This window comes from Azotobacter tropicalis (assembly GCF_059739045.1).
Window position 1 is genome coordinate 3,407,441 of the sequence record NZ_AP046059.1, and the last position, 225,020, is coordinate 3,632,460.

General features: G+C 67.7%; 185 protein-coding genes and 24 pseudogenes (1 of these 209 cut by a window edge). 101 read left to right on the forward strand and 108 right to left on the reverse strand.

Going from position 1 to position 225,020, the window contains the following annotated elements; genetic code table 11:
- From Atro_RS16170 to Atro_RS16215, 10 genes are all read right to left on the reverse strand, one after another.
- A protein-coding gene (locus Atro_RS16170; RefSeq protein ID WP_497923866.1) for a SpoVR family protein crosses the window boundary here: on the reverse strand, window positions 1-1,533 show its 5' portion. Its footprint begins 30 nt before the window's first position; 1,533 of the gene's 1,563 nt are visible here — the first part of the coding sequence; it begins with the start codon at window positions 1,531-1,533; its stop codon lies beyond the left edge, outside the window.
- Window positions 1,530-2,804, reverse strand: a complete 1,275-nt coding sequence (locus Atro_RS16175; RefSeq protein ID WP_497923868.1) for a YeaH/YhbH family protein — start codon at window positions 2,802-2,804, stop codon at window positions 1,530-1,532. The genes Atro_RS16170 and Atro_RS16175 overlap by 4 nt, the downstream gene beginning before the upstream one ends.
- Window positions 2,805-2,909: 105 nt before the next feature.
- The gene (locus Atro_RS16180) at window positions 2,910-4,832 is read right to left on the reverse strand and encodes a PrkA family serine protein kinase (protein WP_497923870.1); all 1,923 of its coding nucleotides are present in this window, start codon (window positions 4,830-4,832) and stop codon (window positions 2,910-2,912) included.
- 359 nt (window positions 4,833-5,191) lie between these two features.
- On the reverse strand, window positions 5,192-5,530 hold the full coding sequence (gene glpE, locus Atro_RS16185) for a thiosulfate sulfurtransferase GlpE (RefSeq protein WP_497923872.1): 339 nt from the start codon (window positions 5,528-5,530) through the stop codon (window positions 5,192-5,194).
- A 70-nt stretch (window positions 5,531-5,600) separates the two neighbouring features.
- Window positions 5,601-6,437, reverse strand: a complete 837-nt coding sequence (locus Atro_RS16190) for a symmetrical bis(5'-nucleosyl)-tetraphosphatase (RefSeq protein ID WP_497923874.1) — start codon at window positions 6,435-6,437, stop codon at window positions 5,601-5,603.
- On the reverse strand, window positions 6,437-6,817 hold the full coding sequence (gene apaG, locus Atro_RS16195) for a Co2+/Mg2+ efflux facilitator ApaG/CorD (protein WP_497923875.1): 381 nt from the start codon (window positions 6,815-6,817) through the stop codon (window positions 6,437-6,439). Before apaG ends, Atro_RS16190 begins: the two co-directional genes overlap by 1 nt.
- A gap of 40 nt (window positions 6,818-6,857) precedes the next feature.
- Complete coding sequence (gene rsmA / locus Atro_RS16200; protein WP_497923877.1) at window positions 6,858-7,676, reverse strand: 16S rRNA (adenine(1518)-N(6)/adenine(1519)-N(6))-dimethyltransferase RsmA; 819 nt, start codon at window positions 7,674-7,676, stop codon at window positions 6,858-6,860.
- A gap of 129 nt (window positions 7,677-7,805) precedes the next feature.
- Window positions 7,806-8,804, reverse strand: coding sequence for a 4-hydroxythreonine-4-phosphate dehydrogenase PdxA (pdxA, locus tag Atro_RS16205; protein ID WP_497923879.1), 999 nt, complete (start codon window positions 8,802-8,804; stop codon window positions 7,806-7,808).
- Window positions 8,801-10,105 carry a peptidylprolyl isomerase gene (locus Atro_RS16210; protein ID WP_497923881.1) on the reverse strand — a complete coding sequence of 435 codons (1,305 nt, stop codon included), beginning with the start codon at window positions 10,103-10,105 and terminating at the stop codon, window positions 8,801-8,803. Before Atro_RS16210 ends, pdxA begins: the two co-directional genes overlap by 4 nt.
- Window positions 10,074-12,857, reverse strand: coding sequence for an LPS-assembly protein LptD (locus Atro_RS16215; protein WP_497923883.1), 2,784 nt, complete (start codon window positions 12,855-12,857; stop codon window positions 10,074-10,076). The genes Atro_RS16210 and Atro_RS16215 overlap by 32 nt, the downstream gene beginning before the upstream one ends.
- A 132-nt stretch (window positions 12,858-12,989) precedes the next feature.
- Between Atro_RS16215 and Atro_RS16220 the strand changes: the two genes are divergently transcribed.
- From Atro_RS16220 to Atro_RS16230, 3 genes are read left to right on the forward strand one after another with little or no spacing between them, the layout of a single operon-like run.
- On the forward strand, window positions 12,990-14,012 hold the full coding sequence (locus Atro_RS16220) for an aminoglycoside phosphotransferase family protein (RefSeq protein WP_497923885.1): 1,023 nt from the start codon (window positions 12,990-12,992) through the stop codon (window positions 14,010-14,012).
- Complete coding sequence (gene murU, locus Atro_RS16225; RefSeq protein ID WP_497923887.1) at window positions 14,009-14,677, forward strand: N-acetylmuramate alpha-1-phosphate uridylyltransferase MurU; 669 nt, start codon at window positions 14,009-14,011, stop codon at window positions 14,675-14,677. The genes Atro_RS16220 and murU overlap by 4 nt, the downstream gene beginning before the upstream one ends.
- Window position 14,678: 1 nt before the next feature.
- Window positions 14,679-15,440: a DnaJ domain-containing protein gene (locus Atro_RS16230; protein WP_497923889.1), complete on the forward strand. Its 762-nt coding sequence runs from the start codon at window positions 14,679-14,681 to the stop codon at window positions 15,438-15,440.
- 14 nt (window positions 15,441-15,454) lie between these two features.
- On the opposite strand, the gene Atro_RS16235 is transcribed toward Atro_RS16230, so the two are convergent.
- The 4 genes and pseudogenes from Atro_RS16235 to Atro_RS16250 all read right to left on the reverse strand — a co-directional run bounded on the left by Atro_RS16235 (window position 15,455) and on the right by Atro_RS16250 (window position 19,165).
- A complete protein-coding gene (locus Atro_RS16235; RefSeq protein WP_497923891.1) occupies window positions 15,455-15,922 on the reverse strand; it encodes a GlcG/HbpS family heme-binding protein in 468 nt (155 codons plus the stop codon).
- A 58-nt stretch (window positions 15,923-15,980) separates the two neighbouring features.
- Window positions 15,981-17,365 (reverse strand): annotated as a pseudogene (locus tag Atro_RS16240) (MFS transporter).
- Window positions 17,366-17,439: 74 nt separating this feature from the next.
- Window positions 17,440-18,254: pseudogene (gene aroE, locus Atro_RS16245) on the reverse strand (shikimate dehydrogenase).
- Window positions 18,255-18,392: 138 nt separating this feature from the next.
- Window positions 18,393-19,165: pseudogene (locus Atro_RS16250) on the reverse strand (SDR family NAD(P)-dependent oxidoreductase).
- 145 nt (window positions 19,166-19,310) lie between these two features.
- On the opposite strand from Atro_RS16250, the gene Atro_RS16255 reads away from it, so the two are divergent.
- The 5 genes and pseudogenes from Atro_RS16255 to trpE all read left to right on the forward strand — a co-directional run bounded on the left by Atro_RS16255 (window position 19,311) and on the right by trpE (window position 24,779).
- The gene (locus tag Atro_RS16255; protein ID WP_497923893.1) at window positions 19,311-20,201 is read left to right on the forward strand and encodes a LysR family transcriptional regulator; all 891 of its coding nucleotides are present in this window, start codon (window positions 19,311-19,313) and stop codon (window positions 20,199-20,201) included.
- A gap of 158 nt (window positions 20,202-20,359) precedes the next feature.
- A complete protein-coding gene (gabT, locus tag Atro_RS16260) occupies window positions 20,360-21,640 on the forward strand; it encodes a 4-aminobutyrate--2-oxoglutarate transaminase (RefSeq protein WP_497923894.1) in 1,281 nt (426 codons plus the stop codon).
- A 98-nt stretch (window positions 21,641-21,738) separates the two neighbouring features.
- A pseudogene (gene rpe, locus Atro_RS16265) lies at window positions 21,739-22,412 on the forward strand (ribulose-phosphate 3-epimerase).
- Window positions 22,409-23,119: a phosphoglycolate phosphatase gene (locus Atro_RS16270; RefSeq protein ID WP_497923896.1), complete on the forward strand. Its 711-nt coding sequence runs from the start codon at window positions 22,409-22,411 to the stop codon at window positions 23,117-23,119. The pseudogene rpe and the gene Atro_RS16270 overlap by 4 nt, the downstream one beginning before the upstream one ends.
- A gap of 181 nt (window positions 23,120-23,300) precedes the next feature.
- Window positions 23,301-24,779, forward strand: a complete 1,479-nt coding sequence (gene trpE / locus Atro_RS16275; protein WP_497923898.1) for an anthranilate synthase component I — start codon at window positions 23,301-23,303, stop codon at window positions 24,777-24,779.
- Between the two features lie 143 nt (window positions 24,780-24,922).
- Here trpE and Atro_RS16280 read toward each other — a convergent pair.
- Window positions 24,923-25,297 (reverse strand): annotated as a pseudogene (locus Atro_RS16280) (GNAT family N-acetyltransferase); the annotation flags it as partial.
- A gap of 143 nt (window positions 25,298-25,440) precedes the next feature.
- Here Atro_RS16280 and hpaI point away from each other — a divergent pair.
- Entirely contained in the window at window positions 25,441-26,241 is an 801-nt protein-coding gene (hpaI, locus tag Atro_RS16285; RefSeq protein WP_497923899.1) for a 4-hydroxy-2-oxoheptanedioate aldolase, read from the forward strand.
- A gap of 14 nt (window positions 26,242-26,255) precedes the next feature.
- Here the strand turns inward: hpaI and Atro_RS16290 are convergent, their stop codons facing one another.
- The 3 genes from Atro_RS16290 to ompR all read right to left on the reverse strand — a co-directional run bounded on the left by Atro_RS16290 (window position 26,256) and on the right by ompR (window position 29,448).
- A complete protein-coding gene (locus Atro_RS16290) occupies window positions 26,256-27,014 on the reverse strand; it encodes a TorF family putative porin (protein WP_497923901.1) in 759 nt (252 codons plus the stop codon).
- A gap of 395 nt (window positions 27,015-27,409) precedes the next feature.
- Window positions 27,410-28,717, reverse strand: a complete 1,308-nt coding sequence (locus tag Atro_RS16295; RefSeq protein ID WP_497923903.1) for an ATP-binding protein — start codon at window positions 28,715-28,717, stop codon at window positions 27,410-27,412.
- Window positions 28,714-29,448 carry an osmolarity response regulator transcription factor OmpR gene (gene ompR, locus Atro_RS16300; RefSeq protein WP_131338971.1) on the reverse strand — a complete coding sequence of 245 codons (735 nt, stop codon included), beginning with the start codon at window positions 29,446-29,448 and terminating at the stop codon, window positions 28,714-28,716. Before ompR ends, Atro_RS16295 begins: the two co-directional genes overlap by 4 nt.
- Before the next feature lie 204 nt (window positions 29,449-29,652).
- Here ompR and Atro_RS16305 point away from each other — a divergent pair, with 204 nt between their 5' ends.
- From Atro_RS16305 to Atro_RS16320, 4 genes are all read left to right on the forward strand, one after another.
- Window positions 29,653-30,183 (forward strand): hypothetical protein, encoded by a 531-nt coding sequence (locus tag Atro_RS16305; RefSeq protein ID WP_497923905.1) that lies wholly within the window; start codon window positions 29,653-29,655, stop codon window positions 30,181-30,183.
- Window positions 30,184-30,207: 24 nt separating this feature from the next.
- Window positions 30,208-30,501: an EF-hand domain-containing protein gene (locus Atro_RS16310; protein ID WP_497923907.1), complete on the forward strand. Its 294-nt coding sequence runs from the start codon at window positions 30,208-30,210 to the stop codon at window positions 30,499-30,501.
- Between the two features lie 13 nt (window positions 30,502-30,514).
- Window positions 30,515-31,363 (forward strand): sterol desaturase family protein, encoded by an 849-nt coding sequence (locus Atro_RS16315; RefSeq protein ID WP_497923909.1) that lies wholly within the window; start codon window positions 30,515-30,517, stop codon window positions 31,361-31,363.
- A 109-nt stretch (window positions 31,364-31,472) separates the two neighbouring features.
- Complete coding sequence (locus tag Atro_RS16320; protein WP_131338980.1) at window positions 31,473-31,778, forward strand: tetratricopeptide repeat protein; 306 nt, start codon at window positions 31,473-31,475, stop codon at window positions 31,776-31,778.
- Window positions 31,779-31,815: 37 nt separating this feature from the next.
- On the opposite strand, the gene Atro_RS16325 is transcribed toward Atro_RS16320, so the two are convergent.
- Window positions 31,816-32,526, reverse strand: a complete 711-nt coding sequence (locus Atro_RS16325) for a hypothetical protein (RefSeq protein WP_497923911.1) — start codon at window positions 32,524-32,526, stop codon at window positions 31,816-31,818.
- A complete protein-coding gene (locus tag Atro_RS16330; RefSeq protein ID WP_497923913.1) occupies window positions 32,481-34,049 on the reverse strand; it encodes a heparinase II/III domain-containing protein in 1,569 nt (522 codons plus the stop codon). The genes Atro_RS16325 and Atro_RS16330 overlap by 46 nt, the downstream gene beginning before the upstream one ends.
- A 408-nt stretch (window positions 34,050-34,457) precedes the next feature.
- Here Atro_RS16330 and Atro_RS16335 point away from each other — a divergent pair, with 408 nt between their 5' ends.
- From Atro_RS16335 to Atro_RS16350, 4 genes are all read left to right on the forward strand, one after another.
- On the forward strand, window positions 34,458-35,366 hold the full coding sequence (locus Atro_RS16335; protein ID WP_497923915.1) for a LysR family transcriptional regulator: 909 nt from the start codon (window positions 34,458-34,460) through the stop codon (window positions 35,364-35,366).
- A 615-nt stretch (window positions 35,367-35,981) separates the two neighbouring features.
- Window positions 35,982-37,643, forward strand: coding sequence for an ATP-dependent nuclease (locus tag Atro_RS16340; protein WP_497923917.1), 1,662 nt, complete (start codon window positions 35,982-35,984; stop codon window positions 37,641-37,643).
- Window positions 37,636-38,793 carry a UvrD-helicase domain-containing protein gene (locus tag Atro_RS16345; RefSeq protein WP_497923918.1) on the forward strand — a complete coding sequence of 386 codons (1,158 nt, stop codon included), beginning with the start codon at window positions 37,636-37,638 and terminating at the stop codon, window positions 38,791-38,793. Before Atro_RS16340 ends, Atro_RS16345 begins: the two co-directional genes overlap by 8 nt.
- A gap of 311 nt (window positions 38,794-39,104) precedes the next feature.
- Window positions 39,105-39,485 (forward strand): VOC family protein, encoded by a 381-nt coding sequence (locus tag Atro_RS16350; RefSeq protein ID WP_497923920.1) that lies wholly within the window; start codon window positions 39,105-39,107, stop codon window positions 39,483-39,485.
- Between the two features lie 105 nt (window positions 39,486-39,590).
- On the opposite strand, the gene Atro_RS16355 is transcribed toward Atro_RS16350, so the two are convergent.
- Both Atro_RS16355 and Atro_RS16360 read right to left on the reverse strand, forming a co-directional pair.
- Entirely contained in the window at window positions 39,591-40,709 is a 1,119-nt protein-coding gene (locus Atro_RS16355) for an extracellular catalytic domain type 1 short-chain-length polyhydroxyalkanoate depolymerase (RefSeq protein ID WP_497923922.1), read from the reverse strand.
- A 188-nt stretch (window positions 40,710-40,897) separates the two neighbouring features.
- Complete coding sequence (locus Atro_RS16360) at window positions 40,898-41,314, reverse strand: CopG family transcriptional regulator (protein WP_497923923.1); 417 nt, start codon at window positions 41,312-41,314, stop codon at window positions 40,898-40,900.
- Between the two features lie 221 nt (window positions 41,315-41,535).
- Here Atro_RS16360 and Atro_RS16365 point away from each other — a divergent pair, with 221 nt between their 5' ends.
- Window positions 41,536-42,657, forward strand: a complete 1,122-nt coding sequence (locus Atro_RS16365; RefSeq protein ID WP_497923925.1) for a S1C family serine protease — start codon at window positions 41,536-41,538, stop codon at window positions 42,655-42,657.
- 92 nt (window positions 42,658-42,749) lie between these two features.
- On the opposite strand, the gene Atro_RS16370 is transcribed toward Atro_RS16365, so the two are convergent.
- Together Atro_RS16370 and Atro_RS16375 are read right to left on the reverse strand one after the other, a co-directional pair.
- Complete coding sequence (locus tag Atro_RS16370; RefSeq protein ID WP_497923927.1) at window positions 42,750-43,781, reverse strand: alpha/beta fold hydrolase; 1,032 nt, start codon at window positions 43,779-43,781, stop codon at window positions 42,750-42,752.
- A 207-nt stretch (window positions 43,782-43,988) separates the two neighbouring features.
- On the reverse strand, window positions 43,989-44,810 hold the full coding sequence (locus Atro_RS16375; protein WP_497923929.1) for a bestrophin-like domain: 822 nt from the start codon (window positions 44,808-44,810) through the stop codon (window positions 43,989-43,991).
- Window positions 44,811-45,067: 257 nt separating this feature from the next.
- Here Atro_RS16375 and Atro_RS16380 point away from each other — a divergent pair.
- From Atro_RS16380 to Atro_RS16390, 3 genes and pseudogenes are all read left to right on the forward strand, one after another.
- Window positions 45,068-46,236 (forward strand): annotated as a pseudogene (locus tag Atro_RS16380) (zinc-dependent alcohol dehydrogenase).
- Between the two features lie 10 nt (window positions 46,237-46,246).
- Complete coding sequence (locus tag Atro_RS16385) at window positions 46,247-46,621, forward strand: hypothetical protein (RefSeq protein WP_497923931.1); 375 nt, start codon at window positions 46,247-46,249, stop codon at window positions 46,619-46,621.
- The gene (locus Atro_RS16390) at window positions 46,573-46,812 is read left to right on the forward strand and encodes a hypothetical protein (protein WP_497923933.1); all 240 of its coding nucleotides are present in this window, start codon (window positions 46,573-46,575) and stop codon (window positions 46,810-46,812) included. The genes Atro_RS16385 and Atro_RS16390 overlap by 49 nt, the downstream gene beginning before the upstream one ends.
- Window positions 46,813-46,825: 13 nt before the next feature.
- Here the strand turns inward: Atro_RS16390 and Atro_RS16395 are convergent, their stop codons facing one another.
- Complete coding sequence (locus Atro_RS16395) at window positions 46,826-47,878, reverse strand: alpha/beta fold hydrolase (protein WP_497923934.1); 1,053 nt, start codon at window positions 47,876-47,878, stop codon at window positions 46,826-46,828.
- 182 nt (window positions 47,879-48,060) lie between these two features.
- On the opposite strand from Atro_RS16395, the pseudogene Atro_RS16400 reads away from it, so the two are divergent.
- Together Atro_RS16400 and Atro_RS16405 are read left to right on the forward strand one after the other, a co-directional pair.
- Window positions 48,061-48,567: pseudogene (locus Atro_RS16400) on the forward strand (methylated-DNA--[protein]-cysteine S-methyltransferase); the annotation flags it as partial.
- 96 nt (window positions 48,568-48,663) lie between these two features.
- On the forward strand, window positions 48,664-49,077 hold the full coding sequence (locus Atro_RS16405; protein ID WP_497923936.1) for an archease: 414 nt from the start codon (window positions 48,664-48,666) through the stop codon (window positions 49,075-49,077).
- 20 nt (window positions 49,078-49,097) lie between these two features.
- On the opposite strand, the gene Atro_RS16410 is transcribed toward Atro_RS16405, so the two are convergent.
- The 3 genes from Atro_RS16410 to Atro_RS16420 all read right to left on the reverse strand — a co-directional run bounded on the left by Atro_RS16410 (window position 49,098) and on the right by Atro_RS16420 (window position 51,357).
- On the reverse strand, window positions 49,098-49,343 hold the full coding sequence (locus Atro_RS16410; protein WP_497923938.1) for a hypothetical protein: 246 nt from the start codon (window positions 49,341-49,343) through the stop codon (window positions 49,098-49,100).
- Window positions 49,344-49,509: 166 nt separating this feature from the next.
- Complete coding sequence (gene mdaB, locus Atro_RS16415; RefSeq protein ID WP_497923940.1) at window positions 49,510-50,100, reverse strand: NADPH:quinone oxidoreductase MdaB; 591 nt, start codon at window positions 50,098-50,100, stop codon at window positions 49,510-49,512.
- Between the two features lie 144 nt (window positions 50,101-50,244).
- Window positions 50,245-51,357 (reverse strand): CapA family protein, encoded by a 1,113-nt coding sequence (locus Atro_RS16420; protein ID WP_497923942.1) that lies wholly within the window; start codon window positions 51,355-51,357, stop codon window positions 50,245-50,247.
- 105 nt (window positions 51,358-51,462) lie between these two features.
- Between Atro_RS16420 and Atro_RS16425 the strand changes: the two genes are divergently transcribed.
- Window positions 51,463-52,824 (forward strand): nicotinate phosphoribosyltransferase, encoded by a 1,362-nt coding sequence (locus tag Atro_RS16425; RefSeq protein WP_497923944.1) that lies wholly within the window; start codon window positions 51,463-51,465, stop codon window positions 52,822-52,824.
- A gap of 77 nt (window positions 52,825-52,901) precedes the next feature.
- Here Atro_RS16425 and pncA read toward each other — a convergent pair whose 3' ends face one another.
- The 4 genes from pncA to Atro_RS16445 form a co-directional block, all read right to left on the reverse strand.
- Window positions 52,902-53,525: a bifunctional nicotinamidase/pyrazinamidase gene (gene pncA / locus Atro_RS16430; protein WP_497923946.1), complete on the reverse strand. Its 624-nt coding sequence runs from the start codon at window positions 53,523-53,525 to the stop codon at window positions 52,902-52,904.
- The gene (locus tag Atro_RS16435) at window positions 53,522-54,502 is read right to left on the reverse strand and encodes a ribose-phosphate diphosphokinase (protein ID WP_497923948.1); all 981 of its coding nucleotides are present in this window, start codon (window positions 54,500-54,502) and stop codon (window positions 53,522-53,524) included. The genes pncA and Atro_RS16435 overlap by 4 nt, the downstream gene beginning before the upstream one ends.
- A 61-nt stretch (window positions 54,503-54,563) precedes the next feature.
- Window positions 54,564-55,574: a phosphotransferase gene (locus tag Atro_RS16440; RefSeq protein WP_497923950.1), complete on the reverse strand. Its 1,011-nt coding sequence runs from the start codon at window positions 55,572-55,574 to the stop codon at window positions 54,564-54,566.
- A 119-nt stretch (window positions 55,575-55,693) separates the two neighbouring features.
- Window positions 55,694-56,023, reverse strand: a complete 330-nt coding sequence (locus tag Atro_RS16445) for a diacylglycerol kinase (RefSeq protein WP_497923952.1) — start codon at window positions 56,021-56,023, stop codon at window positions 55,694-55,696.
- 135 nt (window positions 56,024-56,158) lie between these two features.
- On the opposite strand from Atro_RS16445, the gene acsA reads away from it, so the two are divergent.
- The 6 genes from acsA (at window position 56,159) to Atro_RS16475 (ending at window position 62,937) form a co-directional block, all read left to right on the forward strand.
- Complete coding sequence (acsA, locus tag Atro_RS16450) at window positions 56,159-57,940, forward strand: acetate--CoA ligase (RefSeq protein ID WP_497923954.1); 1,782 nt, start codon at window positions 56,159-56,161, stop codon at window positions 57,938-57,940.
- Entirely contained in the window at window positions 57,940-58,923 is a 984-nt protein-coding gene (gene pdhA, locus Atro_RS16455) for a pyruvate dehydrogenase (acetyl-transferring) E1 component subunit alpha (protein WP_497923956.1), read from the forward strand. The genes acsA and pdhA overlap by 1 nt, the downstream gene beginning before the upstream one ends.
- Window positions 58,920-59,897, forward strand: coding sequence for an alpha-ketoacid dehydrogenase subunit beta (locus Atro_RS16460; RefSeq protein WP_497923958.1), 978 nt, complete (start codon window positions 58,920-58,922; stop codon window positions 59,895-59,897). The genes pdhA and Atro_RS16460 overlap by 4 nt, the downstream gene beginning before the upstream one ends.
- A gap of 124 nt (window positions 59,898-60,021) precedes the next feature.
- Window positions 60,022-61,173, forward strand: a complete 1,152-nt coding sequence (locus tag Atro_RS16465) for a dihydrolipoamide acetyltransferase family protein (RefSeq protein WP_497923960.1) — start codon at window positions 60,022-60,024, stop codon at window positions 61,171-61,173.
- A gap of 10 nt (window positions 61,174-61,183) precedes the next feature.
- The gene (locus Atro_RS16470; RefSeq protein ID WP_497923962.1) at window positions 61,184-61,432 is read left to right on the forward strand and encodes an acyl carrier protein; all 249 of its coding nucleotides are present in this window, start codon (window positions 61,184-61,186) and stop codon (window positions 61,430-61,432) included.
- A gap of 74 nt (window positions 61,433-61,506) precedes the next feature.
- A complete protein-coding gene (locus Atro_RS16475; protein ID WP_497923963.1) occupies window positions 61,507-62,937 on the forward strand; it encodes an RtcB family protein in 1,431 nt (476 codons plus the stop codon).
- 33 nt (window positions 62,938-62,970) lie between these two features.
- On the opposite strand, the gene Atro_RS16480 is transcribed toward Atro_RS16475, so the two are convergent.
- The gene (locus tag Atro_RS16480; RefSeq protein ID WP_497923964.1) at window positions 62,971-63,579 is read right to left on the reverse strand and encodes a DedA family protein; all 609 of its coding nucleotides are present in this window, start codon (window positions 63,577-63,579) and stop codon (window positions 62,971-62,973) included.
- A gap of 191 nt (window positions 63,580-63,770) precedes the next feature.
- Window positions 63,771-64,496: a tetratricopeptide repeat protein gene (locus Atro_RS16485; protein ID WP_497923966.1), complete on the reverse strand. Its 726-nt coding sequence runs from the start codon at window positions 64,494-64,496 to the stop codon at window positions 63,771-63,773.
- Between the two features lie 469 nt (window positions 64,497-64,965).
- Between Atro_RS16485 and Atro_RS16490 the strand changes: the two are divergent.
- The 4 pseudogenes from Atro_RS16490 to trpC all read left to right on the forward strand — a co-directional run bounded on the left by Atro_RS16490 (window position 64,966) and on the right by trpC (window position 68,204).
- Window positions 64,966-65,354 (forward strand): annotated as a pseudogene (locus Atro_RS16490) (hypothetical protein).
- 417 nt (window positions 65,355-65,771) lie between these two features.
- Window positions 65,772-66,363 (forward strand): annotated as a pseudogene (locus Atro_RS16495) (aminodeoxychorismate/anthranilate synthase component II).
- Window positions 66,363-67,408: pseudogene (gene trpD / locus Atro_RS16500) on the forward strand (anthranilate phosphoribosyltransferase). The pseudogenes Atro_RS16495 and trpD overlap by 1 nt, the downstream one beginning before the upstream one ends.
- Window positions 67,405-68,204: pseudogene (gene trpC / locus Atro_RS16505) on the forward strand (indole-3-glycerol phosphate synthase TrpC). Before trpD ends, trpC begins: the two co-directional pseudogenes overlap by 4 nt.
- 45 nt (window positions 68,205-68,249) lie before the next feature.
- Here trpC and crp read toward each other — a convergent pair.
- Window positions 68,250-68,896, reverse strand: a pseudogene (crp, locus tag Atro_RS16510) (cAMP-activated global transcriptional regulator CRP).
- Window positions 68,897-69,127: 231 nt separating this feature from the next.
- On the opposite strand from crp, the gene Atro_RS16515 reads away from it, so the two are divergent.
- Window positions 69,128-69,550, forward strand: a complete 423-nt coding sequence (locus Atro_RS16515) for an OsmC family protein (RefSeq protein WP_497923968.1) — start codon at window positions 69,128-69,130, stop codon at window positions 69,548-69,550.
- A gap of 217 nt (window positions 69,551-69,767) precedes the next feature.
- A complete protein-coding gene (speD, locus tag Atro_RS16520; protein WP_497923970.1) occupies window positions 69,768-70,562 on the forward strand; it encodes an adenosylmethionine decarboxylase in 795 nt (264 codons plus the stop codon).
- Window positions 70,563-70,643: 81 nt separating this feature from the next.
- On the opposite strand, the gene coq7 is transcribed toward speD, so the two are convergent.
- The 3 genes from coq7 to hemJ form a co-directional block, all read right to left on the reverse strand.
- Window positions 70,644-71,291 (reverse strand): 2-polyprenyl-3-methyl-6-methoxy-1,4-benzoquinone monooxygenase, encoded by a 648-nt coding sequence (coq7, locus tag Atro_RS16525; protein WP_497923972.1) that lies wholly within the window; start codon window positions 71,289-71,291, stop codon window positions 70,644-70,646.
- An 85-nt stretch (window positions 71,292-71,376) separates the two neighbouring features.
- Entirely contained in the window at window positions 71,377-71,715 is a 339-nt protein-coding gene (locus Atro_RS16530) for a histidine triad nucleotide-binding protein (protein WP_497923974.1), read from the reverse strand.
- A gap of 117 nt (window positions 71,716-71,832) precedes the next feature.
- Window positions 71,833-72,261 carry a protoporphyrinogen oxidase HemJ gene (hemJ, locus tag Atro_RS16535; protein WP_497923977.1) on the reverse strand — a complete coding sequence of 143 codons (429 nt, stop codon included), beginning with the start codon at window positions 72,259-72,261 and terminating at the stop codon, window positions 71,833-71,835.
- A 133-nt stretch (window positions 72,262-72,394) separates the two neighbouring features.
- On the opposite strand from hemJ, the gene argC reads away from it, so the two are divergent.
- Window positions 72,395-73,429 (forward strand): N-acetyl-gamma-glutamyl-phosphate reductase, encoded by a 1,035-nt coding sequence (gene argC / locus Atro_RS16540; protein WP_497923979.1) that lies wholly within the window; start codon window positions 72,395-72,397, stop codon window positions 73,427-73,429.
- 156 nt (window positions 73,430-73,585) lie between these two features.
- Window positions 73,586-73,936: an iron-sulfur cluster insertion protein ErpA gene (erpA, locus tag Atro_RS16545; protein ID WP_497923981.1), complete on the forward strand. Its 351-nt coding sequence runs from the start codon at window positions 73,586-73,588 to the stop codon at window positions 73,934-73,936.
- A 63-nt stretch (window positions 73,937-73,999) separates the two neighbouring features.
- On the opposite strand, the gene Atro_RS16550 is transcribed toward erpA, so the two are convergent.
- Both Atro_RS16550 and Atro_RS16555 read right to left on the reverse strand, forming a co-directional pair.
- A complete protein-coding gene (locus tag Atro_RS16550) occupies window positions 74,000-75,094 on the reverse strand; it encodes an anhydro-N-acetylmuramic acid kinase (RefSeq protein ID WP_497923983.1) in 1,095 nt (364 codons plus the stop codon).
- 1 nt (window position 75,095) lies between these two features.
- Window positions 75,096-76,544: a peptidoglycan DD-metalloendopeptidase family protein gene (locus Atro_RS16555; protein ID WP_497923985.1), complete on the reverse strand. Its 1,449-nt coding sequence runs from the start codon at window positions 76,542-76,544 to the stop codon at window positions 75,096-75,098.
- 321 nt (window positions 76,545-76,865) lie between these two features.
- Here Atro_RS16555 and Atro_RS16560 point away from each other — a divergent pair, with 321 nt between their 5' ends.
- The 3 genes from Atro_RS16560 (at window position 76,866) to Atro_RS16570 (ending at window position 78,967) form a co-directional block, all read left to right on the forward strand.
- Entirely contained in the window at window positions 76,866-77,381 is a 516-nt protein-coding gene (locus Atro_RS16560; protein WP_497923987.1) for a YgjP-like metallopeptidase domain-containing protein, read from the forward strand.
- A 173-nt stretch (window positions 77,382-77,554) separates the two neighbouring features.
- Entirely contained in the window at window positions 77,555-77,833 is a 279-nt protein-coding gene (locus Atro_RS16565; RefSeq protein WP_497923988.1) for a DUF3509 domain-containing protein, read from the forward strand.
- 198 nt (window positions 77,834-78,031) lie between these two features.
- Window positions 78,032-78,967: a DUF808 domain-containing protein gene (locus Atro_RS16570; protein ID WP_497923989.1), complete on the forward strand. Its 936-nt coding sequence runs from the start codon at window positions 78,032-78,034 to the stop codon at window positions 78,965-78,967.
- Between the two features lie 27 nt (window positions 78,968-78,994).
- Here the strand turns inward: Atro_RS16570 and Atro_RS16575 are convergent, their stop codons facing one another.
- The 3 genes and pseudogenes from Atro_RS16575 to yccS form a co-directional block, all read right to left on the reverse strand.
- A complete protein-coding gene (locus Atro_RS16575; protein WP_497923991.1) occupies window positions 78,995-79,477 on the reverse strand; it encodes a GreA/GreB family elongation factor in 483 nt (160 codons plus the stop codon).
- A gap of 145 nt (window positions 79,478-79,622) precedes the next feature.
- On the reverse strand, window positions 79,623-81,020 hold the full coding sequence (locus Atro_RS16580; RefSeq protein ID WP_497923993.1) for a cytochrome B6: 1,398 nt from the start codon (window positions 81,018-81,020) through the stop codon (window positions 79,623-79,625).
- Between the two features lie 120 nt (window positions 81,021-81,140).
- Window positions 81,141-83,313: pseudogene (yccS, locus tag Atro_RS16585) on the reverse strand (YccS family putative transporter).
- Window positions 83,314-83,531: 218 nt separating this feature from the next.
- On the opposite strand from yccS, the gene Atro_RS16590 reads away from it, so the two are divergent.
- From Atro_RS16590 to Atro_RS16615, 6 genes and pseudogenes are all read left to right on the forward strand, one after another.
- On the forward strand, window positions 83,532-84,944 hold the full coding sequence (locus Atro_RS16590) for an NfeD family protein (RefSeq protein ID WP_497923994.1): 1,413 nt from the start codon (window positions 83,532-83,534) through the stop codon (window positions 84,942-84,944).
- 1 nt (window position 84,945) lies between these two features.
- Window positions 84,946-85,704, forward strand: coding sequence for a slipin family protein (locus Atro_RS16595; protein WP_497923996.1), 759 nt, complete (start codon window positions 84,946-84,948; stop codon window positions 85,702-85,704).
- A 136-nt stretch (window positions 85,705-85,840) separates the two neighbouring features.
- A pseudogene (gene ald, locus Atro_RS16600) lies at window positions 85,841-86,961 on the forward strand (alanine dehydrogenase).
- A 127-nt stretch (window positions 86,962-87,088) separates the two neighbouring features.
- The gene (locus tag Atro_RS16605; protein WP_497923998.1) at window positions 87,089-87,676 is read left to right on the forward strand and encodes a TetR/AcrR family transcriptional regulator; all 588 of its coding nucleotides are present in this window, start codon (window positions 87,089-87,091) and stop codon (window positions 87,674-87,676) included.
- A 48-nt stretch (window positions 87,677-87,724) separates the two neighbouring features.
- Window positions 87,725-88,411 carry a glutathione S-transferase N-terminal domain-containing protein gene (locus tag Atro_RS16610; protein ID WP_497924000.1) on the forward strand — a complete coding sequence of 229 codons (687 nt, stop codon included), beginning with the start codon at window positions 87,725-87,727 and terminating at the stop codon, window positions 88,409-88,411.
- A gap of 11 nt (window positions 88,412-88,422) precedes the next feature.
- The gene (locus tag Atro_RS16615; RefSeq protein WP_497924003.1) at window positions 88,423-89,112 is read left to right on the forward strand and encodes a glutathione S-transferase N-terminal domain-containing protein; all 690 of its coding nucleotides are present in this window, start codon (window positions 88,423-88,425) and stop codon (window positions 89,110-89,112) included.
- Window positions 89,113-89,122: 10 nt separating this feature from the next.
- Here the strand turns inward: Atro_RS16615 and Atro_RS16620 are convergent, their stop codons facing one another.
- Complete coding sequence (locus Atro_RS16620; protein WP_497924004.1) at window positions 89,123-90,949, reverse strand: diguanylate cyclase domain-containing protein; 1,827 nt, start codon at window positions 90,947-90,949, stop codon at window positions 89,123-89,125.
- Window positions 90,950-91,182: 233 nt separating this feature from the next.
- A complete protein-coding gene (gene mdtD, locus Atro_RS16625) occupies window positions 91,183-92,604 on the reverse strand; it encodes a multidrug transporter subunit MdtD (RefSeq protein ID WP_497924005.1) in 1,422 nt (473 codons plus the stop codon).
- A 168-nt stretch (window positions 92,605-92,772) separates the two neighbouring features.
- Here mdtD and Atro_RS16630 point away from each other — a divergent pair, with 168 nt between their 5' ends.
- Both Atro_RS16630 and Atro_RS16635 read left to right on the forward strand, forming a co-directional pair.
- Window positions 92,773-93,084: a hypothetical protein gene (locus tag Atro_RS16630; RefSeq protein WP_497924006.1), complete on the forward strand. Its 312-nt coding sequence runs from the start codon at window positions 92,773-92,775 to the stop codon at window positions 93,082-93,084.
- A 22-nt stretch (window positions 93,085-93,106) separates the two neighbouring features.
- Complete coding sequence (locus Atro_RS16635; RefSeq protein WP_497924008.1) at window positions 93,107-93,880, forward strand: TraX family protein; 774 nt, start codon at window positions 93,107-93,109, stop codon at window positions 93,878-93,880.
- Window positions 93,881-93,884: 4 nt separating this feature from the next.
- Here the strand turns inward: Atro_RS16635 and yihG are convergent.
- Window positions 93,885-94,774, reverse strand: a pseudogene (gene yihG, locus Atro_RS16640) (1-acylglycerol-3-phosphate O-acyltransferase, YihG family).
- 67 nt (window positions 94,775-94,841) lie between these two features.
- Complete coding sequence (locus tag Atro_RS16645) at window positions 94,842-95,564, reverse strand: 3'-5' exonuclease (protein WP_497924010.1); 723 nt, start codon at window positions 95,562-95,564, stop codon at window positions 94,842-94,844.
- 132 nt (window positions 95,565-95,696) lie between these two features.
- Here Atro_RS16645 and Atro_RS16650 point away from each other — a divergent pair, with 132 nt between their 5' ends.
- Window positions 95,697-96,842, forward strand: coding sequence for an RNA-guided endonuclease InsQ/TnpB family protein (locus tag Atro_RS16650; RefSeq protein ID WP_497924012.1), 1,146 nt, complete (start codon window positions 95,697-95,699; stop codon window positions 96,840-96,842).
- A gap of 34 nt (window positions 96,843-96,876) precedes the next feature.
- On the opposite strand, the gene Atro_RS16655 is transcribed toward Atro_RS16650, so the two are convergent.
- Window positions 96,877-98,814, reverse strand: a complete 1,938-nt coding sequence (locus tag Atro_RS16655) for a DUF294 nucleotidyltransferase-like domain-containing protein (protein WP_497924014.1) — start codon at window positions 98,812-98,814, stop codon at window positions 96,877-96,879.
- Window positions 98,815-99,062: 248 nt separating this feature from the next.
- Window positions 99,063-101,237, reverse strand: a complete 2,175-nt coding sequence (locus tag Atro_RS16660; RefSeq protein ID WP_497924016.1) for a malate synthase G — start codon at window positions 101,235-101,237, stop codon at window positions 99,063-99,065.
- A 302-nt stretch (window positions 101,238-101,539) separates the two neighbouring features.
- Between Atro_RS16660 and Atro_RS16665 the strand changes: the two genes are divergently transcribed.
- Window positions 101,540-102,061 (forward strand): glycine cleavage system transcriptional repressor, encoded by a 522-nt coding sequence (locus Atro_RS16665; RefSeq protein WP_497924018.1) that lies wholly within the window; start codon window positions 101,540-101,542, stop codon window positions 102,059-102,061.
- A 6-nt stretch (window positions 102,062-102,067) separates the two neighbouring features.
- On the opposite strand, the gene dsbG is transcribed toward Atro_RS16665, so the two are convergent.
- From dsbG to Atro_RS16685, 4 genes are all read right to left on the reverse strand, one after another.
- Window positions 102,068-102,841, reverse strand: a complete 774-nt coding sequence (dsbG, locus tag Atro_RS16670; protein ID WP_497924020.1) for a thiol:disulfide interchange protein DsbG — start codon at window positions 102,839-102,841, stop codon at window positions 102,068-102,070.
- A gap of 263 nt (window positions 102,842-103,104) precedes the next feature.
- A complete protein-coding gene (rarD, locus tag Atro_RS16675) occupies window positions 103,105-104,001 on the reverse strand; it encodes an EamA family transporter RarD (protein WP_497924022.1) in 897 nt (298 codons plus the stop codon).
- Window positions 104,002-104,379: 378 nt separating this feature from the next.
- On the reverse strand, window positions 104,380-105,354 hold the full coding sequence (locus tag Atro_RS16680) for a serine/threonine protein kinase (RefSeq protein WP_497924024.1): 975 nt from the start codon (window positions 105,352-105,354) through the stop codon (window positions 104,380-104,382).
- 92 nt (window positions 105,355-105,446) lie between these two features.
- On the reverse strand, window positions 105,447-106,184 hold the full coding sequence (locus Atro_RS16685) for a ComFC family protein (RefSeq protein WP_497924026.1): 738 nt from the start codon (window positions 106,182-106,184) through the stop codon (window positions 105,447-105,449).
- A gap of 114 nt (window positions 106,185-106,298) precedes the next feature.
- On the opposite strand from Atro_RS16685, the gene bioB reads away from it, so the two are divergent.
- The 8 genes from bioB (at window position 106,299) to Atro_RS16725 (ending at window position 113,459) form a co-directional block, all read left to right on the forward strand.
- A complete protein-coding gene (gene bioB, locus Atro_RS16690) occupies window positions 106,299-107,354 on the forward strand; it encodes a biotin synthase BioB (RefSeq protein WP_497924028.1) in 1,056 nt (351 codons plus the stop codon).
- 116 nt (window positions 107,355-107,470) lie between these two features.
- Window positions 107,471-108,643, forward strand: a complete 1,173-nt coding sequence (gene bioF, locus Atro_RS16695) for an 8-amino-7-oxononanoate synthase (RefSeq protein WP_497924030.1) — start codon at window positions 107,471-107,473, stop codon at window positions 108,641-108,643.
- Window positions 108,640-109,362, forward strand: coding sequence for an alpha/beta fold hydrolase (locus Atro_RS16700; RefSeq protein WP_497924032.1), 723 nt, complete (start codon window positions 108,640-108,642; stop codon window positions 109,360-109,362). The genes bioF and Atro_RS16700 overlap by 4 nt, the downstream gene beginning before the upstream one ends.
- Entirely contained in the window at window positions 109,355-110,158 is an 804-nt protein-coding gene (gene bioC, locus Atro_RS16705; protein ID WP_497924034.1) for a malonyl-ACP O-methyltransferase BioC, read from the forward strand. The genes Atro_RS16700 and bioC overlap by 8 nt, the downstream gene beginning before the upstream one ends.
- A gap of 84 nt (window positions 110,159-110,242) precedes the next feature.
- Window positions 110,243-110,866 carry a CDP-alcohol phosphatidyltransferase family protein gene (locus Atro_RS16710; protein ID WP_497924036.1) on the forward strand — a complete coding sequence of 208 codons (624 nt, stop codon included), beginning with the start codon at window positions 110,243-110,245 and terminating at the stop codon, window positions 110,864-110,866.
- Between the two features lie 31 nt (window positions 110,867-110,897).
- The gene (locus Atro_RS16715; RefSeq protein WP_497924038.1) at window positions 110,898-111,593 is read left to right on the forward strand and encodes a lysophospholipid acyltransferase family protein; all 696 of its coding nucleotides are present in this window, start codon (window positions 110,898-110,900) and stop codon (window positions 111,591-111,593) included.
- A complete protein-coding gene (locus tag Atro_RS16720) occupies window positions 111,593-112,525 on the forward strand; it encodes a phosphatidate cytidylyltransferase (protein WP_497924040.1) in 933 nt (310 codons plus the stop codon). The genes Atro_RS16715 and Atro_RS16720 overlap by 1 nt, the downstream gene beginning before the upstream one ends.
- Window positions 112,526-112,625: 100 nt before the next feature.
- Window positions 112,626-113,459: an arylamine N-acetyltransferase family protein gene (locus Atro_RS16725; RefSeq protein WP_497924042.1), complete on the forward strand. Its 834-nt coding sequence runs from the start codon at window positions 112,626-112,628 to the stop codon at window positions 113,457-113,459.
- Between the two features lie 38 nt (window positions 113,460-113,497).
- Here Atro_RS16725 and Atro_RS16730 read toward each other — a convergent pair whose 3' ends face one another.
- Together Atro_RS16730 and Atro_RS16735 are read right to left on the reverse strand one after the other, a co-directional pair.
- Window positions 113,498-114,061 carry a lipocalin family protein gene (locus tag Atro_RS16730; protein WP_497924044.1) on the reverse strand — a complete coding sequence of 188 codons (564 nt, stop codon included), beginning with the start codon at window positions 114,059-114,061 and terminating at the stop codon, window positions 113,498-113,500.
- A 122-nt stretch (window positions 114,062-114,183) separates the two neighbouring features.
- Window positions 114,184-115,077: a PA4780 family RIO1-like protein kinase gene (locus tag Atro_RS16735; RefSeq protein ID WP_497924046.1), complete on the reverse strand. Its 894-nt coding sequence runs from the start codon at window positions 115,075-115,077 to the stop codon at window positions 114,184-114,186.
- Window positions 115,078-115,396: 319 nt separating this feature from the next.
- Here Atro_RS16735 and Atro_RS16740 point away from each other — a divergent pair, with 319 nt between their 5' ends.
- The 4 genes from Atro_RS16740 to Atro_RS16755 all read left to right on the forward strand — a co-directional run bounded on the left by Atro_RS16740 (window position 115,397) and on the right by Atro_RS16755 (window position 119,232).
- Window positions 115,397-115,921, forward strand: a complete 525-nt coding sequence (locus Atro_RS16740) for a flavodoxin (protein ID WP_497924048.1) — start codon at window positions 115,397-115,399, stop codon at window positions 115,919-115,921.
- A gap of 181 nt (window positions 115,922-116,102) precedes the next feature.
- A complete protein-coding gene (locus Atro_RS16745) occupies window positions 116,103-116,603 on the forward strand; it encodes a transcriptional regulator (RefSeq protein WP_497924049.1) in 501 nt (166 codons plus the stop codon).
- Between the two features lie 52 nt (window positions 116,604-116,655).
- Window positions 116,656-117,345, forward strand: coding sequence for a dethiobiotin synthase (bioD, locus tag Atro_RS16750; protein WP_497924051.1), 690 nt, complete (start codon window positions 116,656-116,658; stop codon window positions 117,343-117,345).
- An 81-nt stretch (window positions 117,346-117,426) separates the two neighbouring features.
- Window positions 117,427-119,232: an acyl-CoA dehydrogenase C-terminal domain-containing protein gene (locus Atro_RS16755; RefSeq protein WP_497924053.1), complete on the forward strand. Its 1,806-nt coding sequence runs from the start codon at window positions 117,427-117,429 to the stop codon at window positions 119,230-119,232.
- A gap of 159 nt (window positions 119,233-119,391) precedes the next feature.
- Here the strand turns inward: Atro_RS16755 and ahpC are convergent, their stop codons facing one another.
- The 6 genes from ahpC to glnA form a co-directional block, all read right to left on the reverse strand.
- On the reverse strand, window positions 119,392-119,955 hold the full coding sequence (ahpC, locus tag Atro_RS16760) for an alkyl hydroperoxide reductase subunit C (RefSeq protein ID WP_497924055.1): 564 nt from the start codon (window positions 119,953-119,955) through the stop codon (window positions 119,392-119,394).
- A gap of 279 nt (window positions 119,956-120,234) precedes the next feature.
- Window positions 120,235-121,671, reverse strand: coding sequence for a nitrogen regulation protein NR(I) (gene ntrC / locus Atro_RS16765; protein WP_497924057.1), 1,437 nt, complete (start codon window positions 121,669-121,671; stop codon window positions 120,235-120,237).
- Window positions 121,668-122,753: a nitrogen regulation protein NR(II) gene (gene glnL / locus Atro_RS16770; RefSeq protein ID WP_497924059.1), complete on the reverse strand. Its 1,086-nt coding sequence runs from the start codon at window positions 122,751-122,753 to the stop codon at window positions 121,668-121,670. Before glnL ends, ntrC begins: the two co-directional genes overlap by 4 nt.
- A gap of 181 nt (window positions 122,754-122,934) precedes the next feature.
- A complete protein-coding gene (locus Atro_RS16775; protein ID WP_497924061.1) occupies window positions 122,935-123,543 on the reverse strand; it encodes a DUF4124 domain-containing protein in 609 nt (202 codons plus the stop codon).
- Between the two features lie 8 nt (window positions 123,544-123,551).
- Entirely contained in the window at window positions 123,552-124,061 is a 510-nt protein-coding gene (locus Atro_RS16780; RefSeq protein ID WP_497924063.1) for a DUF4124 domain-containing protein, read from the reverse strand.
- A 147-nt stretch (window positions 124,062-124,208) separates the two neighbouring features.
- On the reverse strand, window positions 124,209-125,612 hold the full coding sequence (gene glnA, locus Atro_RS16785) for a glutamate--ammonia ligase (RefSeq protein ID WP_131344914.1): 1,404 nt from the start codon (window positions 125,610-125,612) through the stop codon (window positions 124,209-124,211).
- Between the two features lie 322 nt (window positions 125,613-125,934).
- Here glnA and thiI point away from each other — a divergent pair.
- Both thiI and typA read left to right on the forward strand, forming a co-directional pair.
- Window positions 125,935-127,391, forward strand: a pseudogene (gene thiI / locus Atro_RS16790) (tRNA uracil 4-sulfurtransferase ThiI).
- A gap of 142 nt (window positions 127,392-127,533) precedes the next feature.
- Entirely contained in the window at window positions 127,534-129,354 is a 1,821-nt protein-coding gene (typA, locus tag Atro_RS16795) for a translational GTPase TypA (protein WP_497924065.1), read from the forward strand.
- A gap of 284 nt (window positions 129,355-129,638) precedes the next feature.
- On the opposite strand, the gene Atro_RS16800 is transcribed toward typA, so the two are convergent.
- The 13 genes and pseudogenes from Atro_RS16800 to Atro_RS16860 form a co-directional block, all read right to left on the reverse strand.
- Window positions 129,639-130,076, reverse strand: coding sequence for a cache domain-containing protein (locus Atro_RS16800; RefSeq protein ID WP_497924067.1), 438 nt, complete (start codon window positions 130,074-130,076; stop codon window positions 129,639-129,641).
- Window positions 130,077-130,266: 190 nt separating this feature from the next.
- On the reverse strand, window positions 130,267-131,799 hold the full coding sequence (gene glpD / locus Atro_RS16805) for a glycerol-3-phosphate dehydrogenase (protein ID WP_497924069.1): 1,533 nt from the start codon (window positions 131,797-131,799) through the stop codon (window positions 130,267-130,269).
- 13 nt (window positions 131,800-131,812) lie between these two features.
- On the reverse strand, window positions 131,813-133,327 hold the full coding sequence (glpK, locus tag Atro_RS16810) for a glycerol kinase GlpK (protein ID WP_497924071.1): 1,515 nt from the start codon (window positions 133,325-133,327) through the stop codon (window positions 131,813-131,815).
- Window positions 133,328-133,556: 229 nt separating this feature from the next.
- Window positions 133,557-134,111, reverse strand: a pseudogene (locus tag Atro_RS16815) (ATP-binding protein).
- Window positions 134,108-134,739 (reverse strand): annotated as a pseudogene (istA, locus tag Atro_RS16820) (IS21 family transposase); the annotation flags it as partial. The pseudogenes Atro_RS16815 and istA, both read right to left, overlap by 4 nt.
- A gap of 16 nt (window positions 134,740-134,755) precedes the next feature.
- Window positions 134,756-135,025, reverse strand: coding sequence for a YkgJ family cysteine cluster protein (locus Atro_RS16825; protein WP_090732145.1), 270 nt, complete (start codon window positions 135,023-135,025; stop codon window positions 134,756-134,758).
- On the reverse strand, window positions 135,018-136,523 hold the full coding sequence (locus Atro_RS16830; protein WP_497924074.1) for a GTPase: 1,506 nt from the start codon (window positions 136,521-136,523) through the stop codon (window positions 135,018-135,020). The genes Atro_RS16825 and Atro_RS16830 overlap by 8 nt, the downstream gene beginning before the upstream one ends.
- 140 nt (window positions 136,524-136,663) lie before the next feature.
- Complete coding sequence (locus Atro_RS16835) at window positions 136,664-138,430, reverse strand: dynamin family protein (protein WP_497924076.1); 1,767 nt, start codon at window positions 138,428-138,430, stop codon at window positions 136,664-136,666.
- A gap of 7 nt (window positions 138,431-138,437) precedes the next feature.
- Entirely contained in the window at window positions 138,438-138,989 is a 552-nt protein-coding gene (locus tag Atro_RS16840; RefSeq protein ID WP_497924078.1) for a hypothetical protein, read from the reverse strand.
- 15 nt (window positions 138,990-139,004) lie between these two features.
- The gene (locus Atro_RS16845) at window positions 139,005-139,868 is read right to left on the reverse strand and encodes a GTPase (RefSeq protein ID WP_497924079.1); all 864 of its coding nucleotides are present in this window, start codon (window positions 139,866-139,868) and stop codon (window positions 139,005-139,007) included.
- A gap of 9 nt (window positions 139,869-139,877) precedes the next feature.
- A complete protein-coding gene (locus Atro_RS16850; RefSeq protein ID WP_497924081.1) occupies window positions 139,878-140,009 on the reverse strand; it encodes a hypothetical protein in 132 nt (43 codons plus the stop codon).
- An 8-nt stretch (window positions 140,010-140,017) separates the two neighbouring features.
- Window positions 140,018-140,629, reverse strand: a complete 612-nt coding sequence (locus Atro_RS16855) for a helix-turn-helix transcriptional regulator (RefSeq protein WP_497927698.1) — start codon at window positions 140,627-140,629, stop codon at window positions 140,018-140,020.
- On the reverse strand, window positions 140,515-141,114 hold the full coding sequence (locus Atro_RS16860) for a hypothetical protein (protein ID WP_497924085.1): 600 nt from the start codon (window positions 141,112-141,114) through the stop codon (window positions 140,515-140,517). Before Atro_RS16860 ends, Atro_RS16855 begins: the two co-directional genes overlap by 115 nt.
- A gap of 397 nt (window positions 141,115-141,511) precedes the next feature.
- Here Atro_RS16860 and Atro_RS16865 point away from each other — a divergent pair, with 397 nt between their 5' ends.
- Entirely contained in the window at window positions 141,512-141,823 is a 312-nt protein-coding gene (locus Atro_RS16865) for a hypothetical protein (protein WP_497924089.1), read from the forward strand.
- Between the two features lie 2 nt (window positions 141,824-141,825).
- Here the strand turns inward: Atro_RS16865 and Atro_RS16870 are convergent, their stop codons facing one another.
- Window positions 141,826-142,236 (reverse strand): YkgJ family cysteine cluster protein, encoded by a 411-nt coding sequence (locus Atro_RS16870; RefSeq protein WP_497924090.1) that lies wholly within the window; start codon window positions 142,234-142,236, stop codon window positions 141,826-141,828.
- Window positions 142,237-142,408: 172 nt separating this feature from the next.
- On the opposite strand from Atro_RS16870, the gene Atro_RS16875 reads away from it, so the two are divergent.
- From Atro_RS16875 to Atro_RS16895, 5 genes are all read left to right on the forward strand, one after another.
- On the forward strand, window positions 142,409-144,856 hold the full coding sequence (locus Atro_RS16875; protein WP_497924092.1) for a glycogen/starch/alpha-glucan phosphorylase: 2,448 nt from the start codon (window positions 142,409-142,411) through the stop codon (window positions 144,854-144,856).
- 126 nt (window positions 144,857-144,982) lie between these two features.
- On the forward strand, window positions 144,983-145,993 hold the full coding sequence (locus Atro_RS16880) for a class 1 fructose-bisphosphatase (protein WP_497924094.1): 1,011 nt from the start codon (window positions 144,983-144,985) through the stop codon (window positions 145,991-145,993).
- Between the two features lie 159 nt (window positions 145,994-146,152).
- Window positions 146,153-146,407, forward strand: coding sequence for an outer membrane protein assembly factor BamE domain-containing protein (gene bamE, locus Atro_RS16885; protein WP_497924096.1), 255 nt, complete (start codon window positions 146,153-146,155; stop codon window positions 146,405-146,407).
- On the forward strand, window positions 146,404-146,982 hold the full coding sequence (locus Atro_RS16890) for a lipocalin family protein (RefSeq protein WP_497924098.1): 579 nt from the start codon (window positions 146,404-146,406) through the stop codon (window positions 146,980-146,982). The genes bamE and Atro_RS16890 overlap by 4 nt, the downstream gene beginning before the upstream one ends.
- Window positions 146,983-146,999: 17 nt before the next feature.
- Window positions 147,000-147,338 carry a cupin domain-containing protein gene (locus Atro_RS16895; RefSeq protein WP_497924100.1) on the forward strand — a complete coding sequence of 113 codons (339 nt, stop codon included), beginning with the start codon at window positions 147,000-147,002 and terminating at the stop codon, window positions 147,336-147,338.
- On the opposite strand, the gene Atro_RS16900 is transcribed toward Atro_RS16895, so the two are convergent.
- Entirely contained in the window at window positions 147,322-148,794 is a 1,473-nt protein-coding gene (locus Atro_RS16900; protein WP_497924102.1) for a 2-dehydropantoate 2-reductase, read from the reverse strand. The genes Atro_RS16895 and Atro_RS16900 overlap by 17 nt on opposite strands.
- A 98-nt stretch (window positions 148,795-148,892) precedes the next feature.
- Window positions 148,893-149,510 carry a DUF2238 domain-containing protein gene (locus tag Atro_RS16905; RefSeq protein ID WP_497924103.1) on the reverse strand — a complete coding sequence of 206 codons (618 nt, stop codon included), beginning with the start codon at window positions 149,508-149,510 and terminating at the stop codon, window positions 148,893-148,895.
- Between the two features lie 293 nt (window positions 149,511-149,803).
- Between Atro_RS16905 and pip the strand changes: the two genes are divergently transcribed.
- Both pip and dtd read left to right on the forward strand, forming a co-directional pair.
- A complete protein-coding gene (gene pip / locus Atro_RS16910) occupies window positions 149,804-150,769 on the forward strand; it encodes a prolyl aminopeptidase (RefSeq protein ID WP_497924105.1) in 966 nt (321 codons plus the stop codon).
- Window positions 150,769-151,206, forward strand: coding sequence for a D-aminoacyl-tRNA deacylase (dtd, locus tag Atro_RS16915; RefSeq protein WP_497924107.1), 438 nt, complete (start codon window positions 150,769-150,771; stop codon window positions 151,204-151,206). The genes pip and dtd overlap by 1 nt, the downstream gene beginning before the upstream one ends.
- On the opposite strand, the gene Atro_RS16920 is transcribed toward dtd, so the two are convergent.
- The gene (locus Atro_RS16920) at window positions 151,169-151,624 is read right to left on the reverse strand and encodes a UPF0158 family protein (RefSeq protein ID WP_497924109.1); all 456 of its coding nucleotides are present in this window, start codon (window positions 151,622-151,624) and stop codon (window positions 151,169-151,171) included. The two genes, dtd and Atro_RS16920, sit on opposite strands and share 38 nt — an antisense overlap.
- Window positions 151,625-151,812: 188 nt before the next feature.
- Between Atro_RS16920 and Atro_RS16925 the strand changes: the two genes are divergently transcribed.
- The 5 genes and pseudogenes from Atro_RS16925 (at window position 151,813) to mdoH (Atro_RS16945) (ending at window position 161,480) form a co-directional block, all read left to right on the forward strand.
- Complete coding sequence (locus tag Atro_RS16925) at window positions 151,813-152,781, forward strand: TerC family protein (protein WP_497924110.1); 969 nt, start codon at window positions 151,813-151,815, stop codon at window positions 152,779-152,781.
- 165 nt (window positions 152,782-152,946) lie between these two features.
- Window positions 152,947-154,521, forward strand: a complete 1,575-nt coding sequence (locus tag Atro_RS16930; RefSeq protein WP_497924112.1) for a glucan biosynthesis protein G — start codon at window positions 152,947-152,949, stop codon at window positions 154,519-154,521.
- Window positions 154,514-157,072, forward strand: coding sequence for a glucans biosynthesis glucosyltransferase MdoH (gene mdoH, locus Atro_RS16935; RefSeq protein ID WP_497924114.1), 2,559 nt, complete (start codon window positions 154,514-154,516; stop codon window positions 157,070-157,072). Before Atro_RS16930 ends, mdoH (Atro_RS16935) begins: the two co-directional genes overlap by 8 nt.
- A 266-nt stretch (window positions 157,073-157,338) precedes the next feature.
- Window positions 157,339-158,890, forward strand: a pseudogene (locus tag Atro_RS16940) (glucan biosynthesis protein G).
- Window positions 158,877-161,480 (forward strand): glucans biosynthesis glucosyltransferase MdoH, encoded by a 2,604-nt coding sequence (gene mdoH / locus Atro_RS16945; RefSeq protein ID WP_497924116.1) that lies wholly within the window; start codon window positions 158,877-158,879, stop codon window positions 161,478-161,480. Before Atro_RS16940 ends, mdoH (Atro_RS16945) begins: the two are co-directional and overlap by 14 nt.
- A 36-nt stretch (window positions 161,481-161,516) precedes the next feature.
- Here the strand turns inward: mdoH (Atro_RS16945) and Atro_RS16950 are convergent, their stop codons facing one another.
- From Atro_RS16950 to Atro_RS17020, 15 genes are all read right to left on the reverse strand, one after another.
- Window positions 161,517-162,224 (reverse strand): 16S rRNA (uracil(1498)-N(3))-methyltransferase, encoded by a 708-nt coding sequence (locus tag Atro_RS16950; RefSeq protein ID WP_497924118.1) that lies wholly within the window; start codon window positions 162,222-162,224, stop codon window positions 161,517-161,519.
- Complete coding sequence (gene tatC / locus Atro_RS16955) at window positions 162,221-163,024, reverse strand: twin-arginine translocase subunit TatC (protein WP_497924120.1); 804 nt, start codon at window positions 163,022-163,024, stop codon at window positions 162,221-162,223. Before tatC ends, Atro_RS16950 begins: the two co-directional genes overlap by 4 nt.
- Entirely contained in the window at window positions 163,021-163,377 is a 357-nt protein-coding gene (gene tatB, locus Atro_RS16960) for a Sec-independent protein translocase protein TatB (RefSeq protein WP_497924122.1), read from the reverse strand. Before tatB ends, tatC begins: the two co-directional genes overlap by 4 nt.
- Before the next feature lie 9 nt (window positions 163,378-163,386).
- Window positions 163,387-163,638 carry a twin-arginine translocase TatA/TatE family subunit gene (locus Atro_RS16965; RefSeq protein ID WP_497924124.1) on the reverse strand — a complete coding sequence of 84 codons (252 nt, stop codon included), beginning with the start codon at window positions 163,636-163,638 and terminating at the stop codon, window positions 163,387-163,389.
- Window positions 163,639-163,662: 24 nt separating this feature from the next.
- Window positions 163,663-163,998, reverse strand: coding sequence for a phosphoribosyl-ATP diphosphatase (locus Atro_RS16970; protein WP_497924126.1), 336 nt, complete (start codon window positions 163,996-163,998; stop codon window positions 163,663-163,665).
- Window positions 163,991-164,392: a phosphoribosyl-AMP cyclohydrolase gene (hisI, locus tag Atro_RS16975; RefSeq protein WP_497924128.1), complete on the reverse strand. Its 402-nt coding sequence runs from the start codon at window positions 164,390-164,392 to the stop codon at window positions 163,991-163,993. Before hisI ends, Atro_RS16970 begins: the two co-directional genes overlap by 8 nt.
- A gap of 38 nt (window positions 164,393-164,430) precedes the next feature.
- Window positions 164,431-166,050, reverse strand: a complete 1,620-nt coding sequence (gene ubiB / locus Atro_RS16980) for a ubiquinone biosynthesis regulatory protein kinase UbiB (RefSeq protein ID WP_497924130.1) — start codon at window positions 166,048-166,050, stop codon at window positions 164,431-164,433.
- The gene (locus tag Atro_RS16985) at window positions 166,047-166,673 is read right to left on the reverse strand and encodes a ubiquinone biosynthesis accessory factor UbiJ (protein ID WP_497924132.1); all 627 of its coding nucleotides are present in this window, start codon (window positions 166,671-166,673) and stop codon (window positions 166,047-166,049) included. The genes ubiB and Atro_RS16985 overlap by 4 nt, the downstream gene beginning before the upstream one ends.
- Window positions 166,673-167,443, reverse strand: a complete 771-nt coding sequence (gene ubiE / locus Atro_RS16990) for a bifunctional demethylmenaquinone methyltransferase/2-methoxy-6-polyprenyl-1,4-benzoquinol methylase UbiE (RefSeq protein WP_497924134.1) — start codon at window positions 167,441-167,443, stop codon at window positions 166,673-166,675. The genes Atro_RS16985 and ubiE overlap by 1 nt, the downstream gene beginning before the upstream one ends.
- An 82-nt stretch (window positions 167,444-167,525) precedes the next feature.
- On the reverse strand, window positions 167,526-167,900 hold the full coding sequence (locus Atro_RS16995) for a gamma-butyrobetaine hydroxylase family protein (RefSeq protein ID WP_497924135.1): 375 nt from the start codon (window positions 167,898-167,900) through the stop codon (window positions 167,526-167,528).
- 139 nt (window positions 167,901-168,039) lie between these two features.
- Window positions 168,040-169,380 carry an ATP-dependent protease ATPase subunit HslU gene (gene hslU, locus Atro_RS17000; protein WP_497924137.1) on the reverse strand — a complete coding sequence of 447 codons (1,341 nt, stop codon included), beginning with the start codon at window positions 169,378-169,380 and terminating at the stop codon, window positions 168,040-168,042.
- A 101-nt stretch (window positions 169,381-169,481) separates the two neighbouring features.
- Window positions 169,482-170,009, reverse strand: coding sequence for an ATP-dependent protease subunit HslV (gene hslV / locus Atro_RS17005; protein ID WP_497924139.1), 528 nt, complete (start codon window positions 170,007-170,009; stop codon window positions 169,482-169,484).
- A 119-nt stretch (window positions 170,010-170,128) separates the two neighbouring features.
- A complete protein-coding gene (locus Atro_RS17010; protein WP_497924140.1) occupies window positions 170,129-170,971 on the reverse strand; it encodes an SPOR domain-containing protein in 843 nt (280 codons plus the stop codon).
- A gap of 22 nt (window positions 170,972-170,993) precedes the next feature.
- On the reverse strand, window positions 170,994-172,733 hold the full coding sequence (argS, locus tag Atro_RS17015; protein ID WP_497924142.1) for an arginine--tRNA ligase: 1,740 nt from the start codon (window positions 172,731-172,733) through the stop codon (window positions 170,994-170,996).
- Between the two features lie 139 nt (window positions 172,734-172,872).
- Window positions 172,873-175,092, reverse strand: coding sequence for a primosomal protein N' (locus Atro_RS17020; protein ID WP_497924144.1), 2,220 nt, complete (start codon window positions 175,090-175,092; stop codon window positions 172,873-172,875).
- Window positions 175,093-175,266: 174 nt separating this feature from the next.
- On the opposite strand from Atro_RS17020, the gene rpmE reads away from it, so the two are divergent.
- Window positions 175,267-175,479 carry a 50S ribosomal protein L31 gene (rpmE, locus tag Atro_RS17025; protein WP_039801850.1) on the forward strand — a complete coding sequence of 71 codons (213 nt, stop codon included), beginning with the start codon at window positions 175,267-175,269 and terminating at the stop codon, window positions 175,477-175,479.
- Between the two features lie 678 nt (window positions 175,480-176,157).
- Entirely contained in the window at window positions 176,158-177,426 is a 1,269-nt protein-coding gene (locus Atro_RS17030) for a malic enzyme-like NAD(P)-binding protein (protein ID WP_497924146.1), read from the forward strand.
- Between the two features lie 54 nt (window positions 177,427-177,480).
- Here the strand turns inward: Atro_RS17030 and Atro_RS17035 are convergent, their stop codons facing one another.
- Entirely contained in the window at window positions 177,481-179,937 is a 2,457-nt protein-coding gene (locus Atro_RS17035) for a penicillin-binding protein 1A (RefSeq protein WP_497924148.1), read from the reverse strand.
- Between the two features lie 180 nt (window positions 179,938-180,117).
- Between Atro_RS17035 and Atro_RS17040 the strand changes: the two genes are divergently transcribed.
- The 11 genes and pseudogenes from Atro_RS17040 to hemE all read left to right on the forward strand — a co-directional run bounded on the left by Atro_RS17040 (window position 180,118) and on the right by hemE (window position 195,824).
- On the forward strand, window positions 180,118-181,182 hold the full coding sequence (locus Atro_RS17040) for a pilus assembly protein PilM (RefSeq protein WP_497924150.1): 1,065 nt from the start codon (window positions 180,118-180,120) through the stop codon (window positions 181,180-181,182).
- Window positions 181,183-181,842, forward strand: a complete 660-nt coding sequence (gene pilN / locus Atro_RS17045) for a type 4a pilus biogenesis protein PilN (protein WP_497924152.1) — start codon at window positions 181,183-181,185, stop codon at window positions 181,840-181,842.
- Window positions 181,839-182,462 (forward strand): type 4a pilus biogenesis protein PilO, encoded by a 624-nt coding sequence (pilO, locus tag Atro_RS17050; RefSeq protein WP_497924154.1) that lies wholly within the window; start codon window positions 181,839-181,841, stop codon window positions 182,460-182,462. The genes pilN and pilO overlap by 4 nt, the downstream gene beginning before the upstream one ends.
- On the forward strand, window positions 182,459-182,983 hold the full coding sequence (gene pilP, locus Atro_RS17055) for a type 4a pilus biogenesis lipoprotein PilP (protein WP_497924156.1): 525 nt from the start codon (window positions 182,459-182,461) through the stop codon (window positions 182,981-182,983). Before pilO ends, pilP begins: the two co-directional genes overlap by 4 nt.
- Window positions 182,984-183,036: 53 nt before the next feature.
- Window positions 183,037-185,114: pseudogene (locus Atro_RS17060) on the forward strand (type IV pilus secretin PilQ).
- A gap of 4 nt (window positions 185,115-185,118) precedes the next feature.
- Window positions 185,119-185,637 carry a shikimate kinase AroK gene (gene aroK, locus Atro_RS17065; RefSeq protein WP_497924158.1) on the forward strand — a complete coding sequence of 173 codons (519 nt, stop codon included), beginning with the start codon at window positions 185,119-185,121 and terminating at the stop codon, window positions 185,635-185,637.
- Window positions 185,638-185,688: 51 nt separating this feature from the next.
- The gene (gene aroB, locus Atro_RS17070) at window positions 185,689-186,792 is read left to right on the forward strand and encodes a 3-dehydroquinate synthase (protein WP_497924160.1); all 1,104 of its coding nucleotides are present in this window, start codon (window positions 185,689-185,691) and stop codon (window positions 186,790-186,792) included.
- A gap of 7 nt (window positions 186,793-186,799) precedes the next feature.
- Complete coding sequence (locus Atro_RS17075) at window positions 186,800-188,473, forward strand: AAA family ATPase (RefSeq protein ID WP_497924162.1); 1,674 nt, start codon at window positions 186,800-186,802, stop codon at window positions 188,471-188,473.
- Window positions 188,474-188,671: 198 nt separating this feature from the next.
- Window positions 188,672-193,116 (forward strand): annotated as a pseudogene (gene gltB, locus Atro_RS17080) (glutamate synthase large subunit).
- 108 nt (window positions 193,117-193,224) lie between these two features.
- The gene (locus Atro_RS17085) at window positions 193,225-194,646 is read left to right on the forward strand and encodes a glutamate synthase subunit beta (protein ID WP_497924164.1); all 1,422 of its coding nucleotides are present in this window, start codon (window positions 193,225-193,227) and stop codon (window positions 194,644-194,646) included.
- 110 nt (window positions 194,647-194,756) lie between these two features.
- Window positions 194,757-195,824 carry a uroporphyrinogen decarboxylase gene (gene hemE, locus Atro_RS17090; RefSeq protein ID WP_497924166.1) on the forward strand — a complete coding sequence of 356 codons (1,068 nt, stop codon included), beginning with the start codon at window positions 194,757-194,759 and terminating at the stop codon, window positions 195,822-195,824.
- A 58-nt stretch (window positions 195,825-195,882) separates the two neighbouring features.
- Here the strand turns inward: hemE and Atro_RS17095 are convergent, their stop codons facing one another.
- On the reverse strand, window positions 195,883-197,211 hold the full coding sequence (locus tag Atro_RS17095) for an MFS transporter (protein WP_497927699.1): 1,329 nt from the start codon (window positions 197,209-197,211) through the stop codon (window positions 195,883-195,885).
- A 43-nt stretch (window positions 197,212-197,254) separates the two neighbouring features.
- Here Atro_RS17095 and Atro_RS17100 point away from each other — a divergent pair, with 43 nt between their 5' ends.
- Together Atro_RS17100 and Atro_RS17105 are read left to right on the forward strand one after the other, a co-directional pair.
- Window positions 197,255-198,181, forward strand: coding sequence for a LysR family transcriptional regulator (locus Atro_RS17100; RefSeq protein WP_497924168.1), 927 nt, complete (start codon window positions 197,255-197,257; stop codon window positions 198,179-198,181).
- A 68-nt stretch (window positions 198,182-198,249) separates the two neighbouring features.
- Complete coding sequence (locus Atro_RS17105) at window positions 198,250-199,020, forward strand: ParA family protein (RefSeq protein WP_497924170.1); 771 nt, start codon at window positions 198,250-198,252, stop codon at window positions 199,018-199,020.
- On the opposite strand, the gene Atro_RS17110 is transcribed toward Atro_RS17105, so the two are convergent.
- The 4 genes and pseudogenes from Atro_RS17110 to Atro_RS17125 all read right to left on the reverse strand — a co-directional run bounded on the left by Atro_RS17110 (window position 199,021) and on the right by Atro_RS17125 (window position 201,436).
- Entirely contained in the window at window positions 199,021-199,323 is a 303-nt protein-coding gene (locus Atro_RS17110; protein WP_497924172.1) for a hypothetical protein, read from the reverse strand.
- Window positions 199,324-199,511: 188 nt separating this feature from the next.
- Window positions 199,512-199,835: pseudogene (locus tag Atro_RS17115) on the reverse strand (universal stress protein); the annotation flags it as partial.
- Window positions 199,836-199,926: 91 nt separating this feature from the next.
- Window positions 199,927-200,361 carry a thioredoxin TrxC gene (gene trxC / locus Atro_RS17120; protein ID WP_497924173.1) on the reverse strand — a complete coding sequence of 145 codons (435 nt, stop codon included), beginning with the start codon at window positions 200,359-200,361 and terminating at the stop codon, window positions 199,927-199,929.
- 97 nt (window positions 200,362-200,458) lie between these two features.
- Window positions 200,459-201,436, reverse strand: a complete 978-nt coding sequence (locus Atro_RS17125) for a sulfite exporter TauE/SafE family protein (RefSeq protein ID WP_497924175.1) — start codon at window positions 201,434-201,436, stop codon at window positions 200,459-200,461.
- Between the two features lie 191 nt (window positions 201,437-201,627).
- Between Atro_RS17125 and Atro_RS17130 the strand changes: the two genes are divergently transcribed.
- Together Atro_RS17130 and Atro_RS17135 are read left to right on the forward strand one after the other, a co-directional pair.
- Window positions 201,628-201,774, forward strand: coding sequence for a hypothetical protein (locus Atro_RS17130; protein ID WP_497924177.1), 147 nt, complete (start codon window positions 201,628-201,630; stop codon window positions 201,772-201,774).
- Entirely contained in the window at window positions 201,756-201,953 is a 198-nt protein-coding gene (locus Atro_RS17135; protein WP_497924179.1) for a hypothetical protein, read from the forward strand. Before Atro_RS17130 ends, Atro_RS17135 begins: the two co-directional genes overlap by 19 nt.
- A gap of 28 nt (window positions 201,954-201,981) precedes the next feature.
- Here Atro_RS17135 and selO read toward each other — a convergent pair whose 3' ends face one another.
- From selO to Atro_RS17160, 5 genes and pseudogenes are all read right to left on the reverse strand, one after another.
- Window positions 201,982-203,445 (reverse strand): protein adenylyltransferase SelO, encoded by a 1,464-nt coding sequence (gene selO / locus Atro_RS17140; protein ID WP_497924181.1) that lies wholly within the window; start codon window positions 203,443-203,445, stop codon window positions 201,982-201,984.
- Between the two features lie 57 nt (window positions 203,446-203,502).
- Entirely contained in the window at window positions 203,503-206,859 is a 3,357-nt protein-coding gene (gene mscK / locus Atro_RS17145; RefSeq protein ID WP_497924183.1) for a mechanosensitive channel MscK, read from the reverse strand.
- An 80-nt stretch (window positions 206,860-206,939) separates the two neighbouring features.
- Window positions 206,940-208,688, reverse strand: coding sequence for a potassium/proton antiporter (locus Atro_RS17150; protein WP_497924185.1), 1,749 nt, complete (start codon window positions 208,686-208,688; stop codon window positions 206,940-206,942).
- A 225-nt stretch (window positions 208,689-208,913) separates the two neighbouring features.
- Complete coding sequence (locus Atro_RS17155) at window positions 208,914-209,129, reverse strand: 2-hydroxymuconate tautomerase family protein (protein WP_497924187.1); 216 nt, start codon at window positions 209,127-209,129, stop codon at window positions 208,914-208,916.
- Window positions 209,117-210,321 (reverse strand): annotated as a pseudogene (locus Atro_RS17160) (YbfB/YjiJ family MFS transporter). The gene Atro_RS17155 and the pseudogene Atro_RS17160 overlap by 13 nt, the downstream one beginning before the upstream one ends.
- Window positions 210,322-210,429: 108 nt before the next feature.
- Here Atro_RS17160 and Atro_RS17165 point away from each other — a divergent pair.
- Entirely contained in the window at window positions 210,430-211,320 is an 891-nt protein-coding gene (locus tag Atro_RS17165) for a LysR family transcriptional regulator (protein ID WP_497924188.1), read from the forward strand.
- Window positions 211,321-211,368: 48 nt separating this feature from the next.
- Window positions 211,369-212,274 (forward strand): 23S rRNA (adenine(2030)-N(6))-methyltransferase RlmJ, encoded by a 906-nt coding sequence (locus tag Atro_RS17170; RefSeq protein ID WP_497924190.1) that lies wholly within the window; start codon window positions 211,369-211,371, stop codon window positions 212,272-212,274.
- Between the two features lie 20 nt (window positions 212,275-212,294).
- Here Atro_RS17170 and msrA read toward each other — a convergent pair whose 3' ends face one another.
- The 4 genes and pseudogenes from msrA to aceE form a co-directional block, all read right to left on the reverse strand.
- Window positions 212,295-212,945 carry a peptide-methionine (S)-S-oxide reductase MsrA gene (gene msrA, locus Atro_RS17175; RefSeq protein ID WP_497924192.1) on the reverse strand — a complete coding sequence of 217 codons (651 nt, stop codon included), beginning with the start codon at window positions 212,943-212,945 and terminating at the stop codon, window positions 212,295-212,297.
- Between the two features lie 54 nt (window positions 212,946-212,999).
- A complete protein-coding gene (locus Atro_RS17180; RefSeq protein WP_497922317.1) occupies window positions 213,000-214,100 on the reverse strand; it encodes an IS630 family transposase in 1,101 nt (366 codons plus the stop codon).
- 156 nt (window positions 214,101-214,256) lie between these two features.
- A complete protein-coding gene (gene aceF / locus Atro_RS17185; RefSeq protein ID WP_497924194.1) occupies window positions 214,257-215,903 on the reverse strand; it encodes a dihydrolipoyllysine-residue acetyltransferase in 1,647 nt (548 codons plus the stop codon).
- Window positions 215,904-215,914: 11 nt separating this feature from the next.
- Window positions 215,915-218,562: pseudogene (gene aceE, locus Atro_RS17190) on the reverse strand (pyruvate dehydrogenase (acetyl-transferring), homodimeric type).
- A 240-nt stretch (window positions 218,563-218,802) separates the two neighbouring features.
- On the opposite strand from aceE, the gene glnE reads away from it, so the two are divergent.
- The 4 genes from glnE to waaC all read left to right on the forward strand — a co-directional run bounded on the left by glnE (window position 218,803) and on the right by waaC (window position 225,007).
- On the forward strand, window positions 218,803-221,745 hold the full coding sequence (gene glnE, locus Atro_RS17195) for a bifunctional [glutamate--ammonia ligase]-adenylyl-L-tyrosine phosphorylase/[glutamate--ammonia-ligase] adenylyltransferase (protein WP_497924195.1): 2,943 nt from the start codon (window positions 218,803-218,805) through the stop codon (window positions 221,743-221,745).
- A 108-nt stretch (window positions 221,746-221,853) separates the two neighbouring features.
- Window positions 221,854-222,777: a branched-chain amino acid transaminase gene (locus Atro_RS17200; RefSeq protein ID WP_497924197.1), complete on the forward strand. Its 924-nt coding sequence runs from the start codon at window positions 221,854-221,856 to the stop codon at window positions 222,775-222,777.
- 118 nt (window positions 222,778-222,895) lie between these two features.
- The gene (waaF, locus tag Atro_RS17205) at window positions 222,896-223,945 is read left to right on the forward strand and encodes a lipopolysaccharide heptosyltransferase II (RefSeq protein ID WP_497924199.1); all 1,050 of its coding nucleotides are present in this window, start codon (window positions 222,896-222,898) and stop codon (window positions 223,943-223,945) included.
- Complete coding sequence (gene waaC, locus Atro_RS17210; protein WP_497924201.1) at window positions 223,946-225,007, forward strand: lipopolysaccharide heptosyltransferase I; 1,062 nt, start codon at window positions 223,946-223,948, stop codon at window positions 225,005-225,007. It begins immediately after the preceding gene.
- Window positions 225,008-225,020: the final 13 nt, after the last annotated feature.

Below are 225,020 nucleotides of genomic sequence, written 5' to 3' on the forward strand. Positions count from 1 at the left end.
CGGGTAGTTTTCCTCGTCACCATCACCCCGGGGCGGCATGTGATAGCTGTTGACGATCCGCTCGCCCTGCATCGACTCGAGGTGGATGTCGAAGCCCCACAGCCGGTGCAGGTGCTTGAGCACGTCCTCGGTGGACTCGCTGAGCGGTTTGCGGTCGTGCTGCTGGTGGCGCAGGGTCAGCGAGCGGTCGCCGCGCCGGTCGACGCTCCAGATCTGCACGTTCGGTTCGCGGTTGCCCAGGTTGTACTGGGAGGCGAGCAATTCGCGCACGGTGCGGTAGCCGGCATCGTCGTGGATGGCGGACACCAGCAGCTCGTCCTTCTGGTCGTCGTCGACGATGCTGAACAGCTTGAGATCGCGGATCACCTTGGGCGAGAGGAACTGCAGGATGAAGCTTTCATCCTTGAAGCTCTGCATAGCGAACTTCAGGGTGCTCAGCCAGTCGCTGCCGGCGATGTCGGGGAACCAGCGCTTGTCCTCCTCGGTCGGGTTCTCGCAGATCCGCCGGATGTCGCGGTACATGGAGAAGCCCAGCGCATAGGGGTTGATGCCGCTGTAGTAGGGGCTGTCGAACGGCGGCTGGTAGACCACGCTGGTATGCGACTGGAGGAACTCCATCATGAAGCCGTCGGTGACCAGCCCCTCGTCGTAGAGGTCGTTGAGGAGGGTGTAGTGCCAGAAGGTCGCCCAGCCCTCGTTCATCACCTGGGTCTGGCGCTGCGGGTAGAAGTACTGGGCGATCTTGCGCACGATGCGCACGACCTCGCGCTGCCAGGGCTCGAGCAGCGGTGCATGCTTCTCAATGAAATAGAGGATGTTCTCCTGGGGTTCGGCGGGCCAGCGCGTGCGATCCCTGTCGCCGCCTTTCTCGGCTGCCCGGGGAATGGTCCGCCAAAGATCGTTGATTTGCCGTTGCAGGTGCTCCTCGCGATCCTTCTGCCGGCGTCGCTCTTCCTCGGCGGAGATCGGATAGGGGCGCTTGTAGCGGTCGACGCCGTAGTTCATCAGGGCGTGGCAGGAGTCCAGCAACTCCTCCACCGCGTCGATGCCGTGGCGCTCCTCGCACTGCATGATGTACTGCTTGGCGAACACCAAGTAGTCGACGATCGAGCTGGCATCCGTCCAGGTGCGGAACAGGTAGTTGCCCTTGAAGAAGCTGTTGTGCCCGTAGCAGGCGTGGGCGATCACCAGTGCCTGCATGCACATGGTGTTCTCTTCCATCAGGTAGGCGATGCACGGATCGGAGTTGATCACGATCTCGTAGGCCAGGCCCATTTGCCCGCGCTTGTAGCCCTTCTCGGTGGCGAGGAAATGCTTGCCGTACGACCAATGGTGGTAGCCGATCGGCATGCCCACCGAGGCGTAGGCATCCATCATCTGCTCGGCGGTGATCACCTCGATCTGGTTGGGATAGGTGTCCAGCGCATAGCGCTCGGCGATACGGCCGATTTCCTTGTCGTAGGCCTGGATCAGCTCGAAGCTCCACTCCGAGCCGGTGGAAATCGGCTGGCCCTTTCTCTCTCTGGGGGTCATGTCGCAAGCCTCCGCTGGAAGAGTTCACGGAATACCGGATAGATGTCGGCAGCCGACACTATCTGCTGTTGGGCGAAAGAGTCGGAGAACGCCTCGCGGACGCTCTCGTATTCGTACCACAGGGCCTGGTGTTCCCGCGGGGTGATCTCGACGTAGCTGTAATACTGCACGAACGGCATGATCTGCTTGATCAGGATATCCCGGCAGATCGGTGAGTCGTCGTTCCAGTTGTCGCCGTCCGAGGCCTGGGCGGCGTAGATGTTCCATTCGTTCACCGGATAGCGTTCGGCCATGACCTCCTGCATCAGCTTGAGGGCGCTGGAGACGATGGTGCCGCCGGTTTCCCGCGAATAGAAGAACTCCTCCTCGTCCACCTCCTTGGCGCTGGTGTGGTGGCGGATGAACACCACATCGATCTTGTCGTAGCTGCGCTTGAGGAACAGGTAGAGCAGGATGAAGAAGCGCTTGGCGATGTCCTTGGTCGCCTGGGTCATGGAGCCGGAGACATCCATCAGGCAGAACATCACCGCCTTGGAGCTGGGATTGGGCTGCTTGACCAGCAGGTTGTACTTGAGGTCGAAGGTGTCGAGGTAGGGCACCCGCTCGATGCGCATGCGTAGGCGGGCGATTTCCGCCTCCAGCTTCTGGATGTCGCCGAAGTTGTCCGGCTCCTCGATCTTCAGGCGCTCCAGCTCGGCCTTGGCCTCGCGCAGCTTGGCGCGGCTGCTGCCGGACAGGGCGATGCGCCGGGCATGGGCCGAGCGCAGGGTACGGACGATGTTGATCCGGGACGGGTTGCCCTCGCTGCTGATGCCGGCGCGGACCGTCTTGAAGGTGTCGGCGCCGGTGATATGGCGCTTGACCAGGTTGGGCAGCTCGAGGTCCTCGAACATGAAGTCGAGGAACTCCTCCTGGGTGATCTGAAAGACGAAGTCGTCCATGCCCTCGCCGCTGTTGCTGGCCTTGCCGGAGCCGCTGCCGCCGCCCCCGCCACCGGACGGGCGCGGGATGCGTTCGCCGGCGGTGAATTCCTTGTTGCCCGGGTGGACGATGGTCTGTTTGCCGCCACGGCCATGATGCAGCACGGGCTCGTCGATATCGCGGCCGGGAATGCTGATCTGCTCGCCGTGCTCCATATCGGTGATGGAGCGGCGGCTGACCGCCTCTTCCACCGCCTTCTTGATGTGATCACGGTAACGTCGCAGGAAACGCTGGCGGTTCACCGTGCTCTTGTTCTTGCCGTTCAGGCGTCGGTCGATCACATAACTCATAGGCCCCTCCGGGGAGCTGCCAACCTCAGGCCGCAAGCTGCAAGCGGAGCCGAGCTCGGAGGCTTGCTTCCGCCTGCAGCTTGAAGCATGTGGTTTGCGGCTGGATTACTGCGACTTCCGAACCCGCAGGTACCACTCGGAGAGCAGCCTGACCTGCTTCTCGGTGTAGCCGCGTTCGACCATGCGCTTGACGAAGTCGTTGTGCTTCTGCTGGTCCTCCTTGCTCGCCTTGGCATTGAAGCTGATGACCGGCAGCAGATCCTCGGTGTTGGAGAACATCTTCTTCTCGATCACCACGCGCAGCTTCTCGTAGCTCAGCCAACTGGGGTTCTTGCCGTTGTTGTTGGCCCGGGCGCGCAGCACGAAGTTGACGATCTCGTTGCGGAAGTCCTTCGGGTTGCTGATGCCGGCCGGCTTCTCGATCTTCTCCAGTTCCTCGTTGAGGGCCACGCGGTTGAGGATCTCGCCGGTCTCCGGATCGCGGTATTCCTGATCCTGGATCCAGAAGTCGGCGTAGAGCACGTAGCGGTCGAAGATGTTCTGCCCGTACTCGCTGTAGGACTCGAGGTAGGCGGTCTGGATCTCCTTGCCGATGAAGTCGATGTAGCGCGGCGCCAGGTATTCCTTGAGGTAGCGCAGGTAGCGCTCGCGCACCTCCGGCGGGAACTGTTCCTGCTCGATCTGCTGCTCCAGCACATAAAGCAGATGCACCGGGTTGGCGGCGACCTCGTGCGGGTCGAAGTTGAACACCTTGGAGAGGATCTTGAAGGCAAAGCGGGTCGACAGGCCGTTCATGCCCTCGTCCACCCCGGCGTTGTCGCGATACTCCTGGATCGACTTGGCCTTGGGATCGGTGTCCTTCAGGTTCTCGCCGTCATAGACGCGCATCTTCGAGTAGATGTTGGAGTTTTCCGGTTCCTTCAACCGCGAAAGCACGGAGAACTGAGCCAGCATCTTCAGCGTGTCCGGTGCGCAGTGGGCCTTGGCCAGCGAGCTGTGGGTCAGCAGCTTGTCGTAGATCCTGATCTCATCGGAGACGCGCAGGCAGTAGGGCACCTTGACGATGTAGATACGGTCGATGAAGGCCTCGTTGTTCTTGTTGTTGCGGAAGCTGTGCCACTCGGACTCGTTGGAGTGGGCGAGGATGATGCCGGTGTAGGGAATCGCGCCGAGGCCTTCGGTGCTGTTGTAGTTGCCTTCCTGGGTGGCGGTCAGCAGCGGATGGAGCACCTTGATCGGTGCCTTGAACATCTCGACGAACTCCATCAGGCCCTGGTTGGCGCGGCACAGGGCGCCGGAGTAGCTGTAAGCATCGGCGTCGTTCTGCGGGAATTCTTCCAGTTTGCGGATATCGACCTTGCCGACCAGCGCGGAGATGTCCTGGTTGTTCTCGTCGCCCGGCTCGGTCTTGGCCACCCCGATCAGGTTGAGGATCGAGGGATACAGCTTGACCACGCGGAACTGGCTGATATCGCCGCCGAACTCGTTGAGCCGCTTGGTCGCCCAAGGCGACATGATAGTGGAGAGGTAGCGGCGCGGAATGCCGAAGTCCTCTTCGAGGATCTGGCCGTCCTCGGCGGCGTTGAACAGCCCCAGCGGGGACTCGAACACCGGCGAGCCCTTGATCGCGTAGAAGGGCACCTTCTCCATCAGCTGCTTGAGCTTCTCGGCCAGCGAGGACTTGCCGCCGCCCACCGGGCCCAGGAGATAGAGGATCTGCTTCTTCTCTTCCAGGCCCTGGGCCGCATGGCGGAAGTAGGAAACGATCTGCTCGATGCAGTCTTCCATGCCATGGAAGTCGGCGAAGGCGGGGTAGCGGCGGATGACCTTGTTGGAGAAGATCCGCGACAACCGCGGGTCGACGGAGGTATCCAGCAGCTCCGGCTCGCCAATCGCCATCAGCATCCGTTCGGCTGCCGAGGCATAGGCGCTGCGGTCCTGCTTGCACAATTCGAGGTACTCCTGGAGGGAGTACTCTTCCTGGCGCGTCGTTTCATAGCGTTGTTGAAAGTGGCTGAAGATACTCATGTCGTCACCTCGTTCGATGCCCAGAGCCGGCTTTGGTTTGAAGCGTTTGGGTGTTGGCGGTTCGCTGGCGCAGGCCAGCCGATGAAATCCCCCATGCCCGAAGGTCATTGCCTAGAAGTGTAGTAGCAAGCCGTGTGCCGGCTTTGCCCGGATGTGGATGGCGTAGGAACAAGAATAGTTCGGTATCGACAGTAGCACGGTTGCGCGGGGAAAAGACAAGGGGGCGCGCGATTGTCCCAAGGCGCCGAACGGCGGCGGGCGGGGAGGAGAAAAAGGCGGATTTTAGGCGCGCAAGACGGCGTCCGACCCGCCTGGCGAGCCGGGAAAACAAAGGGCGGACCTGGTTCGGGCGGGAGGGCTCAGGCGGGCTGATCCGCCGCCCCTTGCGCGACCTCGCCGGGGAAGGTGGCGCACCACAGCTCGAAGCCGCCATCCAGGCTGTAGACCTCGGCGAAGCCCTGCTGGGCCAGGTAGGCCGCCGCCCCCTGGCTGGAGTTGCCGTGGTAACAGGCGACGATCAAAGGCCGCTCGAAGTCTGCCTGAGCCATGAAGTCGGCGAGGGACTGGTTATCCAGGTGCCGTGCACCGGCAATATGGCCTTGGGCGTAGCTCTGCGGGTCGCGGATATCCACCACCACGGCGCCCTGGGTACGCAGGGCCTGGGCCTGCTGGGGCGGGATACGACGGAATTCGCTCATGGATGCACCTCGATGGCTGGAGCTGATCGCTCGTCACGGAAAAGAAACTAACCGATCCGGAGTCGCACCACTAGCGGGCATCGATCTTCCTGGCAGCGTTGCAGGCACAGCGGTGAGACTCGCCGGTATCCACGTTGAGCAGCGTGAGGGTGCCGCCCCAGACGCAACCGGTGTCCAAGGCGATCACTCCGGGCTCGTCGCAGCGGCCTTCCAGCGCGGCCCAATGGCCGAAGAGAATCTTCTGCCCGCGGGTCTTGCGCTCGGGATGGCTGAACCAGGGGGCGAAGCCGTTCGGCGCGCTTTCCAGGCCTTCCTTGCTCTTCAGGTCGAGCGTGCCATCGGCGGTGCAGAAACGCATCCGCGTGAAGTAGTTGGTGATTACCCGCAGACGCGCCATGCCGCGCAGGCGGCCGTTCCAGCGCAGCGGCTCGTTGCCGTACATGCCGTCGAGATATTGTGGCAACCGGGCGTCGTCGCGGAGGACTTCCTCGACTTCTGCGGCCAGGCGCAGTGCCTTCTTCAGCGACCATTGCGGCGGAATGCCGGCATGCACCAGGACGATGCCCCGTTCGCCATCGTGGTGCAGCAGCTTCTGCCAGCGCAGCCAGTCGAGTAGCAGGTCGCGGTCGGGGGCCTCGAGAATTTCCCGCAGCGTGTCGCTCTTCTTCAGGCGCTCGACATTGTGCGCCGCGGCCAGCAGATGCAGGTCGTGGTTGCCCAGCACGGTGATCACCGCATCGCGCATGGCATAGAGAAAGCGCAGGGTTTCCAGCGACTGCGGGCCACGGTTGACCAGGTCGCCGGTCAGCCACAGGCGGTCCCGGGCCGGATCGAAGGCGACCCTGTCGAGCAGACACTTGAGGGGTTCCAGACAGCCCTGCAGGTCGCCGATCGCATACACCGCCATCAGTGCAGGGCTCCTGGTACGGCCAGGCGAAACGGACGGATCGGCGCGTCGAAAGCGTGCCCGTCCTCGGCGACCATCTGGTAGCTGCCCTGCATGATGCCGACCTGGGTGGCAAGCAGGGTGCTGCTGTCGTAATTGTGACTCTGCCCCGGGCCGAGCAGCGGCTGCATGCCGACCACGCCGGGACCGCGGACTTCCTGGACATGCCCGTCGCCATCGGTGATCAGCCAGTGGCGCGAGAGCAGTTGGGCGGGCAGCAGGCCGTTGTTGCGGATGGTCACGCTGTAGGCGAAGGCGTAGCGCTTCTGCTCCGGCTGCGACTGCTCCGGCAGGTAGCGGGTTTCGACGCTGACGTCGATCTGATAGCGAGGATCTGACATGCGTTGGCTCTGTTGGCGGATGGCTGAATGAGATTTGAGCTCACGGGAGCGGGCTATGTTCCTTGGTCCGTGCATGCAGACGATCGGCCAGGCGGACGAAGGCGGCCAGGTCCAGCTGCTCGGGGCGCAGGCTGCCGTCGACGCCGGCGGCCTCGATGTCCGCAGCATCGAGTAGGCCCTTGAGGGTGTTGCGCAGGGTCTTGCGGCGCTGGTTGAAGGCCTCGCGGACGATGCGCTCGAGCAGGGCAGGGTTCTGAGCCGGGTGCGGCAGGGTTTCGTGGGGGACCAGGCGGACGATCGCCGAGTCGACCTTCGGCGGCGGATTGAAGGCCCCCGGACCGACGTTGAACAGGTGCTCCACCCGGCAGTGGTACTGGACCATGATCGACAGCCGTCCCCAGTCGCCGCCTCCCGGCTCGGCGGCCAGGCGCTCGACCACCTCCTTCTGGAGCATGAAGTGCATGTCGCGGATCTGCCCGGCGTGCTCCAGCAGATGGAAGATCAGCGGGGTGGAAATGTTGTAGGGCAGGTTGCCGACGATGCGCAGGCTGTGCGGCGTGTCGCACAACTGGGCGAAGTCGAATTTCATCGCATCGCCCTGGTGCAGGCGAAAGTGCGGATTGAGGCCGAATTTCAGGTTGAGCAGGGGGATCAGGTCGAGGTCCAGTTCGATGACATCGAGTCGTGCACCGCTGCCGAGCAGCCCCTCGGTCAGTGCGCCCTGGCCCGGTCCGATTTCGACCAGATGCTCGCCGGTACGGGGGTAGATGGCGCGCAGGATGCGGTGGATCACCCCGGCATCGTGCAGGAAGTTCTGGCCGAAGCGCTTGCGCGCGCGGTGCTGGTACAGCTCGGACATGGGGCGGCTCCAAGCTTCAAGCCACAAGCTCAAAGCGAATGCAAAAAGACGCAGTTTAGCAGTGCGGTGACGGCAAGCCTAAGCCCGTAGGCGGCAGGAAAGGCCGGAAAGCGCGGCAGGCTTGCCGCGTCAGTCGGCCTGCTGCCGGGCGGCGGTCATCTGGTAGGCGGTTTCCAGTGCCACCTGCAGGCTGCCGGTATCGACCCGGCCGCTGCCGGCCAGATCCAGCGCGGTGCCGTGATCGACCGAGGTGCGCACGATCGGCAAGCCGAGGGTGACGTTGACGGCGGCGCCGAAGCCCTTGTACTTGAGCACCGGCAGGCCCTGGTCGTGGTACATCGCCAGCACCGCGTCGCAGTGCTCGAGGTGTTTGGGGGTGAACAGGGTGTCGGCCGGCAGCGGGCCGACCAGATCCAGGCCCTCGCCGCGCAGGCGCTCGAGGGTGGGCTCGATCACCTCGATTTCCTCGCGGCCCAGATGGCCCCCCTCGCCGGCGTGCGGGTTCAGGCCGCAGACCAGAATGCGCGGGCGGGCGATGCCGAACTTGCCGACCAGATCGGCGTGCAGGATGCGCGTCACCCGCTCCAGACGCTCGGCGGTGATGGCGTCGGCCACCGCGCGCAGCGGCAGGTGGGTGGTGACCAGGGCCACGCGCAGGCCGGCGGTGGCGAGCATCATCACCACCTGTGCGGTGCCGGTCAGCTCGGCGAGGAACTCGGTGTGCCCCGAGAAGGGGATGCCGGCCTCGTTGATCACCCCCTTGTGCACCGGCGCGGTGATCATGCCGGCGAAATCGCCAGCCAGGCAGCCTTGTCCGGCGCGCTCGAGGGTGTCCAGGACATAGGCGGCGTTCGCCGGGTCGAGCCGGCCGGCGTGTGCCGCGGCGCGCAGCGGGGTATCCCAGATATACAGGCTACCGGCCGCGGCGGGAGCGCTCGGCCAGGCCGCCGGCGCGACGGGAATGAGGTCGATGTCGAGGCCGAGCAGGGCGGCGCGCTCGGCGAGCAGCGTGCGGCTGGCGATGGCGATCAGCACCTGGGGTTGGGCTTGGCGAGCCAGCAACAGGCACAGATCGGGACCTATGCCGGCCGGCTCGCCGGGCGTGAGGGCGAAGCGCCGTGGGCTCACAGCTTGGTTTCCACATAGGCCTCGTCGCGGATCTGGCGCAACCAGGACTGCAGTTCCTCGTCGTACTTGCGGTTGCGCAAGACATTCATTGCCTGCTGCTCGCGGACCTGTTCGCTGCTGTCGGTGGCGCGACGGCCGAGCACTTCCAGGATGTGCCAGCCGAACGGGGTCTTGAACGGTTGCGACAGCTGTCCGGCAGGCGTGTTGGCCATCACCTCGCGGAATTCCGGCACCAGAATGTTCGGGTCGATCCAGTTGAGGTCGCCGCCATTGAGCGCCGAGCCGGGATCTTCCGAGAAGCTCTTCGCCAGTTCGGCGAAGTCCTCGCCGTTGCGGATGCGTTCGTAGAGGCGCTCGGCCAGGACCCGGGCCTCGGCTTCGCCGCGAATCTCGCTGGGTTTGATCAGGATGTGGCGAACATGGACCTCGTCGCGGACCTGGGCGCTGCCGCCGCGCTTTTCCAGCAGCTTGAGGATGATGTAACCGCCCGGAGTGCGCACCGGCTCGGTGACGCCGCCGACCGGCAGCTGGCCGACCAGGCTGTCGAACGGCGGTGGCAGCTGGGCCGCCTTGCGCCAGCCGATCTCGCCGCCTTCCAGGGCGGTTTCGCCGGCCGAGCGGGCGATCGCCAGCTGGGCGAAGTCGGTGCCGGCGCGCAGTTGCCGGTAGATGTCCAGCACCTGCTGTTCGGCGGCTTGGATCTTCTCCGGAGAGGCGCCGTCGGGCAGCGGAATGGTGATGTTGGCCAGGCGGAACTCTTCCGACAGCTGCAGCTTGCCGAGGTCCGAGGCGAGGAAGTTCTGCACCTCGTGGTCGCTGATCTGGATGCGGTCGGCCACCACGCGCTGGCGGACGCGGCTGATGATCATCTCGCGGCGCACCTGCTCGCGGGCGTCGTCGAAGGACAGGCCGTCGCGGGCCAGGGCGGCTCGGAACTGCTCGAGGGTCAGTCCGTTGCGCTGGGCGATGGTGGCCATCGCCTGGCCCAGCTCCTCGTCACCGATGCGGATGCCGGCGCGCTCGCCCATCTGCAGCTGGATGTTTTCCAGGATCAGGCGCTCCAGCACCTGCGCGCTGAGCTGGTCCCGCGGTGGCAACTGGGCGCCGCGCTTGGCGATGGTCTGCTCGACTTCGCGCAGGCGCTGATCGAGCTGGCTCTGCATGACCACATCGTTGTCGACGATGGCGACGACACGGTCCAGTGGCCGGACTTCGGCGTGCGCCAAGGTGCCGAGCAGCAGGGTGGCCAGCAGCAGCGGGCGCAGGCGCTTAGTTAGCTTTCTGTTGCTCTTCACGTTCACGGTACCCTTCGATGCCTTGGTCGAGGAAGGAGTCCACCTTGGTGCCCACCACGCCGCCGAGCCCCTTGAACACCACCTGCAGGAAAATGCCTTGGTCGGCCTGGTCGTTCTGGTTCGGGTTGAGGTCGTCCTCGTCGTAGCCGATCCAGTAGCGGTTGATCATCCGCAGTTTCCAGCAGCAGCTGTCGTACTCGAAGCCGCCGAAGGCCTCCAGGGTGCGGTTGCGGCTGTAGTCGTACTGCCAGCGGGCGATGGCGCTCCAGTGCGGGACGAGCGGCCAGATGGTCGAGAAGTCGTGCTGCTCGATCTTGTAGTAGTCCTTGATGTAGTTGGGGTCGCCCGGCTGACCGAAGTCTGTGCCGTAGTCCCAGGTGCCGCTGGACTGGTTGTAGCGCATCACGTCCTTGCGATAGCGATAGCCCAGGTTGACGATCTTGTTCAGGTTGTCGGCCGGCTGATAGTGGAACAGGACGTTGCCGGAGCGGGTCTCGTGGGCGTCTGGGTCCCAGTTGAACTCGGAGGTCAGGCGCCAGTCGTGGTTGAAGCGGTACATGTATTCCAGCGCGTACGGCGACACCTTGGACTCGGAGTCGTCGCGCTTCTCGTAGTTCATGCGCGGCATCTGCACGCGGCGATCCTGGAAGTAGAAGGTTTGGCCGAAGCTGATGCGCTGGCGCTCGAAACCGTTTGCCTCGAGCCAGCGGCTGGTCACGCCGAGCGACAGCTGGTTGGCGTCGCCGATGCGGTCCTTGCCGGTGAAGCGGTTGTCGCGCCACAGCGAGGCGTAGCTGAAGACGTGTTCGCCGGTGTCGAACACCGGGATGTCCTCCTGGTCGCGGTACGGCACGTAGAGGTAGTACATGCGCGGCTCCAGGGTCTGGCGGAAGCCCTTGCCGAACCAGTTGACGTTGCGGTCGAAGTAGAGGCCGCCGTCCAGGCTGTAGAGCGGCACGGTGCGGTCCGGGGTGTCGTCGAACTTGTCGGTGGCGACGAGATTGCCATTCTTGTCCAGTTCCACGAGGCTGTTTTTGCCTGTTCCGTCCAGGCTCAGGTCGTAGCGGGTGTGGGCGATCTTGACCGAGGGCTTGAGGTAGCCCCAGGTCCATTCCAGCGGCAGGCTGACGCCCGGCTCCAGATGGATGCGGTCGCCCTCGGCGCGGTCCAGTCCGGTGATGTTTTCGTCGTACCAGCGTTGCGGCTGGTCGTTCTCGTTGATGAAGTTGCCGCTGCGCAGGTCGCGCTCGAACTTGACGTACTCGGTGCCGTAGGTGAAGTTCAGGCCGTACGGCTCGTAGGGCAGGAAGCCGTCGATGCTGATCTGCGGCAGGCGGTCGTAGGGCGTGCTGTCGCTGACCGTGGTGCGCTCGAAGGCATGGACGTTGAGGCGCGCGGTATAGGTGTCGCCGCGCCAAGTCAGGCTGCCGCGCTGATTGAGGAAGTCCGGCTGGCGGATGCCCAGGCTCGTCTGCAGGTCCTGGAAATAGTAGGGGTCGCTGATGTCGGTGAAGTCGACCTCGGCCATCAGGCGCGAATTCAGCCCGCCGGTATGCTGCCAGCTGTACATCCAGCGCTGGTCCTCGTACTCCGACTGCTGCTCGCGCTCGTCTTCCTGGTCGTCCAGGTAGGCCGCGCCGACTTGGCCCTCGCTGGTCTTGGTCAGGTAGCGGAATTCGCCTTCCAGCAGCAGGCCGCGGTCGGCCATGTAGGTCGGATAGAGGGTCGCGTCGTAGTTCGGCGCCAGGTTGAAATAGTAGGGCGTCTGCAGCGCGAGACCGCTGCCGGCGCTGCCGAAGCTCGGCGTCAGGAAGCCGGACTGGCGACGATCGTCGATCGGGAACTGGATGTACGGGGTGTAGAACACCGGCAGGTCGTGTACCCGCAGCGTCACGTTGGTGGCGGTGCCCTTGCCGCTGACCGGGTCCAGCTTGACGTTCTTGCCCTTCAGGGTCCAGGTGTTGCTGCCCGGTTCGCAGGTGGTGTAGGTGCCGTCCTTGAGGCGGATGATCGAGGTTTCCTCGCGCTTGGCGCTGAGCGCGCTGCCGCGGATGTGGCCGCGGTGCATGACGTACTCGGCGTTGTCCACCCGCGCCTCGCCGTTGTCCAGCAGGATCTCGGCACGGTCGCCGACGACCAGGACGCCGTTGTCGCGCAGCTTGACGTTGCCGATCACCTCGCCCCGGTTCTCCAGCTGGTGCAGGCGCGCTTCGTCGGCCTCCACCTGCATGCTGCCCTGGCGCAGGACCACGTCGCCGGCGATCGAGGCGATCTGCTTGTCCTGGTCGTAGCGCGAGGCCTGGGCGGAGACGTAGGTCGGCGCATCGCGCATCGGCGTCTTGTCGTCCATGCCCACCCGCGGCGGCTCGACGTAGGCGCCGGCGCAGTAAGGGCCGGTTTCCGCCAGTTGCGCCGGCGTGAGCTTCTCCCGCGGCACCCAATCCAGATGGCTGTAGTCGCTGCTGCGCGAGGCCAGGGCGTAGCCCTCGCTCTCGGTGACCAAGGTCGCCGAGGAGCCCTCCTGGCCGGGAGCAGCCTGCCCGCCGGGGAGCGCTCCGGCTGCGGCGGCCTCGTGCGGGCGCGGCGGCAGCGGTTTGGCGCTGCTCTTCGGCGCGCAGTCCCAGCCGCCCGTGGCGGAAGCCTGGCAATCGAACTGCTCGGCGGCGAGCAGGCGGGCCGAACCCAGAACCAACAGGCTACCGGTGACCAGAAGAGGAAACTTTCTGCGGAACAACGAGCGGGGAGGAGTGAGGGCCATCTGAGTTTGTGTCCGGGCTTCCTGTGCGCCAACAGCCGGTGCGGCACAGCCTGCGATAGGCTGGAGTAAGATCGGCCATAATAAATCAATGCGTCTGGCAACGGCTAGGTCCGTGGGAGTAGGGGGTAGTAGATGTCTGTGGATGGTCGATTGGAAAACCTCGAACGCTGGCTGGAGCGCTGTCTGCCGGCGTTGTTCGCCGAGTACGGCTGGGGGGCGCCGGGGCCGGCGAGCCTGACCCCGGCGAGTAGCGATGCCAGCTTTCGCCGCTATTTCCGCTGGCAGGACGGCGAGCGCAGCCTGATCGTGATGGATGCGCCGCCGCCCCAGGAGGATTGCCGGCCGTTCGTCAAGGTCGCCGGGCTGCTCGCCGCGGCCGGCGTGCACGTGCCGGAGGTGCTCGCCGCCGATCTCGAGCAGGGCTTCCTGCTGCTGACCGACCTCGGCCGGCAGACCTACCTGGAGGTCATCGACGAGCACAACGCCGATGCCCTCTTCGAGGATGCCCTGCAGGCCCTGCTGGCCTTCCAGGGCCTGCCGCTGGACGCCGGCCTGCCGAGCTACGACGACGCCCTGCTGCGCCGCGAGCTGCAGCTGTTCCCCGACTGGTACCTGCAGCGCCATCTCGGCCTCACGCTGGAAGGCGAGCAGCTGGCCGCCTGGCAACGCGTCTGCGACCTGCTGGTGGACAGTGCCCTGGCGCAGCCCAAGGTGCTGGTGCACCGCGACTACATGCCGCGCAACCTGATGCAGAGCGAGCCCAATCCCGGCGTGCTGGATTTCCAGGACGCGGTCTACGGCCCGGTCACCTACGACGTCACCTGTCTGTTCAAGGACGCCTTCCTCAGCTGGCCCGAAGCACGCGTGCGCACCTGGCTGGAGCGCTACTGGAACCTGGCCCGCGCAGCCGGCATCCCGGTCCAGGCACAGCTTGAGGACTTCCTGCGCGCCAGCGACCTGATGGGCGTGCAGCGTCACCTCAAGGTGATCGGCATCTTCGCGCGGATCTGCCACCGCGACGGCAAGCCCAAGTACCTCACCGACGTGCCGCGTTTCTTCCGCTACATCGAGGCGGTGCTGGCGCGGCGGCCGGAGCTGGCCGAGCTCGGCGCCTTGCTCGCCGGCCTGCCGCAGCCTGCGGAGCCATCGGCATGAAGGCGATGATCCTGGCCGCCGGCAAGGGCGAGCGGCTGCGTCCCCTGACCCTGCACACCCCCAAGCCGCTGGTGCGTGCCGGCGGCGTGCCGCTGATCGAGTACCACGTGCGCGCCCTGGCCGCCGCGGGCTTTCGCGAGCTGGTGATCAACCACGCCTGGCTCGGCGCGCAGATCGAGGCCTACCTGGGCGACGGCGCGCGCTTCGGCGTGCGCATCGCCTACTCGGCCGAGGGCGAGCCGCTGGAGACCGGCGGCGGCATCCACCGCGCCCTGCCGCTGCTCGGCGACGCGCCCTTCCTGCTGGTCAACGGCGACATCTGGACCGATTACGCCTTCGCCGGCCTGCGTCGTGCCCCGGACGGCCTGGCCCACCTGGTACTGGTGGACAACCCGGCGCACCACCCGGAGGGCGATTTCCGTCTCGAGGCGGGGCGTATCAGTGCCCGCGGCGAGCGGCCCGGCCTGACCTACAGCGGCATCGCCGTGCTCGACCCGGCGCTGTTCGCCGGCTGCCGGCCGGGGGCCTTCAAGCTGGCGCCGCTGCTGCTCGCTGCGATGGCCGAGGGCCGGGTCGGCGGCGAGCACTTCCGCGGGCGCTGGGTGGACGTCGGCACCCACGAGCGCCTCGCCGAGGTCGAGCGGCTGCTGGCGGAGTCCTGCTGAGATGGTCTGGCCGTTCGCCCTGCTGGGCGCGCTGGCCGGATTGCTGCTGGGCGGGCTGCCCGGGGCATCGGCCGGCGCGCTGCTCGGCCTGCTGCTCGACCGTCGCCTGAGGCTGCGCTCCTGGCGGCAGCTGGCCGAGCGCCTGGGCTTCTGCCGGGCGGAGGACGACCACGAGCTGCTGTTCCACCTGCTCGGTCGCCTGGCGCGGCGCGAGGGGCCGGTGCAGGAGGCCCATCTGCGCCAGGCCTGTCGCGAGATGGGCGAGCTCGGCCTGGACGCCCGGGCCCGGCAGGCCGCCAGCCGGATCTTCGCCCACGGCATGCTCGGGGTCGGCGGACTGCGCCGCTCGCTGCGCCGCCTGAGCGGCCAAGCCGAGCGCGTCGAGCAACTGCTGCGCGCCTGCTGGCGGATGGCCTGGGCCGACGGCCGGGTGTCGCCTGCCGAGCGCGAACTGATGCTGCTCTGGGGCCGCTGGCTGGGGCGCAGCGGCGCCCAGGTCGAGGCGCTCGGTCGCGACTGCGCGCCGCTGCCGGCGCCGCCCGAGGTCGATGGCTACGCGCAGGCTCTGCGCCTGCTCGGCATTCATGCCGGCAGCGACCCGGCGGCCATCAAGCGCGCCTATCGCCGGCTGCTCAGCCGCCACCATCCGGACAAGCTGGCCGGCGCCGGGGCCAGCCCGGCGCGGCTGCACAGCGCCACGGCACGGACCCGCGAACTGCACGAGGCCTACCGGCTGGTCCGCGACCGCCACGGATTCCGCTAGCGCCCGCCAGCCGCTCACTGCGGAGACTGGCCCAGCAGGCTTTCCACGGCCTGCACCGCGGCCAGGGCGCAGAGCACGTCCTCCTGCTCGGAAGCCCCCGACACGCCGATGGCGCCCAGGGCCGCGCCTTGCTGCAAAAAGGGCTCCCCGCCGCCGAACAGGGCCATCCGCGGCTGCAGCGGCAGGCCCTGGCGGACCGCCGCCGAGCGGCTTTCCAGGCGCGCTTCCCAGGCGCTGGTGGAAAAGCCGAAGCCGACCGCCGTCAGCGCCTTGTTCAGCGCGATGTCGCGGCTCTGCAGCGTCGCGCCGTCCATGTGCGCCAGGTGGATCGGGTGTCCTGCCGCGTCGACCACGGCGATGCTGATCCGCACCGACAGTTCGGCCGCCTTGTCCAGCGCCGCCTGCAGGGCGTGCATGGCCAGCGGCAGGGTGATGCTGCCGACCTGGCGCAGGTAGGGTGTGTGCGTCGTCTTGCTGTTCACGAGGAAACCTCCAGGTAATGAAAGGAGCGGTGACGGGGGCCGTGGCCCCCGTGCCGGTTCAGCGCATGGTCGGCGAGGCGTGCGCCGCGTCCCGCGGATCGTCCAGGTCCCGGTTGAGCGTCTCCGGGGTTTTGAAGGTCGTGTAGAGGGTCGTCAGGGTCAGCAGCGCCAGGTAACAGGCGATGGGGAACCAGGCGCCGGCTGCCGCCTGCGGATCGCCGGGGTTCAAGGCGACGACTGCGGCGATGATCGCCGCGCCGACCATGGGCGCGATGCCGCCGGCGACGGCCGCGGAGGCTTCCCGGGCGACGGATACGCCCATGTAGCGATGGCCGGCGCCGAACAGTTCCGGCATCAGCGCGGCCTGGGTGCCGAACATGCCCCAGGTGCCGATCCCGAGCGCGATGGAAATGGCGATCACGCTGGCGACGACCTCGCCCTGGCTCAGCACCCACCAGACCGGGAAGGCCAGCGCCAGCTGCAGGAGCGCGAAGCCGCGGTAGACGACGACGCGTCCGAACGCGTCGCTCAGTCGGCCGGCGATCGGCACGGTGCAGGCACCGACGGTGGCCGCGCAGATCAGGGTGATCACCCGACCGGGCCGTCGAGGCCGATGACGCCGACCATGAAGCTCACCGCCAGCGCCTGGTAGATGGACGAGCCGCCGTTTTCCGCCAGGCGCAGGCCGACGCCGATGAGCAGGGTGAGCCGGGAGGCGGTGAGCACGCTTTTCAGCGGATTGTCGAGGGTGCGCTTGTGCGCCTGCATCCTGACGAAGGTCGGCGACTCTTTCAGGCGCAGGCGCATGTAGAGGCCGACGCCGATGATGATGACGCTGAGCAGGAACGGAATCCGCCACAGCCAGCTTTCCGTGATGCGCTCGGGGTCGCTGACCATCAGCAGGTACACCGCGGCGGCGAGCAGCGTGCCCATCTGGATGCCGAGGAAGGGCAGTGCCGCGTAGAAGCCGCGCCGGCCCGGTGGCGCGTATTCGGTCATCATGACGGCGGCGCCGGCCTGTTCCGCCCCCGCGCCGAGTCCCTGCAGCAGGCGCAGGACGACGAGCAGTACCGGGGCCGCGTAGCCCGCCGTCTGGAAGGTCGGCAGGGCCCCGATCAGCGCGCTCGACACACCCATCAGCAGGACGGTGGCGGACAGCACGAACTTGCGCCCGAGCCGGTCGCCGAGCAGGCCGAACAGGATGCCGCCGACCGGCCGCACGGCGAAGCCCAGGAAGTAGGTTCCGAAACTGGCGATCAGGCGCATCTCCGGCGTCTGCTCGGGAAAGAACAGCGGGCCGAAGATCAGCGCCGAGGCCAGGGTGTACAGGGCGAAGTCGTAGTATTCGAGGGCGCTGCCCAGGGAGCAGGCCCAGGCGGCGCGGTGCAGGTCCTTCGCCTGGATGCCGTCGTCGCGCTGCGCCGTCGGTTCGGCGGCGTGCATCGGGTCGACTATTGTTGGATTTGTCGTCGTCATGGGGTTTCCTCACGGTGCCTTGGCGGGGGTTCTTGTAGCGGTCACAGGCGCAGGCGCTCGATCTCCTGCAGCATCGCGCGCTCCATCACCGCAATGGGCGCGTCCTGGCCGGTGTACAGCTCGATCTGCCGGCAGGCCTGGTGCACGAGCATGCGGGTGCCGGCGACGGTCGTGCAGCCGAGCTGCCGGGCCTGGCGCAGCAGCGCCGTCTCGACCGGCATGAAGGCGACGTCCATCACCACCAGGTGGGGGCCAGCCGACCGTCCAGGGGATTGGCCTCGGGCTGGCGGAAGCCGGCCGAGGTCGCGTTGATGACCACATCGAAGTCCGCGGCCGCGAAATCGTCGATGCTGCCGCCGAAGCCGACGTCCAGCGCCGTGGCGAGCGCCCGGCCGCGTTCCGCGCTGCGATTGAAGACCGTCACCCGGGCGCCGGCCTGCCGGCAGCCGTAGACGACCGCCTTCGCCGCGCCGCCGGCGCCGATCACCGCGATGCGCTTGCCGGCCGGCCGGGTCGCTTCCTGCAAGGCGCGCACCGCGCCCAGGAAGTCCGTGTTGTAGCCGGTCAGCGCGCCGTCCCGGTTGTCGATGGTGTTGACTGCGCCGATCGTCTGGGCCGATTCGTCGAGCGCGTCGAGGTACGGCATCACAGCCGATTTGTACGGCATGGAGACGTTCATCCCGCGCACGCCCAGCGTGCGTATCGCTTGGACGGCGGCGCGCGGGTCCTCGACGCCGAAGCACACGAAGGTGTAGTCGAGGCCGAGCGCCGCATAGGCCGCGTTGTGGATCTTCTCGCCCAGCGAGAAGGGCTCGCCCATGATCGAGCCGCACAGGGTGGGAATGGAGTTGGGCATGTCGGTTTCCTTGGGTTGGGGGAGAACAGTTGTTGGAGGGGGAGGCGTCCGTGGCCGGTGTCGTCCACCGCGCGGCCTGCCGGGTCCGTTCCGGTTCGCCGCGCGCGCCGTGCCCGGCCGCGCTAGCGGCGGGGGCCGCTAGACGACGCTGGTCAGGCCGCCGTCCACGTGCAGCATCTGGCCGTTGACGAAGTCCGAGGCCGGCGAGGCGAGGAACACGGCGGCCCCGCACAGCTCCGCCAGGTTTCCCCAGCGGCCGGCCGGCGTGCGCCTGCACAGCCAGGCGGAGAACTCCGGGTCGTCGACCAGGGCGCGGTTGAGTTCCGTCCGGAAATAGCCGGGGCCAGGCCGTTGGCCTGGATGCCGTACCGGGCCCAGTCCGCGCACATGCCCCGGGTGAGCATGCGCACCGCGCCCTTGCTCGCGGCGTAGGGGGCGATCGACGGGCGCGCCAGCTCGCTCTGCACCGAGCCGATGTTGATGATCTTGCCGCGCCGCCGGCCGATCATGCGGCGGGCGACGGCCCGGGAGACGTGGAAGACGCCGTCGAGATTGGTGCGCATGAGGTCGTTCCACTGTCCGGGATCGAACTCTTCCAGCGGAGCGCGGTGCTGGATGCCGGCGTTGTTGACCAGGATGTCGATGGGGCCGAGGCACTCTTCCAGCTCGGCGACCGCGGCCTCGACCTGCGCGCCGTCGGCGACGTCGAAAACGGCGAACTCCGCCTCCACGCCTTCCGCGCGCAGCGCTTCGCAGGCGGCGCGGGTCCGTCCGGTCTGCCGGCCGTTGATCACCACTGCCGCGCCCGCCTGCGCCAGGCCGCGCGCCAGTTCGAAGCCGATACCCCGGCAGGAGCCGGTGATCAGCGCCCGGCGGTTGTCGAGGCGAAACAGATCAGCTGGATTTATCATCGGTGGCTCCGGTGCACTGGCGAAGTTCTTTGCGTTGCGCATTACTTCAACGCAGCTCTCGGGGGAGTCCAATTGTCGTTGCTGATGCTGTTATCATGATTTTTGATCAGAATCGGCAACCGCTTCGCCGACCAGGAGAACGCCTATGGAACTCAAGCATTTGCGCGCTTTCGTCGTGCTGGCCGAGGAGCTCCATTTCGGCCGCGCGGCGCAGCGCCTGTCGATCGTGCAGCCGGCGCTCAGCATGCAGATCAAGGCGCTGGAGGAGGAGCTGGGCGCGAAGCTGTTCGACCGCGACCGACACTCCGTCGCGCTCAGCGAGGTGGGCCGCATCTTTCTCCCGGAGGCCCGCGCGGCGCTGCACCAGTCGGCCCGGGCGATGGACATCGCCAGGGCCTCGGGCCGCGGCGAGGTCGGCCGGATACGCATCGCCTTCGTCTCCTCGGTGCTGCCCAACCTGCTGCCGACGCTGATCCGCACCCTGCATGCCCGCTTCCCGCGGATCGAGGCGGAGCTCAAGGACCTGCCCACGCCCGACCAGTTGGCCGCGCTGCGCGACGGTCTGCTCGACTTCGGGCTGGTCCGCCTGCCCGTCTCCGCCGCGGGCATCAGGACGCGGGTCGTGCTGCGCGAGTCCTTCGTCGTCGCCCTGCCGGCGGATCATCCGCTGGCCGGGTGCGCCTCGCTGCGCCCGGCCGACTTGGCGCAGGCCCCGCTGTTTCTCCTGGCGCGGCGCTATGCGCCGGGCTTCTACGGCGAACTCGTCGCGGCGCTGGAGCGGCACGGCGTGGCCCTGCAGGCCGTCTCCGAGCTCGGCGAGTTCACCACCATGCTGGCGCTGGTCTCGGCCGGCCTCGGCCTGGGGTTGCTGCCCTCCGAGGCGGCGCAGGCGCTGCCGCCGAACGTCGTGGCGCGGCCGCTCGAGCTGGGCGGCCACCGGGCCGCGCTCGGCCTGGCCTGGACGGAGCTGGACACGCCGCTCAAGAACACCCTGTTCGCGCTGCTGCAGGAGCTGTTTCCCGGCCATCCCGATTGAGACGCGCGTCGGCGTCGTTCCCGGACCGCGTGTGCGCAGACGGGCGGGCCGTTGCTGCGTTAGAGTGAGGACAGAAGGCCGATCGGGATGCTCGCGCCTGTCGCCGCCGCCCGATCCTCCTTGAGCGAAGCGCCGCCGCGCGGCCAGAGAGGACTCCCATGAGCAGGACCAACGAATCCCTGATGCAACGCCGGATCGCCGCGGTGCCGCGCGGCGTCGGACAGATCCACCCGATCTTCGCCGAGCATGCGCGCAACTGCAGCGTGGTCGATGTGGAGGGGCGCGAGTACATCGACTTCGCCGGCGGCATCGCCGTGCTCAACACCGGCCACTTGCACCCGAAGATCGTCGAGGCGGTGCAGCGGCAGCTGCACAAGCTGTCGCACACCTGCTTCCAGGTGCTGGCCTACGAGCCCTATGTCGAGCTCTGCGAAAAGCTCAACGCGCGCGTGCCGGGCGACTTCGCCAAGAAGACCCTGCTGGTCAGCACCGGCTCGGAGGCGGTGGAGAACGCCGTGAAGATCGCCCGCGCGGCCACCGGGCGGACCGGGGTGATCGCCTTCACCAGCGCCTACCACGGACGCACCCTGATGACCCTGGCGCTGACCGGCAAGAAGGTGCCCTACGCCGCCGGCATGGGGCTCCTGCCGGGCGGCGTGTTCCGTGCCCGCTACCCGAGTGCGCTGTGCGGCGTCGACGTGGCCGAGGCGCTGGCCAGCGTCGAGCGGATCTTCAAGAACGACGCCGAGCCGCGCGACATCGCCGCCATCCTGGTCGAGCCGGTGCAGGGCGAGGGCGGCTTCAACGTCGCCCCGCCGGAGTTCATGCGCGGTCTGCGGACGATCTGCGACCAGCACGGCATCCTGCTGATCGCCGACGAGGTGCAGACCGGCGCCGGGCGCACCGGCACCTTCTTCGCCATGGAGCAGATGGGCGTGGCCGCCGACCTCACCGCCTTCGCCAAGTCCATCGCCGGCGGCTTCCCGCTGGCCGGGGTGTGCGGCAAGGCCGAGTACATGGACGCCATCGCCCCCGGCGGGCTCGGCGGCACCTACGCCGGCAGTCCGCTGGCCTGTGCCGCGGCCCTGGCGGTGCTGGAGGTGTTCGAGGAGGAGCGCCTGCTCGAGCGTGCCCGGAGCATCGGCGCGCGGCTGAGCGAAGGGCTGCGGGCGATCCAGGCGCGCCATCCGTCGGTCGCCGAGGTGCGCGGCCTCGGTGCCATGGTCGCCATGGAGCTGTGCGAGAGCGGCGACGTCCTGAGGCCGGCCGGCGCGCTGACCGGGCAGATCGTCGCCCGCGCCCGCGACAAGGGGCTGATCCTGCTGTCCTGCGGCACCTACGGCAACGTGCTGCGCTTTCTGATGCCCTTGACCGTGCCGGACGAGCTGCTCGAGCGCGGCCTGGCGATCCTCGCCGAGTGCTTCGACGAGCTGGCCTGAGCCGGCCCGCGGCGGCGCAGGGCGGACCGCCGCCCTTGCCGCCCCGGCGGTGACGCGGGAAACTGCACGCCTTTGCCGCAAGTCGCCCCGAGGTTTCCATGCAACCCTTCGCCATCGCCCCGTCGATTCTCTCCGCCGACTTCGCCCGCCTGGGCGAAGAGGTGGACAAGGTCCTCGCCGCCGGCGCCGACATCGTCCACTTCGACGTGATGGACAACCACTACGTGCCCAACCTGACCATCGGCCCGATGGTCTGCACGGCGCTGCGCAAGTACGGCATCACCGCCCCATCGACGTGCACCTGATGGTCAAGCCGGTCGACCGCACCATCGGCGACTTCCTCGACGCCGGCGCCAGCTACATCACCTTCCACCCGGAAGCCTCCGAGCACATCGACCGCTCCCTGCAACTGATCAAGGACGGCGGCGCCAAGGCCGGCCTGGTGTTCAACCCGGCCACCCCGCTGGACTGCCTGAAGTACGTGATGGACAAGCTCGACATGGTGCTCTTGATGAGCGTCAACCCGGGCTTCGGCGGGCAGAAGTTCATCCCCGGCACCCTCGACAAGCTGCGCGAGGCGCGCGCCCTGATCGACGCCAGCGGCCGGGACATCCGCCTGGAGATCGACGGCGGGGTCAACGTGAAGAACATCGGCGAGATCGCCGCCGCCGGCGCCGACACCTTCGTCGCCGGTTCGGCGATCTTCGGCCAGCCCGACTACAAGGCGGTGATCGACGCCATGCGCGCCGAACTGGCCCGGGTGCGCCCATGACGACCCCGCTGCACGGCCTGTTCGGCGGGCGCCTGCCGAAGCTGGCGATGTTCGACCTCGACGGCACCCTGGTGGACTCGGTGCCGGACCTGGCGGCGGCGGTCGACCGCATGCTCGTTCAACTCGGCCGGGCGCCGGCCGGCATCGAGCGGGTGCGCCTGTGGATCGGCAACGGCGCGCCGGTGCTGGTGCGCCGTGCCCTGGCCGGCAGCCTCGACCACGCGGGTGTGGACGCGGCCGAGGCCGCGGCGGCGCTGGCGCTGTTCATGGACGCCTATGCCGACAGCCACGGGCTGACCCGCGTCTATCCCGGCGTGCCGGAAACCCTCGACTGGCTGCGCGAGCGCGAGGTGGCCCTCGCCCTGATTACCAACAAGCCGTCGCGCTTCCTGCCCGAGCTGCTGGCCGACAAGGGCCTGGACGGCTACTTCCGCTGGATCGTCGGCGGCGACACCCTGCCGCAGCAGAAGCCCGATCCGGCGGCGCTGCTCTGGGTGATGGGCGAGGCCGGCGTGACGGCCGGGGAAGCGCTGTTCGTCGGCGACTCGCGCAACGACGTGCTCGCCGCCCGGGCGGCGGGAGTCGCCTGCGTGGCGCTGTCCTACGGCTACAACCATGGCCGGCCGATCGCCGAGGAGGGGCCGGCGCTGGTGCTCGACGCGCTGTCCGCGCTGGTTGATTCGGCACCGGCGGCTGCGCTAGTGTGACCACTCGAATCGTTCATTCCGCCCCCGAGAGAAACGCAATCGTGGTGGTCTCCCGCAAACTCTGGATGAAGGTCATCAAGGCCCTGGCCCGCTGGCGCTGGCGCGCCTGACGACCTCCCCTGCCGGTTCGCCGGCGCGTTTGCCCCTTTCCCGTAATTCCCGCCCGCCACGAGGCTGATTCATGACCCGCGAAGAATTCCTGCGCCTGGCCGCCGAAGGCTACAACCGCATTCCGCTCGCCTGCGAAACCCTCGCCGACTTCGACACGCCGCTGTCGATCTACCTGAAACTCGCCGATGCGCCGCACACCTACCTGCTCGAGTCGGTGCAGGGCGGCGAGAAGTGGGGCCGCTACTCGATCATCGGCCTGCCGGCGCGCACCGTGCTGCGCGTCCACGACCACAGTGTCTCGATCAGCGTCGACGATATCGAGGTGGAGCGCCACGCCTGCGAAGACCCGCTGGCCTTCGTCGAGCAGTTCAAGGCACGCTACCGGGTGCCGACCCTGCCGGGTCTGCCGCGCTTCAACGGCGGGCTGGTCGGCTACTTCGGCTATGACTGCGTGCGCTACGTCGAGAAGAAGCTCGCCCGTTGCCCGAATCCCGATCCGCTGGGCACCCCGGACATCCTGCTGATGGTTTCCGACGCGGTGGTGGTGTTCGACAACCTGGCCGGCAAGATGCACCTGATCGTCCTCGCCGATCCCGGTGCGGCGGATGCCTACGAGCAGGGCCAGGCGCGCCTGCAGGCGCTGCTGGAACAGTTGCGCCAGCCGCTGGCGCCGCGCCAGGGCATCGATCTTTCCGCCCCGCCCGGTGCCGAGCCGGCATTCCGCGCCAGCTTCGGCCGCGAGGACTACGAGCGCGCGGTGGACACCATCAAGGAGTACATCCTCGCTGGCGACTGCATGCAGGTGGTGCCCTCGCAGCGCATGTCGATCGACTTCAAGGCCGCGCCCATCGATCTGTACCGGGCGCTGCGCTGCTTCAACCCGACCCCCTACATGTACTTCTTCGACTTCGGCGACTTCCACGTGGTCGGCAGCTCGCCTGAGGTGCTGGTGCGCGTCGAGGACGGCCTGGTCACGGTGCGCCCGATCGCCGGCACCCGCCCGCGCGGCACCAGCGAGGACGCCGACCTGGCACTGGAAAAGGACCTGCTCTCCGACGCCAAGGAGCTGGCCGAGCACCTGATGCTGATCGACCTGGGCCGCAACGACGTCGGCCGGGTCGCCGACACCGGCTCGGTGCAGGTCACCGACCAGATGGTCATCGAGCGCTACTCCAACGTCATGCACATCGTCTCCAACGTCACCGGCCAGCTCAGGGAAGGGCTGACGGCGATGGACGCGCTGCGCGCCATCCTGCCGGCCGGCACCCTCTCCGGCGCGCCGAAGATCCGTGCCATGGAGATCATCGACGAGCTGGAGCCGGTCAAGCGCGGCGTCTACGGCGGCGCGGTCGGCTATCTGGCCTGGAACGGCAACATGGACACGGCGATCGCCATCCGCACCGCAGTGATCAAGGATGGCGAACTGCACGTGCAGGCCGGCGGCGGCATCGTCGCCGACTCGGTGCCGGCGCTGGAGTGGGAGGAAACCATCAACAAGCGCCGCGCCATGTTCCGCGCCGTGGCCCTGGCCGAGCAGGGCGGGGCCTGAGCTGAGGCCCTGCAGGGCTTCTGATCGCCAGCAAGCTGGCTCCTACGCCGGATCGAGCGCCCGGCGCAGGGGATCATCGGCGAGCGGGCGAAGCCCTGGCGGGCGTAGAAGCGCTGGGCGTCGAGGTTGTCGGCGTCGGTCAGCAGCGTGATGCGCCGGCAGCCGCGGCGGCGCGCTGTGGCAATGGCCGCCTCCAGCAGCTGCGTGCCGAGGCCCCGGCCGCGGGCCGCGTCGTCCACCACCATATCCTCGAGCAGCGCCACCGGCGCGCCCAAGGCGGTGGAGATCGTGTAGAGCAGGTTGACCATGCCGAAGGTCCGTCCGTCCTCCTCGGCGAGCAGGATCTCGCCGACATCCGGGTTTTCGATGATCGCCGCCAGGCCGCGCTGCTGCGCCTCGCGGTCGGGGCTGAACTCGGCCTCCTGGGCGAACAGCTGGTCGAGCAGGCGGCACAGCGCCGGGATGTCGGCGGACGTGGCGGGGCGGATCTCCATGGGCGTTTCTCCTGAGGGGGACATGGGCCGGCAGGCGCCTGGCCGGGCTTCTACCGGGGACGCGGCGGGCTTAACCTTCGATGGCAGGGCCGTTGCCGGCAGGCCGGCATGATAGCGCCCGATCCCGGCCCCGGCCCTCCTTCCCTTCGCCTGCCAAGGAGCGAACCATGCAGATGCCCGTCAACACCTTCAAGCAGCGCCTAGCCCGGGAGGCGCAGATCGGCGTCTGGGTCGGCCTGGCCGATCCCTACTGCGCCGAACTGGCGGCCAATGCCGGCTTCGACTGGCTGCTGCTCGACGGCGAGCACGCGCCCAACGACCTGCGCTCGCTGCTCGGCCAGTTGCAGGCGGTGGCGCCCTACGCCGGCCAGGCGGTGGTCCGCCCGCCGGTCGGCGATCCGGTGCTGATCAAGCAACTGCTCGACATCGGCGCGCAGACCCTGCTGGTGCCCATGGTGGAGAGCGCCGGGCAGGCCCGCGAGCTGGTCGCCGCCATGCACTACCCGCCGCACGGCATCCGCGGGGTCGGCGCGTCTCTGGCGCGTGCCTCGCGCTGGAACAGCATCCCCGACTACCTGGACGCGGCCGACGCGCAGATGTGCCTGCTGGTCCAGGTGGAGAGTGTCAGGGGGCTGGAGAATCTCGACGCCATCGCCGCGGTCAAGGGGGTGGACGGAATCTTCGTCGGCCCGGCGGACCTTTCCGCCTCCATGGGCCATCGCGGCGCACCGGGCCATCCGGCGGTGGTGGCGGCCATCGAGGACGCCATCGCCCGCATCCGCCGCGCCGGCAAGGCCGCCGGCATCCTCGCCACGGACGAGGCGCGGGCGCGCCGCTACCTGGAGCTGGGCTGCGCCTTCGTCGCCGTGGGCGTCGACACCAGCCTGCTGATGCGCGCGATGAAGGCCCTGGCGGGCCGCTTCAAGGGCGGCACCGCGGAACCCGCGGGGAACGGCGGCGGCTACTGAGGCGCCGGCCGCGATCAGAAGGTCTTGGAGATCGAGGCGACGATGTTGGCGTCGCAGTAGGTCTCGTTGCCGGTGTAGTTCTCGCACTCCTCGTTCTTCAGGTCGGTCTCGGTATAGGCCAGGCCGAACTGCAGGCCGACGAACTCCTTGCTCACCCCGACGTACCAGTCGTAGTAGGAGTCCTCGCCCTGGGTCGCGCCGTCCTTGTAGAAGGAGTCGTCCTTGAAGTCGTACTTGCCGACGCGCAGGGACAGCCCCACGCCATAGGGCAGGTCGCGCTTGTAGCCGACGTAGGAATAGACGGCGGTGTTGTCGTGGCTGTAGTCGTCGGAATAGTTGACGCCGACCTTGAAGCCGTAGGCGGAGAGGCTGCCGTAGTACTCGCTGTAGTTCAGGTCGGCGTTGCCGAGGTCGTCGCCCGGGTAGTCGTACTTGAGCCAGCCCACGTCGAAGGTCAGCTCCTCGGTGAGCTTGTTGCTGTAGCCGAAGTAGTAGTCACGTTCCGTGGTCGCGTCCGAGGTCTCGTAGTCGGTGTTGGAGACCCAGGCGCCGACGTACAGCCCGCTCTCGTGGACGATGTCCAGCCCGCCCTGGATGGCCGTGTCGCCCTTGGTCTGCGAGATGCCGCGGAAGATGTACTCGGAGGCCAGGGTGGCGTTGGCGCTGATGCTGAACTCGCCCAGCGGCGTGTCCACCGTCGTCCCCGCCACGGCGATGCAGGTGCCGGCCATGGCGCCGGCGGTGGTGAGGGCGAGGGTCGTTTTCTTGAACATGACTCGTCTGTCCTTGGGGTTGCGGTGCGCGCGGGGCGCGCAGGTCTGGAGGATGATCCGGTAAGGCTGTTTTTGAGATAAGCACAGGGCTTGCCAACCATCAAAAAACTTCTGAAAAAGAGATTTCCTTGCGCTTTTCAGGGGTTTTCTGCACCACTTATGGCGTATTGAGCCCGAGGCGTGCATCGTCCCGGTGCGCCTGCTCCCGGAGGACATGGCGAGGCTGCACTGCCGGCAGGCAGCCCTGGCCCTGCGACGGAGCATGTGTCCGGGGGAGTGATCCGGCAGGGGGCTGCAGGGCGGGCTCGGGTGATAACGGAGCGGTGGACGGAGCTGGTGCGGGCAGCACCCAGGCTGCTTCAGGAGAGGGCGGGGGCTGTATCCGCTGCCCGCTTTCAGCCGTGCTGCAGGGGCAGGCCGATCCGCGCCCGCAGGCCCGGGCCGGGCCGCTCGGACAGTTCCAGGCGGCCGCCGTGCTCGCGGGCGATGCGCTCGGCGATGGCCAGGCCGAGGCCGGCGCCCGGCGCTCCGCCGCGGGCGTGCTCGCCACGGCGGAAGGCCTGCTTCAGCGCCTCGGCGTCCCGTCCGCCGAGGCCTGCGCCGCTGTCGATCACCTCGAGCCAGGCGCTGTCGCCGTCCATGCCGCTGCGCAGGCGGACCGGCGGGCGGCCGTGGCGCCAGGCGTTCTCCAGCAGGTTGGTCAGTGCCCGGCGCAGCGCCGCCGGGTGCATCCGCACCGGCGGCGGCGCACCCAGCTCCAGCTGCAGCGGCTGGCCGTGGTCGGCGTAGGCGGCCGCCACTTCCCGGGCCAGGACGTCGAGCTCGCCGGCCACCGCCGGTTCCTCGCGGCTGTCGCGGGCGAAGTCGAGGAACTGTCCGACGAGTGCGTCCATCTCGGCGATGCTGCGCCGCAGGCTGGCGGCCACCTCAGGCTCGTCGCGGCCGGCGAGGATCTCCACGCCCAGGCTCAGCTTGGCCAGCGGCGTGCGCAGGTCGTGGGAGAGGCCGGCCAGCATCAGGGCGCGCTCGCGCTCGTTGCGCGCGAGGCTGTCGCGCAGGCGGTTGAAGCTGCGGCTGAGGCTGGCGGTTTCCTCCGGCCCATCGTCCGCCAGAGGCTCCGGTTCGCCGCCGCGGCCGAGGCACTCGGCGGCCTGCACCACGCGGGTCAGGGGCCGGTTCAGGCGGCGCTGGATCGCCAGGGCGCCGGCCAGCGCCAGCAGCCCGGCGCCCAGCGAGGCGAGCAGCCATGTGCCGGTGAACAGGCGCTCCGCCAGGATGCCCGGCACCGCCAGCCAAAGGTCCTCGCCCTCCAGGCGCAGGCGCAGCACCGGGCCGCCTCCGGCCTCGCGCAGCCAGTGCACCTCGAGGTCGTCGCCGGCCAGACGCTCGGCCAGGCGCCGGGCGAAGCTGCGCTCCAGCGGCGGCAGCGGGGTGGGCGGCCCGTCGCCGCCGGCGATGCTGTGGCCGGCCAGGGCCTGCGCGTTGAAGCGGGCGACGAAGGCCGCGCGCTGCGCCGGCGGCAACGCCAGCAGGGTGGCGCGCAGGGCCGTCGCATTGTGTGCCACGCCGGCGGCGATCTGTTCCAGGCGCGGTTCGAGGATCAGCCGGCGGGCGAGCAGCGCCCCGCCCAGCTGGCCGAGCAGGATCAGCAGGGCGATCAGCAGCAGGCTGCGGCCGAACAGGCTGCGCGGCAGCAGCCTCATGGCTGGTCCTCCGCGCGGCCGTCGGGCATGAACAGGTAGCCCAGCCCCCAGACCGTCCGGATGTAGCGCGGCTGCGCCGGATCGTCCTCGATCGCCCGGCGCAGGCGCATGACCTGCACGTCGATGCTGCGGTCGCTGGCCTCGTGGTCGCGGCCGCGGCTCAGCTCGATCAGCCGGTCGCGGCCGAGGGGCCGCCGTGGATGCCGGGCCAGCGCCTGGAGCAGGGCGAACTCGCCGCTGGTCAGGGGGATGTCGCGGCCGTCGCGGCTCAGGCGCCGTTCGCCGAGGTGCAGGCTGAAGGGACCGAAGCCGATCCGTCCGTCGCCCGGCAGCGGGCCGCTGTGGGCGCCGAGCATGCGCTGGCGGCGGATCAGCGCCTCGATGCGCGCCTGCAGCTCGCGCGGGTTGAAGGGTTTGGGCAGGTAGTCGTCGGCGCCCATCTCCAGGCCGATGATGCGGTCCAGCGGATCGCCGCGGGCGGTGAGCATGACGATGGGAATGGTCTCGCCCTGCGCGCGCAGGCGCCGGCACAGCGACAGGCCGTCCTCGCCGGGCATCATCACGTCGAGCACCAGCACGTCGAAACGCTCGCGGCCGAGCAGGTGCTCCAGCCGCTGGCCGCCGTCCAGGGTGCGCACCGCATAGCCCTGGTCGCTCAGATAGCGCTGCAGCAGCGCGCGCAGGTCGTGCTCGTCATCGACCACCAGAATTCTTCCCAGGGCCTCGCCCATTTCCTCTCTCCCGTCGGTTGCGCCGTGAGGGTGACGCAGGAGCCACCCCTGCGCCCGGGCAATCCATGACAAAGGGTTACAGAAGCGCCCGCCGCTCACCGATTGTCACGCATTGCCCGGCGCCGGCAACGGTTCGCTCACGGCTCCCGCCGATAGTGGCTTCCGCCGCCAGACGACGACATCCACTCAAGAGGAGTCCATCCCATGAAATCCCTGTCACCCATCTTCGCCGCCCTGCTCGCCCTGTCCGCCGGCCTGGCGTTCGCCGACGCCCAGGCCGAGGAGCGCCGCGTGGTCCGCACGAACGGCCAGGGCGGCGGCAGCGCCACGCAGCTCGAGCGCCACGCGGGGCAGCGCGGCAGCCTGCAGCGCGGCCGCGTCATGGTCGCCGACGGCCAGGGCAATGCCAGTGCCGCCCGCGGTGCCAGCCTGCAGGACAGCGACGGCGGCAGCCTCGAGCGCCGCGCCAGCCGTTCGCGCAGCGACGACGGCAGCCGGCAGAACGAACGCAGCCTGTCCGCCACCGGCAGCCAGGGCAGCAGCCTGCAGAGCAACGGCAACCTGACCTACTCCGCCGAGTCGGGGCTGAGCCAGAACCGTTCCACCAGCCTCACCAACGCGGCCACCGGCAACAGCCTGCAGGGCAGCACCAGCTACAGCCGGGACGGCGGCCTGACCCGCAGCGTCGCCTGCCTGGACGCCAGCGGCGCCAGCATCGCCTGCCCCTCGCGCTGATTAGCCTTTCACAGGAGAAACGCCATGCGTACCCCTTTCATCCCCGTTATCCTCGCCTGCGCCCTGTTCGCCACGGCCGGCGTCGCCCTCGCCGAGCCGGCCCGCGGCGAACGCCTGCAGGCCGAGCTGCAGCAGCGCTTCGCCAGCGCCGACCGCGACGGCGACGGCCGTCTGAGCGCCGAGGAGGCCAAGGCCGGCATGCCCTTCGTGTCCCGCCACTTCGCGGCGATCGACGCCGAGGGGCAGGGTTCGGTCAGCCTGGAGCAGCTCAAGAGCTTCGCCCAGGCGCAGATGGCCCGGCGCAAGGGCGCCCAATAAAGGAGGAACCGCCATGCCCATCGAAACGATACGCGACACCCTGGGGCCGCAGGCGCTGCCCTGGTTCGCCGCGGCCTTCCTCGTGCTGGTCGGCATCGCCTGCGTCGAGGGGCTGGCGCGCAGCCTGCTCCGGCCGGGCTCCTACGACTGGCGGGCCAGCGCCGCCTCGTTCGCCGACGCGCTGATCCGCCGCGGCGTGGACGCCCTGGGCCTTTCCCTGGTGGCGCCGCTGTTCGTGCTGGCCTGGGAGCACCGCCTGCAGACCCTGGAGATGTCCACCCCGCTGGCCTTCGTCGCCCTGTTCCTCGGCCAGGACTTTCTCTATTACTGGTATCACCGGATGGCGCACCGGGTCCGCTGGTTCTGGGCCAGCCACACGGTGCACCACTCGCCCAACCAGCTGAGCCTGGCCACCGCCCTGCGCCTGGGCTGGACCGGCAGGCTGGCCGGCAACGGGCTGTTCTACGTGCTGCTGGTCTGGCTGGGCTTCCCGCCGCTGGCGGTGACCGCCGCGGTGACGCTCAACTTGCTCTACCAGTTCTGGGTGCACGCGCCCTGGATGCCCCGGCTCGGCCCGCTGGAGTGGCTGCTGAACACGCCCACCCACCACAAGGTGCACCATGCCAGCAACCCGGAATACCTGGACTGCAACTACGGCGGCGTGCTGATCGTCTTCGACCGGCTGTTCGGCACCTTCGTCGAGTACCGCCCGGAGATCCCCATCCGCTACGGCCTCACCAGGCCGCTGCACAGCTACAACCCGCTGCGCATCGCCCTGCACGGTTGGCTGGAGCTGGGCCGCGACCTGCTCCGGGCGCGGGGCCTGCGCGCCCGCCTGGGGGTGCTGGTCGGGCCGCCCTGAGGCGTGGGCCGGCCGTCCCGCGAGGCGCCGGCCTGCCGGCGGGCCGCCTATACTCGCTGCGGCCCGCGCCCTTCGGGGTGGCCGTCCCGCGGACCCGACGGAGGTCGACATGCTCGAATCGCTGGAAAAGATGCTCGCCCAGGGCGTGGACAGCCCGCTGCTGCGCTTCGGCCTCGGCAAGGGCTACCTGGATGCCGGCGACGCGCCGCGTGCCGCCGGGCATCTGCGCCGCTGCGTGGAACTCGACCCGAATTACTCTGCCGCCTGGAAGCTGCTCGGCAAGGCGCTGCAGGCCGCCGGCGACCCGGACGGCGCCCGGCAGGCTTGGGAGCGTGGCCTGGAGGCCGCCCGCCGGCATGGCGACCGGCAGGCGGAGAAGGAAATGACGGTGTTCCTCAAGCGGCTGGACCGGTAGCGCTAGCCGCTGCGGGGCTGCCGAACGGCGGCGGTCGTTACCGGCGTTCCCTTGAGGCCATTTCCGATCGCGTTTCCCCGGCAGCCGGCTCATCGAAGCGCCCGACATGGCCGCGCCATTCGAGCGGCTTGCCGTCGAGTTCGGCCCGGTGCGTTTTCGCCGCCTCGGCGTCGTCGGCGATGGCCAGGGTCAGCGTGCGGCCGTCGAGCAGTGCGAGGCTGACGAGATCGGCGTCCGCCGCGCGGACATGGCGCAGCGCGGCGATCCGGCTGTCGCTGTCGGCGACCGTCTCCGCCTCCGGGTCGTACAGCCCGTGCGGTTCGAGCACGGCGACGAAGCTGGCGTCGGTGGCGTTCTCCAGGCGCTCGATCAGCACCGGTTCGCGGCGCAGGTTGAAGTGCGGGTCGTTGGCGCCGCTCTCGGCGAGGATGAGCTTCGCCCCGGCGGGCGGCAGCAGGCGGTAGGTATAGAAGCGCCGGCCGTTCAGCCAGGTCAGGGTCGCGTTGCCGGCCTGCGGCGTGCCGGTGGCATCCACCCAGAGGTGCTGGTAGCCGTTGGCCCTGCCCAGCACCGGTCGCTGTGCCGGGTTCGACTGCAGCGGAAAGCCCACCGCGGTGATCTGTCCCGCGTAGTGCAGGGGCCGGTCGTAGCGCGCCGGCTGACTGCCCCAAACGCGCAGCAGGTCGAGCACCACGGGGCCGGCTAGGCCGTCGATCTCCACTTGCGCCAGGGTGCGGCGGAAGCGCACGCCGGGTAGGCGCCGTCCATTTCCGCGGTGCTGACCCGCGTCGGCCCGTCTGCCGAGAAGAACAGCTGACGGGGCGCCGTCTTCTCGCCGACCTTCCACTGGCCGTCGAAGTGGCTGGTTTCGTCCACCACCAGGGTGTTGTGGGCGACGGTCTGCCGGGCCCAGCTCTGGTTTTCCTTGAGATAGCGGCCGCCGTCCTTGGACTCGACGTTGAGAAAGCGCGCCGAACCGTAGTCGTCGACGACCGCGGCGCCGTCGTCGTAGAGCATCCAGCCCAGCTTGTCGAAATGCCCGTGGCCCATGCCCTGGGCACTGTTCTTGACGACCAGCGTCTGGTCCCGTTCGCCCGGCCCGGCGCGCAGCACCGCGACGGCGCCGCGCTCGCCGGCCGGGCCGTCGCGGAACAAGCGGGAGGCGAAGGGGAAGGGCTGCGCCTTGCCCTCGGCCAGGTCGCGGGCGACCAGCAGCCCTTCGGGGGTGAGGGTGGTGCGCCCCTGCCAGCGGGCGACGGACAGGAAGGCCGGATCGCGGGTCGCCGCATAGCCGATGGCGATCGCCTGGTAGAGCTCGTCGGTCTTCAGGCTCTTGTCGCGCAGGGCGTCGTTGAGAGGGAAGAGGTAGCCGCCCTGGCTGAGCTGGACGGTGCTGCGGATCGCCTCAAGCAACACGCCGTCGCGATAGGCGAAGATCCGGCGCGCGGGCTCGTGGTTCTCGATCGCCTGGGCGAAGACCACGAAGGGCATGAGGGCGTAGCGCTGGTAGTAGGGGCCTTCGGTGTAGTAGCCGTCGGGCGAGAACAACTGGTCGACCTGGCGCAGGAAGCCGGTGCGGCCGCTCTTGTCCAGGCCGTTCAGCGCCCTGGCCACCAGTTCGTCGTCGTGCAGCACGTAGCCGGTCATGCCGACCGCGGCGCAGGCCCAGGTCGCGTGGTTGTGGATCAGCTCGAACACCTGCGGCTGGCCTTCGGAGAGAAACGCTGCCATCGGGCGGAACACCTGTTCGTCGATGATCCGCCGGTCCTCGGCGGAGAGGCTGGCGCGGATCGCGTCGTAGCCCTGCACCGCATAGACCAGCCAGACGCTGTCGTTGAGGCTCTGCCAGAACAGCCGTCCCGGCGAGTCGCCGCTGGCGGCCGGGTGCGGCCCGAGGGTCGGATAGAGTTTCGCGTACTCCAGCAGCAGGCGCCGCGCGTAGTCGGCGTAGGCGCCGTCGCCGGTGACCCGGTACAGCAGGCCGGCGCCGTAGAGCGCCATGTAGTTGCGCTTGTGCTGCTCGTGGCTGAAGCCGCCGCCGGGGTCCTTGGGCACCGGCACGTCGATGCCGGCGCGCATGGCCGTCCCGACCAGCGCTTCCAGACGCTTCCGCTCGCCGGCGAACAGCGGGTAATCGCCCTGGATCGGCCGCGCTCCGGCCTCCTTTAACAGCACGGGGCCGGCGCTTGCCGTCTCGGCAGCCAGGGCATCGGCCGGTCCCGAAAGCAGCAGGGCGGCGAGCAGGCCCAGGGTGGTTGGCAGTCTTTGCATCGGCGCTCTTCCTTTATCGTCTGGTAGTCCGGTCGGCCATGGCCGGCCAGGCGTTCTGCCCGGCGGCAATCGAAACGGGCCTTGCCCTTAGAGGGCCTCGACCGATCGGGTTCCATGCAAGGCGAAGGAAGAAGGCCAAGGCGCCGGTACCGGCGCTGTGGCCGTGCGTTCCTCCGGCAGGACCTCCGTGCAAGAAGGCCGGGCGTGGTGGGTCCGCTTTTCCGCCCGATGTGCCATTATGCCGCGCCGTAACGTGCCTACCCCCATCGCCACCCCCCTCGACCGCTTCGCCTGCCGCAGGTCGGCCGGACGATTCCTGCCGGCCATCGCCAGAAGACGGCGGGATGAGATTCCGCACCGAGTTCGGCGTATGTTCGGTTTCACAGCCTTCGGGAGCTTGCCGCAGTCATGACCAATCCTCTCCATTTCGATCTGCAGTCGCTGCGGGTGTTTCTGCTGGCCGCCGAGCTGGGCAGCCTGACCCGTGCGGCCGAGCGCGCCCACCTCACCCTGTCGGCGGTGAGCAAGCGCATCTGCGATCTGGAAAAGACCATCGACTGCCCGCTGTTCATCCGCCAGCCGCGCGGCCTCGAACTGACGCCGGCCGGCCAGGAGCTTCTGGAGCACACCCGCGTCATTCTCGACAACGTCAACCGCATGGCCGCCGACATCGGCGAGTTCGCCACCGGCGTGCGCGGCCACCTGCGCCTGTGGGCCAACACCTCGGCGGTGCTGCAGTTTTTGCCGCACGACCTGGCGGCCTTCCTCGGCGAGCGGCCGCAGGTGCGCATCAGCCTGGAGGAGCGGCTGAGCGAGGAGATCATCGCGGCGCTGGACAGCGGGCGGATCGACCTGGGGGTGTTCGCCGACAACGTGCCGGCGCCGACCCTGGAGCTGCGGCCCTACCGGCAGAACCGCCTGGTCCTGCTGGTGCCGGTCGGACACCCTTTGGCCAAGTTCGGCAAGATCGCCTTCGTCGACACCCTGGCCTACGACTACATCAGCCTCGCCCACGGCACCTCGCTGCTGCGCCTGCTGATCGACTCGGCGGTGACCGCGCAGCGCATCCTCCGCCTGCGCATGCAGGTCGGCAGCTTCGACGCCATCGGCCGGATGGTCGAGGCGGGACTCGGGATCGGCGTGGTGCCCGAGGGCGTGGTGCACGGCGAGCTTCTGAAGGCCGGCCTGCGCGCCATCCCGCTGACCGACGACTGGGCCAGCCGTACCCTGTGGGTCGGCGTCAAGTCGGAACAGGCGCTGCTGCCCGAGGCGCGCGAGCTGTGGCAGTTCCTGCTGCGCGAAGGGACTGCGGGTTAGGGCACGTTGCTTGGGGGCGAAGACTTCGTCGCGATGATCGAGAGGGCCCGGGAGCGGAACGGGGGCTTCGGGGTCAGCTCGGCGAAGGAGTGTGACGGCGGGAAGTAGAGTCTCGAAAATAGCGTTTCATCCGGGGATGACCGGGAGGATGGGTGCATCGACGAGGCTCCACATCCTCAGCCGGCTCGTTGTGAGAGGCAAGAACCGGCCGATTCTGTTGAAAAAGTCGGTTTTCGAAGGAGACACGCAGACTCTCAGGAAAACCGACCTCCTAGAATCGCGTATACGCGACGATCTCCCCTTGGGTAAGGGGTCAAGTACCCCCTGAAAATGCCTCGAAACCGTCGGATGCGACTTTTTCAACAGAATCGGCCAGAGGCGGCCCCTCGGAAGCGGCGGTTAATGAGCCATTTGCGCACCTCACAACCTCTAGGAATACCAGGGGCGATTCACTTCTGATAATGCAACATGCCTTTCATAAGTCTTTAAAACGCATCACCCCTCGGCCAGAGTCGATTCGCTTCTGCACTGGACAATAAATATTTTTCACAATAGTGTTTTGCTGCGAGTGGCATTGCGCCACTTATCCGCCGCCACCTCATAGGGAGTTGAAAGGTGCTCGTAGAGTCACTTCGTTTGCTGAATTTCAAAAAATTCAAAGATCAAATATTTGATTTTAACGAGGATGTAAATATCTTCATTGGCGATAATAATGCTGGAAAAAGCACGATATTGGAAGCATTGGAAATCGTGCTCAACTTCCAGCATCGCGGTCGGCCATTCAGTAGTGAGTTTTCTCCTGACCTATTCAATAACGACGCAGTCGCTGCCTTCCTTGGCTCCCCGAGGACCCCTGCAGATTTGCCAGTTATCGTGATTGAGGCGTATATGAGGAACGTGCCTGATTACCGAGGCACGAACAACAGCCTGCTGAAAGATGCTGAGGGGGTTCAGGTAAAAGCGAGCTTCGATCCAGATTTTACAGATGCCTACCAAGACTACTTGGATTCCGGAGCTTCGATAACCAGTATCCCAGTGGAGTTCTACAAAATCGAGTGGATGGATTTTGCTTGGAACGTCATAAAGCCAATGGCCAAAAAATTCAGGGCGCTCTATATCGACCCAGCCCGCATTCATCCCGCATTCGGCAAGAATCAGTATATCTCAAATGTCCTGAATACCGCGCTAAAGAAGGAAGAAGAGTACCGCCTTAGCCTCAACTACCGCGAGATACTGCAGTCCTTCAATAATACAAACGAGGCGAAAGCAGTTAATAAGGATTTGGACTCAGAAAATAAGATCACTGACAAAAGACTGACCATAGCCGTTAATACAATGCCGGCCGGCGCGTTGCAGAACGGCTTGCAGCTTGAGGTAGATGCTGTGCCTTTTCACATGATTGGAAAGGGTGAGCAGAGTAAGGTTCAGATTAAGTTGGCCCTCCACAATAAGTCGAAAGACATTGACCTTGTGATGATGGAGGAGCCAGAGAATCACCTTTCCCATATTGAACTTAGCAGGCTTATACAAGATATAGAGGATCAGAGGGACGGAAAGCAACTATTCCTTACCACCCACAGTTCTTATGTGTTAAATAAGCTAAGCATTAACAAGATCTGCTTGCTCCAAGATTCATATAAGCGGCTGCACCTCTTAGATAAAGGAGTAGTAAAGACTCTTAAGCGTTTGCCAGGCTATGATACGCTGCGCGTTGCGCTGTCCAGAAAGGTAGTTTTGGTAGAAGGCCCATCTGATGAGTTAGTGCTAAAGAAAATTTACCAAGACAAAAATAATGGCCGTCTGCCTGAGCAGGATGGGATCGACATCATCGTCGTGCGCGGAGTGGGCTTCAAAACTTTCATTGAGATAGGGAAAGAGATTGGCACTGCGGTGAATGTGCTGCGGGATAATGATGGTGATTATGCCAGTAACATCATAGAAGCGAAAAAAGAGTACGCGGTATACCCAAATATCAAGCTCGTCTCATCTACTGATGACAATGAGTTTTCGTTGGAGCCAGCCATGATCTCGGCAAACTCCACATCGGAAAAAGAGCTGTTGGCATTTGCGAAAATCGTGCTTTCGAACCAGACCTACAATCTGCTAGTCGCGGAGCCGACATTCGATAGCAAGCGTGAATTTATCGTCGGCTGGTTCAGGAGCGCGAGTGGCGATGGCAAGGGAAAAAAGAAGGTCGACTCGGCAATCAAGTTGTTTGAGACCACCGAGCCATTCAAGTATCCCGTCTTTCTCGATGAGGTGCTGAGCTTTGCCTAACACGCTTTGTATAGCCGGCGCAGGGTCAGGCAAGACCCGCAAGATTATCACCGAGTCGATTGCGGAGATCGAGCGTGGGGGCAAGGTACTGGTGGTGACCTACACCACTAGCAACCAGCAGGAACTATTGCGCCGATTCCTTGCTGCTTTCGGTAGGCATAGTGATCGGTTCGTAGTGAAAGGCCTATTCTCATTCTACCTAGAAGACATGGTTAGGCCGTATCAGCAAGTGCTGTTTACGCAGCGAATCGATAGCATATTCTTCAATGAGCGAAATCCTCATCTGAGGCCGGGATCAACCTACATATTGCCTGGGCGAAAAGAGCAACTGGAGGATAAAAGCTATAATCCTAATTACTTCCTGACTCAGTGTAAGACGAAGGCCCATACGGGCTTCCTGGCGAAGCTGGCTACCCGAATCGCGAAGCTCACGAAAAATGCTGCTGCGGTTCGTCTCGGCGATATTTACAGCCAAGTTTACTTCGATGAGGTGCAAGACTTAGTTGGATGGGATTACGAGGTACTCAAGGTTCTGAACAAGTCAATGAAGTCACCCATCACCTGCGTGGGCGACTTTCGACAGACTGTGTACGAGACAACATTTGGCCACAAGTCACCTCAAACAGCCGCAGAGAAGATTGCAGCGTTCAAGTCCATGGGCTTCAAAGAGGAGGCACTCGTACTCAACTGGAGGTGCATCCAAGCGATCTGTACGATCGCTGATGCGGTGCATAAGGGCGTCTACGAAGCGACTAAATCAGCCGTCGGAGATATCCCGCCTGAGTTAACTCACCATCTGGGCGCATTCATCGTTAAGCAATCGGACGTCACCGATTACATCACGACGTATGACCCTATGGTACTGCGCTGGAGCGTCGCTTCCGGGAAAAAGATTCTTCCTGACCAGGCTCGCTGCTACAACTTTGGCAGCAGCAAAGGATTGGGTTTTGATCGCGTGCTGATTTTGCCAGCAGATAGCCAGATGCATTTCGTCTTAGATGGCATGACTCCTTTCCCTGCGGATGCTGAGACGGCGCAGAACAAGATGTACGTTGCAATCACGCGGGCGAGGTACAGCCTGGGGTTCATCGTGTCGGACAAGAAAGCAGAGGGATTACGTTTTCCGGTTTGGACGAAGCCTACCGCTTGACCGTGGCTTCGTGTTACTGCGCGGTGATGAAGAGGGGCTGCTTTTGGCCGCTTGTTGTCTGGAGCGACCGGCCGGTTTGGGGGCGACAGTCGCCAGTACCGAGGGCTAGAAGTCAACCCAAAACCGCCGGTTGTTACAGTAGGCACACCGGCCAGCAGCGGACGTTCCGTGTATGAGGGCCTATTGAGGGCAACCAGCAGGTTCGGGTCGGGCAGGGACATGGCAGACTCCGGGCGGGACGGCCCCATGCTTGCCAATTCCGCCGCACCCGGCAAGGCCGACGGCCGGGCGCCACGCCCCGGGAGATCCCGATGATCGACCACCTCGACCACCTGGTACTGACCGCCACCGATCCGCAGGCCACCACGCACTTCTATACCCAGGTGCTCGGCATGCGTCTGGAGGCCTTCGGCCACGGCCGTGTCGCCTTCCGCTTCGGCAACCAGAAGATCAACCTGCACGTGCGCGGCCGCGAGTTCGAGCCCAGGGCGCACCTGCCGGTGCCCGGCGCGCTGGATTTGTGCTTCATCGCCAGCCAGCCGCTGGAGGCGGTGATCGCCCACCTGCAGCGGATGAACTGGCCGGTCGTCGAGGGGCCGGTGATGCGCACCGGCGCGACCGGGCCGATCCGCTCGATCTATGTGCGCGACCCGGACCTCAACCTGATCGAGATTTCCGAGCCGGCGTCCTGAGCGCCCGCAGCCTGCTGCCGGGCGCGCTGACTTGCGGCGTCGGCTATGCCGTCTGGGACCGCACCCGCGGTGCGGCGGGAGCGGCGCGCGCGTGGAAAACCGCGCTCAGCCCATCGGCTCGGCCGGGTGCGCGAGGAAGAAGCGCAGCATTTCCTTGCTCGCATCCGGGCCCCGCGGATCGGTATAGGAGCCGCGGGAACTGCCCCCCGACCAGGCGTGGCCCGCGCCGTGGATCGTCCATTGCTCGACGTGCGGCGAGCCGCTCGGGTGATGGTAGAGGGTGCGGGTGTAAGCATGCCCGTTCGGCACCTGGCCCCGTTCCACCTTCACCTGCGCCTGCGTTTCGCCTGCGGGCCTGGTGGCATGGGGCCGGGCAGCGGGCGGCGCAAACTGGACGATCACCTGGTCGCCATTGCCCGGATGCACGGTCGTATCCTGATCGCCGTGGAAGACGATGATCGGCACCGGATGGGCGTGTTCGGCGCCCCTGGCGCCCTGCTGCATCGCGGCGAACGCGGAAGGCAGATCGTGCGCGGCGGCGTGGGGCAGGCCGGAATGGATGCCGGCCGCGGCATACAGGTCGGGGTGGGTCATCGCCATCGTCGCGGCCATGGCGCCGCCGGCCGACAGGCCGGCGACGTAGATGCGCCGCGAGTCGACCTGGTAGCTGGCCGCGATGCTGCGCGTCATGCCGGCGATCAGCGAGGGTTCGCCCTGGTCGGCACGCTGGTCCGCCGGATTGAACCAGTTCCAGCAGCGCGAACAGTTCGCCGTGCTCGACTGGGCCGGATAGAGCACCAGGCAGGGTTCCTGCTCGGCGAGCTCGTTCATGCGGGTGCCGGCGGCGAAATCGTCCGGATTCTGCGTGCAGCCATGCAGCATGACGACCAGGGGCAACGGCTGCCCGGCATAGCCACTCGGCACATACAGCTTGTAGCTGCGGGTTCCCGCGGGGTTGCTGTATGCGCCGTCAATGAACCGGGCGCCCTCGGCGAGCGTCTCGGGCGCTTCCCGGGAGCCGGGCGGCTCGAAGGCCGGCGCCGCTCCGCGGAACCTGGCCAAGTTCTCGCGCAGGCTGGCGCCGAAGCGCGACGCGCGAAAGAGCGGCTCGCCGACGGCCTCGGGCGCCTCCCGGGGACCTGCCGCCTCCCGCTCGGCGTCCGGCGCCGTGCCGGCCGGCGCACACGGGCCGCTATCGATGCGCCGGAAGCTGCCTTCGAACACTCTTCCCCGGCATCGTCCGGCGGGGCGGTTCTGGCCGCGGTCCGTGGCGCCGGGCGGCCGCCCAGCGTATGTTGGATGAGTTCGGTGGCTTCGCGCAGCCGGCCGGAGCGGGTCAGCTGGGTAGCTTCGAGCAAAGCGGAATCGCGTTGGGTCTTCATGCTGCGAATCTCCTTGGGCCGCTGGTGCGGTCAGCGGATTCGGTCCGCCAGCGCGGCCTTCACCGCGGCGCTGGCATGGAGCGCGCCGAGCACGACGATCGAGTCGATCGTCGCCCGCGCGAGTTCGGGAGGCACGTCCGTGGCAATGCTGGCCAGTCCCAGCACCTGGATCCGGAGCCGTTGCCCGGCGGCCTGCACGGCCTCCAGGTCGCGGCGCGTGTAGTGCTGCAGGCCGAGGACGAAGGTCTTGCGGGCCACCGTGGCGCGGATCACCTCGGCATGCGTCGCCAGCTGGTTGCGGATCGCCGTACGGATGAAATCGGTGCGGTTCGAATAGAAACCCTCCTGGACCAGCAGGTCGATCTGCCCCAGGTCGACGACCCCGAGGTTGATGGTGATCTTTTCCGTCGTGTCGCCGCCCTTCGGGCGCAGTTCGTGAATGCTCATGACCATCCCCTCGCCATCCATATGGATGGTAGGTTGGACCGCTCGACAGCCAAATCAAGGCCGGACGCGAGGAACTCTCCCCAACGGTCGGGGCAGCGGACGAGCGGTACTCGCCGCCCCGGCCCGACGTGCGCGGCGGCACCGGGAGCGCTTCGGGCGGCTGAAGAGGAACGCTGCCAGGCCCTAGAATCCGTCCATTTCCCCACTCAAGGAGTCCTTTCATGCGCGATCCTTTCCTCGTCCGTCTGCTCGGCGTCACGCTGGCCGCCGGCCTGCTGACCGTGCTCTGGCGCGGCGTGCCGGATTTCCACGGCGGGTCCGGCGGCGCGGACGCCGCGCCGCGGCTGGTCGAGGCCCGCGGCGACCTGGCGGCGGACGAGAAGTCCACCATTGAGCTGTTCGAGAAGGCCCGCGACTCGGTGGTGTTCATCACCACCCGGGCGCAGGTCATGGACTTCTGGACCCGCAACGTCTTCTCGGTGCCGCGCGGCACGGGCTCGGGGTTCATCTGGGACGATGCCGGGCATGTCGTCACCAACTTCCACGTGGTGGAAGGCGCCAGCGAGGCCACCGTCAAGCTGGCCGACGGGCGCACCTTCAGAGCCGCCCTGGTGGGCGTCTCCCGCGAGCACGACATCGCCGTGCTGAGGATCGGCGTGGGCTTCAAGCGTCCGCCGCCGGTGCCCCTGGGCGGCAGTCGCGACCTGCGGGTGGGCCAGAAGGTCTTCGCCATCGGCAACCCCTTCGGCCTCGACTGGACGCTGACCACCGGCATCGTTTCCGCCCTGGACCGCACCCTTTCGGGGGAGGGCGGCCCCTCGATCAACCACCTGATCCAGACCGACGCGGCGATCAACCCGGGCAACTCCGGCGGGCCGCTGCTGGACTCGGCCGGCCGGCTGATCGGCATCAACACCGCGATCTACAGCCCGAGCGGCGCCTCCGCCGGGATCGGCTTCGCGGTGCCGGTGGACACCGTCAACCGCGTCGTGCCCCAGCTCATCGGCACCGGCAAATACGTGCAGCCCAGCCTGGGCGTCGAGCTGGACCCGGGGCTGAACCAGCGTCTCGGCGAGCTGACCGGCATCCAGGGCGTCTTCGTCATCGGCGTGCCGCCGGGCTCCGCCGCCGAAGCGGCGGGACTCGACGGGGCGAGCTTCACCCGCGACGGCGGCATCGTGCCCGGCGACATCATCACCGCCGTCGACGGCAAGACCGTCGACTCGGTCGAACAACTGCTGGCCCGCCTGGACGACTACCGGGTCGGCGACGTGGTGCGCCTGTCGGTGATGCGCGGCGGCGAGACGCGCGAAGTCGAGGTGCCGTTGCAGCCGGGGACGTGAGCCCGCCGGGGCGACAGCCGGCACCTATCCCGCCGCCGTCCGCAGGGTCCGGGGCCGCTCGCGCCGCGCCCGGCACGCGCCGGCGGCCCGCCTCATGTGCGGCCCTGCCGGGGCTTCGTCGATTCCGGCGCGGCGGCCTCGACCTGCCCGGCATCGCTCGGCTCGTGCGTGACCACCGGCTCGGCAGCCACGCGCTCGATCACCTCGACGACCCGCTCGGGAACCGCGTAATGCACCATGTGCCCGGCGCCGGGGATCAGATGCAGATCGCTGCCGGGCAACTGCGCGTGGAACCACTTGGCGTGCCGTTCATGCCTGACGATCAGATCCTCGGTACCCGCCATGATCGTGATCGGCAAGCGCAGCTCGCGATAGCGGCGGCGCAGCTTCATCGCGGTGGGGATCATGGTGACGGCATCCTGGGCCTCGGCGCGGATCTGCCCCGGCCTGACCGGGAAGCGGTAGGGAAATTCCCGCTTGAAACGCTGCGGAACCGGCAGCGGAGCGAACATGGCCTTGAAGTTCAGCGGCAGCAGGGCACTGCCCATGAGCGGCGACAGGGTATAGCGGAGAAGGCCGCCGAGGATGGGGATCGCCGGCGGGGAGGCGAGCAGCACGTCGGGCCGGGCGGTCGGCGTGTAGTAGCCGCCCAGCAGCACGAGCCCGGCCACGTGCTCGGGGCGATTCAGGGCCATCTGCAGCGCGACCAGCGTTCCCCAGGAGTGGCCGACCACGATCGGGCGCACGATGCCCAGTTGCACGAGGGCCCGATCGAGCAGCTCGGCCTGTTTCGCCGCGCTCCACAGGCTGCCGAGCGGACGGTCGCTATAGCCGTAGCCGGGCCGGTCGAAGGCGACGACCCGATGATGCTGGGCGAGCAGGTCGAACACCCCGCTCAGCACATAGTCCTCGGCGGTCACCACATTGCCGTGCAACAGCACCACGGGCGGTCCTTCCCCGCGCTCGATATAGTGCAGACGCACTTTCCCCACATGGGTGAACATCCCGCCCGGCGGATGCTCGCGCTCCGCCTGGCGTGTCCGGTAGAGGTTGTAGATGGCCAGGGCTATCAGGACGACCGCCACTAGGACCAGGATCGTGGCCAGGGGTGAGTCCTCGTTCATTGATCTCTCCTTGCTGTCGGTGTGCGACATACGAGAGCGCGCGAACTGCGCCAGGCTCCGGGGGCTCTCGAAGACTAGATGCCGTGCGTTCCTCTTTGGTTCAGGCCGGCTTACCGGCGGCATCGGGCGGGAGCGCGTGCCGGTGAAGCGCGGGGAGAGCCAGGCGAGCGTGTCCAGCCTGGAGGTCTGGGCGCCGCCCGCACCGCTTCATTCGAGGCCCGGCCCGTCCTGGCGCCGCTGGCGGCTTTGCAGGACCGCGGCGATTTCGGCCTGAAGATCCGCCATCGGCTGTTGCGGCGCGGTGAAATAGCCGCTCATCGGCCGGTCGAGCGAGGCGATCAGGGCGATCACCACGGCGAACGAGAGCGCCAGGCACGGCGTCGCCCAGGAGCGCCGGGAGCCGGCATTGGCCATCTGGTAGCCGAACCCGGCCATGGCCAGGACCAGCAGGGTGTACTGGACCAGCCAGATGTTGCGGGGCAGCCGGGTTTCCAGCGCGATGTCCACGCGCAGCGCATAAACCCGGATCATCTCGTTCAAGGCGGGGATGTAGAGGTTGGGGATGGCCGGCTGGGTGCCCGTGCGGGCTTGCGCGAGCGCCATCTCCCAGAGCTGCCGGTGGATCCGCTCCGAGCGGACCAGGCCCTGGCGGATGCTCTCCGGGCTGGGCCCTTGAGCCATCCTCACGCGCAGGTCGACGTATTCGGCGAACAGTTCCAGCGCCGTCCCGCGCTCGGGCTCGGGCAGGAAATCGGCGCGCAGGAACGCCGTGCGAATCGCGTTGGCGTCCTCGCGTACCAGCGTCTTGCGGGCCTCGTACAGGTTGGACACGATGGCGAAGGTGAAGGCCAGGACGAACGCCAGCAGCGCCATGTTGGCGCTCACTATCGTCGCGACCGCGGATTCCTTTTCATTCTCCCGGTGCCGGTGGACGGCATGTCCCGCCCAGTAGCCGGCCTCGATGGCGAGCACCACGAGAACGGCGGTGATCGCGAAAAGGCTGCCGATGGAGATCGTTTCGAAGCCCATACCCACCTCCGCCGCTATACGCCTACCTATACGCGTTGTGCCCAGTCTCCGCCCCGGCGGTCGCGGCCCCGGGACGCTCCGCGCGCGGCCGGTCCGGGCACTGCAGTCCATCCCCCCGCCTGAACCTTTCGCCGCTTTCCTGCTGTCCCACCCTTAACGTCGCCGAGGATGCGGCGATGCCCGAGGTCCGGCCAGGTGGCAGGCGCGAGGGGATGCCTTGCGCGCTGTCGGGACAACCATCACGAGGGGAATCATCCATGAAGGCGCTCTGTTGGCATGGCAAAAACGACATCCGCTACGACACGGTCCCCGATCCGAGCATCGAAGATTCCCGCGACGCCATCGTCAAGGTGTCGAGCTGCGCCATCTGCGGCTCGGACCTGCACCTCTACGACCACTTCATCCCCGGCATGGAGCACGGCGACGTCATGGGCCACGAGTTCATGGGCGAGGTGGTGGAGGTCGGCGCCGACACGAAAAGGCTCAAGGTGGGCGACCGCGTCGTGGTGCCCTTCACCATCGTCTGCGGCGAGTGCGAGCAGTGCCGGCGCGGCAACTTCTCGGTCTGCGAGCGCACCAACCGCAACAAGGCGCTGGGCGACAAGGCCTTCGGCCACGCCACCGCCGGGCTGTTCGGCTACACCCACCTGACCGGCGGCTATGCCGGCGGGCAGGCCGAATACGTGCGGGTGCCCTTCGCCGACACCACCCACGTCAAGGTCCCGGACAGCCTGAGCGACGAGCAGGTGCTGTTTCTCGGCGACATCTTCCCGACCGGCTGGCAGGCCGTGGTGCAGTGCGACGTCCAGCCCACCGACACCGTGGCGATCTGGGGCGCGGGGCCGGTCGGCCAGTTCTGCGTGCGCAGCGCGGTGCTGCTCGGCGCCCGCCAGGTGGTGTGCATCGACCGGGTGCCGGAGCGGCTGTCGATGGCCGCGGCCGGCGGGGCGATCACCGTCAACTTCGACGAGGAGAGCGTGCTCGAGCGGCTTCAGGAGCTCACCCAGGGCAAGGGCCCGGAGAAGTGCATCGACGCCGTGGGCCTGGAGGCGCACGCCACCCGCTCGCTGGACTCCATGTACGACCGCGCCAAGCAGGCGGTGATGCTCGAGACCGACCGCCCGCACGTGCTGCGCGAGATGATCTACGTCTGCCGTCCGGCCGGGGTGCTGTCGGTCCCGGGGTCTATGGCGGGCTGGTGGACAAGCTGCCGTTCGGCGCGCTGATGAACAAGGGTCTCACCCTGCGCACCGGGCAGACCCATGTCCGGCGCTGGACCGACGATCTGCTGCGGCGCATCGAGGAGGGGCAGATCGATCCGTCCTTCGTCATCACCCACACCATGAGCCTGGAGCAGGGGCCGGACATGTACCGGGTCTTCCGCGACAAGCTCGACAACTGCATCAAGGTCGTGCTCAAGCCTTGAGGGGATCGCCATGAACCATTCGCACACGTCCGCCACCTCGTCGCTGGCCACCGCCGACCGGGTCGCCCGCGGCCTGGGCTATTTCAGCCTCGGCCTGGGGCTGCTGGAACTGGCCTCGCCGCGCCTGGTGACCCGCTCCCTGGGCATGGAGGGCGCCGAGGCGCTGGTGCGCGCCGCCGGCGCCCGCGAGATCCTCACCGGGCTCGGCGCGCTGGGGGTGAATCCCACCCCGGCGCTCTGGGGCCGGGTGGCCGGGATGCGCTGGACCTGGCGACGCTGGCCTCGGGCCTGTCGCCGGACAACCCCAAGCGCGACAACGTCAAGGCGGCGATGGCCGTGGTGCTGGGCACCGCCATGGTCGACGCCATGGCGGCCCGCGCGCTGAGCGAGCGGCATGTCCGGCCCCGGCATGCGTACATCGCCGACTACAGCCGCTGCAGCGGCTTTTCCCGCCCGGTGGCGGTCATGCGCGGCGCGGCCAGCGACTTCGAGACGCCGGCCGACATGCGCGCCGACATCGGCAGCGGGCCGCATCCCGCGCCGGTGCCGATCAGGCTGAGCGATACCGACCGGTGACCGGGCCCGGCGCTTAGCCGGCCTCGGCGTGGGCGTCCAGCCAGTGCAGGATGCGCGGCCAGACTTCCCGGTGCGCGCGCTTGCCGACCAGGATTCCGACATGCTGCAGGGCCACCCCCACGTCGCCCTCGTAGCGGAGCAGCTGCGCATCGCCGCTGCCGACGGCGGCGTGGAACGGCAGCACCGCATCGGGCGGCACCACGTGCGAGCGCGGGTCGACCACGCTGAGGACGGGCGCCTTCACCCGGGCCGGGGTGGCCAGCCGTCCGCGGACCTGCAGGGTTCCGGCCATGAAGCGGTTTTCCCGATACAAAAGCTCTATGACCTCCTCGAACAGCCGGCGGGGAAAGGGAAGCTCGTCCAGCGTCCAGCGGATGACCTGCAGATGGCGCTGCAGGGCTTCGCGGTCGGCGAGGCTGTTCAGCCAGTCGGTCCAGCGGGCCCGGACGAAGCTGTCCGGGGCGGCGCGGGCGGCCGCCATGCTCAGGAAGGAGCCGGGCACCTCGTGCAGCAGGTCGGTGACCCGGCGGGCGTGGGGGGCTCGGGCGACGAACGGGGTGAAGGCGTCCGCCGGCGCACCGAAGCGGATCGGCGCCTCGAGCAGGATCAGCCCGCGGACCCGCTCGGGATGCAGCGCGGCGAAGATGGCCGCCAGGCTGCCGCCCAGCGAATGCCCGGTCAGGAAGATCCGCCGCCGGCCGCGTTCGGCGGCGATGGCATCCAGGCACTGGAGGATGCAGCGGTCGGCATAGTCGGCCAGCCCGAGTTCCTGCCCGCCGGCGCCGGGGTTCTCCCAGTGCAGCAGATAGACGCCGGCGCCATGGCGCAGCAGCCGCCGCACGACACTGGCCGCGGGAACCAGGTCCCAGATATAGGCGCGCTTGATCGGTGCCGGCAGCAACAGCAGGAGCGGGCCGGCCCGGTCCGCCGAGCCGTAGGCCCTGAGCGTGAAGGGCGGCGCCGAGAGCACCACCCGCGACGGCGTTTCCTGCGGGCCCAGGCCCAGGGTATCCAGCCAGCGGCCCTGCAGGCGGCGAAGCTGATCGATCTGGCCATACGCGTTCATGACGGGTCCGTCCGGTCTCGTTTTTCCGGCAATAGGGCGATTCGGCGGCGGCCCGACACTTGGGGGCGCCTGCCATCTACACTCGGCAAGAAGAGTAGTTCATGCGGCCCCGGCGAAACGGGGCAGGGGGCGAGATGAAAACCATGCATGCGGGCGGTATGGCGGAAGGTCCGGAGAGTGTCGGGCCGCACGGCGATGCGATCCGCTTCGCCGTGGGGATGTGTTCGCTCGGCGTCGTGCTGGTCGCGCAGAGCGGGCGCGGGGTCTGCGCGATCCTGCTGGGCGACGAGCCGGAGGCGCTGCGGCGCGAGTTGCAGGCGCGCTTTCCGGCGGCCGAGCTGAGCGGCGGCGATGCCGCGGTCGAGCGGCTGGCCGCCCGGGTGGCGGCCTTCGTCGAGGCGCCGCAAGCCGGCCTCGACCTGCCGCTGGACATCCGCGGCACGGCCTTCCAGCAGCGGGTGTGGGCGGTGCTGCGGCAGATCCCGCCGGGCCGCCGCCTCAGCTACAGCGAGGTGGCCGAGCGGCTCGGCGCGCCGCAGGCGGTACGCGCGGTGGCCGGGGCCTGCGCCGCCAACGTCCTGGCGCTGGCGATTCCCTGCCACCGGGTGGTGCGCCGCGACGGCGGGCTGTCCGGCTACCGCTGGGGTGTGGAGCGCAAGCGGGCGCTGCTCGAGCGTGAGCGGGCATGAGGGCGGCGGCCCGCCGGTTTCCCTGCTCCCCGGCGGGGAGCGGCGGCGAGCGGAATGCTCCAGACTGACCCGATCCCCCGACAGGAGCAGCGGCCCATGCCCTGGCAGACCTTTTCCCATGAAGCCGACATCGGCGTGCGCGGCAGCGGCGCGAGCCTGGCCGAGGCCTTCGCCGGGGCGGCGACGGCGCTGACCGCGGCGATCTGCGATCCGGACACGGTGGCGCCGCGCGAGGCCGTGGCCATCGACTGCGAGGCGCCGGATGCCGAGCTGCTGCTGATGGACTGGCTGAACGCGCTGATCTTCGCGATGGCCACCCGGCACCTGCTGTTCTCGCGCTTCGAGCTGGACATCGAGGGGGCGCGGCTGCACGCCACGGCCTGGGGCGAGCCTTTGGACGTGGCGCGCCACCAGCCGGCGGCGGAGGCCAAGGGGGTGTCGTTCTGCGAACTGAAGGTGGCGCGGCAGGCCGACGGGCAGTGGCTGGCGCAGGCGGTGGTGGACGTCTGAGCGGCCCCGGCCGGCGCCTCTCAGCAGAGTGCCGAGCTGAACACCGGATCGCCGTTTCGCTTGAAGCGCACCAGCTTGTCCAGGGCGTCGTCGGCCGCCAGGTCGGCCTCCGACAGGCGGCAGAAGTGCGAGCCGTCATAGACCAGGTGGAAATGGGTTTCCGCCTCGGGGCTACGGGAGCGGGTGGCGACGAAGGCCAGGGCATGGTCCCCGTTCAGGCGGGCTTCGCTCCAGGCGATATGTTCCGGAAAATCGCGTCGCTTCATGGCGGTCTCCTCGGCTGGGGGCGGACTCCCTGTTGAGACCGCGCCATTCGCGATCGTTCCCTTGTGTCGGTCCGCCGTTTTTCCAGCCCGGAGCCGGGCAAGGAGCCTGCAGCCGGCACCTGCTGCGCGGGCCCGCCAAGGCGCTGGCGGGCCTTCGGAAGCGTTCCTAGCGTTCGGCGGCGCCGAACACTTCGGCGAGGTGCGCCTGGTAGGCGCGGATGTCGCGCTCCACGTCGGGCGCCTTGATCACGTCGGTGGCCAGGAAGGTCGGCAGGCCCTGCATGCCGAGAAACTCCTGCGCCTTGTGGAAGGGGAAGTAGACGCCGTCCACGCCGCGGCCTTCGAAGAAGTTGTCCGGCTCGTCGAAGGCGGCCTGCGGCGCGTTCCAGGTCAGCGACAGCATGTAGCGCCGGCCCTGCAGCAGGCCGCCGCTGCCGTAGTGGCGGCCCGGGTCCTGGCGGCTGCGCCCGTCGTTGGCGTAGAGGCTGCCGTGGCCGGCGGTGAACACCTCGTCGAGGTACTGCTTCACCGTCCAGGGTGCGCCCATCCACCAGCCGGGCATCTGGTAGATCAGCGCGTCGGCCCAGAGGATCTTGCGCACTTCCGCCGCGCTGTCGTAGCCGGCGGCGATGCGGGTTTCTTCCAGCGCGTGGCCCAGTTCGGCGAGCTGGGCGCGGGCCGCCTCGTGCAGGGTGTCGTTGAGGCGTCCGCCGGAATGGGCGAAGCGCTGGCCGCCGTTGATCAACAGGATCTTCATGGAGTTTCTCCGCACAGGGGTCGGGGCCGCCGCAGGGCGGCCGGGATGGCGGGCAGTATCGGAGAAGCGGCCGGCGGCATTAAGCCGGGGCAGGGGCACAGCAGCTGTGATCCGGAGTCACGAATCGGCGCCGGCGGTGGGCGCTCAGGCGGCGACCGACCATTGGAGGCAGAAGGCGCGTCCCTCGCCGTCGCGCAGGTGGCAGCCGAAGCGCGCCGATTCGCGGTTCAGGGTGTCCAGCAGCCAGCGCCGGTCGCGGCCTTCGGCGTACTGCAGGCTGAAGCGCCACTGGCGGGTCGGCACCAGCTCCAGGGATTGCAGGCGGCCGTCGGCGTCCAGGTCGGCGAAGTACAGGAAACCCAGGTCGCCGCGCCAGAGGTCGTGGTCGTCGAGGCCTTCGTAGTCGTCGAGCAGGTCGCCGCAGCCGTAGAGGATCAGCCGCCCGCGGTACACCTCGATGCCCTTGATGTGGTGCGAGGAGTGGCCGTGCAGCAGGTCGACGCCGGCCTCGTCGATCAGCGCGTGGGCGAAGCGCTGCTGCTCGGTGGGGATGCTGAAGCCCCAGTTGCCGCCCCAGTGCAGGGCGACCACGACCCGGTCGTCGGGCCGCCGGGCCGCCCGGATGCGCTGCGCCACCCGTTGCAGGGTCTCGGCCGAGAGATCCTCGAGCCGGGCGACGCCCGGCAATTGCTCGCCGGCCGCCCAGTGGGACGGCACGCCGCAGTCCGGGCCGGCGAAGGCGAACACCAGGAGGCGCCCGCCGTCGGCCAGCGGCAGGATCGCCGGCGCCTCGGCCTTTTGCCCGTCCGTCCCGGCGCCGGCGTGGTGCAGGCCGCCGGCGTCGAGGCTCTGCAGGGTGTCGAGCAGGCCTTCCTCGCCCCAGTCGAGCACATGGTTGTTGGCCAGCACGCAGCAGTCGATGCCGGCCGCCGCCAGCACCGGCAGGTTGTCCGGGTTCATCCGGTAGTTGATGCCCTTGGGCACCGGGTGGCCGCGCGCCGTCACCGCGGTCTCCAGGTTGACCAGGCGCACCTCCGGGCGGCGCCGCTCGAACTCGGCCAGGGCCACGCCCCAGACGTAGGCGAAGTTCGCCCGCCGGGGAATCGGGCCGTTGCGCTGTTCGGCCAGCTCCACGTAGTCGTCGGCGGATCTGGCATAAGCTTCGTGGAGAAGGGGATCGCCGGGATGCGGCAGGATGCGGTCGATGCCGCGCGCGGTCATCAGGTCGCCGGCGAGAAAGAGCCTGGTGCTGGGCATGCGCGTCTCCCGATCTGGCCTGTTCCCCTTCCAGTCTGGCCCGGCTCTTGCCGGACCGCGGCGACCGGTCGTCGGGCCGCCATCATCTGCACGGGAGGATGTCCCATGTCGCTCGATCCGCCTCGTCTGGCCGCCCCCGGCGCGCTGCTCACCGACCTTTACCAGCTGACCATGCTGCAGGGCTATGTCGAGCGCGACATGCTCGACACCGCGGTGTTCGAGTTCTATGCCCGCCAGCCGCCGGCCTGCCGCAACTTCTACCTGGCCGCCGGTCTCGAGCAGGCGCTCGACTACCTGGAGACGCTGCGCTTCGGGCCGGCCGAGCTGGACTGGCTGAGCGGGCTGGGGCTGTTCCGCCCGGCCTTCCTCGACTACCTGGCCGGGCTGCGCTTCACCGGCGCGGTGCAGGCCATGGCCGAGGGCACGCCGTTCTTCGCCGACGAGCCGATCCTGCGCGTCGTCGCGCCGCTGCCCGAGGCGCAGCTGGTGGAGTCGCGGCTGATCAACCTGCTGCATTTCCAGACGCTGATCGCCAGCAAGGCGGCGCGGGTCGTGCTGGCGGCGCCGGGCAAGCGCCTGGTGGACTTCGGCCTGCGCCGCGCCCATGGCGCCGAGGCCGGCCTGCTGGCCGCCCGCGCCGGCTACCTGGCCGGCTTCCACGCCACGGCGACGGTGCTGGCCGGCGCGCAGTTCGGCATCCCGCTGGCCGGGACCATGGCGCACGCCTTCGTCCAGGCCCATCTCGACGAGAGCGAGGCCTTCGAGCATTTCGCCCATAGCCTGCCGCAGTCGGTGGTGCTGCTGATCGACACCTACGACACCGAGACGGGCGCGCAGCGGGTCGTCGAGCTGGCCCCGCGCCTGGCTCTGGCCGGCATCCGCGTCCAGGGGGTGCGCCTGGACAGCGGCGACCTCGGCGAACACGCGCGGCGGGTGCGTGCCATCCTCGACCGCGGCGGGCTGAATGACGTGGCGATCTTCGCCAGCGGCAACCTGGACGAGTACCTGGTGCGCCGGCTGGTGGCCGAGGGCGCGCCGATCGACGGCTTCGGCGTCGGCACCCGGCTGGACACCTCCAGCGACGCGCCTTACCTCGACTGCGTCTACAAGCTGCAGGAGTACGCCGGCCAGCCGCGGCGCAAGCGCTCGGAGGGCAAGGCCACCTGGCCGGGGCGCAAGCAGGTCTGGCGGCGCTACGACGAGGCCGGGCAGTGCTGCGGCGACAGCCTGATGCTCGAGGGCGAGGCGGGCGAGGGCGAGGCGCTGCTCCAGCCGGTGATGCAGGACGGCCGGCGCCTGGCGCCCTCGCCGCCGCTGGAGGCGGTGCGCGCCCATGCCCTGCGCCGGCTCGACAGCCTGTCGCCGGCGCTGCGCGGCCTGGAGCCGGCGCCGGGCTATCCGGTGACGGTGAGCGATGTGCTGCGCCTGATGGCCGCGGCGATCGACCGGCAGGCCGGCTGGGAGTGAGGCGCCAGCGCGTAGGGCGGGTGAAACCCGCCGGACATGGAGCAGGACCGCAGCGGAATCGGCGGGTTGCAGCCGCCCTACCCGAGGATCTCCACCCCGGCGGCGCGCATCGCCGCCAGCGCCGCGGCCAGCGAGCCGTCGCGGTCGATGGCGCGGCAGGCGTCCAGCAGCACGACCGTCTCGAAGCCCGCCAGGCGGGCGTCTAGCGCCGTGTAGTGCACGCAGTAGTCGGTGGCCAGGCCGGCGAGGAACAGCCGGCGCAGGCCGCGTTCGCGCAGGTAGCCGGCCAGGCCGGTAGGCGTGCAGCGGTCGTTCTCGTGGAACGCCGAGTAGGAGTCGACCTCGGCGCGGTAGCCCTTGCGCAGGATCAGCTCGGCATGCGGGATGGCCAGTTGCGGGTGGAAGTCGGCGCCGGGCGTGCCCTGCACGCAGTGGTCGGGCCATAGGGTCTGCTCGCCGTAGGCCAGCCGCACGGTTTCGAACGGCCGGCGCCCCGGATGGCTGCCGGCGAAGCTCCGGTGGCCCGGCGGGTGCCAGTCCTGGGTCAGCGCCACGTGGGCGAAGCCTTCGGCCAGGCGGTTGATGACCGGCACCACCTCGTCGGCGCCCGGCACGGCCAGCGCGCCGCCGGCGCAGAAGTCGTTCTGCACGTCGATCACCAGCAGCAGGTCGCCCTCGCCGAGGGCGGGCAGGCGCGTCATGCCGGCAGCTCCGCCATCGGCGCCAGGCGGTATTCGCCGGCCAGCCGCGCGGCCACCGCCGCGGTCGAGTCGAGGATCACCAGGCGCTGCGCGGCCAGCTCGGCGGGCAGGCGGAACGGCGGCACGCTGTCGCAGATCACGATGCGCTCGAACACCGGGCTGTCGAGCAGCTCGGTGCCGCCGGTGAACAGGCCGTGAGCGGCGGCGGCGAACAGCCGGGTGGCGCCGGCCGCCTGGCAGGCCTGGCCGGCGCGCAGCAGGGTGCCGCCGGTGCTGATCAGGTCGTCGACGAGGATCGCCACCTTGCCCTGCACCTCGCCGACCAGCAGCGAGCCGCTGATCCGGTCGTTGCTGCGGTATTTCTCCATGAAGGCGCTGCCCACCGGGCGGCCGAGGCGCGCCTCCAGCTCCTGGCGGAACTGCTCGGCGCGCTTGGCGCCGCCGGCGTCGGGCGACACCGCGACCACCTCCGTATCGCCCACCAGCGGGGCGAAGTGCTCGGCGAACAGCGCGGCGGCCTCGAGGTTGTGGCTGGGCACGCGGAAGGCGTTGTCGAAGGCGGCGACGTTGTGCACCTCCAGGGTGGTCAGCCGGTCCACGCCGCAGTGCTCGAACAGGCCGGCGACGTAGCGGGTGATGATCGGGTCCTGGAACTTGGTGCGGCGGTCCTTGCGCGCGTAGCACAGGTAGGGCGCGACCACCTCCACGCGGCGGGCGCCGGCGTCCTTGAGCGCGGCGCAGAAGAACAGCAGGCGGCACAGCTTGTCGTTGGCGCTGTGCCGGTCGTCGCCGTGCAGCGCGTGGAAGACCACCGCCTTGCGGCCCTCGACCGGCGCCAGGGCGCGGCTCTTGTGCTCGCCGTCCTCGAACTCGCGTTCCTCGTGGGCGGCCAGTTCCAGGCCGAGATGCTGCGCGACGCGGGTGGCGTAGGCCTCGCTGCCGTGCAGGGCGAAGAGCAGGGGGGGCTCGGTGGACATGGGGGGACTCCTTGTTCGTTATCGGTAGGGGGACATTGTGCCCGCCCTGTCGCGCGCGCGGTCAAGGCAGACCGGCGCCGCGCAGGCAGGCGGCGGCCCGCCCGAGCAGGGCGCGCGCCTGGCGGGCCTTGTCGGCGGAGCGCGCCGGATCAGGCTGGCGGCGGGCGCTGCAGGCCAGGGTGAAGCTGCGGGTGGCGGCACGCAGGGCGAGGAACAGCGGCAGCGGCCGGCAGTCCTCGGGCTCGCCGGCATGCGCCAGATAACTGTGCAACAGGTGCGACGCCAGCGCGTCGAGGCCGTGGTGCTGCAGGTCGAGCAGCAGGAAGGCGAGGTCGTGGAGCACGTCGATGCAGCTCAGCCGGTCGCTGAACTCGATGCCGTCGAAGGGCGTCGGCCGGCCGTCGAGCAGGCAGACGTTGGCCAGCCGCAGGTCGCCGTGGCAGCGCCGCACCCGGCCGGCGCGGCGGCGCCGGTCGAGCTCCGCGGCCTGGGCGTCGAGGGCGGCCAGGGTGGCGCGGTGCAGAGCGTCCACGGCGGCCGGATCGAGCAGGTCGGGGTAGCGGCACAGTTCGCGGTGGTTCTCCTCGGCGACCAGGCGCAGCGCCTGCGGCCCGCCGAACTGCGGGGTGCGCTCGGCGCCGGCGTGGAAGCGGGCGATCTCCACGCCGAGCCGCTCGATCAGCGCCGCCGTCAGCTGCCCGGCGACCGCCAGGTGCTCGAACAGCGCGGCCTGGGGAAAGCGCCGCATCACCACCACCCAGTCGAGCGCCGGCCCGGCGCCGTCGAAGCGCAGCACGCCGTCCGGTCCGCGGTTGATCGAGCGCACCGCCAGGTAGAGGTCGGGGGCGGTGCGCCGGTTCAGGCGCAGCTCGGCGCGGCAGGCCTGCTCGCGGCTCTCCCGGCGGCGGTAGTCGAGCGCCGCGTAGGCCACCGCGCGCTTGAGCTTGTAGGCGCGCTCGCCGTGCAGGAAGACCAGCGAGCCGTGGGTGTCGATGCGCTCGACGCGGCCGTCGGGCGCGCCGTAGCTGGCGGCCCGGGAGAGAAAGGCGATGGCCTCGTCCTGGCCGCTCATGGACGCTCCGGGGTGCGCGGGGCTGGCATGGTCGCTGATTCTCCCGAGGCTGGCGGCCGGCGCAGGGGCGGCGACCGTCTGAGCAGTCTGGACCAGCCGCCCGGCAAAGTCCTCACCGCTCATGCCAGCCAGTGCAGCAGGAAGGCGGCGCCGGCCAGCACGGCGCCGGCGGCGATGTCCTTGGCCGCGCCGATTTCCGGGTGCCGGCCGGGGTGCAGGTGGTCGAGCAGGGTCTCCAGGGCGCTGTTGAACAGCTCGGCGACCAGCACCAGCCCCGCCGCCAGGGCGAGGACCGCCCACCACAGCGGGGCCGGCCGCGCCGCCAGCAGCAGCGCCAGCAGCGCGGCGGCGGACAGCAGGTGGCTGCGCAGGCTGCGTTCCCGGGCGACGGCCCGCTTCAGGCCGCGCAGGGCGAAGCCCAGGCGTCTGACGAATGGTTGGCCCTTCATTTCCGTTTCCCCGCGGCAGTCGGCCTGCGTTTCAGTGAATCACGCCGCACGGACCGGCGCCGCCCGGCCCGCGCGCGGCCGCGTCGTTGGCTACCCTGAGTGGCATGGCTGCGGCAAAACGTCGCGCCCTCCTGCATGCCCCAGCGAGGGGAGAGATCCCATGCGCCCGCCCATCATCGAGAAAACCCCCGCCGAGCTGCCCCGGCCGGCCAACTGGCCGGCCACCCCGAGGCGCGCGCCGCCTTTTCCTGGGAGGCCGAAGCCGGGGGCCTCTCCGGGCTGCCCGGCGGCGGACTGAACCTGGCCTTCGAGGCGGTCGACCGGCATGCCGCCGGGCCGCGCCGCAGCCATGTCGCCCTGCGCCTGCTGCAGCGCGACGGCCAGCGCCGCGAGGTCGGTTACGGCGAGCTGGGCCGGCTGACCAGCCGCTTCGCCAACGTCCTGAGCGGGCTCGGCGTGCGGCCCGGCGCGCGGCTGTTCGTGCTGTGCAACCGCGGCCTGGAGCTGTACCTCGGCGTGCTCGGCGGCCTCAAGGCCGGTTGCGTGGTCTCGCCGCTGTTCGCCGCCTTCGGCCCGGAGCCCCTGGAAACCCGCCTGCGCCTGGGCGAGGGCGAGGTGCTCTTGACCAGCACGGCGCTGTACCGGCGCAAGGTGGCGGCGCTCCGCGAGCATCTGCCGTCGCTGAAGCACGTCCTCCTCTACGACGAGGACAACGGCGCGGTGGAGGTGGCGGGCGCCCACGACCTGCACCGCCTGCTCGGCGCGGCGGCCGACGCGTTCGAGGCCGTCCCGACCACCGCCGACAGCCCCTCGCTGCTGCACTTCACCAGCGGCACCACCGGCACGCCCAAGGGCGCGCTGCACGTGCACGGCGCGGCGCTGACCCACCTGGTCACCGGCAAGTACGCCCTCGACCTGCACCCGGACGACATCTTCTGGTGCACCGCCGATCCCGGCTGGGTCACCGGCACTTCCTACGGCATCCTCGCCCCGCTGCTGCTCGGCGTCACCAGCGTGGTCGACTGCGCCGAGTTCGACGCCGAGCGCTGGTACGCCATCCTCGAACGCGAGCGGATCAGCGTCTGGTACACCGCACCGACCGCCATCCGCCTGCTGATGAAGGCCGGCGCCGAACTGGCGCGCGCGCACCGCTATCCGAACCTGCGCTTCGTCGCCAGCGTCGGCGAGCCGCTCAACCCCGAGGCGGTGTGGTGGGGCCAGGAGGTGCTCGGCCTGCCGATCCACGACAACTGGTGGCAGACCGAAACCGGCGGGATCATGCTGGCCAACACCGCGGCCATGCCGATCAAGCCGGGCTCCATGGGCCAGCCGCTGCCGGGCATCGAGGCGGCCATCGTCCATAGACGCGAGGACGGCACGCTGGAAAGGCTCGAGGACGACGCCATCGGCGAGCTGGCGCTCAGGCAGCCGTGGCCCGGCATGTTCCGCGCCTACCTCGGCCAGGAGGAGCGCTACCGGCGCTGCTTCGCCGGCGCCTGGTACCTGAGCGGCGACCTGGCCCGCCGCGATGCCGACGGTTACTACTGGTTCGTCGGCCGCAGCGACGACGTGATCAAGTCCGCCGGCCACCTGATCGGCCCCTTCGAGGTGGAGAGCGCGCTGCTCGAACACCCGGCGGTGGCCGAGGCGGCGGTGATCGGCAAGCCCGACCCGATCCTCGGCGAGACGGTGAAGGCCTTCGTCTCGCTCAAGGGCGGCTACGAGGCCAACGCCGAGTTGCACGATGCGCTGCTCGGCCACGCGCGCAAGCGCCTGGGCGCGGCGGTGGCGCCCAAGGAGCTGGACATCCTGGCGAGCCTTCCGCGCACCCGCAGCGGCAAGCTGCTGCGCCGCCTGCTCAAGGCCCGCGAGCTGGGCCTGCCCGAGGGCGACACCTCGACCCTGGAGAACCCGTGATGACCGAGATCCCCTATCCCGAGGCGGTTGCCCGCGCGCTGCTGCGCGACATGTTGCGCATCCGCCGTCTCGAGGAACGCGCCGCCGAGCTGTACGGCGAGGGCAAGATTCGCGGTTTCCTGCACCTGTACATCGGCGAGGAGGCGGTGGCGGTCGGCGCGCTGCACGCCCTGGGGCCGGACGACGCGGTGGTCGCCACCTACCGCGAGCACGGCCACGCCCTGCTGAAGGGCGTGCCGATGACGGCGATCATGGCCGAGATGTATGGCCGCCAGGAGGGTTGCTCGCACGGACGCGGCGGCTCCATGCACCTGTTCGACGCGAGGGCGCGCTTCTTCGGCGGCAACGCCATCGTCGGCGGCGGCATCCCGCTGGCGGTGGGCCTGGCGCTGGCCGAGCGGATGCAGGGCGGCACGCGGCTGACCGTCTGTTTCTTCGGCGAGGGCGCGCTGGCCGAGGGCGCCGCCGCCGAGTCGCTGAACCTGGCCGCGCTCTGGCAGCTGCCGGTGCTGTTCTGCTGCGAGAACAACCTCTACGCCATGGGCACCGCCCTGGCGCGCTCCCAGGCGCAGACTGACCTGTGCGCCAAGGTGCATGCCTTCGGCATTCCGGCCCGCTCGGTGGACGGCATGGACGTGGTCGCCGTGCACGAGGCGACCCGCGCGGCGGCGGAGCAGATGCATGCCGGCGGCGGGCCCTGCTTTCTCGAGTTCCGCACCTACCGCTTCCGTGCCCACTCGATGTTCGATCCCGAGCTGTACCGCGACAAGGCCGAGGTGGAGGCGTGGAAGAAGCGCGGGCCGATCCACACCTACAGCGCGCAACTGAAGGCCCAGGGGCTGCTCGACGAGCCGGGCTTTCTCGCCCTGGAGGCCGAGGCGGTGGCCGAGGTCGAGGCGGCGGTGAGCTTCGCGGAGGCGGGCAGTCCGGAGCCAGTCGGGGATCTGCTGCGCGACGTCTACACCCCGGAGCGCACGCCATGAGCCGCACCACCTACCGCGAGGCGCTGCGCCAGGGCCTGCGCGAGGCGCTGAGCCGCGATCCGCGGGTGTTCCTGATGGGCGAGGACGTCGGCCGCTACGGCGGCACCTATGCGGTGTCCAAGGGCCTTCTGGAGGAGTTCGGCGAGCAGCGCATCCGCGACACGCCGCTCTCCGAGCTGGCCTTCGTCGCCGCCGGCATCGGTGCGGCGCTGGGCGGCATGCGGCCGATCGTCGAGGTGATGACGGTGAACTTCAGCCTGCTGGCGCTGGACCCCTTGATGAACACCGCCGCCACCCTGCGGCACATGTCCGGCGGGCAGTTCTCGGTGCCGCTGGTGGTGCGCATGGCCACCGGTGCCGGGCGCCAGCTGGCGGCCCAGCACTCGCACAGCCTGGAGGGCTGGTACGCGCACATCCCGGGGCTGAAGATCCTCGCCCCGGCGACCCTGGAGGACGCCCGCGGCATGCTCTGGCCGGCGCTGCAGGACCCCGACCCGGTGCTGCTCTTCGAGCACGCCCAGCTCTACAACCTGGAGGGCGAGCTGAACGAGGGCGAGGTGGTGGACATCCACTCGGCGCGGGTGCTCCGGGCGGGCAAGGACCTGACCCTGATCGCCTACGGCGGCAGCCTCGGCAAGGCGCTGGCGGCGGCCGAGCAGCTGGCCGGCGAAGGCATCGCCGCCGAGGTCATCGACCTGCGCGTGCTGCGCCCGCTGGACGACGCCACGCTGATGGCCTCGGTGCGCAAGACCCGCCGCGCCCTGCTGGTCGACGAGGGCTGGCGCAGCGGCAGCCTGGCCGCCGAGATCATCGCGCGGATCGTCGAACAGGCGTTCTACGAGCTGGATGCGCCGCCGGCGCGGGTGTGCAGCCTGGAGGTGCCGATCCCCTACGCCAAGCATCTGGAGGACGCGGCGCTGCCGCAGGTGCCGGGCATCGTCGCGGCGGCCAGGGAGCTGCTCGGCCGGGCCTGAAACAGAGGGTGGATGGCCACCCCGTGGAAAACTCGCGCAGCGATTTTCCAGCGCAGCCGTGTTCGACGGTGGGAAATGCCTTCGGCAGTTTCCCACCCTACGCACTGCCACCCCCGGAGGACCGATGATCGAATTCAAGCTGCCCTCCCTCGGCGCCGACATGGACGAGGGCACCCTGCTGGAGTGGCGGGTCGCGCCGGGCGAGGCGGTGCGGCGCGGCCAGGTGGTCGCCGTGGTCGACACCGCCAAGGCGGCGGTGGACGTGGAGTGCTGGCAGGAGGGCCGCGTGTTCGACCTGCTGATCCGGCCCGGTGCCAAGGTGCCGGTGGGCGCGCCCATCGCCCTCCTGCTGGAGCCGGGCGAGTCCGCGGAGACGGCACGCCGCCCGGCGCCGGCCGCGAAGTCGGGCGAGACGGCGCCCGCGCCGGCTGTCGCTGCTCCGGCTGCCGCGCCGGCCGGTCGGGCGCGGATCTCTCCCGCCGCGCGCAAGCGCGCCGCCGAGCTGGGCGTCGATGCCGGCGCCCTGACCGGCAGCGGGCCGCAGGGCGCGGTGACCCTCGCCGATGTCGAGGGCGCGGCCGCGGCGCGCGTGGGCGAACAGCCCGCCGACCGCCAGGCGGCCATGCGCCAGGCCATCGCCGCGGCGATGAGCCGTTCCAAGCGCGAGATTCCCCATTACTACCTGAGCGAGACGGTGCCGCTGGGCACCGTCATGGCCTGGCTCGCCGCGCACAACGCCGAACTGCCGCCCGAGCGGCGCCTGCTGCCCGGCGTGCTGCTGCTCAAGGCCGTCGCCCTGGCCCTGCGCGACTACCCGCAGCTCAACGGTTTCTGGCAGGACGGCGCCTTCCGCCCGGCCGCCGGCATCCATCTGGGCGTGGCCGTCGCCCTGCGCCAGGGCGGGCTGATCGCTCCGGCGCTGCACGATGTCGCCGACAAGCCAGTGGAGCAGCTGATGGGCGAGCTGGGCGATCTGGTGCAGCGGGCGCGCAGCCACTCGCTGCGCAGCTCGGAGCTGAGCGATGCCACGCTCACCGTCACCCAGCTCGGCGACCAGGGCGTGGACGGCGTGTTCGGCGTGATCTACCCGCCGCAGGTGGCGCTGGTCGGCGTCGGGCGCATCGCCGAGCGGCCCTGGGTGGAGGAGGGGCGGCTGTGCGCGATGGCCACGGCCCACTTCAGTCTGGCCGCCGACCACCGCGCCAGCGACGGCCACTATGGCGCGCGCTTTCTCGCCGCGGTGCGCCGCCTGCTGCAGACCCCGGACCGCCTGTGAGGAGCCGACGATGGACGAAACCCAGATCCGCCGCGAAGTGTGCGCCGCCCTGCAGGGCATCGCCCCGGAAGTCGAAGCCGAGACCCTGCGCGGCGATCGCCCGCTGCGCGACGAGGTGGACCTCGACTCGATGGACTGGCTGCGCTTTCTCGCCGCCCTGCACCAGCGCCTCGGGGTGAACATCCCGGAGGCCGACTACCAGCGGCTGAGCAGCCTGGATGCACTGGTGGAATACCTGGCGCAACGGCTGGCGCCGTGACGCGGCAGGCCCGCCGAGCCGGGGGCTATGCTGAAGAGGCCGGGCCTTCATCGAGGGCTGGCAGGAGGCGAGCGATGAATCTCTCGAAATTTCGCCAGCGCGGCCCCTTCGAATGGGAGCTGCCGGCCAGTGGGCGGATGCGCGTGCCGGGGGTGATCTTCGCCTCGCAGGCGCTCGTCGAGGCGATGGACGACAAGGTCGGCGAGCAGGTGGCCAACGTCGCCAGCCTGCCGGGCATCGTCGAGGCCGCCTACGCCATGCCCGATGCGCACTGGGGCTACGGTTTCCCGATCGGCGGGGTGGCGGCCTTCGACGCCGAGGAGGGCGGGGTGGTGTCGGCCGGCGGAGTCGGCTTCGACATTTCCTGCGGGGTGCGCAGCCTGCACACCGGGCTCAAGCTGGCCGACGTGGAGGCGGCGAAGTCGCGCCTGGCTGACGTGCTCTACCGGCACATCCCGGCCGGGCTCGGCAGCACCGGGGCGCTGCGCCTGTCGGCCCGTGAGATGACCGCCATGCTGCGCGGCGGGGCGAAGTGGGCGGTCGAGGAAGGCTTCGGTGGCGAGGCGGATCTGGCGCGCATCGAGGAGTCCGGCTGCATGGCCGGCGCCGATCCTTCGGCCGTCTCGGAGCAGGCGAAGAAGCGCCAGCGCGACGAGATGGGTACCCTCGGCTCGGGCAATCACTACCTGGAGGTGCAGGTGGTCGACGAATTGTTCGATGCCGAGGCGGCCCGGGCCTACGGCCTGGCCGAAGGCGACGTGCTGGCGACCATCCACTGCGGCTCGCGGGGCATGGGCCATCAGATCGGTACCGACTACCTGCGTGCCATGGTGATCGCCGCATCCCAGGCCGGCATCGCCCTGCCGGACCGCGAGCTGGCCTGCGCGCCGCTGAAGTCCGAGCTGGGCCAGCGGTATCTCGGCGCCATGCGTGCGGCGATCAACTGCGCGCTGGCCAACCGGCAGATCCTCACCCATCTGACCCGCCAGGCCTTCGCCGAGGTGTTTCCCGGCATCCGTCTGCCGCTGCTCTACGATGTGTCGCACAACACCTGCAAGGAGGAGTGGCATGTCCTCGGCGGTCGGCGCCGGCGGCTGTTCGTCCACCGCAAGGGGGCGACCCGCGCCTTCGCCGCCGGGCACGCCGAACTGCCGGCGGAGTACCGCCAGGTCGGCCAGCCGGTGCTGATCGGCGGCAGCATGGGCACCTTCTCCTGGGTGCTCGCCGGGGCGGCGGACACCGGGGAGCACGCCTTCGCCTCGGCCTGCCACGGCGCCGGCCGGGCGATGAGCCGCCACGAGGCGCTGCGCCGCTGGCAGGGCCGCTCGGTGGTGGAGGAGCTGGCTTCTCGCGGCATCCTGATCCGCAGCCCGAGCCTGCGCGGCGTGGCCGAGGAGGCGCCGCTGGCCTACAAGGACGTCGGTGCGGTGGTCGAGGCCGCCGAGCGGGCCGGGCTGGCGCGGCGGGTGGCGCGGCTGCGGCCGCTGGTGTGCGTCAAGGGCTGAGGAACGGCCCGCCGGACGGCGGGCCGGTGGGGATCAGGCCTCGGCCTGCGCGCCTTTGTGGGTGACCAGGCGGTACAGGTACAGGCCGAGCACCGTCAGCACCACCACCTTGGACAGCGGGTCGATGTAGTCGGCGACCAGATGGTACTGGCCGTGCAGCAGGTAGCCGGCGCCGGTCAGCGCCGCAATCCACACCAGCGAGCCGAGCGTCGAGTAGAACAGGAAGGCGCGCATCGGCATGGCGACCATGCCGGCCGGCGTCGAGATCAAGGTGCGGATCGCGGGAATCAGCCGGCCGAACAGGGTGGCCTTCCAGCCGTGCCGTTCGAACCAGTCGGAGGCGCTGTCCACTTCGCGCGGGGAGATGGTCATCCAGCGGCCGAAGCGCCCGGCCAGCCGTTTCAGGCGCTCGCTGCCGAAGAAGTAGCCGGCGTAGTACCAAGGCAGTGCGCCGAGCACCGAGCCGGCCGTTCCCGCCAGTAGTACGCCGCCCGTGCTCAGGTCGCCCTTGGCGGCGGCGAAGCCGGCCAGCGGCATGATCAGTTCGGAGGGGATGGGTGGAAAGAGGTTTTCCAGGACCATCAGGAGGAACACGCCGAGGTAGCCCGTCTGGGCGATGAAGTCGACTATGCCGTCAAACATGGGTGGGGTCTCTTGCGCCTGCGCGCCTGGGGTTGCTGAGCGGTTTTCTGAAGGGTTGCCGATACAGTCTTCATGATACAGGGGCCCGGGCCGCCGAGCTAAACGCTCGCACGCGTTCCTGAGCCGTCGCGGCGGGCGGGAACGCGTGTCCGGCCGCTGGATGAGGCGGCCAGGAGGGCATTCGCCGGCCCTCAGGAGCCGACCAGCCAGGCGCCGGCGGGAATCTGGCGTTTCAGCGTCCGGCAGTCGCCCGGCGGTGGCTGGCGGCCTGGCGGGCGGTCCGGGAACCAGATGCGGCACAGGCCCGGCGGCGGCCAGTGGCTGGCGGGGATCTGCGTCGAGCTCTGCGCCTGGGCCTCGGCGAGTGTCGCTGCCGACGGACTCTCGCGGGGCGCGGCGGCCGGGGCGGAGGCCGCGCATTGCGCCCGTTCCAGCTGGGCGCGCAGGGCGGCGAGCTCGGCTTCGGCCTGCCGGCGGCGAGCGCTTTCCTCGTCGAACCGCTGCTGCAGGGCCTGGCGCTCGCTGCCGGTGTCGCTCGGGGGCGGCGTCCGGGCGGCGGATTGCCGGGCGGCGGCGATCAGCCAGAGGTTGCGCGCCCGCAGGGCGTCCTGGTCGCCGATCAGGGTATTGGACTTGGCGGCCAGGGACGCGGCCTCCTGGTAATGGCCCTGCTGCAGGCGGGTCTGTCCCAGGTAGTGCCAGAGGATGGCGTCGTTCGGCTCGATGCGCAGCGCCCGCTCCAGGGCGGAGGCGGCCTGGTCGGGGCGCCCGGCGCTGAATTCCTCGATGGCGTTTTTCAGCAGGGCGACCGCGGCCTGGTTTTCCCGCCCGGCAGCGCTGGCGGGTAGGACCGCGCCGAGGGCGCAGAGCAGCAGGGCCGGCCACGGGCCGGAGATCCTCAAGGGGGGCTTGGGCATGATGACGGAGCGTCGCCTCGTTTGCGGCAGGTGTGGAAAGGGGCGCGATCATAGCTCGTCCGCTTCGCGCGGCGCTCGACGGCGTGCTCTGTGCGCGGCTGTTCGGGAGGCTCGGCTTCGGAACGCTGCGGATGCCGGAGCGGCGGCAGCGGGTGAGTGTGACCGCGCCAAAGTGAAATTGTTGAGTCAATCCCTCAAAAATTGGACGCAAGTCCAAGTTGGTTCGGCTTTTCCTTGAAAATCAGCCAATTGGCTATCCCCTGCGAAGCGCGCGGTGGGAGTCGGCGTCTCGCTGGCCCTCGGAAGACCCCCTCCTTAAGCATGAAAGGGCGATTGTTTTATTGATTCATGTCAATGAAAGCGGTAGTTTCTGCACCAAGGGAGACGAAGCAGCGGCGATAACGGCGCCACAGCTCGTCTCGATGGAATCGACCGGTAACGACCGCTCGTCTCGCTCTGGGGAACCGCCATGAAAAAGTTCGGAATTCTGGCTCTGACCATCGGTATGCTCGCCGTCGGCACCGTCAATGCTGCCGAAATCGTCCGGGAAGTGACGAGCGAGACTTCCGGCCAGGCCACGGGCGGCATGAGCGGCATGATGGCCGGCTCCGTCGGCGGTCCGATCGGTGCGGTGATCGGCGCAGGCCTCGGCGCGCTGTTCGGCGGTTCCGGTCAGAAGGCTCTGGGGCCAGCGAGCGCATCTACCTGGTGCGTACCGACAGCGGCGAACTGAAGGAATACCGCTCGCCGAACTACGTCTTCGCCGAGGGCGACAAGGTGGTGATCTACGGCAACCGTCCGCGCCCGCATGGCTGGACTCCCGAAACCGCCGAGTCCTTCGCCTACAACGCCCGCTGATCCGCCGACAGCCCGAAACACCGAGCCCCCGCCACCCCGGCGGGGGCTCTTTTTTTGTGCCCGCGATTCAGCGCGACATGCGAGGCGGTGGAGCGAGACCGTTCAGAACGACGAGGCGAGAGGCGTTCCGCGTAGTAAGATGGGCGCCGTGTTCCCCGCGTGTACGGGGATGAACCGTGAGAGTAGCCGTGACGTCCTGCACCCTTCTGATGCGAGTCATCAAAGCGCACGCCCACTGGCGTTGGCGCGCCTGACCTCCTTGTTCTCCGGCTCGCCGGAGCGTATTCGCTGCTTCTCCGTTTTCTACCGACCCGCCTGATCGTCAGATGGCCCAGCGAAAAACAGCGGCTGCACAAGCGGGTACGAAAGCAGAGGGTGCCAAGTAAAAAGCAGTAATATCAAGGGGTTACGCCTATCATGCTGCTGATGATCGATAACTACGATTCCTTCACCTACAACGTCGTCCACTATCTCGGCGAGCTGGGGCGGAGGTCAAGGTGATCCGCAACGACGAGCTGAGCATCGCCGAGATCGAGGCCCTGCGCCCGGAGCGTCTGGTGATCTCGCCCGGACCCTGCACGCCCAGCGAGGCGGGGGTGTCGCTGGAGGCAATCCGTCATTTCGCCGGCAAGCTGCCGATTCTCGGCGTCTGCCTCGGCCACCAGAGTATCGGCCAGGCTTTCGGCGGCGACGTGGTGCGCGCGCGGGTGGCCATGCACGGCAAGACCAGCCCGGTGTTCCACCATGATCGCGGGGTGTTCGCCGGCCTCAACAATCCGCTCACCGTGACCCGCTATCATTCCCTGGTGGTCAAGCGCGAGACCCTGCCGGACTGCCTGGAGATCACCGCCTGGACGCAGTTCGAGGACGGCGCCGTGGACGAGATCATGGGCCTGCGCCACAAGACCCTGAACATCGAGGGCGTGCAGTTCCACCCGAGTCTATTCTCACCGAGCAGGGGCACGAGCTGTTCGCCAACTTCCTGAAGCAGAATGGAGGCGTGCGCTGATGGACATCAAGCAAGCCCTGGCACGGGTGGCCGAGCGTCTCGACCTGAGCACGGCGGAGATGCAGGAGGTGATGCGCCAGATCATGACCGGCCGGTGCAGCGACGCGCAGATCGGCGCCTTCCTGATGGGCATGCGCATGAAGAGCGAGAGCATCGACGAGATCGTCGGCGCCGCACTGGTCATGCGCGAACTGGCCGCGCCGGTGCGGATCGACGCCGCGCATCTGGTCGATACCTGCGGCACCGGCGGCGACGGCATGAACATCTTCAACGTCTCCACCGCTGCGGCCTTCGTCGTCGCCGCGGCCGGCGGCCGGGTAGCCAAGCACGGCAACCGCGCGGTGTCCGGCAAGAGCGGCAGCGCCGACCTGCTGGAGGCCGCCGGGGTCTACCTGGAGCTCTCCCCCGAGCAGGTGGCGCGCTGCGTCGAGTCGGTCGGCGTCGGCTTCATGTTCGCGCCCGCCCATCACGGCGCGATGAAGCATGCCATCGGCCCGCGCCGCGAACTCGGCCTGCGCACCCTGTTCAACATGCTCGGCCGATGACCAATCCGGCCGGGGTGAAGCGCCAGGTGCTCGGCGTGTTCAGCCAGGCGCTGTGCCGGCCGCTGGCCGAGGTGATGGCCCGTCTGGGCAGCGAGCATGTGCTGGTGGTGCATGCCCAGGATGGCCTGGACGAGATCAGCCTGGCCGCGCCGACCTGCATTGCCGAGCTGCGCAACGGCGAGATCCGCGAGTACCTCGTCCAGCCGGAGGATTTCGCCATCAAGAGCCAGAGCCTGATCGGCCTCGACGTGGAAGGGCCGCAGGAATCGCTGGCGCTGATCCGCGATGCCCTCGGCCGGCGCAAGACCGAGAACGGTCAGAAGGCCGCCGAGATGATCGTGCTCAACGCCGGCGCCGCGCTCTATGCCGCCGACCGGGCCGGCAGCCTGAAGGAGGGCGTGGCGCTGGCCCACGATGCCCTGCACACCGGGCTGGCGCGCGACAAGCTGGAGGAGCTGGCATCCATTACCGCCGTCTTTCGTCAGGAGAATCAAGCGTGAGCCTGCCCACCGTTCTGGAAAAGATCATCGCGCGCAAGGTCGAGGAAGTCACCGAGCGCAGCGCCCGAGTCCCGCTGGCCGAGATCGAGGCGCTGGCCCGTTCCGCCAGTGCTCCGCGCGGCTTCGCCGCCGCCCTGCAGGCGCAGGTCGGGAGCAAGCAGCCGGCGGTGATCGCCGAGGTCAAGAAGGCTTCGCCGAGCAAGGGCGTGTTGCGCGAGCACTTCGTCCCGCGGAAATCGCCAAGAGCTACGAGGAGGGCGGGGCGACCTGCCTGTCGGTGCTGACCGACGTGGATTTCTTCCAGGGCAGCGATGCCTATCTGCAGGAGGCCCGCGCGGCGTGCAGCCTGCCGGTGATCCGCAAGGACTTTCTCATCGACCCCTACCAGGTGGTCGAGGCCCGCGCGCTGGGTGCCGATTGCGTGCTGCTGATCGTCGCCGCGCTCGGCGATGCGCAGATGCTGGAACTGGCCGCCACCGCCAGGGATGTCGGGCTCGACGTGCTGGTGGAGGTGCACGACGGCGCTGAGCTGGAGCGGGCGCTGCAACTGGAGACGCCGCTGATCGGCATCAACAACCGCAACCTGCATACCTTCGAGGTGAGCCTGGAAACCACGCTCGACCTGCTGCCGAAGGTGCCGCGGGACCGTCTGGTGATCACCGAGAGCGGCATTCTCAACCGGGCGGATGTCGAGCTGATGGAGGTCAGCGGGGTGTACGCCTTCCTCGTCGGCGAGGCGTTCATGCGGGCCGAGAAGCCGGGCGCCGAGCTGCGCCGGCTGTTCTTCCCGAGCTGAGGGGCGGTGGCCCGGCGTATCGCGCGCCGGGCTGTAGGAGGGTCGTCAGCGGGTGCCGAAGACCACCATGGTCTTTCCCTTGACGTGAACCAGGCCTTGTTCCTCCAGGCTCTTCAGCACGCGACCGACCATTTCCCGCGAGCAGCCGACGATGCGGCCGATTTCCTGGCGGGTGATCTTGATCTGCATGCCGTCGGGATGGGTCATGGCATCGGGCTGCTTGCACAGGTCGAGCAGGGTGCGCGCCACGCGGCCGGTGACGTCGAGGAAGGCCAGGTCGCCGACCTTGCGGGTGGTGTTGCGCAGGCGGTCGGCCATCTGCCGGCCGAGGGCGTAGAGGATCTCCGGATCCTGCTGGGCCAGTTCGCGGAACTTCGCGTAGCTGATTTCCGCCACTTCGCACTCGGTCTTGGCGCGGACCCAGGCGCTGCGTTCCTTCTCGCTGCCCTCCTTGTCGAACAGCCCCATTTCACCGAAGAAGTCCCGGCGTTCAGGTAGGCGATGATCATTTCACGGCCATCGTCGTCCTCGATGAGGATGGTGACCGATCCCTTGATGATGAAAAACAGGCTTTCGCACCGGTCGCCGGCATAGATGATGGTGCTCTTGGCGGTGTAGCGGCGGCGATGGCAGTGGGCGAGCAGTTTGTCGTGATTATTGAGTTTGGGTGGAAGAAGGGTGAGAGCGACCACGCTGGATTCCCCTTGGAATGTAAAGTTGGTCCTTGTCATCTGGCATTTTTCTACTTGTGGCGTAAGTGTGCCAGTAAACTGCTAGCAGCTTAACAGAGGCAGGGGGCATGCCGGCTCCGATTTGTGATGGAGCGATCATCTATCTCCCCTCTTTCCCGCGCGCCTGGCGACGGACGGTGGGCCCGGGGCGCTGTGCTAGAATCCGCGGCATTTTCAGCAAGGAGTCTGGCGATGAAAGCGCGCATTCAATGGGCCGGCGAAGCCATGTTCATCGGTGAGTCCGGCAGCGGCCATGCGGTCGTCATGGACGGTCCGCCGGAGAATGGCGGGCGCAACCTCGGCATCCGGCCGATGGAAATGATGCTGCTCGGACTGGGCGGTTGTTCCAGCTTCGATGTGGTGAGCATCCTGAAGAAGTCGCGGCAGGCGGTGGAGAACTGCGAAGCTTTCCTGGAGGCCGAGCGGGCCGGCGAGGACCCCAAGGTATTCACCAAGATCCACCTGCATTTCGTGGTCAAGGGGCGGGGACTGAAGGAGGCGCAGGTCAAGCGGGCCGTGGAGCTGTCGGCGGAGAAATATTGTTCCGCCTCCATCATGCTGGGCCGCGCCGGGGTGGAGATCAGCCACGATTACGAAATCGTCGAACTCGGCTGAAGCCGCCCGGACATCGCGAGAGCTGCGCGGGCACTGGCATCGCGGCGCGCGGCTCTGCATAATTCGCCCCCATTTTCAGGGGCGTCGGGCCCTCGGAAGCACAACCATAATCGCCAACGCGAAGAGGTGTTAACCGTCCTACGCAGATGCCGCCCGCGCATCTGACGGGCATGCCCAATCACGCGGCGGGGCCGCATCGACTGAGAGTTCCCAAACGGTGAAAAGCAAACTCAAGCTCCACGGGTTCAACAACCTGACCAAGACCTTGAGCTTCAACATCTACGACATCTGCTACGCGGAAACGCCGGAAGACCAGCAAGCCTATATCCGGTACATCGACGAAGAGTACGATGCCCAGCGGCTGACGCAGATCCTCACCGATGTTGTCGACATCATCGGTGCCAACGTGCTGAACATCGCCCGGCAGGATTACGATCCGCAAGGGGCCAGCGTGACCATCCTGATTTCCGAGCAGCCGGTCGAACCGACCGAGAGCCAGATCGAGGAGTCGCCGGGGCCGCTGCCGGAAACCATCCTGGCGCATCTGGACAAGAGCCACATCACCGTGCACACCTATCCGGAAATCCATCCGGTCGATGGCCTGGCCACCTTCCGGGTAGATATCGACGTGTCCACCTGCGGGGTGATCTCGCCGCTGAAGGCGCTCAACTACCTGATCCATCAGTTCGATTCGGACATCGTCACGGTGGACTACCGGGTGCGCGGCTTCACCCGCGACGTGGAAGGCCGCAAGCACTTCATCGATCACGAGATCAACTCGATCCAGAAGTATCTCTCCGCGGATACCCGTGCGGCTTACCAGATGACCGACGTGAACGTGTATCAGGAGAACATGTTCCACACCAAGATGCTGCTCAAGGACTTCGACCTGGACAACTACCTGTTCGGCGATGCCACCCGCAACCTGTCCGTCGAGCAGCGCAAGCAGGTGGAGGAGCGTCTGCGCCACGAGATGCTGGAGATCTTCTACGCGCGCAACATGCCGCATTGAGGCGCCGGCAGGCCGCATGCGCCGGATCAGAAAGCACAAAGGGCGCCGCGGCGCCCTTTGTCTTGTCCGAGACCCTGCGCGTTAGATCCGATAGGTGGTCTTGGTCATCACCTTGGACAGCAGGGACATGCCGAACTTGACCGGCGCCGGGAAGCGCAGGCCGCCGGCCTCGAGGGCGGTCGCGGCATGCTGCCGCTCGTCGATGCGCATCTGCTCGAGGATGGCGCGGGATTTCCGGTCTTCCTCCGGCAACTGCCCCAGGTGGTCGTCCAGATGCTTGCAGACCTGGTCCTCGGTCGCTGCGACGAAGCCCAGGCTGATCCGGTCGCTGATCAGCCCGGCAGCGGCACCGATGCCGAAGGACAGTCCGTAGAACAAGGGGTTGAGCAGGCTGGTCCGGCTGTCCAGCTCGCGGATGCGCTGTTCGCACCAGGCCAGGTGATCGACCTCCTCGTTGGCGGCCTGCTCCATGGCACTGCGCACCTGCGGTAACCGGGCGGTCAGCGCCTGGCCCTGATAGAGCGCCTGGGCACAGACCTCGCCGGTATGGTTGATGCGCATCAGGCCGGCGACATGGCGGGCCTTGTCGGTGGCGAGCTGGGTTTCCGGTTCGCTCTGGGCCGGCGAGGGGCGATAGGGCTTGCCGTTGAATGGCAGAAGGGTGCGCAGGGCTGCATCGGCCTGCAGCAGCAGACGGTCGGCGGCCGAATAGTGGCGTTCGTTGGCCATGAAACCTCCGGAGAATTCATGCCGGGCAGTTTAACCCGGACGGGTGGCGCTTGGGGGAGGGCGCCGCGCTGCGGCGCTAGGCCGCTCAGCCCGGCGGCCAGTGCATCTGGCGCTGGCCGAGCACGTGCATGTGGATGTGGTAGACGGTCTGTCCGCCCTGCTCATTGCAGTTCATCACCACGCGGAAGCCTTCCTTGCAGCCCTGCTCCCTGGCCAGCCGCTGGGCGGTGAAGAGCACGTGTCCGGCCAGCAGTTTGTCCGCTTCGCTCAGGTCGTTGAGAGTGGCAATGTGCCGCTTCGGAATGACCAGGAAGTGCACCGGCGCCTGCGGGCCGATGTCGTGGAAGGCGACGACCTGATCGTCTTCGTAGAGCTTGCGTGCAGGGATCTCCCCGGCCGCGATCTTGCAAAATAGACAGTCCACGGACGGTCTCCCTGCCTGTTGTGAGGTCCTTCGAGTTTAACGGGGGCGCTCCACGGTGGCCAAGGGGCAGACCGGGCGGTGTTGATAGCCGGCGAGCCCCTCCGCTGCCCCGCATGTTCAGAACGGGCGCACCACGACCAGAATCACGATGGCCAGCAGGAAAAGCACGGGGATCTCGTTGAACCAGCGAAAGAACACATGGCCGTGCGGGGTTTCGCCGCTGGCGAAGCGCTTGAGCTGGATGCCGCAGGCATGGTGGTAGCCGATCAGCAGCAGGACCGCGGCGAGCTTCGCGTGCATCCAGCCCTGGCTGAAGTAGTAGCCAGGGTTCAGGGCGATGAGCCCTATGCCGAGCAGCAGGGTGGCGATCAACGAGGGATTCATGATGCCCCGGTAGAGCTTGCGCTCCATGACGCAGAAGCGTTCGCGGCTGGTCTGGTCCTCGCTCATGGCGTGGTAGACGAACAGGCGCGGCAGATAGAAGAGGCCGGCGAACCAGCAGACGACGGCGATGATGTGCAGGGCTTTCAGCCAGAGGTAGAGCATGGGGTACTCCCGATAGCGGTAACCTCGGAATACTAGTGGCTGGCAGTCGCGCACGTCATCCGGGCGGTTGGCCCGCCGCCGGCCGGGGCTTTATCATCGGCACCCTTTCACTGGCTTGAGGCGAGGACGGGTTATGATCAAGGTCGGTATCGTTGGCGGCACGGGCTACACCGGGGTCGAACTGCTGCGTCTGCTGGCGCAGCATCCCCAGGCGGAGGTGGCGGTGATCACCTCGCGCTCGGAGGCGGGGGTGAAGGTAGCCGATATGTACCCGAACCTGCGCGGCCATTACGACGGGCTGGCCTTCAGCGTGCCGGACAGCGCCGTTCTGGGCGGTTGCGATGTGGTGTTCTTCGCCACTCCGCATGGCGTCGCCCATGCTCTGGCCGGCGAGCTGCTGGCTGCCGGCACCCGGGTGATCGACCTGTCCGCCGACTTCCGCCTGCAGGATGCCGAGGAGTGGGCTCGCTGGTACGGTCAGCCGCACGGTGCCCCGGAGCTGCTGCCGGAAGCGGTCTATGGCCTGCCGGAAGTGAACCGCGAGCGGATCCGTACGGCACGCCTGATCGCCGTTCCCGGCTGCTATCCGACGGCGACTCAGCTGGGCTTCCTGCCGCTGCTGGAGGCCGGTCTGGCCGACAAGGCACGGCTGATCGCCGACTGCAAGTCCGGGGTCAGCGGCGCAGGCCGCGGGGCCAAGGTCGGTTCGCTGTTCTGCGAGGCCGGCGAAAGCATGATGGCCTACTCGGTGAAGGGCCACCGTCATCTGCCGGAGATCAGCCAGGGCCTGCGCCGCGCAGCCGGGGGCGAGGTCGGGTTGACCTTCGTGCCGCATCTGACGCCGATGATCCGCGGCATTCATGCCACCCTGTATGCGACCGTCGCCGAGCGTGCCGTGGACCTGCAGGCGCTTTACGAGAAACGCTATGCCGACGAGCCCTTCGTCGACGTCATGCCGGCCGGCAGCCATCCGGAAACCCGCAGCGTGCGTGGGGCCAACGTCTGTCGCATCGCCGTGCACCGGCCGCAGGGCGGCGATCTGGTGGTGGTGCTGTCGGTGATCGACAACCTGGTCAAGGGGGCCTCCGGTCAGGCGGTGCAGAACATGAACATCCTTTTCGGCCTGGATGAGCGGCTCGGTCTGGCCCATGCGGCCTTGCTGCCCTGATCGCGAAAGGGGGCGATCGGCCTCTTGGAGGTCCGGCTGTCGGTCGAGAGTGGTAGGGGAGCAGATTGGCCGGCCGTCTGTTGACCGGGTTTTTCGGCCAGGTGGATAATTCGAAGCAACGTTAGTTAGGGCGCATGGCGCCGGGGAGTCACCAGCATGACCGTTGAAACCTTCACCCCGACTCCGCTGCTCTTCACGCAGGGGGCCGCAAACAAGGTGAAGACCCTGATCAGCGAGGAAGGCAATCCGCGGCTGAAGCTCCGTGTCTTTGTCACGGGCGGGGGATGCTCGGGATTCCAGTATGGATTCACCTTCGATGAGGAGACCGCCGAGGATGACACCATCGTCGAGCGGGAGGGCGTCAGCCTAGTCGTCGACCCGATGAGCTTCCAGTATCTGGCCGGGGCCGAGGTCGATTATCAGGAGGGGCTGGAGGGGTCGCGCTTCGTGATCAAGAACCCCAACGCCGCGACCACCTGCGGCTGTGGTCAGTCCTTTTCGGTCTGAAACGGCGCCACAGTCAAACGCCACCCTTGGGGTGGCGTTTTCATTTCTGCCTCGCCTCGGCAATCAGGCGGGATAGATGGCGCCGAGAATGCGCAGTCCGCGTGCGCCGGTCACACTGGGCCGGTTGGCGGGAATGCCTTCCAGGCAGCAATGCGCCAGCCAGGCGAAGGCCATGGCTTCGACCCAGTCCGGAGGGACTCCGTAAGCTTCGGTGCTGGCTACCCTGGTGGTCGGCAGCGATTCGGCCAGTCGCTTCATGAGCGTCCGGTTGTGGGCGCCGCCGCCACAGACCAGCAGCTCATCCGTCCGGTCCTGGGCTGCCTGCAGGGCGTCGACGACGCTGATGACGGTGAGCTCGAGCAGGGTGGCCTGTACATCAGCCGGCGGCATGTCCGGCTGTTCGGCCAGATGGCGGCTCAGCCAGGGCATGTTGAACAGCTCGCGCCCCGTGCTTTTCGGGCCCTGGGTCAGGAAGAAGGGATCGCCGAGCAAGGCCTGCAGCAGGGCCGTCCGTACCTGGCCGCTGGCCGCCCAGGCGCCGTCGCGATCGAATGCGAGACCTTGCCGGTGCTGGATCCAGGCATCCAGAAGGACATTGCCGGGGCCGCAGTCGAAGCCATGCACCGGTTTTCCGGGTTCGAGCAGGGTCAGATTGCTGAAACCGCCGACGTTGAGGATGGCCCGGTGGCTGCTGTCATCTGCGAACAGCGCCTGATGGAACGCCGGCACCAGCGGGGCGCCCTGGCCGCCGGCGGCAAGATCGCGCCGCCTGAAGTCGCTGACGACACTGATGCCGGTGCATTCGGCGAGCAGCGCCGGATTGCCGATCTGGATGGTGATGCCCTGCTCGGGGTGATGGCGAACGGTTTGCCCGTGGCTGCCGATGGCACGAATCCCGGCAGGCTCGACCTGCTGCTGCCTGAGCAGGGTGTCGATGCCTTGGGCGGCCAGGCGCACCCAGCGCTGTTCGGCGAGTGCGGCCCGCACCAGCTCGTCGGTGCCGCTGGAGCAGAGCGCCAGCAACTCGGCACGAAGATCCGCGGGCATGGGAAGATAGTGCGTACCGAGAAGGCGGGTGCGGCCTTCTTCCTGGGCGACAAGGGCGATGTCTATCCCGTCCAGGCTGGTACCTGACATCAGCCCCAGGTAAAGCGCCATGTCAGCGCTTGTCCATGGCCAGCATCGTGGCCTTTTCCTGGTTCATGCGCGCCATCAGCGGCTGGGTTTGCTGCAGGAATCGCTGTTTCTCGCCCCGGGCGATCGGCTCGGCCATGGTCAGTTTCTGCGACAGCGGGTCGACATGGGTGCCGTTGATCTGGAACTCGTAATGCAGGTGAGGGCCGGTCGAGAGGCCGGTGGTCCCGATGTAGCCGATGATCTGCCCCTGCTTGACGGTGCTGCCCGTGCGAAGCCCCTTGGCGAAGCCCTGCATGTGCGCGTACAGGGTCTGCTGGCGGTTGCCGTGCTGGATGATCACGGTGTTGCCGTAGCCGCCCTTGCGCCCGGCGAGCTGCACTTTCCCGTCGCCGGTCGCGCGGATCGGCGTGCCGCGCGGAGCGGCGTAATCGACGCCTTTGTGGGCGCGGATCTTGTTGAGAATCGGATGGCGACGGCCGTTGGAAAAGCGCGAGCTGATGCGAGCGAAATCCACCGGCGAGCGGATGAAGGCCTTGCGCATGCTGCTGCCGTCGGCGGTGTAGTAATGGGTGGCACCCTGCTTGTTGGTATAGCGCACCGCCGTGTAGGTCTTGCCGCGATTGACGAAGCGTGCGGCGAGGATATTGCCCTGCTGCAGGCGCTTGCTGCCAAGACGCTTTTCGTCGTAGACGACTTCGAACTCGTCGCCGCGGCGGATGTCCTGGGCGAAATCTATGTCATAGGCGAAGATGTTCGACAGGGCCTGGGTCATGCTGTGGCTGAGACCGGCCTTCTTGGCGGCGGAAAACAGGGAGCTGCCGACCACGCCTCGCACATAGACGGTCCGCGTCTCGGGTTTGACGACCTTCTGCGTGACGGAAAACCCTTTGGCGGACTTGCTGATTTCCAGGGTCTTCAGTTTGTCCAGTGTGACGCGCAGGGCCTTCAGCTCGCCGTCGGCGGACAGCGTGAACTCGAACTTCTGCCCCTTCTTGACAGACTTCAGCTGCCTGGCGGCTTCCTGGTTGCCGCTCAGGATTGCCTGCAGGACGTCAGCAGGAACTCCTGCCTTGGCGAATACCGCCGCCAGCTTCTCGCCCTTGCCGGCGGTCACCACTTTCTGGGTTTCGACGGCTGAGGCGGGTACGGGCGGGGCAGGGGGCGCTTCATCGCCACTCTGCCGAGGGGGTTGCTCCGTGGGGCCGGGCTGGCTCTGGCTATCGATGGCCTCCACGAGTTCGGCCAATGGCGGCTCTGCCGCCTCTTCGGCGAGCGGGTCTAGCTTTTGGTCGTCTGTATTTTCGATCTGGGTGGAAGCAAGCTCCACCTCAGGATGGATGAAGGGCTTCTTTGCCTCGACTTCCCGCGACGGGAACACCAGCAGGGCCAGGCTTAGCAGCGCAGCTACACCACTGGCAGCCAGGATATGGCTTTTGGGGTAGAGCGGGGCTTTGGTGTCTTTTTGAGTCATGGCGAAGGGTGTTTAAGTTACAGTAACTGCCTAAAATATAATCAAATGGCCTATGAGGCAACCCTGAGGCGCCTGTAGCCACTCGTCTCTGAGACGCTCAAAGACCGGCCCGTTTGCCTGTTCTTGAGCCTGCCAGCAGGGCAGGCGCTGCCCTTTTCGACAGCACAGGGTAATAAGGTAGCCGACCTGCGGTTTCGTGCCGCTGATCTTGGCGAAGAAATCGAAAATCGCCTGCAACGATGCTTCTCGCGCTCGCCGTGGGGCGTCGGTCGCTGCGCCGGGTAGAATGGCGCCCGGTATTCCCCTGTTCCGAGCCGCCCGATGATCCCCCTCAAGTACCTCGCCGCCTACCCGTCCCACCTGCAGGATCAGGTTCGCCGGCTGATCGCCGAGGAGCGTCTCGGCGACTACCTGACCAAGCGTTATCCCGGCCGTCACGACGTGCAGAGCGACAAGGCGCTGTACGCCTACACCATGGATCTCAAGCAGCAGTACCTGCGCAACGCGCCGGGCCTCGACAAGGTGCTCTACGACAGCAAGCTGGACGTGCTGCGCAACGCCCTCGGCCTGCACACCGCGGTTTCGCGGGTGCAGGGCAGCAGACTCAAGGCGAAGAAGGAGATCCGCGTGGCCGGGCTGTTTCGCGAGGCGCCGCCGGAGTTCCTCAACATGATCGTGGTCCACGAGCTTGCCCACCTGCGCGAGTTCGACCACAACAAGGCGTTCTACCAGCTCTGCGAGCACATGCTGCCCGGCTACCACCAGCTCGAGTTCGACCTGCGCATCTACCTGACCTGGCGCGAGCTGCCCGGGCGAAACAGTCTGGCGAGCAACTGAGCCGCGGCTCCCCAAGCGGCAAAATGCACGTTCCGTTCGGGAGTTTCCTTGCATTCTGCCCGATACGCTTCTAGGGTTTCTTCGCAACTCATTGATTCATAGGGTAATTGCATTTTGGCATGAGGCTTGCCAAATCTTTTCGCTGCGGAACCATATGATTAGGGAGTCGCTTCATGAAGCAGATAGAAGAAACGCTTGTCGCCGCTTTTCCCGAATACGAGGTGCTTCTCGAGCCGCGTCCGGACGGCAGCCTGCTGTTCAGCCTGCAGCAGGGCGAACGCCAGGTGATGCGCCGGGCCCTGTCCTTCAGCCAGCTGCAGAACCGCACGCAGCTCGACTGGCTGATCGGTTCGGTACAGCGTGATCTGGCCATCGAGGCCGGCCAGACGCCGATGCTCGCCCGGCTGCAGAGTCAGAGCCGCGTCCGTCTGCCCACCTATGCGACGTTCTGAGCGCTGAGCGGAAGGGGCGCAGCCGCCCGAGGCGCTATCGCCCCTTCGCCGAATCCATGCCGGCCCGCCTGGGCAGCAAATCCCATAAATCACCCGCAACGCCTCCGCCCGTCTTTGCCGCATCCTGCCGACCTGCTTTACTGGCGGCCCGCGCCAGGCTCGTCAACCCTCCTGGCCATTCCCAACAAGGAGTTTCCGATGGCTGGTAGCAGTCTGCTGACCCTGATCGACGATATCGCCACCCTGCTCGACGACGTCTCGGTGATGACCAAGCTCGCCGCGAAGAAGACCGCCGGCGTGCTCGGCGACGACCTCGCCCTCAACGCCCAGCAGGTCGCCGGCGTGCAGGCCGAGCGGGAGTTGCCGGTGGTCTGGGCGGTGGCCAAGGGCTCGCTGCTGAACAAGGCGATCCTGGTGCCCGCCGCGCTGCTGATCAGCGCCCTGGCGCCCTGGCTGATCACCCCGCTGCTGATGGTCGGCGGCGCCTTCCTCTGCTACGAGGGCTTCGAGAAGCTGGCGCACAAGCTGACCCACAGCGCCGTCGAGGACGAAGCCGAGCACGCCGAACTGAGCGCCGCGCTGGCCGACCCGAACATCGATCCGGTCGCCTTCGAGAAGGACAAGATCAAGGGCGCGGTACGCACCGACTTCATCCTCTCCGCCGAAATCATCGCCATCAGCCTCGGCACCGTGGCGCAGGCCGCCTTCGCCAGCCAGGTCGCGGTGCTGGTCGGCATCTCGCTGATCATGACCGTCGGCGTCTACGGCCTGGTCGCCGGCATCGTCAAGCTGGACGACCTCGGCCTCTACCTGGAGCGCCAGCCGAGCGCGCTGGCGAACCGTCTCGGCCAGGGCCTGCTGGCGGCGGCGCCCTGGCTGATGAAGGGGCTGTCGGTGGCCGGCACCGCGGCAATGTTCCTGGTCGGCGGCGGCATCCTGGTGCACGGCCTGCCGTTCCTCGGCCACTGGCTGCACGGGCTGGAGGCCTCCACCAACGGCCTGCCGACCGTTGGCAGCATCCTCTCGGCGCTGCTGCCGATGCTGATGAACGCGCTGGTCGGCATCGTCGCCGGCGGCTTGGTGCTGGCTGGCGTCGGCCTGGTCAAGCGGCTGCTGAAGGCTTCTGGCCGCTGAGCCGGCACCGGGCGATGCCCGGTCGTCTCAACTGACCTCCAGCACCTCGTAACACTGACGCGCCCTGGCCGGCGTCAGCTCGATCTCGTCGCCCTCGCCACGGCCGAGCAGGCGCTGGCCGAGCGGCGAGCGCGGGGTGATCACCATCACCTGCCGGTCGCCGGCCTGCACCTTGAGGCCGGCGGCGTCCGGGCCGAGGAACAGCGTCTGCTCCTCGCCCTGCGCATCGACCAGACGCACCAGGGCGGTCAGCTGGATGCCGCGCTCGGCATCGAAGGGGCGCAGCTGCAAGTTCTGGTAGAGGCTCAGGGCCTGGCGGATCTCCTCCACCCGCCGCGACTGGCCGGCCGCCAGGTAGGCGGCTTCCAGGCCGCGGGTGTCGTACTTGTTCTCGGCGAGGCTCTCTTCGTGGGTCGCCGCCTCATGGGCGGCTTGTGCGGCCTGCCGGGCGAGGGCCAGGTCGTTCTCCAGGCGGGCGAGGATCAGCTGTAGCACGTGGTCTTTGGTCATAGAAAGGCGTCGGAAAAGACAAGGGGAATCGGCGCGTGACGGTAACCGCATCCGTTCGCGGGAGCCATGCTGCCTGAAGGGGGCGGGCGGTCGCGCTGCCGCGCCCGAGGGATGCCGCCGTGGCGCCATCCCCTCGAGCGGGCCCTCAGAGCGTGCGCAGGAAGGCCACCAGATCGGCCTTTTCCTCCGCGGTCAGGCCACGCTGCAGCACCAGGTTGAAGAACTCCACGGTGTCGTCCAGGGTCAGCAGGCGACCGTCGTGCAGGTACGGCGGCGAGTCCTTGATTCCGCGCAGCGGGAAGGTCTTGATCGGCCCGTCGGCCTTGGCCAGGCGGCCGTTGATGTTCTGCGGCTCGAAGAAGCGCTCGGTCTTCAGGTTGTGCATCGAGTTGTCGGTGAAGTAGGGCGGCGCGTGGCAGCCGGCGCAGGCGGCCTTGCCGTAGAACAGCGACTCGCCGCGCAGCTCCTGCTCGCTGGCCTGGCCGCGGATCAGCCGGCCCTCGACGTTCAGCTTGGGCGCCGGCGGGAAGTCCAGGATGTTCTGGAACTCGCCCATGAAGTGCACCTGGCTGCCGCGTTCGAGGATGTTCACTCCCTTCTTGGTGGCAATCACCGGGTCGCCGTCGAAGTAGGCGGCGCGCTGCTCGAACTCGGTGAAGTCCTCCACCGATTTCAGCGCGCGCTGCGAGCCGAACAGCCGCTGGATGTTCACCCCGCGCAGCGACGGGGTGTCGAGGCGGTGGCGCAGCTCCTGGGGCCGGATGTCGCCGACCAGGTGGGTGGCGGCGTCGGTATGGCCGTTGGCATGGCAGTCCAGGCAGGCCACGCCGCGGTGCGGGTGCTCGCTGCGGCGGTCCTCGGTGACGTTGAACTGCTGCTGCGGGAAGGGCGTGAGCAACAGACGCAGGCCTTCGAGCTGCTTGGGATTGAGGATGCCGTTGAACAGCTCGTGGAAGTTGAACAGGGTCACCTGCTTGCCCTGCGACACGTCGCCCAGATCCGGGCGGGTGGTGAGGAAGATCGGGGCTGGGAACTCGGGCAGGAAGTGGTCGGGCAGGTCGAAGTCCAGGTCGAAGCGCGTCAGGTCGCGTTGCTCCTGCTTGTTGATCTCGTCGATCACGAACTGCGGGAAGAGCATGCCGCCTTCGCCGTGCTTGGGATGGGGCAGCGGCATGAAGCCGGCCGGGAACAGCCGTTTGCCGCGGATGTCCTCGGGGCTCATGCGCGCCAGGTCGTCCCAGTTGGTGCCGCTCGGCAGCTTGATCCGCACGCCGCCCTGCACCGGCTTGCCGCGGCTCATGGTGACGCCCTGGACGGGCTTGTCGGAGAGGTCGTAGCGCGCATCCAGCAGACGCCGTTGGGTCTGCACCACGCTGGCCTTCTCGCCCGCCAGGCGTTCCTTGATGGTGGAGAAGTCTTCGGTGATGGACACCGGCTGGTAACTGGTCGGTTTCTCTTCCGGTTCGGCCCGGGCGCCGTCGGCCAGGCCCAGCGCCAGGGCGAAGGGGATCGCCAGGCCGGCTTTCACTGCTGCTCTGTTCATGGGGTTCTCCCTGCGATGGATGTCCCGAGGGAACAGCAACAGGTATAGCCGAGCGTACCGGGGAAGGCGAAATGCCGTGAGCATGCCCGGCAGCCGGGGCGTTCGGCCCCGGCCGGCAGGTCAGAGCGCCGGGCTCTGCCGCAAGGGCGCGGCGAGGTTGCGCAGCGGCGCCAGCTGGCCGGCGATCAGCGCCAGCTGGCTCTGCACCAGGCGCAGGCGGTCGTCCTGCTCCTCGGGAGCTGCTCCAGGCGCTGGGCCAGCACCTGTTCGGCCTCGTCGTGGACGGCCACCGGGCGGTTGCCGGCGAGCGCCCGGGCGATCTCCTCGAGACTGTCGGCCAGGCGCTCGGCGGCCTCGTCGAGCAGCGGGCGGCAATCGGCCTCGGGCAGCTGCTCGCGGTGCGCGCCGAGTGCCGAGAGGTAGCCCAGCAGGGTGTGGGAGAGGATCAGGAAGCGGAAGCCGACGTCCGCCTCGCGGCGGAACTGGCCGGGCTCCATGAGCATCCCCGAGAGGGTCGAGGACAGCGCCGCGTCGGCGTTGTGCGCGTCGCGCCGGGCCAGGCGGTAGGCCAGGTCGTCGCGCTTGCCGCTGCGGTACTGCTGCATCAGCTGGCGCAGGTAGCGGGCGTTGCAGGCCAGGGTGTTGGCCAGCACCCGGTTCAGCTGGCGGTCCTGCCAGTCGGGGAGGATCAGGAACACCGCGAGGCCGGCGATCAGGCTGCCGAGCAGGGTGTCGACCAGCCGCGGCCAGATCAGCCCGTAGCCGTCGCCGACCTGGTTGAAGCAGGACAGCACTAGCAGGGTGATCGCCGCGGTGGCCAGGGTGTAGTGGCTGGCGCGGGTGGCGAAGAACACCACCCGGCGAGCACGGCGAACAGCGACTGCACCAGCAGGCTGGGGAAGAGATCGAACAGCGCCCAGCCGGCCAAGAGGCCGAGCACGGTGCCGGCGATGCGCTGGCGGACCCGGCGGCGGGTGGCGCCGAAGTTGGGTTGGCAGACGAACAGGGTGGTCAGCAGGATCCAGTAGCCCTGGCTGGGGTGGATCAGGTGCAGCAGGCCGTAGCCGGCGGACAGCGCCACCGCCAGGCGCAGGGCATGGCGGAACGGCCGCGAGGCCGGCGTCAGCTGCTGGCGCAGGCGGCTCAGGGCCTCGCCGAGGGACTGCGGCTCGCGGTCGAGCAGGCTGCTGTCCTGGGCGTCGGCCAGCGCGTCGGGGTTGCGCGCGGCGTGCAGCAGGCGGTCGAGATGGGCGAGGTTGTCGGCCAGCGCACCGAGCGAGCGCAACAGGTGGCGCCAAGCCGGATTGCTCTGCAGGCGCAGGTGCGCCAGCGAGGTCTGCAGGTCTTCGAGGGCCAGGCTCTGGTCGACGCAGTCGAACGGCTGGCGCAGCTCGATGGCCCGCGCTAGGGCCAGGCAGGACTTGCCCTGCTGGCGGATCACCAGGCGGCAGCGGAATAGCACGTCGCTGTGGAAGAACGCCTCGGCCAGTGCGTTGTAGGGATAGTGCGAGGAACTGGCGCGCTCGTGGAGATCCTGAGCGAGGAAGTACAGCTTCAGGTAACGGTTCACCTGCGGCGCCGGCCGGCCGTTGTCGACCCGGTGCAGGATGATCTCCTTGGCGGCGTTCAGCGCCGCGACCACCCGGCTGTTCTGCTGCGCCAGGGCCAGGCGGCGCTCCTCCACGTTCAGATGGCGCACCGGCTCGAACAGCGACGCCTTGAGCTTCAGGTACTCGCCCAGCTCGCGGAACACCCGGGCCAGGCTCTGCTGGATCGGCTGGGTGCTGAACAGCGCCTGCCAGAGCACCGAGAGCACGCCGTACCAGGCGGCGCCGGCGACCAGCACCAGCGGCTCGCGCCACAGATCGAGCGGCGGCCCGCCGCGCTGGTCGATGCCGATCATGGTGTAGATCGACAGGATCAGCGTGCCCGAGGCGATGGTGGCATAACGCTCGCCCAGCGCGCCGAGCATGGTCAGGCCGAAGCTGGACAGCGCCAGCGCGGCGGCGAACCACCAGGGCGAGGGGAACAGCAGCTCGACGGCGAAGGCCGCCGCGGCGAAGCACGCCAGGGTGACCAGCAGCGCCTGCAGTCGGCCCTCCCAGCTGTCGTCGGTCTCCGCCAGGGCGCTGGCGATGATGCCGAGGAACAGCGGGATGAGCAGGTCCATGCGGTCCAGGGCCCAGCACAGCGCCATGCTGCCGGTGAGGGCGATGAACACCCGCAGGCTGTAGCTGAAGACGTGGTGGGCCCAGATCTGGCGGAGGGACTGGCTGAGGGCGGTCGAGGGCATGGGGTCGGCCTGGGGTGGTGGGGGCGGATCATTGTAGACAGCGGGGGCGTGGGGCGGGAGGTCTTGGCGGCGGCGTGCGGACGTCGCGCTTTCCGCGGCACGACGCCTGGAGAACGGGCCTGCATCCTCGGCTTGCGCACTGAATCGGAGCCACCGCTCAGGCCGCCTGCCCCCTCGTCTATCCTTTCCTGATTCACACGCCTCTGTCGGGGGGCACCATGCCCGCTTCCGCCCGTTGCCTGCGCCGGGCCCTGGCGCTGTCGTTGCTGCTGCTGGCCGCGCTGCCGGTTTTCGCCGCCCCGCCGCCGGTTACGGTACTGACGGTGGACGGGGCGATCGGCCCGGCCAGCGCCGACTACCTGATCCGCGGCCTGTCCCGCGCCGAGAAGGAGGGCGCGCAACTGGTGGTGATCGCCATCGACACCCCCGGCGGGCTGGACACCTCGATGCGCGCGATCATCAAGGCGATCCTCGCCAGCCCGCTGCCGGTGGCCAGCTACGTGGCGCCGAGCGGCGCGCGGGCGGCCAGCGCCGGCACCTACATCCTCTATGCCAGCCACATCGCCGCCATGGCGCCGGGCACCAACCTCGGCGCGGCGACGCCGGTGCAGATCGGCGGCATGCCCGGCACGCCGCCGCAGCAGCCGGGACGGCCGCCACCGGACGACAAGGACGATCAGGGCGACAGGACCGGCAAGGCGCCCGGCGGCGAGCCGGCCGACGCCCTGAGCCGCAAGCAGATCAACGACGCCGCCGCCTACATCCGCGGTCTCGCCCAGTTGCGCGGGCGCAACGCCGAGTGGGCCGAGCAGGCGGTGCGCGAGGCGGTCAGCCTGTCCGCCCGGGAAGCCCTGGAACTGAAGGTGATCGACCACCAGGCGGTCGACCTGGCGGACCTGCTGCGCCAGGTCGACGGCAAGCGCTACGCGGTGGCCGAAGGCATGGCGACCCTGCACACCGCCGGCGCCGCGCTGGTCCATCACGAGCCGGATTGGCGCACCCGGCTCTTGGCGGTGATCACCAATCCCAGCGTGGCGCTGATCCTGATGATGCTCGGCGTCTACGGACTGTTCTTCGAGTTCTCCAGCCCCGGCGTCGGTCTCGGCGGCGTGCTCGGCGCCATCTGCCTGATCCTCGCCCTCTACGCCCTGCAACTGCTGCCGGTGAGCTACGCCGGGGTCGGCCTGATCCTCCTCGGCATCGCCTTCATGGCGGCCGAGGCCTTCCTGCCCAGCTTCGGTGTGCTGGGGATCGGCGGCGTGGTGGCCTTCGTCATCGGCGCGCTGATCCTGATCGACACCGAGGTGCCCGGCTTCGGCATCCCGCTGCCGCTGATCGTGACCCTGGCGGTGGTCAGCGCCGGGCTGATCGCCTTCATCGGCAGCCTGGCGCTCAAGACGCGCCACCGCGCGCTGCAGAGCGGCGACGCCGGGCTGGTCGGCAGCCTGACCGCGGTGACCGCGGTCGAGGCCGGCAATCCGCTGGCCGGCTGGGTGCAGCTGCAGGGCGAGCGCTGGCAGGTGCGCAGTCCGCAGCCGCTGCAGCCCGGCCAGACGGTGCGCGTGGTGGCCCGCCAGGGGCTGCTGCTGGAGGTGACGGCGGCCGGGCAACCCACTGCACGAGGAGACTGACATGGGCTTCGAACTGAGTTTCGGCTTCATCCTGGCGATGCTGGTGGCGCTGCTGCTGTCGGCCTTTCGCATCCTGCGCGAGTACGAGCGCGGCGTGGTGTTCCAGCTCGGCCGCTTCTGGAAGGTCAAGGGGCCGGGGCTGATCATCCTCATTCCGGGCATCCAGCAGATGGTGCGGGTCGACCTGCGGACTATCGTGCTCGACGTGCCGACCCAGGACGTGATCTCCCGCGACAACGTCTCGGTGAAGGTCAACGCGGTGATCTACTACCGGGTGCTCGATGCGCAGAAGGCGATCATCCAGGTCGAGGACTACCACGCGGCGACCAGCCAGTTGGCGCAGACCACCCTGCGCTCGGTGCTCGGCAAGCACGAGCTGGACGACATGCTGGCCGAGCGCGAGCGGCTCAACGCCGACATCCAGCAGGTGCTCGACGCGCAGACCGACGCCTGGGGCATCAAGGTGGCCAACGTGGAGATCAAGCACGTCGACCTCGACGAATCGATGATCCGCGCCATCGCCAAGCAGGCCGAGGCCGAGCGCGAGCGGCGGGCCAAGGTGATCCATGCCGAGGGCGAGCTGCAGGCCTCGGAAAAGCTCATGCAGGCCGCCGCCATGCTCGGCCGCGAGCCCGGCGCCATGCAGCTGCGCTACATGCAGACGCTCGGCGCCATCGCCGGCGACAAGAGTTCGACCATCGTCTTCCCGCTACCCATCGAGTTGCTGCACCTGCTCAAGGAGCGCGACCCGCAGGCCTGAGGGCTGCCGCTTTCCGGCAGCTTGCCGGTTTTCCTGCGACACTGAAAAGGCAGGTCCACGGCAATCGAAGCATCGGCTTGCCGGACGACCGCCGTCGAGGAACGACAGGCCATGCCCGCCGGGCGAGGAGACAGCCATGCGCATCGGGATACCCACGGAACTCAAGAACCACGAATACCGGGTCGGCCTGACGCCGTCCTCGGTGGCCGAGCTGACCGCCCTCGGCCACGAGGTCTGGGTCGAGAGCCAGGCCGGCGCCGCCATCGGCTTCGACGATGCCGACTACCGGGCCGCCGGGGCGCACGTCGCCACGGACGCCGCGGCGCTCTACGAAGCCGCCGAGCTGATCGTCAAGGTCAAGGAGCCGCTGGCCGAGGAGCGCGCCCGCCTGCGCCCGCACCACACGCTGTTCACCTACCTGCACCTGGCCCCGGACCGGGCGCAGACCGACGACCTGCTGGTCAGCGGCGCCACCTGCATCGCCTACGAGACGGTCAGCGACGCCCAGGGCCGCCTGCCGCTGCTGGCGCCGATGTCCGAGGTCGCCGGGCGGATGGCCATTCAGGCCGGCGCCCACTGCCTGGAAAAGGCCCAGGGTGGACGCGGCGTGCTGCTCGGCGGGGTACCCGGGGTGCCGGCCGGCAAGGTGACGATCCTCGGCGGCGGGGTGGTGGGCAGCCAGGCGGTGGCCATGGCCGTCGGCCTGGGCGCCGACGTCACCGTGCTCGACCGCAGCCTGGACGCCCTGCGCCGGCTGGATGCACGGTACGGCAACCGCATCGCCACCCTGCACGCCACGGGGGCGGCGATCCGCGAGCAGGTGCTGGCGGCGGACCTGGTGATCGGCGCCGTGCTGATCCCGGTGCGGCGGCGCCCAGGCTGATCGGCGCCGAGATGGTCGCGCGGATGAAGCCCGGCGCGGTGCTGGTGGACGTGGCCATCGACCAGGGCGGCTGCGCCGAGACTTCGCACCCGACCACTCACGACGAGCCGACCTATGTGGTCGACGGCGTGGTGCACTACTGCGTGGCCAACATGCCCGGCGCGGTGGCGCGCACCTCGACCTTGGCGCTGAACAACGCGACCCTGCCGTTCGTCGTCGCCCTGGCGGAGAAGGGCGTGCGCCGCGCCCTGGAGGACGACCCGCACCTGCGCAACGGCCTCAATGTGGCGCGCGGCCAGCTCACCTGCGCCAGCGTGGCCGAGGCCCACGGCCTGCCGTACCGCAACGCCGCCGAGCTGCTGGCGCGGCTGTAGGCGCGAATGTAGTCGTGATCCGGGCAGCGTCCCTGTCGCATGGCAGATCTGCTCCGGTCCGGCTTTTTCTTCGTCGAAGGTCTTGCGCCGGTTTGACTTGTGAACCGATCAGTCCTAAATTCGCTCCATGACCCGTGGACGCCCCCGCACCTTCGATCCGGAGCAGATGCTCGAGCAGGCCATGCAGGTGTTCTGGCAGCGCGGCTATGAAGCCACCTCGCTGCAGGACCTGCTGGCGGCGACCGGCCTGTCGAAGAGCAGCCTGTACCAGACCTATCCGAGCAAGCGCGCGCTGTTCGAGGCGGCGCTGCGCCAGTACTGCGCCCAGCGCCGCCGCGAGCTGCGCGAGCGCCTGCAGGCGGCCGCCTCGCCGCGCGAGTTCCTGCGCGCCTGGCTGCTCTGCGCCCTGGAGGAGGAGCGTTCCGGCGAGCCGCCGCGCGGCTGCATGCTGGCCAACGTGGCCAGCGAGTTCTCCCAGGCCGATGCGGAGATCGCCGCGCTGATGCGCAGCGGCATCGACGGATTGCGCCAAGTGCTGGTCGAAGCCCTGCAGCGCGCCCAGGCCGACGGCGAACTCGCCGCAGCGGCCGATGTGCACGTGCTGGCCGGCTATCTGCTGTGCGTGATGAGCGGCCTGCGTACCCAGCGCAAGGCCGGCGCCTCGGCGGAGGCCCTGCGTGCCGTGATCGAGGTGGCCCTGGGCTGCCTGAGGTGATGTTTCGCCTGTTTTTGGACCGGTAAGTCCCGATAAAAGGAGATGGATATGCGCGAACTCTACGAACTCTGCGGAAGCTCTCCCGAGCTGGTGTTTTCCCCCTATTGCTGGCGGGTGCGCCTGGCCCTGGCGCACAAGGGGCTGGATTTCGTCGGCCGCCCGCTGCGCTTCACCGACAAGGAGGCCCTGGCCTTCTCCGGCCAGAAGCTGGTGCCGGTGCTGCGCGACGGCGACACCACCGTTCATGACAGCCTGGCGATCTTCCGCTACCTGGACGAGCGCTACCCGGAGCCCGGCCTGCTCGGCGGTGCGCCGGGCGAAAGCCGCCTGCGCCTGCTCGACCAGTTCGTCGCCCAGGACCTGCGCCCGGCGTTGTTCCGCCTGCTGGCGCTGCGTATCCTGGAGTGCATCGACCCGGCCGACCGCGACTACTTCCGCCAGAGCCGCGAGAAGAACCTCGGCATGACCCTGGAAGCCTTCGCCGACCGCGAGGCCGGGCAGGTACAGCTGGCGCGGGCGCTGCAGCCGCTGGACGCGCTGCTGAAAGGGCAGCTCTGGCTGGACGGCGCGGCGCCGGCCGGCGCCGACTACCTGATCGGCGGCTTCTTCTTCTGGGCCTGGACCCTGGGCGAGCAACCCTGGCCCGAAGATTCGCCGGTCGGCGCCTGGTTCCGCCGCCTGCTGGCCTTCTGCGAGGAACGCCAGGGACCGGTGCAACGCGCCGCCCACCGCTGAGGAGACAGGCGATGATCGATCTTTACTACTGGACCACCCCCAACGGCCACAAGATCACGATATTTCTCGAGGAAACCGGGCTGGACTACCGGCTGCGCCCGGTGCACATCGGCAAGGGCGAGCAGTTCGCCCCCGAGTTCCTGAAGATCGCCCCGAACAACCGGATTCCGGCGATCGTCGACCAGTCTCCGGACGACGGCGGCGAGCTGCTGGCGCTGTTCGAGTCCGGCGCCATCCTCGAATACCTGGCGGACAAGACCGGGCGCTTCCTGCCCCGGGAAACCCGCCCGCGCTTCCAGGTGCTGCAGTGGCTGTACTGGCAGATGGGCGGGCTGGGGCCGATGGCCGGACAGAACCACCACTTCGTCCGCTATGCGCCGGAGCCGATTCCCTATGCCATCGAGCGCTACGTGAAGGAGACCGCGCGCCTCTACGGGGTGCTCGACCGCCAGCTGCAGGGCCGCGACTACGTGGCCGGCGACTACTCGATCGCCGATATGGCGATCTACCCCTGGGCCAAGCTCTGGGAGGGTCAGCGCCAGCGGATCGAGGACTTCCCGCGCATGGCCGCCTGGCTCGAGCGCATCGCCGCACGGCCGGCGGTGCAGCGCGCCTACGCCCTGGCCGAGCAGGTCAACGCCGATCCCGGCGCGCTGCTCACCGCCGAGGCGCGCCGGCTGCTGTTCGGGCAGGGTAATTGAGCCAGGGGCCTCAGCCCGGCCGATAGGCCGGGTGTGGCGGCAGGTTGTCGTCGGCGCGCTGGATGCGGCTGCGTCCGCCGGCCTTGGCCCGGTACATCGCCTGGTCGGCCTCGCGCAGCAGTTTCTCGTGGCTCTGCCCGCGGCAGATGCTGATGCCGATGCTGGCGCTCAGGCTGACCTGCACCTCGCCGAGCTGCACCGGCTGGGCCAGCGAGTGGAGGATGCGCTCGGCCAGGGCCTGGGCCTGCTGCTCGGAGCCGATGGCCTCGCAGACCAGCACGAACTCGTCGCCGCCCAGGCGGGCCACCAGGTCGGTGGTGCGCGCGCTGGCCTGCAGGCGGCCGGCGACCTGCAGCAGCAACTGGTCGCCGGCGGCGTGGCCGTGGCGGTCGTTGATCGCCTTGAAGCCGTCGAGATCGATCAGGATCAGCGCGAGCAGCTCCTGCTTGCGCTGGGCGCGCTGCCAGGCCTGGGTCAGGCGCTGGTTCAGGCCGATGCGGTTGGCCAGCCCGGTGAGCGGGTCCTGCAGGGCCATGGCGCTCAGGCGCGCGTTGGCCTCGGCGAGGGCGGCGGTGCGTTCGGCGACCCGCCGCTCGAGCAGGCGCTCCTGTTCCTGCAGGGCCTTGAGGGCGTCCTGCTGGCTGCGCAGCACGGCCTCGCGGGCCGCCAGCTTGAGACGCTTGAGTTCGCTCAGGCGCGCCGCCAGGCCGAAGGAGAGCAGCAGCATCTCCAGCGCCGAGCCGAGCTGGACGCTGTTGGCGGTGATCAGGTTGCTCGGCAGCAGGGTGAAGTTGCGCAGCGCCATGAGCAGCGCCCCGCCCATCAGGGTCAGCTCGGCGAGCACGAACACGCGCGCCCCCGGCGAGCCGCGCAACAGGCCGGCCAGACCGCAGCCGAGCAGCAGCAGGATGCCGCCGATGCTGGTCACCGAGAGCGTCTGCAGCGCCCGGTCGACCGGTAGCAGCAGCGCGCCCAGGACCACGCCGAAGTGCAGGACGCAGGCCCGGCCGAGCAGGCGGTGCCAGCGCGGCAGGGCATGGCGGGTATCGAGGAACGCGCGGGTGAACAGGGTGCCGAGGGCCACGGCGAGGGCGAGGAACAGCGGCAGCAGGCGGTTTTCCAGCTCGCTGCCGGCGGTCCACAGGTATTGGGCGCCGAGGCCCGAGTGGGCGAGCATGCCGCCGCCCAGGCTGGCGGCGAACAGCACGTAGAGCAGGAAGTTGCGCTCGCGCAGGGCGAGGAACAGCAGCAGGTTGTAGCTGCACAGGGCGACCAGCATGGCCACGTAGCCGGTCTGCACCATCAGGCTCAGCCGGCTGTGGCGGGCGAAGGCCGTGCCCTCCCAGAGCTGCGCGTCGAGGGTCAGGGTGCCGCTCGACTGGGTGCGGAAGAACAGGCTGCGTCGCTCGCCGGGGGCCAGGCGCACGGCGAAGGCCGGCGACAGGTGGGTGCTGTCGCGCTGTTCGGCCGGCACTTGGTCGCCGCCGAGCAGGGGCTCCTCGCCGGCGCCGAACAGCTCGATGCGGTCGAGCGAGGGATAGACGAACTCGATCTGCCAGTCGCGGACCTCCGTGGCGCGCGACTCGAGGTCCAGGCGCAGCCAGACGACGTCGCGGGTATAGCCGAGGTTCAGGTCGCGACGGGCGGTCAGCGGGGCGAACGCCCGGTCGCGCTCCATGACGTCCTGCAGTTGCAGTTCGCCGCCGGGGTCGCGCAGCAGTGACAGGTGGGGACGCAGGTCCACGGAGCGTTCGCGGCCGTCCAGCGCCAGGACGGCCGGCTCGTCCGGCGGCGGGGCGGCGAGCGCCGGCGACCCGTACAGCAGAGTCAGCAGCACGGCCAAGCGTGCACCGATCCGCCAGCGAGTGAAGGCCCCGCCCATTCCGTTCGGGGACTGCCCCCGCGTGCTGACAAAGCCATCGACGACTCGCTTCCCTGACTCCCCAAGGCTGGATCGCTCGTCGGCCGCAAGCCAGGGGCCTTGCTGGCATCGCGCCAAGGCTTCCCATGGGCTTCGCCGAACCCTCTCAGAGTGAAGAACGGAACGCTCGATCCCGCCAGTCGGCCGCCTCAATCGCCCAGGTCGTCGTGGCGCCGCCCGGGGCGGCCGTCCTCCGGGCGCAGCTGGAAGAACAGGGCGGCGCCGAACATCGCCAGCAGGCCGACGCAGACGTAGGTGGCCTGGAAGGCGGCGAGCAGCAAGCCGCCCTGGGCCGCGCCGCCGGCGCTGAAGCCGCCGAGCAGGGCGGCGCCGATGCCGACGCCGAGGCTCATCGACAGCTGGACCACCACCGACAGCAGGCTGTTGCCGCTGCTGGCGTCGCGGGTCGGCAGGTCGATCAGGGCGACGGCGTTCATCGCCGAGAACTGCAGGGAGTTCACCGTGCCGATCAGCCCCAGGTGCAGGAGCAGCAGCGCGTAGGGGGTGTCGCCGTCGACCAGCGCCAGGCTGGCCAGCAGGGCGCCGATCAGGAGGGTGTTGCCGACCAGCACCCGGCGGTAGCCGAGGCGCTCGATCAGCCGCGGCGCCAGGGGCTTCATGGCCATCGAGCCCAGCGCCACGGGGACCATCGCCATGCCCGCCTGGCTCGGCGAATAGCCGAGGCCCAGCTGCAGCAGCAGCGGGGTGAGGAAGGGCAGGGCGCCGCTGCCCAGGCGGGTGAACAGGTTGCCGAGCACGCCGATGGCGAAGCTGTGGGTGCGGAACAGCGTCGGCGAGAACAGCGGCTCCTCGGCGGAGGTGGCGCGCAGCCAGTAGGCGGCCAGGCAGGCCAGGCCGGCGAGCAGCAGCAGCACCACGCGGGCGTGCGGCATGTGCAGCTCGCCGAGGCCTTCCAGGGCGATGCTGATCAGCAGCATGGCGGCGCCGAACAGCAGGAAGCCCGGGGTGTCGAAGCGCGTCCGCGCCACGCCGCGCAGGTCGGGCATCAGGCGCAGGGCGACCAGGCAGCCGAGCAGGCCGACCGGCAGGTTGATCAGGAAGATCCAGTGCCAGCTGGCGTACTCCACCAGCCAGCCGCCCAGCGGCGGGCCGAGCAGCGGGCCGAGCAGCGCCGGCAGGGTGACGAAGCTGAGCACCCGCACCAGCTCCGTGCGCGGATAGGCGCGCAGCACCACCAGCCGCCCCACCGGCATCATCAGCGCACCGCCGAAGCCCTGCAGCACCCGCGCGGCGACCAATTGCAGGAGCGATCCGGAAAGCGCGCAGAGCAGCGAGCCGAGGGTGAACAGCAGGATCGAGCCGAGGAACACCCGGCGGGTGCCGAAGCGGTCGGAGATCCACCCGGAGGCCGGCATCAGCACCGCCACGCTGAGCATGTAGGCGATCACTACCGACTGCATGCGCAGCGGGTCCTCGGCCAGGTCCAGGGCCATGGCCGGCAGAGCGGTGTTGAGGATGGTGCCGTCGAGCATCGGCATGAATTGGGCGGTGGCGATGATCCAGGGGAGCAGGCGGGCGGTGCGGGGGGAGAGCGGCAAGGCGGTGGGCATGGGGTGTCCTGGCTGGAGTGCCGGTGCAGTGTAGGGCCTGCCGGCGAAGATTGCCCGAGCGCAGTGGCCGGCGGCGCGCGCAGGCCCGCCTTGTGCAACCGGCGATGCTCTTCTATGACTTCATGATTCCTTCCGTGCGCTCGTCCGACGAGGAAAAGGAGACCAGCGATGCGTCCTCTCTCTCTGTCCGTTTTCCTGCTGGCGCTGACCGGCGTCCTGTCGGCGGTCGCCGGCGAATGGCCCGGCGGCGCCCGCGAGGCGTTCATCCGCGACTGCCTGGCCGGTGCCACGGCCCGCCACGCGGAAGGGCCGGCACGGCATTACTGCGAGTGTTCGGCGGACCGCGTCGCCGGTGAGTTCAGCAGCGCCGAGCTGCGCGAGCTGCAGGGCGCGAAACAGGTGCCGGCGCCGATGCAGGAGCGCCTGCTCGACACCTCCAGCAAGTGCCTGTCGCAGCTCAACCAGAAGCCGCAGCAGTGAGGCGCGCCGGCGGCCTGCGGCGATGTCGGGCCTGAGACTGGCGGCCGGCGCGGCGCACACCGTCGGGCAGGTCGCGGCGCGCGAGTCGGCGCTCGATCTGCTCAAGTGGCTGGCCTTCGCCAGCATGCTGCTCGACCACCTGCGCCTGGTCTGGCTGTGGCAGTTCTGGCTGTACGTGCCGGGACGGCTGGCGTTTCCCTTCTTCTGCCTGATCCTCGCCGTCAACCTGGCCCGGCCGCGCGCCGAGTCGCTGCGCCGGGCGGCCCTGGCGCGCTATCTCGGCTGGCTGCTGCTGTTCGCCCTGCTCGCCGAGTGGCCGTACCGGCTGCTGGTCGGCTCGCCGGACAGCCTCAACGTGTTGCCGACCCTGGCCCTCGGCCTGCTGCTGGCCAATGCCGCGCGCCCGTGCCCGCTGGCCGAGCGCCTGCTCGGCCTCGCCGCCTTGCTGCTGGCGCTGGCGTTGCACGAGCGGCTGATGTTCGGCGCCTTCGGCGTGCTCCTGCCGGCCGCCTTCCTGGTCGTTCTGCGCCGTCCGCGCTGGGGCTGGCTGCTGCCGTCCCTGGTGACGGTCGCGGCCAACTACTGGCCGCCGCTGTATGTCGATGCGCTGCTCGGCCAGCGCTTCGCCCTCGCGGTGATCCTTGCCTGTTTCCTCGCCGCTCCGCTGGGATTGGCCCTGCTGCGCCTGGCGCCGGGCCTGCCGGTGCCGCCGCTGCGGCGCTGGGCCTATGCCTTCTATCCGGGACATTTCCTGCTGCTCTACGCGCTGCGCGAGTGGCTGCACCGGGCGGCCTGAGGGCTCAGGCCGGCGTGTCGCGCAGCCGGGCGATGCGCGCGTCCTTCTCTGCCCACAGGCGGCTGACCCAGGCCTGCAAGGACTGGCGGAACGCCGCGTCGTTCTGGTAGTCGCCCTGCCAGAAGGCCGGGTCCAGCGCGCGGGTCTGGATGTCGACGATCACCCGCGGCACCTGGCCGCTGATCAGCTGCCAGAAGCCGGGAATGCGCGGGCCGGGATAGACCAGGGTGACGTCCAGCAGCGCGTCCAGCTGCGGGCCGAGGCTGGCCAGGGCGAAGGCCAGACCACCGGCTTTGGGGCGCAGCAGATGGCGGTAGGGCGAGTCCTGCTGGGCGTGCTTGAGCGGCGTGAAGCGGGTGCCCTCCAGGTAGTTGACCAGGGTCACCGGGGTGTCGCGAAAACGGGCGCAGGCGCGTTTGGTGATTTCCAGGTCCTCGCCGCGCTTTTCCGGGTGGCGCTCCAGATAGGTCTTGGAATGGCGCCTCATGAAGGGGTAGTCGAGGGCCCAGAAGGCCAGCCCGAGGAAGGGAATCCAGATCAGCTCCCGCTTGAGGAAGAACTTGAAGAAGGGCACCCGGCCGCCGAACGCCTCCAGCAGCGTGGGGATGTCCACCCAGCTCTGGTGGTTGCAGACCAGCAGGTAGGAGCGGTCGCGGCGCAGCCCGGCGCCGCCGCGGACGTCCCAGACGGTGGGGATGAGCCAGGCGAAGACCCGCTTGCCGATCTCCACCCAGTGCTCGGCGCACCACATCACCCGCGCGCGCAGGCCGCCCGCAGGCGCCGGCCGGGCAGCAGCAGGCGGAGCAGGGCGAGCAGCAGCAGCGGGACGATCATCAGCAGGGTGTCGATCGCCAGCAGGAGGAGGACGCCGAGGGCGGTGAACAGCGCACGCATGGAAAATCCTTGTCGACAGGGCGGCGCATCATAAGCCCGGGCGGGGCGGGCCGCACCTGCGCGCGGCTTACAGCGAATGACGGCTGGCGCTGCGCGCGCGTCGCCAGCGGGCGGCCCGCTCGCCCAGCTCGGCCAGGTTGTCGAGGGCCATGCGCCGGGCGCGGTTGAACAGGATCAGGGCGATCTCGGCGGTGGCCAGGGCGTCGGCCGAGGCGTGGTGGCGCTGCGGCATGTCGAGGCGGAAGTATTCGATCCACTGGTCCAGCCCGCCCGGATGGACGAGGGCCTCGGGGAACAGCATGGGCGCCAGGTCGGCGACGTCGAGGAAGGGGTGGCGCAGCGTGTAGCCCAGCTCGTCCTTCAAGGCGCGGCTCAGCATGCGCTGGTCGAAGGGCGCGTGGAAAGCGAGGAACACGCCGTCGCCGGCGAACTCCATGAACTGCAGGAGCGCTTCGGCCGGGGCGGTGCCGCCGGCCAGGGCGCTGGGCGCGATGCCGTGGATCAGCACGCTTTCGGTGACGGTCTTCAGCCGCCGTTGCAGGGTGCATTCGAACTGGCCGGCCAGCTCGATGGCGTCGTTCTCGATGAGCACGGCGCCGATCGACAGGACGATGTCGCGGTCGACGTTGAGGCCGGTGGTTTCCAGGTCGAGCACCACGAAGCGCTGGGCGTGCAGCGGGCGGCTGTCCAGGTGCGGAGCACCCGGTAGGCGGCGCAGGCGGCGCCGCTGGTCGTCGTCGAGCGGCAGCCTGGCCGAGCCCAGGGAGGACAGGAAGGCGAACGGGTTCATCCGATTTGCGCGAGAAACCCCGTACTTCTGGTGCGGGGAGGGATAGCGCGGCGCCCGCAGGGCGCCCCTGTTCTCGCTGCCTCCTTCTCAGGTGGTCGCTATCTTTACCCTGATGGGTTTATTTGGTGAGTCATGACGAAACGCGCCTACCAATACCGCTTCTACCCGACTCCGGAACAAGCAGAACTGCTTGCCAGGACGTTCGGTTGCGTGCGTTCCGTCTACAATCGCCTCCTGCGCTGGCGTACCGATGCGTTCTTCAAGGAGCAGCAGAAGGTCGGCTACACGCAGGCCAGCGCCCGGCTGACGGCAATCAAGAAGCTGCCGGAGCTGGCTTTTCTCAATGAGGTCAGTTCGGTGCCATTGCAGCAATGCCTTCGCCACCAGCAGGCTGCGTTCAAGAACTTTTTCGAGGGCCGGGCGAAGTACCCGGTCTTCAAGAAGAAACGGCACCGGCAGTCCGCCGAGTTCACCCACTCGGCCTTCCGCTATCGCGACGGCAAGCTGTTCCTGGCCAAGTGCGACGAGCCCCTGGCGATCCGCTGGAGTCGGCCACTGCCTTGTGAGCCTTCCACGGTTACGATTTCCCAGGACTCTGCGGGGCGGTACTTCGTGTCCTGCCTGTGCGTGTTCGAGCCTGAAACCCTTCCGGTTGTATCGAAGACGCTCGGCATCGACCTGGGGCTGAAAGACCTGTTCGTCACCAGCGAGGGCGAACGATTCGGCAATCCCCGCCACAGCGCGAAATACGCCTCCCGTCTGGCCCTGGCCCAACGCCGGCTGGGGAGGAAGCAGCCCGGCTCGAAGAACCGCGCCAGGGCTCGGCGGAAAGTGGCCCGTATTCACGCGAAAATTTCCGATTGCCGAGCGGACGGCTTGCACAAGCTGTCCCGCAGACTGATCAACGAGAACCAAGTGGTCTGCGCCGAAACCCTTGCCGTGAAGAACATGATCCGCAATCCAAAACGGAGCAAGGCCATGGCCGATGCAGGCTGGGGTGAGTTCGTTCGCCAGCTGGAGTACAAGGGCGAATGGGCCGGTCGGCAGATCGTCCAGATCGACCGCTGGTATCCCAGTTCGAAGCGCTGTTCCTGCTGCGGGCATACCCTTGAGCGCCTGCCGCTGGATGTTCGCCGCTGGAGTTGCCCGGAATGCGGAACCGAGCATGACCGCGACGTGAACGCCGCGATCAACATTAAAGCCGCCGGGCTGGCGGTGTTAGCCCTTGGAGAGAACGTAAGCGGCATGGGTCAAGTGCCTGTGTCCAGTGCTCGTTGAATTGGGAATCTCCTTCCTTCAGGGAGGGGAACAGTCAAAGCTGGTATCGCACGCTCAAGCGGGTCTGCAGGCGCTGCGCCTGGCGGAAGGACTCCCGCAGTATGCGCTGGTCGAGGCTGTTGAGGGTATCGGGGTCGAGGCGGTTGCCGAGCGGGCGGCCTTCGCGCTGTTGGCGCTGGTGGTGCTGCATGCGCATCAGCTGGATGAAGTGGTAGGCCTCCTCGTAGGACGCCGCGTCCTTGGCCGCCACCACGCCCTTGGCGGCCAGCTGGCGGAAGCGCTCGAGGGTGTTGCTGTCGTGGATGCCGTTGGCCAGGGCGAGGATGCGCGCGCCGTCGACGAAGGGCGTCAGGCCTTCGACCTTGAGGTCCAGGGTGTCCTTTTCCGCGCCGCGGCTGGCCACCACGAAGTCGCGCAGGAAGCGGCCGATCGGCGGACGGTGCTGCATGGCGTTGGTGGCCATCATGCGCTGGAACAGGGCGTTGTCGGCGACCATCTCCAGCAGGTCGTCGGTGAGTTCCCGGCAGCCCTCGGTCGGGCCCCAAACCGGGCGCAGGTCGAAGAAGATCGTCGAGCGCAGCAGGTTCTCGGCGTGCGGCGTCTGGATGATCCCGGCGAAGCGGCGCGTCCACTCCTGGCGCGACAGGCACAGCTCGGGGTTGCCGGCCATGACGTTGCCCTTGCACAGGCTGAAGCCGCACTGGTCGAGGGCCTGGTTGATTTCGCGGGCCAGCGGCAGCAGGCGCTGGCGGGTCGCCTCGGCCGCGGCGGGGCCGTCGGCCTCGAAGAGGATGCCGTTGTCCTGGTCGGTGTGCAGGGTCTGCTCGCGGCGCCCCTCGCTGCCGAACGCCAGCCAGGTGAAGGGCACGCCCGGATCGCCGTGCTTCTCCAGCATCAGCTCGATCACCCGACTCACGGTGTGGTCGTTGAGCTGGGTGATGATGCGGGTCAGCTGCGCCGGGCTGGCGCCGTGGGCGAGCATGTGGTCGATCAGCCGGGCGATGTCGCCGCGCAGCGCCGCCAGGCTGGCCACGCTGCCGGCGCTGCTGATGGTGCGCGCCAGGTGCACCAGGTCGACGCGCTGCAGGGAGAACAGGTCGCGCTCGGACACCACCCCCACCAGCCGGTCGTTCTCCACCACGCAGATGTGCGCGATGTGCCGCCGGGTCATGGTCAGCGCGGCGTCGAAGGCGGTGGCCGAGGGCGGCAGGCGGGCCGGGTCGCGGACCATCAGCTCGTCCAGCGGCTGGGCGAGGTTGCCGCTGCCCTCGGCGATCACCTGGCGCAGGTCGCGCAGGGTGAAGATGCCGATCGGGAACTCGGCCGCATCGACCATCACCAGGCTGCCGACCTGGTGCTCGTTCATCAGCCGCACCGCGTCGCGCAGGCTGGTGCCGCTGGTACAGGAGACCGGCCGGCGCGCCGCCAGCTCGCCCAGGCGGGTGTCCAGCGAGTACTGCGCGCCGAGGGTTTCCGCGGCCTTGAGCTGGACCTGCTGGTTGACCAGATCGAGCAGGCTGCTGACCCCGCGCAGGGCGAAGTCGCGGAACGGATCGGAGCTGGTCAGCAGCTTGGCGAAGGCCTGGCGCTCGAGGAGCAGGCAGAAGGTGTCCTCGGCGGCGATGTAGTCGGTGCGGGTCGGCCGTTCGCCGACCAGCGCCGCCACCGGGAAGCATTCGCCCGGGGCGACCTCCATGGTGGTGTCGATGCCGTTGCCGGAGAGGCTCGGGCGCTGGCCGAGGACATGACCCTGCTTGATGATGTGCAGGTGCTCGACCCGCCCGTCGGCCGGTTTGACGATGGAGTCGCCCGCCGCGTAGAAGCGCAGCCGGCAGTGCTCGACCAGATAGGCCAGATGGCCGCTTTCCATCTGGTCGAACGGCGGATACTGGAGAAGGAACTGCATGGTGCCCTGAATGTTCTGCATGACCGCGGTCTTGCCGGCCTCGGCGAAGGCGTCCGTCTTGCTCATCGGCGTGCTCCTTGAAAGGGCTGGATGTCCATCTCCAATTCTGACATGCAGGCAGCGGGCGCGCCGTGGCGGGGCGCGGTGCGCAGATTGACGGCGGACAGGAAAGGCGCGGTTTTCCGGCCGGGACTTACGGCGGGCGGACAGGAGAGCGCCGCGCCTCCCGTCTGCCGGGGCGGCAGGCGGAACGTGTGCGGCGCGGGTCGGAGCGCTGTGCGGCGCCCCGGATCGGCATCCCTGCTAGGAGGGGGTCAGAGACCGTTCTTGGCCTTGAACTCGCGACGGCGGCGGTGCAGCACCGGCTCGGTGTAGCCGTTGGGCTGCTTGGTGCCTTCGACCACCAGTTCGACGGCAGCCTGGAAGGCCACGCCGTCGAAGTCCGGCGCCATCGGGCGGTACAGCGGGTCGTTGGCGTTCTGACGGTCGACGATCACGGCCATGCGCTTCATGGTTTCCATGACCTGCTCGAGGCTGCACACGCCGTGGCGCAGCCAGTTGGCGATGTGCTGGCTGGAGATGCGCAGGGTGGCGCGGTCTTCCATCAGGCCGACGTCGTTGATGTCCGGCACCTTGGAGCAGCCGACGCCCTGGTCGATCCAGCGCACCACGTAGCCGAGGATGCCCTGGGCGTTGTTGTCCAGCTCCTGCTGGATTTCCGCGGCCGACCAGTCGGTGTTCGGCGCCAGCGGGATGCTCAGGATGTCGTCCAGCGAGGCGCGCTCGCGCTTGGCCAGCTCCTGCTGGCGGGCGAACACGTCGACCTTGTGGTAGTGCAGGGCGTGCAGCGCGGCGGCGGTCGGCGACGGCACCCAGGCGGTGTTGGCGCCGGCCAGCGGGTGGGCGATCTTCTGCTCGAGCATGGCGGCCATCAGGTCGGGCATGGCCCACATGCCCTTGCCGATCTGCGCACGGCCGGACAGGCCGGTGGCCAGGCCGTTGTCGACGTTCCAGTTCTCGTAGGCCTTGATCCAGGCGGCGTTCTTCATCTCGCCCTTGCGGATCATCGGGCCGGCTTCCATGGAGGTGTGCAACTCGTCGCCGGTGCGGTCGAGGAAGCCGGTGTTGATGAACACCACGCGCTCGCGGGCGGCCTTGATGCAGGCCTTGAGGTTGACCGTGGTGCGGCGCTCCTCGTCCATGATGCCGACCTTGAGGGTGTTGCGGGTCAGGCCGAGGACGTCCTCGACGCGGCCGAACAGCTCGTTGGTGAAGGCGGCTTCCTCGGGGCCGTGCATCTTCGGCTTGACGATGTAGACGCTGCCGGTGCGGCTGTTCTTGCGGCTGGTGTTGCCCTTGAGGTTGTGGATGGCGATCAGGCTGGTGAACAGCGCGTCCTGGATGCCTTCCGGCACCTCGTTGCCGTCCTGGTCGAGGATCGCGTCGTTGGTCATCAGGTGGCCGACGTTGCGCACGAACAGCAGGGAGCGGCCGTGCAGGGTCAGCGCGCCGCCGCCCGCCGCGGTGTACTCGCGGTCCGCGTTCATGGTGCGGGTGAAGGTGCTGCCGCCCTTGGCGACCTGCTCGGCCAGGTCGCCCTTCATCAGGCCCAGCCAGTTCTTGTAGGCGATGACCTTGTCGTCGGCATCGACGGCGGCCACCGAGTCCTCGCAGTCCATGATGGTGGTCAGCGCGGCTTCCATCAGCACGTCCTTCACGCCGGCGGCGTCGGTCTGGCCGATCGGGCTCTGCGGGTCGATCTGGATCTCGAAGTGGATGCCGTTGTGCTTGAGCAGCACGGCCTTGGGCGCGGCCGCCTCGCCCTGGAAGCCGACCAGCTGGGCCGGGTTCTGCAGGCCGGCGGTGCTGCCGTTCTTCAGGGCAACGACCAGCTTGCCGCCGTCGATGCGGTAGCCGGTGGCGTCGACGTGGGAGGCGCCTTCGAGGGCGGCGGCCTCGTCGAGGAAGGCGCGGGCGAAGGCGATCACCTTGTCGCCGCGGACCTTGTTGTAGCCTTGGCCCTTCTCGGCACCATCGGTTTCCGGGATGGCGTCGGTGCCGTACAGGGCGTCGTACAGCGAGCCCCAGCGGGCGTTGGCGGCGTTCAGGGCGAAGCGCGCGTTCATGATCGGCACCACTAGCTGCGGGCCGGCCATGCGGGCGATCTCGTCGTCGACGTTCTCGGTGGTGGCGACGAAGTCCTCGGGCTCCGGCAGCAGGTAGCCGATTTCCTGCAGGAAGGCCTTGTAGGCCACGGCGTCGTGGCCCTGGCCGGCGCGGGCCTGGTGCCAGGCATCGATCTTCGCCTGCAGTTCGTCGCGCTTGGCCAGCAGGGCGCGGTTCTTCGGAGCCAGGTCGTGGATGACATTGGCGGCGCCGGCCCAGAAGGCGGCGACATCGACGCCGGTGCCGGGGATGGCTTCGCCGTTGATGAAGTCATACAGGACTTTGGCGACTTGCAGGCCGCCGACTTGAACGCGCTCGGTCATGTTTGCCTCGTTTTCAGTTGAATTCCGGATCGCACCGGGACGGCGCCCGTTCGTTTTGTAGTGCGTGGCGCAGCATACTACATAAAGGCCGCGGGGAAAGCTGTGTCGCTGAGGGCACCTACGACGAAAGTTCAGAAAGCCGCGATCGCCGGCGTGGCCGGACGGCCGCTGCGCGGGGCCGTGCCTATACTCCGGAGGATGCGTCTTGCGCCTTGCGTCCTCGTGCGGGAGTCGGGTCTGGCAGACCGGCGCGTCCGCCGCTAACCGATCGGGACATGTGCCCGCTGCAGAAGGAGACGACCGTGGATCATCTGGTACTGACGGTAATCGCCCGGGACAAGCCGGGGCTGGTGGAACAGCTCGCCCAGTGCATCGCCGGGCATGGCGGCAACTGGCTGGAGAGCCGCATGGCGCGCATGGCCGGGCAGTTCGCCGGCATCCTGCGGGTGGCCGTGCCCGAGGCGGCGCACGGCGATCTTTCCGCCGCGCTGCACGACCTGGAGAGCCAGGGCATCCGCGTGCTGCTGGCGCCGAGCGGCGAGGAGCCGGCCAGCGCCTGGCGCTCGATCCAGCTCGAGCTGGTCGGCAACGACCGCCCCGGCATCGTCCGCGACATCACCCGCCTGCTCGCCGAGCACGGCGTCAACCTGGAAAGCCTGGACACCGAGGTGGCGCCGGCGCCGATGAGCAGCGAGTTGCTGTTCCATGCCCAGGCCCAGCTGGCGGTGCCGACGGAGCTGTCGCTGGAGCTGTTGCAGCAGCGCCTGGAAACCCTGGCCGACGACCTGATGGTGGAGCTGATCCTGCGTCCTGAAGAGGAGTAGGGCCGCTTATTTCGGCCCGAGGATCTGCGCCAGCGTCTCCGGGTCGGGAGCGCCCTGCTGTTGCTGCAGGCGGCCCTGGTCGTCCAGGTAGAAGATCGCCGGGGTCGCCATCGCGCCCAGGGCGTTCATCAGCTCGAGGTTGCTCTCCAGCCGCTCGTTCGTCTGTGCCGGAATCTCCGCCAGGGGCTTGAGGGGGCTGGCCTTGCCGGCGGACTCGTGGGCGTGCAGCGCTTGTTCGGGCCGCTCGGCGGCGAGCAGCGCGGCGGCCTTGCCGGCGCTGTCGGCGCGCAGGATGCCGACCAGGATGTGCCGTAGCTGCACCTTGCCGGCCTCGACCCAGGGCCGTGCCTGCTGCCAGAACAGCGTGCAGTAGGGGCAGTTCGGGTCGGAGAACAGGTAGACGATGCGCGGCGCCGTGGCGCTGCCGTCGGCGATCCAGCCGCTGCGCTCCATGCGCGCCCACATTTCCTTGCCCAGCGGCGCATAGACCAGTTTTTCCAGCTGCGGCCGGGTCAGGTCCTGGCCCTGGGCGTCGAGCAGGTTGCCGATCAGCACGTGCTGCCCGTCGGGGGTCAGGTAGAGCGCCATGCCCTGGCCGTTGTAGCGGGCGGCATAGCCCTTCAGGCCGCCCGGCGCCTCGAAGCTGCCGACGATCTCGGCGCCGCGGGCTTCGGCGGCCCTGATCGGCGCGGGCAACTCCTCGGCCCGGCTGGCCGCGGCCGGCAGGGCCAGCAGGCTCAGGCCGGCGAGCAGGAAGGGGAGGCGTTCGAAAAGCGGCATGACTGGGTTCCTCGTAGGGGCGGAGGTGGAAAAAACCGGCCGGCAGCCAATTCCCAGATCGGCTGGACAGGGCTGCGGATAACCTGGGGAGCCCGGTCGCCGCGCCAGAAGGGGCGGGGCTTGCCGGGTTCCGGTCGAAAAATGGGCAGCCTCTTGGCGTTGTGCACAACGGGCGTGAATACCTCTGTGGATAAGCTTGGGAATCCTGGCTGCAGGCCAGGCAGGATCGGGCCGGCAGCACTTCGCGCGAAAAACGTACAGGCTCACGGGCCGGCGGACGCCCGGCGCAGGCCGCGCCAGATATCCAGGCTGTAGACCGCCAGGCCCAGCCAGATGCAGACGAAGGCCAGCAGTTTTCCCCGCTCCAGCGGCTCGCCGTAGACGAACACCGCCAGCAGCAGCACCAGGGTCGGCGCCAGGTACTGCAGAAAGCCCAGGGTGGCATAGGGTAGATGCCGCGCCGCGGCGTTGAAGCAGAGCAGCGGCACCAGGGTGACCGGGCCGGCGGCGGCCAGCCAGAGCGCCTGCGGCGTGCTCCAGAAGCTGTCCTGGGCGCTGCCGGCGCCCGGATGCAGCCACAGCCAGGCGAGGGCCGGCGGCAGCAGCAGCCAGGTTTCCACCACCAGGCCGGGCAGCGCGGCGACCGGCGCCTGCTTGCGGATCAGCCCGTAGACGCTGAAGGAGAAGGCCAGCACCAGCGAGATCCACGGCAGGCTGCCGAGCTGCCAGAGCTGCTGCAGCACGCCGAGGGCCGCCAGGCCGACCGCCAGCCACTGCAGCGGGCGCAGGCGCTCGCCGAGCAACAGCAGGCCGAGCAGCACGTTGACCAGCGGATTGATGTAGTAGCCCAGGCTGGTCTCCAGCATGCGCCCGTTGTTCACCGCCCAGACGTAGAGCAGCCAGTTGCAGGCGATCAGCAGGCTGCTGCCGGCGAGCACGGCGACGCGCCGCGGATGCGCGCGCAGCTCCCGCCACCAGTCCGGATGCCGCCAGAGCTGCAGCAGGAGCAGCCCGCACAGCGCCGACCAGAGCACCCGGTGGACCAGGATCTCCTCGGCGGGGATGCTGGCCAGGGTCTTGAAGTAGAGGGGAAACAGGCCCCAGATCCCGTAGGCGGCGAGGCCCAGCAGATACCCGCGGCGCGGGTTGGCGGCATGCATGCGGTGGTCCCGATCGGCAACTGGCGAGGCCGCCGATTCTAGGGTCTGTTGACGTTTTGGCGTAGGCCGCGACGGAGGCCCGTCTGGCGCAGAACAAGGAGCGAGGAGAGAAGTTTGGTCATTCCAAATGAACGACGAGCGACGCCGTGCTGCGCCAAACGGGCCCCGTCCCTTCGGGTTGCGCGGCAAATGCCGCCATGCGGCGTTGCGGGGCTTGGCAAGGGAATGACCATTGCCGGCGCCCCGCGCCTGGCCTGGCGGCATTTGCCGCGGCAACGCGGCTCACGCCAAAACGTCAACAGACCCTAGGTGCAAGGGCCGGGGCCGTCTGTCCGTTTCGTGCAGCGTCCTGTTCCGGCCGTGGCCGCAAGGCCCGCTTCAGAACAGCCGCAGCGGTTCCTCGTCCAGCGCCGCGCGCTGTTCGCGCAGGGTGAGGATCTGCTCGCCCCAGTAACGCTCGCTGCCGAACCAGGGAAAGCTCGGCGGGAACGCCGGGTCGTCCCAGCGCCGCGCCAGCCAGGCGCTGTAGTGGATCAGGCGCAGGGCGCGCAGGCCCTCGATCAGCGCCAGCTGGCGCGGGTCGAAGTCGTGGAACTCCTGGTAGCCGTCCATCAGTTCGGCGAGCTGGGCGAGGCGTTCCTGGCGGTCGCCGGCGAGCATCATCCACAAATCCTGCACCGCCGGGCCCATGCGGCAGTCGTCCAGGTCGACGATATGGAAGGTGTCATCGCGGCACAGCAGGTTGCCCGGATGGCAATCGCCGTGGATGCGGATCGTCCGGTAGGTCGTCGCGCCGAACAGCGCGTCGAGGCGCGCCAGCAGGTCGCGGGCCACCGACTCGTAGGCCGGCAGCAGGCTTTTCGGGACGAAGCCGCCGTCGAGCAGGGTGGCCAGCGAATCGTGGCCGAAGTTGGCCACCGTCAGTTCCTCGCGGTGCGCGAACGGCCGGTTCGCGCCCACCGCATGCAGGCGGCCGAGCAGGCCGCCGAGGCGGTACAGCTGGTCCAGGTTGCCCGGTTCCGGCGCGCGGCCGCCGCGCCGCGGGAACAGGGCGAAGCGAAAGCCGGCGTGCTCGAACAGGGTTTCGCCGTCCCTGGCCAGCGGCGCTACCACCGGCACCTCGCAGTCGGCCAGCTCTAGGCTGAAGGTGTGCTCCTCGCGGATCGCCGCATCGCTCCAGCGCTGCGGCCGATAGAACTTGGCGATCAGCGGCTCGCCGCCTTCGATGCCGACCTGATAGACGCGGTTCTCGTAGCTGTTCAGCGCCAGCACGCGGGCGTCGCTGAGATAGCCGAGGCTTTCCACGGCGTCGAGGACCAGGTCGGGGGTGAGGGAATCGAAGGGATGGCTCATGGGCAACTCCAGGGACTATGGTCCACAGTCTAGCGGGTGGACGGGGGCGCTGTATCGGGGCCGGGCGTTGCCGCTCCCGCGGGCCGACCCGCTCAGCCGCCGTCCGGCTTCGGCGTGCGCGCCAGGCAGTAGACGTCGACCCGCGCCGCGCCGGCCGCGTGCAGCAGGCGAGCCAGCGCCTCGGCGGTGGCGCCGGTGGTCAGCACGTCGTCGACCAGCGCCAGATGGCGGCCGGCGACCGCCGCGGAATCGGCGAGGGCGAAGGCGCCACGCAGGTTGCGCCGGCGCGCGGCGGCATCCAGCTCCTGCTGGGCCCGGGTGTCGTGCGGGCGCAGCAGCAGGTTTTCCTCCACCGGCAGCTGCAGCGGCTTGCCCAGCCAGCGGGCGAGCATCTGTGCCTGGTTGAAGCCGCGCCGGCGCAGCCGGCCCTTCGCCAGCGGCACCGGCAGCAGGCAGTCCGGGCGCGGCAGGCCCTCGGCGAAGGCGTGCTGCAGGTGGCGTTCGAGCAGTTCGCCGAGCAGTCGGCCCAGCGGCCAGCGCGCCTGGTGCTTGAAGCGGGCGACCAGGCTGTCGACCGGGAAGGCATAGCGCCAGGGCGCCTCGACCCGGGCGAAGGCCGGCGGCGTCTTCTGGCAGGCGCCGCAGACCAGGCCCGCCGCCGGCAGCGGCAGGGCGCAGACCGCGCAGTGCGCGCCGAGCCAGGGCAGTTCGGCCTCGCAGCTGGCGCACAGCGGCAGGCCGGTTTCCGCCGGCTCGTCGCACAGGAGACAGGATTGGTTATTCTTTAACCAGTTGTAAACCGCCAGGAGGGGGTGTGGTTGACAGCGCATCGGGCTTCCCTAAACTTAGGCCGCTCATCCCTATAGCGCCACGCACTCTAGCAGGTCGTGGCTTCTCGACCGAACGCCCGCCCAGCCCGGGCCCTTCTTGCAAGGAAGAACCCCATGAGCGCCACCGCCGCCTCACTGCGCCACGACTGGACCCTTGCCGAGGTCCGGGCCCTGTTCGAGCTGCCGTTCAACGACCTGCTGTTCCGGGCGCAGACGGTGCACCGCCAGCACTTCGACCCCAACCGCGTGCAGGTCTCGACCCTGCTGTCGATCAAGACCGGCGCCTGCCCGGAGGACTGCAAGTACTGCTCGCAGTCCGGCCATCACAACACCGGGCTGGACAAGGCCAAGCTGATGGAGGTGCAGAAGGTCATCCAGGCCGCCGCCGAGGCCAAGGCCATCGGCTCCAGTCGCTTCTGCATGGGCGCCGCCTGGAAGCACCCCTCGGCCAAGGACATGCCCTACGTGCTGGAGATGGTCAAGGGCGTCAAGGCTCTGGGCCTGGAAACCTGCATGACCCTCGGCACCCTGAGCCGCGAGCAGACCCGGGCGCTGGCCGAGGCCGGCCTCGACTACTACAACCACAACCTCGACACCTCGCCGGAGTTCTACGGCAACATCATCACCACCCGCACCTACGCCGAGCGCCTGGAAACCCTGGCCTACGTGCGCGAAGCGGGGATGAAGATCTGCTCCGGCGGCATCCTCGGCATGGGCGAGTCCCTCGACGACCGCGCGGGCCTCCTGATCCAGCTGGCCAACCTGCCGGAGCACCCGGAGTCGGTGCCGATCAACATGCTGGTCAAGGTCAAGGGCACGCCGCTGGAGAACGCCGAGGACGTCGACCCCTTCGACTTCATCCGCACCCTCGCCGTGGCGCGGATCATGATGCCCAAATCCCACGTGCGGCTGTCCGCCGGCCGCTCCGAGATGAACGACCAGATGCAGGCCTTGGCCTTCTTCGCCGGCGCCAACTCGATCTTCTACGGCGAGCGCCTGCTGACCACCGGCAACCCCGAGGCGGAGAAGGACATGCAGCTGTTCGCCCGCCTCGGCATCCAGCCGGAGGAGCGCGAGGGGCATGCCGACGAGGTGCACCAGGCGGCCATCGAGCAGGCGCTGATCGAGCAGAAGAACAGCGCGCTGTTCTACGACGCCACTTCGGCCTGATCCTTCGCTTGGTGGATGGATAAAGCGCCATCCACCCTACGCAGGTCGAAACCTGTTCGTAGGGTGGATAACCCGCTTGCGGTTATCCACCGTCCCTTACCCCTGCGGATAGTCCAATGAGCTTCGATCTCGCCGCCCGCCTCGCCGCCCGCCGCGCCGAGCACCTCTACCGCCAGCGCCCGCTGCTGGACAGCCCGCAGGGGCCGGAGGTGGTGGTCGACGGCCGGCCGCTGCTGGCCTTCTGTTCCAACGACTACCTGGGGCTGGCCAACCACCCCGAGGTGATCCGCGCCCTGCAGCAGGGGGCCGAGCAGTGGGGCGTCGGCGGCGGCGCCTCGCACCTGGTGATCGGCCACAGCACCCCGCATCACGCGCTGGAGGAGGCGCTCGCCGAGTTCACCGGCCGGCCGCGTGCGCTGCTGTTCTCCACCGGCTACATGGCCAACCTCGCCGCGGTGACGGCGCTGGTCGGGCAGGGCGACACGGTGCTGGAGGACCGCCTCAACCACGCCTCGCTGCTGGACGCCGGGCTGCTCTCCGGGGCGCGCTTCTCGCGCTACCTGCACAACGATCCGGCGAGCCTCGCCGCCCGCCTGGACAAGGCCACCGGCAACACCCTGGTGGTTACCGACGGGGTGTTCAGCATGGACGGCGACCTGGCCGAGCTGCCGGCGCTCTGCGCTACCGCCAGAGCGAAGGGCGCCTGGCTGATGGTCGACGACGCCCACGGCTTCGGCCCGCTGGGCGCGCACGGCGGCGGCATCGTCGAGCACTTCGGCCTGGGTCTCGACGAGGTGCCGGTGCTGGTCGGCACCCTGGGCAAGGCCTTCGGCACCGCCGGGGCCTTCGTCGCCGGCAGCGAGGCGCTGATCGAGACGCTGATCCAGTTCGCCCGGCCCTACATCTACACCACCAGCCAGCCGCCGGCGCTGGCCTGCGCCACCCTGAAGAGCCTGGAGCTGCTGCGCAGCGAGGGCTGGCGCCGCGAGCACCTGAACCGCCTGATCGCCCGCTTCCGCGCCGGCGCCGCCGAGCTGGGCCTGACCCTGATGGACAGCCCGACGCCGATCCAGCCGCTGCTGATCGGCGACAGCGCCCGCGCCGTGGCGTTTTCCCGCCTGCTGCGCGAGCGCGGTTTGCTGGTCGGCGCCATCCGCCCGCCGACCGTGCCGGCCGGCACCGCGCGGCTGCGGGTGACCCTCTCCGCCGCCCACAGCGAGGTGCAGGTCGACCGCCTGCTCGCCGCGCTGGGCGAGTGCCGGGCGCTGCTGGCGGAGGATGAGGCATGAGCCGGCTGATTCTGCTGCCCGGCTGGGGCCTCGGCCCGGCCGCCCTGGAGCCGCTGGTCGGCGCCTTGCGCGAGCAGGGCGTGGAGGCTGAGCTGGCCGAACTGCCGGCGCCGGGCGCGGGCGATCCCGAGAGCTGGCTCGCCGAGCTGGACGCCCGCCTGCCGGACGATGTCTGGCTCGGCGGCTGGTCGCTGGGCGGCATGCTCGCCACGGCGCTGGCGGCGCGGCGCGGCGCGCGCTGTCGCGGACTGCTCACCCTGGCCAGCAACGCCTGCTTCGTCGCCCGCGCGGACTGGCCGCAGGCGATGACCCAGGACACCTTCGCCACCTTCCGCGACGGCTGCGCGCAGGACTCCGGTGCCATCCTCAAGCGCTTCGCGCTGCTCTGCAGCCAGGGCTGCGCCGAGGCCCGCGGCCTGTCGCGCCAGCTCACCCAGGGCATCCCGGCCGAGGTGACGGCGCAGCGCCTCGCCGGCCTCGCGGTGCTCGCCGCGCTGGACAACCGGGCGGCGCTGGCGGCCTTCGCCGGCCCGCAGCTGCACCTGCTCGCCGAGGCCGACGCCCTGGTGCCGGCGGCCGCCGCCGAACCGCTGCAGACCCTGCTGCCGCGCGGCGCGGTCGAGCGCCTCGCTGGCACCGGGCATGCCTTCGTTCTCGAACGGCCACAGGCGCTGGCCGCGCGGCTGGCCGCCTTCCTCCGCGAGGCCGATGATGACTGACAGCCCCCAGAACCCGCTGCCGGACAAGCGCCGGGTCGCCGCCTCCTTCTCCCGTGCCGCCGCCAGCTACGACGAGGTGGCCGGGCTGCAGCGCGCGGTCGGCAGCGAGCTGCTGGCCCGCCTGCCGGCCGGCATGCGCGCGCAGCGCTGGGTCGATCTGGGCAGCGGCACCGGCCATTTCTCCCAGGCGCTGGCCGAGCGTTTCCCCGCCGGGCAGGGCCTGGCGCTGGATCTCGCCGAGGGCATGCTGCGCCACGCCCGGCCGCGCGGCGGCGCGGCGCACTTCGTCTGTGGCGACGCCGAATGCCTGCCGCTGGCCGGCGCCAGTCAGGATCTGGTCTTCTCCAGCCTGGCCTTGCAGTGGTGCGGCGACTTCGCCGCGGTGCTCGCCGAGGCGCGCCGGGTGCTGCGTCCGGGCGGCGTGCTGGCCTTCAGCAGCCTGTGCGCCGGTACCCTGCAGGAGTTGCAGGACAGCTGGCAGGCGGTCGACGGCTTCGTCCACGTCAACCACTTCCGCCGTTTCCGGGACTACCGGCAGCTGTGCGCCGACAGCGGCCTCGATGTCCTCGACCTGCGCGTGGAGACGCGCGTGCTGCATTACCGCGACCTGCGCCAGCTGACCCGCGAGCTCAAGGCCCTCGGCGCCCACAACCTCAACCCCGGCCGTCCGGACGGCCTCACCGGCCGCGCGCGGCTGCTGGCGCTGGTCGAGGCCTACGAGCGCTTGCGCACGTCCCAGGGGCTGCCGGCCACCTGGCTGCCGGTCTACGGGGTGCTGCGCCGGCGCGCGGAGTAGGCCCGCGCGGGGCATGGACGCCGGCCGGGCAGGGCGGCTATCGTGCGCTACCCTCGGGAAAGCCCCCGGCAACGGACCCTGCCCATGCCCTCCATCTACCAGCTCAAGCCACGCTTCCAGAACCTGCTGCGCCCCCTGGTGCGGCGCCTTTACGAGCGCGGCGTCAGCGCCAACCAGGTGACCCTCGCCGCCGCCGTCGTTTCCGTGCTGCTCGGCGCGCTGGTCGCCGCCTTGGCCGAACATGCCTGGCCGTTCGCCCTGATCCCGCTGTGGATGTTCCTGCGCATGGCGCTGAACGCCATCGACGGCATGCTCGCCCGCGAGTTCGGCCAGCAGTCGCGCCTGGGCGCCTACCTCAACGAGCTGTGCGACGTGATCGCCGACAGCGCGCTGTTCCTGCCTTTCGCGCTGGTGCCGGGGGTGACGCCGCTGGCGGTGGTCGGCGTGACCCTGCTCGCGGTGATCGTCGAGTACGCCGGGGTCATGGGCCCCCTGGCCGGCGCCGGGCGACGCTACGACGGGCCGATGGGCAAGAGCGATCGCGCCTTCTGCTTCGGCGTGCTCGGCGCGGGTGTCGCCAGCGGCCTGCTGCCCGGCGCCTGGATCGACGGTCTGCTCGTCCTGATCGCCGCGCTGCTGCTCTGGACCCTGGCCAACCGCGTGCGCCAGGGCATCGCCGAGGCCGAGCGGAATCACCCGCCGGCCTGAGCCGAACGCATCGCCGCAAGGAGCGACCCCGATGAACGATCCGCAGATCTCCCCGCCCGGCGAAGACCTGCCCGCCGCCGCCGCCGTGCCGCGCCCGCGCCCCTCGCGGGCGCAGCGCCTGCTGGCCTGGCCGATCACCGGCTTCGCCCGCCTGCTCACCGGCGCGCGCAGCCTGTGGCGCGGTTGCGCGCCGGAGCCGAAGCAGCGCATCTACTTCGCCAACCACTGCAGCCATGCCGACTTCGTGCTGCTCTGGTCGTCGCTGCCGCCGGCCCTGCGCGCGCGCACCCGCCCGGTGGCCGGCGCCGACTACTGGCAGCGCGACGCGCTGCGCCGCTTCCTGATCCACCGGGTGTTCCGCGGCGTGCTGGTCGACCGCGAACTGCACGACCGGCACAGCAACCCGCTGCAGCCGCTGCTCGACGCCCTGGCCGGCGGCGACTCGCTGATCCTCTTCCCCGAGGGCACGCGCAACCCCGGCGAGGCCCTGCTGCCGTTCAAGAGCGGCCTCTACCGCCTCGCCCGCGGCTGTCCGCAGGTCGAGCTGGTGCCGGTGTGGATCGCCAACCTCAACCGGGTGATGCCCAAGGGCCGCGTGCTGCCCCTGCCGCTGCTGTGCACCGTGACCTTCGGCGCGCCCCTGAGCCTCGGCCCCGGCGAGGGCAAGGAGGCCTTCCTCGCCCGCGCCCGCGAAACCCTGCTGAACCTGGCCATGGAGGCCGACTGATGCAAGCCAACACCCTCGTGCTGTTCGCCGGTATCGGCGCCCTGCTGGCGCTGGCCTCGCTGATCGGCTTCGTCCTCAAGTGGCGCTGCCGCGGCGCCGACAACCCGGTGATCGACAACCTCAACGCGCGGATCAACGCCTGGTGGGTGATGGTCGCGGTGCTCGGCGGCGTCTTCTGGCTCGGCCACGGCGCGGTGATCCTGCTGTTTTGTGCCGTGTCCTTCTTCGCCCTGCGCGAATTCATCACCCTGGCGCCGACCCGCGGCAGCGACTACCCGGCGCTGGTCGCGGCGTTCTATTTCGTGCTGCCTGCGCAGTACCTGCTGATCGCCTACGACTGGTACGGGCTGTTCTCGATCTTCATCCCGGTCTACGTGTTCCTCCTGCTGCCGATCCTCGCCGCCCTCGGCGGCGACACCACCGCCTTCCTCGAACGCGCGGCCAAGGTGCAGTGGGGCACCATGATCGCGGTGTTCTGCATCTCCCACGTGCCGGCCCTGCTGAATCTAGAGATCCCCGGCTACGCAGGCCGCAACCTGCTGCTGATCGCCTGGCTGGTGCTGGTGGTGCAGCTCTCCGACGTGCTGCAGTACGTCTGCGGCAAGCTCTTCGGCAAACGCCGGATCGCCCCGCGGCTGTCGCCCTCGAAGACCGTCGAAGGCTTCGCCGGCGGCATCGCCCTCGCCACCCTGGTCGGCGCCGCGCTCTACTGGATCACCCCGTTCAACCTCTGGCAGGCCGCGCTGATCGCCCTGATCGTCACCCTGCTCGGCTTCTTCGGCGGCCTGGTCATGTCGGCCATCAAGCGCGACCGCGGCGTGAAGGACTGGGGCCACATGATCGAGGGCCACGGCGGCATGCTCGATCGACTGGATTCGGTGTGCTTTGCGGCACCGATCTTCTTCCACCTGCTGCGCTGGGGCTGGACTTGAGGAGGCGATGAGCCTTGCAGGGCGGGGGCAAGCCGCCGGCACCATGACGAGAACATGCGGGCTGTACCCGCTTTACGAATCCGAACTCGAACGTGAAAACATGAACGATAAAGCCTTCGACCTCGACGCCTATCTCGCCCGCCTGAACCATTCCGACCCCGTACAACCGACACAGGATTGCCTGGAGGCACTGCACCGCGCCCAGCTCTACAGGATTCCCTTCGAGAACTTCGATATCCAGCTCGGGCGCGGCATCTCGCTCGAACCCGCGGCGCTGTGCGACAAGCTGGTGCAGCGGGCGCGCGGGGGGTATTGCTTCGAGCTCAACGGCCTGTTCCTGATGGCGCTCCGGGCCATCGGCTTCGAGGCGCGCCCGCTGCTCGGGCGGGTGCACCTGGTCGAGCCGCCGTCGGGGCGGGAGCACCTGTTTCTCCTGGTGACGCTGCAGGGACGGCCGTGGATCGCCGATGTCGGTTTCGGCGGACCCGGCTTCCGCGCGCCCATTCCGTTCGAGCTCGACCGCCCGACCAGCCACGACGGGCTGACGTTCCGCTTCGTCGAGGCCGGGCCTTTCGGCGTCATGCTGCAGACCCTGAAGCAGGGGCGGTGGCTCGATCTTTACAGTTTCGACCTGGGCCACGTGTTCCCGGCCGACATCGCCCTGGGCAACCACTTCACCTCGACCCATCCCAATTCCCTGTTCACCTTTGCCCGTGTCGTCGCGCTGCCGACCCCGCGCGGACGCGTCTCGCTGCTCAACCGCACGCTCAGGATCGTCGGCGAGGGGGCGGAGCAGGTGCGGGAACTGGCCGAGGGCCAGGCCTATCTCGATGCCCTGAAGGAATATTTCGGCATCGAGCTCGATGCGCCTTATGCAGCGCTCCGTCCGCTGCCGGGGGCGGAGCCGGGAAAAGGGCCGGCGCTCGAATGGTGAGGGAAGACAAGTAAGGCCGGTTATGCCGCACGCCCGGCCTACTCCTGCCGAGTAACCAGCAGCTTTCCCGTATCGAACCCCTTCCGGCGCAGGCGCTCGCGCAGGGCGTCATAGGCCCGCGGTTCGACCCGTGGCGTTCTCGACAATATCCACAGGCACTCGCGCCGGGGCTCGCTCACCGCGACCAGTTGGTAGTCCTCGTCGAGGTCGATGACCCAGTAGTCGCCCCACACGGCCGGGATGAAGGAAAGCCAGGCCGGAGCGAAGCGCACTTCGAGTCTCGGCGAGGTGGCATCGCCGATCTGCCGGCCGGTGCCGAGGGCGATATCCGTCTCGCCGTTCTGCAGCCGGCAACGGTTGATCACCTGCACGCGGCCGTCTGGCTTGAGGCTGTAGTCGGCGCGGGTGAAGCCGGCGCATTTCTTCTGGAACCAGTTGGGATAGCGGGCGATCTCGTACCAGGTGCCCATGTAGCGCGGCAGGTCGAGGGCGGCGATGGTGGACAGCGGCGCATCCGGCTGGCCGGCGGAGGCTTGGTTGGCGATGGCGAGCGAGCAGCCGCACAGCAGTGCGGCGATCAGGGTGTGCTGGATTCGGTGCATGGGTTCGGCTCCCGGAAAGGTGCCCGGCAATTATTCACCGCCACGGCCGGCGGGAAACCGCGGTGCGGGTTTCCCATCCTACGGAATACCGATCCGTCACCTTTCCCGGCCTGCGCTCCCCCTCACCCCCGCAGCCACGGCGGCGTCGGCTCCTCGCGTTGCACCGGGGCGTCTTCCGCCGCGCGCGCCGCCTTGCGGCGGGCCTCGTCGGCCAGCGCAGCATTGATTTCGCGCATCACCGCTCCGACGTCGGCCGTATCTTCCGGCTCGGCGAACTCGCCGGTCAGCTCGCTGGCCGGGGTCAGCTTGCTGGCCTCGTACAACGCCCACATTTCCCTGGCGTGCCGGCGTTCGCGCAGTTCGGGGGCGAAGCGGCCGAAGTAGGCGTTCATGTTGGCGACATCGCGCTCAAGCATGCGGAAGGCGTGGTTGTTGCCGGCGGCGTCCACCGCCTGCGGCAGGTCGATCACCACCGGGCCGTCCGGGCCGAGCAGCACGTTGAACTCCGACAGGTCGCCGTGCACCAGGCCGGCGCAGAGCATCAGCACCACCTGGCGGATCATGAAGGCATGGTATTCGCGGGCCTGCTCGGGCGTCAGTTCGACGTCGTTGAGGCGCGGTGCCGCATCGCCGTCGGCGTCGGCGATCATTTCCATCAGCAGCACGCCGTCGAGGAAGTCGTAGGGCTTGGGCACGCGCACGCCGGCACCGTCCAGGCGGTAGAGCGCGGCCACTTCGGCGTTCTGCCAGGCCTCTTCCTGCTCCCGGCGCCCGTGCTTGCTGCCCTTGGCCATGGCCCGCGCATCGCGGCTGTTGCGTACCTTGCGGCCCTCGCGGTATTCGGTGGCCTGGCGGAAGCTGCGCTTGCTCGCCTCCTTGTAGACCTTGGCGCAGCGCAGCTCGCGGCCGCAGCGCACCACGTACACGGCCGCTTCCTTGCCGCTCATCAGCGGGCGCAGGACTTCGTCGATCAGGCCGTCCTCGATCAGGGGTTCAAGGCGTTTGGGTGTCTTCATCGGTATTCGTAAGGCTCGCTCTGGCTCGAAAAATGCTGCCACCTTATACGGCATCCGCCGGCGCGCTGCAGCCGCTCGTCCGCTGCCGTCCTGCCATTTCGCCACTGGCAAGAGCGCACCGGCCGGTCCGTCGAAACGCCGGGGCAGGGGGGTTGACGGGATGTGACTGGCACTTTGATAATCATTCTTATTTGTGGGGTTATTCCGCTGTGGACCCGGCGCTGCGTTGGCGTCGTTTGAGTCGGACGAGAGTACCGAGCCCCTGTGCGCTTTTTGCAATACACATCATCGATTGTTCTATTCACGAAGGAAACACGGTATGTCCCGCATCGGTATCTTCTATGGCAGTTCCTCTGGCGTCACCGGCAAGGTGGCGGAAAAGCTCGCCGGGCTTCTGGGCGAGGATCGCTGCGATCTCTACAACATGGAAGAAGACTTCGTCGATTTCGACGACATGCTGAAGTACGACCACCTGCTGTTCGGCTGCTCCACCTGGGGCTCGGGCGAAGTGCAGAACGACTGGCGCGACCCGCTGCTGGATCTGGACAACGAGAAGCCCGACTTCTCCGGCAAGACCATCGCCCTGTTCGGCGCCGGCGACTATGTCTCCCACGGCGAGCAGTTCGTCAGCGCGCTGGGCGTCCTGCACGACAAGTTCAAGGCGCGCGGCGCCAGTCTGGTCGGCAGCTTTCCGACCGACGGCTATACCTACGAGTACTCCTTCGCGGTGCGCGACGGCAAGTTCGTGGGCCTGCCGTTCGACAAGATCAACGAAGCGGACAAGACCGACGAGCGCCTGGAGCGCTGGGTCGCCGTGCTGCAGGAGGAGTTCCTGCCGGCCTGACGAGGCGTGGCGGGGAGGGGCGCTTCGAGGCTGAGCCGCGGCGCCCCGGGCACGGGGTGCGGAAGAGGGACATCCTGCTGCTGCGCCGTTGCCGGCGACCCGAACCGGCGCGGCAAATTGGCAAGGCCGTCTAGACTGGCGCTTGGGCACATGAAGGACCAATCACTCTCAAGGAGTTGCCATGCTCAAGCGTTCCCCCCTCGTTCTGCTCGCCTTTGCCAGTCTGCCGCTGTTCGCCGCCGAAGGCGACGAGCCGAGCACCCAGCAGGTCATGCAGGAACACAAGGCCGTCATCCAGAACCGGATTGCCGACATCGACTACCGGCGCAAGCAGATCGTCGAGGCCAACATGGCCCTCTCCGTCCAGGAGGGCGAGGCGTTCTGGCCGATCTACAACAGCTACCGTACCGAGGTGGACAAGCTGAGCAAGGACGCCATCGCCCTGTTGCTCGACTATGCCCGCGCCTACGGCCAGGGTGCGGTGAACGACGAAAACGCGGCCCAGTTGCAGGAGCGGTTGCTCGGGCTGCGCAAGGATCAGCTGGAGCTGAAGGAAAAGTACGCCAAGCGCATCGCCAAGGAGGTCTCTCCGAGGCGCTCGCTGCGCTTCCTGCAGATCGAGGACCAGCTCGACGCCATCAGCCTGCTGGCCAACACCAGCGACGTCCCGCTGGTCGAGTGATGCGTTTCGCCGGCTGATATCCTCGCGCGGTCGAAACCGAAAGGAGCATGCCGTGAGCGCCGCCTTCTTCATCGCCGGCACCGATACCGATGTCGGCAAGACCACCGTGGCCTGCGGCCTGCTGCATGCCGCCCGGCAGGCGGGGCTGTCCACCGCGGCGGCCAAGCCGGTCGCCTCCGGCTGCGCAGTCACGCCCGCGGGGCTGCGCAACGGCGATGCCCTGGCGCTGCTCGGCGAGTGCTCGCTGGCGCTGGACTATGCCGAGGTCAACCCGTTCGCCTTCGCCCCGGCCATCGCTCCGCACCTGGCGGCGCGCGAGATCGGTGCCGAGCTGACGGTGGCGGCACTGCTTCCGCCGGTGCGCCGAGTGCTGGCGCGGGGGGCCGACTTCACCCTGGTCGAGGGCGCCGGCGGCTGGCGGGTGCCGCTGGCCGGGCGGGAAAACCTGTCCGATCTGGCCGTGGCGCTCGGTCTGCCGGTGATCCTGGTGGTCGGCGTGCGCCTGGGCTGCATCAATCACGCCGTGCTGACGGCGGAGGCCATCGCCCGCGACGGCCTGGTGTTGGCCGGCTGGGTGGCCAACGTCGTCGATCCGCACACCGCGCGTCTCGACGAGAACCTCGCGACCCTCGCCGAGCGCCTGCCGGCGCCCTGCCTCGGGCGCGTGCCGCGTCTTGCCGAGGCCAGTCCGGCGGCGGTGGCCGACTGCCTGGATCGGCGGGGGCTCAACCTGGGCGCCTGAATACGCCGATAGCGGGGGCGGCGAACTGGGCTTAAGATCATTTCAAAGCGTTGTGTAGCTGGAGCCGACAGGAGGTTCGCCATGCCCGACTACAAGGTCCCCGTGCGGGATATCCGTTTCGTTCGCGACGAACTGCTCGACTACCCGGCGCATTACCGGGGTCTGCCTGCTGGCGGGGACGCCACGCCGGATGTGGTCGACGCCATCCTCGAGGAGGGTGCACGTTTCTGCGAGGAGGTGATCGCGCCGCTCAACCCGGTGGGCGATCGTGAAGGCTGCAACTGGAGCGAGGCGGGGGTGAAGACCCCGAGCGGCTTCAAGGAGGCCTACCGGCGCTATGTCGAGGGCGGCTGGCCGAGCCTGGCGCATGCCGTCGAGCACGGCGGCCAGGGACTGCCGGAGTCCCTCGGCATCGCCATCACCGAGATGATCGGCGAGGCCAACTGGGCCTGGGGCATGTACCCGGGGCTGGCCCAGGGCGCGATGAACACCCTGTCGGCCCACGGCACCGAGGAGCAGAAGGCCACCTACCTGACCCGGCTGGTGTCCGGCGAGTGGACCGGCACCATGTGCCTGACCGAGCCGCACTGCGGCACCGACCTCGGCCTGCTGCGCACCCGCGCCGAGCCCCAGGCCGACGGCAGCTACCGGATCAGCGGCACCAAGATCTTCATCTCCGCCGGCGAGCACGACCTCGCCGAGAACATCGTGCACATCGTGCTGGCCCGCCTGCCCGACGCGCCGCCCGGGACCAAGGGCATCTCGCTGTTCATCGTGCCGAAGTTCCTGCCGGGAGCCGAAGGCGGGCTGGGCGCGCGCAACCAGGTGTCCTGCGGTTCCATCGAGCACAAGATGGGCATCCACGGCAACGCCACCTGCGTGATGAACTTCGACGGCGCCACCGGCTTTCTCATCGGCCCGCCGCACAAGGGCCTCAACTGCATGTTCACCTTCATGAACACCGCTCGCCTGGGCACCGCGCTGCAGGGCTTGGCGCATGCCGAGGTGGCCTTCCAGGGAGCGATCCGCTACGCCCGCGAGCGCCTGCAGATGCGCGCCCTGAATGGTCCGAAAGCGCCGGAACTGCCGGCCGACCCGATCATCGTGCACCCCGACGTGCGGCGCATGCTGCTGACCATCAAGGCCTTCGCCGAGGGCAACCGGGCGCTGCTGTATTTCTCCGCCAAGCAGGTGGACATCGCCCGCTACAGCCAGGACGCCGCGGAGCGGGCGGCGGCCGACCTGCTGCTGGGCTTCCTCACTCCGATCGCCAAGGCCTTCATGACCGAGACCGGCTTCGAGGCGGCCAGCCTCGGCCTGCAGGTCTACGGCGGGCACGGCTACATCCGCGAGTGGGGCATGGAGCAGAACCTGCGCGACAGCCGCATTTCCATGCTCTACGAGGGCACTACCGGCGTACAGGCGCTCGACCTGCTCGGGCGCAAGGTGCTGATGACCCAGGGCGAATCGCTCAAGGTCTTCACCAAGATCGTGCACAAGTTCTGCAAGGCGCATGCGGAGGACGAGGGGCTCAAGGCCTTCGTCGAGCCGCTGGCCCAACTGAACAGGGAGTGGGGCGAACTCACCCTGAAGATCGGCATGCGGGCGATGCAGGATCGCGAGGAGGTGGGCGCCGCCGCGGTGGATTACCTGATGTATTCGGGTTACGCCTGCCTGGCCTACTTCTGGGCCGACATGGCGCGCGTGGCGCAGGAGAAGCTGGCCGCCGGCAGCGGCGACGCGGCCTTCTACCACGCCAAGCTGCAGACCGCACGTTTCTACTTCGCGCGCATCCTGCCGCGCACCCGCGGCCATGTGGAGGCCATGCTCGCAGGGGCTGGCCCGCTGATGGAGCTGGCGGCGGAGGACTTCGACCTGGGCTATTGAGGGCGTGGGCCGTAGGGTGGAAAACGCCGACACGGCTTTCCACCCTGCGGCCGCCGGGTCCGTCTGCAATGAAAAACGCCCGGCGCGCAGAGGCGGCCGGGCGTTTTCGTCGGTGCCGGGACCGTGTTCCGGCCCTCAGCAGCGCAGGTCTGGAGCGGCTTAGATCTTGCCGACCAGATCCAGGGAGGGCTTCAGGGTGCCTTCGCCTTCCTTCCACTTGGCCGGGCAGACTTCGCCCGGGTGGGCGGCGACGTACTGGGCAGCCTTGATCTTGCGCAGCAGTTCATTGGCGTCGCGGCCGACGTTGCCGGCGTTCAGCTCGATGATCTGGATCTTGCCCTGCGGGTCGAGGACGAAGGTGCCGCGCTCGGCCAGACCGGCTTCCTCGATCAGCACTTCGAAGTTGCGGGAGATGGCCAGAGTCGGGTCGCCAACCATCGGGAACTGCAGCTTCTTGACGGTCTCGGAGCTGTCGTGCCAGGCCTTGTGGGTGAAGTGGGTGTCGGTGGACACGGCGTAGATTTCCACGCCCAGCTTCTGGAATTCGGCGTAGTTGTCGGCCAGGTCGCCCAGTTCGGTCGGGCAGATGAAGGTGAAGTCGGCCGGGTAGAAGAAGAATACGGACCACTTCCCTTTCAGATCGGCTTCGGTGACGTCGATGAACTTGCCGTTGTGGTAGGCGGTGGCTTTGAACGGCTTGACTTCAGTGTTGATCAGAGACATCTGCGAACTCCTTTTTGTGAATGGGGAAAACAGAGGCGATGTTACGCGATCCGGGGGAAAATCTTCATTGATTGACCGCATAGGGTTCATTGCTCCGGTCAATCGAAGATTCGGGCGATTGCATGCGCCGAACAGTCGATATGGGGCCGGCCGCTGCACGATACAACCCCGGCATGTCGAAAAGATTGTCTCTGGGCGAACCTTCGCCTGGACGGCATGAGCGCCCTGTCCGAATGAAAAAGGCCCGCATGAGGCGGGCCGGATCGCCGAAGGTGGCAGTCAGCCCTCGTCGCCGTCTTCCTCGTCGGTGCCGCCGACGTTCATGCCGAGCTCCTTGATCTTGCGCGTCAGGGTATTGCGCCCCCAGCCGAGCAGCAGGGCGGCGTCGCGGCGGCGCCCTGCGGTGTGCTTGAGCACGCTTTCGATCATCACCCGCTCGAAGGCCGGCACGGCGACATCCAGCAGATTCGACTGGCCGCGGGCCAGGGCCTGGTCGGTCCAGTGACGCAGAGCCTGTTCCCAGTTGTTGGCCGGCGCGTTCTCCTGGGTGTGGCTGAGCAGCTCCGGCGGCAGGTCGTCGATGTGCACCTCGCGGCCGGAAGCCATCACGGTGATCCAGCGGCAAGTGTTCTCCAGCTGGCGCACGTTGCCGGGCCAGGGCAGGTTGCTCAGGTACTCCTCGGTCTCCGGCTTGAGGGTCTTGGGCTCGACCGCCAGTTCCACGGCCGCACGGTTGAGGAAGTGCCGGGTCAGCGCGGGGATGTCGGCGCGGCGATCGGACAGGCGCGGGATGTGGATGCGGATGACGTTCAGGCGGTGGAACAGGTCCTCGCGGAACTTGCCGGCCTGCACCAGGTTTTCCAGATTCTGGTGGGTGGCGGCGATGATCCGTACGTCGACCTTGACCGGCGTGTGGCCGCCGACCCGGTAGAACTCGCCGTCGGCCAGCACGCGCAGCAGGCGGGTCTGGGTGTCGGCCGGCATGTCGCCGATCTCGTCGAGGAACAGGGTGCCGCCGTCGGCCTGCTCGAAGCGTCCGCGGCGCAGGTTGGCGGCGCCGGTGAAGGCGCCCTTCTCGTGGCCGAACAGCTCGGACTCCATCAGGTCCTTGGGAATCGCCGCCATGTTCAGGGCGATGAACGGCGCCTTGGCGCGCGGGCTGTGGCGGTGCAGGGCGTGGGCGACCAGCTCCTTGCCGGTGCCGGACTCGCCGTTGATCAGCACCGTGATGTGCGAGTGGGAGAGGCGGCCGATGGCGCGGAACACCTCCTGCATCGCCGGCGCCTCGCCGATGATTTCCGGGGTATTGGCCTGGATGGCCGGCACTTCCAGTCCCTGCTGCTCCTGGGCGTGCAGGTTGGCGCGCTTGATCAGCGACACCGCCTCGTCGACGTCGAACGGCTTGGGCAGGTACTCGAAGGCGCCGCCCTGGTAGGAGGCGACCGCGCTGTCCAGGTCGGAGTGCGCGGTCATGATGATCACCGGCAGGCGCGGGTAGTGCTCGCGGATCTGCGCCAGAAGGTCGAGGCCGCTGGCGCCGGGCATGCGGATGTCGGAGATGATCACGTCCGGCTGCTGGCGGGAAAGGCGGTTGAGCACGCCGTCCGCGCTGTCGAAGCTCTGGGTGGTCATGCCTTCCTGCTGCAGGGCCTTTTCCAGGACCCAACGGATGGAGCGGTCGTCGTCGACGATCCACACGGTTTCGCTTCGGCTCATGAGGGTGAGGCTCCTAGATCCAGCGGCAGGTAGATCGAGAAGCGGGTATGCCCCGGATGGCTTTCGCACTCGATCAGGCCCTGATGCTGGCTGATGATGTTCTGGGTGATGGCCAGGCCCAGTCCGGTACCGTCCGGACGGCCGCTGACCATGGGATAGAACATGGTTTCCTGTAGCTCGGCGGGGATGCCGGGGCCGTTGTCGATGATTTCCACCTGGCAGACCAGGCGATGGCGCACGTGGCCGATGGTGAACTGGCGCAGGGTGCGGGTGCGCAGGTGGATGCGGCCGAGGCGCATGTCGTTCTGGCCGGTCAGCGCCTGCATGGCGTTGCGCACGATGTTGAGCACCGCCTGGATCATCTGCTCGCGGTCGATCAGGAGCTCCGGGATGCTCGGGTCGTAGTCGCGCACCAGCACGATGCGCCCCTCGCTTTCCGCCATCACCAGGCTGCAGACGCGCTCCAGCACCTCGTGGATGTTGGTCATCGCCAGGGAGGGCAGCTTGTTCGAGCCGAGCATGCGATCCACCAGATTGCGCAGGCGGTCGGCCTCTTCGATGATGACGTTGGTGTAGTCCTTGAGCGCCTCGTCCGGCAGCTCGCGGGCGAGCAGCTGGGCTGCACCGCGGATGCCACCGAGCGGGTTCTTGATCTCGTGGGCCAGGCCGCGTACCAGCAGCTTGGTGGTTTCCTGCTTGGACAGCTGGGCCTCCTCCTTGGTGATCCGCAGCAGCCGGTCGCGCGGATAGACCTCCAGCAGCAGCAGCGTCTGACCGCTGTTGATGACCGGCGTCACCGCGTAGTCCACCGTCTGGGTCTTGCCGGTCAGCGAAGTCAGCTGGGCTTCGCGCTTGGTGAAGGGGTGCGCCTCGGCCACGGCCTGGCGCAGGGAGATCAGGGCTTCGGGAGACTCGGTGAAGAGTTCGCTGATGAATTGGCCGTGACTGCGCTGGCCGCTGACGGCCAGCAGCATTTCCGCCGCGGGGTTCATGTATTCCAGGCGCAGCTCGCCGTCGAGCAGGATGGTGGCGGTGGTCAGGTTGTCCAGCAGCAGGCGGTGCAGGTTTTCGTTATCGGGCATTGGCTGGTTTACCAGGGGTCACGTCGGGTCGGCAAATGCAAGAAATGAACCGAATGTCACGAAAAGAGCACCGAGGCCTGTTTTATGCTGGCTTTTGGCGCACTTCTCGAACGAGGGGGTGGTCCAAGATGGGGACAGTATAGAAGGGCTGGTGCTAGGTCGCCCCAAAACAGGGCGAAAGTTACAGGAAAGGCACGTAGGGGATATCCCGCTTCTGCACCGGCTTGTCCTTCAGCGGGCATTCCAGGCGCACGCCGTAATCGGCCGTCTGGCAGGGGCGGACCAGGCGCCTCTGGGCCAGCGAGGTGCGCTTCACGTGGATGGCCTGCTCCGGGGTCTGTTCCAGCGTGCGGCCGTCGGCGTCGACGATTTCCACGAGCAGCCGGTGGGTGCCGCGCTCCAGGTTGTCTAGGGAAAAGTCCGGCTGTGCTCCGTCCGGGCCGCTCGCGGCACCGTCGAGGCGCAGCCGGTAGCGGTGGCCGGGGTGGAGGCCGGGCTCGCTGGCGGCGGTCACCGTCAAGGCGCCGGTGTTGCGCAGGGTGGCGTCCGGCGGCGGGTCGACGATGCGCAGCCAGCGGTAGCCGGGGTTCTTTGCCTGGGGCGCGGGTTTCTCCACGGGCGGCGCTGCCGGCATGGCGGGCATGCTGTTGGTCGGGGCCAGGCGGATCGCCGGCGTGCCGCCTTGCGGCTGGTCGGTGAACACCCGATTGCCCTGCGCGTCGACGTAGCTGTAGATCTCGGCTGTCGCCGGGACGGCGAGCAGGGCCAGGCAGAGTGGCAGAAGGCGCATGGGGCGGTCTATTGGCGCCGATGGACGCGCTGCACGGTGAACAGGATCGGCGCGCTCTTCTGCAGGGAGCGCTCGTCGGCGAGCACCTCGACCTCCAGGCTGTGCTCGCCGCGATCGACGTTGACCAGTTCCAGGCGGGTGGTCCGACCGGGCTGGCCGTAGGGCTGGCCATCCAGCAGCAGGCGCAGGCTGTGGCCGGGGTGTAGCTTGGGTTCGATGGCCACGTCGACGCTGAAGCTGCCGTTGTTGGCGCGCAGCGATTCGCCGTCCGCGATGCCGGTCAGTTCGAGGCGGCTGTAGCGAAGCTCTGCGGGCTGCTCCTTGGGTTTGGCTGCTTCCGGCGGGCTGGGCGGCGGGGTGACGATGCTGGGCGCCGGCAGCTCGACCTTTTCCGCGGTCACGCCCTCGGGGGGCTGGCTGCTGAAGACCGGATTGCCGTTGGCGTCGAGGTACTTGTAGATCTCCGCGCCGGCCGGAAGGGCCAGCAGCAGGAGCAGGCCGGGCAATGCGCTGCGCATGGAGGTGGGCTCTCGCGAAAGTCGTTGGGTGAAGCCTTGCATCGTGACGGCGGGCTGGCAAGTCCGGGCCTGCCGGAGCGTTATGGCGGTCACCCAAAAAGAAAAGGCCTCCCGAAGGAGGCCTTTCCGTGGTGCTTGCCGGCGGGATTAGACGCTGTAGTACAGGTCGTATTCCAGCGGGTGCACGAAGGTGCGTACCTTGATCTCTTCCTCGGACTTCAGCTCGATGTAGGCATCGATGAAGTCGTCGGAGAACACGCCGCCCTTGGTCAGGAAGGCACGGCCCTTGTCCAGCTCTTCCAGGGCTTCCTTCAGGCTGCCGCACACCTGCGGGATTTCCTTGGCCTCTTCCGGCGGCAGGTCGTACAGGTTCTTGTCGGCGGCGTCGCCGGGGTGGATCTTGTTCTGGATGCCGTCCAGACCGGCCATCAGCAGCGCAGCGAAGGCCAGGTAGGGGTTGGCCGCCGGGTCCGGGAAGCGCGCCTCGATGCGGCGGGCTTTCGGGCTGTTGACGTACGGGATGCGGATGGAGGCGGAACGGTTGCGGGCCGAGTAGGCCAGCATGACCGGGGCTTCGAAGCCCGGAACCAGACGCTTGTAGGAGTTGGTCGACGGGTTGGTGAAGCCGTTCAGCGCCTTGCCGTGCTTGATGATGCCGCCGATGAAGTACAGGGCGGTCTCGGACAGGCCGGCATAGCCTTCGCCGGCGAAGGTGTTCTTGCCGTCTTTGGCGATGGAGATGTGCACGTGCATGCCCGAACCGTTGTCGCCGTACAGCGGCTTCGGCATGAAGGTCACGGTCTTGCCGTAGGCGTCGGCGACGTTGTGCACGCAGTACTTCAGGGTCTGCACTTCGTCGGCTTTGGCCACCAGGGTGTTGAAGCTGACGCCGATCTCGTTCTGGCCGGCGGTAGCCACTTCGTGGTGGTGCACTTCGACCTTCAGGCCCATCTCTTCCAGGGCGTTGCACATGGCGGTGCGGATTTCGTGGTCGTGGTCGACCGGCGGAACCGGGAAGTAGCCGCCCTTGACGCCCGGACGGTGGCCCTTGTTGCCGTTCTCGATGTCGGCGTCGGTGTTCCAGGAGGCCTGCTCGGAGAAGATCTTGAACATGGAGCCGGAAATGTCGGACTTGAACTTCACTTCGTCGAAGATGAAGAACTCGGGCTCCGGGCCGAAGAAGGCGGTGTCGCCAATGCCGGTGGACTTCAGGTATTCCTCGGCACGACGGGCGATGGCGCGCGGGTCGCGGTCGTAGCCCTGCATGGTCGAGGGCTCAATGATGTCGCAGACGATGATCAGGGTCGGCTCTTCAGTGAACGGGTCCAGCACGGCGGTGCTGTCGTCCGGCATCAGGATCATGTCGGAGGCTTCGATGCCTTTCCAACCGGCGATGGAGGAGCCGTCGAACATCTTGCCGTATTCGAAGAAGTCGTCGTCCACGTCACGCGCCGGCATGGTTACGTGCTGCTGCTTGCCTTTGGTGTCGGTAAAGCGGAGATCAATCCACTTCACGTCATGTTCTTTGATCAGTTGAAGCGACTTCGACATGTTGTCCTCCAGGTGGAGAGGGCCTCGCAAAGACCCTCGAAAATTCGGGTAAAACCGGGCGGCGATCATCCGCCAAGGCAAGCCGCGCCACAAGGGAGCAAGTTTAATGCCAATGCTTTGATGAAGGCGAGAAGGCTCTCCGTCAGACTGCCCACTCCGGTGCCGATCATTCTGACGGAAAGTTTTGCTCTTTTTATGTGCTGAGTCAGGAGTTTTGTTTCATTTTGGTGCGGTCGCGCCGCGCTGCCGATAGTTGATCAAGTCTTGAACAAGATCCGCTATAATCTCGCCCCCTTTTTGCCTGTCCGGCCTGTGCTGCTCCATGAAACTCATCGTCAAACCCTTCGCGGAAATCACCATCAAGAGCCGGCCGGTGCGCAAGCAATTCATCCGCCAGCTTGGCAAGAACATCCGCACGGTGCTCAGAGACCTCGATCCGGCACTGCAGACCGAAGGTGAGTGGGATAACGTCGAGGTGCAGACCCAGGTCAGCGACCCGCAGGTGCACCGCGAGATGTTCGAGCGTCTGCGCTGCACGCCGGGCATCGCTCACTTCCTCGAGGTGCACGAGTACCCGCTGGGCGATTTCGACGATGTCACCGAGAAGTGCAAGCGCCATTTCGGTGAGCAACTGCCCGGCAAGGTTTTCGCGGTGCGCTGCAAGCGCTCCGGCAACACTCACGACTTCACCTCGATGGACGTCGCCACCCACGTCGGCAGCCGCCTGCGCCGTGAGTGCGGCGCCGCCGGCATCGACCTGAAGCACCCGAGGTCGAGGTACGCTTCGAGGTGCGCTACGACCGCCTGCTGGTCGAGCACGCCCGTCACGAGGGGCTGGGCGGCTACCCGCTCGGCTCAATCGAGCAGACCCTGGTGCTGATGTCCGGCGGTTTCGACTCCACCGTGGCGGCCTTCCAGATGATGCGCCGCGGCCTGCTGACCCATTTCTGCTTCTTCAACCTCGGCGGGCGCGCCCACGAGCTGGGGGTGATGGAAGTCGCCCACTACTTGTGGGAGAAGTTCGGCCGCTCGCACCGCGTGCTGTTCGTCAGTGTGCCGTTCGAGGAGGTGGTCGGCGAGATCCTCGGCAAGGTCGACAACAGCCAGATGGGTGTGGTCTTGAAGCGCATGATGCTGCGCGCCGCGTCGCGCATCGCTGATGGGTTGCGCATCGACGCGCTGGTCACCGGCGAGGCGATTTCCCAGGTCTCCAGCCAGACACTGCCGAACCTCTCGGTGATCGATGCGGCCACCGACATGCTGGTGCTGCGCCCGCTGGTCGCCAGCCACAAGCAGGACATCATCGACACCGCAACGCGCATCGGCACCGCCGAGTTCGCCAAGAACATGCCCGAATACTGCGGGGTGATCTCGGTGAACCCGACCACCCGCGCCAAGCGCGAGCGCATCAAGTACGAGGAGCGCCAGTTCGACATGGCGATCCTCGAGCGCGCCCTGGAGCGTGCCCGTCAGGTGCCGATCGACCGGGTAATCGACGAGCTCGGCGAGGAGGTCCGCGTGGAGGAAGTCCGCGAGGCGCTGGCCGGGCAGATCGTCCTCGACATCCGCCATCCGGATGCGGCCGAGGACGAGCCGCTGGAGTTGCCCGGCATCGAGGTGCAGGCGCTGCCTTTCTATGCGCTGAACAACCGTTTCAAGGAGCTGGACGCCAACCGCCAGTATCTCCTTTATTGTGACAAGGGCGTCATGAGCCGCCTGCATGCTCATCATCTGCTGAGCGAGGGGCATGCCAATGTGCGCGTTTATCGTCCGGCATAGGTTGCCGGGCCTGCTCGGTGGCAGTATCCGCCACCGCCCTCCCGACCGCTGATCGACCGCAACGTCGTTGCCGGCCCGCCCGGCCCACTTTCCTGTTTTCAACGCCCAGCCTCCAGCTGGACGCTTTCATCGAGATAGAACCGTGATCGAAAATCTGCGCAACATCGCCATCATCGCCCACGTCGACCATGGCAAGACCACCCTCGTCGACAAGCTGCTCAAGCTCTCCGGCACCCTGGACCGCAAGGAAGCCGAAGGCGAGCGCGTGATGGACTCCAACGACCAGGAAAAGGAACGCGGCATCACCATCCTGGCGAAGAACACCGCCATCAAGTGGAACGGCTACAACATCAACATCGTCGACACCCCCGGGCACGCCGACTTCGGCGGCGAGGTGGAGCGCGTGATGAGCATGGTCGACTCCGTGCTGCTGGTAGTCGACGCCCAGGACGGCCCCATGCCGCAGACCCGCTTCGTGACCCAGAAGGCATTCAAGGCCGGCCTGCGTCCGATCGTGGTGGTCAACAAGATCGACCGTCCCGGCGCGCGTCCGGACTGGGTGATCGACCAGATCTTCGACCTGTTCGACAACCTCGGTGCCACCGACGAGCAGCTCGACTTCCCGATCGTCTACGCCAGCGCCCTGAACGGCATCGCCGGTATGGACCACGAGAAGATGGACGACAACATGGACGCCCTGTTCCAGGCCATCATCGACCACGTGCCGGCCCCGGTGGTGGACGTCGACGGCCCGTTCCAGATGCAGATCTCCCAGCTGGACTACAACAGCTTCCTCGGCGTGATCGGCATCGGCCGCATCGCCCGCGGCACCGTCAAGTCCAACACCCCGGTGACCGCCGTCGGTGCCGATGGCAAGAAGCGCAACGGCCGCATCCTGAAGATCATGGGTCACCACGGCCTGCAGCGCGTCGAGGTGCCGGAAGCCCAGGCCGGCGACATCGTCTGCGTCAGCGGCATGGAAGAGCTGTACATCTCCGACACCCTGTGCGACCAGCAGAACGTCGAGGCCCTGCCGCCTCTGACCGTCGACCAGCCGACCGTGAGCATGACCTTTCAGGTCAACGATTCGCCGTTCGCCGGCAAGGAAGGCAAGTTCGTCACCAGCCGCAACATCAAGGACCGCCTGGAGAAGGAGCTGCTGCACAACGTGGCGCTGCGTGTCGAGCAGGGCGACAGCCCGGAGAAGTTCAAGGTCTCCGGCCGCGGCGAGCTGCACCTCTCGGTGCTGATCGAGACCATGCGCCGCGAGGGCTTCGAGATGGCCGTGGGCCGCCCGGAAGTGGTGATCATCGAGAACGAGGCCGGCGAGAAGCAGGAGCCCTACGAGAGCGTCACCATCGACATCGAGGAGCAGCACCAGGGCCCGGTGATGGAGCAGATGGGCCTGCGCAAGGGCGACCTGACCAACATGATCCCGGACGGCAAGGGCCGTATTCGTCTCGAATACACCATCCCGGCGCGCGGCCTGATCGGCTTCCGCAACGCCTTCCTGACCATGACCTCGGGCACCGGCATCCTCACCAGCACCTTCAGCCACTACGGTCCGATCAAGGCTGGCGAAGTGGCCCACCGCCAGAACGGCGTGCTGGTGTCCATGGCCACCGGCACCGCGCTGACCTACTCGCTGGAAACCCTGCAGGACCGCGGCAAGCTGTTCCTGTCTCCCGGCGAGGAGGTCTACGAAGGCCAGCTGGCCGGCATCCACAGCCGCGACAACGACCTCGTCATCAACCCGACCAAGGCCAAGAAGCTCGACAACATGCGCGCTTCCGGCAAGGACGAGACCATCCAGCTGACCCCGGCGCTGAAGTTCACCCTGGAGCAGGCGCTGGAGTTCATCGACGAGGACGAACTGGTCGAAGTGACACCGAAGTCGATCCGCCTGCGCAAGAAGCTGCTCAACGAGAACGACCGCAAGCGCTACGAGCGCAGCAAGGTCTGATCGGACTGCGGCTGTTGTGACGAAGGCCCCGCCGGCAGCGCCGGCGGGGCCTTCTGCTTTTCCGGGACGGCGGCATGCTGCTACCGGCACGGTCGCGCGCTGGCGCGGGGCGGCGAGGGGTTAGGGAAGGGGAGGGATACCCGGCGCTGGAGTCCGCGGAGCGTCGCGGTCTGCCGGGCGGAAGGAGGAGGGCCGTTCCGGTTGCCGTGCGCCGGAGAGGACGGGCGCACGGCAATTGTCGCTTCAGCTACGGACTCCTGGGAGCCCGGGCTGGGTGAGGAGCCTTACTTGTAGTAGCCGACCACGCACACTTGGTCGTCGGCCTTGGTCACGAAGGTGATCTTCTCGACCGGCGTATCGCTGCCCGGACGCGGCCACATGTAGGACACTTCGCTGATCGTGCCCGGCTGGGCCTTGGCGTAGATTTCCTCGCCCAGAGCCTTGCCTTCCTTGTCCTTCAGCTCCTTCAGGCTCTTGCCGACCAGGGTGGGGTGCGCGGTGAAGATGCCGTCCGGGCCGCCGCAGTAGGGATAGAGATCGCGATCCTTGAAGCCGTCTTCGCCCTTGGTGAACTTCTCCAGGGCAGAGGCCTTGTCGGCCTCGACCGCCGCCACGGCCTTTTCGAGCATGGCCTTGGCTTCGTCGGCGGTGCCGAACTCGCCGGCGTGGGCGGTCAGGTGGATACCCGCAGTGCACAGCATTACCAGCAGGGTCTTGCGCATGAATGTCTTACGCCTCTTGTTCTTGTTATTTCATGTTTTTTGGGAGGCCACCGGGCGGTGACCTCGCTCGATCCTAAGCCAGCCGGACGAGACCGATAAACTGCGACCATGGTCGTGCTGACGCTGCCCGAGCGGTTATGCCTCGGCGTGGGGCAGCAGGGAGCCGGAGCGGGCGATTGCCGGGGAAAACTCAGGAAACCAGAGCGTTGGCTGTGGCCTGCCGGATCGTTGTATCCAGGTAGAGGCGCAGCCGCTCCTGCTCCTTCGTACTCAGAAACAGGCCGAGTTTGCTGCGTCGCCAGAGGATGTCCTCGGCCTCGCAGGCCCATTCCTGCGCACACAGGTAGTCCACTTCGCGGGCATGCAGGCTGGCGCCGAAGTGCTCGCCGAGATCGGCAGGGCCATCGACGCCTTCCAGCAGTCGCCAGGCGCGGCTGCCGTAGGTGCTGGCCCAGCGCCGGGCGAGTTCCGGGGCGAGCCAGGCATGCTGCTGGCGCAGTTGCTCGGCCAGGGTGCGGCTGTCGCTCATCTGCTCGCCGCCCGGCAGCGGCTTTTCGGCAGTCCAGCGCGCGCCCATCTGCGGGAAGAAGGGTGCCAGCCGTTCCAGGGCCGCCTCGGCCAGCTTGCGGTAGGTGGTGAGCTTGCCGCCGAACACCGACAGCAGCGGCGGCTCGCCCGGATTGCCTGACAGCGCCAGGGTGTAGTCGCGGGTCACCGCCGAAGGATCGGCCGATTCGTCGTTGCACAGCGGACGCACGCCGGAATAGCTGTGCAGGATGCTGTGCCGGCTCAGCTGGCGCTTGAAGTGACGGTTGACCACCGCGAGCAGGTAGTCGGTTTCCGCCTCGCTGATCCGCACCTGGGCCGGGTCGCCCTGGTACTCGCGGTCGGTGGTGCCGATCAGGGTGAAGTGCTCCAGATAGGGAATGGCGAAGACGATGCGCCGGTCCTCGTTCTGCAGGATGTAGGCATGTTCGCCCTCGTAGAGCCGCGGCACGATCAGGTGGCTGCCCTGGATCAGGCGAATGCCATGGGAGGCCTTCTGCTGCAGGCCGGTCTCGATGAAACGGGCCACCCAGGGGCCGGCCGCGTTCACCAGCGCCCGGGCGCGGATCGAGAAGGCGCTTCCGTCGGCGCGCTCCAGTTGCAGGTGCCAGTGGTCCCGATGGCGGCTGGCGGAGACGCAGCAGGTGCGGGTCTGCACCTGGGCGCCGTGCTCGCGGGCGGCCATGGCGTTGAGCACCACCAGGCGGGCGTCGTCGACCCAGCAGTCGGAGTATTCGAAGCCGCGGCGGATTTCCGCCTTGAGCGGGCTGCGGGCACCGAAGCGCAGGCCGCGCGAGCCCGGCAGCGTCTTGCGCGTGCCCAGGTGATCGTAGAGGAACAGACCGGCGCGGATCAGCCAGGCCGGGCGCAGGTGCGGACGGTGCGGCAGCACGAAACGCAGCGGCTTGACGATGTGTGGGGCCTTGGCCAGCAGCACCTCGCGTTCGCCGAGCGCCTCGCGGACCAGGCGGAATTCGTAGTGTTCGAGATAGCGCAGGCCGCCATGGATCAGCTTGCTGCTGGCCGAGGAGGTGTGCCGGGCAAGATCGTCCTGCTCGCAGAGAAACACCGAAAGACCGCGGCCGGCCGCATCGGCGGCGATGCCCGTGCCGTTGATGCCGCCGCCGATCACGGCGACGTCATAGAGCTCGGCAGTGATGGAGTGGGAAGGGCTCATGCAGGCTTTCTGCTCACTCGTCCTCGGCCCAGCGCCGGGTGCGCGCCACCGCCTTCTTCCAGCCGGCACTCAACGCCTGGCGCTTGGCGTCCGAGCAGTCTGGCTCGAACACCCGCTCGATCCGTGCCTTGTCGCGCAGCTCGTCGAGACCGCTCCAGAAGCCGGTGGCCAGGCCGGCCAGGTAGGCGGCGCCGAGCGCGGTGACTTCCCTCACCGCCGGGCGCTCGACCGGCGTGCCGAGCAGGTCGGCCTGGAACTGCATGAGGAAGTTGTTGCTCACCGCGCCGCCATCCACGCGCAGCGCCCTGAGCGGCTCGCCAGCGTCCCGCTGCATGGCGTCGAGCACATCGCAGGCCTGGAAGGCGATGGATTCGAGCGCGGCGCGGATCAGGTGGTCGGCCTTCACCCCGCGGGTCAGGCCGAACACCGCGCCGCGCGCATAGGGGTCCCAGTAGGGCGCGCCCAGGCCGGTGAAGGCCGGCACCAGGTAGACGCCGTTGCTGTCCTTGACCTTGGTAGCGAAATATTCGGAGTCGAACGAGTCGTCGATCAGCTTGAGCTCGTCGCGCAGCCACTGCACCGTGGAGCCGGCATTGAAGATCGCCCCCTCCAGCGCGTAGGCGACTTCTCCGTGCGGTCCGCAGGCGATGGTGGTGAGCAGCCCGTGGGCCGAGCGCACGGCCTTGGCGCCGGTGTTCATCAGCAGGAAACAGCCGGTGCCGTAGGTGTTCTTGCCCTGGCCGGCCTCCACGCACATATGCCCGAACAGCGCGGCCTGCTGGTCCCCGGCGATGCCGGCGATGGGGATGCCGTCGTCCTCGTTGCAGCCGGCGATGAAGGCATGGCCGTAGACCTCGGAGGACGGGCGCACCTGTGGCAGCATCTCGCGCGGGATGTCCAGGGCCTCGAGCAGGCGCGCGTCCCAGTCCAGCGCATGGATGTCGAAGAGCATGGTGCGCGCGGCGTTGGTGTAGTCGGTGACGTGCACCCGGCCCTGGGTCATCTTCCAGATCAGCCAGGAGTCGACGGTGCCGAACAGCAACTCGCCGCGCCGCGCCCGCTCGCGACTGCCCTCGACGTGGTCGAGGATCCACTTGATCTTGGTGGCGGAGAAGTACGGGTCGATGACCAGGCCGGTGTGTTCCCGGACATATTCCTCTAGGCCGTCGCGCTTGAGCTCCTCGCAGATCACCGCGCTGCGCCGGCACTGCCAGACGATGGCGTTGTGGATCGGCCGGCCGCTCTGCTTGTCCCAGACCACCGTGGTCTCGCGCTGGTTGGTGATGCCGATGGCCGCCACCTGCCGCTGCTCGATCCCGGCCTGGGCCAGCGCCTCCACCAGGGTGGCGCTCTGCGTGGCCCAGATCTCCATGGGATCGTGCTCGACCCAGCCCGACTGCGGGTAGATCTGCGTGAACTCGCGCTGTGCCACGCTGACGATATTGGCGTCGCGGTCGAGCACGATGGCTCGCGAACTGGTGGTGCCTTGGTCCAGAGCGACGATGTAGGGCTTGTCGGTGCGGGGCATGAGGCTGGCCCTCTGGAGTGCGGGGGTGGCTTCGGCCGCTTCGGTGCCGGCGGTCGGGTGCCGGGCAGCGCTGCGGTCGGGGGCGTTAGGGAAAGGGTAGTTCGCGTCTGCGGGGGCTGGTGAAGTACCTCTCTCGGTTGCTTTGTCAACGCCGACTGAAAACTGGCTCACTTTGGCCTTCATTTGCCGAAGTAATAATGACCCACCTGGATCACTCGGGTTTACGGTTCTAGTGGATGACGCCCGCCTTGCGTTTGTCCTTGAGTCGGTAGCTTTTTCCGGTCAGGGTGAGGATATGGGCGTGGTGCAGCAGCCGATCCAGCATGGCCGCCGTCAGCATGGCGTCGCCGCTGAAGGCCTCAGCATAAGGTCGGCCGCCGTGACGAAGCGAGTCTTGAGGCCGCTCTGCGCTGCCCGGTAGCCGAGGGCGATGGCCAGGTACGTCTTGCCGACACCCGAGGGACCGATCAGCACGATGTTCTCGGTGCGCTCGACGAAGGCCAGGCCCGCCAGCTCGTGCAGCAGGGCCTTGGGCACGCCGGGGCTGAAGCTGAAGTCGTACTCCTCCAGCGTCTTGATCGCCGGGAAGCAGGCCATTCGCGTCAGTAACTCGCGGCTGCGCTGCTGGCGAAAACCGTGCTCGTGCCGCAGCAACTGCTCCAGGAAGTCGCCGAAGCTCAGGTCATCCTTGACCGCCTGCTGGGCCAACAGTGGGTAATGATCGACGATGCGTTCGAGCTTGAGTGCCTGGCACAGTTCGGCGATGCGCGTGTTGCAGGTTCATGCGCAGGCCTCCCGGATCGACTCGTAGACCGACAACGGGTGCTGCAACGACTCATGCGGTATGGGTCTTGGCCGCTCACCCAGCAACGGCCCCCAGGCCCGCCGCAGAGCCTGCGGCAAGGGCGTCAGTAGGCCTTGTTCGCAACGCCAGCGATCGATCGGGCGCTCGCCGAGTGTGGCATGCACGCGCACGTTGGCCACCTTGGCCAGGCAATCGCCAATCAGTCGATTGGCCGTACCGCAGTCCACCAGCAGGCCGGCGGCTTTCACCCGGCTGTGCAGCGGGTTGTAGAAGCTCTCGCGCAGGTAGCGATTGAAGCGCTCGACCTTGCCCTTGGTGCGTGCCCGGTAGGGGCGGCACAGGCGGATACGAAAGCCCAAATCGTCGGCCAGCTGGAGCAGGTCGGGGTGGAAGCGGTGGCTGCCGTTGCCATAGGCATCGCGCTTGAGCGCGACGGTCTTCATGTTGTCGAACAGTACTTCCTGCGGGACGCCGCCGAAATAGTCGAAGGCCAGCAGCAACGCGTCATGCACCGAATCGAACGACTCGTCTGGTACGAAGTGAACGTAGGTCATTCGGCTGTATAGCCCAGGGTGGCGACGAAGGCCGACAACGGCGAAACGGGGCGCTACAGACTGTGCGGATCAGCTTGATTGCAGGGCCTTGCAGGCACTCTGGTTTAGCTCGACGAAAGCCTCCCAGGTCATGATAGATCGGTAGTGCAATTCGTATTGCCTATCGACCCAGCAGATATCCGGGCGCTGCTGGTAGATTCGGCAGCGCTTGAGGTCATCATCGAAATGTCGGCAGATCCCATCGCCACGATCTAGGCTGGCGGTTTCCGCCAGCAGATGGACGCGCCTGCAACATTCCCCGCACTGGTTGCAGGGAAAGTTGCGTGGGCCGTCAGCCATGGGCCTGCAGGATCGCCTGGGCTTGCACCAGAGCCGCTCGGTCTTCGCTGCGCTCCCGCTGGGCTGTGGAGAAGCCGGCACGAATGTCCCGCAGCCTGCCGTTTACTTCGGCGAAGTTGCCGCGGATGTTCTCGTCCACCACGCCGATGATGGAGTTCTTGAACTCCCACGCGACATCCTCGCTCATCTCGCGAATCAGTTGATTCCGCCGCTCTTCCTGCTGGGCGCGCAGGTGTGCTTCCTCCTCTAGGCGCTTCTCCTCTGGATCCTTGGCGAGGAGGGAGTAGAGAACCTGACCGGCTTGGATGGCCAGACCGATGGCTGGAACTACCTTGCCCACCACCTTCTCGCCTATCTTGCCCATAGTTACTGGGCCGATCCCCTTGAACAGGCTTGGCAGCAGATCCTTGCCGACCTTCAGGGCGTTGACCACATGCTCGGGCTTGATCAGGGCGCTCATCTGGCGGGCCCCAGTTTCCAGTAGGCCGAAATTGAAGCTGGAGCCCTGAGTGCCTGCCGCAGACACCAAGCCTTCCTCTGCCACGGGGAGCGGCCCGGTTCTGGGTGTCTGCAGCTGAGCATCGACCTGGATGCTTTCGAGCACCTCGTCCAGCAGCCGGGAGGCGTCGCTAGCCAGCCGGCGTAGCTCCATTTCCAGTTCGGCCAGAATCTCACTGCCGGCGTTCTGGATCAGTTGCTCGATCCGCTCCTGGGCGCTGTCCGGGGCAGTGGAGATGGTGCTGAAGGCGCGCTGTTCAATAAAGGTTGCCTTGGCTTCTGCCAGGGCCTTTAGGCTTGCCCGCAGGTTAACCTCGCGCTGGGCCAGTTCGGCGTAGAAGCGGTCGATGGCAGCCATGCTGTCCGAGTCGCCGTTCTGATCCAGCAGGTTGATGGTGTCGTCGATGAAGTCTTTCAGCCGAGAGATGAAGGAGGCGACCAGTTCGCTCTGCTGGATCGAGCCGAGGAACTTGTAGAGATCCCGTTCGAGGACCGGCAGGCCAGATCTGACCAAGAGATTTTCCTTGCCGTCCAGCTTGGCCTTCAGAGCGCTTTTGGCATTCACCTCGAGGATCGGAATGGCTTGCAGCACGGGCGGCATTCCGCGCTCCAGAGCCATTTCTTGTAGGCGCTGGCGAAGTTCGTCCTTGAGACGTTCGGCGATCATGGGCTCGAGTTGGTTCTTGCTATTGAGCACCAACACGATCTTCTTCTCGCGCGCCACAAGATCCAGCAGGGTGGAGAGGGTCTTGGCCTCTTCGATCACCCCCAGGGGGTTGACCACGAATATCACCACGTCCGCCGCATGCAGCTGTTCGCGGGTGACTTCCTCATGGCTAATTGGGGCATCGATGCCAGGGGTATCGAGGATTTCGAACTCGCGCCAAGGGTAGCGGCTAACGCTGTCGGTTTCCGGGCGATCTGCCACCTTGGCGCGTTCGGCTCCCAGCAGGGCATTGATTAAGGTGCTTTTGCCGGCGTTATAGACGCCATAGACCATGATCGAGGCATTGGGCGAGGCGCGCTTTTCCGCTACCAGCTTGCGGATGGGGACGAGCCCGGCGGCGTTGTACTTTGCGCAGATTTCGTCGATGCCATCGAAGGCGGAAAAAGCGCTGGAAAGAAGGGTGTCTTGCATCGTCACTCTGCCTTAGCGAGTTGTTCGAGGTCGATCATCAGCTCGGTCATGTCGCTATCCAGAGTCTTGCAGTATTCCTGCAGGGCTGCGCGCAGCAGTGTGTAAAGCGAATTGACATGTTCGGTGAGCAGTTCTGGCAGCTTCTTCGCATAGTGATCCAGCGCTGCCTGCCGGAGTTCTTCGCGGTTGTCGCCGACCACTACCTGATGGCGCCTGTACTCGGCGCTGGCCGAGCGGCCCAAGGCGCTGGCGGAGGCTCCCAGGGATGCGCCAAGGGCCGCCCCCGCAGGCCCGCCTAGGAAGAGGCCGAGCGCACCGCCCAGTGCGGCGCCGCCCAGGCCGAACCAGCTCTTAGTGCCCTTTCGGGTGCCGCTGAAGTATTCCTTCTCGACGGTGATCTCTTGGTACTCGGGAAGGCTGCCCAGGCGGCTGCTGTCGAAGGCCTGGCGCAGCCCCCGCTGCTGCTGCTCGCCGATTCGCGCGAAGGCCTCCTGGGCCAGTTGCGCGATCACTTCGACGGCCTTCTTGCGCAGCGCCTCTTCGAGGTCGTCATTGCCAACCGTGTCGAAGATTCTGCGGATATGCTCGCGCATCTCGCTGGCACCCTTGGCGCCCAGTTCGGCCAGCTCGCGCTGTAGCGTGTCGTTCTGGCGCTCGATACCGGCGGAGAACTCATCAACGACCTTGCGCACTTCGGCCAGCTCACCAGCGGTGCTGCGGATCGAGCTGCGCAGGTTTTCCATAGGCGTGTTCAGCTTGATGTCGAGGGCCGGGCCGTGACAGATGTTCTGCAGCTCGTGCAGCAGCCGGCCCATTCCGCTGGTGGCCATGCCCTCGGGGGTCGGATTGCGCTCGGCGTAGCGGGTAGAGATGGGCAGCACTTCGGCGAGGACGCTGGCGCTGTTGCCCAGTTGCTCCAGCTCGCACTGGACATAGGCGATCTGGTCGCGGCGGTCGGAGGGATCCTTCATCACCACGGTGGTGATGATTTCGCCGTTTTCGTCTTCGTCTTCATCGGTGGTGTCGCTGCCGGTGAGCAGTACCATGATCTTCTTGTTGGCAGCCAGCAGTCCGGCGATTTCCTGCATGTCGGAGGCTCGTCCCGGTGCCTGGGAACTCATGGTGTAGAGAATCAGGTCGGCATGCTCGACATACTCCTTGGCCAGGTCGCCATTGCGGGCGTTGACCGAGTGTAGTCCGGGGGAGTCCACCCAGGTCAGCCCTGGCAGCCTGAAGCCCTGGATGGAACTGGTGGCTTCGGTGGCACCGACGCGGAATTGCAGGTGCTTTTCGGCTTCCTTGTCCTGATCACCATTGGCCACATCGGTGCGCTCGGTGGAGAAATACACGGGGTGCGGCGAGCGCGCCTTGAGCGAGGCATCGGGCTCGCTGTGGCCCCAAGCCATGTAGTTGCCCAGGGAGCTCTTGCCCGACTTCACCTTGCCGTAGATGAACACCAGCAGCGAGTCGCCGAAGCCCTCGCGGAAGCGAGTGCCCTTGGCGCGGGCGGCCACCTGCTTCTCCCAGGCGCTGAAGATTCCATCCAGCTGTCGGGTCAGATCGTCGCCCAGCACCCGCAGCGGGTTATCGCTGTCGAGCATCTGGCCTAGGTCGTTGCGGCGTTTCTGCAGGCGCGTGGCGAAGCTCGCACGAGCCTGATCGAAGACCTGTTCCTTATCGCGGATATCGCTGCGCTGCCGATCGAACTGCTCCTGCAGCCTGTGGAACGAGGCCATCAATTCATCACGGGAAACGGAATTCTCTTGCATGGGGGCACTATCCTTGTTGTTCGAGCTGCTGTTTCAGGTTTTGCAGCCTGTCCAGGTGACTGCCGACCTCCTGGAGCGCGGTGAGGTCCCGCTGTCCTTCGCTGCCGAAGGGGATGGGGCCATACAGGCTTTCCAGCATCTGCAGGTTGACCAGGAACTCGTCCCGTTCCTGCTGGGGGATGTCCTCCCGCCTGTGCTCGGCTAGGCCGAGGATCGCGCCCAGGCTCTCGGCATATGCAGAGATGGCCTGGGGCTTGGCCATGAGGGCGCTCTCGAAATCGGATGTGTTGAGTCCGACCGTTTTTTTCGGGAGTTGTGCCAAGGTTTCCGCGGAGAGCGCGAGCAGTGCGCGAGCCTCTTCCAGGCGGTCTTTCTTGAGGCTCTCCGCCTTGGCGGCAAGGCCTTCGCGCTTGCGTTGGAGATGGGCCTCCCGCTCCTGCCTGCGGCGCTCTGCATCTTCGGAGTCGGACGAGGAAGGGCTGTCGTCATCGCTGACCGCTTTGACTACGGCTGCTGCAGCGGCGACTACGGCGGCACCAATAAGCCAGGGTAAGGGCATGGGGAAATTCCTTTTTTAGAGCCTGTTGAGTTCTTTCTGGACGGCAGTGATTTCAGCCGTTCGCGCGGCGAAGTTCTGGCGCAGCTCCGACATCATCCGGTTGAAGGCCCGCACCTTGGTCACATGGGGCTGCTGCAGGCGGGCGACCTGCTGGCGCCCGGCCGCGATGGTCCGCTCTAGCTCCGCCAGCAGCTCTGCCTTGCGTGCGGCTCGACGGCTGGCCCGGACACTCTCCAGCTGTTCGTCGATGTCTTGAACGAGCCCGTCGAGATGCCCGGCCAGCTGTGGGATGCCACTGCTGTCGATCATCGTCTGCTTCCCTTGAGCGGCACCTTTGCGGTAGCGACTGTTAGACACTAGGAAACACTTGGGCTGGATGCCGAATCGCTCCTGCAGCTGTTCCAAGATGCGCTGGCGGATACGCTCCAGTGCCCCGTCCTGGTCCTTGTCCAGTTGACTCAGTACCAGTACCAAGCGTTGTTCAGTGTCCTCGGCGTAGGTCGCCTTGACCTGCGTCAGCAGCTCCATCTCCTCCTGATCCAGCTCACCAGGTGGGGCGTGGACGAAGAGAACCACATCCGCGTTGTCGAGCCCGCTGTAGGCTTGCCGGCTGTCTGCCTGGTCGATGCCGAGACCAGGCGTATCCATCAGCAGGTAGTGGTCTGTTTCCAATTCCTGATTGAGTCTGGTGGTGCGCACCACGCCAGTCTTGAAGAACTCATCCTCTATGTGGCCGGAAAGCATGTTGAGTAGCGAGCTTTTCCCGGCCTTGACCAATCCCCAGGCGGCAATGACTGGCTTGGGGTTTTGTGAGGCCTCCTGCAGGAAGCTATGGCAACTGTCTTCCAGTTGTTCGATCGTCGGTGATTTTTTCGTCATGTTGAATCCTTACTGACGTGGATGCTGGCGGCCGCCTGCTCTTGTTCTTTCCCGCTTCAACTCGCTGTACTTCTGATAATGGCCGTACCCCTTCTTCGCCACGAAGTAGAAGCCAACGGCGGCGAGGATGTTTTTCAGCATGATGGCGTTCACTCCTGTGTAACGTGCTGGCGAGAGCCTTGTCTGGTCTGATCTTCATCTTCCATGGCGCTGCGACGGCTTGTGTCGCACTGCGCCGGCTCCGCATACATCGCCCGCAGGTTCTCCAGCCGGCTACCGATTTCCTTCACCCAAACCCGCGGCGCGTGCACGCGGATGTTGTCGTTCAGCCCGAAGATCCACCACAGGGTTTCCTGGTCGAGCGGGACGCTGGCGCGCAGGCGTTGCCAGTCGCTGCCTTCCAGCGGTTCGAGGCTTTGCTGGCGGCTGAGCGGGGTTTCGTTGAGCAGCCAGGCGATCTGCGGGTGGACGTCGGCGATCAGTTCGACCTCGTGCGGGGCCTGGCGCCAGGCGAAGGCGCCGCCTTCGATGTAGCGGTCGATGTCGAAGCCGTCGGGTTCGCGGGCCGGTTCGTCGAACAGTTCGGCGTGCTGGATGCGGTGCAGGGCGAACTGGCGCAGGTCGTCGTAGTCGTTGGCGGTGCCGATCAGGTAGCTGCTGGAATGGCGGGACACCAGGCCGGCGGGGTGGATGCGCAGGCTCCTGGCCTCGCCCTTGCTGCGGCTGAGGTAGTCGACCCGAAGCTGCCGGCGCTCCAGCAGGGCGGTGCAGACCAGTGTCCAAGTCGCCGGCTGCAGCGGGCGGGGAGCAGGGCCTTGCCGTTGGGCAGGGTGCGGACCCGACGCGCCCAGTGGGCCAGGCCGTTGCGCTCCATGCCGTCGAGGTAGTCGCGGGCGCTGCGAAAGTGCGGGTTGAGCTGGTCCAGCACGCTCTGCGGCAGCAGGTGATTCAGGTGGCTTTCGGCCAGGTGCAGGGCCAGCGCGGAGGCGGTGTCGAGGGCGGGCAGGCCGTGGGCGGCGTCGCGGTCGAGACTCCAGCGGTAGGGGCGCGCCGTCTCGTCGCAGATGATCGGGAAGCGCCGCGCCAGCTTGTCGCGCAAATCGCGCTGCAGGGAGCGGATGTCGATCTCGAAGCCCTTGTCCCTGAGTTTTTCCTGTAGTGCGGGGGTCGAGATGCGTCCCGGCCAGCGCGGGATCAGTTGCAGTAGGGCGAGGTATCTGAACAGCGGGTCCTTGGCTTCGGCCATTGCGGGTGCGCCTTCCGTGGTGGGCTTCACGGAGTCGCAGAGAGGTCGTCCGCAGAATGCGCGCTAGCGTACAGCGTCTAGATGGCCTATTGCCATCATTTTGGTGCGAGCGTTCCGGCGGACGCGCAGCGGTGGCTTCCCTTCATGGCCAGCGTCTGTTCGCGATCGCTGTTGCCAGTGGGAGAACTCCACGATCCGATGGTGCCGGCGCGTCGGTGCTGCACGTTGAAGCGGTTGCGCCTTGTCCGGCCCGACTCCTGGCGCAGCAAAACGCCTCATTTGGCAAAATGCCATTATCTTGTAACGGTTTGCCGGTATTTTGCTGTCATTCTGCGGTCATCTCGTCTGCGCATGCTGCCGTGCACCTTCATGCAGAGAGCCGTTCATGAAACCGTCCATGCTTGCCGTCGCTGTGCTGGGGTTCGGCCTGGCCATTCAGGCCGTTGCCGGGAACCAACCGCCCTCGGGCTTCGAGATTCCGTCTGAGGCGCGGTTTGCGGAGGCGTTGTCGCCCGGCGCGGCTTCCGGCCTGGGCGGCGAGCACCTGTGGGCGGACGACCGGACGGCGGCCGAGGGCGCTGGCCGCGAGGGAGCGGCACCGCTGTTCCAGGCCATCTATACCCTCTTGCCGGCCGGCAGCCTGGAGCGGCGTTCGACCGACGAAGACGAGGCCGACATCGTCGCGGCCCGGCCGGCGTTCTTCTTCTGAGCTCAGCCCGGCTGCTGCTGCTTCGGCCGCCAGGCGCAGTAGCCCGGGCGCGGCCCGATGCCCGGATGGTTGCGGCAGGTGTCCGGGCGCTGTTCGTAGCGAGTGCACAGGCGCGTGCGCGCATCGAGGTAGAGGCAGTCGCCGTTGCTGCGACGGGAGAGGGTGAAGACTTCCCGCTTGTGGTTGAAGTGCTCGACGACGCCGGCCTTCATCAGCCGGCGGGCGACCTGCTTGGCCGGCTCGTCCTGCTCGAAGGCGTCGGCCAGCTCCAGGCGGATCAGGTCGGGGAGGCGCACCTCCACCGGCAGGGTGCAGCAGGTGGCGTGGCAGTCGCGGCACAGGCTCTGGCGGTACTTGACCCAGGTCTCCAGGCGGTCAGGATCGGCGGCGGCGAGGATCGGCGGCTTTTTCATCGGTCGGGGCCAGTGGCGGAGGGCGCGCGATGATAGCGGCAAATCCGCCGGCCGGTGCATCCGCCTGGCGGCTTCGCTCGCTTTGTGCATGCTTGATCGAGGGAGCGCACCGAATTGCGCTGCCGAGCGTCGAACCCTTATCTCGTCATTGCCGCCCAACGAGGTTGCCGTCATGCCCGAGGTGTCGCCTGTTCCCGAAGAAGTCGCCGCGTTTCGCGCCCGTATCATCGACAAGCTGAGGTACGCGGTGGGCAAGGATCCCGAGCACGCCGTCGGTTTCGACTGGTTCGAGGCCGTCGCCCTGGCCTCCCGCGACCATCTGGTGGAAACCTGGATGGATCACGCCAGCCGCACCTATCGCCAAGGCCGCAAGCGCGTCTACTACCTGTCGCTGGAGTTTCTCGTCGGCCGCCTCCTGCAGGCCACCCTGAGCAACCTCGGCCTGCTCGAGACCGCCCGCGCCGCGCTGGCCGATCTGGGCGTCGACCTGGAGCACATCCGCGCGCTCGAGCCGGATGCGGCGCTGGGCAACGGCGGCCTCGGCCGGCTGGCGGCCTGCTTCGTGGAAAGCATGGCGACCCTCGGCATCCCCGCCTACGGCTACGGCATCCGCTACGACTACGGGCTGTTCCGCCAGACCATCGTCGACGGCTGGCAGCAGGAGCAGACCGAGACCTGGCTGGAGTTCGGCAACCCCTGGGAGTTCGAGCGGCCCGAGGTCAGCTACCGGATCAGCTTCGGCGGCAGCGTGGCCTGCGTGGACGGCGAGGGCGGCCGGCAGTGCCACGTCTGGCAGCCGGCCGAGGAGATGCGCGCCATCGCCTACGACACGCCGATCGTCGGCTGGCGCCGGCACAGCGTGAACACCCTGCGCCTGTGGCGCGGCCGGGCCGAGACCGACCTGCACCTGGAGCGCTTCAACGCCGGCGACCACCTGGGCGCGGTGGCCGAGTCGGTGCGCGCCGAGAGCATCTCGCGGGTGCTCTACCCGGCCGACGATACCCTCGCCGGCCAGGAGCTGCGCCTGCGCCAGGAGTATTTCTTCGTCTCCGCCTCGCTGCAGGACCTGTTGCGCCGCCATCTCAAGCAGCGCGGCAGCCTGCTCGACCTGCCCGAGTACGCGGCCATCCAGCTCAACGACACCCACCCGTCGATCGCCGTGGCCGAGCTGATGCGCCTCTTGGTCGACGTGCACGGGCTGGACTGGGACAAGGCCTGGGAGCTGACCGTGGCGACCCTGTCCTATACCAACCACACGCTGCTGCCCGAGGCCCTGGAGAGCTGGCCGGTGGCGCTGATGGAGCGCCTGCTGCCGCGCCATATGCAGATCATCTACCTGATCAACGCCCAGCACATCGACCACCTGCGCGCCCAAAACATGCACGACTTCGAGCTGCTGCGGGCGGTATCGCTGATCGAGGAGGAGCACGGCCGGCGGGTGCGCATGGGCAACCTGGCGTTCCTCGGCTCGCACAGCGTCAACGGCGTCTCGGCGCTGCACACCGATCTGATGCGCAAGACCGTGTTCGCCCAGCTGCACCGTCTCTATCCGGAGCGGATCAGCAACAAGACCAACGGCATCACCTTCCGCCGCTGGCTCTACCAGAGCAACCCGCGGCTCACCGCGCTGCTGGTCGACATGCTCGGCGAGCCGCTGCTCGACGACCCGGAGCACCTGCTCGGCGGGCTGGAGGCGCAGGCCGGGCAAAACGCCTTCCATCAGCACTTCCGCACCCTGCGCCGGCAGAACAAAGAGGTCCTCGCCAATCTGGTGCAGGACCGCCTGGGTATCGCCCTCGATCCCGAGGCGCTGTTCGACGTGCAGGTCAAGCGCATCCACGAGTACAAGCGCCAATTGCTCAATCTGTTGCACTGCGTGGCGCTCTACCAGGCGATCCGCGACGAGCCGGGGGTGGACTGGGGGCCGCGGGTGAAGATCTTCGCCGGCAAGGCGGCGGCCAGCTATCACCAGGCCAAGCTGATCATCAAGCTGGCCAACGACATCGCCCGCACGGTGAACGGCGATCCCACGCTGCGCGGCCGTCTCAAGGTGGTGTTCCTGCCCAACTACAACGTCAGCCTGGCCGAGGTCATCATCCCCGCGGCGGACCTTTCCGAGCAGATCTCCACCGCCGGCATGGAGGCTTCCGGGACCAGCAACATGAAGTTCGCCCTCAACGGCGCGCTGACCATCGGCACCCTGGACGGCGCCAACGTGGAGATGAGCGAGCGGATCGGCAGCGAGCACATGTTCATCTTCGGCCTCGGCGCGCAGCAGGTGGAGTCGCGCCGGCGTTCCGGCGAGGTCGGCGGCGCGGCCGCCGTGGCCGCCTCGCCGCGGTTGTCCGAGGTGCTCACGGCGATCCGCAGCGGGGTGTTCTCGCCGGACGATCCGGGGCGCTACGCGGGGCTGGTCGACGGCCTGCTGCACCACGACAACTTCATGGTCTGCGCCGACTTCGAGGCCTACTGGCAGGCCCAGCGCGAGGTCGAAGCGCGCTGGCGCTCGCCGAGCCAGTGGTGGCGCTCGGCGGTGCTGAACACCGCACGGACCGGCTGGTTCTCCTCCGACCGCACCATCCGCGAGTACGCCCGCGAGATCTGGCGGCTGCCGGAGTGAGTCACTCCGCCGCGGCCATGGCGGGCGAGGCGCTGAACCTGCGTCGCCTGTCCCGGTCAGAGGGAGGCATCGACTACCCAACTCGCGCTAAAATGCGCGGATTTTCCACCCCCCGGAGTCATTTCCATGTCCCGCGTAACCTTGAGCCGCTACCTGATCGAGCAGACTCGCAGTCACAACACCCCGGCCGACCTGCGCTTCCTCATCGAGGTGGTGGCGCGTGCCTGCAAGGAAATCAGCCATGCGGTATCCAAGGGCGCGCTGGGCGGGGTGCTCGGCAGCATGGGTACCGAGAACGTGCAGGGCGAGGTGCAGAAGAAGCTCGACGTGATGTCCAACGAGATCCTCCTGGAAGCCAACGAATGGGGCGGCCATCTGGCCGGCATGGCTTCCGAGGAAATGGACAACGCCTACCAGATCCCCGGCAAGTACCCGAAGGGCGCCTACCTGCTGGTGTTCGACCCGCTGGACGGTTCCAGCAACATCGACGTCAACGTCTCGGTCGGCACCATCTTCTCGGTGCTGCGCTGCCCGGACCAGTACCTGAGCCAGAACGACAGCCTCAACGAGCAGGCCTTCCTCCAGCCGGGCACCAAGCAGGTGGCCGCCGGCTACGCCATCTACGGCCCGCAGACCATGCTCATGCTGACCTTGGGCGACGGCGTCAAGGGCTTCACCCTCGACCGCGAGCTGGGCAGCTTCGTGCTCACCCACGACAACCTGCGCGTGCCGGAAACCACCGCCGAGTTCGCCATCAACATGTCCAACCAGCGCCACTGGGAGGCGCCGGTCAAGCGCTACGTGGACGAGCTGCTGGCCGGCAAGAGCGGTCCGCTGGACAAGAACTACAACATGCGCTGGATCGCCTCCATGGTGGCCGACGTGCACCGCATCCTGACCCGCGGCGGCATCTTCATGTACCCGCGCGACGCCCGCGAGCCGGGCAAGCCCGGCAAGCTGCGCCTGATGTACGAGGCCAACCCGATGTCCTTCATCATCGAGCAGGCCGGCGGCGCCGCCACCAACGGCACCCAGCGCATCCTCGACCTCCAGCCCGAGTCGCTGCACCAGCGGGTGGCGGTGTTCCTCGGCTCGAAGGAAGAGGTCGAGCGCATCACCGGCTATCACCAGGAGTGATCCGCGCCGCTGCCGTCGCCGGTCGCTGACGGCAGCGCTGCCTGTGTGGGCGGGTCGGCATTTCGTGCCGGCTCCGCTTTTCCTTCGTGGAGCTTCGGTGCCAGCCGGAGCGTTATCATGTCAGGCTTGTGGTTTCTTCCCTTGCCAGGATTTCCATCGATGTTGCGTCGTTTCGCCCTGCTGTCCTTCTGTCTCCTCTTGGCTGCCTGCAACGACAGGCTGAGCCAGGAGAACTATTCCCGGCTCAAGCCCGGCATGACCCGCACCGAGGTCGAGCAACTGCTCGGCAAGCCCACCGAGTGTTCCGGGGCCTTCGGCTTCTCCAGCTGCACCTGGGGCGATCAGCAGAAATTCATCAGCATCCAGTACGGTGGCGACAAGGTGCTGCTGTTCTCCGGGCAGGGTTTGCGGTGAAACCGGCCAGGCCGTGGCGCACGCTCGGCCTGGCCTGCCTCGGCCTGCTGCTCGGCGGCTGCGCCTACTGGGGACGGGAGCCGCCGGCCACCGCCGGCGCGCTGGATCTGGCGCGCTACCAGGGCACCTGGTACGAGCTGGCGCGTCTGCCGGCGCCGTTCCAGAGCCGCTGCCGCCAGGCCGAGGCGCATTACCGCCTGCTGTCCCCCGGCGTGCTGGCCGTGTCCAACCGCTGCCGCACGGCCGCCGGCGAATGGCTGGAAGCCAGCGGCATCGCCAGGCCGCTGAAACGAGGCCGCACCGACCAGCTCTGGGTGCGCTTTCACAACGTCTTCGGTTATGGCTTCCCGGTGCTGGCCGAGGGCGATTACTGGGTGCTGCATGTCGACCCGGACTACCGCCTGGCCCTGGTCGGCAGCCCCGACCGCGAATTCCTCTGGATACTTTCCCGCGAAACCACCATCGCCCCGCAGGACCGCGAGCGCCTGCTCAGGCTGGCCCGCGAGCGGGGTTACGATCTCGAACTGCTGATCTGGCGGCCCGCAGACCCGGCGGCGCCGGCCGCCGTTCCCTGACGCCGCCAGGAGTCCCCATGCCGTCCCTGCCCAACCTCTTCCGGCCGCTGCCCGACGCCTCGGGCGGCGAGTGCTTCGACGACCTGCTCAGCCTGCCCGGCTGCCGGGTCGAGCGCATCGTCTCCCGGGGACAGGCCAGCCCGCCGGACTTCTGGTACGACCAGGACTGGGACGAATGGGTGCTGCTCCTGGCTGGCAGCGCGGTGCTGCGCCTGGAGAGCCGGCCGCAGCCGGTCGCCCTGGCGGTGGGCGACCACCTGCTGATTCCGGCGGGCGAGCGCCACCGCGTCGAGGCCACCGATCCGGCCGGCCCGACGGTCTGGCTGGCGGTGCATGTGCCTAAGACAGACGGTTGACCTCCGGGAAGCGCGCGGCGAAGGCCGCGGGGATCGGCACGACCTTGCCGGCGTCATAGTCGAAGAACACGAAGCCGTACTTGGCCAGGGCGATCAGGGCGCCGTCGGACGGGCGGCTAACGCGGAACACGATGTCGCCGCCGTAGCGGTTGAAGTCCGCCAGGCCCACTTCGAACAGCAGACGGTCGCGGGCATGGGCCTCGGCCTTGTAGAGGGTGGCGAGGTCGGTGACGATGATGCCGGGGCCGGCGTTTTCCGCGCCGCTGTCGTCGATGCCGTGGGCGAACAGAAAGCGCGAGCGCGCCTCGGAAAGCATCGAGACCAGCGCGTCGTTGCCCAGGTGGCGGGCGCCGTTGATGTCGCTGTTGCGCACGTTCATCTCGGTGCGGAAGAGGAGGGCATGCGCGGGGATTTCCAACTGCAATCGGGCCATGAAGGGTTCTCGGATCGGTGGGTGGGTATGGGTGTCTAGCGGGGTTGCCCCGGCGGCTGCAGAAGCGAGCCAGGGCGATGATCTCGCGGCTGCGCGGCAGGGCGATGTCCAGTTTGGCGGCCAGTTCGAGCACGGCGTCGCCGATCGCCGCCAGCTCCAGCGGGCGGCCGCGTTCGTGGTCCTGGAGCATCGAGGTGCGCGCTGCGCCCATGGCCGCGCCGCGGGCGAGAAAGCCCGGCGGGTCGAATTCGACCGTGCGCCGTAGGCGGCGGCGAGCAGCAGGCCCTCGTGCAGCAGGCCGCAGACCAGTTCATGCAGCTCGGGGCTGCTGTAGAGCTCTTCCAGGGTGGCGCCGCTGACCACCGACAGCGGATTGGAGCTGAGGTTGGCGATGAGCTTGGTCCACAGCGCGTCGCGGATGCGTTCGCTGCTGCGGGCCTCGATGCCGGCCGCCTCGATCAGCGCGCGCAGGCGCTCCAGGCGCTCGCTCGGCCGGTTGTCCGGCTCGCCGAAGACCATCCGCAACGGGTTGCCGGTCAGCGCCGTGCCGGGCGCCGGCGACTCGGCGGTGACGAACGCCACGCAGCCGATCAGGCACGGCGGGGCCAGGCGTGCGGCGAGCCGTCCGCCGGGATCGACCGCCTCGACGTGCTGCCCGGCGAAGCGTCCGCCTTCGCCGAGGAAGTACCACCAGGGTACGCCGTTGATCACCGGCACCACCAGGGTGTCGGCACCGAGCATCGGCTCGATGGCCGGCAGCAGCGCCGGCAGGTCGTGGGCCTTGGTGCAGAGGAACAGCAGGTCCTGCGCGCCGAGTTCCGCGCCCCGGTCGCTGGCATTCACCGCGGCGCGGTGCACGCCCTGCCGATCGGTCAGGCGCACGCCGTCACGGCGCAGCGCCTCCAGGGTCGCGCCGCGGGCCAGCAGGTTGACGGTCCGGCCGCTGCAGGCCAGGCGTGCGGCCAGCGTGCAGCCGATGGCGCCGGCGCCGGCGATGCCGATGCGCGGGAAAGAAGCTTCCATGTTTCCTCCAGTGGCGACGGCGCTGCCCGGGGCTGCGCCATGGGTCCGCCTTGCCTCAAGCGTAGCCGGCAGCGGCGCCGGAGGAGAGGCCCGGCGTTTCAGGCGGGCACGTTCCTGCGCCGGGCGATCCGTCCGCGCAGGCTGCGCAGTCCCAGGGCGCCGAGCGAGCCCAGCGTGGCCAGCCCGGCGTCCTTCTGGGCGTCCCACTCGTCGCCCTGGGTGCCGAGGAAGGCCGTGCCCAGCTCCGGACTGACGATCAGCGTCGCGAGCATTTCCAGCTGCTCGTAGAGGGCGCTCATGGCCATCACCAGGCTCAGGGCGAGGCCGTCCAGCCAGAGCCCGCGCAGCCCGGCGCGGCGCTCCAGCAGTTCGCGCAGCGGGCAGGCCAGCAACAGGCCGAAGGCAAAGTGCACCAGCCGGTCGTAGGGATTGCGGGCGAGCCCCAGGCTGTCGCGCAGCCAGTCGCCAAGCGGCGTTTCCGCGTAGGTGTAGTGAGAGCCGTAGAGGTGCAGGGCGAGGAACAGGGCGAACAGCCGGTAGGCGCCGAGGGAAAAGGCGAAGCGCCGGTGGGTCGCCAGCAGCAGGCCGGCGAAGAAGAACACCAGCAGGTTCTCCAGCAGCCAGTCCGAACGGCTCAGGGGCTCGATGGCCGCCCACAGCCAGACCAGGGCGAGCAGGCCGACCAGCAGGGTCGATTGACGCGATACGGCGCTCATGGCTTTGCTCCCGCGTACGACGGGCGCTGGCGCCGTGCCCGCCACTTGCGCGCCACCGTCGCCAACTGCATGGCGACGCCCCAGAGCAGCAAGCGGACTCCCAGGGCATCGGCGTCGCACGGCAGAGGGCGGCGTTACGCTTGGAGTCAACACTAGGCGAAGGCGCGGCGATCCGCAAAAAGCGGCGCGGCAGACGGACATTCGCCCGATCCGGCGCATGCCCGCGGCGCTTTTCGAGGCTATGATGCCGGCTACCCCGGGACGGATGGTCCTGTTCAGCCTTGGAGCAGAGCATGCAAACCTTGTATCCAGAGATCAAACCCTACGCCCGCCACCAACTGGCGGTGGACCATCCCCATGAGCTCTATGTCGACGAGAGCGGCTCGCCGGACGGCCTGCCGGTGGTGTTCATCCACGGCGGGCCGGGGGCGGGCTGCGACAGCATGAGCCGGCGCTTCTTCGATCCCACCCTGTACCGCATCGTCACCTTCGACCAGCGCGGCTGCGGGCGCTCGACCCCCCACGCGAGCCTGGAGAACAACACCACCTGGGACCTGGTGGCGGACATGGAGCGCATCCGCGAGCACCTGGGCATCGAGCAGTGGGTGCTGTTCGGCGGCTCCTGGGGCTCGACCCTGGCGCTGGCCTACGCCCAGACCCACCCCGAACGGGTGAAGGCGCTGATCCTGCGCGGCATCTTCCTGTGCCGTCCGCAGGACTTCCACTGGTTCTACCAAGAGGGCGCCAGCCGGCTGTTTCCCGATTACTGGCAGGACTACCTGGCGCCGATCCCCGAGGAGGAGCGCGGCAAGCTGATGCAGGCCTACTACAAGCGCCTCACCGGCACCGACGAGATCGCCAAGATGCATGCGGCCAAGGCCTGGTCGGCCTGGGAGGGGCGCACCGCTACCCTGCGGCCGAACCCGGACGTGGTCGAGCGCTTCCACGAGCATGCCCTGTCCATCGCCCGCATCGAGTGCCACTACTTCGTCAACGACGCCTTCTTGGAGCCCGGCCAGCTGCTGCGCGACATGCCGAAGATCGCCCATCTGCCCGGGCTGATCGTGCATGGGCGCTACGACGTGGTCTGTCCGCTGGACAATGCCTGGGCGCTGCACCGCGCCTGGCCGAACAGCGAGCTGCAGATCGTCCGCGACGCCGGGCACGCGGCCAGCGAGCCGGGCATCGTCGATGCCCTGGTGCGCGCCACCGACGAGCTGGCCAAGCGCCTGCTCGGCGTGCCGCCCGAGGAAGCCTGATGAAGGCGCTGATCCAGCGGGTCGCCACGGCCCGGGTGACGGTCGCCGGCGAAGAGGTCGGCGCCATCGGCCAGGGCCTGCTGGCGCTGGTCGGCATCGAGCCGCAGGACGATGCGCAAAGCGTCGAGCGGATGCTGCAGCGGCTGCTCAACTACCGGGTGTTCGCCGATGCCGAGGGGCGCATGAACCTGTCCCTGGCCCAGGTCGGCGGCGGCCTGCTGCTGGTCTCGCAGTTCACCCTCGCCGCCGATACCAGAAGCGGCCTGCGCCCGAGCTTCTCCAGCGCCGCACCGCCGGCCCAGGGCCAGGCGCTGTTCGAGGCGCTGCTGGCGCTGGCCCGCGAGCGCCATCCGCAGGTCGCCGGCGGGCGCTTCGGCGCCCACATGCAGGTCGAGCTGGTCAACGACGGCCCGGTGACCTTCCTGCTCGAGGCCTGAATTCGCCGGCCGGTTCCAGGCCGTTGTCCTCCAGCCACTCCAGGGCGTATTCGCGCAGCCGCCGCTGGCGATAGCTGTGCCAGGCCTCGCGCATCCGCGGGAAGTGCTCCAGGCCGTAGTCGAAGGTGCGCAGCGGCCGGCGCCCGCTCAGCGCGCGGCTGAGCAGCGGATGGGCGTGCGGGTCGGGCTGGGTGTAGAGGAACTCCTCGCGCATCGCCAGGCTCTTCGCCCCCGGCAGGGGGTCGATGGGCAGGTAGCGCTCCGGCTGCACGTGGTACTTCTCGGCGCTGCCCGGAGTCGGCGTCTCGGGACCGACGGCGAGGATCTCGCCGGTGTCCAGGTCGAGGTAGTGATCGACGGCTTCGTCGCCTTCCAGGGCGTTTTCCAGTCGCTTGAGGTCGATGGTCAGGGGAAGCATGGCGATCTCTCCGGCTGAGGGGGACGTGTCCCAGATTAACGGCTGCCGGGCTGTGTGCCGCAAGGTCCGACGGGCGGCGGGCCGGGCCGGCGCCGACCGGCGTCTAATGCCTGCAGGGTGGCAGCGCCTTCCGGCGAGCGCCTCCCGGTCCGGGTCGGCTTGCCGCAACGCGACGGCGGGAGGGGCGGATGGGCGTTCTCGAGGCCTTTCTGCTGGGTGATTTCCTCGGCACCGCCGCCTGGCTGTGGCTGCTGTTCGTCGCCCTCGTCTTCGCCCTGCTGGTCTTCGATCTGGGCGTGCTGCATCGCCGCCGGCGGGAGATCGATGTCCGCGAGAGCCTCTGGCTGTCGGCCGGCTACATCGGCGCGGGGCTGCTGTTCGGCGGCTGGGTCTGGTTGCAGAAGGGGCCGACCGACGGCCTGGACTACTTCACCGGCTACCTGGTGGAGAAGTCGCTGTCGCTGGACAACATCTTCGTCATGGCGCTGATCTTCCGCTTCCTCGCCATTCCCCGGCTGTACCAGCACGAGGTGCTGTTCTGGGGCATCCTCGGGGTGATCGTCCTGCGCGGGCTGATGATCGGCCTGGGCGCGGCGCTGGTGAGGGAGTTCGACTGGATTCTCTACGTCTTCGGCGCCTTCCTGCTGGTCACCGGCGTGAAACTGCTGTTCGGCCGCCCCGGGCAGGAGCTGGAGCTGGCCGACAATCCGCTGATGCGCCTGCTGCGTCGCCACCTGCCACTCACCGAGGAGCTGCACGGCGGCCGTTTCCTGGTCCGCCGGAGCGACGCCGCAGGCCGTCGCCGGCTGCAGGTCACGCCGCTGCTGCTGGCCCTGCTGATGATCGAATGCACCGACCTGATCTTCGCCGTGGACAGCGTTCCGGCGATCTTCGCCATCACCCAGGACACCTTCGTCGTCTACACCTCGAACATCTTCGCCATCCTCGGCCTGCGCGCGCTGTACTTCGCCCTCGCTGCGCTGATCCACCGCTTCGGCTACCTCAAGTACGCGCTGGCGCTGGTGCTGGTGTTCATCGGCGGGAAGATCTTCCTGGTCGGCATCGTCGGCACACTGCCGGCCTGGATCTCCCTGGCGGTGACCCTCGGGCTGCTGCTCGGCGGAATGCTGGTTTCCGTGCTCAAGACGGCCCGCTGAGCGCTGTTCGGGGCGGGCGCGGGGCCGCGTTTGCCGGCCGGGTCGGGACCGGCCGCTGCGTCGAAGCGGAACTCCTGCGTTGGCACGCGGGTCCCACCCCTGGTGTCCGGGTGCCGCCCCTGCAAGCAGCGCCTTCCGTTCTTGTGTTGGACAACAGGAGGATTCGTGACTTCCCGCTCCGTTCTATCTGCCTCACGCAACCACTGTCTGCATGGCCTGCTGCTGGCCGGCGCTTTCATCCTGACGCTGGAGCCCGCGCCGGCGCGGGCCTTTGGCTTCGACGACGTGGCCGAGCGGGCCAGGGGCCTGGCCGCGGAGCGGTTCGTCGCTCCGGCCAGCAACCTGCCCGCCGAGTTCGGCGAGATGAAGTTCGCCGACTATCAGCAGATCCGCTTCCGCATGGACAAGGCCTACTGGTCGGACAGGAAGACGCCCTTCAAGCTGAGCTTCTACCACCAGGGCATGCACTTCAACACGCCGGTGAAGATCAACGAAATCGCCGGCAACCGGGTCGCGGAAATCCCCTACGATCCCGCCCGCTTCGATTTCGGCACGCTGAAGTTCGACCGCAACGCCACGCGCAATCTCGGCTACGCCGGCTTCCGCGTGCTCTATCCGATCAACGGGGCGGACAAGCGCGACGAGATCACCACCTTCCTCGGCGCCAGCTATTTCCGCGTGGTCGGCAAGGGCCAGGCCTACGGGCTGTCCGCCCGCGGCCTGGCGATCGACACGGCGCAGCCGTCGGGCGAGGAGTTCCCGCGCTTTCGCGAGTTCTGGATCGAGCAGCCGAAACCGCAGGACAAGCACCTGACAATCTTCGCCCTGCTCGATTCGCCGCGCGCCACCGGCGCCTACCGCTTCGTGCTGCACCCGGGCCGCGACGCGGTGGTCGACGTCCAGTCCCGGCTGTTCCTGCGCGACAAGGTCGGCAAGCTGGGCCTCGCGCCGCTGACCAGCATGTTCCTGTTCGGCGGCAACCAGCCCCCCGCACAGCCCAACTACCGGCCGGAGTTGCACGACTCCAGCGGCCTGCAGATCCATGCCGGCAACGACGAATGGATCTGGCGCCCGCTGAACAACCCCAAGCACCTGTCGGTGAGCAGCTACAGCGTGGAGAACCCGAAGGGCTTCGGCCTGCTGCAGCGCGGCCGCGAATTCGCGCGCTACGAGGATCTCGACGACCGCTACGACCTGCGCCCGAGCGCCTGGGTCGAGCCGCAGGGCGACTGGGGCAAGGGCAGCGTGGAACTGGTCGAGATCCCCACCCCGGACGAGACCAACGACAACATCGTCGCCTTCTGGAGCCCGGCCAGCCAGCCGGAGCCGGGCCGGCCGCTGGATCTGAGCTACCGCCTGCACTGGACCCGCGACGAGCCGGGGCTGCACGCCCCGGATTCCGCCTGGGTCGAGCAGACCCTGCGCGCGGCGGGCGACGTGAAGCAGAAGAACCTGATCCGTCAGCCGGACGGCAGCACGGCGCTGGTGGTCGATTTCGAGGGGCCGGCGCTGAAGAAGCTGCCGCCGGACGCGCCGCTCGCTCCCCAGATCGGCGTCGACGGCAATGCCGAGGTGAAGGAGAACAGCCTGCGCTACAACCCGGCGACCAAGGGCTGGCGCCTGATGCTGCGGGTCAGCGTCAAGGACCCGAAGAAGCCGACGGAGATGCGCGTCGCGCTGGTCGACGGCCAGCGAACCCTGTCCGAAACCTGGAGCTACCAGTTGCCCGCCAATGAATAATCCGACCCCCACCGAGGCGTTGCTGGCCGAATACCTGGAGCACCTGCCGCTGGACGCGCCGGCGCGCGAGGGCCTGGCCGAGGCCGGCTCGCTCGCCGCGCTGCACCGCCGGTTGGCCGGCAGCGCGGCGGCCGCGACCGACGATCCCGCCCTGGCTTCGGCCGCCCGGCGCCTGGCGCTGGGCGGCGACGGCGCGCCGCCCGAGGCCGGCCGGGACGCCGGCGGCCGCCCCCGTCTCGAGGCGGCCCCGCCGATCCGGCGCACCCGGGTCGTCCCCGAACCCTGGCGCACCAACCTGCTGGTACGCCTCTGGCACCGGCTCATCGGCCGCCGCAACCCGCCCAGGCCGCGTCGCGATCTGCCGAAGGCGCACTGGCAGCGGGTCGGCTCGCTGCGCCGCTTCGTCCTGCTGCTGCTGATGCTCGGCCAGACCGGCCTGGCCACCTGGTATATGAAGGACATCCTGCCCTATCAGGGCTGGGCCTTCGTCGATTTCGCCGAGATCGGCCGGCAGGGCTGGCTGCAGAGCCTGCAGCAGGTCTTGCCCTACGTCCTGCAGTTCGGCGTGCTGGCGCTGTTCTCCATCCTGTTCTGCTGGGTCTCGGCCGGCTTCTGGACCGCCCTGATGGGCTTCTGGGAGCTGCTCGGCGGGCGCGACCGCTACCGCATCTCCGCCAGCAGCACAGGCGACGAGCCGATCGCCGCCGAGGCGCGCACGGCCATCGTCATGCCGATCTGCAACGAGGATGTGGCGCGGGTGTTCGCCGGCCTGCGGGCGACCTACGAATCGCTGGCCGCCAGTGGCGAGCTGGAGCGCTTCGACTTCTTCGTCCTCAGCGACAGCGGCTCGGCCGACATCGCCGTCGCCGAGCAGCAGGCCTGGCTCGAGCTGTGCCGCGAAACCGGCGGTTCCGGACGCATCTTCTACCGCCGCCGGCGGCGCCGGGTGAAGCGCAAGAGCGGCAACATCGACGACTTCTGCCGGCGCTGGGGCAGCCAGTACCGCTACATGGTGGTGATGGACGCCGACAGCGTGATGAGCGGCGAGTGCCTGACCCGGCTGGTGCGGCTGATGGAGGCCAACCCCGGGGCCGGGATCATCCAGACCGCGCCGAAAGCCTCGGGCATGGACACCCTCTACGCGCGCATGCAGCAGTTCGCCACCCGCGTCTACGGCCCGCTGTTCACCGCCGGCCTGCACTTCTGGCAGCTCGGCGAGTCGCACTACTGGGGGCACAACGCGATCATCCGCATCAAGCCGTTCATCGAGCACTGCGCGCTGGCGCCGCTGTCGGGCAAGGGAGCGTTCGCCGGGGCGATCCTCTCCCACGACTTCGTCGAGGCGGCGCTGATGCGCCGCGCCGGCTGGGGCGTGTGGATCGCCTACGACCTGCCGGGCAGCTACGAGGAGCTGCCGCCGAACCTGCTCGACGAGCTCAAGCGCGACCGCCGCTGGTGCCACGGCAACCTGATGAACTTCCGCCTGTTTCTGGTCAAGGGCATGCACCCGGTGCACCGCGCGGTGTTCCTCACCGGGGTGATGTCCTACCTGTCGGCTCCGCTGTGGCTCGCCTTCCTGGTGCTGTCCACGGCGCTGCTGGCGGTACATCAGTTGATGGAGCCGCAGTATTTCATGGCGCCGAGGCAGCTCTTCCCGATCTGGCCGCAATGGCACCCGGAGCGGGCCATCGCGTTGTTCTCCACCACCCTGACCCTGCTGTTCCTGCCCAAGCTGCTCAGCGTGATCCTGATCTGGGCGAAGGGCGCCGGGGCCTACGGCGGGAGGTGCAGGGTGGCCCTGAGCATGCTGCTGGAGATGGGCTTCTCGATGCTGGTGGCGCCGGTGCGCATGCTGTTCCACAGCCGCTTCGTGATCGCCGCCTTTCTCGGCTGGTCGGTGCAGTGGAAGTCGCCGCAGCGCGACGACGACGCCACCTCCTGGCGCGAGGCGCTGCGCCGGCACGGCGGGCAGACCCTGCTCGGCATCGCCTGGGCGCTGCTGGTGGTCTGGCTGAATCCGCGCTTTCTCTGGTGGCTGTCGCCGATCGTCGGCGCGCTGATGCTGTCCGTCCCAGTGTCGGTGCTCACCAGCCGGGTCGCCTGGGGGCTGGGCGCGCGCCGCGGCGGACTGTTCCTGATTCCCGAGGAGCACGACACCCCGACCGAGCTGCGCGCCACCGACGCGTACACCCTGGCGAACCGGCGGCGGGCGCTCGACGAGGGCTTCCTCCGCGCAGCCGTCGACCCGCTGCTCAACGCCCTGGCCTGCGCCATGGGCACGGCGCGTCACGGCAGTTCCCGGGCGATCGAGGCGGGGCGCCACGAGCGCGTGGAGCAGGCGCTGGCCGTCGGCCCGCAGGGGCTCGACGGCGAGAGCCGACTGGCCCTGCTGAGCGATCCGCTGGCCCTGTCGCGCCTGCACCTGCGGCTGTGGGAGGAGGGCCGGGAGAATTGGCTGGCGCCCTGGCGGCAGGCGTGGGACGGGGCGGGCCGCCGTCGGGCGGTCGAGGAGGCGACGCCGGAGACCGGCGGAGTGCTGCTGGCCAGGTAGGGAGGGGCGCTTGTCGCATCGCTGGCGCTGCCCTGCGCCGGATGCAAGCGGCTGCTATCCTGCCCGGCCTGCAGCCGCTCGTCGTCTTCTTAAGCACTTTTTGAAGGATTTGGACAAGAATGGCTAACCATATGAATCTAAAGGAAAATTAAGCTATTTTCGGTTTTCCGCGCGTGCTAAGTTTTCTCTATTTTTTTCAATAGGTTAGAGTTGCCGGCCGACAATCCCCTCCAGCCCTCCCTTCAGCCATGTCCGAGCCTTGCGCAATGACGTCGATAATCGCTTCATGCCGCGGTCTGCTGCTGGCCGGTGCAACCCTCCTGGCGCTGGGCATCAGCCCCGCCTGGGGCTTCGATTTCGACGCGGTGGCCGAGCGGGCGAAAAGCCTGGCCCGCGAACCCTACGTCGCGCCGGTCAGCAACCTGCCGGCCGAATTCGCCAACATGGCCTTCGCCGACCACCAGCAGATCCGCTTCCGTGCCGAAAAAGCCTACTGGGCCGACCAGAAGACCCACTTCAAGCTGGGCTTCCACCACCAAGGCATGCACTTCGCCACGCCGGTGCGCATCAACGAGGTGATCGCCGGCAACGCCCGGGAAATTGCCTACGATCCCTCGCGCTTCGATTTCGGCACCTTGCGCGTCGATCCCCAGGCGGCGGGGCAGCTCGGCTACGCCGGCTTTCGCGTGCTCTATCCGATCAACCGCGCGGACAAGCAGGACGAGGTGGCCACCTTCCTCGGCGCCAGCTATTTCCGTGTGGTCGGCCAGGGCCAGGTGTTCGGCCTTTCCGCCCGCGGCCTGGCGCTCGACACCGCGCTGCCCTCGGGCGAGGAGTTCCCGCGCTTTCGCGAGTTCTGGATCGAGCGTCCCGGGCCGCAGGACCGCCACCTGACCATCTTCGCGCTGCTCGACTCGCCGCGCGCCACCGGCGCCTACCGGATGGTCCTGCGCCCTGGGCGCAATACCCAGATGGACATCCAGGCCCGCCTCTACCTGCGCGGGCCGATCGGCCGCCTGGGCCTGGCGCCGCTGACCAGCATGTTCCTGTTCGGCGACAACCAGCCGTCGCCGCAGGTCAACTTCCGCCCGCAGATCCACGACTCCAGCGGCCTGCTGATCCACGACGGCAACGGCGACTGGATCTGGCGCCCGCTGCAGAATCCGCAGCAGCTGCTGGTGACTCCCTACAGCCTGGAGAATCCGAAGGGCTTCGGCCTGCTGCAGCGCGGCCGCGAGTTCTCCGAGTTCGAGGACCTCGACGACCGCTACGACCTGCGCCCGAGCGCCTGGGTCGAGCCGCTGGGCGAGTGGGGGCGGGCAGCGTGGAGCTGGTGGAGATTCCGACCCGGACGAGACCAACGACAACATCGTCGCCTTCTGGCGGCCGAAGGTCGTGCCCGAGCCCGGCCAGCCCCTGGACTTCGCCTATCGCCTGCACTGGACTCAAGACGAGCCGGCGCTGCAGTCCAAGAGCGCGGCCTGGGTCCGGCAGACCCTGCGCTCCCTGGGCGAGCTGAAGCAGCGCAACCTGATCCGCCAGGCCGACGGCAGCACCCTTCTGCTGGTGGACTTCGAGGGGCCGGCGCTGCAGGCGCTGGCGCCGGAGACGCCGCTCGCCAGCCAGGTCAACGTCGACCACAACGGCGAACTGCTGGAGAACAGCCTGCGCTACCACCCGGCCATCCGGGGGTGGCGCCTTACCCTGCGTTTGAGAGTCAAGGACCCACAGCGGCCGGTGGAGATGTACGCCGCACTGGTCAAGGGCGACCGACGCCTGACCGAAATCTGGAGCTACCAGTTGCATGCCAAAGAATAATCCGATCTCCCTCCGCGCTCCGCTGGACGAGTACCTGCGCCACCTGCCGCTGTCCGCGGCGGAGCGCGAGCGTCTGGCCGATGCCGGCACGCTCGCCGAACTGCACCGCCGGCTGGCCGGAGGAGCTCCGGCAGCGGCCGGCGATGCCGCCCTGGCCTCGTCCGCCCGGCGCCTGGCCGGGGGGTATGGCGACGAGCTGAAAGCAAGCGGGGGGCTCGCCGCGGACAGCGCCGGGCGTGCCTGCCTGGCGGCCGCGCCGCCGATCCGCCGCACGCCGGTGGTTCCCGAGCCCTGGGGCCTCAACCTGCTGAAGCGCGCCTGGCGCCGGCTCACCGGCCGTCCCATTCCGCCCCCGCCACGGCGCGACCTGCCGTCGGCGAGCTGGCAGCGGGTCGCCTCGCTGCGCCGGCTGGTCCTGCTGCTGCTGATGCTGGGGCCGACCGCTTTGGCCTCCTGGTACATGCGGGACATCCTGCCGTGCTGCGACTGGTCCTTCTCCAAGCTTGCCGAGTTCGTCGAAGGCGTCCCGCCCAGTCCCTGGCACAGCCTGGGCACGGCGCTGCCCTATCTGCTCGAAGGCTGCGTGCTCGGCCTCTTCGCACTGCTCTTCGGCTGGGTGTCGGCCGGCTTCTGGACGGCGGTGATGGGCTTCTGGGAACTGCTGCGCGGGCGTGACCGCCACTTCATCTCCGCGGCCGGCGTCGGCACGGCGCCGATTCCCGCCGAGGCACGCACGGCCATCGTCATGCCGATCTGCAACGAGGACGTGGCGCGGGCCTTCGCCGGCCTGCGGGCGACCTACGAGTCGCTGGCCGCCGGCAGCGAGCTGGAGCGCTTCGACTTCTTCATCCTCAGCGACAGCGGCTCGGCCGACATCGCCGCCGCCGAGCAGCAGGCCTGGCTCGAGCTGTGCCAGGAAACCGGCGGCGCCGGACGCATCTTCTACCGCCGCCGGCGGCGCCGGGTGAAACGCAAGAGCGGCAACATCGACGACTTCTGCCGGCGCTGGGGCAGCCAGTACCGCTACATGGTGGTGATGGACGCCGACAGCGTGATGAGCGGCGACTGCCTGGCGACCCTGGTCCGGCTGATGGAGGCCAACCCCGAGGCCGGGATCATCCAGACCGCGCCCAAGGCCTCCGGCCGCGACACCCTCTACGCGCGCATGCAGCAGTTCGCCACCCGAGTCTACGGCCCGCTGCTGACCGCCGGCATGCACTTCTGGCAGCTCGGCGAGTCGCACTACTGGGGGCACAACGCGATCATCCGCATGCAGCCGTTCATCGAGCACTGCGCGCTGGCACCGTTGCCGGGCAAGGGAGCGTTCGCCGGGGCGATCCTCTCCCACGACTTCGTCGAGGCGGCGCTGATGCGCCGCGCCGGCTGGGGCGTGTGGGTCGCCCACGACCTGCCGGGCAGCTACGAGGAGCTGCCGCCGAACCTGCTCGACGAACTCAAGCGCGACCGCCGCTGGTGCCACGGCAACCTGATGAACTTCCGCCTGTTCCTGGTCCGCGGCATTCATCCGGTGCACCGCGCGGTGTTCCTCACCGGGGTGATGTCCTACTTGTCGGCACCGCTGTGGTTCGCTTTCCTGCTGCTGTCCACGGCGCTGATGGCGGCGCACCAGTTGCTGATGCCGCAGGATGCCGCCAGCGCCTCCGGACCGTTCCCGGTCTGGATGCCCTGGTATCCCCAGGAGGCCATGCTGCTGTTCTACAGCACCCTGACCATGCTGGTGCTGCCCAAGCTGCTCAGCCTGGTGCTGGTCTGGGTCAAGGGCGCTCGCGCCTATGGCGGGGCGCTGCGGGTGACCCTGAGCGTGCTGCTGGAGATGGGCTGCTCCATTCTGCTGACCCCGGTACGGATGTTCTTCCACAGCTGCTTCGTGATCGGCGCCTTCCTCGGCCGCTCGGTGCAGTGGAAGTCGCCGTGCCGCGACGACGGCTCCACCTCGTGGCGCGAGGCGCTGCGCCGGCATGGCGGGCAGACCCTGCTCGGCCTGGTCTGGGCGCTGCTGGTGGCCTGGCTGAACCCGCGCTTTCTCTGGTGGCTGGCGCCGATCGTCGGCGCGCTGATGCTGTCCGTCCCGGTGTCGGTGATCTCCAGCCGGGTCGGCCTGGGCCGGCGCCTGCGCGCCCTCAAGCTGTTCCTGATCCCCGAGGAGTACGACGCCCCGGCCGAGCTGCGCGCCACCGAGCGCTACACCCGGGAGAACCGCCGGCGCGCGCTGGGCGGCGCCTTCGTCCGGGCGGTGGTCGATCCGCTCGGCAACGCCCTGGCCTGCGCTATGGGCACGGCACGCCACGGTCAGTCGCTGGCGATCGAGCGGTTGCGCGCGGATCGCGTGACCCACGCCCTGGCCGTCGGTCCCGAACGGCTCGACGAGCGCGCCCGCCTGGCCCTGCTGAGCGATCCGGTAGCCCTGGCGCGCCTGCACCAGCAGTTGTGGGAGGAGGGCTGGGAGAACTGGCTGGCGCCTTGGCGGCGCTCGCTGGGCGGTCTGTACCGCAGCAGCGGCCGGCCCCTGGCTGCCACGATGAGCAGCGAGGCGAAGCCGGCGGCCGACGGGGTGCTGCTGGCCGGGTAGGCATTTGGCGGGCGCTGCGGCGCCCGCCACCGCGCCTCAGAAGAGGCGCGCGAGCAGGGCGGTCACCGCGGTTTCCACGCGCAGGATGCGCTCGCCCAGCTGCACCGGGGCGAGGCCGGCGGCCTGCAGCTTGTCCACCTCGTAGGGAATCCAGCCGCCTTCCGGGCCGATCGCCAAGGTCACCGGCCGCTCGACGGCCCGCGGACAGGGCGGGAAGTCGCCGGGATGGCCGAGCAGGCCGAGGGTGCCGGCGGCGAGCTGCGGCAGGCGATCCTCGACGAAGGGCTTGAAGCGCTTTTCGACCAGCACCTCCGGCAGCACGGTGTCGCGCGCCTGTTCCAGACCGAGGATCAGCTGTTCGCGGATCGCTGCGGGTTCGAGGAAAGGGGTCTGCCAGAAGCTTTTCTCCACCCGGTAGCTGTTGAGCAGCACCAGACGCGGCACGCCCATGGCGGCGACGGTCTGCAGCACGCGCTTGAGCATCTTCGGCCGCGGCAGGGCGAGCAGCAGGGTCAAGGGCAGCTTGGCCGGCGGTTCCCGGTCGAAGGTCACCTGCAGTTCGGCCTCCGCGGCCTCCAGGCGCAGCAGACGGCCTTCGCCCATCGCCCGGCCCACATGGCCGACCCGCAGGCGGTCGCCGGCTTCGGCACGGTGCACCTCGTGCAGATGGCGCAGGCGGCGGTCGCGCAGGATCACCCGGTCGACGCCGACGAAGTCGGCGTCGTCGAGCAGCAGCAGGTTCATGCCTGGGGCGCCGGCGGCTGGTCGTCGTGCTCGCGGGGGGCGACGGCGCTGCTGTCTCCGGTTTCCTCGGTGTCGCGGTGAACCATGGCGCCGAACAGGATGCCGACCTCGAACAGCAGCCACATCGGTACCGCCAGCAGGGTCTGCGAGAAGATGTCCGGCGGAGTGAGGATCATGCCGACCACGAAGCAGCCGACGATCACGTAGGGCCGGCTTTTCTTCAGGGTTTCCACGTCGACCAGGCCGATCCAGATGATCAGGAAGGTCGCCACCGGAATTTCGAAGGCCACGCCGAAGGCGAAGAACAGGGTGAGGACGAAGTCCAGGTACTCGTTGATGTCGGTCATCATCGCCACGCCTTCGGGGGTGACGCTGGCGAAGAAGTGGAACATCAGCGGGAAGACCAGGAAATAGACGAAAGCCATGCCGAGGTAGAACAGGGCGATGCTGGAGGCCAGCAGCGGCAGGGCGATGCGTTTCTCCTGCTGGTACAGGCCCGGCGCGATGAACCCCCAGACCTGATGGAGGATCACCGGGACGCTGAGAAACAGCGCCACCCAGGCGGTGAGCTTGAACGGGGTCAGGAACGGCGAGGCGACGCCGGTGGCGATCATGGTCGCGCCTTCCGGCAGGTAGGCGCGCAGCGGTGCCGAGACCAGCGTGTAGATTTCCTGGGCGAAGGGGAAGAGTACGGCGAAGATCAGCAGTACTGCCAGTACGCAGCGCAGCAGGCGCGTGCGCAGTTCGGTCAGGTGAGCGACCAGGGGCATGTCCTGGTCGCCTTCCGGTCGGGCTGTCATGGGTTGGGCGTCTTGTCGGATGGGGCGGCAGGAGGCTCGGTGCCGGCCGGGGCGGCAGGCTGCGGGGCGGCCGCGGGACTGTCCGGCTCGTGCGGCGCGGCCGGGGCCGGCGGCTGCAGGCTCTGGCGCATCTCCCGCTCCAGCTCGAGGATCCGCTCGTTATGCAGTTGGCGACGGATCTCGTCGGCGCCGATCTCGCGCTCCACCTCCGTCCGGATCGCACTGAAGCTGCGCTTCAGGCGGCCGATCCACAGACCGGCCGTGCGTGCGGCACCCGGCAGGCGTTCGGGGCCGAGTACCAGCAGGGCGACCAGGCCGACCAGCAGCAGCTCGGAGAAACCGATATCGAACATGCGTCAGGCTCAGTCCTTGCGCACCGGAATGTCGACCTTCTGGGCATGGCCTTCGATGGTCTGCGTCTTGTTCAGCGTGTCGCCGGTGCCGGCCTGCGGCTCGGCCGGCTTGTTCTCGCCTTCCTCGGTGTTCACGGCCTTGCGAAAGCCCTTGATCGCCTCGCCGATATCGGAGCCGAGCGTCTTCAGGCGCTTGGTGCCGAACACCAGGACGACGACGATGAGGATGATCAGCCAGTGTTTCCAGTCGAAAATACCCATGGAATTCCCCTTGCAGCTAAATGGTTAGGCGGACGGTTGGCGGGCGGCCTTTTCCGCATGTCCGGACAGCCCGAAGCGCCGCTCCAGTTCGTCGAGCACCGCCTGGGGGTGCTGGCCGAGGGCGGCGAGCATGACCAGGCTGTGGAACCAGAGATCGGCCGTCTCGTAGATCAGGTCGCTGCAGTCGCCGCTGACGGCGGCGTCCTTGGCCGCGAGGATGGTTTCCACCGACTCCTCGCCGACCTTTTCCAGGATCTTGTTCAGGCCCTTGTGGTACAGGCTGGCCACGTAGGAGCTGTCCGGGGCGGCGTTCTTGCGCGCCTCGAGCACTTCGGCCAACTGGTGGAGGGTGTCACTCATGACGGTGTCCTGCGTGATAGATGGCGTCGGGGTCCTTGAGGATCGGATCGACGACCTTCCAGGCGCCGTCTTCGAAAACGCGGTAGAAGCAACTTTCGCGGCCGGTGTGGCAGGCGATGCCGCCGAGCTGCTCGACCTGCAGGACGATCACATCGGCGTCGCAGTCCAGGCGCAGTTCATGCACCTTCTGCACATGGCCCGACTCTTCGCCCTTGCGCCAGAGCTTACCACGCGAGCGTGACCAGTAGATGGCGCGACCTTCCCGAGCGGTCAGGGCCAGGGACTCGCGGTTCATCCAGGCCATCATCAGGATGCACCCGGTCTTGTGATCCTGGGCGATGGCCGGTACCAGGCCATCGGCGTTCCAGTGAATTTCGTCCAACCAGTCTTTCATATCCACTCCGGGCGACGTGCGGCGTCGCGATAACCGGGTCAGTCGGGGAAGCGCCAGCGGCGCACCAGCAGGTAGAGGCCGCTGGCGAGCATCAGCCAGCCCGGCCAGGCGTCCGCGACGGTCGGCGGCGTCTGGCTGGCGAGCAGCACGCCGCCGGCCAGCAGGGCGGCGCCGAGCAGGCGCAGGATGTGCTGATCGTGGCGCTCGCGCCGCCGCAGCGGCCTGTCCCAGCCAGGACGGGCCAGGCTTTCCAGCGCCTCGCGGGTGATGTGCGCTAGGTGCGGCAGTTGTTCGAGCTGGCCCTGCAGGTTGTCGAGCATGGCCTTCGGACTCATGCGCTTGCGCATCCAGCGCTCCAGGAAGGGCTTGGCGGTGGTCCACAGGTCCAGCTCCGGGTAGAGCTGGCGGCCGAGTCCCTCGATGTTGAGCAGAGTCTTCTGCAGCAACACCAGCTGCGGCTGGACCTCCATGTTGAAGCGCCGGGCGGTCTGGAACAGGCGCAGCAGCAGCTGGCCGAAGGAGATGTCCTTCAAGGGCTTCTCGAAGATCGGCTCGCAGACGGTACGGATCGCCGCCTCGAACTCGTTGACCTGGGTGTCGGCCGGCACCCAGCCGGAGTCGATGTGCAGCTGCGCGACCTTGCGGTAGTCGCGCTTGAAGAAGGCCAGCAGGTTGCGCGCCAGGTAGTCCTGGTCCTGCGGCGTCAGGCTGCCGACGATGCCGCAGTCGATGGCGATGTACTGCGGGTCCCAGGGCTGGCGGGTGCTGACGAAGATGTTGCCGGGGTGCATGTCGGCATGGAAGAAGCTGTCGCGGAACACCTGGGTGAAGAAGATCTCCACGCCGCGCTCGGCGAGCAGCTTGAGGTCGGTGCCCTGGTCGGTCAGGGCCGCCAGGTCGGTCACCGGCACGCCGTAGATGCGCTCCATCACCAGCACCTTGGGCCGGCACCATTCCCAGTGCACCTGCGGCACGTAGAGCAGCGGCGAGCCCTCGAAGTTGCGCTTGAGCTGGCTGGCGTTGGCCGCCTCGCGGAGCAGATCGAGCTCGTCGTAGATGGTCTTCTCGTAGTCGCTGACCACGTCGACCAGATGCAGGCGGCGGGCTTCGGTGGAGGCTCGCTCGGCCATCCGGGCGAACAGGTAGAGCCAGGCCAGGTCCTGGCGGATCACCGCCTTGAGGCCGGGACGGACCACCTTGACCACCACTTCCTCGCCGCTTTTCAGCTGCGCCGCGTGCACCTGGGCGACCGAGGCCGAGGCCAGCGGCTCGCTGTCGAAGCGGGCGAACACCTCGTCGACCCGGGCGCCGAGCTGTTCCTCGATCAGCGCCACGGACTGCTGCGGATTGAAGGGCGGCACGCGGTCCTGCAGCCAGACCAGCTCGTCGGCGAGGTCCTCCGGCAGCAGGTCGCGGCGGGTCGAGAGGATCTGGCCGAACTTGATGAAGATCGGTCCGAGATCCTGCAGAGCCAGGCGCAGACGGATCCCGCGCGGCAGGTCGCTCGGTGCGCGAGGGAGCCAGCGCCACGGCAGGCAATAGCCCAGCGCCCGCAGCCACCAGGGCAGCAGCAGCTGGTCGAACAGGAGGTCGTCGAGGCGATAGCGGACGACGACGCTTTGAATGCGCAGCAGGCGGCGGACGGCAAGGAGCTTCATGCGTGGTTGTCGCTGGGTTCCTGTGGGTGGGCGAGGCGGGCGATGCGTGCCTCGAGGCGGTCCATGGCCAGCCTGAGGTCGTCGACTTCGGCGAAGCGGGCTTCGGCTTCGTGGCGGCCGACCAGGCTGCGCGACTCTTCGCCGAGGTAGTCGGCCAGGTTCTGGCGCAGGCTGGCGAGGCTCTGGCCGCTCCAGCGCGCGGCGTGCTGCAGGCTGCCGGCGAGCAGCTGGGTGGCCAGCGGGCCGAGCCAGCGCGACACCTCGTACTCCCAGTCCAGCTCGAGATCCTGAAGGATTTCGGCGAGCGCCAGCAGGCTGGCACTGTCGCCCTCCAGACGCACTTCGGGGCTGTGCAGGACGGCAGTCTTCTGTCGGCTGGCGGCCAGGCGTAGCAGGCTCTCGGCCGGGGCGTGCAGGGTGCAGTCGGCTTCGCCCTGCCAGTGCCCGGCCAGGCGCAGGCCGTCGGCGTTCGGCAGGATATGGACGGTCAGCTCGGGCGCCGTGCAGTGCACCGCGAGCACGCTGCCGGCCAGCCGGGCCAGGCGCGGCCGGGCGGTAGCGTCCAGGCGCAGCAGGCGGTTGAGTCCGCGTTCCGCGCCGGCGAGCAGGGCCGTGCCGAGCATCAGGGCTTGAGACCGCGGTGCAGGGCGACGATGCCGCCGGTCATATTGTGGTAGGTGACGCGCTCGAAGCCGGCCTCGACCATCATGCCCTTGAGGGTTTCCTGGTTCGGATGCATGCGGATCGACTCGGCCAGGTAGCGGTAGCTGTCGGCATCGTTGGTGATCAGCTTGCCGGCCAGCGGCATGAAGGCGAAGGAATAGGCGTCGTAGGCCTTGCCGAGCAGGGGGTTGCTCGGCTTGGAGAACTCCAGCACCAGGAGGCGGCCGCCCGGCTTGAGCACCCGCAGCATGGAGCGCAGGGCGTCTTCCTTGTGGGTGACGTTGCGCAGGCCGAAGGCGATGGTGACCACGTCGAAGTGGTTGTCGGGAAACGGCAGCTTCTCGGCGTCGGCCTGGACGAAGCGCACGTTGCCGGCCACGCCCTTGTCGAGCAGGCGATCGCGGCCGACCTTGAGCATGGATTCGTTGATATCGGCCAGCACCACTTCGCCGCTCTCGCCGACCAGGCGGGAGAACTGCCGGGCGAGGTCGCCGGTGCCGCCGGCGATGTCCAGCACCCGGTTGCCCCGGCGCACCCCGGACAACTCGATGGTGAAGCGCTTCCACAGGCGGTGCAGGCCGCCGGAGAGCACGTCGTTCATCAGGTCGTACTTGGCCGCCACCGAGTGGAATACTTCGGCGACCTTCTGCGCCTTCTGGCTTTCCGGGACGCTCTGGTACCCGAAATGGGTGGAGGGTTCGGCCTCGTGGCTCTTGCGCGGATCGTTCATGTCGCTGGCACCGGAAAAATGTGCCGGCCATTCTAGGGCTTGTGCTCGATTGTTTCCATGCAATCGAGGCGCGGAGGCCGGCTCAGAGCATCAGCCGGACCACCGACTCGTCCGGATCGCGGGACTTGCCGGCGCGCTCCAGTTCAGCCAGGTACTCGGCCCACAGGCGGTCGTGGTCGTGGGCCAACTGGTGGAGGTAGTCCCAGCTGTAGAGGCCGCTGTCGTGGCCGTCGTCGAAGATCAGCTTGAGGGCGTACTGGCCGACCGGCTCGACGCCGCTCAGGCCGACGCCGAGTTTGCCGTGCTGCAGCACGGGATTGCCGTGGCCGCGTACCTCCGCCGAAGGCGAGTGCACGCGGAGGAACTCGGCGTCGAGACTGTAGTGCTCGTCGGGGCCGTAGTGCAGCTCGAGGGTCTTCGAGGCCTTGTGCAGCTTGATGGCGGTGGGTATGCGCATCGGTGGAACTCCGCAAGGTGGGGCGGCGAGCTGTAGGGCGGGTAACGGCGAAGCTTTATCCACCGGTGCGGGGCTCCGGTGGAAAACGCTGTACGGTTTTCCACGGGGTGGCTTCCACCCTACGACGGCAGGGAAGCGCTTACAGGATATAGCGCGACAGATCCTCGTCCTGGGCCAGTTCGCCGAGGTGGCTGTTGACGTAGGCCGCGTCGAGCACGATCGGTCGGCCGCTGTGCTCGGCGGCCAGATCGCCGGCGCTGAAAGACACCTCTTCCAGCAGGCGTTCGAGCAGCGTATGCAGGCGACGGGCGCCGATGTTCTCGGTTTTCTCGTTGACCTGCCAGGCGATCTCGGCGATGCGCTTGATGCCGTCGGCGGCGAATTCGATGTCCAGCCCCTCGGTCTTCAGCAGTTCGCGGTACTGCTCGGTCAGCGAGGCATGCGGCTCGGTGAGGATGCGCTCGAAGTCCTCGGGCGTCAGGGCCTTGAGTTCGACGCGGATCGGCAGGCGGCCCTGCAGTTCCGGCACCAGATCGCTGGGCTTGGCCAGGTGGAAGGCACCGGAGGCGATGAACAGGATGTGGTCGGTCTTGACCATGCCGAGCTTGGTGTTCACCGTGCAGCCCTCGATCAGTGGCAGCAGGTCGCGTTGCACGCCTTCGCGGGAGACGTCGGCGCCGCCGACATTGGCGCGCTTGGCCACCTTGTCGATCTCGTCGATGAAGACGATGCCGTTCTGCTCGACCGCCTCCAGGGCGCGGGCCTTGAGTTCCTCCTCGTTGACCAGGCGGGCTGCCTCCTCGTCGCGGACCAGCTTGAGGGCGTCCTTGACCTTCAGCTTGTGGGTCTTCTTCTTGCCCTTGCCCATGCTGGAGAACAGGTTCTGCAACTGGCTGGTCATCTCCTCCATGCCGGGCGGAGCCATGATCTCCACGCCGCTGGGCGCTTCGGCGATCTCGATGTCGATTTCCTTGTCGTCCAGCTGACCCTCGCGCAGGCGCTTGCGGAACAGCTGGCGGGTGTTCGTGTCCTCGCGGCTGACCGGCTCGTCGCCGAAACCCTGGCGCGCCGGCGGCAGCAACGCATCGAGGATGCGGTCCTCGGCGGCGTCCTCGGCGCGGTAGCGCACCCGCTGGATCTCCTGCTCGCGCATCATCTTCACCGCCGCGTCGGCCAGGTCGCGGACGATGGATTCCACGTCGCGGCCGACATAGCCCACTTCGGTGAACTTGGTCGCTTCCACCTTGATGAACGGGGCGTTCGCCAGGCGCGCCAGGCGGCGGGCGATCTCGGTCTTGCCGACACCGGTCGGGCCGATCATCAGGATGTTCTTCGGCGTCACCTCGGCGCGCAGCTCGGCCGGCAGCTGCATGCGTCGCCAGCGGTTGCGCAGGGCGATGGCGACGGCGCGCTTGGCGTCGTCCTGGCCGATGATGTGGCGGTTGAGTTCGTGGACGATCTCGCGGGGCGTCATGGACATGGGTAAGGCTCGCTTCATGCGGTGGGGCGTCGGATCTGGGACCTTTCGCCGCGGCGTTCTGTTCGCCGGCCGCGAATCGGCGGCCGGATGAGCGGGAAACCTCAGTCGAGGTCCAGCTCCTCGATGGTCAGGTTCTGGTTGGTGAAGACGCAGATGCTGCCGGCGATGTTCAGCGCGGTTTCGGCGACCTCGCGGGCCGACAGGCCGGTATGCAGCAGCAGCGCCTTCGCGGCGGCCTGCGCGTAGGGGCCGCCGGAGCCCATGGCGATCAGGCTTTCCTCCGGCTCGACCACGTCGCCGTTGCCGGTGATGATCAGCGAGGCGTCTTTGTTGGCCACTGCCAGCATGGCCTCCAGGCGGCTCAGCGTGCGGTCGGTGCGCCAGTCCTTGGCCAGCTCGACGGCGGCGCGGACCAGATGTCCCTGATGTTTCTCCAGCTGGCCCTCGAAGCGCTCGAAGAGGGTGAAGGCGTCCGCGGTGGCACCGGCGAAGCCGGCAAGCACCTGGCCGTGGTAGAGGCGGCGGACCTTCTTCGCGTTGCCCTTCATCACGGTGTTGCCGAGGGAAACCTGGCCGTCGCCGCCCATGACGACTTTGCCTTGGCGGCGGACTGAAACGATGGTGGTCAAGGGAGTGTCTCCACGCTGCGGGGCGAAAATGCCCGAGTGGAGTCTATATGGGGGACGGCGCGGCGATTTCAACAGGGGACGGCCGGGATGGCTGGCCGGCAGGACGGCCAGCCGGGCATTCAGCGCGTCTGACGCTGCTGGGGCATCACGTTGCGAAAGCCGTCGCCGGCCAGTTGCTTCTGTGCCTCTTCCAACTGCTGGCGGTTGGTGAAGGGGCCGGCGACCACACGGTGCCAGGTTTCGCCGCGGACCGTGCCGACCTCGACGCGCACGCTCTGGCCGAGCAGGGAGATGCGTGCCCGGGCGTCGTCCGCATCGGCCTTGCTGCGGAACGAGCCGGCCTGCAGATAGTAGTGGGTCGTCGGCGCGGGCTTGGGCAGCGCCGGCGGCTTGGCGGTGACGGCAGGCGGTGTGCGGCCGTTGAGCAGGGCCTCGGCGCGGGCGGCGTCCTGGGCTGGCGTTGGCTTGGGGGGCGTGGCCTGTTGGGGCGGCTGTGCCGGGCGCTGGACCGGCGGTTTGGCCTGCGCCGTCTGCTGCTGCGCTGGCGGTTGTATCGGTTGTATCGGTTGTATTGGTTGTGTCGGCACCTGTGGCAGCGATTGCGCCTGCTGCTGAACCGGTGGCTGTTGCGTCGGTTGGACTGCCGGCTGCTCCGGCGGCTTCTGCGGCTGTGCTTGCGGCGGCTGTTGCTGCGCGGTCGGCGGCACCACGACTTCCGACTCCGGCAGCAGGGTGTAGAAGTCGTACTTGGGCTTGTTCGGCTGCTGCGGCGCCGCCTTGCTCGGCTGCTGCTCGGCGGTGTCGCGCTTGATGGCGTTGCTGCCGGGCTCGAGCTTGGTCAGAAACATCGCGAAGCCGCCGATGGCCAGGCCGCAGGCCAGCCAGAGCCAGCTCGGTATCTCCCGCTTGCGCGGCGGCGGGGTGCGGCTGGCGCCGCGTTTGGGGGCAGTGTTCTTTGCCATGCTGGTGGGTAAGTCCCTTTACTTACATGCGTTCCAGGGTTTCCAGGCCGAGCAGTTCCAGGCCCTGCCGGAGGGTGCGGCCGGTCAGGGCGGCCAGCAGCAGGCGGCTTTGCTGGCGGGCCGGGGTGTCGGCGGCGAGGATCGGGCAGTTCTCGTAGAAGCTGGAAAACAGTCCGGCCAGATCGTAGAGGTAGGCACAGAGCAGGTGCGGCAGGCCCTTTTCGGCGACGTTGCCGAGCACCTCGCCGAACTGCGCCAGCCGGGCGGCCAGCGCCAGTTCCGGCTCGGCCTCGAGGACCAGGTGGCCGTCGATCTCCTCGAAACCCTTGCCCAGCTTGCGGAACACGCTGGCCACGCGGGTGTAGGCGTAGAGCAGGTAGGGCGCGGTGTTGCCCTCGAAGCTCAGCATCAGCTCGAAGTTGAAGCTGTAGTCGCTGGTGCGGTGCTTGGACAGGTCGGCGTACTTCACCGCGCCGATGCCCACGGCGCGGGCGATGCGGCGCAGCTCGTCTTCGGGCAGTTCCGGGTTCTTGCCCCGGACCAGCGCGTAGGCGCGCTGCTCGGCTTCGTCGAGCAGGTCGATCAGCTTCACCGTGCCGCCATCGCGGGTCTTGAAGGGGCGGCCGTCGGCGCCGTTCATGGTGCCGAAGCCCATGTGCTCGAGGTCCATGCCCTCGGACACGAAGCCGGCGCGACGCGCCACCGCGAAGGCCATCTGGAAGTGCAGAGCCTGGCGCTGGTCGACGAAGTAGAGCACGCGGTCGGCCTCGAGCACCCGGCTGCGGTAGCGCATCGCGGCGAGGTCGGTGGTGGCGTAGAGATAGCCGCCGCCGGCCTTCTGCACGATCACCGGCAGCGGATTGCCCTCGGCGTTCTTGAACTCGTCGAGGAACACGCACTGGGCACCCTCGCTCTCGGTCAGCAGCCCTTTGTCGCGCAGGGCCTGGACGATGCCCGGCAGTTCGTCGTTGTAGGCGCTCTCGCCGCGGATGTCGTCCGGGCTCAGGCGCACGCCGAGGCGTTCGTAGACTTCCTGGCAGTGCGACAAGGAAACCTCGTTGAAGCGCTGCCACAGGCGCAGGCACTCCGCATCGCCGGCCTGCAGCTTGACCACCAGTTCGCGGGCGCGGTCGGCGAAGGCCTCGGAGTCGTCGAAGCGCTTCTTCGAGGCGCGGTAGAACTGCTCGAGGTCGGCCAGTTCGCTCTCGGCGGAGGCCGGGTTTTCCTCCAGGTGGGCCAGCAGCATGCCGAACTGGGTGCCCCAGTCGCCGACGTGGTTCTGGCGGATCACCGTGTCGCCGAGAAACTCCAGTACCCGTGCCACGGCGTCGCCGATGATGGTCGAGCGCAGATGGCCGACGTGCATCTCCTTGGCCAGGTTGGGCGAGGACAGGTCGACCACCACGCGCTGCTGGTCGCCATGCTTGCGCACGCCGAGGCGTTCGTCGGCCAATGCCCGCTGCAGGCGTTCGGCCAGGGCGTCGCTGTTCTGGAAGAAGTTGAGAAAGCCCGGGCCGGCGATTTCCACCTTGCTGATCGAGGCGGAGGCCGGCAGCGCGGCGATCAGCTTCTCGGCCAGCGCGCGCGGCTTCAGTCCGGCCGGCTTGGCCAGCATCATGGCGATGTTGCTGGCGAAGTCGCCGTGGCTCTTGTCCTTGGTGTTCTCCACCTGGATCGCCGGCGTCAGACCCGCGGGAAGCACGCCGTCATCGGTCAGGCGGGTCAGGGCTTGCTGGATCAGCTGGCGAATCGTGTCTTTCATGGTCTGCTCGTGGCCGCGGAGGGGCGCTGCACCGGGAAGGCGGGTTGCGAAAACCGGGCATTATCCGCGGCGGGGGCGGGCTTGCCAACCGCGGCGAGCCCGGGTTCGGCCACGCAGGCCCGGCAGGCGCCTCAGAGCCTCAGAACAGATCGACCGGGTCGATATCCAGTGACCAGCGCACCGTGCGGGCGCCCGGCAACTGTTCGAGAGCGGCGAGCCACGGCCCGAGCAGGCGGCGCAGCGGAGCACGGCTGGCGGCCTGCAACAGCAACTGGGCACGGTAGCGGCCGGCGCGGCGCTCCATCGGCGCGGGTACCGGGCCGAGCAGCTCGAGGCCGGCGAGCGGTAGGGTATCGAGCAGACGCTGCGCCTCGGTGGCGGCCTGTTCGAGGAGGTCCTCGGCCTGGCCCGCCCGGTGGGCCTCGGCGCGCAGCAGGGCGAGGTGGGCGAAGGGCGGCAGGCCGGCGGCGCGGCGCTCCGCGAGGGCCTGCTCGGCGAAGGCCAGGTAGCCCTGTTCGGCGAGCTGGACCAGCAGCGGGTGGTCGGCCAGGTGGCTCTGGATGATCACCGTACCCGGCTCCTCGGCGCGCCCGGCACGCCCGGCGACCTGGACGATCAGCTGGGCCATGCGCTCGCTGGCGCGAAAGTCGGCGGAGAACAGACCCCCATCGGCGTCGAGGATCGCCACCAGGGTGACCCGCGGGAAGTGGTGCCCCTTGGCGAGCATCTGCGTGCCGACCAGCAGGCAGGGTTCGCCGCGGTGGATGGTGGCGAGCAGCCTGGGCAGTGCGTCCTTGCGTGCGGTGCTGTCGCGGTCGACGCGCAGCACCGGGTAGTCGGGGAACAGGATGGCCAGGCGCTCCTCGGCCCGCTCGGTACCGGCCCCGACCGCTCGCAGGTCGACCCGGGCGCACTGCGGGCATGCCGTCGGCTGGCGCTCGGCGTGGCCGCAGTGGTGACAGCGCAGTTCGCGGTGACGCTGGTGCAGGGTCATGCGCGCGTCGCAGCGCGGACACTGGGCGATCCACCCACAGTCGTGACAGAGCAGGGTCGGTGCGAAGCCGCGACGGTTGAGGAACACCATCACCTGCTGGCCGGCGGCGAGGGTGCGGGCGATGGCCTGCTGCAGGGGCGGGGAAATGCCGGCGTCGAGCGGCCGGCTCTTCACGTCCAAGCGCAGGAAGCGCGGCGGGCGGGCGTGGCCGGCGCGCTGACGGAGCTGGAGCAGGGCATAGCGGCCGACATGCGCGTTGTACAGACTCTCCAGGGAGGGCGTGGCGGAGCCGAGCAGGATCGGGATCTCCTCCTGCCGGGCGCGCACCACGGCCAGGTCGCGGGCGTGGTAACGCAGGCCTTCCTGTTGCTTGTAGGAAGCGTCGTGCTCCTCGTCGACGATGATCAGGCCTGGGTGCTTGAGCGGAGTGAAGAGCGCCGAGCGGGTGCCGATGACGATGTCCGCCTCGCCATCGCGGGCCGCCAGCCAGGCATCCAGGCGCTCGCGGTCGCCGATGCCGGAGTGGAGCAGGGCGATCCGTGCGTTGAAGCGGCGGGTGAAACGCTCCAGGGTCTGCGGTCCGAGATTGATTTCCGGAATCAGCACCAGTGCCTGCCGGCCGGATTCGAGAACCTGACGGATCAGCTGCAGGTAGACTTCGGTCTTGCCGCTGCCGGTGACGCCGGCAAGCAGAAAGGCATTGAAGCCGCCGAAGCCGGTGCGCACCGCCTCGACCGCCTCGCGCTGCTCGTCGTTCAGCGACAGCTCGGCCTGGGTCAGCCAACTGCCGTGCCGTTCGCGAGGCGCGTGCTGGCGTACTTCGGTGCGGAGCAAGCCCTTGGCCAACAGCAGGTCGAGGCTGGCCCTGTTCAGTTGCAGCTTGCCGAGCAGCCTCTGGGGCACGCCGTGCGGGTGCTGGGCGAGAGCCTGCAGCGCCTCGCGCTGGCGCGGCGCGCGGGCCAGGCGCGGGTCGCCCGGGCAGGCGCCTTCGGCCAGATGCCACCAGCGTTCCTGGCGCCGCTCGGCCGGTTCGCCCTGGCGCAGCAGTGCTGGCAAAGCCCAGGCGAAGGTGTCGCCGAGGCTGTGCTGATAGTAGTGGGCCGTCCACTGACACAGCCTGAGCAGGCCTGGCGGCAGGGGCGGGTGCGGGTCGAGAAGTTCGAGGGCAGCCTTCAGCTTGTCGGCCGGCACCTCGCTGTGTTCGGGGCGCTCGACCAATACGCCGACTACCTCGCGCCGGCCGAACGGTACGCGCAGGCGCACGCCCGGCTGCAGGAGGGCCGACGGCACGCCGGGCGGCGCGCGGTAGTCGAACAGGCGGCGCAGCGGCGAGGGCAGGGCGAGACGGAGGATCGGGACGGACACGCGGGCAGTCCTTGGCAAGGAGCGGCGATCTTAACAGGCGGCGACGCCGCGACGGCGATCGGTCGGTCCCACGCGCTTGCATCGAGGCAGTGCTCTGGTATCATCCGCCGCCTGTTTCCGTACGGTGCCCGGCATTGGGTCGGGTGGCGGTACGCCAGAGTCGAGGACTTTTCCATGAAAGCCGATATCCATCCGAATTACGTCGAGATCGAGGCGACCTGCAGCTGCGGGAACGTGATCAAGACCCGTTCCACCCTGGGCAAGAACCTCAGCATCGACGTGTGCTCCGAATGCCATCCGTTCTATACCGGCAAGCAGAAGGTGCTCGACACCGGCGGCCGTATCGATCGTTTCAAGCAGCGTTTCGGTGTGTTCGGCGCCAAGTAAGCACCGCTGGCCAGGAAGGCCCGATAAGCCGTTTCAAGTTGCTGAAAAAGGCGCCCCTGGTGGGCGCCTTTTTCGTTTCCGTTGTTGGGATTTCCGGTCTAGGACGTTCTGTCCGCTGTCGGGTGAACCGCCTAGCGCTCGCGTGGAGGCTGGTGTTGGGTGGTATGCCATGCGCCTTGCCGACGGAAGGGTGCGGCTGACCCGGCCTCAATGCGCCGGAGCGCGCATGCGGGATCTGCGCTTGGGGAAGCCGGGTCGAGGACAGCCGCAGCGGCCTGCTGATCGAGCTGGATGGGCCGCTGGTGCTGAGCATCGAGCCGGAAATACTTTTGGCTTGTTCGAGTTGCCCACTCTGCAGCACTTAGTGGAGCGGCATATCAAGACGTGCGGCTGGGTGGCCGACGGTTCTCGTCGTGATATCCGAAGGAAAAGGGTAGTGCGCTGGATGCTGTCGCGAGCCCATCCGCTCTCTTGAGGTGCGACCGTAAGGCCTAGTCGGAGGGGAGAAGACTTCGGCCAGGAAGGGCGGTCGCTGCTTGCGACACGCCGTATTGGGGTGGCCGAAAGTTTTACTCGAAGGGTCTTGACATGCGGCGTTGAGTGCTATTGTTGGTGCTCGCTCTCTTGCCGTATGCTCATTCGGCAAGCCGCAACACTATAAAAATGGAAACTAATAATATGTCCGATCTCAAAACCGCCGCCCTTGAATACCACGCCCAGCCGCGCCCCGGAAAGCTGAGCGTGGAACTGACCAAGCCCACCCAGACCGCCCGCGACCTGTCGCTGGCCTACAGCCCCGGTGTCGCCGAACCGGTAAGGGAAATCGCCCGCGATCCCGAGCTGGCCTACACCTACACCGGCAAGGGCAACCTGGTCGCCGTCATTTCTGACGGCACCGCGATCCTCGGCCTGGGCAACCTCGGTCCGCTCGCCTCCAAGCCGGTCATGGAGGGCAAAGGGGTGCTGTTCAAGCGCTTTGCCGGTGTTGACGTGTTCGACATCGAGGTCGACGCGGAAAGCCCGCAGGCCTTCATCGATACCGTCAAGCGCATTTCCGTGACCTTCGGCGGCATCAACCTAGAGGACATTAAGGCGCCCGAGTGCTTCGAGATCGAGCGGGCGCTGATCGAGCAGTGCGACATCCCGGTGTTCCATGACGACCAGCATGGCACCGCTATCGTCACCGCCGCCGGCATGCTCAACGCCCTGGAGATCGCCGGCAAGACCCTGCCGACCGCCAAAATCGCCTGCCTTGGCGCCGGCGCCGCGGCCATCTCCTGCATGCGCCTGCTGATCAGTCTGGGTGCCAAGGTGGAGAACATCCACATGATCGACCGCCAGGGTGTCATCCATGCTGGGCGCGACGACTTGAACCAGTACAAGGCGGTGTTCGCCCACGAGACCGACAAGCGCACCCTGTCCGACGCCCTCGACGGCGCCGACGTGTTCGTCGGCCTGTCGGGGGCCAATCTGCTGACTCCGGAAGACCTGCTGCGCATGGCGCCGAACCCGATCGTCTTCGCCTGCTCCAACCCGGACCCGGAGATCAAGCCGGAACTGGCCCATGCCACGCGCAGCGACGTGATCATGGCCACCGGCCGCTCCGACTATCCGAACCAGGTCAACAACGTGCTGGGTTTCCCCTTCATCTTTCGCGGTGCCTTGGACGTGCGCGCCACGCGCATCAACGAGGAAATGAAGGTCGCCGCGGCCCATGCCCTGCGCGAGCTGGCTAAGCTGCCGGTACCGAAGGAGGTCTGCGAGGCCTACGGGGTGTCGGGACTGGAGTTCGGTCGCGAGTACATCATCCCCAAGCCCATGGACCCGCGGCTGATCACCATGGTGTCCGATGCCGTGGCTCGGGCTGCCATCGAAAGCGGCGTGGCGTCCCTGCCTTATCCGAAGCACTATCCATTACAGTCGGTAGAAGCAGTGTTCAACGGCTGATTGGCTTGCCGCTTCAAAAGAAACCTCGCTTGATGCGGGGTTTCTTTTGGGTGCTCAGAACAGGTCAATCGGTGGCGCGGACTCTTTGGCCAGGCTGCTGCCTTGACCGGAGTCCTCCTCGCTGGCCGTGGGGGGCGGGGCTTCGTTCTTGAATAGCTCGAAGATGGCACCGGGGGTGCCAGGCGAGGCGATACGCCCGCTGCCGGGGTTGATGCGCAGGGTCAGCAGTCCTTCGGGCTCGGCCTGCAGGTGCGGCGGTTTGTCCTTCAGGGCAGCAGTCATGAAGCTCATCCAGATTGGCAGGGCCACGGTGCCGCCATATTCATGGCTGCCCAGGCTTTCCGGCTGATCGAAACCGGTCCAGACGGTAGTGACATAGTCGGCGTTATAGCCGGAAAACCAGCTGTCCTTGGCGTCATTTGTTGTTCCGGTCTTGCCGGCCAAGTCGCTGCGTCCCATTTCCAAGGCGCGACGGGCGGTGCCACGCTTGATCACATCCTGCAGCATGCTGGTCATGATATAGGTGGTACGGGCATCGACGATGCGTTCGGCAATAATCGGCTCGGGTGTTGCCGGCGATGGGCTGGCAGGCGTCGGTTGGGGCAGTCCGGGGAGGGCGTTGCTGGCGGTTTCTGGTGTTGGGCTGGCAGCGATGGCCGGCGTGGCGGCGGGCAGCTGCTCTCCTGGGACGCGAGGCGGGTTGGCCTGATAGAGGAGCCTGCCGTCGCGGTCTTCGATACGTTCGATCAGGTAGGGCTGGATGCGGTAACCGCCGTTGGCGAAGGTGCTCCAGCCGCCGGCGATTTCCAGAGGCGTCAGGTTGGCTGTGCCGAGCGCCAATGACAGGTTGCGCGGCAGGTCCCGCTTGTCGAAGCCGAAGCGGGCGATGTAGTCGAGGGTATAGTCGATGCCGATGCTTTGCAGCAGGCGAATCGATACTAGGTTGCGCGACTTGTACAGGGCTTCGCGCATGCGAATCGGGCCGAGGAAGGTATTGGTATCGTTCTTGGGGCGCCAGACCGTATCCAGATACGGGTCGACGAAGACGATCGGGGCGTCGTTGATCAGGCTGGCAGCGGTAAAGCCGCGATCCAGTGCTGCACTGTAAATGAAAGGTTTGAAGCTGGAGCCTGGTTGGCGTTTGGCTTGGGCTGCTCGGTTGTAATTGCTTTGATCGAAGGAAAAGCCGCCTACCAGGGCGCGAATTGCTCCGTCCCGCGGATCCAAGGAGACCAGGGCGCTCTGGGCGGTAGGAATCTGGCTGAAGGCGAGGGTGCCGTCTTCTTGGCGCTGCACGCGGATTAAATCGCCAATCTTGACCACCTGGCCCGGCTGCTGCGGTCTTGATCCTTGGCTGTCGGCGCTGATGAAGGGGCGGGCCCAGCTCATGCTTTCCCAGCTCACCGTTTCCTCGCTGCCGCTACGGGTCAAGACGTGGATAGCGGTACTGCCGACCTGAGTGACGATGGCGGGCTCCAAGCCATTCATGATGCGTCGCTTGTTCAGTTCGTCCAGCCAGACACTCCGGTTCGTGCCGGACAAGCGAGCCTCGGGGCCGCGATAGCCATGGCGCCGGTCATATTCAAGCAGTCCCTGGCGCACGGCTGTGTTGGCCGCTTCCTGCAAATTGCTGGGGGTTGTGGTGGTGACCCGGAAACCTTCGGTGTAGGCGTCGCTGCCATAGCGGCCGACCAGTTCGGCGCGAGCCATCTCGGCGATGTAGGGAGCATTCAGTTCGGGAGTGGGAACGTGATAGCTGGCTTCCACGGGTTCGGCGAGAGCCTGTTGATAACGAGACTCATCGATGTGTCCGAGCTTGTGCATGCGTCCGAGGATCCAGTCGCGTCGCTCCTTGCTGCGAGCCGGATTGGCCAGCGGATTGAAGCGCGATGGAGCTTTCGGCAGGCCAGCGATCATCGCCATCTGCGCCAGGCTCAGCTCGCGGATAGATTTGCCGTAATAGACCTGCGCCGCAGCCTCGATGCCATAGGCACGGTTGCCGAGATAGATCTTGTTGACGTAGAGCTCAAGGATTTCCTCTTTGCTGAGCTCCCGCTCGATCTGCAGGGCAAGAAGGATTTCGTTGGCCTTGCGCGAAAAGCTCCGCTCGCTGGTCAGGAAGAAATTCTTCGCTACCTGCATGGTGATGGTGCTGCCCCCGGTCTGAATATGTCCGCTGCTCAATAATTGCGTGGCAGCGCGCATTAGGCTGGTCAGGTCGACGCCATAATGGCTGGCGAAATTATCGTCCTCTGCAGCCAGCAGGGCGTGGATAAAGTCCGGAGGAATGTCCGCGTAGCGGATAGGCGCGCGGCGCATCTCGCCAAACTCCGCAATCAGCTTGGCATCGCTGCTGTATATGCGTAGAGGGATTTGCAGCTGGATGGTGCGCAGCGATTCGGCCGAGGGAAGGTTGGGGCCCAGATAAAGAAATGCTCCGCTCAGACCGAGCAGCAGGCTGCTAAAAGTGGCGACGAACGTCCAGCCGAAGAGTTTAAGCAAACGCATCAAGGCCGCAGGGTTTCCAGATGAAAAAGGGACGGAATTTCAGGCGAGGCGAAAAGCGAAAAGCCGGTCACATTATATGCGGTTTTTTTGCCAGATAGCCATTTACGCTTCTGTCAAGCCTGTTATCTAATGCGCCATTACATAAATTGTCCGTAAGTTACGGATACAGCAAGGAAATTGGTTGTGCTAGGGCTCTTCAACAAGAAAGCGGGTTCATTACTGGGGATCGATATTAGTTCGACCACGGTCAAGCTTATCGAATTGAGTCGTTCGGGTAACCGTTATCGGGTAGAGGCCTACGCCGTCGAGCCGCTTCCTGCCAATGCCGTCGTCGAAAAAAATATTGTCGATCTCGATGGTGTCGGCCAGACCTTAAGCAAGGTGCTGGCCAAGGCCAAGACCGGAACTAAGAGTGCGGCAGTGGCTGTGGCGGGCTCCGTGGTGATTACCAAAACTATCGAAATGGATGCCGGGCTTTCCGAGGATGAAATGGAAACCCAGTTGAAGCTCGAAGCCGACCAATATATTCCTTATCCATTGGAAGAGGTAGCAATCGACTTTGAGATCCAAGGAGCGCTGCCGCGCAGTCCGGGGCGCGTCGAGGTGTTGCTCGCCGCCTGTCGCAAGGAGAACGTCGAGGCTCGCGAGGCCGTGCTGGCGCTGGCCGGCCTGACAACCAAGGTCGTCGATGTCGAGGCCTATGCCATGGAGCGCGCCTGTGGGTTGCTGGTCGATCAGTTGGGGGGCGATCCGGCGGGATTGACCGTAGCTGTCGTCGATATTGGCGCAACCATGATGACGCTCAGCGTACTGCATGATGGTCGTACCCTTTATAGCCGGGAGCAGCTGTTCGGTGGCAAGCAACTCACCGACGAGATCCAGCGACGCTATGGCCTGTCCATGGCTGAAGCTGGCTTGGCCAAGAAAAAAGGTGGACTTCCAGCAGACTACGACAGCGAGGTTCTGCAGCCGTTCAAGGATGCTGTCGTGCAGCAGGTTTCCCGTTCGCTGCAGTTCTTCTTTGCCGCGGGCCAGTACAACCAAGTCGACTACATCCTGCTGGCGGGCGGGACCTCTTCCTTGTCGGGGCTTGACCAACTGATTCAGCAGAAAACTGGAACTAAGACGCTGGTGGCCAATCCCTTTGCCGAGATGGCGCTGAGTCCCAAGGTGAATGCCTCGGCACTGGTCAGCGATGCTCCAGCCATGATGGTTGCCTGCGGTCTGGCGATGAGGAGTTTCGACTAGATGGCACGGATCAACCTTCTACCGTGGCGCGAGCAGCTTCGCGAGGAGCGGCGGCAGCGATTTTTAGTCACCCTGGGGGCGGTGTTGCTGGCTGCCGGCGGCTTGGTTTTCTTAGGGGACCGCTACCTGAGCGCGAGCATCGAGGCGCAACGTGCGCGCAACGATTTCATTCGCAAGGAGATTGTCGTGCTCGACGCGCGGATCAAGGAGATCAGCGAACTCAAGACCCGGCGCCAGCAATTGCTAGAGCGGATGAAGATCATTCAGGACCTACAGGGCAATCGGTCGATCATCGGGCGGGTCTTCGATCAGTTGGTTCGCACCTTGCCCGATGGCGTGTATTTCACCTCCTTGAAGATGGCCGGCAAGAACATCGCCATCGAGGGGGCGGCCGAATCCAACAACCGCGTCTCGAACTTGATGCGTAATCTAGACGGCTCCGAATGGCTTGATGCCCCGAACTTGACGGCCGTCAAGGCCGTGACGGCCGGAGCCGTGGATCAGGCCAACGTATTCCAGTTGACCGTTCAGCAGGTACAGCCAGGCCAGGAAGACGCAACGCCGATGGCCAGCGCTGCGCAAGCCGGTACTACTGCTGCTGACCGCCCGGCGGCCTCTGGCTCGAAGGGTGCGCAAATTAAAGGAGGCGCGCGGAAATGAATCTGTCCGAGTCCTTGGAAAGTTTGCGCAAGATCGACTTGGCCGACCTGGATATGAGCAACCTGGGGTCGTGGCCGGTACCGGTAAAGGCCATTACCTGTCTATTGTTACTGGTTGGCGTTCTGGCGCTGGGGTACAACTTCCACCTCAAAGACTTGCAAGCACAGCTCGATCGGGAGCGTGGCGAAGAAGAGGTTTTGAAGCAGCAGTTCGCGACCAAAGCCTTCCAAGCAGCGAATCTAGAGGCTTACCGCAAGCAGATGGCCGAGATGGAAACCTCGTTCGGTGTCCTGTTGCGGCAGTTACCGAGCGATACCGAAGTGCCAGGGCTGCTTGAAGACATCACTCGCACCGGGCTAGGCAGTGGCCTGGAGTTCGAAGAGATCAAACTTCTCAATGAGGTCGTGCAGCAATTTTATATAGAGCTGCCGATTCAAATATCCGTAGTAGGTAGTTATCACGATCTGGCAACTTTTGTTAGTGGGGTTGCCAGTCTTCCGCGAATAGTTACTTTGCATGACTTCGAAATAAAGCCTGTGGCCTCGGGGGATAATACGAAGTTACGCATGAAAATATTGGCCAAGACTTATCGTTATAACGACAAGGGATTGCAGAAATGAGAGGTGCCCGTCTGATTTGTATTGCGGCCCTTGTCGGACTTTCCGGTTGCAATGTTAGCAGTGAGTTCCAGGACTTACGGGCTTATATGGGTGAGGTTCGTGCACGGCCCAAGGGGACGATCGAGCCACTCCCGCAGTTCCAGCCCTATGAGGCCTTTACTTACAGTGCGGCAGCCATGCGCAGTCCCTTCCAGCCACCGGTGAAAATAGACCTGGCCAGTCAGCAAAGAGGTTCGAAGGACATCCGGCCGGATGATGGCCGGGTCAAGCAGTATCTCGAAGGTTTCAATATCGAGGTTTTCGAGATGGTCGGTACCCTTTCCAACGGGACGGGCATGCATGCCCTGGTACGCGGAGCCGGTGGTGTCCACCGGGTGAAGGTGGGCGACTATCTGGGCCGCAATCATGGCCGTATCGTCAAGATCAACGAAGCCTCCATCGATGTCGTGGAAATCGTTCCTGATGGCGAGGGCGGCTGGCTGGAGCGCCCGCGCGGCCTCACTTTGAAGGAGCGCCCGTGATGGGCGAATCCAGCATGAAGAAAAACTCCCGGTCTGCATTACGGAACCAGTCAATGAACAGCTCCCTCTCGCGTCTTGGTATTTCAGTCCTGGCTGCTTTGCTGTCGCCGGAGTTGTTGGCGGCCGACCTCAAGGCTCTGGATGTGGCCGCCTTGCCTGGTGATCGGGTCGAACTCAAGTTGTCCTTCGACGAGCCCGTACCGGCGCCGCGCGGCTATACCATCGAGCAGCCGGCCCGCATCGCCCTGGATCTGCCCGGTGTGGCCAACAAGCTGGGAGCCAAATATCGAGAGTTGGGTGTCGGCAACGCTCGCAGTGTTACCCTGGTCGAGGCAGGCGGCCGTACCCGGATGATCGTCAACCTGGCGGCCTTGTCGCCCTACAGCACTCGAGCCGAAGGCAACAACCTTTATGTCGTGATCGGCGAAGCGGCCGCCGCGCCCCAGCAGGCTCGTACTACGCAGCAGCCTGTCGCCTTGGCAAGCCCTGCCCCGCAGGTCAAGTCCTATGCTCCGGTGGGCAAGACCATTCAAGGGATTGATTTCCAGCGCGGCGGGCAGGGCGAGGGTAATGTCGTTATCGACCTGTCGAGTCCGGGCATGAATCCCGATATCCAGGAGCAGGGCGGTAAGATTCGTCTGGACTTCCCGGGGGCACAGGTGCCGGAATCTCTGCGGGCGCGTCTGGATGTTAAGGACTTCGCTACGCCTGTACAGTTCGTCAGCGCCTCGAGCCAGGCTGGCAAGGCCAGCATTTTTATCGAGCCGACTGGCAAGTATGACTATCTGGTCTATCAGGCTGATAACCGCCTGACCGTCAGCGTCAAGCCGCTGGTCCAGGGGAGTGCCGACAAGCGCAGTGCCGATCGTTTCGCTTATAGTGGCGAGAAGCTGTCGTTGAACTTCCAAGACATCGATGTCCGCTCGGTTCTGCAGCTGATCGCCGACTTCACCAACCTCAACCTGGTGGCCAGTGACACCGTGCAGGGCAATATCACCCTGCGCTTGCAGAATGTACCTTGGGACCAGGCCCTCGACCTCGTGCTCAAAACCAAGGGCTTGGACAAGCGCAAAGTCGGCAATGTCCTGCTGGTGGCGCCGGCCGACGAGATCGCTGCGCGCGAACGCCAGGAACTGGAGGCGCAACAGCAGATTGCCGAACTGGCCCCTCTGCGCCGCGAGCTGGTTCAGGTGAACTACGCCAAGGCGGCAGACATCGCCAAGCTGTTCCAGTCGGTCACCAGTGCCGATGAAGCCGAGAGCCAGCGCGGCTCCATCACCGTCGACGAGCGCACCAACAACATCATCGCCTACCAGACCGATGAGCGTCTGGATGAGCTGCGGCGGATCGTTGCTCAACTGGATATTCCAGTACGCCAGGTGATGATCGAGGCGCGCATCGTCGAGGCCAACGTCGGCTACGACAAGAGCCTGGGGGTGCGCTGGGGAGGAACCTACATGGGGGGGATACGGCGGTTTATGGTCTGGACGACAACGGCGACGAAGCTGGCAACACTGGCGACGATCTGTCGGCGAATACTCCTTTCGTGGATCTGGGTGCTTCGAATGCGACTTCGGGCTTCGGCGTCGCTGTGGTGACGAACAACCTGCTGCTGGATCTGGAACTGTCGGCCATGGAGAAGACCGGCAATGGCGAGGTCATCTCGCAGCCTAAAGTGCTCACTTCGGACAAGGAGGCAGCGAAGATCCTGACGGGAACCGAGATCCCCTACAAGAGTGAAACGTCCAGCGGAGCGACCGATGTCTCATGGAAAGATGCGGCCTTGGCTCTGGAGGTGACGCCACAAATCACTCCCGACAATCGGATCATCATGGAAGTCAAGGTCACCAAGGACGAGCCAGACTATACCAATGCCGTGGATGGTGAGCCGCCAATCAAGAAAAACGAAGTCAATGCCAAGGTGCTGATTGGCGACGGTGAAACCATCGTAATCGGTGGGGTTTTCTCCAATACCCAGTCCAAGTCCGTGGACAAGGTGCCCTTCCTCGGCGACTTGCCCTTCATCGGGCGCCTATTTCGCCGCGACACGGTCGCCGACAGCAAATCCGAGCTGCTTGTTTTCCTGACTCCGCGTATCCTTAACAACCAGGCTATTGCTGTGAGTCGTTGAGTCAGTGCGAAATGTGATCCTCGTGGGCCCGATGGGCTCGGGCAAGAGTACCATCGGGCGTTTGCTTGCCAAAGAATTGCGGTTGACGTTCAAGGATTCCGACAAGGAAATCGAACAGCGTACCGGTGCCGATATTCCCTGGATCTTCGATGTGGAAGGGGAGGCGGGGTTTCGCGAGCGCGAGCAGGCGATGATCGGAGAACTCTGTACCGACGATGGCATCGTGCTCGCCACTGGTGGTGGTGCCGTGTTGCGGCCGGAGAATCGCACCGCCTTGCGTTCGGGAGGGCGGGTCGTTTATCTGCATGCTTCGGTGGCCCAGCAGTTGGAGCGCACCTCTCGAGACCGCAATCGCCCGCTTCTGCGTGCTGCCGATCCCGGTCGCGTGCTGAGCGACCTGATGGTCATCCGGGACCCCTTGTATCGGGAGATCGCCGATCTGGTGGTAGAAACCGACGAGCGTCCGCCGCGCATGGTCGTGGAGGAAATTCTTGATCGCCTGCATACGCTGCCGCCGCGATAAAGCCACACGCAACTGCGCTATCCTAGTGCTCTTTCCAACGCGGGGGCTTTCATGCAGACGTTACAGGTTGATCTCGGCGAACGTAGCTATCCCATCTATATAGGAGCCGATTTGCTCGGTCGGGCGGAGTGTATCGTTCCGTACTTGGCCGGTCGCCAGGTGGCGGTGGTCACCAACGAGACCGTTGCGCCGCTCTATTTGGATAGGCTGGCCCGGACCCTGTCCGGCTGTGATCTGACCCCCATCGTGCTGCCGGACGGCGAAGCTTTCAAGAACTGGGAAACCCTGCAGAGGATTTTTGACGGCCTGCTCGAGGCCAGGCATGACCGGCGTACCACGCTCATTGCCCTGGGTGGCGGTGTCATCGGCGATATGGCTGGATTTGCTGCGGCCTGTTACCAGCGCGGAGTCGATTTCATCCAGATTCCGACCACCTTGTTGTCTCAGGTGGACTCCTCGGTAGGGGGCAAGACCGGTATCAATCACCCGCTTGGCAAGAACATGATCGGCGCCTTCTACCAGCCGAAGGCCGTGGTAATCGATACCTCCACCCTGGCCACCCTGCCAGGGCGAGAGTTGTCTGCCGGTCTGGCCGAAGTGGTCAAGTACGGCCTGATCTGCGACGCGTCTTTCCTGAGCTGGCTGGAGGCACGCATGGAGGCGCTTCTTGCGTTGGATGTGTCGGCCCTGACCGAAGCCATTGCCCGCTCCTGTGCGGCCAAGGCGCTAGTTGTTGGAGCCGACGAGCGTGAGTCGGGGGTTCGTGCCACTCTGAACCTGGGGCACACCTTTGGTCATGCCATCGAAACCCATATGGGCTACGGCTCCTGGTTGCATGGCGAGGCTGTGGCTGCAGGTACCGTCATGGCCTTGGAAATGTCCCGTCGCCTGGGCTGGCTCGACGAGGCGGCGCGTGATCGCGGTATTCGCCTGCTGCAGCGGGCGGGGCTGCCCGTGGTGCCTCCGGCGGAAATGACTGCGGACGATTTTCTCAGGCATATGGCCGTCGATAAGAAGGTGTTGGGTGGTCGTCTACGCCTGGTGCTGCTCAGGCGCTTGGGAGATGCTGTGGTGACGGGGGACTTTCCGCGTGAAATCTTGCAGGCCACCCTGGATACCGACTACCGGATGCTGATGGAACAGACCAGTCACTGAGAAAGCCATGACCAGTTTGCATGCAGATGAAGCTCTCCTGACCTACTACCAATTCAGCCACGATCCCTTCGCGCCGCGAACGCCGGGTTTCAAATTCTTCCCGGCGCAACGCAAGCAGGTACTTGGCCAGTTGCATCACCTTGCCCGCTATAGCCGATTGCTGCTGGTGGTCAGCGGTCCGCTGGGCAGTGGTAAGACGCTTTTGCGCCAAGCACTGGTGGCCAGCAGCAACAAGCAGGCAGTGCTGTGCGTTGTGGTTTCTGCGCGTGCCTCGGCGCGGGTCGATGGCTTGTTGAGGCAGATCGCCCTTGGGTTGGGGCTGGAGCATGCGGACGAGCACTCGATCCTGGGTCAGGTCGAACAGTTGGCTGCTGCCGGGCAGGAGCTCTACCTGTTGGTGGACGATGCAGAGCTGCTGGAAACGGCTGCTCTCGACGCGCTGCTGGCCCTGGCTGCGGGAACGGCCGTAGGGCGGCCGCACGTATTCCTGTTTGGCGAGCCGGAGTTGGTGGCCCGTCTGCAGTCTCTGGCCGACGGCGAGGAACGCTTCCATGTTTTGCGGCTGAATCCCTATGCTTTGAATGATACGCGTGAATACTTGACGCAGCGATTGGAGGGGGCGGGAGGTGATATCGGACTGTTCAGCGATGAGCAGATCGAGTCGATTCATCGTGGGTCTGGTGGTTGGCCGGGAGAGATCAATCGGCTTGCTCGCGAGCTGCTGCACGAGGAAATGCTGGTCGGCTATGCGGAGGAGGATGAGGTGGCTCCGGGCCTGATCCTGCCGAAAAAGCATCTGCTGGCTCTGGCAGTGGTCGCCGTAGCCGTGGCTGCGGCCTGGTTCATGCGCGGCGGAGCGGAAAGCGAGGCGCCGGCTGTGGCGCAGCCGCCGCTGGCGGAGGCGCCGAGCGCTCCGGCTGCCGAGCCGGTTGATGCCACGCCCTTGCAGTCCGTGGCGGACGAAACCCAGCCGGTGCTGCGCGAGCCGCTGGCCCAGGCGGCGAGCGAGGCGGACGTCGCGGATGTCGGGATTGCTGGTCCGGCGGCGGTCGTGGCGGCCACCACCGCTGCCGCGCTCGCGCCGAGCGCGCAGGCCCCGGTCGCGCCGCCGGCGCCGAAGCCTGCGCCCAAGGCGCCTGTGGTGGTGCAGCCGGCTTCCAAGCCCCAGCCTAGGGCTGCTTCTCAGTCACCGGCCGCCGCGAAGCCGGTCACGCCTCCCGCGCAGCCTGCTCCTGCGTCGCGGGTTGTGGCGAAGCCCGTCGCGCCAGCCCCGGCTCCGGCGGCTGTAGCCCCCACCCAGCAGGTGGCTGCGAAGCCGGCTCCGGCGGCCTCGGCTCCTGCCCCGCAGGCGGCACCGAAACCGGCGCTTCAGCCGGCTGCCGTCCAGGCCGGTGCGCCAGTGGGGGGTGATCGCGCCCAGGCTGCTTCGCGCTACACCCTGCAGGTGCTGGGTACGCGCTCGGAGAGCAGTGCTCAAGCCTTCGTGCGCGCCCAGGGGGTAGGTTACCGCTACTTCCGCAAGGTGCATCAGGGGCAGCCGCTGTTCGTGGTCACCTACGGCAGTTTCGCCAGTCGTGCCGAGGCGCAGGCGGCGATCAAGAGCCTGTCGGCGACGGTGCAGGCGAGTAAGCCTTGGCCGCGTACCTTCGCAAGTATTCAGCAGGAGGCTGGCGTGCGCTGAACTCGCTCTAACACGGAAGGTTCGATTTATCTTTCAAGATCGCGACACCCAGCTACGAGAAAACGACCAGAGCGTTTGTGGTGTGTGGTTGGGTGTGCGACAATAGTCGCCCTTTTTGTCTGTCCGGCCCCTAGAGCAATCTTGGTTGTGCAGGCAAGCACTGTTTGAAAGCAAAGAATCTGCCCGGTGAGAGTGTCTATGAAAGCAGGTCTGTACCATCCTGAAGAATTCAAGGATAACTGCGGCTTCGGTTTGATTGCCCACATGCAAGGCGAGGCGAGTCATCACCTGCTGCAAACCGCAATTGAAGCGCTGACCTGCATGACTCACCGCGGCGGCATCAACGCCGACGGCAAGACCGGCGACGGTTGCGGCCTGCTGATGCAGAAGCCGGACACTTTTCTGCGTGCCAAGGCGCAAGAACACTTCGGTGCCGAGTTGCCCCGGCAGTACGCGGTCGGCATGATCTTCCTCAGCCAAGACGCCGGCAAAGCCGAGGCATCGCGCGCGCGCGTGGACGAGGAGATCGTCGCACAGGGTCTGACCCTGGTGGGGTGGCGCGAGGTGCCGGTGGATACCTCGGTGCTCGGTCCGCTGGCCTTGGAGCGCCTGCCGCGCATCGAGCAGGTGTTCGTCGTCGGCGATGGCCTTTCCGATCAGGATTTCGCCATCAGGCTGTTCTTCGCCCGCCGGCGTGCCGAAGTCGCCCTCAAGGACGACCCGGACTTCTACGTCTGCAGCCTGTCGCACAAGGACATCATCTACAAGGGGCTGATGATGCCCGCCGATCTGGCGCGCTTCTACCCGGATCTGGGCGACGAGCGCCTGGCCACGGCGATCTGCGTGTTCCACCAGCGCTTCTCCACCAACACCCTGCCGCGCTGGCCGCTGGCTCAACCGTTCCGCTTCCTTGCCCACAACGGCGAGATCAACACCATCACCGGCAACCGCAACTGGGCCCAAGCGCGTCGTCTGAAGTTCGCCAACGAGCTGCTGCCCGATCTGGAAAGCCTGGCGCCGCTGGTCAACCGGACCGGCTCCGACTCCTCGAGCATGGACAACATGCTCGAGCTGCTGGTCACCGGCGGCATGGATCTGTTCCGCGGCCTACGCATGATCATTCCGCCGGCCTGGCAGAACGTCGAGACCATGGACGCTGATCTGCGCGCCTTCTACGAATACAACTCCATGCACATGGAGCCCTGGGACGGGCCGGCCGGCGTGGTACTGACCGATGGCCGCTACGCCGTATGCCTGCTCGATCGCAACGGCCTGCGTCCGGCCCGCTGGGTGACCACCCAAAACGGCTACATCACCCTGGCTTCGGAAATCGGCGTGTGGAACTACGCGCCGGAGGACGTCATCGCCAAGGGGCGGGTCGGCCCGGGGCAGATCCTCGCCGTGGACACCGAAACCGGCGAGATCCTGCATACCGACGACATCGACAACCGCCTGAAGTCGCGCCACCCCTACAAGAAGTGGCTGCGCCAGAATGCCCTGCGCATTCAGGCCCACCTGGACGAGAGCGAAGGCACCTCGGCCTACGACGCCGAGCAGCTCAAGCAGTACATGAAGATGTTCCAGGTCACCTTCGAGGAGCGTGACCAAGTGCTGCGTCCGCTCGCCGAGCAGGGCCAGGAAGCGGTCGGCTCGATGGGCGACGACACCCCCATGGCTGTGCTGTCCAAGCGCGTGCGTTCGACCTACGACTATTTCCGCCAGCAGTTCGCTCAGGTCACCAACCCGCCGATCGACCCGCTGCGCGAGTCCATCGTCATGTCCCTGGAGACCTGTTTGGGCGCCGAGCGCAACGTCTTCGAGGAAACCGCCGAGCACGCCAACCGGGCGATTCTGACCACGCCGGTGATCTCCCCGGCCAAGTGGCGCAGTATCATGAGCCTCGAGCGCGAAGGCTTCGAGCGGCAGCTCATCGACCTTAACTACGACGAGGCGCTGGGGCTCGAGGCTGCGGTGCGCAACATCGCCGATCAGGCCGAGGAGGCCGTGCGCGGTGGCAAGGTGCTGCTGGTGCTGTCTGACCGCCACATTGCCCCCGGCAAGCTGCCGGCGCACGCCTCCCTGGCCGTCGGTGCGGTGCACCACCGCCTGGTCGAGAAGGGCCTGCGCTGCGACTGCAACATCCTGGTGGAAACCGCCACCGCCCGTGACCCGCACCACTTCGCCGTGCTGCTGGGTTTCGGCGCCACCGCGGTCTACCCCTTCCTCGCCTACGAGGTGCTGGCCGACCTGATCCGTACCGGCGAAGTGCTGGGCGACATGGACGACGTGTTCAAGTACTACCGCAAAGGCATCTCCAAGGGTCTCCTGAAGATCCTCTCGAAGATGGGTATCTCCACCGTGGCTTCCTACCGCGGCGCCCAGCTGTTCGAAGCGGTCGGCCTGGCCGACGAGGTGGTCGGACTGAGCTTTCGTGGCGTCGCCTCGCGCATCAAGGGGGCGCGCTTCGTCGATCTGGAGATGGAGCAGAAGCTGCTGGCCGCCGAGGCCTGGAGCAAGCGTAAGCCGATCCAGCAGGGTGGCCTGCTGAAGTTCGTCTACGGCGGCGAATACCATGCCTACAACCCGGATGTGGTGAGCACCCTGCAGGCTGCCGTGCAGCAGGGCGACTATGCCAAGTTCAAGGAGTACAGCGCGCTGGTCGACCAGCGTCCGGTGTCGATGCTGCGCGACCTGCTCAAGGTCAGGGAGGCCGCCCAGCCGCTGGCGCTGGACGAGGTCGAGCCGCTGGAGGCGATTCTCAAGCGCTTCGACTCCGCCGGCATTTCCCTCGGTGCGCTGTCGCCGGAGGCCCACGAGGCCCTGGCCGAGGCGATGAACCGCTTGGGCGCGCGCTCCAACTCCGGCGAGGGTGGCGAAGACCCGGCGCGCTACGGCACCGTCAGGAGTTCGAAGATCAAGCAGGTGGCCACCGGCCGGTTCGGCGTGACTCCCGAGTATCTGGTCAACGCCGAAGTGCTGCAGATCAAGGTGGCCCAGGGCGCCAAGCCCGGCGAGGGCGGCCAGCTGCCGGGCGGCAAGGTCAACGGCCTGATCGCCCGCCTGCGCTATGCGGTGCCCGGCGTGACCCTGATCTCGCCGCCGCCGCACCACGACATCTATTCCATCGAGGACCTGGCGCAGCTGATCTATGACCTCAAGCAGGTCAATCCGCAGGCGCTGGTGTCGGTCAAGCTGGTGGCCGAGCCGGGCGTAGGCACCATTGCCGCCGGCGTGGCCAAGGCCTATGCCGACCTGATCACCATCTCCGGCTACGACGGTGGCACCGGCGCCTCGCCGCTGACCTCCATCCGCTACGCCGGCAGTCCCTGGGAGCTGGGCCTGGCCGAGGCACACCAGACCCTGCGCGGCAACGACCTGCGCGGCAAGGTGCGGGTGCAGACCGACGGTGGCCTGAAGACCGGCCTCGACGTGATCAAGGCGGCCATCCTCGGCGCCGAAAGCTTCGGTTTCGGCACTGCGCCGATGATCGCTCTGGGCTGCAAGTACCTGCGCATCTGCCACCTGAACAACTGCGCCACCGGCGTGGCGACCCAGAACGACAAGCTGCGCAAGGAGCACTTCATCGGCACTGTGGACATGGTGATCAACTTCTTCACCTATGTCGCCGAGGAAACTCGCGAGTGGCTGGCCAGGCTGGGTGTGCGCAGCCTCGGCGAGCTGATCGGTCGCACCGACCTGCTCGAGGTGCTGCCGGGCGAGACCGCCAAGCAGGCCCATCTGGACCTCAGTCCGCTGCTTGGCAGCGCACACGTCTCGGCTGACAAGCCGCAGTTCTGCGAGGTGGAGAAGAACCCGCCGTTCGACCCGGGCCTCTTGGCCGAGAAGATGGTCGAACTGGCCCGGCCGGCGATCCAGGCCAAGGCCGGCGGCGAGTTCGCGCTGGATATCTGCAACTGTGACCGCTCCATCGGCGCCCGGGTCTCCGGCGAGATCGCCAAGACCCATGGCAACCAGGGCATGGTCGCCGCGCCGATCACCTTCCGCTTCAAGGGAACCGCCGGGCAGAGCTTCGGCGTGTGGAACGCCGGCGGCCTGAACCTCTACCTGGAGGGCGACGCCAACGACTACGTGGGCAAGGGCATGACCGGCGGCAAGCTGGTGGTCACCCCGCCCAGGGCAGCGCGTTCAAGAGCCAGGACTCGGCGATCCTCGGCAACACCTGTCTGTATGGCGCCACCGGCGGCAAGCTGTTCGCCGCCGGCACCGCCGGCGAGCGCTTCGCCGTACGCAACTCCGGCGCCCATGCCGTGGTGGAGGGGACCGGCGACCACTGCTGCGAATACATGACCGGCGGCTTCGTCTGCGTGCTGGGCCGGACCGGCTACAACTTCGGCTCCGGGATGACCGGCGGCTTCGCCTACGTGCTCGACCAGGACAACGGCTTCGTCGACCGCGTCAACCACGAACTGGTGGAAATGCAGCGCATCAGCGGGGAGTCCATGGAGGCCCACCGCAGCCACTTGCAGGAAGTGCTGGCCGAGTACGTGGCCGAGACCGGCAGCCAGTGGGGCGCCCATCTGCTGGAGAACCTGGATGACTACTTGCGCATGTTCTGGCTGGTCAAGCCGAAGGCGGCGAGCCTGAAGTCCCTGCTCTCCAGCACCCGGGCCAACCCGCAGTAAGCAGCTTCGGCCGGAGCCTCGCGCAAGGGTGCGCGAGGCGGCCGGTCTATCCTGATGTGTCTTGCAGCGTCAGCCAGAGTCCTGACGCTGCTGTATAGAGGTTTTGAAATGACTGAACGTCTGAACAACGACTTCCAGTTCATCGAAGTCGGGCGCAAGGATCCGAAGAAGAAGCTGCTGCGTCAGCGCAAGCGGGAGTTCGTCGAGATTTACGACCTGTTCAAGCCGCAGCAGGCCCAGGAGCAGGCGCATCGCTGCCTCGGTTGTGGCAATCCCTACTGCGAGTGGAAGTGCCCGGTGCACAACTTCATTCCGAACTGGCTGAAGCTGGTATCGGAGGGCAACATCCTGGCGGCTGCCGAACTGTCGCATCAGACCAACACCCTGCCGGAAGTCTGCGGCCGGGTTTGTCCGCAGGACCGCCTCTGCGAGGGCGCCTGCACCCTGAACGACGGCTTCGGCGCGGTGACCATCGGCTCGGTGGAGAAGTACATCACCGACACCGCCTTCGCCATGGGCTGGCGTCCCGACATGTCCAAGGTCACGCCGACCGGCAAGCGCGTGGCGATCATCGGTGCTGGTCCGGCCGGCCTCGGCTGCGCGGACATCCTGGTGCGCAACGGGGTGACTCCGGTGGTGTTCGACAAGAACCCGGAAATCGGCGGCCTGCTGACCTTCGGCATTCCCGAGTTCAAGCTGGAGAAGAGCGTGCTGAGCCGGCGTCGCGAGGTGTTTACGGGCATGGGCATCGAATTCCGCCTGAACACCGAGGTGGGCAAGGACGTGACCATGCAGCAACTGCTCGACGAGTTCGATGCCGTGTTCATGGGCATGGGCACCTACACCTACATGAAGGGCGGCTTCCCCGGTGAGGACCTGCCGGGCGTGCACGACGCGCTGGACTTCCTGATTGCCAACGTCAACCGCAACCTCGGTTTCGAGAAGTCCCCGGAAGACTTCATCGACATGAAGGGCAAGAAGGTGGTGGTGCTGGGCGGTGGCGACACTGCCATGGACTGCAACCGCACCTCGATCCGCCAGGGCGCCAAGAGCGTGACCTGTGCCTACCGCCGCGACGAGGAGAACATGCCGGGTTCCCGCCGCGAGGTGAAGAACGCCAAGGAAGAGGGCGTGAAGTTCCTCTACAACCGCCAGCCCATCGCCATCGTCGGCGAGGACAAGGTGGAAGGCGTCAAGGTCGTCGAAACCCGCTTGGGCGAGCCCGACGCCCGTGGCCGGCGCAGCCCCGAGCCGATCCCCGGCTCCGAGGAGATCCTCCCGGCCGACGCCGTGGTCATCGCCTTCGGCTTCCGCCCGAGCCCGGCGCCCTGGTTCGAGGAGCTGCAGATCAAGACCGACAGCCAAGGCCGAGTGATCGCGCCGCTGCAGGACAACAAGTTCAAGCACCAGACCAGCAACCCGAAGGTCTTCGCCGGCGGTGACATGGTGCGCGGCTCGGATCTGGTGGTCACGGCGATCTACGAAGGCCGCCAGGCGGCCGAGGGCATCCTCGACTACCTGGGCCTCTGAAGTAGCCGCGGCTCGCCGCGGGCGGCAGGCAGCAAGAAGGCACGGCACTCGCCGTGCCTTTTGCTTTGGGCTTTGCGAAAATGCCGGCACTCTCTTGCCGGAACCCTGCCATGACTGTCCTGAAGAACGACCGTTTCCTCCGCGCCCTGCTCAAGCAACCCGTCGACGTCACCCCGGTGTGGATGATGCGCCAGGCCGGCCGCTACCTGCCGGAGTACCGGGCGACCCGGGCCAAGGCGGGCGACTTCATGAGCCTGTGTATGAATCCCACGCTGGCCTGCGAGGTGACGCTGCAGCCGCTGGATCGCTACCCGCAGCTGGATGCGGCGATCCTCTTCTCCGACATCCTCACCGTTCCCGATGCCATGGGCCTGGGCCTGTACTTCGAGAGCGGCGAGGGGCCGCGCTTTCGCAAGGTGGTTTCCAGCCCGGCGGACATCGAAGCCCTGCCGTTGCCCGATCCGGAGCGGGACCTGGGCTACGTGATGGAGGCGGTGCGCACCATCCGTCGCGAGCTGAACGGTCGCGTGCCGCTGATCGGCTTCTCCGGCAGCCCCTGGACCCTGGCCACCTACATGGTGGAAGGCGGCTCCAGCAAGGATTTTCGCAAGTCCAAGGCGATGCTCTACGACAACCCGCAGGCCATGCACGCCCTGCTCGACAAGCTGGCCCGGGCGGTCACCGCCTATCTCAACGGGCAGATCCTGGCCGGTGCCCAGGCCGTGCAGATCTTCGACTCCTGGGGTGGCAGCCTGTCGTCGGCGGCCTATCCGGAGTTTTCCCTGGCCTACATGAAAAGAATCGTCGATGGCCTGATCCGCGAGCATGAAGGTCGGCGCGTGCCGGTGATCCTCTTCACCAAGGGCGGCGGTTTGTGGCTGGAGGCCATGGCCGAGAGTGGCGCCGAAGCCCTGGGGCTGGACTGGACCTGCGACATCGGCAGCGCCCGCGCCCGGGTCGGCGACAAGGTCGCTCTGCAGGGCAACATGGACCCGAGCGTGCTCTATGCCAATCCGGCGGCGATCCGCACCGAGGTGGCACGCATTCTCGCCAGCTACGGTTCAGGCTCGGGGCATGTCTTCAACCTCGGTCACGGCATCACCCCCGAGGTCGACCCGGCCCATGCCGGCGCCTTCTTCGAGGCAGTGCACGAATTGTCGGCGCAATATCACCCCTGACGTTTCGTGTTGGAAGCAAAAGCCCGATCGACCGATCGGGCTTTTGCGTTTTCCGGACTCAGGCTGGCAGCTGCTTCGGCGGCAGGCGTGATAGGTGCAGGGCCACCAGCAGGGCCGCTGCGAGCAGGGCGGCGATAAACAGGCCGACGCCGTTCCAGCCACCGTGCTGCCAGAAAAATCCGCCCGCCGTGCCGGCCACGCTGGAGCCCACGTAGTAGCTGAACAGGTACAGCGACGAGGCCTGGCCGCGGGCCTGCAGGGCGCGGCGGCCGACCCAACTGCTGGCCAAGGAGTGGGCGGCGAAGAAGCCGAAGGCGAACAGCAGCATGCCGGCCAGGATCGCTCCCAGCGGGGCGAACAGGGTCAGCAGCACACCGCCGAGCATCAGCAGGATCGCCGGCCAGAACACCCGATGGCGGCCCAGGCGGTCGGCCAATGCGCCGGCCTGGGTCGAGCTGTAGGTGCCCGACAGGTAGACCACCGAAAGCAGGCCGAGCAGACTCATGTTGAGGTCGTAGGGCGGCTCGAGCAGGCGATAGCCGATATAGTTGAACAGGGTGACGAAGCCGCCCATCAACAGGAAGGCCTCGAGGAACAGCCAGGGCAGGCCGCGATCGGAGAAGTGCAGGCGCAGTCCGTGGGCCAGGCTGGCGAAGCTTAGCGGCGTCGCGCGAAACTGTCGCGAATCCGGCAGCAGGCGCCAGAACACCAGTGCTGCGAGCAGCGCCAGGGCGCCGAGGGCGGCCAGCGCCGCCTGCCAGGAGAAGAAGTCCAGCAGCAGGCCGCTGATCAGCCGGCCGCTCATCCCGCCCAAGGCGTTGCCGGAGATGTACAGACCCATGGCCAGGCCCAGATGCCGGGGATGGATCTCCTCGCTGAGATAGGACATCGCCACCGCCACCAGGCCGCTCAGGGCCAGACCGATCAGCGCGCGCATCGCGAGCAGGGCATGCCAGCCGGGCGTCAGCGGGGCGAGCAGGGTGAGCAGCGCCGCCGCGCACAGCGCCGCGACCATCACCGGCTTGCGGCCGACGGCGTCCGACAGCGGGCCGGTGACCAGCAGGCCGATGGCCAGGGTGATGGTCGAGATCGACAGCGCCAGGCTGCTCTGTGCCGCGCTCAGCGCGAAGGCGGCGGAAAATGCCGGCAGCATCGGCTGTACGCAGTAGAGCAAGGCGAAAGTGGCGAAGCCGCCGGCGAACAGCGCCCAGCTGGTGCGGCGGAATTGTGCTGTGCCCTTTTCGGTCTGGGGATGGCGGCGGCGCTGGTGGAGGCAGGCTGGACGGCAAGGGTGTTCATCTCGACCTCGGGGCGGGCGATCGTCGGCCGGCGGTCCGGCGGGATGCCGATCAGGATAGGTGAGGCGAGATTCGTGATTCCAATATATTGTTCGACTGATTTGATATGTCCTGCGAATCAATGAGGCTGCCATGGAGCTCCGTCACCTGCGCTACTTCGTCGCTGTTGCCGAGGAACTGCACTTCGGCCACGCTGCCGAGCGGTTGGGTATTTCCCAGCCACCGCTGAGCCAGCAGATCCAGGCGCTGGAGGACGAACTCGGCGTACGCCTGTTCGAGCGTACCAACCGCCAGGTGGCGCTCAGCGAGGTCGGCCGGCTGTTCCTGCCCGAGGCGCGCCAGGTGCTGGCTCAGCTCGACCAGGCGGTCGCCGTGGCCCGGCGCGCCCAGCGCGGCGAGCTGGGCGAGCTGAAGGTCGGCTTCACTTCCTCGGCGCCCTTCACCTCGACCATTCCGCGAGCGATCCGCGCCTTCCGCCAGGCCTGCCCCGAGGTGCATCTGGACCTGCGCGAGCTGAACAGCCGCGGCGTCGCCGAAGCGCTTCACGACGGGCGGCTGCAGGTCGGCATGCTGCGTCCGCTGACGCCTCTGCCCGAAGAGCTGGTGGCTCTGGAGCTGTTCGCCGAACCGCTGGTGGTGGTCCTGCCGGTCGGCCATCCGCTGGCTGGGAGCACCGACGGGGTGCGCCTGGCCGAGCTGGGCGAGGAGCCCTTCGTGTTCTTCCCGCGCACTTTCGGCACCGGGCTCTACGACCAGCTAGTCGGTTTGGCGCGGGCCGCCGGTTTCATCCCGCGCATCGTCCAGGAGGCTAGCGAGGCCATGACCCTGATCGGATTGGTCGCCACCGGCCTGGGCGTCACCGTGCTGCCGGCCTCGTTCAGCCGCATGCGCATCGACGGGGTGGTCTGCCGTACCCTGCTCGATCCTGGCGCCGCCACCGCGATATGGCTGGTGCGCCGGCGCGACGAGGCCTCGCCGCTGGTGCGGCGTTTCGCCGAACTCCTGGAGCGGGAGGCGCGCGAGGTACGGCCGCTGTGGGAAACCACTGCTAAGGAATAGGCGCACGGACCGGACAAATGGAGTTAAATGCGGGAGCTTCAGCGAACGGCACGGAAGGAGGCGGCGGCATGCGGCGCGTGGTATTCAATCGGAAAGGCGGCGTCGGCAAATCGAGCATCGCCTGCAATCTGGCGGCAGTGAGCGCGGCGCAGGGCTATCGTACCCTGCTGGTCGATCTCGACAGCCAGGCCAACTCCACCCACTACCTCAGCGGCCTGTGCGGCGAGGCCGTTCCGCTGGGCATCGCCGACTTCTTCAAGCAGGTCCTTGCCGGCGGAGTAGGCAAGCGGCCCAAGGTCAAGGTGATCGAAACGCCCTTCGCCAACCTCGATCTGGTCACCGCCTCGGCCGAGCTGGCCGATCTGCAGCCCAAGCTGGAAGCCAAGCACAAGATCACCCGTCTTCGCAGGCTGCTCGACGAACTGGGCGAGGATTACGAGCGGATTTACCTGGATACGCCGCCGGCGCTGAATTTCTATACGGTTTCCGCACTGATCGGCGCCGACCGCGTGCTGATTCCCTTCGATTGCGACAGCTTCTCGCGCCAGGCGCTGTACGCTCTGCTCGCCGAGCTCGCCGAGCTGCGCGATGAGCACAACGAGCACCTGCAGGTCGAGGGTATCGTGGTCAACCAGTTCCTGCCGCAGGCGGCGCTGCCGCAGCGCATGCTCGACGAGTTGATCGCCGAGGCGCTGCCGGTGCTGCCGGTGTACCTCGGCAGCTCGGTGAAGATGCGCGAGTCGCACCAGGCCTGCACGCCGCTGATCCATCTCGAGCCGAAGCACCGGCTGACCCGCCAGTTCGTCGCGCTGCACGACCTGCTGGAGGCGGCCGACTGATCAGCGCATCACCAGCAGGTCGCAGGGCGGGTTGTCCAGGTAGTGCCGGGTCAGACTGCCGAGCAGCCGCTCGCTCAGCGCGTCGCGGCTGTGCCCGCCGAGGGCGAGTAGCTGCGTGTCCTGGCCGGCGAGCGCGGCATCCAGGCAGGCTTGGCGCTCGCCGCTCTGGAAGCTGTGGCTGAACTGCACGGCGCGCGGTGGCAGGGCGGTGAATTCGGCGCCGATGAAGCGCTCGAAGAGCGACTGCTGGAAGGCCTGCTCGTCCGGATTGTCCGCGGCGCGGATGGCGGCGACCTCCTGCACGTGCAGCGCCCTGAGCTGTGCGCCGGGCGGCAGCAGCTGCCAGGCGGCGCGCAGGGCGCGGCTGGCGCAGGGGAGAAGTCGATGGCGACGAGGGCGCGCGCGTAGGGCGCACCGAGCGGGTCGACCGCCACCAGCACGGGAATCGGGCTGGCCTGCAGGATACGTTCCTGGACGCTGCCGGCGAACCGCTGCGCCGATTGTCGATGGTGGCTGCCGAGCACCAGCAGGTCGCAGGTGCCGAGGCTGATGTATTGCAGGATGAGTTCGGCGGGATGGGGCCCCACCTCCAGACGCAGCTGCACGTCCAGGGCCGGCTGGCCCTGCAGGTGGCTGGCCAGGGTCTGCTCTTCGGCGCTGCGCAGCCGGGCCAGCAGCGCCGGCGAGGGCTGGCTGGAGGCCACGTGCAGCAGGGTCAGGCGCGCTCGCAGCTGGCCGGCCAGCTGGATGGCGCGACGCAAGGCGATATCGGCTTCCGGGCTGAGATCGTGGGCGATCAGAATGTGCTTGGCCATGGTGCTTCCTCCTGAGGGGGCCACAGTCTGGCGGCAAGTCCGGGGTGGGGCCTTGACCTGCGACAAGGCCGCCGCAGCCCACGGTTTCGCGTCAGACGCCTTGCTGACGCAGCCAGGCGAGCAGTTGTGGCAACGGCAGGGCGCCGCTCTGGCGGGCCACTTCGCGACCGCTTCGAAACAGAATCAGCGTGGGGATCGAGCGGATACCCAGTTGGCCGGCCAACTGCGGCTCGGCCTCGCTGTCCAGCTTGGCCAGGCGTAGCCGTCCGGCCAGTTCCCGGGCGGCCTGCTCGAAGGTCGGCGCAAAGGCTTTGCACGGTCCGCACCAGTCGGCCCAGACGTCCAGCAGCAGCGGCAGGTCGCCCTTGAGCTGGGTGGCGAAGCCGGCCGTGTCGACGGCGAAAGGCGTGCCGGGCAATACGGGGCTCTTGCAGCGTCCGCAACGCGGCACATCGCCCAGGCGCGCGGCGGGGATGCGGTTGAGGCTGTGGCAGTGTGGGCAGGGGATCAGCAGGGCGTCGGTCATGGGGGACTCCGAAGGCGTTCGTTTCCTATCTGGAGCCGCGGACGGGGAAATCAAGGGTGGCTGCCGCCGAGCGGGCTCGGTGGCAGCGGAGGGGACGTCAGGCCAGACCGATATAGATGTTGTAAGCGCTGATCAAGGTGATCAGACAGCCAACGATGGTCAGCAGGGTTCTGGCCGACAGCCTCTTGCACAGCAGGGCGGCGAACGGGGAGGCGAACAGGCCGCCGAACACCAGGCCGGCGACCAGCATCCAGGTATCCGGCTGCCCGGCCAGCAGGATGAACGAGGTGGCGCTGGAAAGGGTCAGGAAGAACTCGGCGAAGTTGACCGAACCGATCGTGGTGCGCGGATCGCTGCCGGAGCCGAGCAGGCTGCTGGTGACCACCGGTCCCCAGCCGCCGCCGCCGGCGGCATCGACGAAGCCACCGAAGAGGGCCAGCTTGGCCACGTGCTTGGGCGCCTTGCGCTGGATCACATGGCGATACGCCTTGCTCAGGATGTACAGGCCCATCAGTAGCAGGTAGGCGGAAATGAAAGGCTTGAGTACCTTGCCGTTGAACTGGGTGACCAGCACCGCGCCGAGTACTGCGCCGATGATCCCTGGCAGCAGGAGGCGCAGAAACAGCGACTTGTTGACGTTGCCCAGCTTGACGTGAGCGATGCCTGACAGCCCGGTGGTGAACACCTCGGCGATGTGTACGCTGGCGCTGGCCGCCGCCGGCGAGGCGCCGGCACTGAGCAGGAAGGTGGTGGCCGTGATGCCGTAGGCCATGCCCAGCGCGCCGTCGATGATCTGCGCGAAGAAGCCGACGGAGACGGCGCTCCAGAAGGTCTGGCTGGCCAGGGTCTGCTCGATGATTTCCAGGCCCGTGATACCGCCGTTGTCGCCGAAGAACAGGCGCCAGGTGAGAAATGCCACCAGCCCGGCCAGGATCAACGCGGCCGCCCACATGGCTGCACGCAGGAGAGGATGGTTGTCCGGGTGCGAAACGACGTCTTCTACGGGGGGTAATCCCAGTGCCTGGTGCTCCGCGTTGAGCAGACTTGGGCTGAGATCGAGATCGCGGATTTTCATGCAGTTGCGCCTGACAGTGGGTGGTAGAACAGGCAAAAGCGAAGCCGCCGCAACGATAAGCGGCTTTCCTTAGATAGTCTAAGAATGTTTGAGAAGGTTTATATGCAAAAAAGGATTAAGTGCACCTGATTGCCTGCCTCGTTCGGCGTGCGGCATCCTGAGGTCTTGTGGCACGTCCGGCAGGAGACGTCATGAAAGCACTGGATGATGAAATCGGCCGCCAACTGGCCCGGGCGATAGCCGCCGGTCAGTTGCGCGCCGGAGCGGGCAAGCCGCTGGAGATCGACGAGGCCTGGCTGCAGACCCGCCCGGATTGCGCATGGCCTTCCAGGTCCTGAAGAGCGCCGGGGTGCCGCCCGCGGAGATGGAGCTGTTTCAGCGGCGCGCCAGCCTGCGCACCGGCCTGGCGGCGGCCGAGGACGAGCCCACCCGCCTGCGCCTGCAGCGCCAGCTGGCCGAACTGGAGCAGGACATCGCCTTCCGTCTGGAGGCGTTGCGCAAGCTGGGGCAAGGCTGAGGCGCTTCGCTTCGTCGAGTCCGTCGGCTCAGGACGAACAGCTGATCTCCAGATGCTTGCCCCATTCCGGCGGGCGTTCGGCATAGCGCTCCATCCCCGGCTGTTCGTCGAAGGGGCGCGAGAGTACCGCGTGCAGTTCGCGCACCGGACCGTAGTCGCCCCGTTCCGCCGCCTCGATGGCCTGCTGGGCCAGGTAGTTGCGCAGGATGTACTTCGGGTTGACGGCATGCATGCGCGCACGCCGCGCCGCCTCGTCCGGCGCGCCCTCGCGGGCCAGGCGGGCCAGGTGATCCGCGGCCCAGGCGTCGAAGCCGGCCAGGTCGACGAAGTCCTCGCGCAGGCGCTGCAGGGCGGTCGGTGCCGGGCTGTCGCCCAGCTCGCGGAAGAAGCGGCTGTAATCCACCGCGCTGCCCTGCATCAACTGCAGCAGGCGCTGCACCCGCTCGCGGTCGTCGGCCTCCGCTGTGGTAAGACCGAGGCGGCAACGCATCAGTGCCAGCCAGGCGCCGCGGAACAGCGGCAGGAAGTGCTTGAGGCTGTCCAGCAGGGCGTCCTTGTCGACGAACGGGGTCAGCGCCTGGGCCAGCGCGGAGAGGTTCCAGTGGGCGATGGGCACCTGGTTGTCGAAGGAGTAGCGCCCGGTGTCGTCGGAGTGGTTGCAGACGAAGCCCGGGTCGAAGTCGTCGAGGAAGGCGTAGGGGCCGAAGTCGAAGGTGATGCCGAGGATCGACATGTTGTCGGTGTTCATCACCCCGTGGCAGAAGCCGTAGGCCTGCCAGCGGGCGAGCAGCGCCGCGGTGCGTTCCAGCACCCGGTCGAAGAAGGCCCGGTAGGGCTCGGGCTGGGCAAGGCAGTCGGCGAAGTGCTCGGCGATGACGTAGTCCAGCAGTTGGCGCAGCGCCTCGTGCTGGCGGCTGTAGTAGAAGAACTCGAAATGGCCGAAGCGCACATGGCTGGGTGCCAGACGCAGCAGGGTCGCGGCGCGCTCCTCGGTTTCCCGCCAGACCGGGGTGTCCGAAGCGACCACGCAGAGCGCCCGCGAGCAGGGGATGCCGAGGGCGTGCAGGTGCTCGCTGGCGAGGAATTCGCGGATCGAGCTGCGCAGCACCGCGCGACCGTCGCCCATCCTGGAATAGGGGGTCTGGCCGGCGCCCTTGAGGTGCAGGTCCCAGCGCTCGCCGGCGGCGTTGATCACCTCGCCGAGCAGCAGGCCGCGGCCGTCGCCGAGCTGGGGGTTGTAGAAGCCGAACTGGTGGCCGGAATAGACCATGGCGCGCGGCTCGGTGCCGGGCCACGGCTGCTGTCCGGAGCAGAAGGCGACGAGCTGCGGGTCGTCGGCCGCGGCCGGCTCGAGATCGAGCAGCGCCAGGGCCGCCGGACTGGCCACCACCAGCCGCGGCGCTGCGATGGGCAGCGGCGTCACGGCGGTGGAGAAGGGCTGGCCGAGGCGGGCAAAGCGGTTATCGAAGGTGAGTTCGCTCGGGCGTTTCACGACAATCTCCGGCACGACCTGGATGGCTCACCATGACACGCGCGTTTGCCTGCGGAATCAAGCCTTGCCCGCCGGAGCGGGCAGCATCGCCGGCTTTTCCGCTGCGGCGCCGGCGGCCGCCTGCACCTCGTCGCCCTTGAGTTGCTGCTCCTGGCCCTTGGCGTTCTTGACGAACACGTCGACCTGGCGGAAGGCGATGTCGATGTGGTGCTCGCGGAACAGCTCGTCGATGCGCCGGTTGATCTCGTCGGTGGCGCGGCCGCGGTCGGCCAGTTCGCGCACGTGGATGATCAGGTCGTGGTCCAGGGTGCTCTCGCCGAAGCTCTGGAACAGCACCAGCGGCGGCGGCTCGCGCATCACCCGCGGGTTCTCGTCGGCGGCTTGGTAGAGCAGGTCGCGCACCAGGTCCAGATCCGAGCCGTAACCGACGCCGATCTTGAGCACCAGGCGGGTGACGGTGTCGCTCAGGGTCCAGTTGATCAGCTGGCTGGTGATGAAGGTCTTGTTCGGCACCACCACCACCTTGCGGTCGGCATCGATGATGTGGGTGGCGCGGATGCGGATGCGGTTCACCGAGCCGCTGACGCCGCCGACCGTCACCGTGTCGCCGATGCGCACCGGGCGCTCGAAGAGGATGATCAGGCCGGAGATGAAGTTGGCGATGATCTCCTGCATGCCGAAGCCGATGCCCACCGAGAGCGCGGCGACCAGCCACTGCAGCTTGTCCCAGCTGACCCCGAGGATGGACAGCGCGGTGACCAGACCGAAGCCGTAGATGGCGTAGGACAGCAGGGTCGTGGTGGCGTAGGAACTGCCCTGCGCCAGCTGCAGGCGCGAGAGGATCAGCATCTCCAGCAGGCCTGGCAGGTTGCGCGCCAGGACCACGGTGATGGTGCCGATCAGCAGGGCGGCGAGCACGTCGCGCAGGCTGATCGGCACCAGGCTGGCGGCGGCGCCGGTGCCGCTGGTGAATTCGTACAGGGTGATGTTGTCCAGGTAGTCGACCACCGAGAGCAGGTCGGCCCAGACCCAGTACAGGGCGCTCAGCAGCACGCCGAACAGGACCAGGCGGATCAGGCGCAGCGATTGCTGGTTAACCTGTTCGATATCCAGGGTCGGCTCCTCCGTCGGCTCGCCGACCTCGGCGCCTTCGGCCGCGGCATTCTGGCGCTTGGCCAGCGCGCGCTGATAGGCCAGGCGGCGGGCCGCCACCGCCAGGCCGCGCACCACGGTGGCCTCGACCAGCGCCCAGAGCAGCAGCACGTAGAGAGTCTGCACCAGGCGGTCGCTGAGCCGCAGGGCGGTGTAGTAGTAGCCGAGCACCAGGCCGAGGATCAGGCCGATCGGCAGCAGGGTGAACAGCAGGCCGATCAGCAGGTTGACCGGCGAGGCGTTCTGGCTGGCCGGGCCGCGCAGCAGGAGCTTGCTCAGCAGCCAGGCCATCAGCGCATAGCCGGACAGCAGCACGAGGATGCCGAGCACGTCGTTGTCCAGGGCACCCGGCTGGTTGCGGGCGAAGCCGACCACCCCGATCAGGGCCAGGACCACGATGGTGAAGCGGCGCACCTGCTTGCGCAGGAAGGCGACCTGCGGCCGTGCCCAGCCGAAGTGCAGTTCGGCCACGCCGCCGGGGGCGAGGATCTTGTAGGTGCTGTAGAGCACCAGCCAAGCCAGCGCCATGTCGTTCAGCGCGGCGCCCAGGTAGGGGTTCTGGCCGCGGGCGTCCATCTGCAGGGTGTAGCCGCCGAGGGCCAGAAACAAGGTTCCGGGCAGCGCCAGCAGCAGGTTGAAGAGCAGCGCCAGCGGGGTGTGCCGCTGGCTGTCGCGGCGGTAGTGGCCGATGTCGGCGTGCATCGCCTCGAGCTTGCGGGTGATGGCTCCGCGCTGCCAGAGCAGCACGCCGATCAGCAGCAGCAGCGGCAGGAAGACCCAGGGGCGCTGGATCAGCCCCGCGCCCAGGTCCTTGAAGATGGTCTTCCAGGAGATCTCGGTGACCTGGTCCTGCAGGCGTTCGGGCGTGGCTTTCAGCCAGTCCAGATCGATCGGCTTGTTGCTGGGAATCCAGAACAGCTGCTCCTCGAGGGTGGCGCCCACCTTCTCGGCGGTGTCGAGCAGCTGCTTCTGGTTCAGCTGCAGGGTGATCTCTTCGTTGAGCAGGGCGTTGAGTTCGTGATCGAGACGTTCGATCAGCTCGCTGCGGCTGTTGACCAGCTCCAGCAGGTCACCGCGCAGCGCCGGATCGACCGGCGCTTCCCCGTCGGCGGCCTGCTTGGCCAGCAGGCGATCGACGTAGCTCTCGGGGTCGCTGATGTCGCTGCGCTTCTGGCCGAGCTCGAACTGGTAGAGGCGGATGTCGCCGATCTCGTCGGCGAGACGGCCGTCGATCTGCACCTGGGGCAGGGAGAGCTTCTGCTGGAAGAGGATCTTGGCCAGCAGCAGGCTGCCGCGCAGCACCTCGATCTGCTCCTCGAGGGCCTGCTGGTTTTGGCTGAGGGTGTCCAGGGTGTGCTTGGTTTCCAGGTTCTGCCGGGTCCGCTCGTTGAGGCGGTCGGTGGTGCGCAGCAGGGCGTCGGACAGCTTCAGGTTCGCTGCGGTTTCCTTGGCCAGCAGGCTGTCGGAGCCGGCCGCGCTGGCATCGCGGGAGAGCGCGGCGAAGGTTTCCTCGGACATCGCCTTGCGCTTCTCGTTGACCACCGCCTGCAGGGCGGCGATTTCCTGGGCCAGGCGCTGGATGCGCTCCTGCAGCAGGTCGCGCTGGCTGGCGCCCAGCTCCAGGAGCTGGCTGTTGCCGGCCAGCTCCTGGCGGCGCAGGGCGGTCTTGGCGTCCAGGGCGGCCAGTTCGGCCTCCAGCAGGTTGCGGCCTTCGGGCGTCAGCGCCTTGCCGTCCTGCTTGCCGCTCTTGAGGAGCGTGTTGATTTCCAGGGCGCGCGCCAGGTTGGCGGCGATCTCCGTCTGGGCCCGCTCGGGCCGGGTCTGCGAGCTGACCAGCAGGGTGTTGGCGTCGTTCAACGCCTGCTGCCACTCGGCCATCTGGCCGTTGCGGGTGGTCAGCAGGTCCATCAGCCGCGGCAGCGAAGTATTGCCGTTCGGCGCGGTCACCGGCTTCTGCGCGGTGTCCTTGAGGCTGGCCAGCTCGCGCTGGGCGGCCTTGGTCTGCTGCGGTGCGGCGGTCAGCTGGCGTTTGAGCTCGTCCATCGCCTGCTCGCTCTCCTGGAGGAGATCGAGCTGGATCAGAGTCTGCTCGAGCTGCTGCTTGACGGTGGCCTGTTCGGCCTCCGCCAGCTTGCGTTCGGCCAGGCTATCCAGGCTGGCCTGCACGGTCTTGCGGCTGGGCGGCTCGGCGGCCTGGAGGCCGGGAATCTGTAAGCAGAGCGCGAGAAGAAGAACGCTGAACAGGGAACGCGAAACAGTCATGGCGTCTGGGTCTTTCGGCTGAAAAAGGCCCCAGTGTAACAAACGAGGCCTTTTTCGCACCCCCGTCCGACGAGCTCACCTCACAGGAACAGGGCCGGTCCCGGACGGTTGGCGTCCTCGGGAAACTTCAGGCCGACCTTGCGGACCCGGTCGCCCTCGGTGGCGGCCACGGTCCAGGTCAGGCCGTTCCAGTCGACATGGTCGCCGACCACCGGATGGCCGCCGATCAGCCCGGCGATGAAACGGCCGAGCGACTGGTTGCCGTCGATGCCGTCGAGCTTCAGGCCGTAGAGCGCCGCCAGGGCGGACAGCTCGGCATCGCCCTCGAGCACGAAGTCGCCGAAGAAGCGCAGGTCCTGGCCGCGCTTGGGCGGCTGGCTGAACAGCTTGCCGAGGCTCGGCAGGTCGTCCTCATGACCGATCACGCAGAGCAGGTCGCCGACCTCCAGGCGGGTGCTGCCGGACGGGTGGAGCAGCTGGCGGCCGCGGAACAGCGCGGCGATGCGCGTGCCGTCGGGCATCTTCAGGTCGCGCAGGGCGGCGCCAATGCACCACTTGCTGGCGCTCAGGCGATAGATGAACAGCTCCCACTGGCTGGTGGGGTGGATCTGCAGGCCGGTCCGCGAGATCGGCGTAGGCGAGGGCGGCACCTCGACCCGCGCCTTGCGCGCCGCCCAGCCGAGGGTGGTGCCCTGTAGCAGCAGCGAGACCAGCACGATGAAGAAGGCCACGTTGAAGTACAGGTTCGCCTGCGGCAGCCCGGCCATCAGCGGGAAGACCGCGAGGATCACCGGCACCGCGCCGCGCAGGCCGACCCAGGAGATGAACAGCCGCTCGCGCAGGTTGAAGTTGCGAAACGGCAGCAGGCCGAGGAACACCGACAGCGGGCGGGCGACGAGGATCATCCACAGCGACAGGGCCAGCGCCGGCACGGCGATGGGCAGCAGCGCACTGGGCGTGAGCAGCAGGCCGAGGACCAGAAACATGCCGATCTGGCTGAGCCAGGCCAGGCCGTCGAACATGTGCAGGATGCCGTGGCGGTTGCGGATCGGCCGGTTGCCCATCAGCAGGCCGCAGACGTAGACGGCGAGGATGCCGCTGCCGCCGATCGTGGTGGCCAGCGCGTAGATCATGATGCCGCCGCTGACCGCCAAGAGCGGATAGAGGCCTTCGGCGACGGTGAGGCGGTTGATCGTTTGCAGCAGCAGCCAGCCGCCGCCGAGGCCGAGGGCGATGCCGATGCCGAACTGCTCTAGGAGGCTGGTCAGCACGTCCCAGCCGAAACCGGTCCGTCCGGAGGCGAGCATCCCGATCAGGGTCACGGTGAGGAACACCGCCATCGGGTCGTTGCTGCCCGACTCGATTTCCAGGGTGGCGCCGACCCGCTCGTTGAGGCCCTTGCCGTTGAGCAGGTTGAACACCACCGCGGCATCGGTGGAACCGACGATGGCGCCGATCAACAGGCCCTGCAGCAGGCTGAGGTCGAACAGCCAGGCGGCGGCCAGTCCGGTCAGGCCGGAGGTGACCGCCACGCCCACGGTGGCCAGCGACACCGCCGGCCAGAGCGCCACGCGGAAGGTGGCGGCGCGGGTGCGCATGCCGCCGTCGAGGAGGATGATCGCCAGCGCCAGGTTGCCGACCAAAAAGGCCAGGGAATAGTCGTCGAAAGCGATGCCGCCGATACCGTCGACCCCGGCGAGCATGCCCACGGCGAGGAAGATCACCAGGATCGGGATGCCGAGACGGGTGGACAGGGAGCTGAGCAGGATGCTGGAGCCCACCAGCAGTGCGCCGATCAGGAACAGGGTATCGATGGTGGCGGCATCCAAAACGGGAGGTCTCCAGGTCGGCCGGCAAAAGCAATCAAGCGCATATATGCATCAGTCGTGCCAATGGATTAAAGCCGCTGTCTCGACCGACTGTCAAAGGATAAGTTCGGCGGTATCGGGGCGGGAGGGGCGACTGTCGGGCCGATCGTTTTCGGGGCGTCGGGAGAGGGGTTGCAGGCTGTCTGCGGTGCCGGCCGGGAGGGCCGGCCGGCGCACGCTGCGGGGTCATTTCGGCGGCTGGCCCTCGCCGCGCCGGCGCTCGGTGACCGGGATGCCGCCGATGCCCCAGTTGTCGGTGTCCACCTCGTCGATCACCACCACGGTGGTCGCCGGGTTCTTGCCCAGCACCTCGACCAGCAGGCGGGTGGCACCTTCGATGAGCTGGCGTTTCTGTTCGGCGGTCGCGCCTTCGCGGGTGATCTTGATGTTCACGTAGGGCATTGCTGGATTTCCTTGTGCAGGGGGTGGAGGGGAATCAGCCAGGTCCAGGCGAGCGCCCAGAGCAGGGCGCCGGCGCCGAGGGCGAAGCTTTGCGTCAGGCTGCCGCCCTGGCCGATCCACAGCCCGGCCAGCCAGGGCCGGCGAGCTGGGCGCCGCCGTACAGGGCGATCAGTGCGGCGGACAGGCGCGGCCCCTGATGCGGTTGCAGGCTGCGCGCCAGGCGCTGGGTCAGCAGCACGCTGCCGACGAAGGTCCCGCCCACCAGCAGGGCGCAGAGCAGCACGCCGGTCGCGCCCGGCCAGAGCAGCGGCGCGGCGGCGCCGAGGGCCTGCAGGGCGTAGCTGGCGAGCAGCGCGCGACGGTCGCCGAGGCGCGTGCCCAGGTGGTTCCACAGCGGGATCGACAGCAGGCAGGCGATGGCGGTCCAGCGCCAGGCGCCTTCGAGCAGCGGGTCGCCGGCCGGCAGCTGCTCGCGGGCCAGGGTCGGCAGGAAGGTCATCGGCAGGATGTAGCCGAGGCCGGCGCCGGCGTAGGCGAGAAACAGCGGCGTGCTGGCCCGGTCGAACAGTGGCGTGGCGGATGGCGTACCTTTGCTTGCGCTGCCTGCCGGTCGTGGCGGCAGCTGCAGGCGGGCGAGCAGCCAGATGCCGAGCAGCGCCAGGGGGACGGCCAGGGCGGCCATCGGCAGCCAGCGCCGGGCGCCGGCGAGCGACTCGGCCGGCCAGTTGGCCAGGCCGTTGGAGAGCAGCAGGCCGGCGGCGAAGCCGAGATAGACCAGGCCGCTCAGTCCGGCGCGCTGCCGGCTGGCCAGCCATTCGAGGACCAGCGCCGGGGCGAGGACGAACACCACGCCGTTGCTGATGCCATTGGCCAGGCGCAGGACCAGCAGCAGCGCATAGTCGCCGGCGAAGCACTGCGCCAGGGTCAGCAGGGCGTTCAGCAGCAGAGCCAGAAACAAGCCCGGGCGCAGCCGCGCCGGGGCGTGGAGGAGCAGGGCGAGCAGGGCGCCGAGCAGGTAGCCGACGTAGTTCCAGGTCGCCAGCTGCGAGCCCTGCTGCAGATCGAGCAGGCCGTCGGCGAGAAAATGCGGCAAGAGCGGGGTGAAGGCGAAGCGGCCGAGGGCGTGCACCACCACCAGCGCGGCGCTGCCACCCAGCAGGGCGAGGAAGATCTGACGGGGCGGTGCGCTCATGGGCGAGGCTCTCTTGTGGTTTTTCGTTTACCTTAGCGATTGCTCCGGAAATACTGCCAGTGAAAAATACTGAAGCCGTTTTTCACTTTTGATGCTGTCGAGGTGCCCATGTCTTCCTGGGAGCGACTCAATCCCCAGCTGCTGCGCCATTTCCTCGCGGTCAGCCGCTGCGGTTCGCTGATCGGTGCGGCCCAGGAGCTGCACTGCGTGCCGTCGAACGTTTCCGCGCGGCTGCGCCAGCTGGAGGCGCAGCTCGGCGTCGCACTGTTCCAGCGCCAGGCGCAGCGCCTGCGCCTGACCCCGGCGGGAACCCGTCTGCTGCCCCATGCCGAGCAGCTGGAGCAGCTCTGCCGGGTGGCCTGGAGCAGCGTCCAGGAAGACCTGTGGGCCGGCGAGCTGCGCCTGGGTTCGATGGAGTCCACCGCCGCGGTGCGCCTGCCGGAGGTGCTGGCCGCCCTCCACCGGGAGGCGCCGCGGCTCGACCTGAGCCTAGTGACCGGTACCAGCGGCCATCTGCTCGGCGAGGTGCTTGCCGGACGCCTGGACGCCGCGCTGATCGGCGGTCCCCACGAGGACCCGCGGCTGCACGGCGAGGCGATCTGGCACGAGGAGCTGGTGCTGGTGCTGCCGGAAGGGCTGGCTCCCGAGTCCCTGGCGCAGGCGCCGGTGACCCTGCTCGGCTTTCCCAGCGGCTGCCACTACCGCGAGCGCCTGGAGCGCTGGAGCGAGCGCCACCGCCTGCAGGTCGGCGCGCGGCAGAGCTACGGCTCGATCGACGCGATCCTCGGCGCCGCTGCCGCCGGGATGGGGGTCGGCCTGCTGCCGCGCAGCCTGCTGGAGCTGCATCCGCGTGGCCAGCTGGTGCGCTGGCGGCCGATCGAGGCCGACTTGGCGGCGGCGCCGACGCTGCTGGTGCGCCGCCGCGACACGCCCGTACACGCCGCGCTGGAGCGCCTGCTCGAACTGCTGCGGGGTTCTCCTGCGCAGGCGACTGCTTGAGTCGGTCGGCAAGCGGGTAAACTGTGCGGCCCGAGGAGTCCGCCTGCCATGAATTACCGCCACGCCTTCCATGCCGGCAACCATGCCGATGTCCTGAAACACCTGACCCTGGCCCGCCTGATCGCCCTGCTGGCGCGCAAGGAGGCCCCCTTCGCCTACCTCGACAGCCATGCCGGCGTCGGCCTCTACGACCTGCAGGGTGATGCGGCCAGCCGCACCGGCGAGTGGCTGGAGGGCATCGCCCGCCTGTGGGACGCGGCGGACCTGCCCGCGCCGGCCGCCGACTACCTGAACGTAGTCCGCGAGATGAACGCCGACGGCGTGCTGCGCCACTATCCCGGCTCGCCCGAGCTGGCGCGCCGCCTGACCCGCCCGCAGGACCGCCTGCAGCTCAACGAGAAGCACCCCGAGGACGGCCGTCTGCTCAAGGAGAACATGGCCGGCGACCGGCGCGTCGCGGTGCATCGGGGCGAGGGCTGGCACCTTCCGCGCGCCCTGCTGCCGGTGGCGGAGAAGCGCGCCCTGCTGTTGATCGATCCGCCCTTCGAGCAGACCGACGAACTGGAGCGCTGTGCCCAGGCGCTGCAGGAGGCGATCGGGCGCATGCGTCAGACGGTGGTGGCGATCTGGTATCCGATCAAGGACCTGCGCCAGCTCAAACGCTTCTATCAGGACCTGCAGAAGAGCGGCGCGCCCACGTTGCTGCGCGCCGAGCTCTACGTGCATCCGGCCGATGAGGCGCAGCGTCTGAACGGCTCGGGCCTGGCGATCGCCAACCCGCCGTGGGGACTGGAGGAAGAGCTGCGCCAGCTCTTGCCTTGGCTGGCCGAGCGCCTGGCGCAGAGCCAGGGCGACTGGCGGCTGGACTGGCTGATCGAGGAGCAGCCGTTCGCCGCCAAACCGGCCACCAAGCCCGGCGCCCAGGCGACCGGGCGCAAGGGCCGCAAGCCGTAGGGAGCGACCCGCCGTCGGCCTCAGGCCGGCGGCAGGCAGACGCCGGTGCCGCCCAGCCCGCAGTAGCCGCCGGGGTTCTTCGCCAGGTACTGCTGGTGATACTCCTCGGCGTAGTAAAAGGGCGGGGCGTCGGCGATCTCCGTGGTGACCGGGCCGTAGCCGGCCTTCGCCAGTTCCGCCTGGAAGCGCTCCCGGCTGGCCTCGGCAGCGGCGCGCTGGGCAGCGTCGAAGCAGTAGATCGCCGAGCGGTACTGGGTGCCGATGTCGTTGCCCTGGCGCATGCCCTGGGTCGGGTTGTGGATTTCCCAGAAGGTCTTCAGCAGCGTCTGGTAGTCGGTCTCCTGCGGATCGAACACCACCAGTACCACCTCGGTGTGCCCGGTCAGGCCGGAGCAGACCTCCTCGTAGGTCGGGTTCGGCGTGAGGCCGCCGGCATAGCCGACCGCCGTGCTCCACACCCCCGGCTGCTGCCAGAAGCGCCGCTCGGCGCCCCAGAAGCAGCCGAGGCCGAACAGCGCCTGCTGCAGTCCGGCCGGGAAGGGCGGCTTCAGGGGGTGGCCGTTGACGTAGTGGGCCGCCGGCACCGGCATGGCTTCGGTGCGTCCGGGCAGCGCCTGGGCGGGATCGGGCAGGGCCAGCTTGTGGGCGAGAATCTGCGAGCGCAGCACCATGGGAGTTCTCCTTGGGGGTCGACGAGGCATCGCCGACTATCCTAGTGTGGTGAATCACAAGTTCGCTTCATTATTATTTCTTTGCAAGGCTCGAGCAGCCCTGCCGACAGAGGCCAGGATTTCACCTGCTCCCTTACTCCAGCGGAAAGGCCTTGGATTCTGGTTGTAGGTCGCCAGGTAATACTCGATGGACTGCTCGAGATCCTTCACGCTGGTATGGGCCTGGCGCTTTATCCACTTCTGGGTGAGCATCGAGAAAAAGCGCTCCACCCGATTCAGCCATGACGCAGACGTCGGGGTGAAATGCACGTGATAACGCGGGTGCGCGACAAGCCAGGCACGCACCTTGTCGGTCTTGTGCACGGCATAGTTATCCATGATCAGGTGGATGGCCTTGTCGCTCTTGACCGTTTCCTCGATGGCCCTGAGAAACTCCAGGAATTCTGCGCTGCGGTGACGGCGCTTGAGACGTCCGATCACCTCGCCGGTGGCCACATCCAGGGCGGCAAACAAGGACGTCGTGCCATGGCGCTGATAATCATGGGTACGGGTCGCCGGATACCCAGGCTCCAACGGCAGCCCCGGCTGTGTTCGATTGAGCGCCTGGATCTGGCTTTTCTCATCGACACACAGTACCAGCGCTTTATCAGGGGGATTTAGATAGAGCCCGACGATATCCTGCACCTTGTCGACAAAGGCAGGATCGGTGGACAGCTTGAAGGTGTGCTCCAGGTGGGGCTTGAGCCCGAAGGCTCGCCAGATACGCTGTACGCTCGCCGGTGAAATATGGGTGGCCTTGCTCATCCGGCGCGAGCTCCAATGACTGGCATCGTCGGGCCTGGTCTGCCGCACCCGGTCGACCACTTCCTGGACCTTTTCATCACTGATGCTGCGTGGGCGGCCTGAGCGCGGCTCGTCATTGAGGCCTTGCAGGCCCAAACGGGCGAAGCGAAGGCGCCACCTCGAAACGGTTTGCGCCGTAATGCCAAGCCGTCGAGCAATGGAAGAGCCGGACTCGCCTCGAGCGCAGGACAGAATGATCTCGGCGCGCAGCTGCATATCGGCAGGCCCCTTGTGCCTGGCTCGGCGGCGGGTGAGTTCGGCATGCTCTTGTTCGGTCAGTTCGATCCGAACGGCTGGGCGGCCTGTTTTCATCGCATGTCTTCCGAAAGAACTCTGTCAGCTCCGCGGTAGACAAGACTTATCCTGAGTAGTTGTGATTCACCACACTAGCGCGGAAATAAAAAAGCCCCGCCACGAGGGCGGGGCCGAAGATTAAAGAGCGTAGCGGGCTCGCTCTTTAAGGGAAGCTCACAGCAGCAGCGAGCGGATATCCGCCAGCACGTCGCTGAGGCGCTTGGTGAAGCGCGCCGCGGCGGCGCCGTTGATCACCCGGTGGTCGTAGGACAGCGACAGCGGCAGCATCAGGCGCGGCTGGAAGGCCTTGCCGTCCCACACCGGCTGCATCGTGGCCTTGGAGACCCCGAGGATCGCCACTTCCGGCGCGTTGACGATCGGCGTGAAGCCGGTGCCGCCGATGTGGCCGAGGCTGGAGATGGTGAAGCAGGCACCCTGCATGGCGTCGGCGCCGAGCTTCTTGGTGCGCGCCTTCTCCGCCAGCTCGGCGGCCTCGGCGGCCAGCTGCAGCAGACTCTTCTGGTCGACGTTGCGGATCACCGGCACCAAGAGGCCGTCCGGCGTGTCCACGGCGAAGCCGATGTGCACGTACTTCTTGCGGATCACTGCCTGGCCGCCGGGGGCCAGGGAGCTGTTGAAGTCCGGCAGCTCCTTGAGCAGGTAGGCGCAGGCCTTGAGCAGCAGCGGCAGCACGGTCAGCTTGACCCCGGCCTTCTCGGCGACGGCCTTCTGCGCGACACGGAAGGCTTCCAGCTCGGTGATGTCGGCCGAGTCGAACTGGGTCACGTGCGGTACGTTCAGCCAGCTGCGGTGCAGGTTGGCGGCGCCGACCTGCATCAGGCGGGTCATCGGCACCTCTTCGATCTCGCCGTACTTGGCGAAGTCGACCGCCGGAATCGGCGGGATGCCGGCACCACCGGTCGTGCCGGCGGCCGGCGCTTCCTTGGCTTTCAGCATCATGGCCTTGACGTAGACCTGCACGTCCTCCTTGAGGACGCGCCCGCGCGGACCGCTGGCGTTCACCGCCGCCAGGTCGACGCCGAACTCGCGGGCCAGTTGGCGCACGGCCGGACCGGCATGCACCTTGGCGCCGTTGCGAGTCGGTGCGCCGACCGGTGCCGGCGCTGCGGCCGGGGCCGCTGCCGGAGCGGCCGGAGCCTGCTGGACCGGTGCCGCTGCCGGTGCGGGGGCTGCGGGAGCCGGCGCCTTGGCGGCCGGCGCCGCGGCAGCGCCGGCGGTACGCAGGGTGAGGATCAGATCGCCGGTGCCGACTTCGTCGTTCAGGGCGATGGCGACGCTCTCGACCAGGCCGGCGGCCGGGGAGGGAATCTCCATGCTGGCCTTGTCGGACTCCAGCACGATCAGCGACTGCTCGGCCTGGACTTCGTCGCCGGCCTTGACCAGCACTTCGATGATCTTCGCCTTGCCGGCCGAGCCGATGTCGGGAACCCGGATTTCCTGGCTCACGGCGGCGGCCGGAGCGGCGGGAGCGGGTTCGGCGGCAGCGCCGGCGGAGGGTGCCTCGGCTTCATCGACGGCCTGGGTCGGCGCGGTAGGCACCGCGGCCGCAGCGGCCGGCGCCTCGGCACCGGCGGCGGCTTCCAGCTCGATGATCGCGTCGCCTTCCTTGAGCTTGTCGCCCAGCTTGACGGTCACGTTCTTGACCTTCCCGGCCCTGGGGCTGGGGACTTCCATGCTGGCCTTGGCGGACTCCAGCACCACCAGACCCTGCTCGACCTCGATGAGGTCGCCGGCCTTGACCAGCAGCTCGATGACTTCCCCATCGCCGCCGATATCGGGTACGCGGATGATTTCGCTCACGATGGCTCTCCTCAGCAGTCCAGGGGGTTGCGCTTGTCGGGATCGATACCGAACTTGGCGATGGCCTCGGCGACCACCTTGGGTTCGATGTCGCCGCGATCGGCCAGCGCTTCCAGCGTGGCCAGCACCACCCAGTAGCGGTCCACCTCGAAGAAGTGACGCAGCTTCTTGCGGCTGTCGCTGCGGCCGAAGCCGTCGGTGCCGAGCACCTTGTATTCCTTGCTCGGAACCCACTGGCGGATCTGGTCGGCGAACAGCTTCATGTAGTCGGTGGAAGCCACCACCGGCCCCTTGCGGCCGTTCAGGCACTGCTCGACGTAGCTCAGCTCGGGCTTCTGCTCCGGATGCAGGCGGTTGCGGCGCTCCACGGCCAGGCCGTCGCGGCGCAGCTCGTTGAAGCTGGTCACGCTCCACACGTCGGCGGCGATGTTGTAGTCCTCGCGGAGGATCTTCGCCGCTTCGCGCACTTCGCGCAGGATGGTGCCGCAGCCGAGCAGCTGGACGTGATGCGCGGCGTCGCGCTTGTCTTCCTCAAGCAGGTACATGCCCGGATGATGCCCTGCTCGACGCCTTCCGGCATGGCCGGCTGGGCGTAGGCTTCGTTCATCGCGGTGAGGTAGAAGAAGACGTTCTGCTGCTCTTCGGTCATCTGACGGATGCCTTCGCGGATGATCACCGCCATCTCGTAGGCATAGGTCGGATCGTAGGTGCGGCAGTTGGGGATGGTCGAGGCCATGATGTGGCTGTGACCGTCCTCGTGCTGCAGGCCTTCGCCGTTCAGCGTGGTGCGTCCGGCGGTGCCGCCGATCAGGAAGCCGCGCGCCTGGCTGTCGCCGGCCGCCCAGGCCAGGTCGCCGATGCGCTGGAAGCCGAACATCGAGTAGTAGACGTAGAACGGCAGCATCGGCTGGTTGTGGTTGCTGTACGAGGTCGCCGCGGCGATCCAGCTGGACATGGCGCCGGCCTCGTTGATGCCTTCCTCGAGGATCTGGCCCTTCTTGTCCTCGCGGTAGAACATCACCTGGTCCTTGTCCACCGGCTCGTAGAGCTGGCCGACCGAGGAGTAGATGCCGAGCTGGCGGAACATGCCTTCCATGCCGAAGGTGCGCGCCTCGTCGGGGATGATCGGCACGATACGCGAGCCCAGCTCCTTGTCCTTGACCAGCTGCGCGAGGATCCGCACGAAGGCCATGGTAGTGGAGATTTCGCGGTCGCCGGTGCCGTCGAGGATCGCCTTGAGGGTGTCCAGCGGCGGGGTCGGAATGCTGATGCTCTTGCTGCGGCGCTGCGGCACGAAGCCGCCCAGGGCCTCGCGGCGGCTGCGCAGGTACTTCATTTCCGGGCTGTTCTCGTCCGGCCGGTAGAACGGCAGGCTTTCCAGCTCCTCGTCCTTCAGCGGGATGTCGAACTTGTCGCGGAACAGTTTGAGGCTCTCGACATCGACCTTCTTCACGTTGTGGGCGATGTTCTTCGCCTCGCCGGCACCGGTGCCGTAGCCCTTGATGGTCTTGGCGAGGATCACGCTCGGCTGGCCCTTGTGGTTGACCGCCTGGTGATAGGCGGCATAGACCTTGTAGGGGTCGTGGCCGCCACGGTTGAGCTTCCAGATGTCCTCGTCGGACATCTCTTTGACCATCTCCAGCAGCTCGGGGCGCGCGCCGAAGAAATGCTTGCGCACGAAGGCGCCGTCTTTGGCCTTGTAGTTCTGGTAGTCGCCGTCGACCACCTCGTCCATGCGCTGCTGCAGCAGGCCGGCATGGTCCTTGGCGAACAGCGGGTCCCAGAAGCGGCCCCAGACCACCTTGTTGACGTTCCACTGGGCGCCGCGGAACACGCCTTCGAGTTCCTGGATGATCTTGCCGTTGCCGCGCACCGGGCCGTCGAGGCGCTGCAGGTTGCAGTTGATGACGAAGATCAGGTTGTCCAGCTTCTCGCGGCCGGCCAGGGCGATGGCACCGAGTGATTCCGGCTCGTCGCACTCGCCGTCGCCCATGAAGCACCAGACTTTCTGCTTGCCGGGGGTGATGAAGCCGCGGTCTTCCAGGTACTTCATGAAGCGCGCCTGGTAGATCGCCTGGATCGGGCCCAGGCCCATGGAGACGGTGGGGAACTGCCAGAAGTCCGGCATCAGGTGCGGGTGCGGGTAGGAGGACAGGCCGTTGCCGTCGACTTCCTGCCGGTAGTTTTCCAGCTGTGCCTCGCTGAGGCGGCCTTCAAGGAAGGCGCGGGCGTAGACGCCGGGAGAGGCGTGGCCCTGGAAATAGATCAGATCGCCGCCATGTTCGGCAGTGGGCGCCTGAAAGAAATAGTTGAAACCGATATCGTAGAGGGTGGCGCTGGACGCGAAGGTGGAGATGTGGCCACCCAGGTCCGGGTCCTTCTTGTTCGCCCGCATGACCGTGGCCAGCGCATTCCAACGCACCAGGGAGCGGATGCGGCGTTCCATGAACAGGTCGCCGGGCATGTGCGCTTCGTGGGTCACCGGGATGGTGTTGCGATAGGGCGTGGTGATCGCGTAGGGCAGCTGAGTGCCCGTGCGGGTGGCCAGCTCGCCCATCCGGGTCAGCAGATAGTGGGCGCGCTCTTCACCTTCGTGGTCGAGGACGGATTCGAGCGAGTCCAGCCACTCCTGGGTCTCGATGGGGTCAAGGTCTTGCATGTCTTGCATGTCTTGCTCCATAGCGGAAGGCTTCCTTGAGTCGGGAGCCTGGATGCGCAGCCGGCCTTATGGGCGGCGGCGGGTTTGTTGTTAGCAGGTCGGCGGGTGATCCGACTGTCTTGTAGTTTTACTACAAAACGATGGCGCTTTCAGCCCCCTCCCGAGCAATTTTGTAAAATCACTTCATGGGCCGGGATTCGAGCCGCGTGCGGAGCGGCCCGGCCAACACAGGAAACAAGCATGAGCCTACCTACGCTGGTCGCCCTTCCCCCCTCGCTGGAATCTCTGGGCGAGCGCGCCCTGGCAGCGTTCGAACAGGCCGTCGCCGCGCTCGGCGCTGATTCGGCGACCGCTCTTGTCGGCTGGTCGCCGGCATGTCGCGCTGCCTTCGTGCGGGTCTGCGCGACTAGCGAGTTCGTCGCCACCCAGGCCTTGCGCGATCCGGCGATGCTCCTGCAACTGGCCGACAGCGGTGCCCTGGAGCGCTCCCTGGCGTCGGACGAGCTGCGCGGACAGCTCGCCGCGCTGCTCGCCGACTGCGGTGACGAGGAGGAGCTGGGCCGGCGGCTGCGGCGCTTTCGTCATCGTCAGCAGCTGCGCATCGTCTGGCGCGACATCACCCGCCAGGCGGACCTGGTCGAGACCTGCCGCGATCTTTCCGAACTCGCCGACGTCTGCATCGACTTGGCCTGTCAGTGGCTGCACGAGCGGCTCTGCACGCAGTTCGGCACGCCGCGCGGGCGCCGCTCCGGGCTGCCGCAGCAACTGGTGGTGCTCGGCATGGGCAAACTGGGCGCCGGCGAGCTGAACCTGTCCTCGGACATCGACCTGATCTTCGCCTACCCGGAGGGCGGCGAGACCGACGGTGAGCGGCGCAATCTGGACAACCAGGAGTTCTTCGTCCGTCTCGGCCAGAAGCTGATCAAGGCGCTGGATGCCATCACCGTGGACGGCCAGGCCTTCCGCGTCGACATGCGCCTGCGTCCCTACGGCTCCAGCGGACCGCTGGTCTACAGCTTCAACGCCATGGAGCAGTACTACCAGGACCAGGGGCGCGACTGGGAGCGCTACGCGATGATCAAGGCGCGGGTGGTCGGCGGCGATCGCGAAGCCGGGCGCCAGTTGCTGGAGATGCTGCAGCCGTTCGTCTACCGGCGTTACCTGGACTTCTCCGCGATCGAGGCGCTGCGCGACATGAAGCAGCTGATCCGCCAGGAGGTGCGCCGCAAGGGCATGGCGGACAACGTCAAGCTGGGCGCCGGCGGCATCCGCGAGGTGGAGTTCGTCGCCCAGGTGTTCCAGCTGATCCATGGCGGCCGTGACCGCAGCCTGCAGCAGCGGCCGCTGCTGAGGGTGCTGGCGACCCTCGAGGGGCAGGGTTATCTGCCGCCGGCGGTGGTGGCCGAGCTGCGCGAGGGCTACGAGTTCCTGCGCTACACCGAGCACGCCCTGCAGGCCATCGCCGATCGCCAGACCCAGATGCTGCCCGACAACGAGCTCGACCGGGCGCGGGTCGCCTGCATGCTCGGCTGTGCCGGCTGGGAGGCGTTCCTCGTCCGGCTGGCGCACTGGCGCGAGCGGGTCGACTGGCACTTCCGCCAGGTGATCGCCGCGCCCGGCGAGGACGAGGCGCCCGAGGAGCGGCCGGTCGACACCCAATGGCTGCCGTTGTGGGAGAGCGCCGGGGACGAGGCGTCGGCCTGCCGGCAGCTGGCCGAGGCCGGCTTCGCCGATCCGCAACAGGTCTGCCAGCGTCTCGCGGCGCTGCGCGGCGGCAGCCAGGTGCGCAGCATGCAGCGCCTCGGTCGCGAGCGGCTCGATGCCTTCATCCCGCAGCTGCTGGCCCTGGCGGTGGAGCAGGACGACCCCGATCTGGTGCTGGAGCGGGTGCTGCCGCTGGTCGAGGCGGTGGCGCGGCGCTCCGCCTATCTGGTGCTGCTCACCGAAAACCCCGGCGCCCTGCAGCGCCTGCTCGCCCTCTGCGCCGCCAGCCCGTGGGTCGCCGAGCAGATCACCCGCTTCCCGCTGCTGCTCGATCAGCTGCTCAACGAGGAGCGCCTGTACAGCCCGCCGCAGGAGGCGGAGCTGGCGGCCGAGCTGAACGCGCTGCTCTTGCGCATCCCCGAGGACGACCTGGAGCAGCAGATGGAGGCGCTGCGCCACTTCAAGCTGGCCCACCGGCTGCGCGTCGCCGCCTCGGAAATCGCCGGCACCCTGCCGTTGATGAAGGTCAGCGACTACCTGACCTGGCTGGCCGAGGCGATCCTCGACCAGGTGCTCACGCTCGCCTGGCGGCAGATGGTCGCCCGCCATGGCAACCCCAGGCGTGGCGACGGCAGTCCCTGCGACCTGGACTTCATCATCGTCGGCTACGGCAAGGTCGGCGGTATCGAGCTGGGCCACGGTTCGGACTTGGACCTGGTGTTCATCCACGACGGCGACCCGCAGGCCGAGACCGACGGCGCCAAGCCGATCGACGGCGCGCAGTTCTTCACCCGCCTGGGCCAGCGCATCGTTCACCTGCTCACCGCGCAGACCCCTTCCGGGCAGCTCTACGAGGTGGACATGCGCCTGCGCCCGAGCGGCAATGCCGGGCTTCTGGTCAGCTCGCTCGGCGCCTTCCTGCGCTATCAGGAGCACGAGGCCTGGACCTGGGAGCATCAGGCGCTGGTGCGTGCCCGGGTGCTGGTCGGCAGCCCGCGGCTGGCCGCCGCCTTCGACCAGGTGCGCGCCCGGGTGCTGGCCTGCCCGCGCGAGCTGGACGGCCTGCGCCGCGAGGTCGGCGAGATGCGCGCGAAGATGCGCGCCAACCTCGGCACCGCGAGCACGGCCGCCGGCACGGCGGAAAACGCCTTCGCGGCGACGGTCCCCTTCAATCTCAAGCAGGATGCCGGCGGTATCGTCGATATCGAATTTATGGTGCAATATGCGGCCCTCGCCTGGTCGCACCAGCATCCCGAGCTGTTGCGCTACACCGACAACATCCGGATTCTGGACGGCCTCGCGCAGGCCGGCCTGTTGCCGTGCGACGAAGTTCGCCTGCTGCAGGAGGCCTACAAGGCCTATCGCGCCGCGGCCCACCGACTGGCCCTGCAGAAGCAGCCGGGCGTGGTGGGCGGCGATCAGTTCCAGGACGAACGTCGAGCGGTGATGCGGATCTGGCGGGAGCTGGGATTGAGCTGATCTGAGCGGGGCGCCTGCGGGGGGCCTGCCGAATATAGGGGTGGCGCGAGGCGCCGCCCGGTCTGGATGTGTATTACGTAGCGAATTCTCTTGAGGAGCAGGCTAATTATGTCGATGGCCGACCGTGATGGTGTGATCTGGTACGACGGCGAACTGGTGCAGTGGCGCGATGCGACCACCCATGTGCTGACCCACAGCCTGCACTACGGGATGGGCGTGTTCGAGGGCGTGCGTGCCTACAACACTCCGCAGGGCACGGCGATTTTCCGTCTGCAGGCGCACACCGACCGCCTGTTCGACTCGGCGCACATCATGGGCATGAAGATCCCCTTCACCAAGGACGAGATCAACGAGGCGACCCGCGCCGCGGTGCGCGAGAACAAGCTGGACAGCGCCTACATCCGCCCGCTGGCCTTCTACGGCTCGGAAGGCATGGGCCTGCGCGCCAGCGGCCTGAAGGTCCGCGTCATCGTCGCCGCCTGGCACTGGGGCGCCTACATGGGCGAGGACGCGCTGGAGCAGGGCATCAAGATCCGCACCAGCTCCTTCACCCGTCATCATGTGAACATCACCATGACCCGCGCCAAGTCCAGCGGCGCCTACGTCAACTCCATGCTGGCCTTGCAGGAGGCGATCTCCGGCGGCGCCGACGAGGCCCTGCTGCTCGATCCGGAAGGTTATGTGGCCGAGGGCTCGGGGGAGAACATCTTCATCGTCAAGGACGGCGTGATCTACACCCCGGAAGTCACCGCCTGCCTGAACGGCATCACCCGCAACACCGTGCTGACCCTGGCCCGCGAGATGGGCATCGAGATCGTCGAGAAGCGCATCACCCGCGACGAGGTGTACATCGCCGACGAGGCCTTCTTCACCGGCACCGCCGCCGAAGTCACGCCGATCCGCGAAGTGGACGGCCGGCAGATCGGCATCGGCCGCCGCGGCCCGGTCACCGAGAAGCTGCAGCGCGCCTACTTCGATCTGGTCACCGGCAAGACCGCCGCCCATTCCGAGTGGCGCACCCTGGTCAAGTAAGCCGCGTGCCGCGTAGGTTGGGCCGAGGGCATAGCCCGAAGCCCAACAAGGGACTCGCGCGCTGGCGCCGCGCTCGTTCCGCGGCGCTTGACCCAACCTACGATCCGTCCGAATTCCTATGAATATCCTGATCATCGGTCCCAGCTGGGTCGGCGACATGGTGATGGCGCAGACCTTGTTCGTCTGCCTGAAGCAGCGCCATCCCGACTGCGAAATCGACGTGCTGGCGCCCGACTGGAGCCGGCCGATCCTCGAACGCATGCCCGAGGTGCGTCGCGCGCTGAGCTTTCCGTTCGGTCACGGCGTGCTCGACCTGGCCGGCCGCCGCCGAATCGGCAAGTCGCTGGCCGGACAGTACGACCAGGCGATCCTTCTGCCCAACTCGCTGAAGTCGGCGCTGGTGCCGTTCTTCGCCGGCATCCCCAGGCGCACCGGCTGGCGCGGCGAGATGCGTTACGTCCTGCTCAACGACATCCGCCGGCTGGACAAGGCGCGCTACCCGCTGATGATCGAGCGCTTTATGGCGCTCGCCTTCGAGCCCGGTGCCGAACTGCCGCAACCCTATCCACGGCCGGCCCTGCGCATCGAGCCGCAGAGCCGCGCGGCGGCGCTGCAGAAGTTCGGCCTGAGGCTCGGCCGGCCGCTGCTGGCGCTCTGTCCCGGCGCCGAGTTCGGCGAGGCCAAGCGCTGGCCGGCCGAGCACTACGCCGCCGTGGCCGAGGCCAAGCTGCGCGCCGGCTGGCAGGTCTGGCTGTTCGGCTCGAAGAACGACCATTCGGTCGGCGAGTCGATCCGCGCCGCCCTGGCGCCCGAGCTGCGCGAGGCGACGGCCAATCTGGCCGGGGAAACCAGCCTGGCCGAGGCGCTCGACCTGCTGTCCTGCGCCGACGCGGTGGTGTCCAACGACTCGGGGCTGATGCACGTGGCCGCCGCACTGGGCCGCCCGCTGGTGGCGGTGTACGGCTCCACCTCGCCGCAGTTCACCCCGCCGCTGGCCGAGCAGGTGGAGATCGTCCGCCTGGGCCTGGACTGCAGTCCCTGCTTCGAGCGCACCTGCCGCTTCGGCCACTACGACTGCCTGCGCGAGCTGGCACCGCAAGGGGTGCTGGACGCCCTGCAGCGCCTCGCCGGCGATCCTCTGCCCGACCCGCTGCCGCAGGAGCACTGAGTGCGCGTACTGCTGATCAAGACCTCCTCGCTGGGCGACGTCATCCATACCCTGCCGGCGCTGACCGACGCGGCGCGGGCGCTGCCCGGCATCCGCTTCGATTGGGTGGTGGAGGAGGGCTTCGCCGAGATTCCCGCCTGGCACCCGGCGGTGGAGCGGGTGATCCCGGTGGCGATCCGTCGCTGGCGCCGCAGCCTCTGGCAGGCGACGACCCGCGCCGAGTGGCGGCGCTTCCGGCAGAGCCTGGGAGACGACTACGATCTGGTGATCGATGCCCAGGGCTTGCTGAAAAGCGCCTGGCTGACCCGCTTCGGCGGCGCGCCGGTGGCCGGGCTGGACCGTCGCTCGGCGCGCGAGCCGCTGGCCAGTCTCTTCTATGGACGCCGCTACCCCGTGCCTTGGGGCCAGCATGCGGTGGAGCGGGTGCGTCAGCTGTTCGCCCAGGCGTTGGGCTACGCTGTGCCGGCGACGGTCGGCGACTACGGCCTGGAGCGCAGCCGGCTGGCCACGCCGGCGACCGCGCCCTATCTGCTGTTCCTGCACGGCACCACCTGGGACAGCAAGCACTGGCCGGAAAGCTACTGGCGCGAGCTGGCCGAACGCATGGCCGGCGAGGGCTGGGCGGTGCGCCTGCCCTGGGGCAATGCACTGGAGCAGGCCCGCGCCGAGCGCATCGCCGAGGGACTGGCGGCGGTCGAGGTGCTGCCCCGAACCAACCTTGCCGGTATCGCCGGCATTCTCGCCGGGGCCGGCGCCTGCGTGGCGGTCGACACCGGCCTCGGCCACCTGGCGGCGGCGCTGGATGTGCCGACCGTCTCCCTCTACGGCCCGACCGATCCGCGCCTGACCGGCGCCTACGGCCGCCATCAGCGTCACCTGACCAGCGACTACCCGGCTTGCGTGCCCTGCCTGCAGAAGGCCTGCAGCTATCGGCCGACCGAGGAAGACCGCCAGCGGCTGGACCTGAGCCGCGAGCAGCCGGTGTGCTTCAGCCGCCTCGCCCCGCCGCGGGTGGCCGGCGAACTGCGCGCGCTGCTGGACGAGGCGGCGGGCCGATGCTGAGCGGGCCGGTTCT

What these genes read in the sequence shown, in the direction of transcription:
- trxC (WP_497924173.1), bottom strand. Translation starts at nt 200,361, where the DNA reads ATGACCGACGCCCTGCTGATCCCCTGCCCACACTGCCACAGCCTCAAC.
- Atro_RS16965 (WP_497924124.1), bottom strand. Translation starts at nt 163,638, where the DNA reads ATGGGTATTTTCGACTGGAAACACTGGCTGATCATCCTCATCGTCGTC.
- Atro_RS16925 (WP_497924110.1), top strand. Translation starts at nt 151,813, where the DNA reads ATGGGCGTTCTCGAGGCCTTTCTGCTGGGTGATTTCCTCGGCACCGCC.
- Atro_RS16950 (WP_497924118.1), bottom strand. Translation starts at nt 162,224, where the DNA reads ATGAACCTGCTGCTGCTCGACGACGCCGACTTCGTCGGCGTCGACCGG.
- Atro_RS16375 (WP_497923929.1), bottom strand. Translation starts at nt 44,810, where the DNA reads ATGGGCTTCGAAACGATCTCCATCGGCAGCCTTTTCGCGATCACCGCC.
- aroB (WP_497924160.1), top strand. Translation starts at nt 185,689, where the DNA reads ATGCAGACGTTACAGGTTGATCTCGGCGAACGTAGCTATCCCATCTAT.
- Atro_RS16580 (WP_497923993.1), bottom strand. Translation starts at nt 81,020, where the DNA reads ATGAACAGAGCAGCAGTGAAAGCCGGCCTGGCGATCCCCTTCGCCCTG.
- Atro_RS16290 (WP_497923901.1), bottom strand. Translation starts at nt 27,014, where the DNA reads ATGTTCAAGAAAACGACCCTCGCCCTCACCACCGCCGGCGCCATGGCC.
- Atro_RS17105 (WP_497924170.1), top strand. Translation starts at nt 198,250, where the DNA reads ATGCGGCGCGTGGTATTCAATCGGAAAGGCGGCGTCGGCAAATCGAGC.
- Atro_RS16895 (WP_497924100.1), top strand. Translation starts at nt 147,000, where the DNA reads ATGCCGTCCCTGCCCAACCTCTTCCGGCCGCTGCCCGACGCCTCGGGC.
- Atro_RS16825 (WP_090732145.1), bottom strand. Translation starts at nt 135,025, where the DNA reads ATGGCTGACGGCCCACGCAACTTTCCCTGCAACCAGTGCGGGGAATGT.
- Atro_RS16800 (WP_497924067.1), bottom strand. Translation starts at nt 130,076, where the DNA reads ATGCGCAAGACCCTGCTGGTAATGCTGTGCACTGCGGGTATCCACCTG.
- Atro_RS16630 (WP_497924006.1), top strand. Translation starts at nt 92,773, where the DNA reads ATGCGTCCTCTCTCTCTGTCCGTTTTCCTGCTGGCGCTGACCGGCGTC.
- pdhA (WP_497923956.1), top strand. Translation starts at nt 57,940, where the DNA reads ATGACCGAGATCCCCTATCCCGAGGCGGTTGCCCGCGCGCTGCTGCGC.
- Atro_RS16435 (WP_497923948.1), bottom strand. Translation starts at nt 54,502, where the DNA reads ATGTCCACCGAGCCCCCCCTGCTCTTCGCCCTGCACGGCAGCGAGGCC.
- Atro_RS16575 (WP_497923991.1), bottom strand. Translation starts at nt 79,477, where the DNA reads ATGACCAAAGACCACGTGCTACAGCTGATCCTCGCCCGCCTGGAGAAC.
- hemE (WP_497924166.1), top strand. Translation starts at nt 194,757, where the DNA reads ATGACTGTCCTGAAGAACGACCGTTTCCTCCGCGCCCTGCTCAAGCAA.
- tatC (WP_497924120.1), bottom strand. Translation starts at nt 163,024, where the DNA reads ATGACAGCCCGACCGGAAGGCGACCAGGACATGCCCCTGGTCGCTCAC.
- Atro_RS16840 (WP_497924078.1), bottom strand. Translation starts at nt 138,989, where the DNA reads ATGCCCTTACCCTGGCTTATTGGTGCCGCCGTAGTCGCCGCTGCAGCA.
- Atro_RS16920 (WP_497924109.1), bottom strand. Translation starts at nt 151,624, where the DNA reads ATGCTTCCCCTGACCATCGACCTCAAGCGACTGGAAAACGCCCTGGAA.
- Atro_RS16180 (WP_497923870.1), bottom strand. Translation starts at nt 4,832, where the DNA reads ATGAGTATCTTCAGCCACTTTCAACAACGCTATGAAACGACGCGCCAG.
- Atro_RS16725 (WP_497924042.1), top strand. Translation starts at nt 112,626, where the DNA reads ATGAACGATAAAGCCTTCGACCTCGACGCCTATCTCGCCCGCCTGAAC.
- Atro_RS17010 (WP_497924140.1), bottom strand. Translation starts at nt 170,971, where the DNA reads ATGGCAAAGAACACTGCCCCCAAACGCGGCGCCAGCCGCACCCCGCCG.
- Atro_RS16655 (WP_497924014.1), bottom strand. Translation starts at nt 98,814, where the DNA reads ATGAGCAAGACGGACGCCTTCGCCGAGGCCGGCAAGACCGCGGTCATG.
- Atro_RS16995 (WP_497924135.1), bottom strand. Translation starts at nt 167,900, where the DNA reads ATGCGCATACCCACCGCCATCAAGCTGCACAAGGCCTCGAAGACCCTC.
- Atro_RS16270 (WP_497923896.1), top strand. Translation starts at nt 22,409, where the DNA reads ATGACGACCCCGCTGCACGGCCTGTTCGGCGGGCGCCTGCCGAAGCTG.
- Atro_RS16870 (WP_497924090.1), bottom strand. Translation starts at nt 142,236, where the DNA reads ATGAAAAAGCCGCCGATCCTCGCCGCCGCCGATCCTGACCGCCTGGAG.
- Atro_RS16720 (WP_497924040.1), top strand. Translation starts at nt 111,593, where the DNA reads ATGCAAGCCAACACCCTCGTGCTGTTCGCCGGTATCGGCGCCCTGCTG.
- Atro_RS16715 (WP_497924038.1), top strand. Translation starts at nt 110,898, where the DNA reads ATGAACGATCCGCAGATCTCCCCGCCCGGCGAAGACCTGCCCGCCGCC.
- Atro_RS16175 (WP_497923868.1), bottom strand. Translation starts at nt 2,804, where the DNA reads ATGAGTTATGTGATCGACCGACGCCTGAACGGCAAGAACAAGAGCACG.
- bioC (WP_497924034.1), top strand. Translation starts at nt 109,355, where the DNA reads ATGACTGACAGCCCCCAGAACCCGCTGCCGGACAAGCGCCGGGTCGCC.
- ntrC (WP_497924057.1), bottom strand. Translation starts at nt 121,671, where the DNA reads ATGAGCCGAAGCGAAACCGTGTGGATCGTCGACGACGACCGCTCCATC.
- ahpC (WP_497924055.1), bottom strand. Translation starts at nt 119,955, where the DNA reads ATGTCTCTGATCAACACTGAAGTCAAGCCGTTCAAAGCCACCGCCTAC.
- glnL (WP_497924059.1), bottom strand. Translation starts at nt 122,753, where the DNA reads ATGCCCGATAACGAAAACCTGCACCGCCTGCTGCTGGACAACCTGACC.
- Atro_RS17075 (WP_497924162.1), top strand. Translation starts at nt 186,800, where the DNA reads ATGACCAGTTTGCATGCAGATGAAGCTCTCCTGACCTACTACCAATTC.
- glnE (WP_497924195.1), top strand. Translation starts at nt 218,803, where the DNA reads ATGAGCCTACCTACGCTGGTCGCCCTTCCCCCCTCGCTGGAATCTCTG.
- Atro_RS17200 (WP_497924197.1), top strand. Translation starts at nt 221,854, where the DNA reads ATGTCGATGGCCGACCGTGATGGTGTGATCTGGTACGACGGCGAACTG.
- Atro_RS16605 (WP_497923998.1), top strand. Translation starts at nt 87,089, where the DNA reads ATGACCCGTGGACGCCCCCGCACCTTCGATCCGGAGCAGATGCTCGAG.
- Atro_RS16330 (WP_497923913.1), bottom strand. Translation starts at nt 34,049, where the DNA reads ATGCAAAGACTGCCAACCACCCTGGGCCTGCTCGCCGCCCTGCTGCTT.
- Atro_RS17135 (WP_497924179.1), top strand. Translation starts at nt 201,756, where the DNA reads ATGGCCTTCCAGGTCCTGAAGAGCGCCGGGGTGCCGCCCGCGGAGATG.
- Atro_RS16560 (WP_497923987.1), top strand. Translation starts at nt 76,866, where the DNA reads ATGATCCCCCTCAAGTACCTCGCCGCCTACCCGTCCCACCTGCAGGAT.
- Atro_RS16875 (WP_497924092.1), top strand. Translation starts at nt 142,409, where the DNA reads ATGCCCGAGGTGTCGCCTGTTCCCGAAGAAGTCGCCGCGTTTCGCGCC.
- glnA (WP_131344914.1), bottom strand. Translation starts at nt 125,612, where the DNA reads ATGTCGAAGTCGCTTCAACTGATCAAAGAACATGACGTGAAGTGGATT.
- bamE (WP_497924096.1), top strand. Translation starts at nt 146,153, where the DNA reads ATGTTGCGTCGTTTCGCCCTGCTGTCCTTCTGTCTCCTCTTGGCTGCC.
- Atro_RS16590 (WP_497923994.1), top strand. Translation starts at nt 83,532, where the DNA reads ATGCCCGCTTCCGCCCGTTGCCTGCGCCGGGCCCTGGCGCTGTCGTTG.
- bioB (WP_497924028.1), top strand. Translation starts at nt 106,299, where the DNA reads ATGAGCGCCACCGCCGCCTCACTGCGCCACGACTGGACCCTTGCCGAG.
- Atro_RS16315 (WP_497923909.1), top strand. Translation starts at nt 30,515, where the DNA reads ATGCCCATCGAAACGATACGCGACACCCTGGGGCCGCAGGCGCTGCCC.
- Atro_RS16480 (WP_497923964.1), bottom strand. Translation starts at nt 63,579, where the DNA reads ATGTTTGACGGCATAGTCGACTTCATCGCCCAGACGGGCTACCTCGGC.
- Atro_RS16880 (WP_497924094.1), top strand. Translation starts at nt 144,983, where the DNA reads ATGTCCCGCGTAACCTTGAGCCGCTACCTGATCGAGCAGACTCGCAGT.
- rsmA (WP_497923877.1), bottom strand. Translation starts at nt 7,676, where the DNA reads ATGTCCGAGCTGTACCAGCACCGCGCGCGCAAGCGCTTCGGCCAGAAC.
- Atro_RS16370 (WP_497923927.1), bottom strand. Translation starts at nt 43,781, where the DNA reads ATGAACGAGGACTCACCCCTGGCCACGATCCTGGTCCTAGTGGCGGTC.
- Atro_RS16970 (WP_497924126.1), bottom strand. Translation starts at nt 163,998, where the DNA reads ATGAGTGACACCCTCCACCAGTTGGCCGAAGTGCTCGAGGCGCGCAAG.
- Atro_RS17030 (WP_497924146.1), top strand. Translation starts at nt 176,158, where the DNA reads ATGTCCGATCTCAAAACCGCCGCCCTTGAATACCACGCCCAGCCGCGC.
- glpK (WP_497924071.1), bottom strand. Translation starts at nt 133,327, where the DNA reads ATGCCCCGCACCGACAAGCCCTACATCGTCGCTCTGGACCAAGGCACC.
- apaG (WP_497923875.1), bottom strand. Translation starts at nt 6,817, where the DNA reads ATGTCAGATCCTCGCTATCAGATCGACGTCAGCGTCGAAACCCGCTAC.
- Atro_RS16470 (WP_497923962.1), top strand. Translation starts at nt 61,184, where the DNA reads ATGGACGAAACCCAGATCCGCCGCGAAGTGTGCGCCGCCCTGCAGGGC.
- Atro_RS16320 (WP_131338980.1), top strand. Translation starts at nt 31,473, where the DNA reads ATGCTCGAATCGCTGGAAAAGATGCTCGCCCAGGGCGTGGACAGCCCG.
- Atro_RS16645 (WP_497924010.1), bottom strand. Translation starts at nt 95,564, where the DNA reads ATGAACCCGTTCGCCTTCCTGTCCTCCCTGGGCTCGGCCAGGCTGCCG.
- Atro_RS16865 (WP_497924089.1), top strand. Translation starts at nt 141,512, where the DNA reads ATGCTTGCCGTCGCTGTGCTGGGGTTCGGCCTGGCCATTCAGGCCGTT.
- erpA (WP_497923981.1), top strand. Translation starts at nt 73,586, where the DNA reads ATGACCGTTGAAACCTTCACCCCGACTCCGCTGCTCTTCACGCAGGGG.
- Atro_RS16405 (WP_497923936.1), top strand. Translation starts at nt 48,664, where the DNA reads ATGCCCTGGCAGACCTTTTCCCATGAAGCCGACATCGGCGTGCGCGGC.
- pilN (WP_497924152.1), top strand. Translation starts at nt 181,183, where the DNA reads ATGGCACGGATCAACCTTCTACCGTGGCGCGAGCAGCTTCGCGAGGAG.
- Atro_RS16475 (WP_497923963.1), top strand. Translation starts at nt 61,507, where the DNA reads ATGAATCTCTCGAAATTTCGCCAGCGCGGCCCCTTCGAATGGGAGCTG.
- Atro_RS16850 (WP_497924081.1), bottom strand. Translation starts at nt 140,009, where the DNA reads ATGCTGAAAAACATCCTCGCCGCCGTTGGCTTCTACTTCGTGGCGAAG.
- Atro_RS16900 (WP_497924102.1), bottom strand. Translation starts at nt 148,794, where the DNA reads ATGGAAGCTTCTTTCCCGCGCATCGGCATCGCCGGCGCCGGCGCCATC.
- Atro_RS16190 (WP_497923874.1), bottom strand. Translation starts at nt 6,437, where the DNA reads ATGGCGGTGTATGCGATCGGCGACCTGCAGGGCTGTCTGGAACCCCTC.
- Atro_RS16230 (WP_497923889.1), top strand. Translation starts at nt 14,679, where the DNA reads ATGGTCTGGCCGTTCGCCCTGCTGGGCGCGCTGGCCGGATTGCTGCTG.
- Atro_RS16215 (WP_497923883.1), bottom strand. Translation starts at nt 12,857, where the DNA reads ATGGCCCTCACTCCTCCCCGCTCGTTGTTCCGCAGAAAGTTTCCTCTT.
- rarD (WP_497924022.1), bottom strand. Translation starts at nt 104,001, where the DNA reads ATGCATGCCGCCAACCCGCGCCGCGGGTATCTGCTGGGCCTCGCCGCC.
- Atro_RS16685 (WP_497924026.1), bottom strand. Translation starts at nt 106,184, where the DNA reads ATGCGCTGTCAACCACACCCCCTCCTGGCGGTTTACAACTGGTTAAAG.
- trpE (WP_497923898.1), top strand. Translation starts at nt 23,301, where the DNA reads ATGACCCGCGAAGAATTCCTGCGCCTGGCCGCCGAAGGCTACAACCGC.
- Atro_RS16735 (WP_497924046.1), bottom strand. Translation starts at nt 115,077, where the DNA reads ATGAAGACACCCAAACGCCTTGAACCCCTGATCGAGGACGGCCTGATC.
- Atro_RS16905 (WP_497924103.1), bottom strand. Translation starts at nt 149,510, where the DNA reads ATGAGCGCCGTATCGCGTCAATCGACCCTGCTGGTCGGCCTGCTCGCC.
- hpaI (WP_497923899.1), top strand. Translation starts at nt 25,441, where the DNA reads ATGCAGATGCCCGTCAACACCTTCAAGCAGCGCCTAGCCCGGGAGGCG.
- glpE (WP_497923872.1), bottom strand. Translation starts at nt 5,530, where the DNA reads ATGAGCGAATTCCGTCGTATCCCGCCCCAGCAGGCCCAGGCCCTGCGT.
- argS (WP_497924142.1), bottom strand. Translation starts at nt 172,733, where the DNA reads ATGAAAGACACGATTCGCCAGCTGATCCAGCAAGCCCTGACCCGCCTG.
- coq7 (WP_497923972.1), bottom strand. Translation starts at nt 71,291, where the DNA reads ATGGCCAACGAACGCCACTATTCGGCCGCCGACCGTCTGCTGCTGCAG.
- hemJ (WP_497923977.1), bottom strand. Translation starts at nt 72,261, where the DNA reads ATGCTCTACCTCTGGCTGAAAGCCCTGCACATCATCGCCGTCGTCTGC.
- dtd (WP_497924107.1), top strand. Translation starts at nt 150,769, where the DNA reads ATGAAGGCGCTGATCCAGCGGGTCGCCACGGCCCGGGTGACGGTCGCC.
- Atro_RS16360 (WP_497923923.1), bottom strand. Translation starts at nt 41,314, where the DNA reads ATGAGCATTCACGAACTGCGCCCGAAGGGCGGCGACACGACGGAAAAG.
- Atro_RS17100 (WP_497924168.1), top strand. Translation starts at nt 197,255, where the DNA reads ATGGAGCTCCGTCACCTGCGCTACTTCGTCGCTGTTGCCGAGGAACTG.
- Atro_RS16700 (WP_497924032.1), top strand. Translation starts at nt 108,640, where the DNA reads ATGAGCCGGCTGATTCTGCTGCCCGGCTGGGGCCTCGGCCCGGCCGCC.
- Atro_RS16555 (WP_497923985.1), bottom strand. Translation starts at nt 76,544, where the DNA reads ATGACTCAAAAAGACACCAAAGCCCCGCTCTACCCCAAAAGCCATATC.
- Atro_RS16410 (WP_497923938.1), bottom strand. Translation starts at nt 49,343, where the DNA reads ATGAAGCGACGCGATTTTCCGGAACATATCGCCTGGAGCGAAGCCCGC.
- Atro_RS16830 (WP_497924074.1), bottom strand. Translation starts at nt 136,523, where the DNA reads ATGGTCTATGGCGTCTATAACGCCGGCAAAAGCACCTTAATCAATGCC.
- Atro_RS16595 (WP_497923996.1), top strand. Translation starts at nt 84,946, where the DNA reads ATGGGCTTCGAACTGAGTTTCGGCTTCATCCTGGCGATGCTGGTGGCG.
- Atro_RS16460 (WP_497923958.1), top strand. Translation starts at nt 58,920, where the DNA reads ATGAGCCGCACCACCTACCGCGAGGCGCTGCGCCAGGGCCTGCGCGAG.
- Atro_RS16710 (WP_497924036.1), top strand. Translation starts at nt 110,243, where the DNA reads ATGCCCTCCATCTACCAGCTCAAGCCACGCTTCCAGAACCTGCTGCGC.
- Atro_RS16755 (WP_497924053.1), top strand. Translation starts at nt 117,427, where the DNA reads ATGCCCGACTACAAGGTCCCCGTGCGGGATATCCGTTTCGTTCGCGAC.
- Atro_RS17130 (WP_497924177.1), top strand. Translation starts at nt 201,628, where the DNA reads ATGAAAGCACTGGATGATGAAATCGGCCGCCAACTGGCCCGGGCGATA.
- acsA (WP_497923954.1), top strand. Translation starts at nt 56,159, where the DNA reads ATGCCCCAGCGAGGGGAGAGATCCCATGCGCCCGCCCATCATCGAGAA.
- mscK (WP_497924183.1), bottom strand. Translation starts at nt 206,859, where the DNA reads ATGACTGTTTCGCGTTCCCTGTTCAGCGTTCTTCTTCTCGCGCTCTGC.
- Atro_RS16740 (WP_497924048.1), top strand. Translation starts at nt 115,397, where the DNA reads ATGTCCCGCATCGGTATCTTCTATGGCAGTTCCTCTGGCGTCACCGGC.
- pip (WP_497924105.1), top strand. Translation starts at nt 149,804, where the DNA reads ATGCAAACCTTGTATCCAGAGATCAAACCCTACGCCCGCCACCAACTG.
- Atro_RS16365 (WP_497923925.1), top strand. Translation starts at nt 41,536, where the DNA reads ATGCGCGATCCTTTCCTCGTCCGTCTGCTCGGCGTCACGCTGGCCGCC.
- rpmE (WP_039801850.1), top strand. Translation starts at nt 175,267, where the DNA reads ATGAAAGCCGATATCCATCCGAATTACGTCGAGATCGAGGCGACCTGC.
- Atro_RS16650 (WP_497924012.1), top strand. Translation starts at nt 95,697, where the DNA reads ATGACGAAACGCGCCTACCAATACCGCTTCTACCCGACTCCGGAACAA.
- Atro_RS16780 (WP_497924063.1), bottom strand. Translation starts at nt 124,061, where the DNA reads ATGCGCAGCGCATTGCCCGGCCTGCTCCTGCTGCTGGCCCTTCCGGCC.
- Atro_RS16420 (WP_497923942.1), bottom strand. Translation starts at nt 51,357, where the DNA reads ATGCCCAGCACCAGGCTCTTTCTCGCCGGCGACCTGATGACCGCGCGC.
- Atro_RS16220 (WP_497923885.1), top strand. Translation starts at nt 12,990, where the DNA reads ATGTCTGTGGATGGTCGATTGGAAAACCTCGAACGCTGGCTGGAGCGC.
- Atro_RS16860 (WP_497924085.1), bottom strand. Translation starts at nt 141,114, where the DNA reads ATGGCCGAAGCCAAGGACCCGCTGTTCAGATACCTCGCCCTACTGCAA.
- Atro_RS16565 (WP_497923988.1), top strand. Translation starts at nt 77,555, where the DNA reads ATGAAGCAGATAGAAGAAACGCTTGTCGCCGCTTTTCCCGAATACGAG.
- Atro_RS16570 (WP_497923989.1), top strand. Translation starts at nt 78,032, where the DNA reads ATGGCTGGTAGCAGTCTGCTGACCCTGATCGACGATATCGCCACCCTG.
- Atro_RS16660 (WP_497924016.1), bottom strand. Translation starts at nt 101,237, where the DNA reads ATGACCGAGCGCGTTCAAGTCGGCGGCCTGCAAGTCGCCAAAGTCCTG.
- Atro_RS16440 (WP_497923950.1), bottom strand. Translation starts at nt 55,574, where the DNA reads ATGAGCGGCCAGGACGAGGCCATCGCCTTTCTCTCCCGGGCCGCCAGC.
- pilO (WP_497924154.1), top strand. Translation starts at nt 181,839, where the DNA reads ATGAATCTGTCCGAGTCCTTGGAAAGTTTGCGCAAGATCGACTTGGCC.
- Atro_RS16425 (WP_497923944.1), top strand. Translation starts at nt 51,463, where the DNA reads ATGTCGCTCGATCCGCCTCGTCTGGCCGCCCCCGGCGCGCTGCTCACC.
- ubiE (WP_497924134.1), bottom strand. Translation starts at nt 167,443, where the DNA reads ATGAACGATCCGCGCAAGAGCCACGAGGCCGAACCCTCCACCCATTTC.
- hisI (WP_497924128.1), bottom strand. Translation starts at nt 164,392, where the DNA reads ATGAAAGACTGGTTGGACGAAATTCACTGGAACGCCGATGGCCTGGTA.
- ubiB (WP_497924130.1), bottom strand. Translation starts at nt 166,050, where the DNA reads ATGAAGCTCCTTGCCGTCCGCCGCCTGCTGCGCATTCAAAGCGTCGTC.
- Atro_RS16775 (WP_497924061.1), bottom strand. Translation starts at nt 123,543, where the DNA reads ATGCGCCTTCTGCCACTCTGCCTGGCCCTGCTCGCCGTCCCGGCGACA.
- mdoH (WP_497924114.1), top strand. Translation starts at nt 154,514, where the DNA reads ATGAATAATCCGACCCCCACCGAGGCGTTGCTGGCCGAATACCTGGAG.
- Atro_RS16745 (WP_497924049.1), top strand. Translation starts at nt 116,103, where the DNA reads ATGCTCAAGCGTTCCCCCCTCGTTCTGCTCGCCTTTGCCAGTCTGCCG.
- murU (WP_497923887.1), top strand. Translation starts at nt 14,009, where the DNA reads ATGAAGGCGATGATCCTGGCCGCCGGCAAGGGCGAGCGGCTGCGTCCC.
- Atro_RS16515 (WP_497923968.1), top strand. Translation starts at nt 69,128, where the DNA reads ATGAAAGCGCGCATTCAATGGGCCGGCGAAGCCATGTTCATCGGTGAG.
- ompR (WP_131338971.1), bottom strand. Translation starts at nt 29,448, where the DNA reads ATGGGCGAGGCCCTGGGAAGAATTCTGGTGGTCGATGACGAGCACGAC.
- bioF (WP_497924030.1), top strand. Translation starts at nt 107,471, where the DNA reads ATGAGCTTCGATCTCGCCGCCCGCCTCGCCGCCCGCCGCGCCGAGCAC.
- Atro_RS16680 (WP_497924024.1), bottom strand. Translation starts at nt 105,354, where the DNA reads ATGAGCCATCCCTTCGATTCCCTCACCCCCGACCTGGTCCTCGACGCC.
- Atro_RS17125 (WP_497924175.1), bottom strand. Translation starts at nt 201,436, where the DNA reads ATGAAAATCCGCGATCTCGATCTCAGCCCAAGTCTGCTCAACGCGGAG.
- mdoH (WP_497924116.1), top strand. Translation starts at nt 158,877, where the DNA reads ATGCCAAAGAATAATCCGATCTCCCTCCGCGCTCCGCTGGACGAGTAC.
- Atro_RS17180 (WP_497922317.1), bottom strand. Translation starts at nt 214,100, where the DNA reads ATGAAAACAGGCCGCCCAGCCGTTCGGATCGAACTGACCGAACAAGAG.
- argC (WP_497923979.1), top strand. Translation starts at nt 72,395, where the DNA reads ATGATCAAGGTCGGTATCGTTGGCGGCACGGGCTACACCGGGGTCGAA.
- Atro_RS16730 (WP_497924044.1), bottom strand. Translation starts at nt 114,061, where the DNA reads ATGCACCGAATCCAGCACACCCTGATCGCCGCACTGCTGTGCGGCTGC.
- dsbG (WP_497924020.1), bottom strand. Translation starts at nt 102,841, where the DNA reads ATGCCGCTTTTCGAACGCCTCCCCTTCCTGCTCGCCGGCCTGAGCCTG.
- Atro_RS16445 (WP_497923952.1), bottom strand. Translation starts at nt 56,023, where the DNA reads ATGAAGGGCCAACCATTCGTCAGACGCCTGGGCTTCGCCCTGCGCGGC.
- Atro_RS17165 (WP_497924188.1), top strand. Translation starts at nt 210,430, where the DNA reads ATGTCTTCCTGGGAGCGACTCAATCCCCAGCTGCTGCGCCATTTCCTC.
- Atro_RS16465 (WP_497923960.1), top strand. Translation starts at nt 60,022, where the DNA reads ATGATCGAATTCAAGCTGCCCTCCCTCGGCGCCGACATGGACGAGGGC.
- Atro_RS16615 (WP_497924003.1), top strand. Translation starts at nt 88,423, where the DNA reads ATGATCGATCTTTACTACTGGACCACCCCCAACGGCCACAAGATCACG.
- msrA (WP_497924192.1), bottom strand. Translation starts at nt 212,945, where the DNA reads ATGGTGCTGCGCTCGCAGATTCTCGCCCACAAGCTGGCCCTGCCCGAT.
- pilP (WP_497924156.1), top strand. Translation starts at nt 182,459, where the DNA reads ATGAGAGGTGCCCGTCTGATTTGTATTGCGGCCCTTGTCGGACTTTCC.
- Atro_RS16255 (WP_497923893.1), top strand. Translation starts at nt 19,311, where the DNA reads ATGGAACTCAAGCATTTGCGCGCTTTCGTCGTGCTGGCCGAGGAGCTC.
- tatB (WP_497924122.1), bottom strand. Translation starts at nt 163,377, where the DNA reads ATGTTCGATATCGGTTTCTCCGAGCTGCTGCTGGTCGGCCTGGTCGCC.
- Atro_RS16610 (WP_497924000.1), top strand. Translation starts at nt 87,725, where the DNA reads ATGCGCGAACTCTACGAACTCTGCGGAAGCTCTCCCGAGCTGGTGTTT.
- Atro_RS16350 (WP_497923920.1), top strand. Translation starts at nt 39,105, where the DNA reads ATGATCGACCACCTCGACCACCTGGTACTGACCGCCACCGATCCGCAG.
- mdtD (WP_497924005.1), bottom strand. Translation starts at nt 92,604, where the DNA reads ATGCCCACCGCCTTGCCGCTCTCCCCCCGCACCGCCCGCCTGCTCCCC.
- Atro_RS16845 (WP_497924079.1), bottom strand. Translation starts at nt 139,868, where the DNA reads ATGACGAAAAAATCACCGACGATCGAACAACTGGAAGACAGTTGCCAT.
- Atro_RS17155 (WP_497924187.1), bottom strand. Translation starts at nt 209,129, where the DNA reads ATGCCCTACGTGAACATCAAGATCACCCGCGAAGGCGCGACCGCCGAA.
- Atro_RS16985 (WP_497924132.1), bottom strand. Translation starts at nt 166,673, where the DNA reads ATGCTCGGCACGGCCCTGCTCGCCGGCGCGGAACGCGGACTCAACCGC.
- gabT (WP_497923894.1), top strand. Translation starts at nt 20,360, where the DNA reads ATGAGCAGGACCAACGAATCCCTGATGCAACGCCGGATCGCCGCGGTG.
- glpD (WP_497924069.1), bottom strand. Translation starts at nt 131,799, where the DNA reads ATGAGCCCTTCCCACTCCATCACTGCCGAGCTCTATGACGTCGCCGTG.
- waaF (WP_497924199.1), top strand. Translation starts at nt 222,896, where the DNA reads ATGAATATCCTGATCATCGGTCCCAGCTGGGTCGGCGACATGGTGATG.
- Atro_RS16395 (WP_497923934.1), bottom strand. Translation starts at nt 47,878, where the DNA reads ATGAACGCGTATGGCCAGATCGATCAGCTTCGCCGCCTGCAGGGCCGC.
- Atro_RS16485 (WP_497923966.1), bottom strand. Translation starts at nt 64,496, where the DNA reads ATGCCCAAGCCCCCCTTGAGGATCTCCGGCCCGTGGCCGGCCCTGCTG.
- hslU (WP_497924137.1), bottom strand. Translation starts at nt 169,380, where the DNA reads ATGTCCATGACGCCCCGCGAGATCGTCCACGAACTCAACCGCCACATC.
- Atro_RS16835 (WP_497924076.1), bottom strand. Translation starts at nt 138,430, where the DNA reads ATGCAAGAGAATTCCGTTTCCCGTGATGAATTGATGGCCTCGTTCCAC.
- Atro_RS16295 (WP_497923903.1), bottom strand. Translation starts at nt 28,717, where the DNA reads ATGAGGCTGCTGCCGCGCAGCCTGTTCGGCCGCAGCCTGCTGCTGATC.
- Atro_RS17085 (WP_497924164.1), top strand. Translation starts at nt 193,225, where the DNA reads ATGACTGAACGTCTGAACAACGACTTCCAGTTCATCGAAGTCGGGCGC.
- Atro_RS16385 (WP_497923931.1), top strand. Translation starts at nt 46,247, where the DNA reads ATGAACCATTCGCACACGTCCGCCACCTCGTCGCTGGCCACCGCCGAC.
- Atro_RS16635 (WP_497924008.1), top strand. Translation starts at nt 93,107, where the DNA reads ATGTCGGGCCTGAGACTGGCGGCCGGCGCGGCGCACACCGTCGGGCAG.
- mdaB (WP_497923940.1), bottom strand. Translation starts at nt 50,100, where the DNA reads ATGAAGATCCTGTTGATCAACGGCGGCCAGCGCTTCGCCCATTCCGGC.
- Atro_RS17170 (WP_497924190.1), top strand. Translation starts at nt 211,369, where the DNA reads ATGAATTACCGCCACGCCTTCCATGCCGGCAACCATGCCGATGTCCTG.
- Atro_RS16310 (WP_497923907.1), top strand. Translation starts at nt 30,208, where the DNA reads ATGCGTACCCCTTTCATCCCCGTTATCCTCGCCTGCGCCCTGTTCGCC.
- Atro_RS16305 (WP_497923905.1), top strand. Translation starts at nt 29,653, where the DNA reads ATGAAATCCCTGTCACCCATCTTCGCCGCCCTGCTCGCCCTGTCCGCC.
- pncA (WP_497923946.1), bottom strand. Translation starts at nt 53,525, where the DNA reads ATGACGCGCCTGCCCGCCCTCGGCGAGGGCGACCTGCTGCTGGTGATC.
- Atro_RS16550 (WP_497923983.1), bottom strand. Translation starts at nt 75,094, where the DNA reads ATGGCGCTTTACCTGGGGCTGATGTCAGGTACCAGCCTGGACGGGATA.
- Atro_RS16335 (WP_497923915.1), top strand. Translation starts at nt 34,458, where the DNA reads ATGACCAATCCTCTCCATTTCGATCTGCAGTCGCTGCGGGTGTTTCTG.